Below are 187,076 nucleotides of genomic sequence, written 5' to 3'. Positions count from 1 at the left end.
TAAAATATTTGCCTTGATTGAAAATGGGTGCTCGTCTTCCCTTACTCCCTTACTCCCTTACTCCCTTACTCCCTTACTCCCTTACTCCCTTACTCCCTTACTCCCTTACTCCCTTACTCCCTTACTCATTTTCCCCCGCGCTCAGTCAAAGGATAACGCTTCATTAAGCTTAATATCCGATAACTGACGAACGAATCCGCCATGTCGCCAGGTTGTCGGCAAATGGACGGAATCCGCAAGCAAAACGCTAAGGCATGTTTCCTGAAATTGGGAACCGATTTTGGAACAAACCTGCGTGAAAACAAAAGATTGAAGCGCAACACGCTTTAGAAGACGGGCCAAGTACCCGGGAAAGGATCGGAATGATGGCAAGCCTCGGCGGAGACAATTCTCAAGCCGAAGGGGCTGAAGTCCGTCACGTTCCGGTGCTGATCGCCGAAGTGATCGATGCCCTGAAGCCTGTACCTGGCGCAGTGATTGTCGATGGGACATTCGGTGCCGGTGGTTACACGCGTCGCATCCTGGAGACGGGAGCGGACGTGATCGCGATTGACCGCGATCCGACTGCAATCGAAGCCGGGCGGGCGATGGAAAAGCAGTTTCCGGGCAGGCTCGATCTGGTCGAGTCCCGGTTCTCTGTTCTTGATGAGGCAGTCTCGAAGGTTAAGGGAACGGGCAGCAAGGTGGACGGCGTTGTGCTCGATATTGGCGTATCGTCGATGCAGATCGATGAGGCCGAGCGCGGCTTTTCCTTTCAGAAGGATGGTCCGCTCGACATGCGCATGTCGAAAAAAGGACCAAGTGCTGCCGATGTGGTGAACTGCCTCAAGACCGGTGATCTTGCCCGCATCTTCAATTTTCTTGGCGAGGAACGCCATGCGGGCCGTATCGCACGCATGATCGACAAGCGCCGGACCGCACAGCCTTTCACGCGCACGCTCGATCTTGCCAATGCCATCGAAACGCTGGTGGGACGCAATCCGAAGGATCGCATCCATCCGGCGACGCGGGTGTTTCAGGCGCTGCGCGTCTATGTGAATGACGAACTGGGCGAACTGGCGCGGGCGCTGCTTGCGGCCGAACGCATCCTGAAACCGGGCGGTCGGCTGGTTGTCGTGACTTTCCATTCGCTCGAGGACCGCATGGTGAAGCGCTATTTCGCGGACCGTGCAGGCGGCAGTGCCGGATCGCGCCATCTGCCGGAAACGCATGTGCGTCTGCCGAGCTTTACACCCGCGGTCAAGGGCGCTGTCGGCCCGACCGCAGAGGAAGAAGAACGAAATCCGCGCGCGCGCTCGGCGAAGCTGCGCGCAGGCATCAGGACGGAAAATCCGCCACTGGAAGACGATCTATCCCTTTTCGGACTGCCCAAACTGCCCGAGACGAACGAACTGGCCCGGAGTTAAACGAGTGCTGCGTACTTTCGACATCATCATGATAGCGGCGATGCTGGTGGCGGCGACCGTCACCTACACGATCAAATATGACGCGGAAAAGCAGATCGCCGTCATCGCCAAGCTGAAGCGACAGATCGACTCCGAGAAGGACACGATCACGCTCCTGCGCGCTGACTGGGCTTTGATGACCCAGCCTGGCCGCCTGCAAAGTCTCGTTGGTGTCTACGAAAAGGAACTTAACCTCCAGCCGATTGAAGCCGAACAGCTTGTGCTGGGCGTCAGCGAAATTCCGGAACGTCCGGTTGATGATATCCAGAAGATCATCTCCGGCAGCGACGAACTGCTTGCAAGCGGCGTGCTTGAAAAGGATGCCATCACGACCGGCAGCGTCAAGAAAAGCGGGGCGAGGCACTGATCATGCGGCTGAGACTTTTCAGAAAAAAGAATATGCAGGCAGATGACGGTGTTGAGCCGGTCGGCGATGAAAAGCTGGCCGGCAACATGGCGTTTGTCGGTTCGCGCAAGAAGCATGGCAATCGCGCGCGCAATCGCCTCTGGATGGCTATCACCTGCTTTGTCGGCATCTATGGTGTGATGGGCGGCAAGCTCATCTATTTCGGTGTCATCGGCGGCGAAAACGAGGATAATGCAGGCCCGGCTGTTCATCAGCTCGCATCGCGCCCCGATATTCTCGACCGCAACGGCGAAATTCTTGCGACTGACATCAAGACTGCTTCGCTCTATGCAGAGCCGCGCAAGATTGTAGATCCCGACGAAACCATCGAAATGCTGTCGACGGTGCTGCCCGATCTCGATTGGGAAGCGACGTATAAGCGTCTGAAAAGCGGTGCCGGTTTCGTCTGGGTGAAGCGCGGGCTGACCCCGAAACAGCAGAGCCAGATCATGGCGCTGGGCGTTCCGGGCATCGGATTCCGTACGGAAAAGCGCCGCTTCTATCCGGGCGGCCCAACCGCTTCGCACGTCCTCGGTCTCGTCAATGTCGACAATCAGGGCATTGCGGGCATGGAGAAATATATCGACAGCCAGGGGCTGACCGATTTGCGCTCTGTCGGCCTTGCGACCGGCCAGTCGCTGGAGCCGGTGCGCCTCTCGATCGATATTCGCGTCCAGCACATTATGCGTGACGTGCTGGTCAAGGCCATGGAACGCTACCGGGCGATTGCTGCCGGTGCTGTGGTGCTGAACGTCAAGACCGGCGAAGTGATTGCCATGGCATCGGTGCCGGATTTCGATCCGAACAACCCGGTCCACGCGCTGGACAAGGACCGCCTGAACCGCATGTCGGCAGGCACTTATGAAATGGGTTCGACCATCAAGAGCTTCACCACGGCGATGGCGCTCGATTCAGGCAAGTTCAACCTGCAGTCTAAACTCGATGCCAGCCGTCCGCTGGTATTCGGTCGCCAGACGATCCGCGACTTCCACGGCAAGGGCCGCTGGCTGACGCTGCCGGAAGTCTTCATCTTCTCGTCCAATATCGGTTCTGGTCGCGAAGCGGATGCCGTCGGCATTGAAGGTCATCGCGCATTCCTGAAGAAGATCGGCCTTCTCGACCGCATGCAAACGGAGTTGCCGGAAGTGGCGCGTCCCGTCGAGCCACGCGTGTGGAAGAAGGTCCATTCGATGACCATTTCGTTTGGCCACGGCATGATGACGACACCGTTGCAGACGGCGGTTGGTGCTGCCGCGCTGATGAATGGCGGCAAGCTGATGGAGCCGACTTTCCTGATGCGCACGCAGGCTCAGGCTGATCAGGTGGCCAAGCAGGTCATTCATCCACAGGTTTCTGCGGATATGCGCTACCTCTACCGCCTCAACGCGACCGCCCAGGGCGGCTCCGGCAAGCGGGCTACGGTTCCGGGCTATCGCGTCGGTGGCAAGACCGGCACGGCGGAAAAGGTCGTGCATGGCCGTTACTCGAAGGACGTGCGCTTCAACGCATTTCTGGCGTCATTTCCGATGGATGATCCGACCTATGTGGTGCTGACCATCATCGACGAACCGAAGCCGGAAGAAGGCAAGTTCAGCGCAACCGCTGGTCTTAATGCAGCACCGATGGTTTCGGAGATCATCCGCCGGTCTGCTTCGTTCCTCGGTGTGAAACCCGATTTCCAACTCGAAGCCCAGCCAGCAATGGTTAGCAATTTAAGCGGCAGGCCTGATTTTCAACAGGAAGTGCCGCCAGCAATGGTTTCCAACGAATACGACTGATTCGCCTAAAGCAGCCTTTGCAGCGAAACGCGCACAACTGAATCTGGATTTGGTATGACCATGAAACTGAAGGAAATCGCTCTCTTTAAGGAACTGGCCTCCGGCAATGCCGGTGAGGTGGAGATCACCGGCGTCACGTCGGACTCCCGCAAGGTCGAACGCGGTTTTCTTTTCGCAGCGCTGAAGGGCGTGAAAGCGGACGGTGCAGCTTTTGTCGCCGATGCCGTCAAGCGCGGCGCAAGCGCCATTATCGCAGGCAAGGATACGGCTGTCGCTGGCGCAGGTGTGCCGGTTCTTCATGTCGATGATCCCCGCCTTGCATTGGCAGTCGCTGCGGCGCAGTTCTATGGCAAGCAGCCACAAGTTATGGTTGCCGTCACAGGTACCAGCGGCAAGACTTCCGTTGCGTCCTTTACCCGGCAGATATGGGCCTATGCCGGGTTTCCTGCGGCGAATATCGGCACGACCGGCGTATTCTCGCCGACCCGCAGCGACTATAATTCGCTGACCACACCCGATCCGGTGGAACTGCATCGTGTTCTGGCAGAACTTGCCGATGAAGGCGTGACCCATGCGGCTATGGAAGCCTCATCGCATGGTCTTGACCAGCGCCGTCTGGACGGCGTCAGGCTCGCTGCCGGTGCCTTCACCAATCTCGGTCGCGACCATATGGATTATCATGCGACCATCGAAGAATATCTTGGCGCGAAGATGCGTCTCTTCAACACGCTTTTGCCGAAGGGCGCGCCAGCCATCATCTTCTCCGACGATCATTTCTCGGCACAGGCCATCGAAGCGGCAACGCTTGCCGGATGCGACGTGAAAACGGTTGGCCGGAAAGGCAATTTCATTGCGCTCAAGCGCGTGGAACACGAGCGTTTCCGCCAGCATGTCGAAGTGCGCATCGGCGACGAGATTTTTGAGATCGAACTGCCGCTCGCCGGGGATTTTCAGGTCGCAAATGCGCTGGTTGCCGCCGGGCTTGCCATGGTTACGGGTGTTCCGGCTGCGGCTGCAATGCGTGCCTTGGCGCTCCTGAAAGGCGCACCGGGACGGCTCGATCTCGTCGGCGCGACGGAAGATGGCGCCCCGGCCTATGTCGATTACGCCCATAAGCCCGAGGCGTTGGAAAATGTTCTGACTTCCGTGCGTCCGTTTACGACGGGCCGGGTGATTGTGGTTTTCGGTTGCGGCGGCGACCGCGACAAGGGCAAGCGTCCGATCATGGGCGAGATCGCCTCGCGACTGGCGGATGTGGCAATCGTCACGGATGACAATCCGCGTTCGGAGGTTCCAGCTCAAATCCGCTCCGAAATCATGGCGGCAGCGCCGGGGGCGACCGAAATCGGTGATCGTCGTGAAGCGATCTTCACCGCCGTGTCCATGATGCAGCCGGGTGATACACTGGTCGTTGCAGGCAAGGGGCACGAAGAAGGGCAGATTGTCGGCAATATTACCCTGCCGTTCTCGGATCATGCGGAAGTTGCTGCAGCACTTGCTGCCCGCCTTGAGGAGCGCTCGGAATGAGTGACTGGCTCTGGACATCCAACGACATGGTTGAAGCCATGGAAGGCAGGCCTTTTGGCAACCTTCCGGGCGGCATAACCGGTATCTCAATCGATAGTCGCTCGCTGAAGCCGGGCGAGGCTTTCTTTGCCATCAAGGGCGAACAGTTCGACGGGCATGATTTTGTAACCAGCGCCATGGCCGCCGGTGCAGGTCTTCTCGTGGTGGCCGAGCATCGTCTGCCCGCATTCGGCAATTCCAAAGTGCCGATGATCGTGGTCGAGGATGTGCTTGAGGCCCTGACCAAGCTTGGGATTGCCTCGCGGGCACGCTCGAAGGCGCAGATCATTGCGGTGACGGGTTCCGTCGGCAAGACGACGACCAAGGAAGCCTTGCGCCATGTGCTTTTGGAAGTTGGTAAGGTCCATGCTTCCGTGGCGTCGTTCAACAATCATTGGGGTGTGCCGCTGACGCTTGCGCGCATGCCTGTCGATACGGACTACGGCGTTTTCGAAATCGGCATGAACCATCACGACGAAATTCGTCCGCTGGTGAAGATGGTGCGCCCGCATGTCGCTCTGATTACGCTGATAGCCCCCGCGCATCTCGGTCATTTCGCCAATCTGGAAGAAATCGCCGTTGCCAAGGCAGAGATTTTCGAAGGCATCGTTCCAGGGGGCTATGCGCTTCTGAACCGCGACGACAAGCGCTTCAGGCAGTTGGAAGAACTGGCCGAAAAGGCCGGTGTCGAACATATTGCCACATTCGGCGAGAATGCCCGGTCCGACTATCGTCTGCGCGAAGTGAAGTTGCATCCAACCTGCTCCTGCATGACGGTGAAGATCGGCGCGCAGGAAGCAGCGGTGAAGGTCGGCATGCCGGGCCGCCATATCGTGCAGAATATGCTTGCTGTTCTCGGCGCCGCTGATCTGGTCGGGGCTGATATCGCCAAGGTAATGATGGCTATGGCGACGCTGTCCGCCGAAGGTGGTCGCGGCGCGCGCCATGTGCTTCAGCATCCCGAGGGCACGTTCACGCTGATCGACGAAAGCTACAACGCGAACCCGACCTCGATGCGCGCAGCCCTGTCGCTGCTGCATTCGACGACACCGGAAGGCTCACGTGGCCGTCGCATTGCTGTTCTGGGAGATATGCTGGAGCTTGGCCGCCAGTCGGGCAAACTTCACGCCGATCTGGCGCGCCCGATTGTGGATGCCGAAGTGAATGCGCTTTTTATCGGTGGACCGGACATGTCGGCACTTAAAAATGCCTTGCCGGTTGAAATTCAGACCGAGTACAGGCAAAGCACCGACGAATTGTTGCCGCTGGTGATCAAGGCGGTCCGTCCGGGCGATGTCATCATGGTGAAATCGTCGAAGGGGATCGGCTTTTCCAAAATCGTCAAGGCGCTGATCAGCCAGTTTCCGCCGGTGGAACCCGCGGAGTAAGCGGTATTTGAGGGATTTTTCTCTACATGTTGATGCTTCTCACCTTCTTCGCCGAACATATGACACCGCTCAATGTGTTCCGCTACATTACCTTCCGCACCGGCGGCGCGATGATTACATCGGCGCTGATCGTGTTCCTGTTCGGCCCGTCGATCATCAACTCGCTCCGGGTGCGTCAGGGGAAAGGCCAGCCGATCCGCGCTGACGGTCCGCAGACCCATTTCAAGAAGGCCGGTACGCCCACCATGGGCGGCCTCATGATCATGACCGGCATTCTTGTGTCATGCCTGCTTTGGGCCAATCTGGCCAGCGTCTATGTCTGGGTTGTTCTGCTGGTTACGATAGGTTTCGGCGCCATCGGCTTTTATGATGATTATCTCAAGGTGACGAAGCAGTCCGACAAGGGTTTTTCCGGCAAGGCGCGTCTTGGCATCGAATTCCTGATCGCCGCTATTGCCGCTTTCGTCATCATGCGTGCAGGGCAGGAGCCGTTCTCGTCTTCGCTGACATTCCCGTTTGCCAAGCAGTTCGTCGTCAATCTGAGCTGGTTCTTCATTCCGTTTGCTGCCTTCGTCATGGTCGGCGCGGGCAATGCCGTAAACCTGACTGATGGTCTTGACGGGCTTGCAATCGTTCCGGTCATGGTGGCCGCAGCATCCTTCGGCTTCATTGCCTATCTTTCCGGTAATGCGATCTTCGCCGACTATCTGCAGATCCATTTCGTGCCGGGCACGGGTGAACTTGCTGTGGTTCTTGGCGCTGTTATCGGCGCGGGGCTTGGCTTCCTGTGGTTCAACGCGCCTCCCGCCGCTATCTTCATGGGCGATACGGGTTCGCTGGCGCTGGGCGGTATGCTGGGTACTGTTGCAGTTGCAACGAAGCATGAAATCGTTCTCGCCATCATCGGCGGCCTGTTCGTCGTCGAAGCACTTTCCGTCATCATTCAGGTTGGTTCCTTCAAACTGACCGGCAAGCGCGTCTTCCTCATGGCGCCTATCCACCACCATTTCGAAAAGAAGGGCTGGACCGAGAGCCAGGTCGTGATCCGGTTCTGGATCGTTGCGATCATTCTCGCGATGATCGGTCTTTCCACCTTGAAGCTCAGATAACAGGCATATCGAATGATCCCGATCACCGCCCTCAAGGATAAGACAGTCGCCCTTTTCGGACTGGGCGGGTCGGGCATTGCGACCGCCAAGGCGATTCTTGGCGGAGGCGCAAAGATCGTTGCCTGGGATGACAATCCAGACAGCGTTGCCCGTGCCCAGAGCGCGGGTATTGCCACAGGTGATCTTCGGCAGGCTGACTGGTCGCAATTTGCGGCCTTCGTGCTTTCGCCGGGCGTGCCGCTGACCCATCCAAAGCCGCACTGGACCGTCGATCTGGCCCATGCCGCAGGCGTCGAAATCATCGGTGACGTGGAACTGTTCGTCCGCGAGCGCAATCATATTGCTCCCGATTGCCCGTTCATCGCCATTACCGGCACCAACGGCAAATCGACGACGACCGCTTTGATTGCCCATATCATCAAGGCTTCTGGCCGGGATATGCAGCTTGGCGGCAATATCGGCACGGCAATCCTGACGCTGGAGCCGCCGCAGGCCAATCGTTTCTATGTGGTCGAATGTTCATCTTACCAGATCGATCTTGCGCCATCGCTGAACCCGACGGCGGGCATCCTGCTCAATCTGACGCCGGACCATCTCGACCGTCACGGCTCGATGGATAACTACGCCGCGATCAAGGAACGTCTGGTAGCGGCGAGCGACACGGCAATTGTCGGCGTTGACGATCATTATTGCGAAGCCATTGCGGACCGGCTCTATCGTGACGGCGTAAATGTTGTACGGATTTCCAAGGAAAAGCGCCTCGGCAAAGGCTATTTTGCTGACGGCGCCAAGCTGTTCTGGGCGCAGGATGGGGAAGTCGACGAAATCGCTTCTCTGGAAGGTATCGGTTCGCTGCGCGGCGCGCACAATGCGCAAAATGCGCTTGCAGCGATTGCGGCCTGTTTGTCGGTGGGCTTAAGCCTTGAAGAAATCCAGACGGGATTGAAGAGCTTCCCCGGTCTGGCCCACCGCATGGAACAGGTCGGGCATCGCGGGAAAGTCCTGTTCGTCAACGATTCCAAGGCGACCAATGCGGAAGCAACGGCTCCGGCATTGTCCTCCTTCCCGCAAAACATTTACTGGATTGCAGGTGGTGTACCGAAAGCTGGCGGGATTGCTTCGCTGGCGGGGTTCTTCCCGCGGATTGCCAAGGCATATCTGATCGGCGAAGCCGCAGCACAGTTTGCGGCAACGCTTGGCGATGCGGCGCCGTTCGAGATTTCCGACACGCTTGCAGTCGCCGTCGAGCACGCTGCCCGCGATGCCGGTAACGATGCTGCTCCCGAACCGGTCGTGCTGCTGTCGCCTGCTTGCGCGAGCTTCGACCAGTTCCAGAATTTTGAAAAACGCGGCGATGCATTCCGCAGCGCTGTTCTGGCGCTTCCGGGTGTAACGCCAATGAGAGGGGAAAGCTGATGGTAAGCCGTGTCGATCGCGGTCCTGTCGCCAATTGGTGGTGGACAATAGACCGCTTCTTCCTCGCTGCATGTCTGGCCCTGATGGGGCTTGGCATTCTGCTGTCATTCGCCGCAAGTCCTGCCGTGGCCCAGCGTATCGGCCTTGACGGGTTCCATTTCGTCGAACGCCAGATTTTCTTCATGGTTCCGGCGGTGGCCGTCATGATCGGCGTGTCGTTTCTCTCGCCGCGTCAGATCAGGCGATTTGCTTTGATCCTGCTTGGTATTTCCCTCGTATTGATGGTTGCAGCATTGTTCTTCGGTATCGAAGTGAAGGGTGCGCGGCGCTGGGTCAATCTGGCGGGTATCTCCATCCAGCCATCGGAATTCATGAAGCCCGCGTTTGTGGTGGTTTGCGCCTGGCTGTTCTCGGAGCGGGAACGCGGTGGCGAAATGCCCGGCAATTTTCTAGCCATGCTGCTGTTCGGCACTGTTGCCGCTCTGCTCGTTCTCCAGCCTGACCTTGGCCAGACAATGCTGACCACGGGCACATGGGGTGCGATGTTCTTCCTCGCCGGTCTGCCAATGTTCTGGATTCTGGTCCTGGGTGGTCTTGCTGTTTGCGGCGGCGTTTCTGCCTATTTCATGTTCGATCACGTGGCCGGACGTATCAATCGGTTCATGACGGGTGAGGGCGATACGTTCCAGGTCGATGCCGGTCGCGAAGCGATCCTGCGTGGTGGCTGGTTCGGACAGGGGCCGGGCGAAGGCACCATCAAGCGCATCATCCCGGACAGTCATACCGACTTCATTTTCTCGGTTGCGGCAGAAGAATACGGCATCATCCTGTGCATGATCATCATGCTGCTGTTCGCATTCATCGTCGTGCGCGGTCTTTCGATTGCGCTGCGCGAGCGTGATCCGTTCACCCGTCTGGCAGTCTCGGGGATTGTCATTCTGTTCGGTTTCCAGTCGATCATCAACATGGCCGTGAACCTGCATCTCATGCCTGCAAAGGGCATGACCCTGCCGTTCATTTCCTATGGCGGTTCCTCGCTTATCGCCATTGCCATCACGATGGGTATTCTTCTGGCTCTGACGCGCCGCCGTCCGGAAGCCCGCATGACCCATACGGTCGGTAGCGGTGTCGATATGGGCAAACGCATTCCTGCGCTGTGAGGGGCCGATGGTAAAAGGCGTAATCGTACTGGCCGCCGGTGGAACGGGCGGCCATCTCTTTCCGGCGGAAGCGCTGGCGCATGAATTGAAGGCACGCGGTTGGGACGTCCATCTGGCGACCGATGCGCGTGCGCAGCGTTTCGCGGGTGCCTTCGCGGAAGACCATATTCATGTCATTCGTTCGGCAACAATTGCAGGCCGCAACCCGATAGCGCTCCTGAAGACGTTCTGGTCGCTATGGCAGGGCAATCTCGATTCCCGTAAATTGTTCCGCCGGCTGAAGCCCAAACTCGTCGCGGGCTTTGGTGGCTATCCGACACTGCCGCCGCTCTATGCCGCGAGCAACATGAACATCCCGACGATGGTGCACGAGCAGAATGCCGTCATGGGCCGCGCCAACAAAGGGCTTGCAGGTCGCGTGAAAGCAATTGCTGGTGGCTTTCTGCCCGAGACCGGCGGGGCCTATGCCGAAAAGACGGTCACGACCGGCAATCCGGTGCGTCCTCCGGTTCTGGCCGCGGCTGGGACTTCTTACAAGCCGGTCAAGGCGGATGAACGGTTCCGCCTGCTGGTTTTTGGCGGTAGCCAGGGCGCACAGTTCTTTTCGACAGCCATTCCCGCTGCCGTGGCCTTGCTGCCGGATAGAGACCGGGCGCGGTTGCTGATTACCCAACAGGCGCGCAAGGAAGACGAAGCCGCCGTGCGGGAAGCTTACAAGAAACTTGGTGTTCCCGCTGATGTTGCGCCGTTTTTCAACGATATGCCGGCACGCATGGCGGATGCCCAGTTCGTGATTTCGCGTTCCGGCGCTTCGACTGTTTCGGAGATCACGGTGATCGGCCGCCCGGCAATGCTGGTGCCGTTTCCGCATGCGCTCGATCATGATCAGGCGGCGAATGCGGCAGCGCTTGCGGCTGTCGGCGGTGGCGAGGTCGTTCGCCAGTCGGAATTGTCGCCAGAATGCTTGGCCGCGATACTCCAGGCTGCAATGAATCAGCCGGAGCGCCTCGAAGCACAAGCAAAAGCTGCAAAAAGCGTTGGTAAGCCGGATGCAGCGCGGTTGCTTGCTGATCTGGCAGAGGCTATTGCAGCAGGTAAATCTGTTCAGGAATTTAAAGAAGGAACTCGGCCATGAAAATGCCGCTGAATATCGGGCTTGTCCATTTCATCGGAATTGGCGGCATCGGCATGAGCGGTATTGCCGAAGTGCTGCACAATCTCGGCTATCATGTGCAGGGCTCGGACCAGTCCGACAGCGCCAATGTACAGCGCCTGCGTGAAAAAGGCATTGAGGTCTTTGTCGGCCACAAGGCTGAAAATATCGGCGATGCCGAAGTGGTTGTCGTTTCGACGGCGATCAAGAAGAACAATCCCGAGCTGGTTGCTGCACGCGAAAAACTGTTGCCCATCGTGCGCCGTGCCGAAATGCTGGCCGAACTGATGCGCTTCCGTCATGCGGTCGCGATTGGCGGCACGCATGGCAAGACCACCACGACGTCGATGGTTGCGGCCTTGCTCGATGCCGGGCACCTCGATCCAACGGTTATCAATGGCGGTATCATCAACGCCTATGGCACCAATGCCCGCATGGGCGATGGTGACTGGATGGTGGTGGAAGCGGATGAAAGCGACGGTACGTTCCTCAAGCTTCCGGCTGATATTGCGGTCGTCACCAATATCGACCCGGAACATCTCGACCATTACGGCAATTTCGATGCCGTGCGCGCGGCTTTCGCGCAGTTTGTCGAGAATGTGCCGTTCTATGGCTTTGGCGTGATGTGCCTTGACCATCCCGAAGTGCAGGCTCTGGTGAGCCGCATCGAAGACCGGCGTATTGTGACTTATGGCCAGAACCCGCAGGCCGATGTGCGTTTTGTCAATCACCGGATGGATGGCGCGGCGAGCCTGTTCGATGTCGTGATCCGCTCCCGCAAGGGCGAGGCGACCGAGATCAAGGATCTGCGTCTGCCGATGCCGGGCCAGCACAACGTATCCAATGCGACGGCAGCAATCGCTGTCGCGCATGAACTGGGTATCTCTGCCGACGATATTCGTCGCGGTCTCGGCTCGTTCGGCGGCGTGAAACGTCGCTTTACCCATACGGGCACATGGAACGGCGTCGAGATATTCGACGATTACGGCCATCACCCGGTTGAAATCCGCGCCGTGCTGAAAGCCGCGCGTGAAGCCACGAAAGGTCGTGTGGTTGCCATCGTGCAGCCGCACCGTTTCACGCGTCTGGCAAGCCTGTTTGATGAATTCGCGGCATGTTTCAACGATGCCGATACAGTCATCGTGGCGCCGGTCTATACGGCAGGCGAAGACCCGATCGAAGGCATCAATTCCGAAACGCTCGTATCACGCATCAAGACCGCAGGTCATCGCGATGCGCGCTATGCCAGCGGTCCAGAGGCGCTGGCGCCGTTGGTCGCGTCGATTGCAGAGCCGGGCGATTTCGTAGTCTGCCTCGGCGCAGGCAATATTACGCAGTGGGCATATGCACTGCCGAAAGAACTGGCAGAACAGGGTAAGAAGTAACATGGAAAGCGGTGAGACGCTTCTGAAGAAGCTCGACGGCAAACTGTCGGGCTTGCGTGGTCGGCTGACGCCCGATACCGGCATGGACAAGATCACCTGGTTCCGCGCTGGCGGACCGGCACAGGTCCTGTTTCAGCCTGGCGACGAAGAAGACCTCTCCACATTTCTGAAAGCCGTGCCGGAAGAGATACCGATTCTCGTTGTCGGCATCGGCTCCAATCTGCTCGTACGCGATGGCGGTGTTCCCGGCTTCGTCGTGCGGCTTTCTGCAAAAGGCTTCGGCGAAGTCGAACAGGTTTCCGATACGCAGTTGCGGGCCGGGGCGGCGACGCCTGACAAGCGTGTGGCCGCAGCGGCTCTGGAAGCGGGGCTGGCTGGCTTTCATTTCTACCACGGCATACCCGGCGGCATTGGCGGCGCTTTGCGCATGAATGCAGGCGCAAACGGCGTGGAAACACGCGAGCGCGTCGTTGAGATTCGCGCCCTTGATCGGAACGGCGAGGTGCATGTGCTTTCCAATGCCGATATGGGCTACGCCTATCGGCATTCTTCTGCGCCATCGGATATGATTTTTACCTCCGTCTTGTTCGAGGGAGTTCCGGGTGAGCGAGATGAGATCCGGCAGGCCATGGACGAGGTGCAGCATCATCGCGAGACGGTGCAGCCTGTGCGCGAAAAGACGGGTGGTTCGACCTTCAAGAATCCGGAAGGCACATCGGCCTGGAAGGAAATCGACAAGGCAGGCTGTCGCGGTTTGCGTGTCGGCGGCGCGCAGATGTCCGAAATGCACTGCAATTTTATGATCAATACAGGCACCGCAACGGGGCATGATCTGGAGACTTTGGGCGAAACGGTACGCGCCAAAGTTTTCGAAAATTCGGGTATTCGCCTTCATTGGGAAATCAAACGTCTCGGTTTGTTCCGCGAGGGTGAGCCGGTTGAAGAGTTTCTTGGAAAATTTTGATAAAAAAGTTGCCCGGATTTTCTACCTGATATTCCGGGCTTTTTTGCCTTCACAAGCGACGCGTAAGGTTCGTCCCTTCCTATAGGGTCTTGTCACGGAATCAATCCTCTGATTCTTTAGGGTTAACCACACAGTGATTTGATTCGGCAGGATTTTCCTGCCGCGGGTGCCTGCGGCCTGTGCTGCTGGGTTGCTCGGATTCTGTTTAATTGATGCGCAGGGGATTGCGCAGAGGGGATGCTAACATGACGGGAAAGCACGTCGCCGTTTTGATGGGCGGTTTCTCTTCGGAGCGTCCGGTCAGCTTGTCCTCCGGAGCAGCTTGCGCTGCGACCCTTGAAGAGCGCGGCTATCGCGTGACGCGTGTTGATGTGGATCGCAATGTTGCCAGCGTTCTTGCAGAACTGAAGCCTGATGTTGCGTTCAATGCGCTGCATGGTCCTTTCGGTGAGGATGGCGCTATTCAGGGCGTGCTCGAATATCTCCAGATTCCCTATACGCATTCGGGCGTGCTCGCTTCGGCGCTTGCCATGGACAAGGATCGCGCCAAGAAGGTTGCGGCTGCTGCTGGCGTTGCTGTTGCTCCCTCGCTTCTGCTCAATCGTTTTGAAATCGGTACAGAGCATCCGATGGAGCCGCCTTACGTGGTCAAGCCGGTTCGTGAAGGTTCGAGCTTTGGTGTTGTGATCGTTAAGGAGGATCAGACGCATCCTCCGCAAATCATCAGTTCGGCTGAGTGGAATTACGGCGCCGAGGTGCTGGTCGAAAAATACATTCCCGGTCGGGAATTGACCTGTGCGGTGATGGGTGATCGCGTCATGGACGTGTGCGAGATCATTCCGGTAGGGCATCAGTTCTACGACTATGATTCAAAATATGTTGCAGGTGCGTCTTCTCACGTGTGTCCGGCAAAAATTTTACCAAATATTTACCAAAAAATACAAACAATGGCCCTTACGGCGCATCGGGCAATCGGGTGTCGGGGCGTAAGCCGGTCAGACTTCCGTTTCGATGATCGTTTCTCTGAAGATGGCGAAGTTATCTGGCTGGAAATCAATACCCAGCCGGGGATGACTCCTACCTCGCTCGTGCCTGATATCGCCAAAGCGGCTGGTATCTCTTTCGGTGAATTGTTGAGTTGGATGGTGGAGGACGCGTCTTGTTTGCGTTGAACGGAAAATCGGACGGATATGGGCGCTCGGGCTCGATGCGGGATGCATCGGGGGCGATGGGTGCTGCTTTTGTCCTGCCGCGCTTCCTGCGCAAGCCGTTCCGCTTTGCCGTCCGCCTTTTCCAGGGCAATGTTAATATTCCGCGCCATGCTGGCACTGTCGGCATGCTGGGTTTCCTCGGTGCTACCGGCCTCTATGGCATGGCGGTTGGCGGTCACGCGCCGGAGGTGGTCAAGGCGACTGCTTCCACGCTCGGTTTTGCAATCGAGGATGTAAAGGTCGTTGGAAACAACGAGACCTCCGATATCGATGTTCTGGGCCAGCTTGATCTCGACGGCGAGACGTCTCTTGTCGGTCTGAGCGCAGAAGAAGCGCGCCAGTCGATCGACAAACTGCCCTGGGTTGAAAGCGCAGAAGTTCGCAAGGTTTATCCCGGCACCGTTCTTGTTTCGCTGCATGAGCGCAAGGCGTTCGCCATCTGGCAGAACGACAAGGACCTGTCGCTGATCGACGCCGCTGGCGACACGATCGTTCCGTTCCGTTCCGGCCGTTACAATTCGCTGCCGCTCGTCGTGGGTGAGGGTGCGGAAAAGAAGGTCAAAGGGTTTGTCGACGAGATTGCTGCCTATCCCGGTCTGGCCGGAAAGGTTCGCGCCTACATCCGTGTCGGCGACCGTCGCTGGGATCTGCTTCTCGATAATGGCGTGCGCATCATGCTGCCGGAAACCGATCCGCTGAAGGCATTGGCGCAGGTCGAGAAGCTCGATCAGGACCAGCATCTTCTGTCGCGCGATATCGCTGCGGTCGATCTTCGTCTCGATGATCGTGTGACGGTCCAATTGACGGCAACTGGCATGGAGCAGCGCCAGAAGTTTCTGGCAGAGCGTAAAAAAGAACTATCCCGCACGGGGAAGCGCGTATGAGTATTCTGGGCGGCAAGGGATCATCACAAGGCGGAACAGCAGGGCGCAAGGTGCGCCTGTTAACGGTTCTGGATGTCGGATCGAGCAAGGTTTCCTGCGTCATCGCACGGTTGCGTCCGCATGAAGGCGGCGCACTGCTGCCAGGTCGCACGCACCGTATGGAAGTGCTGGGCATCGGCCATCAGCGTTCGCGCGGCGTCAAGTCGGGCGTCATCATCGATCTGGATGCCGCTGAGCAGTCGATTCGTCTTGCGGTCGATGCAGCGGAACGCATGGCTGGCCTTACCGTCGATAGCCTGATCGTTAATATTTCGGCCGGTCGCCTCAAGAGCGAAACCTTCACCGCAAGCGTCAATCTGGGCGGCCATGAAGTCGAGCAGACTGATATTCGCCGCGTTCTGGCCGCCGGTGCCAAGCAGGCGCTCGCAGCCGAGCGTCACCTCGTTCATTCGCTGCCGGTCGGTTATACGCTCGACGGTGAACGTGGCATTCGCGATCCTCTCGGAATGTTGGGCGACAGCCTTGGCGTCGACATGCATGTGCTGACTGCCGATGCGGCGCCGTTGCGCAATCTGGAACTTTGCATCAATCGCTGCCACCTGTCGGTGGAAGCCATCGTAGCAACGCCTTATGCCAGCGGTCTTGCGGCTCTGGTCGGCGACGAGGCTGAAATGGGTGCGGCCTGTATTGATATGGGCGGCGGCACGACGACGATTTCCGTCTTCTCCGAAGGCAAGTTCATTCACGCCGATGCAGTGGCCATTGGCGGCAATCACGTGACGATGGACGTGGCTCGCGGCTTCTCCACCCGGATGGAAGATGCCGAGCGCCTGAAGGTCATGTACGGCTCTGCTCTGCCGAGCGCTGCCGATGACCGCGATCTCATCTCCGTGCCGCCCATCGGCGACGATGAGCGTGATGTACCCAATCAATATCCGCGCTCGGTGCTGACGCGGATTATCCGTGCAAGAGTGGAAGAGACGCTGGAACTGGTGCGCGACAGGCTCAACCAGTCAGGTCTTGGACATATTGTCGGCAAGCGTGTGGTTCTGACCGGCGGCGCAAGCCAACTGCCAGGAATGCCAGAGGCGGCCCGGCGAATCCTTGCAAGAAATGTACGAATCGGGCGTCCTCTAGGAATAGCGGGATTGCCTGAGGCGGCTAAGGGGGCAGCTTTTGCCGCGACCGTTGGACTTCTGATCTACCCGCAGGTGGCCGGGATAGAAGAGCGGTCGGTGAAAGCAGCTTCCTCCGGTCTCATGACCGGTACGGGTGGGCGCATTCAACGTGTCAGCCAATGGCTGAAAGAGAGTTTCTGAGTAGCAAGTGTTGTGTAAGCTGTTGAAATAGCGTGTTGAATTATTGGGGCGTGACCATCTGGGTAACAACCAATCCACACCGCGGCGGCGAAGCGGTGGTAAGGCTTAAGAGGAACAAGGACCTATGACTATCAATCTGCAAAAGCCGGATATCACCGAGCTGAAGCCCCGCATCACCGTATTCGGTGTCGGCGGCGGCGGCGGCAATGCGGTCAACAACATGATCAATGCCGGTCTGCGCGGCGTGGATTTTGTCGTGGCCAACACCGACGCTCAGGCTTTGACGATGTCGAAGTCCGAACGCATGATCCAGCTTGGCGCTGCTGTCACAGAAGGCCTTGGTGCTGGTTCCCAGCCAGAGGTTGGCCGCGCGGCTGCTGAAGAATGCATCGACGAAATCGTCGATCACCTGAACGGCACGCATATGTGCTTCGTGACTGCCGGCATGGGCGGCGGTACCGGTACGGGTGCAGCTCCGGTCGTGGCGCGCGCTGCTCGCGAACGCGGCATCCTCACCGTTGGCGTCGTGACCAAGCCTTTCCATTTCGAAGGCGCCCGCCGCATGAAGACTGCCGATCTCGGCATCGAAGAACTGCAGAAGAATGTCGATACGCTTATCGTCATTCCGAACCAGAACCTCTTCCGCATCGCCAACGACAAGACCACCTTCGCCGATGCTTTCGCAATGGCTGACCAGGTGCTTTATTCGGGCGTTGCCTGCATCACCGACCTGATGGTCAAGGAAGGCCTCATCAATCTCGACTTCGCCGACGTTCGTTCGGTGATGCGCGAAATGGGCAAGGCCATGATGGGTACGGGCGAAGCTTCCGGTGAAGGCCGTGCAATGGCCGCTGCCGAAGCTGCAATCGCCAACCCGCTGCTCGACGAAACCTCGATGCGCGGCGCGAAGGGCCTCCTGATCTCGATCACCGGTGGTCGCGACATGACCCTGTTCGAAGTCGACGAAGCTGCGACGCGTATTCGCGAAGAAGTCGATCCGGATGCGAACATCATCCTTGGCGCAACCTTCGACGAAGGCCTCGAAGGCGTCATCCGCGTCTCTGTCGTCGCTACCGGTATCGATAAGCAGTTAGGAGACGCGGCGCCTGCGCCGCTGGAATTTCGCCAGCCGGTAAAGCAGACTGCACAGGCAAAGCCGATGGCTCCGCATGGCGCACTTCGTCCTCCGGTCGTTGAACAGCCGCGTCAGGTCGATCCGATTGCTCAGGCAATCCAGTCTGCCGAAGCTGAAATCCCGGCAGCTCCTGCCGCTTCTGCTGAGCCGGAATTCCGCCCGCAGAGCCGCATTTTCCAGGCTCCTGCTCCGGAATCCTTCGAACGCGCCCCGGTTGCCCGTGCACCGATGCCGCAGGCCCCGGCAGGTCATCAGGCCGCACAGCCACAGGCCTACCAGCAGCCGCAAATGCATGAACAGCCGGTTCGTGAACCGCGTCCTGCTCCGCGCATGCCTGCCGTTTCGGATTTCCCGCCGGTCGCACAGGCTGAAATCAATGCCCGTCGCGCTCCGCAGCAGCCTGCACAGGAAGAGCCACGCGGCCCGATGAGCCTTCTGAAGCGCCTGACCCATGGTCTGTCGCGTCGTGAGGAAGATCAGCCTGCCGCTCGTCTGGAACCGGCTCAGCATCGTGAACCTGGCATGCGCCCGGCTGAACGTCGCGCTCCGCAGCAGGACTCGTCGATCTACGCACCACGTCGTGGCCAGCTTGACGATCAGGGCCGCCCGCAGCCGCGTGCAGCTTCGGAAGAAGATCAGCTCGAAATTCCGGCCTTCCTGCGCCGTCAGTCGAACTGAGTCATTTCGGTTAGTGAATAGGAAAGCCGCGGGTAACTCCCGCGGTTTTTTCGTTTCAGTAAACAAAATCAAAACATTCGTAAGAAAGCGTGATTTTGTTCAAGTCACGCAAATTATTATTTTAATTGAAACGGGGTATGGTTGGGGCAGCACATGTTTGTGAACCCTGTGTATTTCCGGTCGCAATTTTAGCTATATCTATCCATATAGACGCAAAGAATTGCGAAATGGGCTGTGTTGAAATTCCGTTTGAACGGCCTGCATTCATTTTATTCAGCAGATTGGAACTGTCTTGAGCGCTTATCAAAAGACAATTGGTCGTGCGGTCACGCTTTCAGGCGTCGGCGTTCATGGCGGGGCCCCGGCTTCGGCGACGTTTTTCCCGGCCGATGCCGATACGGGTATCGTGTTTCAGCGCTCGGACCTGAAGGGCAAGGCACCGGAAGTACGGGCCCATGTTTCACAGATTGGCGCCACTGACCTCTGCACGTCGCTCGGCCCAAAAGAATCCAAGATCGACACGGTCGAGCACCTGATGGCTGCGGTCGCCGCACTGGGCATTGATAACCTTGTCGTTGAAATTGATGGTCCTGAAGTTCCCATTCTCGACGGTACTTCTGCGCGTTTCATCGAAGCTTTCGATGAGGCAGGTATCGTCACGCAGGAAGCGAAGCGCCGCTTTATCCGTATTCTGAAAACGGTTCGCGTCGAAGCCGGTGGCTCCTGGGGTGAATTTCGTCCCTTTGCCGGTACACGGTTTGAGGTCGAGATCGACTTCGAGTGCCCGCTGATCGGCCGGCAGAAATTTGCCGACGATGTGGATGAAGCGACCTTCCGCAAGGAGCTTTCCACTGCGCGCACTTTCGGTTTCATGAAGGATGTGGAACGCCTCTGGGCTTCCGGCCATGCGCTTGGCTCGTCGCTCGACAATTCGCTTGTCATTGGCGACGACAATTCTGTCATCAATCCGGGTGGCCTGCGTTTCAGGGATGAGTTCGTTCGTCATAAGACGCTCGATGCCGTCGGAGATCTGGCGCTTGCCGGTCTGCCGTTTCTCGGCTGCTTCCGTTCCTATCGCAGCGGCCACAGGCTGAATGCGGAAACGGTCAAGGCGCTGCTGTCGGACAAGACGGCGTTCGATATTGTCGAGGCCTCCGGTGTTCGCCAGAATTCCAGAGCATCCGATTTCGTTGCCGTGAAGCCGAATATCGCGGCTCCATGGGCACTCTAAGCGTTTGTTTGGAGCCGCGAATCTTATCCGAATGCCGTTCCACACTTTTCGGGATACGCTCTAAATTAGCCAAGAAGTAGTATGTATCGGCGCGTGGCCTTAATTGAGCCGTGTTCGCCGGTTCACCTCGCAATTGAGTCGATGCGTCGTTTTACGGTGGATTGATCGGGGAGCATCTACCCACACGGGTAGCCAATACCGGGGACAATTCACACTGGTTACGCGTTTCGATACGCCGTCCGGCGGATTTCAGGCCACTAGACGATTGCCGATTTCGCCTGCATGTGGTTTATGGACGGCCAAAACGGCGTCAGCTATGTTCGTACATTCGCTGAAGCTGAATGATTTGTATGGATGGAGCAGCCGTGCAGTGCTAGAAGCACGCAGTTCCAAACAGGAATGACGCTGCCAAAAGGCCGGAGACCGCATGACGAGTTTCAAATTCAAGGGTGTGACGAAAACCGCGCTGCTGACTGGCGCTATCGCCGTTCTTATCCCGCTCGCCGGTTGTGCCAGCAAGGACGACGACATCGATCTCACCAAGTATGTCGAGACGATCGATCCTGCCGACAAAACCTACAATGAAGGTCTCGCCAATCTGGATGCTGGTCGCCTTGATGAAGCTGCGAAGAAGTTCGCCGCCGTCGACCGCCAGCACCCCTACACGGAATGGGCACGCAAGTCGCTCGTGATGGCTGCCTTTACCAACTACCGCAAGGGCAATTACGAAGAAGCGATCTCGATGGCGAAGCGTTACAATACGCTTTACCCGACTTCGCCTGAATCAGCCTATGCCTATTACATCATCGGTCTTTCCTACTTCCGCCAGATTCCGGACGTGACCCGCGATCAGGCTGCGAGCCGTCGCGCGATCGCTGCGATGCAGGAAGTGGTCGATCGTTTCCCGGATTCCGAATATACGGATGATGCCAAGGCCAAGATCCGCTTCGCTCGCGACCAGCTCGCAGGCAAGGAAATGCAGGTTGGCCGCTATTATCTGGAGCGCAAGGAATACCTTGCTTCTATCAAGCGCTTCCGCGGTGTTGTGGAGGAATATTCCAACACCCGTCAGGTGGAAGAAGCCCTCGCTCGTCTCGTCGAAGCTTACTATGCGCTTGGCCTGACGTCGGAAGCCCAGATGGCAGCTTCAGTTCTCGGCAAGAACTATCCGGACAGCCCGTGGTACAAGGACAGCTACAAGCTTCTGCAAAGTGGTGGTCTTGAACCGCGCGAGAATGGCAATTCGTGGCTGGCCAAGGCCTCGTCGCTCATCACCGGCGGCGGCTCATAAGCTGATTCTCACATGCTGTCGCACCTGTCGATCCGCGATATTGTTCTGATTGAAAGGCTCGACATCGAGTTCAAGACAGGCTTGTCCGTGCTTACCGGTGAAACCGGGGCGGGCAAGTCTATTTTGCTTGATTCGCTTTCTCTGGCGCTTGGCGCGCGTGGCGACGCCTCGTTGGTGCGTCACGGTGCCGATCAGGGGCAGGTGACAGCGGTGTTCGATGTGCCGGGCGCGCATCCGGCCCGGATTTTTCTGCGTGACAACGGTTTTGACGATGATGGTGACATCATCCTGCGTCGCCTGCAGATGGGCGACGGTCGCACGCGCGTCTTCATCAACGATCAGGCGGCGAGCGTCGCGCTTCTTCGCGACCTTGGGCGCAGGCTGGTGGAAATCCACGGCCAGCATGACGACCGCGCGTTGATCGATACCGATCTTCACCGTACATTGCTGGATGCTTTTGGCGGTATCGAGCCAGAGGCAGCAGTGGTTCGCGAGCGTCACAAGGCCTGGCGCGATGCGGAGATCGCACTTGCCAAGCATCGCGCCCGCGTCGAGCAGGCCGAGCGTGAAGGCGATTACCTGCGCTCTTCGGTTGAAGAACTGACCAAGCTCGATCCGCAACCCGGCGAGGAAGAAGAGCTCGCCGAGCGCCGTGCGGTCATGATGAAATCCGAAAAGATCGCCGGTGACGTGAACGAAGCTGGCGAGTTGCTGTCGGGGCAGGGATCACCTGTACCGACGCTGGCAAGCCTCGTGCGCCGTCTGGAGCGCAAGATTCCGGAAGCACCGCATCTGCTGGAGCCGGTTTGCAAGGCAATCGATGAGGCGCTTAACAGTCTGGCCCTTGCGCAGGACGGCATAGATCATGCCATGCGCGAGATCGATTTCGATCCGCGCGTGCTGGAACAGGTCGAGGAACGGCTTTTTGCTTTGCGCGCTGCCGCACGCAAATATTCTGTCGCGGTGGAGGGATTGCCTGCGCTGCGCGACAAGATGGATGCTGATCTCGCCGATCTGGACGCTGGAGCGGAAAAGCTTATCCAGCTTGAAGGTCAGGCGACTGAAATGCGGGCGGCCTATGACACGGCGGCAGCCAAGCTTTCCGGTTTGCGCAAAGAAACAGGGGAGCATCTGAAGGCTGCTGTGATGGCCGAATTGCCTGCACTGAAACTGGAGCGCGCAGAATTCATCGTTGAAATGACGACCGACGCGCAAGCGCGGGCGGCGGAAGGCATCGATACGGTTGAGTATTGGGTGCGCACCAATCCGGGCACGCGGGCCGGGCCGATGATGAAGGTCGCTTCGGGTGGCGAGCTTTCGCGTTTCCTGTTGGCGCTGAAGGTGGCGCTTGCGGATCGCGGTTCTGCTCCGACGCTCGTATTCGACGAAATTGATACCGGCGTGGGCGGTGCGGTGGCGGATGCCATCGGGCAGCGCCTTGCGCGGCTTTCCGGTCGTGTGCAGGTTCTTTCGGTCACGCATGCGCCGCAGGTGGCAGCGCGTGCCTCCACACATTTCCTGATTGCCAAGTCGGCGACCAATGAAGACCGTATGTCTACCTCGATCCGATCCATCGGAGTGGACGAGCGGCAGGAAGAGATTGCCCGAATGCTGGCCGGTGCCAGCATCACCGATGAAGCACGCGCAGCAGCAGAGCGCCTGCTGGCCGAGAATTGAGCATTTCGAGCAAAAGTGCGGAGCGGTTTTGCGTCGGATAATGCGTACAAACAAAGAAATAGCGCGCTTGTCTCCTGACAGAACGTTGTCAGTGTGACCACATGTTCGTAACCGAGCGCGGCTGTATGCGTAGCCGTATTTCTTGGTTATGTTGAGCAAAATTGAATCAGCAGGTTTTGCTCCGCTTATGACCGATACTCCCGTCGAAAAACTGACCGAACCTGAAGCCGTTTCAGAACTGGAACGGCTGGCGCGCGAAATTGCGCATCATGATGAGCTCTATCACGCCAATGACCGGCCAGAGATTTCCGATGCCGAGTATGACGCGCTGAAGCGGCGTAACGATGCGATAGAAGCGCGCTTCCCGCATCTGGTGCGGGCGGATAGTCCATCCTTGCGGGTTGGCACTGCGCCGGTTTCGAAATTCGCGCAGGTTGTTCACGCCCGCCCGATGCTTTCGCTCGGCAATGCGTTTTCGGACGAGGACGTCCGCGATTTCGTGGGCAGTGTCTATCGCTTTCTGGGGCATCTGCCGGATAATTCCATTGCATTTACCGCTGAACCGAAGATCGACGGGCTTTCCATGTCGATCCGCTATGAGAATGGAATTCTGGTTAGCGGTGCGACGCGCGGGGATGGCACGACCGGCGAGAATGTGACGGCGAATATCCGCACCATTGCCGAAATTCCGAACCGGCTTCCGGCGGGGGCGCCTTCCATCGTGGAAGTGCGCGGCGAGGTCTATATGGCCAAGAGCGATTTCCTCGCGCTCAACGAACAGATGGCCGCTGAAGGCAAGCAGACTTATGTGAACCCGCGCAACACGGCAGCAGGTTCCCTGCGCCAGCTCGATGCCAAGGTGACGGCGAGCCGCAAACTGAAATTCTTTGCCTATGCCTGGGGTGAGATGTCGGACATGCCTGCCGATACGCAGATGGGCATGGTCGAGATTTTCCGCGAATGGGGTTTCCCGGTCAATCCGCTGACGAAGCGGCTTCACGGTGCAGATGAATTGCTTGCGCATTACCGTGCCATTGGCCTAGAGCGCGCCGAACTCGATTATGACATTGACGGTGTCGTCTATAAGGTTGATCGGCTCGATCTGCAGACACGGCTCGGTTTCCGCTCGCGCAGCCCGCGATGGGCCATTGCGCACAAGTTTCCGGCAGAACAGGCTACGACGATCTTGCGCGGCATCGACATTCAGGTCGGGCGCACCGGCGCGCTGACGCCGGTAGCGCGACTGGAGCCGATCACTGTCGGCGGCGTGGTCGTCACCAATGCGACGCTGCATAACGAGGACTATATCAAAGGTATCGGTCTCAAGGGTGAGCGCATTCGTGCTGATGAGCATGATATTCGCGTCGGCGATACGGTCATCGTGCAGCGTGCGGGCGATGTGATCCCGCAGATTGTCGATGTCGTGCTGGAGAAGCGCCCGGCCGATGCAGTGCCGTTCCATTTTCCGCATGAATGCCCGGTCTGTGGCAGCCATGCCGTGCGCGAAGAGGGCGAGGCGGTCTATCGCTGCACTGGTGGTTTGACCTGCGCCGCGCAGGCGGTTGAGCGCATTCGTCATTTCGTATCGCGCAATGCGTTCGATATTGAAGGTCTTGGCGAAAAGCAGGTCGAGTTTTTCTTCCATGCCGAAGATGACAGCCTGAAGATCAAATCGCCTGCTGATATCTTCACGCTGCAAAAACGACAGGCGGATTCGCCCCTCAAAAAACTGGAGAACATTGAAGGCTTCGGCACGACTTCCGTGAAGAAGCTTTACGATGCGATCAATGATCGGCGCGAGATTGCCTTGCATCGCTTTCTGTTTGGCCTTGGTATTCGTCACGTTGGCGAGGTGAATGCCAAGCGCTTTGCGCGCGCCTATCTGTCTTATGCCGCCTTTGAAAAAGCGGCTCAGGAGGCTGTGCCGCCAATAGAAGGCGACCGTACCGACAAGGGTAATGAAGCCTGGCAGGAACTGATTGCGGTTGAGGGCATCGGTTCCATCGTTGCTGAAGCTGTCGTGGATTTTTATGCGGAGCCGCATAACGTGCAAGTGCTGGCCGCTCTTCTGGCCGAAGTGACGCCGCTTGATGAGGAAGCGCGTGTTGCTACCGGTTCGCCGGTCGAAGGCAAGACGGTAGTATTTACCGGCAGTTTGGAACGCATGTCGCGCGATGAGGCAAAGGCCATGGCTGAGCGCTACGGAGCAAAGACAGCCGGATCGGTATCGAAAAAGACCGATCTTGTGGTGGCCGGGCCGGGGGCGGGTTCCAAACTCGCCAAGGCATCCGAGTTGGGAATCGAAGTCATTGATGAAGACGCCTGGTTTACACTGGTCGGAGAAGAATAATGGCCCCGTTCAGCGGTTTTGGTGAAAAAGCGATCCCGTTTCTGAAGGCTCTGGATTTTCACCAGAATCGCGAATGGTTCGTCGAGAATAAGGATCTTTTCGAGCAGCAATTGAAGGAACCGCTTGGCGATCTTGTCGAGGAACTGACAGGTCGTTTTGAAAAGGCCGGTCTGCCGTTCAAGGGCGACCGTGTGAAATCGCAGTTCCGCATTAAACGCGATACGCGGTTTTCCAAGGACAAGGCCCCCTATAACCGTCACCTGTCTGCGCTGCTGTCGCAATCGGGTACCAAATGGGACGAGAGCGGCTGCTTCTATGTCTGCATCGGCCTGCCGGGTGTCCGCGACTGCTACGCCTGTGTGGCTTGGTGGGGGCCAAGAAAAGAACTGCTTCTGGCTATACGCACAGCCATTGCCGAGAAGCCGGAAGAATTCCGCACTATGGTCGCGAAACTCAAGAAAAACGGTTTGAAAATCAGCGACTACGACCGGCTGAAGCGCACGCCGCGTGGTTTTGAGGCCGTGACCGATGATGATTTGCTGGAAGCAATTCGCAATCGGCATTTCTCGGTGCGGATAGAAATCGACCCTGAAACGATTACCCGCGCTGATCTGGCAGATCGTCTTGTCGACTTCACCGAACGGGCTCGCCCGCTTGTGGACTGGATGCACAAAATCGAAAAGGCCGTTCCGCAACAATCATGATCGTTCATGAATGCATCAGCCGGATTTATGAGTGATGCGCAAATGCGGCATTCCTGTTTAATAGTATGATTTTTTGGGAAATCATATTCCAACGGGCCGCAGAATTTCCTAACTACTCTTCATTCGGAGGAGTGAATATTCGTGGACCAGACTTTTCGGCCCGTAAGGGCTTCAGCGCGCGCCGATATTATTGACGGTGTCCGGCGCGGACTTCCGCTTGTCGTTGCCGGAGCGCCCTTTGGCTTGCTGTTCGGCGCACTTGCAGTCGATAACGGATTGTCGCTTGCCGAAGCGGTGTTCATGAGCTCCATCATCTATGCCGGGGCCAGCCAGATGGTCGGGCTTGATCTTTTCGGCCAGAACATCGCACCGTGGATGATCGTCATGTCGATCTTCGCCGTCAATTTCCGGCACGTGCTCTATTCGGCGACCACGGGTCGGCGCATCCGTCACTTCAAGCCATGGCAGAAGGCGCTGGCCTTTTTCGTTCTGGTGGACATCCAGTATGCGGAAGTTGAACAACGAGCCGAAGCTGGTAAGCCGGTCACCTTCGTCTGGTATATGGCCATCGGGCTCACATTCTATCTGACCTGGGTTCTTGAAGCGCTGATTGGCGGGCTGTTCGGCAATCTGATCACGAATCCCTATGCCTTCGGCATCGACTTTTTGTTGCCGATCTATTTTCTCGGCATGGTGATGAGTTTCCGCCATCGTCAGAACTGGTTGCCAGTCGTCATCGTCAGTGCGATTTCAGCCGTGGCGGCCTACAAGTTCGTGGGGTCGCCGTGGCATGTGTCGCTGGGTGCACTCGGCGGCATTGTACTTGCGGCGATTATTGCCAAGCCACGCGAAGGGGAGGCGTAAATGTCCACCACGATCTGGATCATTCTTGCCGGTGCGCTCTGCACCTATCTCACCCGTATTGGCGGACATCTGGTGCTGTCACGCTTCAGCCATGTGCATTATCGGGTGGAAGCGGCGCTCAACGCCGTGCCTGCAGCCGTTCTGACGGCCATTGTGGCCGCACCCGCTTCGGATCATGGCTGGCGGGAACTGCTCGTCCTCGCGATCTGTATCGTGCTTTCGTTGCGGCTCAGCATGATGACTATGTTCTTTGCAGGCGTAGCGCTTTTGATCACGCTACGCCATTTCACCGTGTGAATGCATTATCAAAGCGGCGCGGTTGCCGCTTCGAGCCATTTGCGTTCAGCGTCCTTGAGATGGGCTGAAAGCTTTTCACGCACGCTGGCATGGTAACGGTTCAGCCAGTCGATTTCCTCTTGCGTGAAAAGCGACTTGTCGATCAGGCGCCGGTCGATAGGGCAGAACGTCAGTGTCTCGAAGCCCATCATCGGAATGTCGCCGCCTTCAGGCACTTCCGGTTCGGTGACGATGATGAGATTTTCGATGCGGATGCCGAATGAACCTGGCTTGTAATAGCCCGGTTCATTGGAAAGGATCATGCCCGGCAGCAGTTCCTGCGCGCCCTTTTTCGAAATGCTCTGTGGGCCCTCGTGCACCGACAGGTAGGAGCCGACACCGTGGCCGGTTCCATGCGCATAGTCGAAACCATGCTTCCATAGTGCGATACGCGCCAGAACGTCGATATCCTGCCCGCGTGTGCCTTTCGGGAAGCGAGCCGTCGTGATCGCAATCACACCTTTCAACACGAGTGTGAATGCCTTAATCGTCTCTGGCGTTACCTTGCCGATGGGGACGGTGCGGGTGATGTCGGTGGTGCCGTCGCGATATTGTGCGCCGGAATCGACCAGGTAAAGCTCGCCATCTTCAAGCGTTCTGTTGGTGTCGGTATTGACGCGATAATGGATAATTGCGCCATTCGGCCCCGCACCGGAGATCGTGTCGAAGGATATGTCTTCCAGCGGCATCTGGAAGTCGCGCCCGGCATTGGCACGCGATTCTTCCAGCTTCTGCGCTGCGCTGATTTCATCGATTGTGCCGGGCTTCTGGGCGTCGACCCATGATAGGAAATTGACCATTGCCACGCCGTCGCGCTCATGGGCAGAGCGTGAGCCGTCAAGCTCGGCCTTGTTCTTGATTGCTCGTGGGATACGGGCAGGGTCTTTGCCTTCGATCACGCTGCCGCCTGCGCTGCTGACAATGAGGCGGAGCTTCTCAGCTGCGAGGATCGGATCGAGAAGGATAGCTTCTCCCTTGGCCGCGAGAGCACTGAGGTGTCCTTCCAGATCGCTCGGTGCCGAGAGCTTGGCGAGCTGGGTCAGATAGGCGCGCGGTTCAATGGCGAGTTTGCGTTCATCGATGAAAAGCTCTGGTTCACCCTTTGCAGGAATGATGGCAAAGCTCAATGGAAGCGGCGTATTGGACACGTCCTTGCCGCGGATATTGAACACCCATGCGACTGATGACGGATCGGTCAGGACGGTAGCACGAGCGCCGCTTGCGGCAACGGCTGCCTGCATTTCCTTGATCTTGTCTTCCGCTTCATGTCCGGCGAAACGGGCCGGCTGGATAGTGACTTCCGCCGTCGGCACTTCGGGCTGATCGTCCCATACGGCATCGACGAGATTGATTTCGACCGGAACGAGCTGACCGCCCTGAGCCTCCAGTGCTTCACGTAAACTGCGGGCTTCAGAAATGGTATGGAGCCAAGGATCGAAGCCGATATGCAGGCTCTTGCCGTTGTCTGCCAGCCAGGAAGCAGGCGGATTTGTGACGAGGCTTTCATAGGAGAAGACCTTCGGGTCGGTCTGGGCGCGGACCTGCAGCTCATAACGTCCATCGACGAAGATATAGGCGTTGTTCTTGAGGATGAGCGCGGCACCAGCCGAACCGGTGAAGCCGGTCAGCCAGGCGAGGCGCTGCGCATGGGGCGGAACATATTCGCCCTGATGCTCATCCGCGCGAGGAACCAGAAAGCCGTCGAGGCCAAGTTCAGCCATTTTCGCGCGCAGCTTCGCTACGCGTGGGCCACCATTGGCCGGATTTGTGGTGACGTCGAAACTCTGAAAAGCCATGGGCGTAACTCGCAAAATATAAGGAAAGCAGCTTTATTTCAGGTGGATCGCCACCCAGCCTTCGCGATGCAGCGTCTTCTGGTGGGTGAGTCCCTGCGCCTGATAGGCAGCGAGCACCGCATCGTGCTGGCTGTCAAGTATTCCGGACAGAATGATGGAACCGCCGGATGCCATATGTTCCTTGAGGGAAGGCGCGAGCTCGATAAGCGGATTGGCAAGAATATTGGCGACGATCAGGTCGAATGGCGAATAGGAACGGAAGATCGGGTGGCCGAAGCCTTCTGCCGTTGCCGTAACGATATGTTCTGCCACGCCGTTCTTGGCGGCGTTTTCAGCGGCGACCGTAACGGCGATAGGGTCGATGTCGGTAGCCAGCACCGGAATGGGAGCCAGCTTGGCGATGGCGATGGCAAGAACGGCGCTGCCGGTGCCAAGGTCGAGCGCATTGGTCGGGTGTTCGCTATTGACCGTTTCCTCGATCAGTTCAAGGCATCCTGCGGTCGTTCCATGGTGACCAGTGCCGAAGGCAAGACCAGCATCGATTTCGATAGGGATGTCGCCTGCTTCGATCTTGTCGCGGTCGTGCGAGCCATGGACAAAGAAATGTCCAGCTCTGACAGGCTTCAGACCTTCCAGCGAATGTGTGACCCAGTCGATGTCGGGCAGTTCTTCGACGGCGAAAAGACCTGGTCCTACCAAGGCATCGATCCGCTTGGCGACATCTTCGGCGTCGTCCTCGACATAGACCGACACTTCGAAAATCTGCCGGTCTTCGTCGATCTCGGTGATAGCGATTGGGAAGCCGTCTTCCTCGAAAGATTGTTCGAGAATATTGTAGACGCGCTCGGCTGCCGCTTTATCCGCCGAAAAGAAAAGTCGTGATTGGGCCATAAAGTAAAAAGCTCTCTATCTTTGAGAGCCTGTTCCATAAGCCGCCCTGTGTGGCCGCAAATGGCAATTTGTCTGCGTTCCGGTGCTCATGTAGCTTTCTCTGGTGCATAGTCTTATCCGAAAAGTCTGCAACTTTTCGGAACCATGCTCAGAAGTAGATTGCGCTCCGGTACTCGAAAATCACCATTTTCGCACACATATGCCGCTTTTTGATTCAGGCTCTGACGCATTTTCGATGTAAATGCTTCGTAGATTCTATTTAGCTCTTTGCAGCGCCTTTGGCCAGATTCTTCAACTTTTCCAGAGCCGTATCCGGGTTTTCCTGATAGGCGATGGTGCTGCGGAAACGACCGCCCTTGTCGAGCAGAAATACTGATGCCGTATGATCCATCGTATATTCGCCGTCTTCGCCCGGAACCTTCTTGGCGTAGACGTGGTAGGATTTGACTACATCAGCAATATTCTCCGGCGTGCCGGTGACGCCGATGATGCGGTCTGAAACATTGCTCACATAGGTCTTCATGACTTCCTGCGTGTCGCGCTCCGGATCGACAGTGATGAAGTAAGCCTTGATGTCACTGGCTTCGGGTCCAAGCTGCTTCAGCCAGCCATCCAGTTCATAAAGCGTCGTGGGGCAAACGTCCGGGCAATGGGTGAAACCGAAGAAGATGGCTGCCGGTGCTGCGCGCAGGTCCTTCTCGGTGAAAGGCGTGCCGTCCATCGTCACCAGGTTAAGCGGACCGCCGAAAGGTTCTTTCGCTGCTTCCTTGTCACGGAAAAGGTTGAGACCTGCAGCGCCGACTATGACGACGATGAAGGCGATGATGAAGATGGGCAGGAATTTTTTCATGTCCAGTCAGCCTTGAATTTCCGAACGCGCCTTTGCTGCGCTGCTCAACAACTTATCTTTTCTTTATGCACTGCAGAACGGTCGATATAGCCGCATCCTGCCATCATGAAGAGCGTGACGGTAATGTACGGTCATTTGGTCAGTTTTCAATAATTTCTGAAACTTTTGACGATTTGTCGCGTGGTGGAATTGGCTCCTCATAGCCTATGGAGCCAGAGCCGTTCCCGCATGACCAAAGTTGAACAGCCTCTCCACTCTTTCTTTTTGCAAGGTTAGCTAAACTGATATATTTCCGTCATAAAGCTGCAATTTCTTGTGAGTGCCATAGTGGAAATCGATTATATAATCGCTTGGGTCGATGGGCAGGATCCGGCGCATATGGCTGCCAGAAAACAGTTCGCTCCCGATTCCGTTCGCACGCATTTTGAAGCTGTAACCAGCGAACGTTATCTCGATAATGGCGAGATTTATTACAATATCGCTTCCGTCATCAAATTCGCGCCGTTCATCAAGCGTATTTTCATCATCACCGATCATCAGAAGCCACGGTTCCTCGATGCGTTCAAGCAGGAGGGCAAGTGCGATGCGTCCTTTATCCAGATCGTGTCCCATGATGACATTTTTAGAGGTCTGCCCGCTGCCCGTCCTTCGTTCAACGCCCGTGCTATCGAAGGCGCGATGTGGCGGATACCGGGCTTGTCGGAACATTTCATCTACTCCAACGACGATTTCTTTGTGAATGCTCCGCTGACAATTTCCGATCTTTATGAGAACGGACGCCCTGTTCTCCATGGTGACTGGGTGCGGCCTGAAAATACCCGCTGGAAGTACAAGCTGCGCCGATTGCTCGGCAAGATATCGCGGTACGAATATACGTTTCCGAAGTTCCGCATGGCGCAATGGAAAGGCGCCGTTGCCGCAGGCATGAAGGATCGCTTCATGTCGATCCACCATCACCCGCACCCGCTGCGGCGCAGCACGCTGGCGACTTTCTTCGCGGAGAAGCCTGACGTTCTGAATAAGCAGGTCAGTTTCCGATATCGCGATATCGAACAGTTCAATACGGTTGCTCTCGCCAATCATCTGGAGATATTGCGGCACAAAGCCTCCGTTCGCCCGGCGAGAGAACTGGCTTATCTGGATTTTGTCCAGGAGAAGCGCTGGGCGGAAGAACTGCAAGCAATCGAAGCAGGATCAGCTCCTTTCGGCTGTGTGCAGGGGTTTGAGCGTTTCGCTCCCGCGTTCCGTGCCAAAACTCACCAGACCCTCATTGCGAAGTTTGACGATGTTCTGCCGAATGTTATCAAGGATTATCTTTCCGGCGGGGAAGATAGTGCGCAGGAAGCGGCTTAGACGGTTCGTTCCGGAACTGACTGTGCTGCGGGGAAGTTTGAGGTGAATTTGCAATGACATCGTCGGATGATCTGCGTTTCCAGAACAGCGAACCCCGCATTCATTCCACGGCCCAACTGAAATCCGTCAAGTTGGGGCGATATGCCGATATTGGCGAACGCGTGATTCTTCGTGAAGTCACGGTCGGCGACTTCACCTATTTCGAGCGAAACGGCGAGGGGATTTATGCCGAGATCGGCAAGTTCTGTTCCATTGCCGCGAATGTTCGCATCAACGCTCTCGAACACCCGATGGAGCGGCTGACGACTCATAAAGTCAGCTATCGGCCGAATGAATATTTTCGCTATCTGGGTGTTGATGGAGAGTTCCGGGCAAGGCGTCAGGCGCAGCGCGTGGTCATCGGCAACGATGTGTGGATTGGTCATGGTGCGGTCATCACGCCGGGCGTTCTGATCGGTCATGGGGCAGTGATTGGTGCGAATGCGGTCGTAACAAAGGATGTGCCACCCTATCATGTGGTCGGTGGTGTTCCTGCCCGTTTCATCCGCAAACGCTTCGACAATGCCATCATAGAACGGCTGCTTGAACTCGAATGGTGGAACTGGCCGGTGGAAAAGCTCTATGAAGCAGTGCCGGACATTCAGACGCTCGAAATCGAAGCTTTTCTTGAGAAATGGAGCGGTTGAGTTCCAGCCCTTGCAAAGCCGCAATTGTTCCCCCACCTTCGCATCACGACAGTTCTGGAGGCTGGAAAATATGGTCGGACTGAAGCGTTTTGCCGGGTTGTTGCTTGCTCCCGTGCTGGTCGTTGCCGCTTCGGCGGCGCCGGCGGAAGAAGTTGGCAAGGTTGGCGTCGACTGGCTTGGAAACGATATCGTCATCGATGCGGTGCAGGACCCGAAAGTGCAGGGTGTAACCTGTCATCTGGCGTCGTTTTCGCGCGGCATGATCGACCGGCTACAGAAAGGCAACTGGTTTGAGGACCCGTCCAATGCGTCCATCTCATGCGAGCAGACAGGGCCGATCACCATCGGAGATATCGATCTTGGCAAGGGTGGAGAACGGGTTTTCTCCGAACGCACGAGCTTGATCTGGAAGAAGCTTGTCATCACGCGCATATACGACAAGACAAACAATACGCTGCTTTATCTCGCCCATGCGACGCAGGTTCAGGACGGGTCAGCGAAAACGTCGCTTTCAACCGTGCCGCTTTACAAGGGTGATGTCACATGGGCGAAGGGCAAGCCGGAATAGTCCGGCTGCCCCGATCCTTCATCTGTGATGGAAACTAGATAGGCTGGACGAAGCTGTCGAGAACGCGCTTCTGTCCGGCCTTGTCAAAATCAATGGTCAGCTTGTTGCCATCGATAAGCGAGATCGTGCCATTTCCGAATTTGATATGGAACACGCGGTCGCCAAGCTTGAAGGCCGATGGCTTGTCGGCCACCGACTTGGCCACCAGTTCACCGTCGATCGTGCGGCCCTTCACGGAGCCGCGCCCGGCACCAAAGCCGGAATCGGTCTCACCATAGCCGATGCGTTCCACTTTGCTGCCCGAACGAGAACCCCAGTTGTTGCGTGTGGCATCGGATCGGTTCTGCTGCGCACGCTGCCAGCCGGGCGTCGAATAGGAATTCTGGAACGGATCGGCCTTGTCGAAGCGGGACTGCCCATAGCCGCTGCCGTAACCGCCGTAATTGCCTTCCAGCTCGGCCACTTCCACATGCGCTTCCGGCAGCTCTTCCAGAAAACGGGAAGGAATGGTCGATTGCCACATGCCATGAATACGCCTGTTGGAAACAAACCAGATATGCAGGTTCTTCTTGGCGCGGGTCACGCCGACATAGGCGAGGCGGCGCTCTTCCTCAAGGCCGGAACGTCCGCCTTCATCAAGCGCACGCTGGTGCGGAAACAAACCTTCTTCCCAGCCGGGAAGGAAAACAGTTTCAAATTCAAGCCCTTTGGCCGAATGCAGCGTCATGATGTTGACGGCATCCAGATCCTCGTTCTGCTCGGCATCCATGACGAGTGCAACGTGCTCAAGGAATCCACGCAGGCTCTCATATTCCTCCATGGAACGGATCAGCTCCTTGAGGTTTTCAAGTCGGCCTGGCGCTTCTGCCGATTTATCGTTCTGCCACATGGCCGTATAACCGGATTCATCCAGAATGGTTTCGGCCAGTTCCGTATGCGGCGTGTTGTCGATCAGGGACTGCCAGCGCAGGAAGTTTTCGACCACTTCGCGTAGTGCAGAGCGCGGCTTCGGCTTCAATTCCTCGGTTTCAATGAGATCGCAGGCGGCCGAGAACATGGAAATATCGCGTGCGCGGGCATAATCGTGGATCTGGCGGATTGCGGCTTCGCCCAGACCACGCTTAGGCGTGTTGATGATGCGTTCCAGCGCCAGATCGTCGGCCGGTTGCGCGACGACGCGCAGATAGGCCATCGCATCACGGATTTCGAGCCGTTCGTAGAAGCGGGGGCCGCCGATGACGCGATAGTTGAGGCCGAGCGTAACAAAACGGTCTTCGAACTCACGCATCTGGAAGGAAGCGCGGACGAGGATCGCCATGTTGTTGAGGAGGTGCCCCTGACGCTGGGCCTGCTCTATGGCCTCGCCGACAGCACGGGCTTCCTCTTCCGAATCCCACGCTGCATGAACTTTTACCTTCGGATCGTCGGGATTGGGTGCTTCGGTAAACAGCGTTTTGCCAAGGCGGCCCTCATTATGCGCAATCAGGTGGGCGGCTGCGCCGAGGATATGTGCCGTGGAGCGGTAGTTGCGCTCAAGCTTGATGACGACTGCGCCCGGAAAATCCTTTTCGAAGCGAAGAATATTGTCCACTTCCGCTCCGCGCCAGCCGTAAATCGACTGGTCGTCGTCGCCGACGCAACACAGATTGACTTTATCTCCGCTCACGCCGAATTCGCTGCGCTCATCGGCTCCGCGGGGGCCTTCGGACGCCCGAGCGGGCTGTACGGGTGAGTTTCCGGCTGGCGTTGGCGCGGTCATCCGCGATTTAGGTCTTTGCGCCAACAGACGCAGCCACAAATATTGCGCCGTATTCGTGTCCTGATATTCGTCCACCAGAATGTAGCGGAACTTCGCGTGATATTCGCGCAGGATATCCGGATGATTGCGGAAGATACGGATCGGATGCAGCAGAAGATCGCCGAAATCGCAGGCGTTCAATGTGCGCAGGCGCTCCTGATAGGCCTGATAAAGCTCGCGTCCGCGACCGTTGCCGAACGAGCGCGCATCGCCTTCGGGAATATCGGACGGCCCGAATCCCTTGTTCTTCCAGCCATCGATCATGTTGGCGAAGGTGCGGGCAGGCCAGCGCTTGTCATCAAGCCCTTCAGCCTGAATGAGCTGCTTGATGAGGCGGATCACGTCATCGGTGTCGAGGATGGTGAAATCCGATGTCAGATTTGCCAGTTCCGCATGGCGGCGCAAAAGCTTGACACCGATCGAGTGGAACGTGCCAAGCCATGGCATGCCTTCGACCGCGCCACCGACCAGATGACCGATGCGCTCTTTCATTTCGCGCGCGGCCTTGTTCGTGAAAGTCACGGCGAGGATCTGGCTTGGATAGGCAAGGCCGGTGGTCAGAATATGTGCGATACGCGTTGTCAGAACGCGCGTTTTTCCCGTGCCCGCACCGGCAAGTACCAGAACAGGACCCTCTGTCGTCAGAACAGCCTGACGCTGTTCCGGGTTCAGTCCTTTCAGGTAATCGGGTTCGCCACGCTGCTGGTTGCGTGCTGCCATGGCACGTGCGGCAATACCACCGGGAGCAGGGGTGCGGCCTGCCGGAGCGTCGTCATCGCCGAAAAACGGCATATCGTCGGGAAAGTCAGACATTTGACCCGAATGTAATGATTCGCGGCTGAAAGACCAGCGAAAGGGTTAAAATATTCGACTACTCTAATTGAGTGACGCGACGATCCGTAAAGTTCAGGCGATGCGAGGCCAGTGCTTCAACCAGTCCACGCAGTTCCGGTTCGCGCTGCAACAGATCGTCGAGTTCCGTCATCTGGTTCATTGCTATCAGCCGCAGAATGTCGTCCCGGATGGTCCCGTCAGCACGCCGTGGCAGATGGGCAACCGGTTGGATCAGTTCAACCTTCTGACCCTTGAGCCTTGCGCGCAGGCTTTTTTCGTCGGCACTTAGCGTTTCCACGAAGGCGTAGATGCCTACGCCCTTGGCTGGCAGCGAATAAAGCGCAAGAGCTACATCCGAGACACGCGGATCGGATTTGAGGGCCGCCTGAATAGCAGGACCTTCATTGTCGATCCGGTCACCGGTGCCTTCACCGTCCGACCAACTGAAAATACCGCGCGTGATGAAGTTGTAAACTTTCTTGCCTGTCGCCAGCCAGATGCGCGACGGCAGCGAACGGCGCGCCAGAATGCGCCTTTCCGTTGGTGTCATCATGTCTTTTGCGAAAGCGCGCTTCTGCTTGATGAGATGGCGGAAGTCTTCATAGGCCATCAGGCGATAGAGGGCGCCACGACGACGATGCACGCTTGCAAGCTGGAAATCGATGACTGCAGCTTCACCTTCGGGCGTCATCAGCCAGTTTTGCGGTTTGGCGAGGTCATTGTGGGTGACACCAAGACGGCGCATATCGCGCAGGATGCGGTGCGCGGTGCGATACCATTTCGGATCGGAAGGTCGCGCAAGATGCAGCGGTGTGCCTTCCGTCCAGGATCGATACAGCCCGTCCTTGTCGGTGGCGAGGAGCTGCGGGACACCTTCAATGCCGCGTACCGTCTTGAGGCCGCGGATTTCACGCCGGGCCAATATCCATGCCAGCGGCTTCGACCACCAGGGAGCAGCGCTTACGACGCGACGGATGATACGGGTGTCGGGATCGCCTACGAAGTAGCCGGCATGGGTTTCCGAGAACACGTCGCGCTTGAACACGGCGGTTTCGACAAATTCCGGTATTTGGTCGCCTTTCAAAGGCACATCTATATTGGGGTTCTGAACCATAAGGCTCCACTAGCCGCTTGCGTTCGATCAATCAAGTTTGATGGCGGACAACCCTTATTGCAATCACGTGATCGAAGGCGCACAAGGAACGCACAGATTTCGTGCGGCTCATTGGGGAAATGCAGAAAATGGCACAGGGCGACGACAGTAAACAGGCGATTGCGCAGATCATCCGGCAGGAACAGGCTCTTATTTTTCCGTCATTTGACGAGAACGGCGCATTTGCGCTGGGCGCTCGCATTCGTGATATCGCCGTGAAGGAAAAGCTCGGCATTGCTACCGAAATTTCTCTGTGGGACCGGCAATTATTTTATGCGACGACCGCTGGAAGCACTGTGGACAATCAGGAGTGGTTGCGCCGCAAGTTCAATGTCGTGCGACGCTTTCATGCTTCGACCTATCGTCTTGTTCTGGAACAGAATCGCGACGATCGCATGTTTGCTCCTCATAAAGCATTGAATGTGGAAGATTACGCGCTCGCGGGTGGCGGATTTCCGATCCGCGTTTCCGGGGCCGGCGTGATCGGCGCCGTAATCGTATCGGGGCTGCCGCAGCGCGAGGACCATAATCTGGTTATCCGGGCTGTCGCCGAACACCTTGGACAAGACCCGGTCGCATTGGCGTTGCCTGCTGTTTGAATATGAATTTCGGAGAATGAACGATGTCGCTTGAAAATGTTGTCGCGCTTGCACGCAATGAGAACGGTATTGCAGCAGCAGTGGGTATTCTCAAGCAGCGTTTCGATGAGCGTGCGCAGACCGGTCAGGCTATCCGCGAGCAGCACGGCCACACGACGACTTATGTGCCGACACAGGCGCCGGACATCGTCATCTTTGCGGAGACTGCGCAGGAGGTGCAGGATGTTGTGCGTATCTGCGCTGAACATCGCGTCCCGGTTATCGCCTTCGGCGCCGGTTCGTCGCTCGAAGGGCAGGTGAATGCGCCCGCTGGTGGTGTCTCTCTTGACCTCACGCGCATGAACAGAGTGATTGCGGTGCACGCGGAAGATCTGGATTGCGTGGTGGAGCCGGGCATTACGCGCCGGGAACTGAATGAATATCTGCGCGATACGGGACTGTTCTTTCCGATTGATCCGGGTGCCAATGCCACGCTGGGCGGCATGGCTTCCACCCGTGCGTCCGGTACGAATGCAGTGCGTTATGGGACCATGCGCGAGAATGTGCTGGCGCTGAAAGCCGTGATGCCCGATGGGCGGTTGATCGAGACTTCCAAGCGCGTGAAGAAGACGGCTGCGGGTTACGATCTCACGAGGCTGCTTGTCGGAGCCGAGGGAACACTTGGCATCATCACCGAACTGACATTGAAACTACAGGGGATACCGCAGGCGATCTCCGGTGGTATCTGTCCTTTCCCGGATGTGGATTCGGCTTGCCGCACTGTGATTGAAACCATCCAGATAGGTATTCCCGTTGCGCGTATAGAGCTTGTGAATACGCTCCAGATGCAGGCGCTGATCCTCCACTCCAAACTGCCTTACGAGGCGCAGCCCTATCTGTTTGTCGAGTTCCACGGCACGGAAAATGGCGTGGCCGAACAGGCGGAATTGTTTGGAGAAATTGCTACTGGCAATGGCGGCGGCGAGTTTCGGTGGACACACGATGCCGAGGAGCGTGACCGGCTCTGGCGGGCACGTCACGACGCCTATCTTGCGTCCTTTCTGCTGAGACCCGGTTGCAAGGGCGTTTCCACCGATGTCTGCGTGCCGATTTCGCGTCTGGCCGATTGTATCGGCGAGACGGAAAAGGACCTCGCCGAAACAGGCCTTATAGCGCCGATTGTCGGGCATGTGGGGGATGGTAATTTCCACCTTCTCCTGCTTCTCGATACAGAAGATGCCAGCGAGATGGAGCGTGCCGAAGCTTTCATGGATCGGCTGGCCAAGCGCGCCATTGCCATGGAGGGAACCTGCACTGGTGAACATGGCATCGGGCAGGGCAAGATGAAGTATCTGGCCATGGAGCTGGGTGAAGCCACGGATTACATGCGGGCCATCAAGAAAGCGCTTGATCCCGACAACATCATGAATCCGGGCAAAATACTGATTTCGTGATTCAAATCAGCCGTTTGGGCGGGTTTGCCAAGAGTTTGATTCAGGCAGGCGTGCATATCGATGTGGCTGCGATGCAATTTGCCTTGTTGTCGCCGGATCGATGCCGTTATGTTGCGCAGATAAAGACAGCGTGATTCACTCTTTGTTTCGCGCTAACTTGCAATCTGTTTGACCGGAGCTGGTTCTTGGGCCGCATATTCGTCATCGTCGGCGGGCTTCTCGTGCTGCTGTTGACGGCAGCACTTGTTGTGCCGCCTTTTGTTGACTGGAGCGGCTATCGTGCCGATTTCGAGCGCGAGGCGAGCCGTGTTCTGGGGCGTCCCGTCAAGGTCGCCGGTGACGTCAGCGCGCGGCTTTTGCCGTTTCCTTCCGTCGCGTTCTCTGATGTGCGTGTTGGGGCCGATGCAACTCATCCGGTGATGACGGTCGATACGTTTTCGATGGATGCCGAACTGATGCCGTTTCTGCGCGGCCAGCTTCTGATTTTCGATATGCGTGTGGATCGTCCGCAGGCTACAATTTCTCTCGACAAAAGCGGCAAGGTTGATTGGGCAATCCGCCCGTCGACGCCGCTCGATCCGACGAAAATCAAGCTGGAACGGCTTTCCGTCAGTGACGGAACAATTACCCTTCGCGAACAGGCAAGCGGTCGCAGTCATACAGCTACCGAACTCAATGCCGTGATCTCGGCAAACAGTCTTGCAGGCCCGTGGCAGGCAAACGGAAGTCTCGTTCTTCAAGGTGAAAAGCTGGCAATCGACCTCACGAGTGGCGAGGCAAAGCCGGACGGGTCGCTGCGCGTTCGCGCACGTATTTCGCCGGAAGCAATCCCGGCTATTTTCGAGACCGATGGCGATGTGACCGTGACTGAAGGTCAGCTCGACTATGCCGGTGACTTTTCGCTTCGCTCTTCCGATATGGTTGCCAAGACGACTAAGGATCAGAAAACGCCGACGGAAACGCCCTTCTTCAGTGGCGTGCGCGTAACCGGTAAATTCAAGGCGGATCGCAATCGCTTCGATGCTGGCGAATTCCGGATGGAGCAGGGGCCTGCTGACAATCCTTATGTAGTGAATGGCAAGGCATTCATCGATTATGGCGACAAGCCGCGTTTCGAGGTCAGCGCCGATGGGCAGCAGCTTTTCTGGGGGCCGAATGAAGCCGCCAGCGAAGAACAATCCGGTTCCGCAATGCCGGTGGCTGATCGTATTACGATAGCACGCCGCGTTCTCGAGCAACTGCCCATTCCGACCATACCCGGCAATGTGGATTTGCGCCTTCCTGCCGTCATCGCGGGCGGCACAACGATACGCTCGGTCACAGTGAGCGCGGAACCGGACGGAAAGAACTGGAATATTCGTCAGTTCGCTGCCGATCTTCCGGGACGAACCAAGGTAGAAGCCAAGGGGACGCTCTCGGTTGGAAAGGATTTCGGCTTCAAGGGCGATATGCTCGTTGCCTCACGTCAGCCGTCCGGTCTGGCAAGCTGGCTCAACGAGACTGTTGACGATTCCGTGCGCAAGCTCGAAGGCGCGGGTTTTTCAGGACAGGTCGATCTTCGCGACGGAATGCAGCGGATCGATAATCTCGAAATTGCTTTGGGGAAGACGACACTCAAAGGCTCGTTCGTTCGCGAAGTGAAGGGGTTGGCGCAGCCAGCGATCACGCTGGCCCTCAATGGCGGCGCGGTTGAAAGCGAAGCGCTGCAAGCCTTTACAGCCTTTTTCTCCAGTGGTGACGGGCTGGGCTTTCTCGACGGTCAGTCGCTGAACCTGGCATTCAAGGCAGGGCCCGTCCGCTATCAGGACATGGAAGCGGGCAATGTCGATATGGCGCTTCGGCTGCATGACGGACGCTTCGATTTCGACCGGCTGCTGGTCGGTGATGTAGCAGGTACAACGCTGACCGCAACAGGCACTTATGAGCCTTTTGCCAATACGCCTTCCGGCTCGCTTGATGCGACGATCCTGTCCGGCGACCTTTCGCGTTTCCTCTCGTTGATGGCCAATCGCTATCCGCAGCTCCCTCTGTTTCATGCGCTTTCGATCCGCGCGGCGAATTTTCCGGGGTTGTTCGAGGATAGCGAAATTAATGTCATAGCCAACGCTGTGGCACCGTCCGTGCTACAAGCCGACAAGGCGCCTGCAAAAGGCACGGCATCCAAGGGCAAGGGTGCCCGGCCTGTCGAGGCAAATATCAAAAACGCTCCCGGTGTCGGAGAATTTTCGTTCAGCGTTACCGGAAAAACAGGCGGCATGAAGCTGGACCTTTCGGGCACAGCGAGCGGCGGCGAGGGTGAGAGCGAGCCGTTGCAGATGCAATTGAACGGCACGGCAATATCGGAACAAGGCGAGGCGGTACTCGCATTGATCGGCTTGCCCGCCTTGCCGCTTGGACTTGCCGGTGAACTCACTGCCGACCTGAGCATGCAGGGTGCGCCGAGTGCAGGCATGCGGACATTGCTCAAGCTCACGGCACCTGACGGGTCGGCTGTGGCAGATGGTGTTATTTCGTTGGTCGGAGGGGATATCGCTGCCAGTGGCAAGGCCCAACTGAAGTCCGCCGATCTGCAACCGTTCATCGCAACGGCGGGTTTCGCACTGCCCGGATTTGGTGAAGGGCTTTCGGCAGGCCTTGCCAGCGATTTTCAGTTTGCAAAGGGTATCTTGCGGTTCCCCAATCTCGCCGGAAAGCTGGATGGAGAAGATGTTTCCGCACGGCTGGAGGCCAACTTTGCCGATAGCGGTCTGCCGCAGTTGAAGGGGGAGGCAAAGCTCGCGACGCTTGAGGTCGCAAGCCTTGCAGCGATCATGCTTGGGCAGGATGCATTCGAGCCAGCAAAGCCCACCGCGAAGTCAATCTGGCCACGCGGAGCATTCGCGGTCCGCCCGTCACTGCCGCTGCTGCTGGATATGAAACTCAACGTGGCGCAGGCTCACATGGACGGATTTGGAACGGCCACGGACTTTTCCGCACGGCTTCTGAAGACCATGGACGGGCTCCAGTTGAATGAATTGACCGGCAATTGGGCTGGTGGATATCTCGTTGGCAACGTGTCTCTGAGCAACAGCGACAAGAACGCTATCCTCTCGACAGAGCTGAAATGGAATGGCGCAAACCTCAAGGATTTTTACCAGCTAGAGAGTGGTACTGCGCCGCTTGGCGGTGTGGTGAAGGCTGCCGTCAATCTGAATGGCAGTGGTGAGAGCGTTGCGGCGCTGGTCGGGTCGCTGGCCGGAACTGCAAGTTTTGACGTGGAGAATTTTACCGTCAATGGTCTGGATGGGACAGCATTACCTGCAATGATCGCGGCAGCCGATGCCACGGGCGACCAGTCTTCCGGTCCCGATAAGCTTGCTTCCAAACAATTTGTCGGCATTGCCGACAAGTCAACCGGACAGGGCACATTTGCGCCCGGTAATGCGCGGTTTGACTTTACGATCAGCGGCGGTGCCGCGCGTATGGCTGCGGCAAATCTGAGTGATGGAAATGCTGCGCTTCTTAGCGATCTGCAATTCGACCTGTCGACACTCGGAATTGGCGGAAACGGTACTTTGACATTCCAGAATGGGGATGGCGCCGATACTGGCATCTCGCCGCAGGTAGCCTTCTCGCTGGGTGGCAGCTACAGCGCGCCCGAGGTGTCATTCGACAAACAGCCGCTCGTTCAGTTCCTGACCCAGCGTGCGCTTGAACGGGAACAGGAACGTGTTGAATCCATGCAGGCGAGCCTGATGGAAAAGCAGCGTCTTCGTCGTCAGCTTGGGCTTTTCGAAGCGGATGAAGCGGAACGTGATCGTTCGCTGCGTGAGGACGAGGCGAGACGACGCGCCGAGGCCAGTGCGCGCGAAGTGGCTCGGAAAACCGCTGAGGAAGCCCAACGGCTTGAGGCGGAGAAACCCCAAGGTGGACCGGCTGGCGGATCGAACGATCCCCTGGTATCGCCAGAGGGCGGTCAATCCCTGAATGAATTCCTGAAAAGTCTGGAGCCGACGCCTGCGCTACCAGCACTTCAGCCTTGAGTTATTCTGGACTTAAGCCAGTCGAGAACGTGGAGCCTGAGCGCGGAAGACAGATTGATTGACCTGTCACGCTTGCTGTCGATTTCGGCGATCAGAGCTGCCACGGAAAACTCCCGCTCGGCAGCAATCTCCTCAATCAGTTCGAAAAACGGGTCTTCAAGCGTGTAGCTGGTCGCGTGTCCGCGAATACTGACGGAATGTTTGCGCAACCGTCCGGACGAGCTCACTTTGTCTCGTCCGGCTTATCGTTCTTTTCCAGACGGTTCTGATCCAGAAAACGTTCCGCTTTCGCCGCTTCCGTGCGAGCGAAGGCTTTTTCAGTCTTCGTTCGACCGAATTGAATGCGGTTCTGGTCAGCCTGCTTTTCTTTTTCTGCGCGGGCTTTCTGCTTTTTGAACTGCCTGAGATTGACGATGTCGCTCATGGAACCACGCGGGAATGTTGAGGCTTCTGAAAAAATACTGCGTTTCGGTTCGATCTAGCAAGCTCGTAATAGGCTGGCATTTATTTCTGGGGGTCCTTCGGAGTGGTAAACCACCAGATGGCCAAGGACACCAGAATTAGGAGTATGAGCCCTACTGTCATCTGCAGAAGAGGAAAGTTGGGTTCGTCCTTTGCCACAAAGAAGGCGGCTACGATGCCGCTTATCCACAATACTGCCTGAGCAATTGCACGAATCATCGAACTCAATCCTGAACTGGTTGCCGTCAGAACACAGTATAAAACGCCTGCTTGTTTTTCACCATTGATCACGATCAACAGTGAAACGGAACTGTCCAATCAAACAGGCGGACGAAACCAGCAGGAGCTCTGGCACATTCTTCACATGAGGATGGAGCGCGCGGAATTACTTCTTCCGAAAAGCATCCAGAGAAACAACATCGGCAGAAGGTTTGGCTTCCTTGTCGGCGCCATCATCTGCATTGCTGTCTTTGGCCGCGGCGGCTTCTTTTTCGGCTGCAGTCTTGCGCGACTTCGATTTGGGCTTTTCTGCCTTCTCGACCGGTACTTCCGTCGGGAGGATTTCGATAGGGGCTACATTGCCGCCTTCGTCATTGTCGCTTTCAGGCTGTGCGACCGCGACATCGAACTCGAGTTCGAAATTGACCGAAGGGTCGTAGAAGCCGCGGACGGCAGAAAAAGGCACTGTAAGCTTTTCAGGAATATCACCGAATGACAGGCCAACTTCGAACAGTTGATCTGTAACCAGCATGTCCCAGAACTGATGCTGCAAAACGATTGTCATCTGCTCGGGATATTTCTCCTTCAGGCGCGAGGAAATTCGCACACCGGGCGCTCCAGTTAGGAACGTGATGAAGAAATGATGGTTACCTGGCAAGCCAGCCTTGGCCACTTCCGCAAGAACCTTGCGAATGACGCCGCGTAGGGCTTCCTGAGCGAGAATATCGTAACGGATTAGGTCCTGTACCATGGTTTGCTTATCCCACGGATTCGGAGGTCGATGTCAAGTTCGTTCTCGCAGGAACCGATGATATATGACCTGAAAAAGCGACAGGGCGATGCCTGTGGCGGAAAGATGTGCAATTTTTGAACGCAGCAGGGGCGCCTGTCCTATCGTCTTCCGAAGGCCATTAGGAAGGTGCGCACTCCGTTGACGGCGCTCTTCTCGATGATTGCATCATCAACGCCTTGGCCCGTCAGCATATGATAGTGCGTATCGGCATTGATGAGCGCCATGAAATGGCGTGCAGCAAGATCTGGATCGTCAACGCGCAGATGTCCATCCATGGCAAGGCGTGCCAGACGTGCCGCTATGGCCGGAATGGCCTGTGCCGGACCTTTGGTACTGCAAATATTGGCTGCGAGCGGTAGATTGGTCTCGTTGGCCTGCATGACCTTGCGCAGAAACGCACCGGACGAATCGTAAATGCAATTCCGGCTCATGCGGATCGAGAAAGCCACCAGATCGTGCTCCAGATTTTCACCAGTCTGGGGGAAGGTAGCCAGAACTGCGAACAGGCTCGCATTCATGCGCGCAAGCGCATCCTCAACGACGGCGGCAAGCAAGGCTTCCTTGTCGCGATAGTGATTATAGATGGTCTGACGCGACACGCCCGCTTCGTTGGCAATGAGGTCTATGCTCGCGCCCTGAAACCCATCGCGATTGAAAACGCGTGCCGCAGAGCACAAAATGAAGTCGCGCTTCATGCACTGTCCGGGCTTTATCGCCGCGGAATTCAGGCCCTTTTCGGATACAGCGCGTTTCTCGGGCAGGGCGGTTATGTCGATTATGTCAGTAGGCTTCATAACTCCAACATAAGATAGCTTGACGTTTTGGACAATGGTGTCTAATTTTACATCAGTGTCAAATCTGTTTTGACCATACGTATAGAATGCCTTTCGCTGCAGAGTTTTCAAGTGTCGACCGTAATCGAAAACAGGTCGAGATTATCAAGACGGAACGAAAACCGGTAGCGAATACAAACATTTATCTGTCCTGTGCCGGTTTTGCGAGCCCGATGGCGCCATCCTCCCAAGCAAAACCGGAGATCCGAAATCGGTGCGGGAATCTCACGAAACATTGATGAAAGCGCGTCCCCCCATGGCTTCCAGTCTTGTGCGCAATGCCATTGTTCTTGGCCTTCTCTCTGCCATTGGCCCATTTGCGATTGATATGTATCTGCCAGCTTTGCCCACCATTGCCGCTGATTTGCATGCGGAAACGGGGGCTGTGCAGATGAGCCTTCTGGCCTTTTTCATTGCTCTCGCGGTTGCGCAGCTTTTCTGCGGGCCGCTGTCCGACATGGTCGGACGTAAACTTCCGCTCTATGGCGGGCTGGTGCTGTTCGGTATCGGCAGTATCGGTTCTGCTATGGCGACCGATATAGATGTGCTGGTGCTTTTCCGCTTCGTTCAGGGGCTGGGAGCAGCAGCAGGCATGGTCATACCACGCGCTGTCGTGCGCGACCTTCATACAGGCATTGAGGCAGCACGCCTGATGTCGCTTCTGATGCTGGTTTTCTCCATTTCGCCGATTCTGGCACCGCTGACCGGCTCGGTCATCATCAGCTTCTTTGGCTGGCGTGGTGTTTTCTGGGCGGTTCTGGTCGCTGCCGGCATCGGTATCATTCTGGTGGCAACTGCACAGAAAGAGACGCGGACGGCAGAGGCACGACTTGAAAGCAATCTGGGCAGCGCCTTGCGTGGCTACGGTCGTCTGCTCAAGGACCGTTATTTCCTTGGGCTGGTTTTTGTCGGTGGCTTTGGCATCGCGTCCTTCTTCGTCTATCTCGCCAATTCGTCCTTCGTGCTTATCGACCATTACGGCCTGACGCCGACGCAATATGCCATTGCGTTCTCGGCCAATGCGGTATCGTTCTTCGGCGTGTCGCAGTTGAACGGTTGGTTGGGATCGCGCTTCGGACTTCGCCGCGTCATGCGATTCGCGGTCTCCGGATTTGCAGCGGCAATGCTTGCCATGTTTGCTGCCGCGCTCATGGGGCACCAGTCGCTCTGGCTGATCGCAGGCTTCCTGTTCGTGGGATATGGCTTCCTTGGCCTCGTCATCCCGACAACGGCGGTACTGGCTCTTGAGGATTACGGCGAAATTGCTGGAACAGCTTCCGCGCTGATGGGGACGCTGCATTTCGTGATTGGCGGCGTGGCGATTGGTGTAACCGGCTCGTTCTTTGATGGAACGGCTCTGCCGATGGTGGGCGGGATCGCCGGTTGTGCGCTGACGGCCTTCGTGCTTACGCAGATCGTTCTTTCGCGCAAGGCGAGCGAACTGGATACGGAAGCTGCGGCTGCATAGGTTTTGGAAAAGGGAAAGTGGAGGCTTCTGTTGCCAGGTGCCTCCGAACCCCGCCTTAAGGGGCTAACCCTAAGGACTTTAGAGTGGGTTTCCCGCACCGCCATTAGGCAGCGAGAGCATAACCCTGAGCTTTGTTGTCATTTGCAACTACTCAATTGACCCGATAACGGTGGTATCATGCCGAGTAAAAGAGCGATCTTTACACCCTTGTCGATCCTGTTTCGCCCCCGCCACAATACAAACCGATAGGCTGATCTGTATTCTGGTGGAGGCGCCGGGTACCGCCCCCGGGTCCAATGGGTTTATTACACCGTCCGTTTATCACCATAGTCGGCTTGCGCCGACACGCCGTATATAGGCGCGGTTGATCGGGATTGGAAGAGGGTGCGCAGTTTTTAACGGGTTTTGCCTGAAGACCTCGACAACCTGACCTTGCGTTCATTTTTCATTGACAGCCTGCATTTGCTGGTCAATCCTCGCAACATATCGGGGTCGGCAAGTAAATTCTTATATAGCCGGATTCCGTGGCTGAAACGGGGTGATGTACCCCATTCGAAGGAGAGTGGATATATGAGTGAATATCTCGCGGATGTCCGTCGCTACGATGCCGGTGCCGATGAAGCTGTAGTCGACAAGATCGTCAAGCATCTGGGTATTGCGTTGCGCAATCGCGACTCCTCGCTCGTTTCGGCAACGGACCCGGAAGAAATGAAGCGTGTCCGCACCAATTGGGTTGCCAAGAAACTTGGCCTCAATGACGAAGCCAAGGGCGATGAGGTGGTTGCGCATGTTGCAGAAGTCATGAAGGGCGACCGCAACAAAAATCGCGTCACCTTCTATTATCTGGTTGCAAAGCAGCTCGGAAAACTCGGCGACCTTTGATCCACAGCGATCTCGTGAATCCGAAGCCCCGGTGTCTCACACCGGGGTTTTTTCTTTATAGTGGTTTCAAAACGAATCGGTTCCGGATAATCCCCATGCGCACCTATCTCGATCTTCTTCAACATGTGCTGGATAACGGCGTGGACCGTGGCGACCGTACAGGCACTGGCACGCGGTCGGTTTTCGGCTATCAGATGCGCTTCAATCTTGAAGAAGGCTTCCCGGTTCTGACGACCAAGAAGCTGCATCTCCGCTCGATCATCCATGAGCTGCTCTGGTTTCTGAAAGGCGATACGAATATCGCCTATCTGAAAGAAAATGGCGTATCGATCTGGGATGAATGGGCAGACGAGAATGGCGACCTCGGGCCAGTTTATGGTTATCAGTGGCGCTCTTGGCCAGCGCCAGATGGCCGGCACATCGATCAGATCGCGAATCTCCTGAAGATGCTGCATGGAAATCCCAATTCGCGGCGCTTGATCGTATCGGCGTGGAACCCCGCGCTGGTCGATGAAATGGCCCTGCCGCCATGTCACTGTCTTTTCCAGTTTTATGTCGCGGACGGAAAGCTCTCCTGCCAGCTTTATCAGCGTTCGGCGGATATTTTTCTGGGCGTGCCGTTCAATATCGCTTCCTATGCGTTGTTGACGATGATGATCGCGCAGGTCGCCGGGCTGAAGCCGGGAGAATTTATTCATACGCTGGGTGATGCGCATATTTACGCCAATCATTTCGAGCAGGCGCATTTGCAGCTTAGCCGGACGCCAAAGAAATTGCCGACCATGTGGATCAATCCAGAAGTGAAGGATCTATTTGCCTTCCGTTTCGAGGATTTCCAGCTTGAAGGTTACGAAGCTGACCCGACGATCAAAGCCCCGATTGCGGTCTGAGGTGCACTATGTCCTCTAGTCGGCCGATAGTTTCGATCATTGTTGCTGCCGCCGAAAACGGTGTCATCGGGCGTGACAACGATATGCCATGGCGTCTCTCGACTGATCTCAAGCGTTTCAAGGCCCTGACACTCGGCAAGCCGGTTATCATGGGGCGACGGACTTGGGAATCCATCGGACGTCCCTTGCCGGGACGACCCAATATTGTGGTGACGAGGGATAAGGGATTTCAAGCTGAAGGCGCGAGCATTGTCGGTTCTCTCGAAGAGGCAATTGCACTCGGACAGAAGCTGGCTTTTGACTTGGGTGTCGGAGAGGTTTGCGTTATTGGCGGCGGAAAGATCTATGCGCAGGCCTTGCCTCTTGCGGGCCGCATTCATCTGACTCGCGTTCTGGCTGAGATCGACGGAGATACACATTTTCCGGAAATCGATCCGCAAATCTGGCGCGTCATTTCGCAGGAGGATGTGCCCGCCGGTGACAAGGATAGTCACCCAACGCGCTATTTCGTGTACGAAAAACGTGCTGTGTAAAGCATAGTTCACGAATTTTGTCGTCTTCGCGTTGAAAGCGGACCTCCCGATGCCTATAAAACGGAAACATTAGTTGATGACGGGAGTGGGCAGCTCGCTTTCCCGTCGCCTGGACGAGAGGTGAGGATGCCCTGGAGTAATCAGAATGGTGGCGGCGGCCCATGGGGCGGCGGCGGCGATAATAACAATAACAACAATAATGGCGGCCCCTGGGGACAAGGACCGAAGGGCCCACGCGGCGGCGGCCCGAACACACCACCTGATCTCGAAGATATTCTGCGTAAAGGACAAGATCGTCTGAAGCAGGTCTTCCCCGGTGGTGGTGGCAAGGGCGGCAGCAATCGCGGCGTTCTTTTCCTTATTGGCGCGGCAGTCGTCGGCTTCTGGCTCTTCCAGTCGATCTATACCGTGCAGCCGGACGAACTCGCCGTCGAACTGCGCTTTGGCAAGCCGAAGGAAGAAGTGTCCGAGCCGGGCCTGCATTTCCATTGGTGGCCAATCGAAACCTATGAAAAGGCACAGATCGTCGAAAAGCAGATTAATATCGGTGGTCAGGGCAACCGGAGTGCCACGCAGGGCTTGATGCTGACGGGCGACCAGAACATCGTCAACGTTCAGTTCTCGGTTCTCTATCGCGTTTCCGATCCGCAGGCGTATCTGTTTAACGTCGATAATCCGGATGCAATGGTGCAGCAGGTTTCTGAAAGCGCAATCCGTGAGATCGTCGGTCGCCGTCCGGCTCAGGACGTTTTCCGTGACAACCGTTCTGCAATCGCATCCAGCGTTCGCGACATCGTTCAGCAGACGCTCGATACTTACAAGGCCGGTATCCAGATCAATGCCGTTTCCATCGAAGATGCAGCGCCACCGCGTGAAGTGGCTGATGCCTTTGATGAAGTGCAGCGTGCTGAACAGGATGAAGACCGTTTCGTAGAAGAATCGAACCAGTATTCGAACCAGAAGCTCGGTCAGGCTCGCGGTGAAGCAGCACAGCTTCGCGAAGAGGCCGCCGCCTACAAAAACCGTGTCGTTCAGGACGCGGAAGGTGAGGCTCAGCGTTTCAGCTCCGTTCTGGGTGAATACCAGAAGGCGCCGGAAGTGACGCGCAACCGTTTGTTCCTCGAAACCATGGAACAGGTGCTGAAGAGCACCAAGAAAGTTATCGTCGAACCTGGAAAGGATGTCGTGCCTTATCTGCCGCTGAACGAACTCATGCGCCAGCAGCCACGCCCAGATGCACGGTCTGGCGTGAATGCGACCACGACGACCCCGAGCGGAGGTAACCAGTAATGGCCCAGAACAGGCTCCCAATCATTGGCGGTATTATCGCCGTCATCGCTTTCCTGATCTACTCCGCTACTTTCATCGTATCTGAGCGTCAGCAGGCCATCGTGCTTCGTTTCGGTCAGATCGTTGATGTGAAGACGGAACCGGGCATCTATTTCAAACTGCCTTTTGGTTTCCTCGACGCAGACACGGTGCAGCTGATCGATGACCGTCTGCTGCGCTTCGATCTGGACGATATCCGCGTTCAGGTTTCGGGCGGCAAGTTCTATGACGTCGATGCGTTCCTCGTCTATCGCATCACCGATGCGCGCAAGTTCCGTGAAACCGTTTCGGGCAGCACGCTGCTTGCCGAGCAGCGTCTTCGTACCCGTCTCGATGCTGCATTGCGTAGTGTTTACGGCCAGCGCGGTTTCGAAGCGGCACTTTCGGAAGAGCGTGGCGACATGATGCGCGAAGTGCGCGACCAGCTTCGTCCCGATGCGACGTCGCTTGGCTTGACCATCGCTGATGTGCGCATCCGTCGTACCGATCTGACGGCTGAAGTTTCTCAGCAGACCTATGACCGCATGAAGGCGGAGCGTCTTGCCGAAGCGGAGCGCCTGCGGGCCCGTGGCCGTGAAGCTGCTCAGCGTATCCGCGCTGTTGCCGATCGTCAGGTCGTCGAAACGATCGCGGAAGCACGCAAGGAATCGGAAATCCTTCGCGGTGAAGGCGATGCGCAGCGCAGTGAGATATTCGCAGGCTCCGCAGGCAAGGATCCAGGCTTCTTCGCCTTCTACCGGTCGATGTCCGCTTATCGTGAAGCGCTTGAGACACCGGATACAACGCTGGTTCTCTCGCCGGATTCGGAGTTCTTCAAGTTCTTCCGTGATGCTGGCGGCAAGCTGGCAACGCCTGCCCAGTAACAACCGGGTCAAACGCTCATGAGCGATTTTCTAGCCGCCGTAGGTCTTCTCTTCGTTCTCGAAGGGCTGCTCTACGGCGGCTTTCCTTCTTTGGCGAAGAAGCTCGCTCGTGAAGCGAGTGAGACGCCGGAGAATATGTTGCGCATTGCCGGGATTGCAGCCCTTGCAATCGGCGTCGGCATTGTCTGGCTTGTCAGGGGATAAGCCGCTTTCCTTCCGTTATTTATCGTCTGTAGTCTATGCGGGGCCGTAAACAGGCCGTATTTTGCAGCGATCAAGCCTTAGTACATCTATCGCTAATCAAACGACTGCATGCAGACAGGAACGGAGCAGGGCTTCATGGCAATTGCACCAAAGGCGGGATTTGCTCGCACCCTTTTCGCAACCGTGGCATTGGGGGCGATGACCGTCGCTGGCACTCTTTCGATAGGAACGCCTCCGGCAATCGCGGCTCAGGGGCCGGCTTCCGTCGCCGATCTGGCCGAAGGGCTGCTGGATGCGGTCGTGAATATCTCGACCTCGCAGACCGTCAAAGAAGATGGCGAAAGTGACGGTGCGGTTCCAATGCCGCAGGTGCCGGAAGGCTCTCCATTCCAGGAATACTTCAAGGATTTCTTCGGCGACAAGGGCGGTGCGCAGGGCGACGAATCGCGCAAGGTCCAGTCGCTTGGTTCCGGCTTCGTCATCGACGCCGAAAAGGGCTTCATCGTCACGAATAATCACGTCATTGCCGATGCAGATGAGATTGAAGTCAATTTCAACGATGGTTCCAAGCTGAAAGCGGAACTGGTCGGAAAAGACATCAAGACCGATCTGGCAATTCTCAAAGTTGACCCATCCAAGCACAAGCTGAAGGCCGTGGAGTTCGGTAATTCAGAAAAGGCACGCATCGGCGATTGGGTCCTTGCGATTGGCAACCCGTTCGGTCTCGGCGGTACGGTAACGGCTGGCATTATCTCGGCCCGCAAGCGCGACATCAATTCCGGTCCCTATGATGACTTCATCCAGACCGATGCGGCCATCAACCGAGGCAATTCGGGTGGCCCGCTGTTTGACATGGACGGCAAGGTGATCGGCATCAACACGGCGATCATCTCACCCTCCGGCGGTTCCATCGGTATCGGATTCGCCATCCCTGCCGAGATGGCTGTGGGTGTTATCGATCAGCTCAAGGAATTTGGCGAAGTTCGTCGCGGCTGGCTTGGCGTACGTATCCAGCCTGTAACTGAAGATATCGCTCAGAGCTTGGGGCTGAAGGAAACCAAGGGTGCACTGATTGCCGGGCTGATCGAAAATTCCGGCGTCGACAACAAGGCGATCGAGGCTGGTGATGTCGTGATCCGCTATGAAGGCAAGCCGGTCGATACTGCCCGCGATCTGCCGCGACTGGTTGCTGAAACCCCGGTCGGCAAGGAAGTCGAGATCGTTGTGGTTCGCCAAGGCGAGGAAAAGACCGTGAAGGTCAAGCTCGGGCGTCTGGTCGAGGACGACAAGAGCACCGAAGCTGCGACGGAAGATCAGGCTCCCCTGCCGGAAGGCGAGGGCGGTGATGAAGGCTCGGTAACACCGGATACGCCGAAAAAGGAGCAGAAAAGCGATGCTGCCCCGAGCGTGCTTGGAATGAAGCTCAGCGAACTGAATGACGATGTTCGCGGGGAATTTGGCATTGCGGAAGATGTGGAAGGTGTTGCGGTCCTGTACGTTTCCCCTGGCTCAGCCGCAGGTGAGAAACGTATCGAAACCGGCGATGTTATCGTCGATATCGGACAGGTGAATGTGAAGACCCCCGAGGACGTGAAAAAGCGTATTGATGCGCTGCGCCGCGAAGGACGCAAGAACGCGCTTATGATGCTGGCCTCGCGTTCGGGAGAACTGCGTTTCGTGACTGTCCGGATCAACTGATCTTCAATTGAGTGTACTGCTGAAACGGCATTGCGGGGAAATCTGCAATGCCGTTTTGTTTTGCGGTTTGAATCACTTGGCGTCGGAACCGCACAAAGAGATTCGAGTGCTCCTCATTCGTCGTTCGAAATTGCAGAGCCTTCTGTTTCATTCGCTTCCGGTGTGCTATGGACCGGCGCCATTCGGAGTAGGGTGAGTTGGAAACAGTCGATATTGTGGTCATAGGCGCTGGCGCGGCAGGCATGATGTGTGCCATCGAGGCGGCCAAACGCGGGCGTTCCGTACTGGTCGTGGATCACGCCAAGGCAGCCGGTGAGAAAATCCGCATATCGGGCGGTGGTCGCTGCAATTTCACCAATCTTCATGCAAGCCCGAAGAACTATCTCTCGCAGAACCCGCATTTCTGTATCTCGGCTATGAGTCGCTACACGCAGCGCGACTTCATCGCGCTCGTGGAGCGTCACCGCATCGCTTATCACGAGAAGACGCTTGGCCAACTCTTCTGTGACGGTTCGGCGTTGCAGATAATCGAAGCGTTGCTGGGGGAAATGAAGCGCCATGGCGCGCGATTGAAGCTTGGCTGTAGTGTGAGTGCGGTCGAAAAATCCGCAGAAGGCTTTTCTCTTCAACTGTCGGACGGACCTGTTCGCTGTCGATCACTGGTCGTGGCCTGTGGTGGGAAATCGATTCCGAAGATGGGAGCTACAGGCTTCGGCTACGATATCGCGACACAATTTGGATTGCGGATTGTCGAAACACGACCGGCGCTGGTGCCGCTGACATTTGAACCCAACACACTGGAACGGCTGAAGCCGCTGGCCGGCATTGCCGTCGATGCCGTTGTCTCCTGTGGCAAAACCAAATTTGCCGAGGCAATGCTTTTTACGCATCGTGGTATTAGCGGCCCTTCGATCTTGCAGATTTCTTCCTACTGGCGGGAAGGCGATGAAATCCGCATTGCGATGCTGCCGGAAACGGACATTTTCGAAGCACTGCGCGAGCAACGCAAACAGAACGGCAAGCAGGCATTGCAAACGGCACTGGCGCTTTATCTTCCGAGAAAGCTTGCACAGACCATAGCCGAAGATATCGGTGCGACCGGCCATCTGGCGGATATGTCCGACAAGACGTTCCGCCGTGTCGAGGCGGCGATAAACGACTGGTACATCAAACCTGCCGGTTCGGAAGGCTACCGTACAGCGGAGGTCACGCTTGGAGGGGTCGATACGCGCGATCTCGACTCCAAGACCATGGAAGCCAAATCCGTTCCCGGCCTGTTTTTCATCGGCGAGGTGGTCGATGTTACCGGGTGGCTCGGCGGCTATAATTTCCAGTGGGCATGGTCTTCCGGCTGGGTGGCTGGTCAGTCTGCCTGAATGCGATAGACGGAATGAAGCTTCAAATGTGGAGTTTCATCCGGCACACGGGGATGGTCGAAATCGCTCGAGGGATCACGGGTCATGCCGATGCGCTGCATCACGGCTGTGGACCGCTCGTTGTTATGAACGGCGAAGGAAACGACTTCTGAGAGGCCAAGGGTGCCGAAAGCATATTCGATCAGCGCTTTGCCCGCTTCGGTTACATAGCCCTTGCCCCAAAAGGGAGTGGCCAACCGCCAGCCGATTTCAACAGTACCGTCCTGAAGATAAGGTTCGAGGCTGGTGCGGGCGAGACCGGCGAAGCCGATACACTGTCCCCCTTCTTTTTCCTCCAGCGCATAGAATCCGAGACCTGTTTCAGAAATCATCTTCTGGAGATGATTGAACAGTTCATCCGATTGCGAGCGGTCCCTGCGAAAGGGAAAGAAACGCATTACCTCTTCATCGGAATTGATGACATGGAACAGGTCGCGGTCGCGATCCTCCCAGTTCCGGATGATGAGGCGCGGCGTTTCCAGAATGATCATTGAACGAAATCCGTCTTTCTAAAGCCCTGAATATAGAGGAGGGCGGTCAGGTCGCCATGGTCAACCCGCATTCTGGCCTGCGCTGCCACGGTCGGCTTCGCGTGAAGTGCGACGCCAGTGCCTGCAAGCTGGATCATGCCGAGATCGTTCGCTCCATCGCCCACCGCAATTGCATCGTCCGGTGTAAGGCCGAGGCGTTCGGCGATTTCCACGAGTTTCTCGACCTTGGCTTCACGACCGAGAATTGGCTCTGTGACAAGGCCGGTCAGATGCTTTCCATCGTCGATCAGCCTGTTTGCTCGGTCTTCGTTGAAGCCGATCATTTCGGCGATACGCTGGGTAAATGAGGTAAAACCGCCGGACACAAGCGCTGTGTAAGCGCCATGCTTCCTCATAGTGCGCACGAGTTCCGGCCCGCCGGGCATCAGTGTGATACGGGTTGAAATGACCTTGTCGATGACATTGAGCGGCAGGCCTTTCAACAAGGCCACCCGCTCGCGCAAGGCCGGTTCGAAAGCGATTTCACCATTCATGGCGCGTGCGGTGATTGCCGCAACATGCTCGCGCAGTCCGGCTTCCTCTGCCAGTTCGTCGATGCACTCTTGCTGGATCATCGTGGAATCCATGTCGGCAATCAGAATTTTCTTGCGCCGGAGCTCCTGTTCCTGCACCACCACATCGACCGGCGCGCCATCAAGCGAATGGCGCAGCAGAGTTTCGGCTTCTTCACTGCTGATCCCCGATGGAAGTGCAATGTCGCAGGCAATGTTGTCGGCCAGCCAATAGAGTCCGGTTGCATTCACCGCTGCTGAGGCTTTAATCCCAAGCGCTGATGCAAGCGATGCTTTGGCCGGATTGGCAATCAAAGTGGCGACGAGAGAAACCTGTTGGGACATGGAGAACAATTCCGGCGATGAATGAGGGTGCGGTCACGAATGCAATCCTGATAGCTGGCCCGACGGCCAGCGGCAAGTCGGCACTTGCCATTCGCATGGCGCGTGAGACTGGCGGTTTCATCGTGAACACCGATTCCATGCAGGTTTACGATGTTCTTGATCTCCTGACGGCACGACCGAACAAAGCGGATCTCGCTGCGGCCGAACATCATCTCTATGGACATGTCGCCCCATCGATATCCTATTCGACCGGACGATGGCTGGATGATGTGGCTGACCTGCTATCTCAACCTGCCATGAAGCACAGGACCCCAATCTTTGTTGGGGGGACGGGGCTTTATTTCAGAGCGCTGCTCGGTGGACTGTCGCAGATGCCAGAGATACCGGGTGATGTTCGCGCCTACTGGCGAGGACGTATGGAGACGGACGGTCCGGAACTTCTTCACCGGCTTCTCAGCGAACGTGACCCGGATATGGCCGCGACCCTTCAACCCTTCGACAGCCAGCGCATCGTTCGGGCGCTGGAAGTTTTTGAAGGCACCGGAAAGTCGCTTCTTGCTTGGCAGCAGACGAAAGGGCAGGCACTGATAGACGATGATAGCGCGCGCAAGATCGTATTGCTGCCGGACCGGGCATGGCTTTCAGAGCGTATTGCCCGGCGTTTTGCCCTGATGTGGGACAATGGCGCGATTGACGAAGTCAAAGCGTTGCTGACGCTTGATCTCGACCCGGCATTGCCCTCAATGAAGGCCATCGGTGTGCGTGAGATCACGGCATTTCTGCAAGGCTCGATGTCGCGGGAAGAAGCAATTGAACGTTCGGTTATCGCCACCCGGCAATATGCAAAGCGTCAGTCGACCTGGTTTCGAAATCAGCTCGATGATCGCTGGTGTGTGAATGCAAATTCTGATGATGCCTTCGCTCGATTAACGACAACGAAATAACTCGCTGGCACTCTCTGAAACAGGAGAGGCGGGCGCGGACTATGCGATTTCATAAATCGGAGCGGGCATTTTTTATTCTGATTGTTTTGATGTTCGGTATCGGGCTGTTGCTATATCAAGCCCGTGTCGACATTGGACAATTGCAGACATTGCCACTTGACGTGAGTGCATCGGAACTGGTTTCGAGGCTCGATCAGTTGAGTTACGTCACAATCTGGGTGCTGATTGCGACTATCGCTTGCGGGCTATTCCTGATCTATCCGCAAATCCGTACCGATGCGCAGGACCGCGGCAAGCTGCAGGTCATCACGCAGGATCTCTCCGAACGGTCGCAGACCCTCGAACATGCCGCGCTGACGGATAGCCTGACCGGCATGCAGAACAGGCGGTATTTCGATGAGGCGCTGAAGGAATATCTGGTCCAGTTCGACCGAATTCAGCGCCCTGTGGGGTTGATGATTATCGATCTCGATCATTTCAAGACAGTGAACGATACATATGGGCATGACATTGGCGATATCGTGCTGCAAGAAGTGGCGCGGTGTCTGAAGGACTATACGCGGTATCATGATGTCGTTGCCCGGCTTGGCGGCGAGGAGTTTGCAGTTCTTGCGCCGAATATGGACGCGGAATTGATGATCAAGCTTGCCAATCGTATCCGCAAGGCCATATCGACGCTTGAAATCGATCTGGGCGATGAGAAGCTTGGCGTCACCGTCAGTATTGGCCTTGCCATATGGGACCGGCGCGAGAACTCGAAGGACCTCTATCGTCGCGCCGACAAGATGCTCTATGCCGCAAAGAACATGGGCCGTAACCGCGTCTGCGTCTAAAGCGTGTCGGATTTTATTATATTCAGATAGAGCGCTTTCAGTTTTTGTTTTCGTACATGTCTTTATCCCAAAACCGGTTCCCATTTTTGGGAGACATGCTTTAACGCTCGTGGTCCTTGCGAAAGCTGCGCACCAGTTCGCCCATCTTCTCAATGCTCTGTTTTGTGTCGAGGCTGAGGGATGTTTGCGGCTTCAACGATGAAGAGCGATGGTAAGCTTCGTCCGCGGGCATTTGGTCCCGGCGACTGGTGGAGACCGGGCTGCCCCACAGATTATCCTCGTCTCCGATCTGGTCCACTGGTTCAGCCTGCGAACTGTTCTCAAAAGCTCGCAACTTTTCAACGATACGGTCGAGCGATATTTTGCCATCACTGCGCCAGCTTGAAAGAGCACTTTCGCTCTTGCTGCGTCCGGGAAGCTGATGCGGCGGGATGGTTTCGAATGTCAGACGCATCGGTGTCGAGAATGCTTCGCCAAAGGCTATCGCTTCGCGGTTGGCGATTGATGACAGAAAGCCAGCCATGCTTTGCGCACCGCCACGAATAGCCCCCCTGATGATTTCCTGATCGCGCTCATTACCCAGCCGCATCGCAAAAATCGAATTGCACTGTGACAGGATCGTTGGATCAAGCTCACCGGGGCGCTGGCTTATCACTCCGAGATAGGAACCGTATTTCCGACCTTCTTTGGCAATTCGCGCTATGGCTTGTCTTGTCGGCCAGAACCCGGCGTCACGGTCGGCGGGAATATAACGGTGGGCTTCTTCACAGATCACGAGCGTCTGCAGGCTGCCCTCGCTTGAAAGAGCGATATCGAATGCCAGACGGCACAAGACGGAAGCAACGGCATTGACGACTTCAGACGGCAATCCTGCAAGCTGGAATGTGCAGATGGGCTTTTCGTTTTGCGGTATGCGGAAAATCCGGCCAATGGCCTGCCGCATTGTTTCCGGGCCACCAGTTACGGCGAACATGAAACGGAAGCGGGGATCGGCAGAGATCGATTCCAGCCGAACCTTGAGGCTGCGCAGATAGGGACGTTCCGCCTTGCTGTCGAGAAGTCCCATCCGCTCATCGATGAGGGATATCAGGTCAAGCAAACGATAGGCGATGGGCGTGTCGGCGCTGACGCTCTGGCGGTCGGCAAGCTGTCGTCGCAATGTTTTCGTGGCTGACAGTTCAGCGCCCTGCGTTTTTTCACGGGCAAGCTGGACCAGATCACGCAATATATCGAGTTCCATAGGGTTCGGCGCGCGTCCGCGAAAGATCACATCTGCAAATTCATCCAGCCGTAGCATCCAGAATGGCAATTCGATATTCGTCTGATCGACCGCCACGGCCAGATCGGGAAATGCGCTCGCGAACTCATTGTGTGGATCGAGGATGAGTACGCGCAGATTGGGCTTTTCGGCGACGATCCGGCGTAGCAGCAGCATGACTGCGCTCGATTTGCCGACGCCCGTTGTTCCGACGATAGCAAAATGCCGGGAGATAAGATCATCGACTGATATGTAGGCGGGAACGGTTGCATCTTGTGTGAGCGCACCGATTGAAACGCTGCTGTGAGCGGTTTGTGCATAAATGGCAGCAAGATCGGTGGCACGGATGCGATGTGCAATAGCGCCAGGGTGGGGAAATTGCGAAATGCCGCCGTTGAAAGTGGTTTGTCCGGTCGGTTGCATGCGAACTTCGCCCAGAAACTCGACATGAATATGGAGCGTGTTGTCACCGCCGCGTATCCAGACATCTCCGGGAACGAGCACGTTGCGGATGAGACCTACAACGCGATTATTGCCGGTCTGAATGGATATAAGCTGGCCTACGGCCCAATAATCGTCAGATGCTGCCGAAGAGGGACCTGACAATGCCGAGACGATTGCGCTCTCGCCGTCGCATTGGATGACGTGGCCTTCCGTACGATTGCGCTGCACATATTCGCCCTGTTCTCGCGCGTTGGAACTGTCCCCGATTTCGCTCATGCTGCCCACTCCGCCCCAGTCCTCAACAGGAGGTTTCGCGTCAGGATAAGAATCTTCCGTTGAAATAAAGTTATCGTTTGGGGCAGGTGAGCCTAAGAAAATATCGCAGGCGATGTATTTATGCGTTGACGACGCCAAATCCGGCTATTAGTGTCCGCCACCATGAACACGATTATTATTCTTGTGGTACGGGCGCGCATGGGCAGGATGGTGTAACCATCCGGCGAAAGCTCCCATGCGCGAAAGACAGGCTCCCTCGGGGGCCTTTTTTATTATCCAAATCAGAAATAAAATGCAGACGACGGGAAGAGAACAATGACTGCAGGTAAACGTGAGGCGGACGCAAACGCCGCAGAAACGCAAGAAGCGAGCAATCCACGCGAAATGACCGGCGCTGAAATGGTCATTCAGGCTTTGATCGATCAGGGTGTGGAGAGTATCTTCGGTTATCCCGGCGGCGCCGTGCTTCCGATCTATGACGAGTTGTTCCAGCAGGACAAGGTTCAGCACGTTCTGGTCCGGCATGAGCAGGGCGCAGGACACGCTGCGGAAGGCTATGCACGTTCGACCGGCAAAGTCGGTGTGATGCTTGTTACGTCCGGTCCAGGTGCGACCAATGCAGTTACGCCGCTGCAGGATGCCCTGATGGACTCCATTCCGCTGGTTTGCATCTCCGGTCAGGTTCCGACAACGCTGATTGGCTCCGATGCGTTTCAGGAATGCGACACGATCGGTATCACGCGCCCCTGCACCAAGCACAACTGGCTGGTGAAGGACGTCAACGATCTGGCGCGCATCCTGCACGAAGCCTTTCATGTCGCTTCCACCGGTCGTCCCGGTCCCGTTGTGGTTGACATTCCGAAGGATATCCAGTTCGCCAAGGGCATTTATACGCCGCCGGAAACCGCGCCGCGCACCAGCTACCGTCCGGTTCTCGACGGCAATGCTCAGGCAATTTCGGATGCCGTTCGTCTGCTCCTTAATGCAAAGAAGCCCGTCATCTATTCGGGCGGCGGCGTGATCAATTCCGGCCCGGCAGCTTCCCGTCTGCTGCGCGAGCTGGTCGAGATCAGCAATTTCCCGATCACATCCACGCTGATGGGTCTCGGCGCTTATCCAGCCTCCGGCAAGAACTGGCTCGGCATGCTCGGTATGCATGGCACTTACGAAGCCAACATGACCATGCATGATTGCGATGTGATGCTGTGCGTCGGTGCCCGTTTCGATGACCGCATCACCGGACGTCTGAACGCATTTTCTCCGAACTCGAAGAAAATCCATATCGATATCGACCCGTCGTCGATTAACAAGAGCGTGCGTGTCGACGTGCCGATCATTGGTGATGTCGCGCATGTTCTGGAAGATATCGTTCGGCAGTTCCGTGCCTCTGAAAAGAAGCCGGAAAAGCAGGCAATCGGTGCATGGTGGGAGCAGATCGATCGCTGGCGTGCCCGCAATTCGCTCGCCTATGCGCCGAACAAGGACGTCATCATGCCGCAATATGCAATTGAGCGGCTTTATGAACTGACCAAGGATCGGAAGACCTACATCACCACGGAAGTTGGCCAGCACCAGATGTGGGCTGCGCAGTTCTATGGTTTTGAGGAACCGAACCGCTGGTTGACCTCTGGCGGTCTCGGCACCATGGGTTACGGCCTGCCGGCGGCTCTCGGGGTACAGATCGCGCACCCTGATGCGCTGGTTATCGACATTGCAGGCGATGCCTCGATCCAGATGTGCATTCAGGAAATGTCGGCTGCCATCCAGCATAATGCGCCGATCAAGATCTTCATCCTGAACAACCAGTATATGGGCATGGTGCGCCAATGGCAGCAGCTCCTGCATGGCAACCGCTTGTCGCACTCCTATACCGAGGCAATGCCGGATTTCGTCAAGCTGGCCGAAGCCTACGGCGCGCATGGTATCCGCTGTGACAAGCCAGGTAATCTCGATGCCGCCATTCAGGAAATGATCGACATCGACAAGCCGGTTATCTTCGACTGCCGCGTGGCAAATCTCGCCAACTGCTTCCCAATGATCCCGTCGGGCAAGGCACATAACGAAATGCTGTTGCCTGATGAAGCAACAGATGAGGCAGTTGCCAACGCCATTGATGCCAAGGGCCGCGCGCTCGTCTGATCCGGAGGAAAGAAATCATGAATGCACAGAACCTAGCTTCCGGATCGGCCTATTTCATTGCAGCCGAAACCCAAACGCCGGAAACGCATACGCTTGCCGTACTCGTTGACAACGAACCGGGCGTCCTTGCCCGCGTGATCGGCCTTTTCTCTGGTCGTGGCTACAATATTGAAAGCCTGACGGTTTCGGAAACCGAGCATGAAAAGCACCTGTCGCGCATTACAATCGTGACGCGCGGCACGCCGCACGTGCTCGACCAGATCCGCCACCAGCTGGCTCGTATTGTTCCGGTTCACCGCGTTGTCGATCTCAGCCACCGCGCCTTTGAACTCGGCCACGATCGTCCTGTCGAGCGTGAGCTGGCGCTGGTGAAGGTCGCTGGCAAAGGTGAGGCAAGGGCCGAAACGCTTCGCCTTGCCGACGCTTTCAAGGCCAAGGTGGTTGATGCGACGACTGATCACTTCATTCTGGAGATTACCGGAAAGACCGCCAAGATCGATCAGTTTATCTCGATCATGAAACCGCTCGGGCTGGTTGAGACCTGCCGTACCGGTGTCGCAGCCATGAACCGCGGTCCAGAAGGCATGTAAAAGCTTCCGACAAAATCGATACAATATGTTTGAAAACCGGCACAATGTTTCGATTGTGCCGGTTTTTTATTGAGCTAATTTGTCCCCGTAAATTGGGGCCGTCCTATGTCTGTTGAAATTTTTCTGGCGCTTCTCGTCTTCGCCTTCGTGTCATCCGTTACGCCGGGACCAAACAATCTGATGCTTCTGGCATCCGGCGTAAATTTCGGTTTCCGCCGTACGATCCCGCATATGCTTGGTATCGGTGTCGGGTTTTTCATATTGCTGCTGGCGGTTGGTTTCGGTCTCGGCGCTTTGATTGAGACGGTTCCGTCATTCTACGCCGCGCTGAAGTTCGCGGGCGGTGCTTATATGCTCTATCTCGCCTGGAAAATTGCCATGTCGCGTTCCATCGGAGAGGCAAAACATCGCGATAAAGCCGAGCCTATGACTTTTTTGCAGGCAGCGGCGTTCCAGTGGGTCAACCCGAAAGCTTGGGTAATGGCGATCACGGGAATTGCCACCTATGCCAATCACGACAACTATTATGTCGCCGTGCTTCTGGTCAGCGCTGCATTCGCGATTGTGAATTTGCCGAGCGTTTCGGTCTGGGCAGGATTTGGCACATTGCTGCGCAACTGGCTTTCCGATCCTGTTCGATTGAAATGGTTCAATCTTATCATGGCCTTGCTGCTCGTTCTGAGCCTGTGGCCGATGCTGAAATAGAGAATGAAGAGGCGAATGATGAAGCAGATTCCAACTTATGAAGATGTGATCTCGGCCGCAAAGCAGATCGAAGGTTACGCGCACCATACTCCGGTGTTCACATCATCAACTATCGACCGCGAAACCGGCGCGCAGTTCTTTTTCAAATGCGAGAATTTCCAGCGCATCGGTGCGTTCAAGTTTCGTGGTGCCTTCAATGCTCTGTCGCGGTTTACAGATGAGCAAAAGGCGCGAGGTGTGCTGGCTTTTTCGTCCGGCAATCACGCGCAGGCAATTGCGCTCGCAGCAAAATTGCTCGGCATTGGCGCGACCATCATCATGCCTGAGGATGCGCCGCGCGCGAAGCTTGACGCAACGCGGGGCTATGGCGCGAAGGTTGTTACCTATAACCGCTATGAAGAAGATCGCGATGAGCTCTCGAAGCGCCTGGCCGAAGAGGGTGGGCTGACCCTCATTCCGCCGTTCAATCATCCCGATATTATCGCCGGGCAGGGAACTGCGGCCAAGGAGTTGATCGAGGAAACGGGTCCGCTTGACGCTCTGTTCGTTTGTCTCGGCGGTGGTGGCCTGCTTGCAGGTTCGGCGCTCGCCGCGAAAGCCTTATCGCCGGGCTGTGACGTCTACGGCGTGGAGCCGGAGGCGGGGAACGACGGTCAGCAATCCTTCCGCTCTGGCAAGATAGTTCACATCGATGTGCCGAAGACTCTGGCGGACGGCGCCCAGACGCAAGCTCTCGGCGACATGACCTTTGCCATTATCCGCGAAACTGTTCGCGATATTCTGGCCGTCAGCGACAATGAACTGGTTGAAGGTATGAAATTCTTCGCCAGTCGGATGAAAATGGTGGTCGAGCCTACAGGGTGTCTCGCTTTTGCTGGCGCACGACAGATAGCATCGAAGCTGCAAGGCAAGCGTGTGGGCGTGATCGTCAGCGGCGGCAATGTCGATCTCGACAGATTTGCGGCGCTGGTGAGCAAAAACGTTTGATCACGGTTTGATCTTGTTTTCAGGCGGCGAATCCTGTCTGAAAGGATCATGCAGTTTTCACCGGAACAGGATCAGGCGCTGAAGGCCGTCGGGCAATGGCTTAAAGACGGCCGCAGTCCCATTTTCAGATTGTTCGGCTATGCGGGTACGGGCAAGACGACGCTCGCCCGCTATTTCGCCGAGCATGTGGATGGCGATGTGCAGTTTGCAGCCTTTACCGGCAAGGCGGCGCAGGTGCTGCGCTCGAAAGGCGCCAGCAATGCCCGCACGCTCCATTCGTTGATCTACCGCCCACGTGGCGAAGAAGCGATTGAAGACGAAACGACTGGCAAGACTTCCATCGCGCCGACTTTCTCGCTTAACCGGCAAAGCCCTGTCGCCAAAGCGGCGATGATCGTCGTCGACGAATGTTCCATGGTCGATGAGGCGCTGGGACGCGATCTGATGAGTTTCGGCACTCCGATCCTCGTTCTCGGCGATCCCGGGCAGTTGCCTCCTATTTCCGGAGGGGGCTTTTTCACGGAACACGACCCGGATTATCTCTTGACCGAGATTCATCGTCAGGCGCAGGACAATCCAATCATCCGTATGGCGCTCGATGTGCGGGAAGGGCGTGAGCTTCCCTATGGTGACCATGGCGCCGCAAGGGTTATCGGAAAAGGCGACGTTAATCAGGAAATGGTGCTGTCTGCCGATCAGGTGCTCGTCGGCACCAATCGAACGCGCCGCCGCTATAATCAGCGCCTTCGGGAGCTAAAAGGCTTTACTGCGGATTACCCACAGGCTGGCGACAAGCTGGTCTGCCTGCGTAACGATCCCGCCAAGGGACTTCTCAACGGTTCACTTTGGAAGGTGATGACATCATCCAAGGAAACGGTGAAGCCCGGCATTAATCTCCTGGTTACACCTGAGGACGATGATCGCGGTGTGGCGAAGATCAAGCTGCTCAAGGCACAGTTCGAAGATCCCGACAGCGAAATTCCCTGGCAGACTAAAAAGCGCTACGACGATTTTGATTATGGTTATGCCTTGACGGTACACAAAGCGCAGGGTTCCCAGTGGGATGAAGTCGTGCTCTTTGACGAAAGTTTCGCGTTTCGCGATACACGTGAACGGTGGCTTTACACGGCGATCACGCGTGCAGCCGAACGTTTGACCATTGTAAAATAATTATTCGTCTGTTGGTTGGGCGCTGAGCCACTCCCAGGCTTCGTTTTCTTCGTCTGCTTCGAAAGCGCGAAGCTCTATGGACAGAAAAGGCTGCATGAGTGTTATGCTGGCCTGTATCCACAAGGGGCCGCCAACGATTGCATAGTGACGAAGCTTTTTGAGAGACTTTGAACGCATGGAGAGCATGCTTTCTGAGAACGCAGCCGTCCAATCGACCCCTTCATAGCCGGTTAGGCGGATCAGTAGATCGATTTCTTCATGCGTTTCGTAAGCTGCGTCGAGAAGCCCGTAGAGATTCTCCAGTGAGGCATCGTCGAGATGTCCTTCAATTGCAAAAGCGAAAACGTCTTCCCTGTTTGTTGGAATGCGGCGAATGACAGGTATGTCCTCATTTCGCATCATAGACCTCCATTTATCGATCGGCTTAAACGCCCGAGCAGGGACAAAGGTTGCGGTCGCTTACAAATTGATGCGAACTGGAAAACTCCGCAAACCCCGTTTGTTGCAGGCAGATTTCATGATTGGGGATTGCGGCTGCGGTGCGACGGCAAAACACTCACATTTTTTCATGGCAGGCGTTATAAAGCGGAATATTCATCCGGGAGTCTCCAATGCCTGCGAAATTATCGGTCAATCTCAACGCTGTTGCGATGCTGCGAAACCGGCGCGATTTGCCATGGCCAAGCGTTACCGGTCTAGGCCGCGCTGCTCTTGCCGCTGGAGCTGCCGGATTGACGGTGCATCCGCGTCCCGATCAGCGTCATATCCGGTTTTCCGATCTCGGCGATATACGCGCTTTGATCGATGATGAATTTCCGCAGGCAGAGTTCAATATTGAAGGTTTCCCAAGCGAGGCGTTCCTTGATCTGGTGGAGAAGCATCAGCCGGAACAGGTGACGCTCGTACCTGATGATCCAACGCAGGCGACCTCGGATCATGGTTGGGACTTTGTGTCGAAGGCTGACTTTCTGGCTCCAATCGTGGCTCGCCTGAAAGCCGGTGGTATGCGTGTATCCTTGTTCGCCGATCCCGATCCGCTTGGCTACGAACGAGCGGCTTCAATCGGTGTGGATCGTGTGGAACTCTACACGGGCCCTTATGGTGCAACCTATGATGACCCGGCAGCTGCAGTGCGCGAGCTAGATCGACTGGAAAAAGCTGCAAATGCCGCTACGGAGCTTGGCCTCGATATTAACGCGGGACATGATCTGACAGTAGACAATCTGCCGGCGCTGGTGAAACGTATCCCGCAATTGAGCGAAGTTTCCATTGGACACGGGCTGACCGCCGATGCACTGATGTATGGGATGCCGGTAACGGTCAGCCGCTACATTGCGGCCCTTGCGTAACGCGTCTGTCAATGCGCTTGATGCATGGCTCAGACTAGAGCTGTGCAAAAAGCGCATTTGTATTCGTGTGAGACAAGCTTTAGGCGTCCGCCACTATTCATACGCGTTGGGGGGCGCAGGATCGTATGAGGGAAGCATTGAAGCAGTTTTCCGACATCTGCTTTCCGCGCCGAGGCAAGTCTATTGTCATTGCATTCGGGCAGATCGCCACTTTCAATCGGCGCCATGTCCATGATTAATGCTGATTTCGGCAACGCTACGGCAGCAATGCGGCAATTCGCAACTTTTTGCGAATACGCTCATTATCTCAATTCGATCCCCAGTAACTCCAGCCAGAATCTTTTCAGGAAGTTGCGAGGTGCCTGCATATGAGCGGCGAGCTAAATGGCAATGACACGCCGACACAGGCCGCTATGCCTGCCGTCGGTGTTCCTGAAAGCGTCGCTTTTGCAGAAGATGCCGAGCAGCACAATGAGAGCATGAAGACGCTGGTGCTTGGGGCGCTGGGTGTCGTTTACGGTGATATCGGCACCAGCCCTATCTATGCTTTTCGCGAAGCCCTCCATGCGGCGGCGAGCGATGGCATTCTTTCCCGTAGCGACATTCTTGGTGTTGTTTCGCTGATCTTCTGGGCGCTGACGCTGGTTGTGACCATCAAATACGTGCTGTTCGTTTTGCGTGCGGACAACAACGGCGAGGGCGGCATTCTTTCGCTGATGGCGCTTGTCAGAGGCGCGCTGAAAGGCAGACCTGACCTTATTCTGGGCGTCGGCATCTGCGGTGCAGCGCTGTTCTTTGGTGACGCGGTCATTACTCCCGCAATCTCTGTTCTTTCGGCAATGGAAGGTCTTGAGATCGTCGCTCCAGACTTAACGCCATTCGTGGTTCCCATAACAGTCGTTATTCTCGTCACGCTGTTCTCGGTGCAGAAATTGGGCACGGGAAAGGTCGCCATCGTCTTCGGTCCGATCATGGCATTGTGGTTTCTGGCGCTGGGTGCGTCGGGCCTATGGCATATTTTCGATGACCCCACGGTTATGATGGCGCTCAATCCCTATTATGCGGTACACTTTCTGACGGTCAGTCCCGGTGTGGCGTTTATTACGGTTGGTGCCGTATTCCTTGCGATGACCGGCGCTGAAGCTCTTTACGCCGATCTGGGGCATTTCGGACGCAAGCCGATCGTACGTGCATGGTTGTGGGTGGTGTTTCCATGCCTGCTGCTCAATTATTTCGGGCAGGCTGCGTTCATCCTGTCGCATGGTGAAGCGGCAGCATTGCCGTTTTTCCAGATGATGCCGAGTTTCGCGCTTTGGCCGATGGTTCTGCTGGCAACGGCGGCAACCGTGATTGCAAGTCAGGCGGTAATAACCGGTGCCTATTCGGTGGCACGCCAGGCTGTTCAGCTCAACATTCTGCCGCGCCTTGAAATTCAGCACACGTCGGAAAAACTGCATGGCCAGATTTATATTCCGCGCGTGAACCTGCTTTTGGGGCTGGCCGTGGTCATTCTGGTGCTCGGGTTCGAGAAGTCCAGCAATCTGGCAGCAGCATATGGCATTGCCGTCACTGGCAACATGCTGGTCACCACGGTTCTTCTTTATATCGTGATGACCCGTATCTGGAACTGGCGCGTGAGCCGCGCCCTGCCGATTATTCTCGGCTTCCTGATCATCGATATTATGTTCTTCAGTGCGAATATCATCAAGGTTCATGAGGGCGGCTGGGCTTCGATCGGTATTGCCGTCGTGCTCGTCCTGATCATGTGGACCTGGGTGCGGGGGACGCGGCACCTCTTTCACAAGACGCGTAAGGCTGAAGTTCCGCTTGATCTCATCGTCCAACAAATGACCAAACGTCCGCCGACTATCGTTCCGGGCACGGCGGTGTTTTTGACGGGTGATCCAAAGAGTGCTCCGACTGCGCTCATGCACAGCCTGAAACATTATAAGGTTCTGCACGAAAACAATGTCATACTGACGGTTGTGACCGCATCGAAACCATGGGTTTCAAGTGCTGATCGTGCGCGCGTGTCCCAATATAACGAGCGCTTCATGCAGGTAACGCTCACTTTCGGCTATATGCAGCAGCCGAACATTCCGCGCGCGCTTGGCATATGCCGCAAGCTTGGCTGGAAATTCGACATCATGACGACGTCGTTCTTCCTGTCGCGCCGGTCACTCAAGGCATCGGCCCATTCCGGCTTGCCGCTCTGGCAGGACAAGCTGTTTATTCTGCTCGCCCGAACCGCGTCTGACGCGACAGAATATTTCCAGATTCCAACCGGTCGTGTGGTGGAAATTGGAACGCAGGTGAATCTGTAAATCCATCGGAATCGATAGTTTTAAAGGGCGCTTTCCCGGTTTCGGGGAGGCGCTTTTTTGCATTTGATGTCGATGAAAAATATTCCCGTATCAGACGGCTGCAATTTTAGAAAACACGCTTGACCACTGACGAAACAATAATTATGAATTGGGAACCGTACCGTACGGTACAAGGTGGAGGAAGAGACCCGTGACTGATACCAGCGACGAATTGCAGGCTCAAAAGCAGCAGGCTCTTTCGCCGCGTCAGAACGATGTTCTGGAGCAGGCGTTGCGCCTTCTAGTGGAAGGCGGGGACCGCGCTTTGACGACGGCAAGCATTGCACGTGCCGCCAACTGCTCGAAAGAAAGCCTCTACAAATGGTTTGGTGATCGCGATGGTCTGCTGACGGCGATGGTTCGCTGGCAGGCATCGAAGGTCCGTGTTGTGCCGCTGACCCGCGAGAAGCTGGATGCGGAATCTCTTTTCTCGAGCCTGGAGCATTTCGCACGCGACTGGCTGCTGGTGCTGTCGGGAAAAACATCGATTGCCTTGAACCGGCTGGCGGTGAGCCATGCGGCGTCTGGAAAATCGACATTGGGCGATATCGTTCTTGCCAACGGTCCTGTGGCCATGGCCAAGCGCCTCAAACCCATTCTCCATATGGGGCAGGAGGCACGCTTACTGGCCTTCGACGATATCGATGAGGCATTTCGCACGTTTTTCGGGCTTGTCGTCCGGGACATGCAAATACGGTTGCTGCTTGGTGACCATCTGGAACTGACTGACGACGTGGTCATCCGGGACGCCCGGCGCGCCACCAAGCAGTTTTTTGCCCTTTATGGGGCCTAATCACATCGGTGGACGCAAGAAAGCCGAAGAACAATCTGAACGAAGGGAATAAGGAAATGCGCGTTTACTACGATCGGGATGCAGACGTTAACCTGATCAAGTCGAAGAAGGTGGTTATCGTCGGTTATGGCAGCCAGGGCCGTGCCCATGCGCTGAACCTCAAGGATTCCGGTGCCGCCAACGTGCGTGTTGCCCTTCGTGAAGGTTCTGCAACCGCGAAGAAGGCACAGGCTGACGGCTTTGAAGTGATGAACGTCGCCGATGCCGCCAAGTGGGCCGATCTCATGATGATGGCAACCCCTGACGAGCTGCAGGCTGACATCTACAAGGAACACATTCACGACAATCTTCGTGATGGCGCGGCAATCGCTTTCGCACACGGCCTCAACGTGCATTTCGGCCTCATCGAGCCGAAGAAGTCGATTGACGTCGTCATGATCGCACCGAAGGGCCCAGGCCATACGGTTCGCGGTGAATACCAGAAGGGCGGCGGCGTTCCTTGCCTCATCGCCATTCATCACGACGCCTCGGGCAATGCTCATGATCTGGCTCTCTCCTACGCTTCGGGCGTTGGCGGCGGTCGTTCGGGCGTTATCGAAACCACCTTCAAGGAAGAGTGCGAAACAGACCTGTTCGGTGAACAGGCCGTTCTTTGCGGCGGCGTGGTCGAACTGATCCGCACCGGTTTTGAAGTTCTGGTTGAAGCTGGCTACGCGCCGGAAATGGCTTACTTCGAGTGCCTGCACGAAATGAAGCTGATCGTGGACCTGATCTACGAAGGCGGCATCGCCAACATGAACTACTCGATCTCGAACACTGCCGAGTGGGGTGAATATGTCACTGGCCCGCGCATCATCACTGCTGAAACCAAGGAAGAAATGAAGCGCGTTCTGAAGGACATTCAGACCGGCAAGTTCACTTCCGATTGGATGCAGGAATATCGTGCAGGCGCAGCGCGCTTCAAGGGCATTCGTCGCAACAACGACAGCCACCAGATCGAAGAAGTCGGCGAAAAGCTCCGCGGCATGATGCCGTGGATCGCCGCGAACAAGCTCGTCGACAAGGCACGTAACTAAAAACAGCGGGTTTCAGGTTTTGGTTGTCTGCATATGACGTAAACGCCAGAGCCGGAATATCATCTGATCTTGAAATTCGATGAAACATGAAAAGAGGGGGCGTTTCTTGCGCCCCCTTCATACATGGTGCGTTGTAACGGGGGTGATCGTGAGCATATGGCGAACGAAAATAACCCAAATTCTGCGCCAGTTTTTTCGTTTCGTGCACTTTGAAGGCCAAAACAATTCCGAATATCTTTATTCCATAGAAGCATGGGAAAAGCTGTTCTCGTCTGCTGAAAAGTGCGCTAGAGCTTCACATCCAATAGCCAAGTTTTGAGGAGACTTAGCTATTACAAGTTCCGTAAAATGTACGGATAGTCTAATTGAGGAGATTTCCCGTGTTGGACTGGGAAAATGTATTTGCAACGCGCTCGAAACGTATGCGCGCATCGGAAATCCGCGAACTGCTGAAGCTTCTGGAACGTCCAGATATTATTTCGTTTGCGGGCGGAATTCCTGATCCGGCTCTTTTCCCGCACGAAGAATTCCAGGCAGCCTATAAGGATATTCTTACTGGTCCTGAAGCCAATGCCGCGCTGCAATATTCTGTTTCGGAAGGCTACAAGCCGCTGCGCACCTGGCTGGTAGGTGAGCTTGCCAAGATCAGCATTCCCTGCACGGAAGACAATGTGTTCATCACATCGGGTTCGCAGCAGGCTCTTGATTATCTGGGCAAGCTGTTTTTGTCGCCTGCCGACACAGCACTTGTGACCGCGCCGACTTATCTCGGCGCGCTGCAGGCTTTCAACGCTTATGAGCCGAACTACGATACGCTGGCGATCAACGGCAATCGTACCCCAGCATCCTACGCTGAAGCTGCCAAGAAGGCTGGCGGCCAGGTCAAGTTTGCTTATCTGTCCGCCGATTTCAGCAACCCAACCGGCGAAACTGTCGATCTTGCCGGGCGCGAGAAACTGCTCGCTCAGGCGGATGAACTCGACATTCCGGTGATCGAAGATGCCGCCTATCAGTATCTTCGCTACAATGGTGATGCGATTTCGCCGATCCTGGCGCTCGACATTGCCCGGAACGGTGGTGACATCGAGAAAACCCGCACCATCTATTGCGGTTCTTTCTCCAAGACGCTGGCTCCGGGATTGCGCGTTGGCTATGTGGTTGCGTCGAAGCCGGTTATTCGCAAGCTTGTTCTGATGAAGCAGGCTGCGGACCTTCATTCGTCCACGATCAACCAGATCGCCATTCAGCGCGTTGCGAGCAACGGCTTTGGTGCTCAGGTGGCAAAGCTGCACAAGGTTTATAAGCACCGCCGCGACAAGATGCTTGAAGCGCTGGCGAAATATATGCCGGAAACCACAAGCTGGACGAAGCCTGAAGGCGGCATGTTCATCTGGGTTACGCTGCCGGAAGGTATGGATGGTGCCGCGCTGCTCGCTGCATCCATCGATAGTGAAAAAGTGGCGTTTGTTCCAGGTCGGGCATTTTTTGCCGATGGCTCCGGTGCCAATACGCTGCGTCTCAGCTATTCATGCGCCAATGATGAGATGATTGATGAGGGCATCAAGCGTCTTGGCCGTTTGATACGGACTCATACGAAATCCGCTGCTGCCTGAGTTGGTGGAAATAAAAAAAGCCGGGTTTTGACCCGGCTTTTTTTCTTACTGGAATGGCGAATTGCAGCCTGTTCTCGGACCGGCCAATGGCTGGAACGTATTGTCGGATGTCCGATAGCTGCGATAGCGGTTTGAACACCACTGAATATGGTTGCTGCTCGGCCGCGCACCGGCGGTTGGCGGTTGCATCGTGCGTCGATATTGCAGGGCATCGCCGTTCTTGTAGTTCAATACGCCGTGTTCGGTAACATAAGTTCCACTTTCCCGGCAAAGCGTTGAACCATAGCAGTTGCGAGCGCTGGGATCTGTGCGATTGGCACCGGCCTGACCGCCGATAATCAACGGCCCGCTCGGTTTTAGCGAGGGAAGATACTGGCTATTGCGCAGTTCGACGGCTGAACCCGCACTTGCAATGCCCGCAACGAACAGTCCTGTCAGTATCGTCAGGCACAGAATTTTTCGCATCGTTTCGGCTCGCTTCTATCAACGTTCTCCCGATATATGGATATATTCTATATTCAAGTCACTGCTTCGGCAGAAATTTATTGGTTTCGGAAATCATCCTCTTGCCAATCGCATGGCAAGCAGAGAGATTGCGAAGACATGTTTACCATAGCCACTTTCAATGTCGAAAATCTGATGCGCCGGTTCGATTTTTCCGGCTTTCGCAATGAATTGCATCAGGATCGCACCTTGCAATTGTTCGAAATCAACGATGAGGCGCAATATCGCCTTCTCGAGCAGGCACGCGCTGTGGCGCACGCAGACGATATGCGCCAGATGACGGCGCTCGCTATTGCCGAAACACGGGCTGATATTCTTTGCCTGCAGGAAGTGGACAATCTCGCTGCGCTCAATGCCTTCGAGTATGGCTATCTTTTCAAGATGATAGGCCATGGCTTCCGGCATAAATATCTCATAGATGGCAATGACAGCCGCGGGATCGATGTTGCCGTTATGATGCGCGACACGACACGAGACGGACAGCCTATCGAGGTCGATGAAGTCACGAGCTATGCCTACATAACTTATAATGACTTTGGTCTCTATGAGCCGGTTCTCGCCGAACTGGGGATCCAGGCCCATGATCGCATTTTCAAGCGGGATTGTCTGAATGTGGATTTCCGCATAGCAGGAAAGCCCATATCGCTTTTCGTGACTCATATGAAATCGATGACGGGTGCGCGCAACGGATTTGATGGACGGACAGCATCTCTGCCGGTGCGACGCGCAGAGGCACGCGCCATACGCCGTATCATCGAGGATAAGTTCGGCCCGTCTAATGTTGCAAATCGCCGCTGGCTGATTTGTGGTGATTTCAATGATTACCGTGAGCGGATCATTATCGGCGGCGATGAATGGAACGGCTATCAGTTCACGCCCATGGTTGAAGAAGAAAGCGCGCTCGACGTGCTTTTAGGGGACGGCTTCGCGGTCAATCTGGTCGAGCGCCGCCCCGTTATGGATCGCTGGACGCTTTACCATACGCGCGGGCCGCAAGAGCGCCATCTTTGCCAGCTCGATTACATCATGGCTTCACCTTCATTCGCTGAGAAGAATGAGAAGGCGGTTCCAAATATCATCCGGCGGGGGCAGCCCTGGCGCACTATATTTCCACCCGACCAGCAGGTTGATCGTTATCCCCGAACCGGATGGGATCGCCCGAAGGCAAGCGATCATTGCCCGGTCGCAGTGACATTTAACATGGTTTGAGCGATGAAACAGGTTCGGGAAAACACTGTCCACATAATCGATAGTGCTGAAGTTCGGGTGCTGTCTGGTCCTCTGCCGTATACCGTGGAGAACAGGGAAGCGATTGTTTCGAACTGGACGCATGAGCGGGCTGCGAACCCCACTTTGTTCGATGGCGAGTTCTATCTGGCACCGGAAGCTGAATTGATGGGCAGCGTTTTTCATGCCGGGTTCAAGCGCACCAGTTTTGCAACCCTGATGCACTGGCGACGTGACGTATCGCAAGAACGTCCGTGGCATATTTTCGGTGTCGGCGTGATTGTCTCGAGCGAAGGGCATTTGATTGCCGGGCGTATGAGTGCACAGAACGCGGGTGCGGGAAGGGTCTATTTTCCGGCAGGCTCGGTGGATGATAATGACATTGTTGATGGCTATGTCGATTATGACGCCAATCGGCAACGGGAGGTTCGTGAGGAAACGGGTCTCGATCTTCTCGATGCGCGCGCGGAGCAGCAGATCAGTCTCGTGACCGGAAACCGCAGCATCGCGCTTTTCCGCCGTTACTATTTTGATGTGCCATCACCGGAACTGGTGTCGCGGATTGAACAATATCTTTCTGCTGAGGAAGAACCGGAACTATCAGAGATCATACCAGTGAAGGCAGCGGGTGCGATGGGAGACGCAACACCGTCCTATGTGCGAGCATTTGCCGACTGGCATTTCAATAATCGCTAAACTTGGTCGGACTTGCAGATGACAGCGGCGCGAAATTGGCTATGCTCGCAGATAATGCCAAGCATGAGACATTGGAGTGAAATCGGCCTTGCGGTCGGTTTTGTGAGCAAGTCGAGGGGAGAATGAGGGATGAGTGACGCCGCCGTTTCCGGCAGATTCTATGAGGTTTTCGACGTTTTCGCCGACAAGGCTCTGGCTGGAAATCCGCTGGCGGTCGTCCATGATAGCGAAGGTTTGACCGATACGCGTATGCAGGCCATCGCACGCGAGTTCAATCTTTCCGAAACGGTATTCATTTTTCCTCCGAGCAATCCCGCGCATGAAGCGGCGGTGCGTATCTTCACACCTGATTATGAGCTTCCCTTTGCCGGGCACCCGACAGTGGGCGCCGCCGTGTCGCTGGCCCGCTGTCGCAAAACGGGTGATGAGACTGACAGGCTCGTGGCTCTGGAAGAAAAGGTCGGTATTGTTCGCTGTGGCGTCATACTTGGCGAAAATAGCGCATTTGCAGAATTTGATCTGCCACGCTTGCCAGAGCGAGTTGACGTCAAGGTCGAGAAGGAGGAGGCGGCCGCTGCAATTGGTCTCGGCACGCACGAGATTGGATTTGAGAACCATGTACCTGCCGTCTGGAGCGCAGGTACGCCTTATCTGCTCGTACCGGTTCATAATCTGATTGCTGCAGCAAAAGTGTCCATTGACCCAGTTTACGTGAGCGAAAGCCTGCCGCATGTCGATGGCCGGCCTTTGCCGATATACGTTTATTGTCGCGAAACAATTCTGTTCGACAGTAATTTCCACGCGCGCATGTTTGTAACGGGTGCGAATGTCTATGAAGATCCGGCTACGGGCTCGGCTGCTGCCGCCTTTGCAGGCATGATCCAGAAAAACGACAAGCCTGTTGATGGCAGTTCGCAGTGGTGGATCGAGCAGGGAATGGAGATGGGGCGGCCTTCGCGGATTCGTCTTGAACTGGATGTCGCCAAGCAACAGCTCACAGGAGCGCGGATTGGAGGCACGGCGGTCAAGATCGCAGAAGGGCGTCTGTTCGTTTGAGAATCTGGCACTGCTTGTGTTTTGATTACGGTCAAAGCCATAACGCCGCCCTATGTTAGTTTATCGATAGGTAAGCAAACGGCGGAGGCGAGCCATGATGATCAGGGAAATGTCGGAATACGATATCCGTGACATGATACAGCACACCCATCTGGGGCGACTGGCTTATGTTCTCGATAATCGTCCTTTTATCATACCACTCAGTTTTCGGTTCAGCGGTGGTTCGCTCTATTCTTTTACTACCGACGGGCAGAAGACCGAAGCCCTGCGCAAGAACGATGCGGTTTGTATCCTTTTCGATCATATCGAGTCTCGGACCAACTGGCGTACAGTTGTGCTGAACGGTCGCTATCGGGAGATCGAACGTGAGGATGAGAAGAACTCGATCGTTGCACTTATGGCCGCCGAACCGACATGGTGGGAACCAGCATACATAAAGACGATTGCGAAGGACGGGAAAGAACGCAAACTTGATCCAGTCTTCTTCCGTATCGATATCGACAATGCAACAGGCCACCAGACTGGCTGATAGCGAAAAGGCCCGTTTTTCGGGCCTTTCGATGTTGCTTTATTTTACCACCAGAATTGGTGTGCTACCGCGAGTCAGTACTTCATAAGTCTGACTGCCGAGAAGCATCCCTTTTAATCCGCGACGACCATGGGAAGCCATGACGATAAGATCGTTGCGCAGTTCCTTAGCTGTCTCAATGATGGATGTCGCCGGATGTGGGGCAACCTCATGCAATGTATGGACCTCGACTTCAGCTTCAGCCGCCAGTTCGCGAGCACGGGCGAGGGATTTATCGGCGTATTCGTTCCATTCCTGCTCGAAGCGCTCGATGAAGGCGGGGCTATCCGTCCAACCGCCAGGAAGCCCTGAAACGGAATAGGGAGCGGTCACAGTCAGTACCGTCACCTTCGCGCCGACGGTACGTGCCAGCTTAAATGCGTGGACGAGCCCGCGCTCTGCAAATTCTGACCCATCGGTGGTTACGAGAATATTCTTATACATGCTGCCCTCGCTGTTGCTTTCCTATCTTTAAGCTACAGCATCGATCCAAAAACCGGGATCGATTTTTGGCAACAACGATGCGTAGTGCTAGGAAATTAGAGCGACCTTTGTGGGTTGAAATGGACGCACGGCGCTTTAATGCGTTAAAGAGCCATATCAAATCCCTTGCCTGACGAGTTATTTAGACGGAACGATTGCATGCCCCTCGACTGCGACGCATTTCATGCCAGCTGGATCGCGACAGTTCTCAATCTTGATTGGCCGTCGCGCAGTTCGTCCCGCATGGGAGATGATGTCGAACGCATAAAGCGCCAGAAAGAAGAGCTACTCAGGCTTTTCGATGAAGCATCCGAGCATGGTATCAATGCTGTCATCTTTCAGGTTTCGCCGACTGCCGATGCTTTTTACCAGTCATCCTATTTACCGTGGTCGTCCTATCTGACCGGAACTCTAGGCAAAGATCCGGGCTTTGATCCGCTGAAGTTTGCAATTCAGGAAGCGCATAAGCGTGGCATAGAACTGCATGCATGGCTTAATCCCTATCGTGTTTCAATGGATACGAAGCCATCGACCCGCAAGGAGTTGCGGAATTCGTCAAACGAGTCGCCAGCCAGTGTTTTCAAGTCCCACCCCGACTGGGTCAGCGTTTCGGCCGACCGTTATGTTCTCGATCCTGGTATTCCGGCGGTTCGTGAGTGGGTGACGAATGTGACGGCAGAGGTCGTGCAGAAATATGATGTCGACGGCATTCAGTTCGATGATTATTTCTACTACGAAACAGCATCGTCGAAACTTGACGATGAGAAATCGTATGCACGGTTTGGCACACGCTTTTCGAGCAAATATGAATGGCGTCGCTACAACACTCATACGCTAGTCCGGGAAATTTCGGACAGGATAAAAGCCATCAAACCAAATGTCCGTTTCGGTATCAGCCCGAGCGGCGTTTGGCGCAACGCTGCCGACGATCCGCGCGGTTCTGCAACCCGCGCCGGAAAAACCAATTATGACGGAGATTTTGCCGACACCCGGCGTTGGGTCAAAGAAGGCATGATCGATTATATCGCGCCGCAGATTTACTGGTCCTTTGGCCGCAAGGATGTGTCTTACGGAACGATTGCGAAATGGTGGGCAGATACGGTTCGTGGCACGAAGACAGATCTCTATATCGGTCTCGCACTCTATCGGGCCGGTTCCGGAACCACACTCGAACCCAACTGGCAGGCGGGTGAAGGTGTGACCGAAATTAAGCGCCAGCTAGAACTCAATGAATCTTTGCCAGAGGTGAAGGGGAGCATTCTCTTTCGTCAGGGTTTTCTTTCCGATCCAAAGCTCAAAGCTGCGTCGAACTATCTGAAGAAGACGTGGGGCAAATGCAAACCGCGGAAAGTTGACGGAAAAAAGTGATGATGGACTGCTGAATTGTCGCTTGTTTGATTGAAATCAAAGAGCTTCGTTTGAGCGGGTGCTAACCAACAATCGTTGCCGGTTTCCACCAGAGTCGGTGACCCGGGGTGCCGAGGCCCTACTCGAATGGCACCCCGGCTAAATCAATCTGTCGAGCGCATGAGCGCGATCTTTCCGCAACGTCGCCTATCGACAGCCAGCGGGTGCTGTCGGCGTTGCTCCCCTCTGTTTCATCAAATCAGCACCCGCGTCTCCAACAACCTTGTTTTATATTTTAGCGGTTCTTGATCCTAATCAAGGCGGACGATTGCCACCGTGGTTAGAGCAGATTCAACCGGGAGTTTGCGTTTTTGGATCGCTCCCCCAATTCACCGGTTGCTAAATGAAAAGGTAGTTCCATATCCTTCCAAGAAGGTTCTGGCCGATGCCGGAGGCAGGGCGGGGGATAATGAAACCCCTTGCAGACAGCGACCGCTTGCCGGTGCTTCATCTGAAGACGGTATTGTGACGACGATGGCAATGAGGGTGTTTCATTATGGCTTTCAACCGTAAGCAATGGATACTGGCAGGAGCGATTATCGTCTTTGCCGCAGGCGGGTATTATGCCTGGAAAGCGTTGAACGGCGATGGGTTGCCGGAAGGTATCGCCAAGGGCAACGGTCGCATCGAGGCGGTTGAGATCGATATTTCGACGAAGAGTCCGGGGCGTATTCGCGAAATCCTCGCAGATGAGGGCGATTTCGTGCAGGCAAATGACATTCTCGCACGCATGGATACGGATCAGCTGGAAAGTCAGCGCAAGCAGGCTGAGGCGCAATTGCGCCGGGCAGAGATTGGAATAGAGACGGCGCGCAGTCTTGTCACGCAGCGCGAAGCCGAGCACACGGCTGCAGAGGCGACCGTGGCACAGCGGGAAGCGCAACTGGATGCTGCCCAACGCCGTCTGGTCCGCTCCCAGCAATTGACGCAATCGCGCACGGTTTCCCAGCAAGTTTTGGACGATGATCGCGCGACGGCGCAGGGCGCAGAAGCGGCTGTTGGTGCAGCCAAGGCGCAGCTTGCGGCCACGGAAGCAGCTATTGGTGCCGCCAAGGCGCAGGTGGTGGATGCCGAGGCATCGGTCGAGGCAGCCAAGGCTGCAATCGCAAGCATTGAGGCAGATATCAACGACGCCACTTTGAGAGCGCCCAAGCCGGGACGTGTTCAATACCGCGTTGCCCAACCGGGTGAAGTACTTTCCGCAGGTGGGAGGGTGCTCAATCTTGTCGACGTCAGCGACGTTTATATGACCTTCTTCCTGCCGACGGCGCAGGCCGGGCGGGTGGCCATGGGTGCCGATGCCCGGATCGTTCTCGATGCCGCGCCGCAATATGTCATTCCAGCAAAGATCAGCTTTGTGGCTGACGTGGCTCAATTTACGCCGAAGACCGTTGAAACGGAGGAAGAGCGCCAGAAGCTGATGTTCCGCGTAAAGGCGAAAATCCCGCAAGAATTGCTTCAAAAATATATCCAGCAGGTGAAAACCGGATTGCCGGGCATGGCTTATGTCAAGCTTGACCCTAATGCTGAGTGGCCGAAAAATCTTGCGGAAACCGTGAAATGAACGACGCTCCTGTCGAAGCTGGTGCCAAAGACGACAGCTTTGTCGTCCGCGCGCAAGGCGTAGGATTGTCCTACGGGAAGGCACGGGCTCTGCGCGAGGTGACCCTTGATATTCCCGCTGGCTGCATGGTTGGTTTGATCGGGCCTGACGGGGTTGGGAAATCGAGCCTGTTATCGCTGGTCGCCGGAGCGCGGACGATGCAACAAGGGCGCATCGAGGTTCTCGGCGGTGATATTTCGGATAAGCGGCATCTTCAGTCTGCTTATCCCCGTATCGCCTATATGCCGCAGGGGCTTGGGAAGAACCTCTATCCCACGCTTTCGGTGTTCGAGAATATCGACTTTTTCGGACGGCTGTTCGGACATAATCGAAAAGAGCGTGAGCGTCGCATCGTCGATCTTCTGGCACGCACGGGCATGTCGGCTTTCGCGGATCGCCCGGCTGGCAAGCTATCAGGCGGGATGAAGCAGAAGACCAGCCTGTGCTGTTCGCTCATCCATGATCCTGACCTGCTTATACTCGATGAGCCAACGACGGGCGTTGACCCTCTATCCCGACGCCAGTTCTGGGAGCTGATTGATGACATCCGCGAGGATCGTCCCGGAATGAGTGTCATCGTCGCCACGGCCTATATGGAAGAGGCCGAGCGCTTTGACTGGCTGGTCGCTATGAATGATGGGCAGATTCTGGCGACGGGTACACCGCACGAATTGCTGCAGCGCACCAACACTCCCAATCTCGATGCGGCTTTCATCGCGCTCCTGCCGGAAGAATTGCGGAAAGGCCATCAGGATATCGAAATTCCACATCGTGATTTCGGTGCGGATGCTGAGATCGCGATTGAAGCAGAACACGTCACTGTTCGCTTCGGCAACTTCACTGCCGTGAATGATGTAAGTTTTCGAATTCCGCGTGGTGAAATCTTCGGATTTCTGGGGTCCAACGGTTGCGGCAAGACCACGACCATGAAGGTTTTGACCGGGTTGTTGCCTGCCAGTGAGGGAACGGCGCGGCTGTTCGGGCGAGAGGTCGATCCCAAGGATATCGATATACGCCGCCATGTCGGATACATGTCGCAAGCGTTTTCGCTCTATTCAGAGTTGACCGTTCGTCAGAATCTGGAACTTCATGCCAAATTGTTCGATATGGCACCGGATCTGACCGAGCGCCGTATCAAGGATTTGACCGAACGATTTGATCTTATTGAGGTTATGGATTCCTTACCCGACGCCTTGCCGCTCGGTATCCGCCAGCGCCTGTCACTGGCTGTGGCTTTGATCCATTCACCTGATATTCTCATTCTTGATGAGCCGACATCAGGTGTGGACCCGGTCGCTCGCGATGCTTTCTGGCAAATCCTCGCCGATCTGTCGCGCGAGGACAATGTTACGATCTTCGTTTCTACCCATTTCATGAATGAAGCCGAGCTTTGCGACCGGATTTCGCTGATGCATGCAGGTAAAGTTCTGATTAGCGATACGCCTAAGGCGATTACCGAAAGTCGCCATGCTAAGACTCTGGAAGAAGCTTTCGTCGCATATCTTCAGGACGCCATTGGCGAGACAGAACAAACAGTGGCGTCGCCTGCAATTCTCCCAGAACCGACGACAGAGATAGGCGAGACGCACCCAAAGAAGGCGTCAAGCTGGTTGCCGGACCTGCGGCGAATGCTGGCCTATACGCGGCGCGAGGCGCTTGAACTGAAACGCGATCCGATCCGCGCAACATTGGCTATACTCGGTAGTGTCATCCTGATGTTTGTCATTGGCTATGGCATTAACCTGGATGTCGAGGATCTGAAATTTGCGGTGCTCGACCGTGACGATACGACGATCAGCCGTGATTACACGCAGCAGATTGCAGGTTCGCGCTATTTTTCCGAACAGCCTCCCATAACCGACTACGATGATCTGGACCGGCGAATGCGGGATGGCGAGATCAGTCTGGCTATCGAGATACCGCCGAATTTTGCCGCAGATGTCATGCGTGGGCGCCCGGTGGAAGTTGCCGCCTGGATTGACGGCGCTATGCCCACACGAGCCGAGACAATCAAAGGCTATGTTCAGGGCATGCACGCCAACTGGCTGACGCAGAAAGCCCGCGAGCTTTACGGCAGCGCGGCGAATGCCGGCAGTTTCAATCTGGAGATACGCTACCGCTATAATCCCGATGTGCAAAGCCTCGTAGCTATGGTGCCGGCGGTGATTCCGCTACTGCTTCTCATGATCCCTTCGATGCTGGCAGTGTTGAGCGTGGTTCGCGAAAAAGAATTGGGGTCGATTATCAATTTTTACGTGACGCCCGTGACGAAATTCGAGTTTCTGTTCGGCAAGCAACTGCCCTATATCGGGCTGGCATTTTTGAATTTCCTGATGTTGACAGCCTTTGCGGTGTTTATTTTCAGGGTCCCGTTCACAGGGAGTTTTCCGACTTATGCGCTGGCGGCGCTGCTCTATGTCACGATCGCGACCGGCATGGGGCTGGTGCTGTCCACCTTCATGAACAGCCAGATCGCAGCGATCTTCGGAACGGCGCTTCTGACACTCATTCCGGCTGTGCAGTATTCCGGTATCATTGACCCCGTATCGTCGCTGCAAGGTGCGGGCGCGTTCATCGGTAAAATCTATCCGGCGACCTATTTCGTAACCATTTCGCGCGGGGTTTTCTCCAAGGCCTTGGGGTTTGCCGATCTCGCAGGCTCGTTTTTGCCGCTGCTGATTGCGGTGCCGGTTCTCATGGCGCTCGCTATCGTTCTTCTCAAGAAACAGGCGAGCTAAGATGCGGATATCCAACATATTCCAGCTTGGCGTGAAGGAACTGCGCGGTCTGGCGCGCGATCCAATGCTGCTGATCCTGATCGTCTATGCTTTTACGCTTGCAATTTATACGGCTTCCAAGGCGATGCCTGAGACTCTCAACAATGCGGCGATAGCGATTGTCGATGAAGATCAGTCGCCTGTTTCGAGCCGGATCACGACGGCATTTTATCCGCCATACTTCGTACCGCCGAAGCTGATTTCATCCTACGAAATGGATGCCCGGATGGATGAGGGGCTTGATACATTTGCACTGAACATACCGCCGAATTTCCAGCGTGATCTTCTGGCTGGCCGTTCGCCGACCATTCAGCTCAATGTCGATGCAACCCGAATGAGCCAGGCCTTTACCGGTGGCGGCTATGTGCAGTCGATTGTGTCGAGTGAGGTGAGCGAATTCCTCAATCGCTATCGCGGTAGTGCACAAACGCCCATCGAACTCAATCTCAGGGCGAGGTTCAATCAGGATTTGAACAAGGGGTGGTTCGGGGCGATCAACAATGTGATTTCATCGGTTACGATGCTATCGATCATCCTAACGGGCGCCGCGCTTATTCGGGAACGCGAACACGGAACCATAGAACATCTATTGGTAATGCCAGTGACGCCGGTTGAAATCATGGTCAGCAAGATTTGGTCCATGGGGCTGGTCGTGCTGGTTGCCTCGGCGTTTGCACTGGTTTTCGTGGTGCAGGGGCTGCTTGCCGTTCCGATCTATGGGTCGGTGTCGCTGTTTCTCGTTGGTGCAGCGCTCCAGCTTTTCGCAACGACCAGCCTTGGTATTTTTCTGGCCACTGCGGCTGGGTCGATGCCGCAGTTTGGAATGTTGCTGATGTTGGTGCTTTTGCCTTTGCAGGTGCTTTCGGGAGGGACAACGCCCCGGGAAAGCATGCCTGAAATCATCCAGACAATCATGCTGGCAGCGCCGAATACGCATTTCGTCATATTGGCGCAATCGATCCTGTTTCGCGGAGCAGGGCTGGGCGTTGTCTGGCCGCAATTCCTGGCACTGATCGTCATTGGCTTGGTGTTGTTTTATTTTGCGCTCCAGCGTTTCCGCGCATTCCTGCGATAGGAAAATTCTTTGAAAACAGGAGGCTGAATCCATTCCTTGTGAATGTGATTCAGTTTTCTGTGCCGGATTGCGCTTCAGCGGAGTTGCGAATCCTTAACCATGTTGCTATCGCAATTCTCAGGAAACGGTTCCGCTATCAAGGCGGATGAAAAGGGAACACGGTGAAGCCATTCTGGCTGATGCCGCGACTGCCCCCGCAACTGTAACCGGAGAGCTATCCTCCACAGCCGCGCAAGCGGTGAAAGCCACTGAGAGCAGTCGATGCACTCGGGAAGGCGGAGGGAAAGCGACGACCCGGAAGTCAGGAGACCTGCCGTATCCGGTCACCCATGCATGGATACGGGGTGTGTCCAGGCGCGGCTGTCCGTGGCGGTGACATTGTTGAAATGTTGCCGTCGGGAAGAGGGGCACTTCAGTGCCATGATCACTTCAACCTGCGGTGCGAGGAAAAGCCGGTATCGGTCTCCGGTTCGGCGGGTTGAGGGAAAATGCATCTTTTGAAATCATCTGTTCTATTGGTATCGGCCAGTGTTCTTGCGCTGCCGTCCACGACACTTGCTCAGAGTCTGCCAGACAGCGATGGTAGTGTCGTCCTTGATACAATCGTGATCACGCCATTGCGCCGCGCATCTTCGCTGCAGCGCTCGACCTCGTCCGTGACTGTGATCGATTCAGCGGACATAGAACGCTCGGCAGCTCCGGATCTGCAGTCGCTGCTGAAGTCCTATAGCGGGGTTTCCATCAAGACGAATGGTGGGCAGGGCTCTTCCGCCGGAATTTCCATTCGCGGGATGTCCTCCACGCAGACGGTCGTTCTGGTCAATGGCGTGCGCACCGCGTCGGCAACAAGCGGCTCAACCGCGTTGGCGAATATTCCCCTAAGTTCGATCGACCGCATTGAGATCGCAAAGGGTGCGCATTCAGCGCAATACGGTGCCGATGCCATGGGTGGGGTGATCAATATCATCACCAAGCAGGGTGGCGCTTGCGGTGAGCGCTCCTGGTGCGGCAGTCTTTCTACCGGTGTCAGCCACCCATGGGGTGGGTATGCGTCCGGGTCCATTCAGGGACGGAGTAACGATGGTATCGACTATGCTTTCGGTGCAGCCATAACTGGCACCCAAGGATATGATTTCACCACAGCAGATGCCTATGGGCATGAACCGGATCGCGACGGATTTCTGCAAGGCTCTTTCAACTTTGCCCTGTCGAAGGACTTCGACTGGGGTAGAATTTATGCGGACGGTCTCCTTAGCCGAGGGCGCAATCAATATGATGCCAAGGCACCGTCACCGGACCAGGCCGATAGTACCGCATTTACGGGCAAGATCGGAACGCGCATCGATCATACGGCGGACTGGTCATCCACGCTGGAATTCAGCAGCGGTATCGACAACAGCCGCAACTTCCGGAAAGGCGTGAGCGGTTCGGACCGGTTTGAAACCAAGCGTTATGGGGTCTTTGCGTCGACGGAGAAGAGTTTTGATACCGGCAACGTCAATCATACCGTGACTGGTGGTGTGGAAGCCTATCGTGAGGAGATCAACACCACCGTTGCTTACGATGAAACCAGTCGTGATCTGGCTGCAGTATTTGGTCAGTATTCGCTGGAATATGAGGCGTTGCGCGTTGATGGTGGCGTTCGTTACGACCACAACAGTCAATTTGGCGACGTTGCCACTTATAACCTTGGCGCGAGCTATGAAATTTTGCCCGATCTGGTGCTGAGGTCTTCTTATGCGACAGGTTTCCGCGCGCCGACGTTTAATGATCTTTATTATCCGATGTCGGGAAACCCTGATCTGAAACCCGAAAAATCGGGTTCATATGAACTCGGTTTGAATTGGCGGATCGGTGCTGGCACTACTCTGGATATGGCTTTCTACGACACCCGGTTAAAGCAGGGCATCAGTTGGCGAGAGGATGAGCAAACACATTTCTGGTTGCCCGTAAACGTTGATCGGGCTCACATAACCGGGTTTGAAGCGACGCTCGATCATCGCTTCAACGATCAGTGGGGTGTCAAAGGCATAGTGGACTTCAAACGGCCAATCGATGAAGACACCGGAAACGACCTTCCCTATCGCGAACGTTTCAAGGGGGCGGCAGAGGTCAATTTCACGCCGATTGAAAAGCTCGATCTGACTGCAAGGCTGATTTATGGCGGTTCGCGTTATGCAGATGCTGCAAATAGCAAGAAACTCGGAGATTATGTGACGGCTGATTTCGTGGCGCTCTATTCCATCGACAAGCAGTCGCAGTTGAAGTTCTCGGTCGAGAATATTTTTGACAAGGACTATCAGACCTCCTCTGGCTATATTGCACCGGGACGCACGATCAATCTCGGATTGACCCGGAACTTCTGAGGCTGAACAGAGAATGAAAAGGGCATCCGCAAAATGGATCACCAGCTTCTGCCTCGCGGCGGGGCTGGCCTTATTCGTTCGAAATTCGGCAGACGCGGGGGACATTCCCCATCACGTCGTTTCCATCAACGTATGCACCGATCAGCTGGCATTGCTGCTGGCCAATGAGGGCCAGTTGCAGTCGGTTTCGTACTTGTCGCAGGACCCGGAATTGTCCGTCATGGCGGCAAAAGCCCGGGAGTTTCCGGTCAACCATGCGCAGGCAGAAGAAGTCTTTCTGATGAAACCTGATCTTGTGCTGGCGGGCACATTCTCGTCGAGGGCAACGGTTGGGCTATTGCGCAGGCTCGGTGTTCGTGTGGAAGAGTTCGCGCCAGCACGCTCGTTCGGCGATATAGAAGACCATCTGCATCGTATGGGTGAGTTACTCGGAAGACAGGCGGAAGCCAGTCGGGAAATCGATAGAATGAAAACTGCTTTGGCGGCAATCCAGCTTCCGGTTCGCCGCAAGACGGTCGCGCTTTATTATGCCAACAGTTACACGTCAGGTCGGGGAACACTGGTGGATGAGGCTGTGCGTCTTGCCGGACTTGATAATCTGGCCGACAAGGCGGGGGTCAGCGGTTCAGCTCTGCTGCCGCTGGAAAAGCTGGTGCTCGAGAAGCCGGATATTCTGGTGCGTAGTTCAAGAGATCGTGCGCCTGCGCTGGCTTTCGAGAATTTCGAACATCCGGTGTTGCGGGCGCTTGAAAAACAGGCGAGAGCGGTGACGATAGCGGATAATCTGACGGTTTGCGGTGGGCCATTCAGCGTTGAAGCCGTGGCGGAACTTGCGGAGGCGGCGCGTGACTGAACGTAACCGCTTCTATCTTCTGCTCGGCGGGCTGGCCATGCTTGTGGCTTTGCTCTTCATTGTTTCGTTGCTGACCGGGCCGGCGGCGATCAGTATCCCTGACAGCCTCAAGGCGCTTTTGGGTGATGACAGCGAAATGATCGTGCTGGTCATGCGCGAAATTCGCTTGCCTCGGGCACTGCTCGCGCTTCTTATCGGTGCCTCGCTTGGATTTTCCGGTGCTGCCTTGCAGGGCTACCTGCGCAACCCGCTCGCCGAACCCGGCCTGCTTGGCGTGAGCGCATCCGCGTCATTCGGTGCGGTTATCGCTATTTATAGCGGTCTCTCACTCTTGTTTCCGCTGGCTTTGCCGCTCCTCGCGCTGGCAGGTGCCTTTGTGTCGGTGTTTCTCGTCAAGCTTCTAGCCGGGCGCAATGCCGGTACGCTTGCGGTCATATTGGCCGGTGTCGCGGTAACCAGTCTTGCTGGTGCATTGACGGCGCTGGCGCTCAACCTGTCGCCCAACCCGTTTGCCGCAATGGAAATCGTCTTCTGGATGCTCGGTTCGCTGGCCGACAGATCGATGACGCATGTGGCTCTCGCCGCACCATTTATCCTTATTGGCTGGGCGATGCTCCTGGCACTCGGGCGATCACTCGACAGTCTGACACTGGGGGCCGATGCTGCGGCAACGATGGGCGTCAATCTGGCTCGTGTGCAGCTTTTTGCCGTGCTGGGTACAGCTGCCTGCGTGGGTGCTTCCACCGCTGTTGCCGGTGCCATCGGTTTCGTAGGGCTGGTTGTTCCTCATCTTCTGCGTCCGCTTGTCGGTGCGCGTCCATCACGATTGCTGGTTGCAAGCGGTTTCGGCGGGGCTGCCCTGTTGTTGGCTGCTGACGTATTGGTGCGTGTCGTCATGCCGGGGCGTGAACTGAAACTGGGCGTTCTGACGGCAATCATTGGCGCACCATTCTTTCTGTGGCTTGTGTTCAAGTATCGGAGGCAGCTTGTATGACATCGCTTTCGATAAAAAATCTTTCCGTTACGCTTGGCGGGAAGGCGGCACTCAGCGACGCAAGTTTCGATATTCATGGCGGTGAATTCATCGGGCTGATCGGACCTAACGGCGCCGGGAAAACGACATTGTTGCGCGCCATTTTGGGACTTGTGAGGTCCAGCGGGGATATTTCGCTCGACACGGACGATGTGCGCTACATGAGCGCTTCAACAAAAGCGCAGAACCTCGCTTATCTGCCGCAGGAGCGTGATGTTGCATGGCCGGTATCAGTGGAGATGCTTGTTTCTTTGGGGCGCTCGGCTTTGAAGCCGGTTTTTGCGAGCATGAGTGCGCAGGATAGAATGCTCATCGAGGCTGCAATGCAGCGCATGGACGTTACGCGATTTCGGGAAAGGTCGGCGATCGAGCTTTCCGGTGGAGAGCGGGCGCGCGTGCTGATCGCACGCGTTCTGGCGCAGGATACGCCTGTAATGCTCGCCGATGAGCCGGTGGCCGGGCTCGACCCTTCTCATCAGCTTGGGCTGATGGAAAGCTTCGCTGAACTTGCAAAAGAGGGCAGGACTGTCGTCGCCTCATTGCATGAGTTGAGCCTTGCGGCACAGCATTGCACGCGCCTTATTCTGCTCGACAAGGGACATATCGTTGCGGATGGGGAACCAACGAAAGTTCTCACGCCACAGCTATTGCATGATGTCTACGGTATTCGAGCGAAAATCATGACGGTGGATGGCGAGTTCATCGTCCATCCGACCTCCCGTGTAGGCTAGACATTTTTCCACTGACGCTCGCGGGAGGAGGCGTAGATGATTTCTACCGTCTTCTGGACTTCATATCCTTCGCGAAAATCGGCGTGATTGTTCTTCTGTCCCATTGTGGCAAGCAGGAAGTCGCGCACTTCGATTGTCTTGAGATCATTGAAGCCAATCTGATGGCCGCCAGCTACGCAAAATGCGCCATAGGGTTCGTGTTCAGGTCCGGCGAAAATCTTGCGGAAGCCCTGTTGTCCCTTTTTGTCGGAAAAGAGAAACAGGTCGAGTTCGTTGAAGCGTTCCTGCGAAAAGAACAGGGAGCCTTTCGATCCGGAAATCTCGAAATCGTGCTGCATCTTGCGACCGCTGGTGATCCAGCTTGCTTCGAGTGTACCGGTCGCTCCGTTTTCAAAACGTACGAAAGCGCGGCAAACATCGTCCACTTCCACAGGTTTCATCTGCGAAAGGTTCAAACTATCTGGGCGCTCATTGATGATTGTGACGGCGTCTCCCATTACCGCCGTTATCGGCCCAACAAGATGGCGTGCTGTAGCGATGATATGGCTGCCTATATCGGCTAATGCTCCTCCACCACCTGCCGGATCAAGACGCCAGGTCCATGGAATGTGAGCGTCCGCCATGAAGTCTTCCGCATGAATACCGCGAAAATTGCGAATTTCGCCCAGTTCACCGCTGTCGATGATTTCCTTGGCCAGTTTTATCATCGGATTTTTCAGATAGTTGAACCCAACGGCAGTCTGAACACCTTTCCGTTCCGCGGCGAGCGTCATTTCGAGGCACTCAGCAGCGGTGGGTGCAAGCGGCTTTTCACAATAGACGTGTTTGCCCGCTTCAATGGCGGCGAGCGCCATTTCCCTGTGAAACCGGTTTGGCGTTGTGATGTCGATGAGATTGATATCCGGGTTTGAGATCAGTGTACGCCAATTGTCGGTAGCATTTGCAAATCCCAGTTGTTTTGCGGCTTTTTTTGCCAATTCCACATTCACATCGGCCAATGTGTGAAGCTGCACTTCAATCGGTAAGTCGAACACCCGGTTGACGTTTGCGAGCGCGAGGGCGTGCGTCTTGCCCATGAAACCGGACCCGATCAAACCTGTCACCACAACCTCAGCCCTATCAGCCATTGTCATTCCTCCAGAAACGATGGTCGAAGCGTTTGGTGCTGCGCAACTCCTTTGGGAAATAAGCATATCGTCGGCAGCTTATGCGATTGACATGGGCTACCAGAAATGGAATTATAATTCCACGATAATTTGTTATGAATGTTTCATTCTATTGAAAAGATCCACGAGCTGCGTGTGTTCACGGGTAAAACGCTTGGAGGAGCGCCGGAATACAGCAGGCGAAAGGTAAAGCGTTAACGCAAACCGGCGGGGAGTGCCGGACAAGGGAGGAGTGAACATGCAATCTCTATTGAAGTCGGCCGTAGCCGGGGTGGCCTTGCTGGCTGCGTCTTTCGCAGCTCACGCGGCCGATATTAATATCGTCGTCGTCAGCCATGGTCAGGCTTCGGACCCGTTCTGGTCTGTCGTGAAGAACGGCGTTGCCGAAGCGGCGAAGGATACGGGCGCGAAAGTCGAATATCGTGCACCGGAAACCTTTGACATGGTGCAGATGGCCCAGCTTATCGACGCCGCGATCAATCAGAAGCCGCAGGGTATTGTGGTTTCCATTCCAGATGCGGATGCGCTTGGACCGTCGATCCAGCGTGCTGTAGCAGCCGGTATTCCGGTCATTTCCATGAATTCCGGCTCCGATGCCTCGAAGAAGCTCGGCGCTCTGCTGCATGTCGGTCAGGATGAATTCGATGCCGGTAAGGTCGCAGGCGAAGCATTGAAGAATGCTGGCGGCAAGAAGGGCATTTGCGTCAATCAGGAAGTGGGTAACGTTTCGCTCGATCAGCGCTGCGCAGGCTTCAAGGAAGGCTTTGGCGATGTAACGGTTCTGCCGACATCGACCGATCCTGCTGAAAACGAAGCCAAGGTTCGTGCTGCCTTGGCATCTGACGCTGCCGTCGACACAATCCTGACGCTCAATGCGACATTGGCAGGTGAACCGGCTGTGAAAGCCGCTGCCGAAAGCGGTCGCAGTGGAATCCATGTTGCGACGTTCGATATGTCGGCGGGCTTCCTGGAAGCTGTCGAAAAGGGACAGGCGGATTTCGCCATTGACCAGCAGCAGTTCCTACAAGGCTATCTTCCGGTATCGTTCCTCGCGCTTAACGCGAAGTACGGTTTGATGCCGGGTGGCAATGTCCCATCGGGCCCGAACCTGATCACCAAGGACAAGGCCAAGCAGGTCGTGGAACTTTCGGCCAAAGGCATCCGGTAAGCATCATTTAGACCATCTGATATCGAACCCGCCCATGAAAATGGGCGGGAACGGGTCTCTGTGCCCAGAATGAATCAGGAGAAGATCATGAGTGAGCCACTTCCCCATGAAAAGGCCAGCACGGCGGCGCTATCGAAGGATGAACGACTTCAGTCGGCGAGCCCATTGCAACGGCTCCTGAGCCGGCCGGAATTGGGGGCGGTCTCCGGCCTGATCCTTATTACGATCTTTTTCGTCTCAGTTGCCAATCCGGCTATGTTTACCGCAGCCGGTATTATGAACTTCATGGCTCCAGCTTCGCAGCTCGGTATTCTAGCCGTCGCTGCGGCACTTCTCATGATTGGCGGTGAATTTGATCTCTCTATCGGCTCGATGGTGGCTTTTGCTGGCTTGATCTTCGCCGCAGCTTTGGTTGTATGGCAGGTGCCGCTTGCCATCGCCATCATCGTTACCTTGCTGTTTGCCGCATTTGTGGGTGTGGTGAATGCCCAGATTGTTATCCGGACTGGATTGCCATCCTTTATCGTAACGCTCGCATTCCTGTTCATTCTGCGCGGTCTGTCGCTGGTTGGGCTGAAATGGGCAACAGGCGGCGCTACCCAGTTGCGTGGGGTGAAGGAAGCGGTTGCAGGCAGTTATCTTGCCGGCCTTTTTTCGGGCGATGCCTTTCAGGGATTTTTCCTCTGGATGGCTGAAAACGACCTGATTGACAAATTTCCCAATGGTGAGCCTTCGGTAAAAGGTGTGCCGGTCGAGGTTCTCTGGTTCATCGCCATTGCCCTTATCGCAACCTATGTGCTGGTGCGCACACGTTTCGGCAACTGGATTTTTGCGGCAGGCGGTGATGCTCTGGCTGCGCGCAATTCCGGCGTGCCCGTGCGTCGTGTCAAGACGACGCTATTCATGTGCACAGCGATGGCTGCGGCGCTAGTGGCTATCCTTACCGTTCTGGATGCTGGTTCAACCGATGCGCGCCGTGGCTTCCAGAAGGAATTCGAGGCGATTATCGCTGCGGTTATCGGCGGCTGTCTGCTGACCGGCGGCTATGGTTCTGCAATTGGTGCGTTCTTCGGCGCGATCATCTTCGGCATGGTGCTGATCGGGCTGACCTATACCCAGATCGATCAGGACTGGTATCTGGTGTTCCTCGGCGGAATGCTTCTGATCGCGGTGCTCTTCAACAATTTCATTCGCAAGCGCGCGACCGGCGAGCGCTGAGAGGGAGATTTGCCATGACCACACCCATAATTGAAGTTCGCAATCTTGTTAAACATTTCGGTCCGGTCATTGCGTTGAACGGCGTCTCGCTGAGCGTGGAACCGGGACAGGTGCATTGTCTGCTTGGCGACAATGGTGCAGGCAAATCAACCCTGATCAAGACGCTTTCTGGTGTTCACAAGCCGACCAGCGGCGACTTTCTGGTCGAGGGGAAGCCGGTCATCTTCAAAAGCCCCCGCGATGCGCTGGATCATGGCATTGCAACCGTTTATCAGGATCTTGCGATGATCCCGCTGATGTCGGTCATGCGGAATTTCTTTCTTGGACGCGAGCCGACAAAGGGCGTCGGGCCGTTCCGCTGGTTCGACACACAGCAGGCCGAAGAAGTAACGCGTGAAGAGATGCGCAGGATCGGGATCGATGTCCGTGATCCGCAGCAGGCTGTCGGAACTCTATCCGGCGGTGAGCGCCAATGTGTGGCGATTGCCCGCGCCGTCTATTTTGGCGCAAAGGTGCTGATCCTCGATGAGCCTACCTCTGCCTTGGGCGTGCGGCAAACGGCTATGGTTCTCAAATATATCAATCTTGTGCGCTCACGCGGGCTCGGTGTGATCTTCATCACACATAATGTTCGTCATGCTCATGCAGTCGGTGACAAGTTCACAGTTCTCAATCGCGGGGTAACGCTTGGAACACGCACGAAGAACGATGTGGACATGGACGAATTGCAAAGCCTCATGGCGGGCGGACAGGAACTCGCCGACCTGACTGCTGAACTGGGCGGTCGGGTCTGACCGGGATTTTTGGAGCGTAGAATGAGCGGACAATTCAGCGGCAAAGTTGCCGTCATTACCGGAAGCACGCAAGGGCTTGGCGCAGCAACTGCGAAACTGTTTGCAGAGAGAGGCGCCAAAGGTCTCGTTATATGCGGGCGTTCGGTTGAAAAAGGGCGAGCGCAAGTCGATCAGTTGGCAAATCTTGGAGCCAAAGCGGTCTTCGTGCAGGCTGATCTTGAGAAGGTGGAAGACTGTTGCAAGATCGTTTCGGAAGCCGACCGTGTTTTTGGAAGGCTTGACGTTCTCGTAAACGCTGCGGGTTTGACGGATCGGGGCACCATTCTGGATACGAGCCCGGAATTGTTCGACCGTTTGTTTGCGGTGAATACACGAGCGCCATTCTTCCTCATTCAAGAGGCAATAAAACTGTTCCGACGCGATAAGGCGCAAGGGACAATCGTCAACATTTCTTCGATGTCGTCGATGGGCGGCCAGCCTTTTATTGCAGCTTATTGTGCTTCCAAGGGGGCGCTGGACACACTGACCCGGAATGTGGCCTATTCGGTTCTGCGCAATCGTATCCGCATCAATAGCCTGAATATCGGTTGGATGGCATCGGACGGTGAAGATCGTATCCAACGTGAATTTCATAATGCGCCGGAGAACTGGCTGGATGACGCGGCGAAGAGCCAGCCTTTCGGTAGATTGATCGATCCAAGTGAAGTTGCTCGCGCGATAGCATTTCTGGCTTCGGAAGAATCCGGCTTGATGACGGGTGCCATCGTGAATTTCGATCAATCGATCTGGGGTGCCTATGGTACATCTCCGCATCCCGATCACCCGCTTTGAGTGGCTGACAGTATCTCGATGCTTGATTGAGAGGGGTAGTAACCGCTTCAATAGCTGAAATGGCTCCATAGATATTTCATTCGAACCGATAATGCTTCGCGCGTTGCTTTGTTCGAGTATTGCTTGAGCAAACTGTAAAATATTGTGAGAAACTTTTACGATCCTGCTTGCGCTTGCAATTTCAGGTAGTTAGAGCATCTGTCTGCCTGACCGATTCAGGCTGTGTGTTTCAAGCAGTTGTTTCAGCCGTATTTACGCGATGTCGAAGCCTCCCTTTCGTCTGCGAATTCGTTCTGGCAATGGCTTGCACAGACACCGTTTTAATTTGCGCTGAAAGGACCAGCATCGTGGAGCAGGCAAAGAACGGAACCCGTAAGGGTGGGCGCAAGGCGCTATGGGCGGCAGTTGCGGTAATCGCTATCGCTGCGGCCGGTTTGACCGGATACAAGATCACACTTGAGAAGACGATTACGTCGCAGCTTGAAAAGCGTGGCGGCAAGGCTTCGTCCGTCGAAGCCGACTTTCTCGGACGTATTCATCTGCGCGACGTGACGTTGCCGCTGAAGGATGGCTCCAACGTTCGTATCGCTTCGGTTGACGGACGCCCCAAGTTTCTGTTCCTCACCGGCATGCTGAATGCGTCGGGCATTGATACGGAGATCGGAAACTACAAGATTTCAATTCCAAGCGTGGCAATCGAGGACGCTAATTTCGATACCGCCATGCTGAAAGATACTTTCGGCAATAGCGGTCTGACGCTGCCGGAGCGTGTTGGTCGGTTCTCGGCAAAGCGCCTGACTGCGCAGGAAATCAAGGTTATCCAGACCGTCGCGAATAACGAACAGAACATCGTCTACAAGGACGTTGCACTGGAAGATATCAACCTTGGTAAGGTTGCTCGTTATACGGCGGGTGGCACGGCTTTCGACTTCACGATCCAAGTGCCGGGTGAAGACGGTGAAAAAGTCTCGGACAAGATGACAGGCACTATGGGTGCCGCAGAAGGCAAGGACATCGATGGTGTCTTCCTCGCCCGTCTCTACACCGAAAAGGCAGGCCCGGACGACAAGGAAGCAAAGCCAGTCTATGGTCCGTTCTCGGCGAAGAATATCGTCATGAAGACGAAGGATGCGAATTTCAGCTATGATGAAATTCGCAGCAGCGGGTTCACGGCTCGCATGCCTGCCGTGCCGTTTACCGAAACCTTGAACAAGCTCCAGTCCCTCGAAAATGCGGACGAGCTTTCGCCGGAAGAAACGCGCGAGCTTATTCTTCAGTTGAGCTCTCTGTTTGACATGATCGGCAAGGGCGATGTCGAAATGCTCGGCATGAAAATCGAGCCGACTGATGCGTCGAAAGGCAAAGGCGGTATCGAGCGCGTCGCAGTTTCTTTCGACAATCAGAAGATGGATGCGACGATCAAAGGTTTGGCCTTCTCCGAAGGTCAGGACTACATGAAGATGGAGGAAGCTTCCTTGAAGGGCTTCTCCTGGGCAACTTCGGTTGAAGCCCTGAAAAAGTTTGCCGCGCTGAATGAGGAAGAAGTTGAAAACTTCCCTTTCACGACCATGCTTCCGGAATTCGGCACGCTTAAGGTCGTGGGGATCGACGCCGATCTGCCATATGAAAAGTCTGAAGATGTGGATGCAGGCGAGGAAAACGCGGACGATGGAGATCAGGCTGTAACCGAAGAACCGTCGGTTCCTTCGCTGCCTGAACGCATTCAGTTCGCTATGAAGAGCTACGAAGTCGCTCTCAACAAACCTTACAACGGTATTCCGACCGATGTACGCGTCGCGTACGAAGATATGTCGTTCAAAGTGCCGACACAGGCTGATGACGAGTTTTACCAGCAGCTTCGGGCACTTGGCTATGATAGTCTCACTATGTCTTCAAACTTTGAGGCAAGCTGGGATGAAGCAAACCAGAATCTGATCATCAAGGACATCTCGATCAGCGGCAAGGATATGGGTATTGTATCTATGTCCGGTTTGATGGGCGGTTTGACGAAGGAATTCTTTTCTGGCGACAAGGTGATGATGCAGGTCGCTCTGCTTGGGCTCAAGGCCAAGCAGGTAAACCTGAAAATTGAGGAAAAGGGCATCATCTCCAAGGCTATCAAGACTTATGCCAAAGAAAAAGATATGTCGGAAGATGAAGTGCGCAGCACGATGTCTTTGATGGCTGCAGCCTCTCTGCAGGAGCTGGCAGCAGACCAGCCACAATTGCAGGATGTTGCGACGGCGTTTTCTACTTTCCTCGCAAAGCCAAACATTTTCGAGCTCTCTGTCAAAGCGAAAGCTGAAAAGGGAATTGGCGCTCTCGAAATGGTAGCGGCATCGCAAGATCCGCTCACTCTGCTCGACAAAGTCGATATCGAAGCCAAGGCGGAATAATCGGCTATTCCATCGACATATGTGAAACGCCGACCTTTGGTCGGCGTTTCTGTAATCAGAGCTTCACCAAAACATTACACAAGGGTCATGCCCTTGATATATAAGGGTCCTAGTAAGCCTCGGAAATAACGAGGCCAACATGACCAGAAAAAATGTCCTGCTTATCGTCGTTGATCAATGGCGAGCAGATTTTATCCCTCACCTGATGCGGGCGGAGGGGCGCAAACCCTTCCTCAAAACTCCCAATCTTGATCGCCTTTGCCGGGAAGGCTTGACCTTCCGCAATCACGTCACGACCTGCGTGCCGTGTGGCCCGGCAAGAGCAAGCCTGCTTACGGGGCTCTACCTGATGAACCATCGGGCAGTGCAGAACACCGTTCCGCTTGATCAGCGCCATTTGAATCTCGGCAAAGCCCTCCGCGCCATCGGCTACGATCCCGCGCTCATCGGTTACACGACGACGACACCTGATCCGCGCTCGACGTCCCACAGAGATCCGCGTTTTACGGTTCTTGGCGATATCATGGACGGGTTTCGCTCCGTAGGTGCATTCGAACCCAATATGGACGGGTATTTTGGCTGGGTGGCGCAGAACGGCTTCGAACTGCCGGAGAATCGCGAAGATATCTGGCTGCCGGAAGGGGAGCATTCCGTTCCGGGCGCTACCGACAAGCCGTCGCGTATCCCGAGGGAGTTTTCGGATTCCACATTCTTCACCGAACGCGCGTTGACATACTTGAAGGGGAGGGATGGCAAGCCTTTCTTCCTGCATCTTGGCTATTATCGTCCACATCCACCATTCGTCGCCTCCGCGCCTTATCATGCGATGTACAAGGCCGAAGATATGCCTGCGCCTGTTCGCGCGGATAGTCCGGACGCCGAAGCGGCACAGCATCCCCTTATGAAGCATTATATCGATCACATCAGGCGCGGTTCGTTCTTTCATGGGGCGGAAGGGTCGGGTGCAACGCTTGACGAAGGTGAGATTCGCCAAATGCGCGCCACCTATTGCGGCCTGATTACGGAAATCGACGATTGTCTGGGGCGGGTCTTCGCTTACCTTGATGAAACGGGTCAGTGGGACGATACACTGATCATCTTCACCAGCGATCACGGTGAGCAGCTCGGTGATCATCATCTGCTTGGCAAGATCGGCTACAATGACGAAAGTTTCCGCATTCCTTTGGTTATAAAGGATGCAGGACAGAACCGGCACGCTGGCCAGATCGAAGAAGGCTTTTCCGAAAGCATCGATGTCATGCCAACCATCCTCGAGTGGTTGGGCGGGGAAACGCCACGTGCTTGCGACGGACGTTCGCTACTGCCGTTTCTGGGCGAGGGAAAGCCCGCCGACTGGCGTACAGAACTGCATTACGAGTTCGACTTCCGCGACGTCTTCTACGATCAGCCGCAGAACTCGGTGCAGCTTTCCCAAGATGATTGCAGCCTTTGCGTAATTGAGGACGAAAACTACAAGTACGTGCATTTTGCGGCTTTGCCGCCACTGTTCTTCGATTTGAAGGCAGACCCGCACGAATTCAACAATCTGGCTGAAGACCCCGCTTATGCGGTTCTCGTTCGCGACTACGCCCAGAAGGCTTTGTCGTGGCGGCTGTCTCATGCTGACCGGACACTCACCCATTACAGATCCGGCCCGCAAGGGCTGACAACGCGCAACCATTGATCTCAGGAGCAACCAAATGATCAATCTGACCCGACGCGGAATGCTTGGCCTTTCAGCCGGTGCCGCCGGTTCGCTCGTCCTGCCGCGCTTTGCAATCGCACAGGCTGACAATCGCCCATCGATCACCATTGCTGTCCAGAAGGTGGCAAACAGCAATACGCTCGACGTTCTTCGCGAGCAGTCGAATGTCGGCGAACGCGTTTTCTTCTCCAGTATCTGGGAAGCGTTGATCGACCGTGACTGGCTGGGCGGTCTTTCCGCAGTGCCAGGTCTTGCGACCGAATGGACCCGCATTGACGACAAAACCGTTGAACTGAAACTCCGGCAAGGCGTGAAGTTCCACAATGGCGACGAGATGACCGCCGAGGACGTTGCCTTCACCTTTGGCAAGGAACGTATGTTTGGCGACACGCAGCCCGCCGAAGGCAAGACAATATATGTCTCGGAGAAAAACCCGCTCGGCCGTGAAAGCAAGGAACTGCCGCTTGAAGTGCCAGCAACGGCACGCCGCTCGTGGCCAGCCCTTCTCGGTGTCGAAGTAGTCGACAAATATACCGTACGCTTCAAGAACGGTACGCCGGACGTCACGATGGAAGGCCGCATCTCCCGTTACGGCAGCCAGATCATGAGCCGTCGTGGTTGGGAAGAGTCGCCGAGCTATCTCGATTGGGCGCGCAAGCCGGTTACTACCGGGCCTTACAAGGTTGTCGAGTTCAAGCCTGACAATATGCTGGTGCTCGAAGCTCATGACGAATATTGGGGTGGACGCCCGCCGCTGAAGCAGATCCGCTTCATCGAAGTACCGGAAGTGGCCTCCCGCATCAATGGTCTGCTCTCGGGTGAATATCAGTTCGCCTGTGATATTCCGCCGGATCAGATTGAGGGCATCGAAAAGAACGACGCTTTCGAGGTTCAGGGCGGCACGATTCTCAACCACCGTCTAACCGTGTTCGACAAGTTCCATCCGCAACTGGAAAATCCGTTGGTGCGTCGCGCATTCACCCATGCGATCGATCGTCAGGCGATCGTAGATTCGCTGTGGGCCGGTCGTACGGTCGTTCCGGCTGGTCTCCAGTGGGATTATTATGGCGATATGTTCGTTCAGGGCTGGAATGTTCCGGAGTATAACCCGGATCTCGCAAAACAGCTTTTGAAAGAAGCCGGTTACAAGGGTGATGCAATCCCTTACCGCCTGCTCAACAATTACTATACCAACCAGACCCCAACTGCGCAGATCCTTGTGGAGATGTGGAATCAGGTGGGCCTGAACGTTGAAATCCAGATGCAGGAAAACTGGCAACAGGTTCTGGAGAAGAGCCCAGGACGTGCCGTGCGCGACTGGTCCAATTCCGCGCCATTCAACGATCCGGTTTCTTCCATCGTCAGTCAGCATGGTCCGAATGGCCAGCAGCAACAGGTCGGCGAGTGGACGAATGAGGAAGCAAACAAGCTTTCCGTCATTCTGGAAACCAGCACCGACCATGCCAAACGCAAGGAAGCGTTCAAGCGGATGCTGGAAATCTGTGAACGGGAAGACCCTGCTTACACAGTCCTTCACCAGAACGCGACGTTTACTGCCAAGCCGAAGTCATTGAAGTGGAAGGCGGCGCCTGCTTTCGCAATGGATTTCCGCAAAAACAACTGGGCATGATCCATTTGTAGAGGCGGGCCCGGTTCGGCCGGGCTCGCTTTTCCTTTGGGGTTTCAAGCCCCGCGACTGTGAATGAACCAGAAGGATTGCATGATGCCGCTGGTCGAAATTTCCAATCTCAAAGTAGCCTTTGATGGCGTGCCGGTTCTGCATGGTATCGACCTCTCGATTGAGCGGGGCGAAGCCGTCGGATTAGTCGGAGAGTCTGGCTGCGGCAAGTCTGTGACCTGGCTGGCGGCGCTCGGCCTCCTGCCGAAGAAGGCGTCGATCTCCGGTAGTGTTCTCCTAGAAGGAACAGAATTGCTGACCGCATCGCGCAGCACGCTCGAAGGTGTTCGGGGTGGTCGTATTGCGATGATCTTTCAGGACCCGTCGAGTTCGTTGAATCCGGTTATCCGGGTTGGGCGACAGATTGAGGAAGCCGTGCGGCTTCATCGTAACCTGAAAGGATCAGCCGCCCGGGCGGAAGCTTTGCGATTGATGGAACTGGTGGGGATACCGGATGCAGGCCGACGCATCGATAATTATCCGCACGAATTTTCCGGTGGTCAAAACCAGCGCTTGATGATTGCCATGGCGCTGGCAGGTAATCCCGATATCCTGATTGCAGATGAGCCTACGACAGCACTTGATGCTACGATTCAGGCTCAAATTCTTGATCTATTGGCTGCATTGCGTGCGGAAACCGGCATGGCTGTGGTCTTTATCAGTCATGATCTTGGAGCTGTATCGCAAATTTGCGAACGGGTCTCCGTCATGTATGCCGGGCGTATCGTCGAACAGGCCCGGACCGAAGCGCTTTTTACTGCTCCGCGTCATCCTTACACGCACGGTCTGTTTGATTCCATTCCCAGCCTTGAGGGCGGGCGCAGCCGGCTCATACCCATCGAGGGCACAGTTCCTGAGCCCGGCAAGCTTCCGCAAGGTTGCTCATTCTCGCCACGCTGCTTGAGCGCAAGTGACCTCTGCGCTCGAAGCCTGCCAAGACTCGGTGTCCCGCAGGACGATGCCGGTGAGGGGCGTATGGTCGCCTGTTTTCATCCCCATCCGGCCGCGTCGCATTTGCTGCCGTCCATCGGCGGCCATATTTCAACCCCGGCGAGCACAAGGGCAATAGCACAATGACAGCCGCTCTCATCGAAGCTCGCGATCTTGTCAAAACATACACGTCGCGCAAAGGCCCTTTTGCAAAACCGGTCGCAGTGCGCGCCGTCGACGGGCTTTCCATATCGGTCGCTCCGGCAACAACGCTGGGCATCGTTGGCGAGTCCGGTTCGGGTAAATCCACGACCGGGCGGCTGCTTCTCGGTCTCGAAGATCCCAGTGAGGGAGAAGTCACGTTCGAAGGTTCGGCCCTGCCTCGCCAGAAGACTGCAGGCTGGCGCGCTTTACGGGCGCGTATGCAGCTCGTCTATCAGGACCCTCTGGCAGCTCTGGATCGACGCCTGCCGATTGGCCGTCAGATTGCCGAGCCGCTGGAAATCCATGGCATTGGAACACCTGCTGAGCAGAAAGCGCGTGTTGCGGAGCTGATGCGAGCGGTCGGTCTCCGTCCCGATCAGGCTTCTCGCTATCCGCATGAGCTTTCGGGCGGGCAGCGCCAGCGTGTCGTCATTGCACGCGCCATCGCATGCAAGCCGCAACTCATCGTTTGCGATGAGCCTGTATCGGCGCTGGATGTTTCCATCCAGGCGCAGGTTGTGAACCTTTTGCGCGATTTGCAGGAACGTGAAGGCATAGCCATGGTTTTCATCAGCCATGATCTGAAGGTGGTGCGTAATATTTCGGATCGCGTTGCGGTTATGTATCTGGGCCGTATCGTCGAAGAAGCATCCTCAGACGAAATTTTTGCCCGACCGCTCCACCCCTATACGCAGGCGCTGGTGTCCAGTGTGCCGGTGGCCGGTGTTCCCCTCAGCGACCGCATCATCCTGCAGGGAGAGCCACCGAACCCTGCCGCGCGACCTGATGGTTGCGCCTTTCATTCACGTTGTCGTTTTGCGGCTGCGCGCTGCAGTAGCGAGACACCTGAACTCCTCGATATGCCAGCGGGACGCAAAGTGGCCTGCCATTTTGCAGGAACCCTGCAGACGGACAATTCTCATGCTTAGATTTCTGATGGTTCGCGGGGTTCGCGCGTTTGTCACCATCCTTCTCGTGGTAACATTTGCTTTCGTCGTCCTGCGCATGTCCGGTGATCCGGCCCAGATCATCATGGGGCCGGATGCTCCACCTGAAGCCATAGCTGCCTTCCGGAAAAACTGGGGGCTTGATGACCCGCTCTGGCAGCAATATTTGCGTTATTTCGGAGCCATCGCGCGCGGCGATCTGGGAATATCGATGCGCGACGGCCAATCTGCAATCACACTGGTGACCGAGCGCATTCCCGCGACGCTTCAGCTTACGATACCGGCATTGCTGATCAAGCTTGGGCTTGGCATTCCGGCCGGAATTTATGCTGCGCTGCATCGCAACAGCTTCATTGACCGGGCTGTCATGGCTACTGCCGTCATCGGCTTCACTTTACCGAGTTTTGTTCTTGGTCTGCTGCTCGTGCTGGTGTTCTCTGTATCGCTTGGCTGGCTGCCCTCGGGCGGACAGGATAGCTGGATGCACGCCATTCTCCCCATCGTCACGATGGGGCTCGGCGGTGCGGCCATTCTGGCGCGGTTCTCCCGCAGCGCGATGATCGAGATTCTGGGGCAACCCTATATTCGTACGGCGAGCGCCAAAGGTGTGTCCTGGCGCAATGTGGTATGGCGGCACGCACTGCCTAATGCGGCTATTCCGATTGTCACTATCGTCGGGTTTATGGTCGGATCGCTGATTGCAGGAGCAGTGGTTGTTGAATCGCTCTTCTCATGGCCGGGCGTGGGCAGGTTGCTCGTGGTTTCTGTTGCCAATCGCGATCTTGCTATCGTGCAATGCATCTTGCTTCTCGTGGCGGCGACGATGGTAATTTCCAATTTCATTGTCGATCTTCTCTATGGTTATCTCGATCCGCGTCTGCGTCAGGCGCAGGGCAAGGCGTGAGGTTGAACCGATGACGGATATGACCGCCAATACTGCCGCCGTTACCGTGCAGCCGAAAAAGAACCGTAAAGGCATTCCGCTGACGGTCATCATCGGCTTTATCTGGATCGCCGCAATGATCCTGATTGCTCTGACTGCGGACTGGATAAAACCATACAACATCACAGCCTTTGACCTGAAAAACCGCCTCGCACTGCCGGGGAACGCACAGCACTGGCTGGGCACCGATGAACTGGGACGTGACGTGCTTTCACGCCTTATCGAATCCATTCGCATTTCGCTGCTCATCGCATTTGGCGCTACGATCATTTCAGCGGTGTTCGGGACGGCGCTTGGCTTTCTTGCAGCTTATTTTCGAGGTGCGGTAGAGCAGGTTGTGGTCATGTTGGCTGATTTTCAGGCGGCGCTACCATTCCTGATTCTGTCGCTTGCCGTGCTGGCATTCTTTGGCAGCTCACTTCTGCTGCTGACCTGCCTGATGGGTTTCTATGGCTGGGAACGTTATGCCCGTATCGCACGTGGACTGGCCGTTTCGGCCAATGCACAAGGCTATGCAGCAGCGGTTACCCAACTCGGCGCTACGCCATCGCGCGTGTATCTCAAGCATATCCTCCCGAACATTGCTTCGACGCTGATTGTCTCGATGACGCTGACATTCCCGGAGATTATTCTTCTCGAAAGCAGCCTTTCGTTTCTGGGATTGGGCGTGCAGCCGCCCATGACCAGTCTTGGCAATATGGTTGGTTATGGTCGCGAATATCTCACTCGTGCACCGTGGATCATGCTCGCGCCGTCATTTGTGATCATGTTCACGACACTATCGATCAGCTTTGTGGGTGATTGGCTACGCGACAAGCTGGACCCTACTACGAGATGAAGCCGATCGCCTTCCAACACTTGGACCTTGCGATTCTGAAAGCGAGTTGTTTAGTGTGAGGCGACAGAATTTTTATGGGAACTGACGTCTTATGTTGAAGAATATCAATCCATTGCTGACCGGCTCGTTGCTCGAGGTTCTCGCCGATATGGGGCACGGAGACGATCTCGTGATCGTCGATGCCAATTATCCGGCACAGTCTTCTGGTGTCCACGTACTGGATTTTCCAGGAATCACTGCGACGGATATGGCGGAAGCCGTTCTGTCGCTGCTGCCTTTGGACGATTTTGTTGACAAGCCAGCCGCTGTCATGCAGGCGCCCAATGAAACGCCAACGATTTTCAAGGAGTTTGAAGCGGTCATAGAAGCGGCCGAGGGACGGAAGATTTCTGTCGATCCGCTTGAAAGATTTGCCTTTTATCACCGCGCTCGCGATGCTTTCGCGATCATTCGTACGGGTGAGAAACGACTTTATGGCAATATCATTTTCAAGAAGGGCGTCATCCGCTCCTGAGCGATGACATTGATATCAACGCATGAAAAACCCGGGCATTGAGCCCGGGTTTTAAATTTCAGCTTTATTCCTGCGGATTCTCGGCTTGATCCTTCATCGGGCCTTTGTGCTCCCCACCCTTGTGGTTGCCCATGTGATGTGGACCCTTGTGGTGAGAGCCCCTGGCCTGGTGATGCATCTTCGCAGCACGCATCTCGCTGCGATCGATTTTGCCATCCTCGTTCCGATCCAGTGCAGCGAATTCCTTCTTGCGCTGGTTTTCCACTTCTGCAAGCGTAACCTTACCGTCGCCATTGATATCGAGACGACGTTCCATGCGGTCGGCTGCACGGCTCACGATACGCTTGAGTGCCAATGCTTCGATTTCGGCTCGAGAAAGTACGCCGTCGCCATCGGTATCGGCGGCCTTGAGATCATCCATGCGAGAGAATTTCTCAAGATCGACGGGGCCATGTTTGCCCTTCATATCTTTGTTTGGTGCAACGGCCGTCTCTGCTGCCGGTTTATCAGTATTTGCACTGTTGTTTTCTTGTGCTAGTGCGGGGACAGCAAGCAAAGATGTTGCAATTACAGTGATAAATGCGGTCTTCGATTTCATGGCTATTTGACTCCATTACTCTTTTACAGGGGCGCCGATAAAAGGCGTGCGAGTAATGTCTGTCTTTTTAGATGAACCGCATATGAATATGCCAATTAATTATCGGTAATGTATTGGGGGTGTGTATGAGAAAACCGGAGCCGAAGCATTCTCTACAGCAGGCAATCATCTGCTTATACGGAGACACATGTCTGTCCGAACGGGAAGATTTTGTCTGATCCTTGAGGATCAGTTATCAGCGGAAGCGTTTGTTTTCAGAAGAGAAAATGGTGGGTGATGTAGGGATCGAACCTACGACCCGCTGATTAAGAGTCAGCTGCTCTACCAACTGAGCTAATCACCCACTCGCTTTGCCGAGGCAGCGGCCCCGGTGAAGTGAGCGGTTCTATAACGGCCTCTTTTCCACCTGTCCAGCCTTCAACTGCAAAATTTCTGAAAAAAATAACAGCTTGTCCAAAAAGCCCGGAAATGTGGGGCTTTCGAAAATCAATTTCTGCGCGTTACCGGTGTCTTTTTACAGGAATGTGTATTCTGGTTGTATTTCCGGAGCGCTCTTTTGAGAATCAGAAATAAGAGATTCTTGATTTGATTCATTTTTTCATGTCTCCGGCGTTGTAAGCCGAACCTTGCGGCTCCATATTCGCGAAGCTGGACTAATACGTTCGGTGGGGAGGTTTCGTTCAGGGAGTAGAACCACGCCGCAAATGTCGCAGTCATGTCATCAATTATTGATGCTTGTCTGAGAAGCTACGGCATATAAAAGACTTGATCGGTTGGTAGTGGTTCTGAAGTCACGGACACCGGCACCGCCCCTGAAATTTGTCAGAGCAAGGCGCTTCATGCACCGGGTTGCCCTTGCCGAAGAAAACAGAAACGGCTCACATCGTTTCAAAATCCGGTTCGCGACATTTGAGGACGGAATGGAAAGCATAATAGGCGATCTCGGACAGTTTATTTCCGATCATCGGGTATGGGCTGGGCCTATCGTGGGCATCATCGCCTTTGGCGAGTCTCTCGCCATTATAGGAATGTTCATTCCAGCCACTCCGATCATGATCGCCATCGGCGGCCTGGTGGGTGCCGGAATCATTGAACCCATTCCCGTCATCATCGGCGCGATCATTGGTGCTGTTATCGGCGATATTATCTCCTATTTCCTGGGCTGGTGGCTTGGCCGCAACATCATCCACAAATGGCCGCTCAACAAGCACCGCAGCGGTGTCGCGCGTGCTCGCCTTCTATTCCGTCGCTATGGCTTTTCGGCGGTGTTCCTGGGCCGCTTCTTCGGTCCTGTGCGCTGCACCGTGCCGATGGTTGCCGGCATGATGTCGATGGATCAGACGCGCTTCCAGACCGCTAATGTCCTGTCTGCCCTGGTATGGGCCCCGCTGATGTTCCTTCCGGGCTGGCTAGCTGGCCGTGGCGCTGGCGTTTTTGCCAGAATGAACGGCGATCACATGTTCTGGTTCGTAATCGGGATCACGATCGTCACAATCATCGTGACGGTCATTGGCGTTCGTTTTTTCAAAGCCCGTCCACGTCGGGAGCGTAAGCGCCGGGTTCATGTCTCACCGGCCGAATAATAATAGTTCTCTTGTGCAGCAGGCTTCAGTCTGCTTAATAACAAAACCATATGTTCCATATGGCAACCGGTGTTGCTGAGGCTTGTAGCCTCGCAAACACCTCATATAAGGTTCATCGCGCTTTATGCCCGACGACAGTTCTGACGATTCGTCTTCTCGAAGTCCGTGTTCCCCGCAGGGGTGTTCGGGTTTCCCGCGCGTTGAACAATTCCCGATAGTCTTTGTCCGCCTGGGGCTGGACCGCACAAAAGCGGCCCGGCCACAAACTGCTTGCGGCGTAGTTTCCAATTTTCATTTCTGCTGATCTTTAAAGGAGCCGACATATCATGGACTGGTCCATGGACTGGATTGCCGACCCCAATGCCTGGATAGGTTTGGTGACATTGGTGGTACTCGAGATTGTTCTCGGTATCGACAATCTCGTCTTCATCGCCATTCTGGCCGACAAACTGCCTCCGCACCAACGCAATCGTGCGCGGCTGATCGGCCTTAGTCTCGCTCTTCTGATGCGTTTGGTACTGCTGGCGTCGATTTCTTGGATCGTCACTCTGCGAGAGCCCTTGGTGTCGCTGATGGGGCTGTCGTTTTCGGGACGCGATATCATCATGCTGATAGGTGGCCTCTTCCTTCTCGCCAAGGGCACGATGGAACTCCACGAGCGGCTAGAGGGCGATCATGGGCCAAAAAGTTCCAAGGTCGTGCATGCTGTGTTCTGGCAAGTGATTGTTCAGATTGTCGTTCTGGATGCGGTATTCTCGCTCGATAGCGTCATTACGGCTGTTGGCATGGTCCAGCACCTGCCGGTCATGATGATTGCTGTGGTTATCGCCATTGGCGTGATGATGCTTGCTTCCAAGCCGTTGATGGACTTTGTCAACAAACACCCCACCGTCGTCATCCTCTGTCTTGGCTTTTTGATGATGATTGGCTTCAGTCTGGTCGTGGAAGGTTTCGGCTTCCATATTCCAAAGGGTTATCTCTATGCGGCGATCGGCTTCTCGGTATTGATCGAAGCGGCCAATCAGATGTCGCGACACAACCGCGAAAAGCTGGTTACCACCAATGATCTGCGAGAACGCACGGCAGGCGCAGTCCTGCGCCTGCTCGGTGGCGGTCGCGGTGAAAATCCGCTCTCTGATACGATTGATGTGATTGCCCAGCAGACAGCCGCCAGTGACGTCTTCCTGCCGGAAGAAAAGGAGATGATCCGCGGCGTTCTCGATCTGGCTGATCGACCTGTGCGTTCCATCATGTCGCCACGCAACGAGATCGAGTGGCTTGACCTCGATGAAGACGAAGCGGAACTGGATGAGGCCATTCGCAAGCTGTCACATTCACGCGTCATCGTCGCACGTCGTCAGGTGGATGAGTTCATCGGCGTGGCGCTTGTGAGGGATCTTCTGCTCGATATCGGCGACAGGAAGCCTATCGACTGGGACAAAATCGTAAAACAACCGCTTGTCGTGCATGAAAATGCAAATGTGTTGCGCGTTATGGAACAGTTGCGCAACTCACCTGTTCAGATCGCGGTGGTGGTGGACGAGCACGGTTCTTTCGAAGGCGTCGTGACACCCACCGACGTTCTGGAAGCCATTGCCGGTGAGTTTCCTGATGAAGATGAAGAGGCGGCTGTCGCGCAGTCGGACGGCCATGGTGGTTATCTTGTGGATGGCTTTACCGATATTCGTCGGCTGAGTGGTCTTCTTGAACGCGACCTTCTCGATGATGGTGATCGCTATACGACGCTGGCCGGTTATGTTCTCTGGCATCTCGGGCACTTGCCGCTGGGTGGGGAAAGCTTCGTTGCCGATGGTCTGGAGTTCAAGATCGAGTCGATGAACGGTCGTCATATCGGCAAGGTACGCATTACGCCCTCAATCGACTATGAGGTTTAACAGGAATGAATTTGCGGGCTGGTTGATCTGGCTCGCAAATTATTTCACACAGTTAACTCCGATAAAATAAGTAGGTTATTGACAAAAGCCGAGAAGCCTTCAAAATTAACCTATCGTTCATTGTTGCGGCGAAAGCGCGACAATATTTGAGCGGAAGGCAATGAGGAGGCTAGGCATGAAGCGAACCGTTCAACTGCTCGCTACGAAAATGAAGAATACGTTTTTGCGTGTTCCGGCCTTTTTGGAGCAGCCTTGGCGCGAAATGAAGTTGAATGCGGAAGAGATTGCAGCCCGCCGCCGTAGTCGGCTGGAGCGTGGCGAGCATAATTTTCTCTGGTGCTGGCAGCATCGCGGTTTCTGGTGAGACCAGAAGTCCAAGAATGGTTTGAAGGCAGGGGGCAGAAGTCTCCTGCCTTTTGCATTTCATTTTATGGTTTTGATCCTGATGAGAATTATTTTCTCATGTCAGCATTTGGTTTGGGCGCAGGTTCCATGAATGACTTGGAAAGTAGTTTATATATTTAAATCAATGATTTAGATTGATTTTGTCTCTTCTCTCGTTAGATTTGTTTTCCGAAAACAATCCAGTTTAGAGCGCTTTTCGCAAACAGCGCGGTGGGGATGGGTCTAATGAGAAAAATTATTCTATATGCGGCGGTAGCCCTCGGTCTCGGCGCCGCTCCGGTTCATGCGCAGGAGCCGAAGGAAATCCTCAACGTTTCCTATGACATCGCGCGAGAACTCTACGAACAGGTCAACAAGGCCTTCATCGCAGACTGGAAGACCAAGACCGGTGAAGATCTGACCGTCAATCAGTCCCATGCGGGCTCCTCGAAGCAGGCGCGTTCGATCCTGGAAGGGCTTGAGGCGGATGTCGTTACCTTCAATCAGGTAACCGACGTGCAGGTCCTGCATGACAAGGGCAATCTCATTCCGGCCGATTGGCAGAAGCGACTCCCGAACAACTCGTCACCCTACTATTCATTCCCTGCTTTCCTTGTTCGTGAGGGCAATCCGAAGAACATCAAGAATTGGGATGATTTGGCGCGTGACGACGTGAAGGTGATCTTCCCGAATCCGAAAACTTCGGGCAATGCGCGCTATACCTATCTTGCTGCGACGGCGTACGCGAACGAAGCATTCAAGGGAGATCAGGCAAAAGTTCACGAGTTTATCGGGAAGATTTTCAAGAATGTGCCCGTGTTCGATACGGGCGGTCGTGGCGCAACGACGACTTTTGCCGAACGTGGCATTGGCGACGTTCTGGTGACTTTCGAGGCTGAAACACGCGGAACCGAAAAGGTTCTTGGACCGGACAAATATGACGTTGTCGTACCCGAAGTCAGTCTGCTGGCAGAGTTCCCCGTTACGGTCGTCGACAAGGTGGTAGACAAGCGCGGATCGCGCAAGATTGCCGAAGCCTATCTCGATTATCTCTATTCGCCGGAAGGCCAGGAGATTCTGGCTCAAAACTTCAACCGCGTGCATGACAAGGACGTCATCGCAAAGCACAAGGATATCTATCCTGATGTGCGTCTCGTGACGGTTGAAGATGCTTTCGGTGGCTGGGAGAAAGTTCAGAAGGAACATTTCGCCGAAGGCGGAGTGCTCGATCAGCTCTTCACCGGTAAGTAAACAGAGCCAATTGGCGATCCCTGAGGGATCGCCTTGCTTTTTGGAAAAATCCAGTGTCGCTTCTAAGCATGAAACGTAATTCTGTGCTGCCGGGGTTCGGACTGACCCTCGGCTGCACTTTGCTTTATCTGGCTGTCATCGTGGCCTTGCCACTGCTGGCTATGATTCTGAAAACGGCAAGTCTCGGCTGGAGCGACTTCTGGAATATCGTGACCTCAGATCGGGCACTGGCGACCTATAAGATCACCTTGAGTGCAGCCGCAGTGGCAACCGTATTTAACGGCTTATTCGGTCTCTTGCTGGCCTGGGTGCTGACCCGATACGAATTCCCCGGCAAACGCCTGATTGATGCTGCAGTCGATCTTCCTTTCGCGCTGCCTACTGCCATAGCAGGTTTGGCATTGGTAACGCTCTTTGCCCAGAACGGCTGGTTCGGACGGTTCCTTGAACCGATTGGAATAAAGATTGCCTATGCACCGCTTGGCATCATGATCGCGATGTTTTTCACCAGCATTCCATTTGTTATCCGCACGGTGCAGCCGGTACTGGAGGATATGAGCGCTGATGTCGAAGAAGCTGCCCGCAGCCTCGGGGCCAGCTCCTGGCAGACATTCTCACACATTATCTGGCCGACCATCTTTCCAGCTTTCCTTGCAGGCTCGTCGCTTTCCTTTGCCCGCAGCCTCGGTGAGTTTGGTTCGATTGTCTTTATCTCAGGCAATCTTCCCTTCGAAACCGAAGTGACATCGCTGCTCGTTTTCATCCGGCTTGATGAATATGATTATCCAGCCGCCGCAGCACTTGCATTCGTGATGCTCATTACGGCGTTCCTGATGCTTCTTGTGACCAATCTTATTCAGGCAAGGCAGCTTCGTTATGCAGAACGTTAGCGCAAGCCTGCAGGCACGTAATTCCGGGCCGATGCGTAACCTGTTGATCTGGCTGGCGGCTGGTTTGTCGCTGATCTGCATCGGGGCACCACTCGCCGTTATCTTCTCTTATGCTTTTAGCAAGGGCGTAGATGTCTTCTTCGGCGAAATATTGAAACCTGACACATTGCATGCGGTCTGGCTGACCATTCTGACGGCCATTGTCGTGGTGCCTATTAATATGGCGTTCGGTGTTTGCGTCGCATGGCTCGTAACCAAGTTCCGTTTCCCCGGACGGCGGCTGCTGATTACATTCGTAGAAATACCGTTCTCAGTCTCGCCTATCGTGGCCGGTGTGACTTATCTCTTCCTCTACGGATCGCAAGGTTTGCTCGGGCCATTGCTGGAAGCCTATGACATCAAGATCATGTTCACGGTTCCGGCGATCTTCCTTGTCAGCCTCTTTGTCACTTCGCCTTTCGTGGCGCGTGAACTGATCCCGCTGATGGAAGTGCAGGGGAGTGAAGAAGAAGAAGCAGCTCTGACGCTTGGAGCCAATGCCTGGCAAACCTTCTTCTACGTGACCTTGCCCAATATCAAATGGGCACTGCTCTATGGAGCTGTACTTTGCAATGCGCGTGTGATGGGAGAGTTTGGAGCAACGTCGGTCGTTTCGGGTGCCATCCGAGGTAAGACCAATACGCTGCCGCTTCAGGTGGAACTACTGTTCAATGACTATAACGTCGCTGGTGCATTCGCTGCGGCTTCGACGCTCGCGTTGATTGCTCTTCTGACGCTTGTCCTGAAGGTTCTGCTTGAACGTAGGCAAGGTGCCTAAGATCGAAGAAGCCGTCCATTCGAGGAATGGACGGCTTGCGGTCACGCTGCTTGGGAAAGCGTGTTGTTCATCGGTTCTCTGTGAAGAGAAGATGCGAGGATAATTCCTTCCGGCCAGCGGCTGAATCCACTTGCTACATTGATGTGTCCGGCATGGCCGAGATCGACAAATCCCGATCCCCACACATGGGACAGAGCTTCTGCCTTGGCAAAGCTCATATATTCATCGTTGCGGCTTGCGACGATGATGGATGGAAAACCCAGCTCCTGGCGCGGGAGCGGAGCAAAGCTCAGGAATCGATCGTCCTTACGAGCCATTGTTTCGGCGTCGGCCGGTGCAACCAGTAGGGCGCCCGCCACATGAGCCGCCGACGGGCGGTTGGCCAGATGTGCGACCAGTGCGCAGCCGAGACTATGGGCGACCAGAACGGCCCCCGGATTTTCGGCGAGTTTTGCTTCGAGCGCGTGCATCCAGTCGGATAGCACCGGATAGTGCCAGTCGTCCTGCTCGACGAGTAATGCTGACGGATCGTCATGCAACCATTGGCGCTGCCAGTGGCCTGCTTCCGATCCCTTGTAGCCGGGGATGATCAATGTCGCAGGCATGTGTTTTTCCTTTTGGATAAGGCCTTGGGAGGGCGTTCAGTTTCGCAATTTGTTCCATTTGCGAAACTGGTTCCAAGATAGGCGGTCAAAGCCGCCATTTTAAGGAAAACAAATTCAAATTAGGACGGTTTTCGTGAAAACTATGCTCCGTCTGTAATCTAATTTTATTTCTGCTGCTTGTCGTTCCATCGCAAGAGGAACTGGGATTTCTCGAAGACCAGCACAACCACAAGCGACATTGCGAACGGGATAAGCAGGTAGAGCAGACGGAAGACGATCAGCGCTGCCAGAACGTCAGCCTGATTCATATCCGGCAAGCCGGTGAGGAACACGAGTTCCAGAACACCGAGGCCGCCTGGAGCATGCGAGATCAGGGCCGCGGAGAACGAGACCAGGAAAATGCCCAGAATGATGAGGAAACCGGGATTGCCGGCCTCTGGCAAGGCAAAATAGATGATGCCAGCGGCGCCTATCAGCTCCAGCGGTGCGACGATGAGCTGCTGCACCACAACCGACATTCGCGGATATTCCAGACGGAAACTGCCGATCTGAAGTGGACGCAGGCGCAGCCAGCTACCGAAGACATAAAGCAGCACGAATGCTAGCATCAAAAGTGCGATGATAATGGAGACGGTCGGCGTCAGTTCCTCGTTGAAACGCATCAGAATATGCGGTTCCAGCAAGAGAACGACGCTGGAGGTCATTATGACTCCGAGAATGAATGTGAAGGAGCAGAAGGCGATGAGGACGGCGATTTCACTGCCGGGCATGCCTTGAGAGGAATAGGCCCTGTAGCGCACGACAGCGCCTGAAACGACCGAAGCGCCGATATTGTGCGACAAGGCATATGTGGTGAAGGAGCAAAGCGCGATGAAGAGCCAGGAAATCTTGCGCTTGAGGTGCAAGAGCGCAATGCGATCATAACCGGCGAGCGAACTGTAGGCCAGAAGCGCCGATGCTGTAGCCAGGACCCAATGATGGGTGCGGATGGCATAAAGACTGTCCAGAACATCATCGAGCGAAATGCTGCGAAGCTCGCGATAGAGAAGCCAAGCCGAAATACCGACTGCGCAAATGCCTACGACCGGCCAGATGTAATCCTTTGCTCTCATTAACCGGTCACCATGCCTTCATGCTTCATATCATCCCCTTTATTGCCCATGATATCGGTCGATCCTTCTCCCGATACTATCCCTAATATGTCAGTCTGAGATTCGTTTTCTTCGGAAACAATTCCGGCATTTTTCTTTCTGATCTCAGTTCCGATTGCCTTTGCCATGGCTGTTGCGATCTCTTCTTCGCCCAGAATGACAAAATCTGCGCCAAGATCCTTTAGATATTGTGCTTCCGCCTTCGAGCAGGCGCGTACGACGATGCTGATTTCCGGATTTGCGGCTCGGGCTAATGCTGTGACCCGTCCAGCCTCGAAGGCATTGGGGATTGCAATAACCAGATTTCGCGCCATTGCCGGATTGGCCGCCTTCAGTATCTCTGAATCCGAGGCGTTGCCGGCAATGGCTTCGACGCCTTTGTCCTTGAGCGAGGCGCTGACCTTCGACGAAACCTCGATGACGAGAAAAGGCGTCGTCTCTGCCTGTAATCCTGCTGCAATCCTTTCGCCGATCTGGCCATAGCCAACAACAATCGTGTGTCCGGTCAGCAAAGTTTGGGGTAACGGCTCAGGTTCGGAAATACTCAGTTCGACACCGGGGGCTTCACCGGCTGGTGTTCCGTGTTTGCTTCGCTTTTCGATCCAAGGCCGCATTCGTTCCGCTACGATGAACATAACCGGATTGAGGAAGATCGACAGGATTGCACCAGCGAGAATAAGGTCGCGTCCAGCCGGTGGGAGAAGATTGAGGCTGACGCCCAACCCCGCCAGAATGAAGGAGAATTCACCGATCTGCGCAAGACTTGCCGAAATGGTGAGCGCCGTGCTGACAGGGCGACGGAAAGCGCGCACGATGAAGAATGCCGCGACTGATTTGCCGATGAGGATAATGGCAAGTGTTCCGAGCAGGGGCAGCGGATCGCGGAGAAGGCTCATCGGGTCGAACAACATTCCGACCGAGATAAAGAACAGCACCGCGAAGGCATCGCGCAAGGGCAGGGACTCTTCCGCTGCCCGATGGCTGAGTTCGGATTCGCTCATCACCATGCCAGCGAAGAAGGCGCCCAACGCAAAGGAAACGCCAAACAGATGGGCAGCGCCGAAAGCCACGCCCAGTGCAATGGCAAGCACACCGAGACGAAATAGTTCGCGGGAGCCGGTCTGAGCCACGACATTCAGAAGCCACGGTATGACCTTGCGCCCGACCATAAGCATCAGGGCGACGAACAGAACAACCTTGGCGATGGTGAGAAGGATGATGCCGCCAATACCGAGGCCGAGCCACGAAGCGATGGGATCGCTTGCTGCCGAGCCTTCGGCACGACCGGTTACGCTGGCGACTGCTGGAAGCAGAACCAGCGCCATGACCATTGCGAGGTCTTCGACGATCAGCCAGCCGACTGCAATACGTCCGCGCTCCGTATCGATCAGGCGGCGCTCCTGCATGGCGCGCAGCAGGACGACCGTACTTGCGGTCGAAAGAGCCAAGCCGAAAACGAGACCCGCCTGCACATCCCAGCCAAGGGCGAGGCCAAGGCCGGTGCCAAGTGCTGCGGCGGCTGCGATTTGTGCGAGTGCGCCGGGAACCGCGATGGCTTTGACGGAAAGAAGATCCTTAAGGGAAAAATGCAGACCAACGCCGAACATCAGCAGGATGACGCCAATCTCGGCAAGCTGAAGAATGAGGTCCTGATCTGCAACGAAACCGGGTGTGTGGGGACCGGCAATAACACCGGCCAGAAGATAGCCGACGAGAGGGGAGATTTTCAGACGGGTGGCTATCGCACCGAAGATGAAGGCCAGGCATAACCCGATGACGATTGTCGCAATCAAAGGCGTGTCATGGGGCATCAGGTGCCTTCCCCCTCTGGCTTCTCAATTCTGTATGTGGGAGCCGGGCAAGGCCTGAGCCTTGCCCGGCAAACGGGTTATTTCTGTGCGGCGGCGCTGTCTTCAATAGCCTGATGCGCTTCCTTGCGGTGCTGCCACCAGTTGCCCAGCAGAAGCAGAATCGGAGCGGCGATGAAGATCGACGACGATGTTGCGATAACGATACCGAACAGCATCGGCACGGCAAAATTATGAACCGCGCTACCGCCCCAGATAGCCATCGGGAGCATACACAGGAACGTCGTCATCGATGTATAAATACAACGGACGAGCACCTGATTGATACTCATGTCGACGATCTCGCGCAGCGGTTTCGATTTATAAAGACGCATGTTTTCACGCATGCGGTCATAAACCACGACCTTATCGTTTACCGAGTAACCGATAGCGGTCAGAAGTGCTGCAATGGCGGTCAGGTTGAAATCGAGCTGGAACAGCGCAAAGAAGCCAACCATCTTCGTGGTGTCGAGGATGAGCGTGATGATCGCGCCCATCGCAAAGAACCATTCGAAACGCCACCAGAGATAGATGAGCATGCCGAGTGCCGAGAGGACGACCGCGATGAAGCCTGAACGGGCCAATTCGCCGGAAACCTTGGGACCGACCACTTCCGTACGCTCGATCTTCACGCCGGGATCAAGCTCGGTTACGGCTTCGCGCATCTTGTTGACGGCAACTGTCTGCGCTTCCTCGCCACCATCCTGACGCTGAACGCGGATCAGAACATCGTTCGGGCTACCGGCAGACTGAAGTGCTACTTCACCAAGCCCCAGCGCGCCGAGTTTTTCGCGCAGTTGTGCCAGATCGGCTGGTTGTGACGTGACGATTTCCGCCTGGATACCGCCCTTAAAGTCGATGCCGTAATTCAGCCCCGGCTTGAAGAACAGGCCAATCGACAGGATCGACAGCACGATCGAGACGCCGATGCCGACGAAGCGGGCGTTCATGAAACTGATATTCGTCTTTTCTGGAACAAACTTCAGGAACGGCTCGATGACGAGCACCTTCAGCTTACGCTTGCGGACGTACCAGGCCATCGCCATGCGAACCAGCGTCACATCCGTGAACATCGAGATCGCAATACCGAGCATCATGGTGATAGCAAAGCCACGAACCGGACCGGTGCCGAAGGTGAACAGCAGCAAGGTCGAGATCAAGGACGTAACGTTCGCATCCACAATAGTGGAGAAGGCGCTATGGAAGCCCTTATCCAGCGCGGCCATGGCCCCGAGGCCTCGCCGCGTTTCTTCGCGAATACGTTCGTTGATGAGAATATTGGCGTCAACCGCGATACCGATACCGAGAATGATACCGGCGATACCGGGCAAGGTCAGCGTTGCACCGATAAGGCTCAATGCGGAGAAGGTGAGCAAGGTGTGGAGCAGGAGCGCCACATTGGCGATGGTACCCCAAACGCCATAAAGGAGCTGGATGAAGACCGCGACAAGCACGAAGCCGACGATACCGGTAATGAGGCCCATCTTGATGGCATCGCCGCCAAGGTCCGGACCAACCGTACGTTCTTCGATGACGGTCAGCGGAGCGGGCAGGGCGCCAGCGCGCAGGAGGGCCGAGAGGACGACGGTATCCTGAACTGTAAAGCTGCCGGAAATCTGGCCCGAGCCGCCGGTGATCGGTTCACGGATGACGGGTGCGCTCAGCACCTTGCCATCAAGCACAATTGCAAACGGACGATTGACGTTCTTTGTCGTGATGTCGGCGAACTGACGTGCGCCGAGACTATCGAAACGGAAGGACACGATCGGCTCATTGGTGCGCTGGTCGAAACCTGCACGCGCATCGGTAAGACGCTCGCCGGAAAGGGCAACCTGATCCTCGATCGGGTACTTGATGTTTGGGTCCTTGGAATCCGGCATGATGGTCACGCCAGGAGGCGGTGCATCGTTCGGATTGGCATCGGCGACCATATGGAAGCTCATCTTCGCGGTGCTTCCGAGAAGTTGACGAAGCTGAGCCGGGTCCTGAAGGCCAGGAAGCTGAACCACGATACGATCCGAGCCTACACGCTGGATGGAGGGTTCAGCGACACCGACCTGGTCAACGCGCTGACGGATGATTTCAAGGCTCTGCTGGAGAGCGGCATCAAGACGGTAGTTGAAGCCTGCCTCTGTCAGCGTCAGGCGCACCTGATTGTCAGTCGAGGCAACATCGATGTCATTGATTGCCGTACCGAAACCGCTGGTATTGACCTGCGATATCAAGGTACGCAATGCCGTTTCCGCCTTCGAACGCTGGTCGGCATCAGGGATGGTCACGACAACGGCATCGCCGACAGCACGGATCGACTGTGGCTGGATACGTTCGGCGCGCAGCTTGCTGCGGGCATCGTCAAGCAGAGAACGCAAACGGTCCTTTTTCAGGCCGGCTGCATCGACTTCAAGCACGAGATAGGAGCCGCCGCGCAGATCGAGGCCGAGCGTGACCTGACGCTTCGGGAACCAGGACGGCATCGCGTCAAGGTGCTTTTGGGTGAAGAAGTTGGGCAAGGCAATGATGATGCCGATCGCAACGATCAGGCTATACAGCACGACCACCCATTTCGAAGTACGCATGGATTAAGGTTCCGGTTGGTACGCCCCAATTGCCACTTAATATCAAGTGGCGGTACGGGCATTGTTTGTAATGGCGTTAGGATTGGTAAGGGCCAATCATCAAGATTGGCACATTATGCGCTTTTCGGAGGCGCACGGGCAGAGCCAAAATGTCCCTGCAAAACTGCGAGGCGCCGGAAATTCTGCGCCGCTTCGGCTGATCTCGTCTTTGGAGGAAGAATCGCTGCCGTTGCAACAGGGAGTGCTGCTCCAGTACGATCGAGATAAGCGGTTTTGATCTTCGCTGCGATAGCTTCGATCAGGATTGCCCGCATGGGCTGTGGTGAAGGGGTAGACTGCTGGCGAACAGGTGTTGCTGGACTGCCTTCGACCTGCCTTGCGACAATGCCGCCGGAGTGACCGCGAGCCGCATCGTCATCGAGCGTTGAAAAATCCACGGCGAACAGAAAAGCTGTAAACGACAGGACGCACGTAACGAACAGCATGAAACCATGCCGTTTGTGCTGCTCCGTGTTTTTCATGCCCTTCATCAAATCGCCAAGACTTTCTTTAGAGTCTATCCGTGGAGTTGAGCCAGCTTTTCACACTCATTGCGAATCCTCATTAATCATTTGTGTTCGCACGAACAAGGAAATACTGGCATCAAGGCTTGTCTAATACGGTATGGGTCCGCTTCCTACACGCTACAATATCTTGTAAGCAGCCACGCCTTGCATCCGTTTTAGGGCGCTTTATGTTGAAACCATGTCTTGTTTAACGGCAGAATTGAATTGGCATATTCATCGACGTTTCGTGTTCTTGCATTTTCTCTTCTGATCAGCGCTCTGCCGCTGGGCAGCTTTGCGCCGGCTTTCGCGCAGGACAACAAACAGCCAGCCCCGCAGGCAACACAAGCTGCACCAGCCGCTGCTTCCCAAAGCGATTCAACCAAGCAAGCGCCCGCTACCACTGATCAGCAACAGGCTCCTGCGCCCGTTTCTGGTGTCGTTCAACAGCAAAAGCCGGTTATCAATGACCTGAAGCAGCAGACAAAGCGGATCAGCGACCAGCTTCCAAAGGCTGCTTCGAACGATGAATCACTGGCCAACCTCAAGCTTCAACTGGACTCCCTTTCAAAGAAGCTTCTGGAGGCTGGCGTTGCATTTCGCCCGCGCCTCAGTGAGATCAATACGCGACTGGAGCAGCTAGGGTCTGCGCCATCCGGCGATCAGCCGCCGGAACCGGCAATCGTCAGTGAAGAGCGCGCCCGGCTGACCGCTGAGAAGGCTGAAATAAATGCCGTTGTCGGCGAGACGGAAGATACGTCGCTTTCCGTCAATCAGATGTCCGCAAAAATCGGCGATATGCGCCGGGATCTGTTTACAAGGACACTTTCCCAGCGTGTGAACATCGATACAACGCTCGGCACGGAGGTCGCATCAGCCGCCAGCAACCAGATGGTTTCGCTCTGGCGTATCGTTCAGTCCTGGTGGCGTTTTGTTAGCACGTTCAAGCTTAAATCATTTCTTGCCGCCGCCTTTTTCGCGTTCGTGGCCGCTCTGGTCATCCAGATCGGGGCAAGACGCGTTCTAGGCGCGATTTATCAACGCGATCCGACGATTGAATCCCCATCGTATCTAAGCCGCCTTTCAGTGGCGTTCTGGTCTACGGTGATACCGTCGGCGGCTGTTGGTGTTTTCCTAGCGACAACGTACTTTTTTCTCAATTATTTCAATGTTTTGAGAACGGATATTGCTGCTCTTTTCCGGTCGTTGTTCATCGTGCTGGGGCTTGTTTTCTTCATTCATCGGTTGGCATCCGCCTGTATCAGTTCGGATATGCCGCAGTGGCGACTAGTTCCGGTCGCACCCCGACCGGGGCGTGTTTTGGGCTGGCTGATAACGGGAACGGCGCTGACAAGCGGGCTCGATTCCTTCTTCGGGACGGTCAACCAGATACTCTCGTCGCCGCTGTCCCTGACGATGGCGAAGAGCTTGCTGGCCACCGTGATGGTCGGTGTCCTTATTCTGGCAATTGCCTTCCTGAAGCCCGTAGAGCGGGAAAAGGATGGCGCCGTCCGGTCATGGCCGCGTGCATTCCGAACATTCCTCATCATATTGGGGCTTTTGCCAATTCTTGCTGCCGTGTTCGGCTATATCGGCATGGCGCGCTTCATATCGCAGCAAATTGTGGTGACAGGCGCTTTCCTTGTTACCATGTATATGGGCTTCCTGACCGGTCGTGCGATTTCCGAGGAGCAGGCTTTCGCGTCCAGCCAGATCGGCAAGGCAATGCGGGAGCGTTTTCATTTCGATGACGCAACCCTTGATCAGCTTGGTCTTCTGGCGGGCATTCTGATCAATCTCGTCGTTGCCTTGATCGGTATTCCGCTGGTTCTGATGCAGCTCGGCTTCCAGTGGGCGGAACTGAAAAGCACCTTCTATCAGTTGATGACCGGGTTCCAGATCGGCAATATTTCGATCTCGCTCATGGGACTTTTGACGGGCGTTCTGCTGTTCGTGATCGGTTATCTGCTGACGCGCTGGTTCCAGAACTGGCTCGATAACAGCGTCATGGCACGCGGGCGTGTCGATTCCGGTGTTCGCAATTCTATCCGCACAGTCATAGGCTATGTAGGGCTTTGTCTTGCGGCTCTGATGGGCGTATCGGCGGCAGGGTTCAATATGTCGAACCTTGCACTTATTGCCGGTGGTCTGTCTCTTGGTATCGGTTTCGGTCTCCAGAATATCGTCCAGAATTTCGTTTCCGGTCTTATTCTTCTCGCAGAACGTCCGTTCAAGGTTGGCGACTGGGTGGAAGCCGGTACAGTCAGCGGTATCGTCAAGAAGATCAGCGTGCGCGCAACGGAGGTGGAAACCTTCCAGAAGCAATCGATCATCGTGCCGAATTCGACGCTTATCAACGGTAATGTCGGCAATTGGACGCATCGCAACAAACTTGGACGCATCGATATTAATGTGCAGGCTTCCTATACGGCAGAGCCTCGCCGGGTTCATGCATTGCTTCTCGAAATCGTTCGAGGCCACCCTTCGATCCTGAAGAACCCGGAACCTTTTGTTTCGTTTCAAAGTATGAACGATTCACTGATGGTCTTTGATGTTTACGCCCATGTGGCCGACATAACGTCGACAGGCGGCATCAAGAACGAACTGCGGTTCCAGATCGTCGAACGCTTCCATGAGGAAGGCTTGCATCTGTCCTCGTCCTCGACTGATCTTGTTCTCAAGGGGCCGGAAATCGAGAAGCTTTCGGAGCTGATGCAGAAGGAAAAGGAGCTTTCCTCTGCGGCCGGGAAGAAAAAGGCGAACGCAGTGAAGCCCGAAGCGAAGGAAGATACCGACGACCGCGCTTGATGAACATTTCGTTCAGTTGCAGTTCAGTTTTGTCCGCTTATAAAGAAGATGACAGAGGGCAATAGGGCTCATGCGACATCGGACATATCGCGGCGGGAGCGATGGAAAGGTCGGGACGGTATGAACAGAAATCAGGTCAACAGCTTGGGTAAGCTTGTTCTTGGTGCAGCAGTCGGCTTTGTAGTCTTGGCAGGCAACGCATATGCGGCCCAGATTTCCAACAATGATAGTGGGCCTCAGACGATTGTGGTCACCGAAGGTGCTTCCAAGCGCGAAATGATCGTCGCGCCCGGTGAAACTGTCGAATTTTGCGCCTCGGGCTGTTTCGTGACCTTTCCGAACGGAGATCGCGAAGCTCTGACTGGCGGCGAAACGATTACGCTCAGCGGCGGCAAGGCTACCTTGAAATAGTCTTTCCATTTCAGGATGCAAAAAAGCCGAGGCACTGCCTCGGCTTTTTATGTAGAAGATGTCTCGGTTAGCTGCGAGGCTTGAGGTTTTCCGGGTCGTAGAGAGGCTTGTAGCCAATCGAGGCGACTTCAACCGGATAAGTCTCGCCGAAATATTCCACGCTCAGTTTGCGGCCCTCCTGACAATAGGCCCACGGCAGATAAGCGAGAGCAATGTTTTTGCCAATGGTTGGACCATACGCGACCGAGCTTGTGAAGGATCGACGTCCAAGTTCGTCGACGAGTGTCTCTCCTGTTTCCGGATTCTGTACCGGCATGATGCCGACAGGATAACGCGCGACGCCCCTGGAATCCACATTGTCGGTCATGACGAGTGTGCAGAGCATCGCAGGTTGGTGTTCGCGGGAGCGGTACTCCACATGCTTTTCCCTGCCGCGGAAATCCGCTTCCTTGACCTTCGGACGAGCAAGGTCGGCTTCGAGAAGATTATACTCCGTCAGCAGATCGGCGTTCTGCAGCCGCAGGCTCTTTTCCATGCGACGCGTGTTGGCATAGGTCTCGACGCCCACCGCAATCACGCCGGTCGAGCGAAGCGCATCCCAGACGGCAAGGCCGTCTTCGTAACGCATATGCAGTTCCCAGCCTTGTTCACCGACATAGGAAATGCGGAACGCGGTAACATCCTTGCCCGCAATCCGGATTGGCTTGATAGCAGCGAAGGGGAAATTTTCCGCATCAAGACCTTCCGGGTTCTCAACGACCTTCTTCAGGTTCTCGCGCGCATTCGGACCCCAGATGCCGATGGTGACGTATTTTTCCGTCACATCGGTGATTGTTACGTCAAAGCCCTTATCTTCGGCCACACGGCGCATATAGTGGAAGTCGCGAGGCCCTGCATCGGCGCCATTGATCATGCGGATGCGGTCTGCCATGCGGATTGCCGTGAAGTCGGCGCGCACCATGCCTTCGTCATCAAGGAAGTGGGTATAGATACCCTTGCCGATATTTGCATCGCCGCCAATCTTGGCAGCGCACAGCCATTCCATCAGCTCTACATGGTCAGGACCTTCGATATCGTACATCGCAAAGTGCGAGAGATTGATAATGCCGCAATTTTCAGTCAGTTCCAGATGTTCGGCATTGGAGACGCGCCAGAAATGGCGGTTGTCCCATTCGTTCTCACGTACTGGTACGCGATCACTATATTTTTGGAGAAGGTGCTCATTGGCGGCATAGCCATGCGCACGCTCCCAGCCGCCAAGCTCCATAAAATGACCGCCAAGTTCCACTTCGCGCTCATAGAATGGCGAACGGCGGATATTGCGACCCTTTGAGAAGGGTTCACGCGGGTGGACTGCCGGATTGTACACCTTCATCGCCGTTTCTGTGCAGCGATCCCAGATGAACTGCTCGGTCATCTGATGCGGATAGAAACGGGAATAGTCGATGGCGTGATGGTCGATTGATGTGCGGCCATCCGTCATCCAGTCCGCGATGAGCTTGCCCATGCCGGGACCGTCCTTGACCCAGATGGCGACTGCATACCACAGACCGCGCACCTTCTGGCTTTCACCCATGGATGGACCGCCATCGGTCGTGACCTGCAGGAAGCCGTTGAAGGAGTGGCTTTCGTTGTAGCCGAGTTCGCCCAGAATAGGTGTCAGTTCGATTGCGCGCTCAAGCGGTTCCAGAATCTGGTCCATCTCAAGATCGCGCTGCGATGGCGAGAGACGTGCTTCGTGCTTTTCCAGAAGGTCGCGCGGATGACACAGGCGCGGGTTCTTTTCTTCGTAATAGCCCCATTCGATCTGGCCGCCTTCGGCAGTCTTCGGGTCGCCAGTGTCGCGCATATAGGCAGAATTGCCCTGATCGCGCATGAGTGGCCAGCCGATTTCCTTGCCGGTGCCTTCAAACTCGTTATAGGGGCCGAAGAATGTCAGCGGATGGTCGATCGGCATGACGGGCAGGTCTTCCCCCACCATTTCGGCGATGAGGCGTCCCCAAAGGCCAGCGCAGATAATGACATAATCAGCTTCGATGGTGCCGCGATGGGTGACGACACCCTTGATGCGACCGTTTTCGACCAGCAGTGACTGGGCAGGCGTGTTGGCAAAGCTCTGCAACTTGCCAGCAGCTTCCGCCTGATCGATCAGCTTGCCAGCGACAGTCTGCGAACGTGGGATAACCAGACCGGCATCCGGGTCCCACAGGCCGCCTTGAACCAGACTTTCCTCGATAAGCGGGAATTTCTCCTTGATCTCTGCCGGTTCCATCAGCCGGGCGCGGGTGCCGAAAGCTTTACCCGATGCGACCTTACGCTTGATTTCATCCATGCGGGCATCGTCGCCAACGCGCGCCACCTCGATGCCGCCAACGCGAGCGTAATGCCCCATCTTTTCATAAAAATCGATGGAGTAGAGCGTTGTCCAGCAGGAGAGGAAGTCATGGCTCGTCGCATAGCAGAAATCTGACGCATGGGCGGTCGAGCCGATATCAGTCGGAATGCCGGACTTGTCGATGCCGACGATATCGTCCCAGCCGCGCTCGATCAGATGGTGTGCCACCGAGGCTCCAACGATGCCGCCAAGCCCGACAATCACAACTTTCGCCTTTTTTCGAAACTCTGCCATTTTATGCGTCCCTAGAGCATTTCCAGCAAAAGTGCGAAGCGGTTTTGCGTCGGATAATGCGTGAAAAAGATGGATAGAGCGATTTCAACGACTCCGTAATAACTGGAACCGCTCTAGTTGGTATTTGACAAAACCATAGTCGTTGGCTGGGCGCGACATTTGCCTTTATACGACATATTCGCAGCGTCAGACGACTGCATCGCAGCTTCTGGAAATCCCGGAAGGTTGAGTATCGGCTGTCCTGTTCGCGACATATCCAACAATCCTGCATCCACAGATGGTTCGATCTGTGAAACTGATTCCGGAAAAGCCTGTATGGTTTTGATTTTATTTTGAAAGCTGACAGAAGGGGAGCTGCTCCATTCAAGATGCAGCTCTATCTTTCTTTGATGTCGTGCTTAAGCGGCGATGAGCATTTTGCGCTCTGCCCGTTCCTGTTGTGGCGAGCGTCCGTATAATTCCCGATAGCATTTGGAAAAATGCGACGCCGAAACAAAGCCACAGGCGACTGCGACCTCGACCACAGGCATGGACGACTGCAACAATAGATGCCGTGCGCGATCGAGTCGAATTTCCAGATAATAACGTGCCGGAGATCGGCCCATCTCCTGTCGGAAAAGACGCTCCACCTGACGCCGCGAAAGACCAATCGTATGGGCTACATTGATCAATGCCTGCGGCTCTGAAAGATTGGCTTCCATCATCTCGATGATGGTCAATACCTTGGAGTTCTGAATGCCGAGCCGGGCACGCAGCGGCAGGCGCTGGCGATCCTGCGGGCTGCGGACACGATCAGTCAGCGCCTGTTCACAAATCTTGTTAACCAGATTGGCGTCGAAATCATCTCCGATCAGTTTCAGCATCATATCGAGAGAGGCCGTCCCGCCTGCGCAGGTGTAAAGATTGCCGTCGACCTCAAAGAGATCGGCATAGACCTCGGCCTTAGGGAAGGCTTCCGAGAAGCCCGGCAGGTTTTCCCAGTGAATTGCACAGCGCTTGCCAGATAAAAGTCCGGCAGCGGCCAGTATATGGGCGCCGGTACAAAGCCCACCGACTGCCACGCCGCGATTATATTCTTCGCGCAACCACGCAAAGACCGACTTGTTCCTGAATTCTTCCACATAAACGCCGGAACAGACGAATACCATCGAGGGGCGCTGCTCGCGCTGGAGGAAGCGTCGCTCGTCTTCCAGCGATGCGTTGACTGCGCATTCCACACCATTGGATGCGGTCACCGGCTTTCCGTCAACCGATGTCAATCGCCATCGATAGGCATCATAGCCCAGCATCCGATTTGCGATGCGCAGCGGCTCGATGGCCGTTGCGAACGCAATCATCGAAAAGTTTGGAACAAGAAAAAAGACAATAGACCGCTTAACCGATGAAGCCTGGATCATGCCCGATCGTTCCCATTCTCGAAGGCTCTGACTGCGGTTCCCGACGCAGCTGAAGCCTTGTGTCTCCGTCACGACTCCGGGTGGTTTTGGGCCCGGTTTTTCCCGGTCGCTTTCAGACCGGTGTTCCTGTCGCGTCAACCCGGATTCACAGGGGGACGGTGATGGCGCAAACAAGACAGTGTTCTATTGAGACACAGAACGGGTAGGTTGCAAAGTGCGGCTAAATGCCTGCCGCGAAAAGGTAATTCAATGTCGGGAAATTGAGGGCGGGTCGTATGATCGCCCTCAACTGGCTTTACTTCCCACGCTTGAACTCTTCCGTGTTTTTGGCGATGCCTGGCAGACGATCATCCACGTTCGGCCAGCCGATATCGTGCAATATGTGCTCAGGCAGCGCTTCCAGAACACGACGGCTCCGTCTCACGCGACGCTCGAAAGACCAGATTTCCACCTGCTTTTGCACTTTGGCGTAAAATTCGAGCAACCAGGATGGTGCGTTCGCAGCGGATGATGTTGCCGTAAAGCGCATGGCAGTTGTCCGTCCGTTGGGAGCGGATTGGCACTGAATGGTCATTTTCTCTCTCCTCATTCAGAAGGTTCGGTTGATACGCTCGCTGCAGCTCTGCTTGTTCGTGTCTTGAATGTGCATTCGGCTTGACGTTCAATCAAACGAAATATAGAAAGGTTTAAGATCAGAAAATTTGAACAATGTACTGAAAACGGAATCCGTGATGACAGCGCCCGTTCAACACCCCCTTCCAATGCTCGATATTGATGTGCTGCGCACATTCGTGGCGATTGCCGATACGGGAAGTTTTTCCTCTGCGGCGAACGCGGTGTTTCGCACCCCGTCTGCGGTTTCGATGCAGATCAAGAAGCTGGAAGAACAGATTGGCGTTGCAGTTTTCGATCGGGATGCACGCTCGGTGACGCTGACAAGCGATGGCGAGATTCTGCTTGGATATGCGCGTCGTCTTCTGGCGCTCAATCGAGAAGCAGTTTCGAAATTTGTAGCGCCCACGGTGACTGGCGTTGTTCGATTGGGCTCGCCGGACGATATCGGCGAATGCGTGCTGCCGCTGGTGTTGAAGCGTTTTGCTGAAAGCCATCCCGGCGTAACGGTCGATGTGGTGATCGACCAGAGCAGCAACCTGCGCAAGCGGCTCGATGAACGCCGACTGGATGTGACGCTGATCAATGTATCTCATACGATATTGAACAAGGGCGATGTGGAAGTTCTGCTGGACGAGGAGCTGGTTTGGGCTGGTGCCAAATGCGGTACGGCCTATCGTCGGGAGCCTCTGCCGCTTTCCATTTGGGAAGAGGGCTGTGCCTGGCGTGGCAGTGCGCTGGAGGCGCTTGAAAGCAGCGGCCGTCCTTACCGTATTGCCTATATGAGTTCGCATTCGACGGGACAGCGTGCTGCGATCATGGCTGATCTCGCGATTGCACCGTTCGGTAAAACCTTATTGAGTGACGGGATCGTTGCCCTGGGGCCGGAGCATGGTCTGCCTGCTCTGGGCCGCTATCAGCTTGGCATGGTTGTGAAGCCCGAAGCTGGCCCGCACATTCAGGTTGTTGCCGACCATCTGCGAAGTGTTTTCGAAGGCTACCGCCGTTCCGGGCGCTTCGAGACGTTTCGTTCCTGCTGATGGCGGTTCACAGTTTATTGGGATGGTTACTAATGCATTCTCTTGCCAGTGAAAAACGCTGCGCTAGATTTATTTTGTGACAGCCGAGTGAATCGGCTTCACCGCCAGATGCCGGGCAGGGGCTTCGTATGTGGCGGGAGGCATAACTGGTTTGAATAGACTTGGAACTCTATGCATCTGCTCCTTCAAAAGAGCAGAAAAGCGCATCCCATTGGAGAGACTGTCATGAAGCTGACCCGACTTGTCCCTGTTGCTATCGTTCTCTGCGCATTTACGCTTGCGTCCTGCGCAAATACTGTTCGCGGCGTTGGTCGCGACGTAAAGGGCACCGCCCATGCGGTTCAGGAAACTGTAGAGTAAAGAGAACAGAAGGGCCCGGGTATACCGGGCCTTTTCTTTATGGAGCCAGAAAATAGCTGACTGTTATGTGCTTGTCCGGTCGGGTTTTGTATTGAATATTGGTGGTGGCGATGCTGTTTTGAGGCACGGGAATGTTCGCATTCTGCAATAATGCTGCAATGCGGTCATTCGGTACAGCACTACCAAACCACATGACGAGCACGGGTGGTGTCAAATGCGCTCTGGCGTCTGGCGTTTCGGGATGCACCACACGCAAGGACGAGTCAAACAATCTGAAATTGCCCGGTATCTGCGCATTGTCCGTCAGGATCGTCTTGAACGGACCTTTCGCCTGCACTTCTTCGTAAAGGTGCCGATAGTCGAGTTGGCCATAGGGCGGCGAACTTGAACCGTAAGTCAGATAATAGCTTAGGACCGGCGGAACGATGAGTGCAACGACCGCACTGACGACGGCATAGTCGATCAACGCCCTGTTTCCGATCCGGTATCGGGCAAAAAGGCTGGCCATTAGTGCCGGAGTGAGGAACAATACCGGCTGCAGCCAACGATCTTTTACGTTATTTGCGCCGGTGGCGACAACGCCGACCAGAACGATAACCAGCCCGACGAGAATCAGGAGGCGTATGAACTTCTCGCCGACAGCGAGCGGTGTAGACGGTGCCGTTCTCTTTTTCCAGTGAATGAGCGCGATAATGCCCGCGATTGCCAGTGCAAGGATCGAGAACAGAAACGCTGCTTCAACGAGGCTCTCGACCCCCATCAGTCGATCGAACACAACATTGCCCGAAGCGCCGATCTCGAATTTGTTGGCGCGCGCCAGGACGCTTGATTTGTGGGCCAGCATCCAGAATGCAGTGGGCCCAAAGCAGATTGCAAATGCCAGGATTGTAACGAAGCTCAACTTGGAAAGCAGTATGCGGCGATATTCTGGAATAAGAAGTCCCGTCACGATCAACATGAGCAGGAAGAATGAGGCATTGAACTTGCCGAGAAGCGCGGCCGCCATGGCGGCGCCAAGCGCGGCAGCGGAGCCTGCATGACGCGCGCGCATATGCCAGGCAAAGGCCAGAAAGGCCCAGCCACAACCCGCTGTTCCTGCAACCGAATGCGTCAGGGCGCGCTGCGATTCCCATCCGATCTGCGGGATGAGAAACAGGCCAAGCATGCTGGCTGAAGCGACGATGCGCGAAAAGCCGAGCAGTCTCATGGCACCGTAAACGCTCAGGAAAAGGCTGGCGAGAATGCTGAACTTGACGATCTGGAGCGTGAGCATCGATGTGCCTAGCACTGACGCTACCAGATTGGTGATCCATGTATAAAGAGGGGGCTGCGACCCGCCATACCCCCAATCCAGATAACCGATATTGGCGAGTTGTTCGGCGTCATCGAGACCGGCGCCGTTGGAAACGACGGTGACAAGAATGGTCTGGAACGCGAAATAGCACAGCACGAAAACTACAGCCAAAGGCAGGCCGAAAAGCCTCCTGTCGGCAGTGGAAACAGCGGTGGCTGATCGTTGTGCAGTCAAACTCATTGCCCTGAATAAAAAATAATCTGTGCAGGCTTCACCGGAAGCGTTCTGCATTTCACAGGATTATGTCCGGATTTCAATCGGACGGCTCAAAAAGCTTTGTAACAAAGGCGTGTAATTGTGCAATTTTGCGGGATCAAGAGCAACGGGCCAGATTTAGGCAACTATTCGTAGGCCTAAATGGCAAAAACCGCGCTGCCAGAGGTGCACGGTTTTGCCAATTACGCATGGCATCTCCGCCGAACAATACACTGGCGGGATATACTGAGCTCCGGTACGCAGTACCAGATCCGGAGCGTCGAGCCGGGGTGAACCCGTCTCTTGCTCCTTTCTAGCCCAACATCGTTACCGTACGGTTATCAGAGACTTAAGCAAATCTAAACAATGCAAGTTTTTTGCATTGGCAATTGTTTACTTGGTTCCGGATTTGGCGCGCAGGTAATTGATGATGCCCGAAAAGTCTTCGCCGCCGTGACCTTCACCGTCAAAAAGGCTGTAAAGTTCCTGTGCATGTGCGCCAAGCGGCGTTTCCGCGCCAGCGCTTTGGGCGGCTTCCTGTGAAAGTTTGAGGTCCTTCAGCATCAAAGCTGCCGCAAAGCCGGGCTTATAGTCGCGGTTCGCCGGTGATGTCGGAACGGGCCCCGGAACAGGGCAGTAGGTTGTCAGTGACCAGCATTGCCCCGATGACGTTGACGCCACATCGAAGAGCGCCTGATGGGACAGGCCCAGTTTTTCAGCCAGGACAAAGGCCTCGCTGACACCGATCATCGATATGCCGAGGATCATATTGTTGCATATCTTTGCAGCCTGTCCTGCACCGTCGCCGCCGCAATGAACGATCTTTCCGGCCATGGGCTGCAGGATCGGTTCTCCGCGTTTGAACGCCTCGTCGCTGCCACCAGCCATGAAAGTCAGCGTACCCGCCGAAGCGCCGCCAGTGCCGCCGGAAACAGGCGCATCAATGGAAAGATGTCCGTGGCTCGCGGCCAGTTCATGTGCTTTGCGTGCCGAATCCACGTCGATTGTGGAGCAGTCGATGAAAAGTGAGTCTTTTCGAGCTTTTGGTGCAATATCTTCATAGACAGAGAGAACGTGCTTTCCTGCTGGCAGCATGGTAATGACCACGTCGACGTCAGCAACTGCATCCTGCGCGCTCGAAGCTATCGAGAGACCATTGGCCTTCGCTTCATCAAGATGTTGCGGCAAGAGGTCGAAGCCGCGGACGGTGTGACCGGCTTTCACAAGGTTGGCGGCCATCGGGCCACCCATATTGCCAAGGCCGATAAATGCTATTGTGGCCATAATGAATTCCTCCCTTGGCGGTTGTTAACTGGAAGTACGTGTATCTTATCCGAAAGCCGTTCCACACTTTTCGGGATGCACTTTAAAATCAACGTCCGATCATCTGGCGCGCAATGATCACACGCATGATCTCGTTTGTACCTTCGAGAATCTGGTGCACGCGCAGATCACGGACAAGCTTTTCGATCCCGTACTCATGCAGATAGCCGTAGCCACCGAAAAGCTGCAGCGCTTCGTTCGCCACATTGAAACCCGTGTCGGTAACGAAGCGCTTCGCCATGGCTGACCATTTGCCTGCATCATGTGTTTTGCGATCGAGCTTGCTTGCAGCGGTGTAAAGAAGCAGGCGCGACGCGGAGAGTTCGGTTTCCATATCCGCCAGGCGGAATTGCAACGCTTGAAAGCGATCGATTGTCTGGCCGAAAGCCTTACGCTGGCTACAATATTCAAGCGACTTGTCGAGTGCCGATTGCGCGCCGCCGAGCGAGCAGGCGGCAATATTGAGCCGGCCGCCGTCAAGTCCTGCCATCGCTATGCGAAAGCCGGTACCTTCTTCGCCGAGAAGGTTTTCAGCGGGGACGCGACAATTATCGAAAATGACGGTTCTCGTCGGTTGCGCATTCCAGCCCATCTTGAATTCATTCGCACCAAACGAAAGGCCGGGTGCATCTTTTGGCACAACGATGGTGGAAATTCCCTTGGGACCGTCCTCACCGGTACGCACCATCGTCACATAGACATCTGTGGCGCCTGCACCGGAAATGAACTGCTTGGAACCGTTGAGAATATAATGGTCGCCATCGCGTGTGGCGCGTGTTCTAAGCGCGGCGGCATCCGAACCAGATCCGGGCTCAGTCAGGCAATAGCTGGCAAGCGATTCCATCGATGTGAGCTTCGGCAGAAAGCGCTGGCGCTGTTCGTCGTTACCGTAGGTGTCGATCATCCACGCGGCCATGTTGTGGATGGAGACAAAAGCTGAGAATGAAGGGCATGCGGTTGCCAGCGCTTCAAAAATAAGCACTGCGTCGAGCCGTTTGAGTGCCGAGCCGCCTACATCTTCACGCACATAAATGCCGCCCATGCCAAGCGGCCCGGTCTCTTGCAATATATCGACCGGGAAATGTTTTTCGCGATCCCATTGCAATGCATACGGGGCAACGCGATCACTGGCGAAGGCTCGCGCCATATCCTGAATGGCAAGCTGATCTTCGTTCAGTTCGAACTGGTTCTGGTCGGCAGCATCCATGGTTTCCTCTCTGTAGCACCGTACCTCTTCCCCTGGACTAGATCATAACCGTGGAGGGCTGCCAACGCTCCACTGGAATAATGTTGCTCACATTTGTAATAAACTGATGCGCATTTTTGCATAGATGCTCGCCGATCAAGGTCCCGTTGCCAGCGAGTTCAGTTTAAGCTACGCAGCAGTTTATGGCACGCGCAATTATGTTTCAGGGAACGGGTTCGGATGTCGGCAAAAGTGTTCTTGTTGCCGGACTATGCCGCGTTGCGCGCAATCGCGGTCTCAATGTTCGTCCTTTCAAGCCGCAAAACATGTCCAACAATGCAGCGGTCAGCGACGATGGCGGTGAAATCGGCCGGGCTCAATGGTTACAGGCATTGGCTTGCGGTGTACCGTCGTCTGTCCATATGAACCCGGTACTCCTCAAGCCGCAGACCGACATGGGTAGCCAAGTCGTCGTGCAGGGAAGGGTGCGGGGCGAAGCGCGCGGGCGTTACTATCAGGAATTGAAACCGCAACTCATGGCGGCTGTCATGGAATCCTTCGCCAGGGTCAGTGAAGGCGCGGACCTTGTGCTGGTGGAAGGGGCAGGGTCGCCGGCTGAAATCAATCTGCGGGCTGGCGATATCGCCAATATGGGATTTGCCACGCAGGCCGATGTCCCGGTTGTTCTCGTCGGCGACATAGACAGAGGCGGCGTTATCGCTTCTCTCGTCGGCACGCACACTATTCTTTCCGAACAGGACCGCGCCATGGTTCGCGGTTTTCTGATCAACAAGTTCCGGGGCGATATCTCGCTTTTTGATGACGGGCTGGCTGCCATTACCCGGTTTACCGGCTGGCGCTCTTTCGGCGTTGTCCCGTGGCTGAAAGCGGTATCGAGACTGCCAGCCGAAGATTCTGTCGTTCTTGAGCGCGCCGTTCGCGGAGACAAGAAGTCACTTGTGGTTGCTGTGCCGATGTTGCCGCGCATCGCCAATTTCGATGATCTTGATCCGCTAAAAGCTGAACCGGATGTAGAAGTGGTCATGGTGCCGCCCGGTTCGAGCATTCCCGGTGATGCGGGTCTTGTCGTTCTGCCGGGGACGAAGTCCACGATAGCCGATATGCAGGCGGTTCGTGACAATGGCTGGGATCGCCAATTGTCTGTCCATGTGAAACGAGGCGGTCATGTGCTCGGTATCTGCGGCGGGTTCCAGATGCTTGGTCGCCATATCAGCGACCCGTCCGGTCTCGAGGGTCATGTACGCGACATTGACGGTCTTGGGCTTCTCGATATCGAAACTGTGATGGAGCCTGAAAAGGTGGTCCGCAATGTGCAGGCGATCTCGCTTCTCCATGATGTGCCGCTGCAAGGTTATGAAATTCATATCGGCCGAACGACCGGACCGGATATGGGGCGTCCCTTCGCCCGCATTGGCGAGCATGACGATGGAGCCATATCGCCAGACGGGCGCATCACGGGGACTTATCTCCATGGTGTTTTCAATGCGGATGAATTTCGCCGGAGATTTCTGGAAAATCTTGGTGTGCGGAGCAGTTCGGTGAACTATCGCGCTGGCGTTGAAGCTGCATTGGATGAGCTGGCCGAAGGGTTGGAGGCGTGTCTTGATATCGATGCACTGTTTAACTTGAAATGAGGTCGTCAATCATCGGTCGCGATTGACGCCGATGGGGCGAAAGCCTAGTGTCAAAACCATGCAACAGGTCTTTGCCGGGACGAATCCCGGCGATACCAAAAAGGGAATGCGACGGACGGACCCAATCCGGGCGTCTTTATCGCAGCCGACCCCGCGACTGTAGAGCGGTGAGGGATGAGGCAAGCCGGGCAGCCGGTAACCACTGGAAGCATTAACGGCTTCTGGGAAGGTAGCTTCAATCCCCGCGACCCGTGAGCCAGGAGACCTGCCTGTTGCGTGAGGGCATAGAGCCTGAACCCCATGGGAGGTCTTTCCCTGCTGCCTGCACGGAGGTTGTCATGGCTGCACGTACTCAAGATTCTGTTTCCAGCACACTCGCAATGCCGCTCGCTGCTCGTCTGGGCACGGCTGTGGTTTCACTGCTTCTCGGTGCGTTCCTGATCTACGGCGTAGGGCTTGCCCATTCCGATACGCTGCACGATTCAGCGCACGATACGCGCCATTCTTATGGTTTTCCCTGCCACTGAGCAGCCTAATCCTTTTGAGAATTGAAGCTGAGCAAGGCTCGATGGCGGACGGCCATCGGCGCGAAATTGCTATTGAGGGACAGAAATGTTGATCCGTTATTTGTTGGCGACACTTGCTGCCGGTCTTCTGGCCGGGCTGCTGGTTACCCCCGCCATGTATTTGAAGACAGTGCCTTTGATCCTGCAAGCCGAAGTCTATGAAGATGCTGGTGGGGGCCACAGCCATGGCGAGGCGGAAGCCACGCCGCATGATCACGGTGCCGCTGCCGCAGATGCTGAAGAAGAAGGCGCCGAACTGCCTTTTGGGCGATTGGGCAATACGATCCTTGCCAATCTCGTAGCGGGAGCGGGGTTTGCCTTGCTGCTTGGTGGCGTGGCCTTGCTTCTAGGGCGCCGCATTACGGTACAGAATGGCATTTATTGGGGCGTCGCGGGCTTTTTTGCTGTCGCTTTTCTGCCCGCGTTGGGTTTGTCACCGGAATTGCCGGCAATGCCTGCGGCTGATCTGGCCGAACGTCAGCTCTGGTGGATTGCAACCGTGGTGCTGAGCGGTCTGGGGCTCTATCTCATCGTGTTGCGCCAGGAAATCTGGGCAAAAATCCTCGGTCTGGTGTTGATCGTGGCTCCACATCTCTATGGTGCACCGCATCCGGAAGACATCTCGTCGCCGATTCCATCACTGCTTGCTTCGCAATATGCAGTCGCATCGCTGGCGACGAACCTGTTCATGTGGGCGGTGATCGGCCTCGCACTCGGCTGGTTCATCCAGCACTATGCATCGTCCGAGATTGAGGGCTGATGAAAATGGCTTCGCCGGGAAAATCGGTTCTGGTCCTTGGCGGAGCCCGTTCGGGCAAGTCGTCCTATGCCGAGAAGATGGTTGCGTCCTCGGGGCTTCAACCGCTCTATCTGGCAACAGGACGCGCCTTCGACAAGGAAATGGAAAGCCGCATAACCATTCACCGCGACCGCCGTGGTTCAGAATGGCAGACGGTAGAGGAGCCGCTCGATCTCATTGGCACACTAACATTGCATGTTGCTGCGGATCGGTTCGTGCTGGTCGATTGTTTGACCCTGTGGCTGACCAATCTGATGATGGCCGAGCGCGATATAGCAACAGAGACGGCAAGTCTTGTTGCTATGCTGCCGGATCTTGCCGGGCCTGTTGTTTTTGTTTCGAACGAAGTTGGACTAGGGATCGTGCCGGAAAATCGCATGGCACGGGAATTTCGCGATCATGCAGGCTTTCTGCACCAGGCAGTGGCCGCGGTTGCGGATGAAGTTTATTTCATGGCGGCAGGGCTGCCGCTCAAGATGAAGGGATAAATCGATGCAGGGACAGAAAATTCCCGCAACAGTCATCACGGGTTTTCTCGGATCGGGCAAAACGACGATGATCCGCAACCTGCTGGAAAACGCTGACGGAAAACGCATCGCGTTGATTATCAATGAGTTCGGCGATCTCGGTGTCGATGGCGGTATTCTGAAAGGTTGCGGTATCGAAGCATGCCGTGAAGAAGATGTGATTGAACTCAATAATGGTTGCATCTGCTGCACCGTTGCCGATGATTTCATCCCGACCATGACCAAGCTTCTGGATCGCGCTGATCGTCCAGATCATATTGTGATCGAGACCTCCGGCCTGGCATTGCCGCAGCCACTCGTCGCCGCATTCAACTGGCCGGAAATCAAGACGCAGGTAACCGTCGACGGTGTGGTAACCGTGATTGATGCGGCAGCCGTTGCCGAAGGTCGTTTTGCCGATGACCTCGACAAGGTGGATGCACAGCGCGCAGCGGATGAATCTCTTGACCATGAAAGCCCCTTAGAGGAACTTTTTGAGGATCAGATTCATGCTGCCGATCTGATTGTTCTCAACAAAGCCGATCTGATTGACGCCTCGATGCTTGACGGCGTTAAGGCCGATGTGGCCGAGCGTTCGTCGCGCAGGGTGAATATGGTTCCTGCGAGCTTTGGCAAACTTGGAGCTGACGTTTTGCTCGGCCTTGGCGTTGGCACTGAAGACGACATCGCCAACCGCAAATCCCACCATGAAATCCATCATGCAGATGGACATGAGCACGATCATGACGAGTTCGAGAGCTTCGTAGTCGAAGCGGACTCTGTGGGCGATCCCAAGCTGTTCACGGAAAAGCTGAAAGCGGTCATTGCGGAACACGATATTCTTCGCCTGAAAGGCTTTGTCGATGTGCCGGGCAAGCCGATGCGTCTGGTCGTGCAGGCGGTCGGCCCACGCATCGAGCATTATTTCGACCGTCCATGGGGCAAGGATGAAGCGCGCTCCACGCGACTGGTCGTGATCGGGCTGCATGACATCGATGAAGCAGCCATCGCCAAGGCCGTGAAAGACGCTGTCTGACCGATGCATCTTCTTCTTGCCCAGAAAGGAACAATCAGCGACGGCAATGAAGCCGTCGATCTCGGCCAGACGCCGGGAGAAATATTGTTCCTTTCCGCAGCCGATACCGAACTGGCCAGTCTGGCGCAGGCACATAGACTTGCGCCGGATTTGCCAAGCTTGCGGCTGGCCAATTTCCTGAGCCTCACCCATCCCATGTCGGTGGACGCTTATGTGGAGCGTACTGCCAGATATGCGAGCCTTATCGTGGTGCGCATCATTGGCGGCGAGACATACTGGCCCTACGGGCTGGAAGCGCTGCATGCCTGTGCCGTCAGTCACGGTATCAAGATTGCCGTATTGCCGGGAGACGACAAGCCGGATCATGGGCTGGACCGGTTTTCGACGATCTCTGTCCACGAGCGAAATGAACTCTGGCAGTATCTGATCGAGGGCGGGGCTGCGAATACCGGTGCATTCCTTCGCTATTGCGCTGCGCTGATCGCAGGTTCCGAGAAGCCGGAAAGTGCAGCACCTCTGCTTAAGGCTGGTCTGTGGTGGCCGGGAGAGCATGTCTCCTCGCCAGACAGCATTCGCACGCATTGGAATGATGCAAAGGCACCTGTCGCGGGTATTATTTTTTATCGGGCGCTGGTGCAAAGCGGACAGACGCAGCCCGTCGATGCGCTGATTGCCGCTTTGCAGGCAAAAGGCCTCAATCCGCTTCCGATATTCGTTTCGAGCCTCAAGGATCGATTGTCTGCGGCGGTCGTCGACGGCCTGTTCGAGGATTGTCCGCCGGATATCGTTTTGAACGCCACGGGATTTGCAATTTCTTCGCCGGGGGCGGAGCGCAAGCCGACTGTCCTCGATAAGCGCGGCAATATGGTGTTGCAGGTGATTTTCTCCGGCACGCCGAAGGCGGTTTGGGAAAGCTCGCAGCAAGGGCTTCTGGCGCGCGATCTGGCGATGAATGTCGCTTTGCCCGAAGTGGACGGGCGTGTGCTTTCGCGTGCCGTGTCCTTCAAGTCTGCAAAGCAGTTTGATGCGGCAGTGGAAGCGAATATCGTGACACACGAGCCGCATGAAAACCGCGTGGGCTTTGTGGCGCAACTTGCTGCAAACTGGGTGTGTTTGAAGCGGAAATCACCTGATGAAAGACGTGTTGCGCTTATCCTCGCGAATTATCCGAACCGTGACGGACGGCTTGGAAACGGGGTAGGGCTCGATACGCCCGCCGGAACGGTCGAGGTACTCCACGCCATGGCGAAGGACGGTTATCCGGTCGCTGACCTGCCCGTGGACGGTGATGCATTGATGCGTGCCTTGACGGCAGGTCCGACCAACGCTGCGCGTGACGGGCGCGAGATACGCGAAACGATTTCACTGAATCAATACAAGGCTTTCTTCGAAAGACTTCCCATAGCGATTCAGAAGGAAATCGAAGGCCACTGGGGGGCGCCGGAAAATGACCCTTATTTTGCGCAGGAGCTTGTCGCTTTCGCATTGCCGTTGATGCGGCTGGGTGAAACCTTCGTGGGTATTCAGCCCGCACGCGGTTACAACATCGATCCGAAAGAGACTTATCACTCGCCTGATCTGGTGCCGCCGCACGGCTACATTGCATTCTACGCTTTTCTGCGTGAGGTCGCAGGTATCGATGCCATTGTGCATATGGGCAAGCATGGAAATCTGGAATGGCTGCCAGGGAAGGCGCTTGCGCTGTCCGAAAACTGCTATCCCGAAGCCGTGTTCGGTCCTACACCGCACATCTATCCTTTCATCGTGAATGATCCGGGCGAAGGCACGCAAGCCAAGCGTCGCGCCAGCGCGGTTATTATCGACCACCTGACGCCGCCGCTGACGCGCGCTGAAAGTTATGGGCCGCTGAAAGACCTTGAAGCGCTGGTGGACGAATATTACGAGGCCTCCGGCGTCGATCCGCGCCGCCTGCTGAGGCTGAAAGGGCAGATACTCGATCTCGTGCGCGACATCGGGCTTGATCGCGATGCAGGTATTCACGACCACGACGATGAAGACATGGCGCTGCAAAAGCTCGACGCCTATCTGTGCGATCTCAAGGAAATGCAAATCCGCGACGGTTTGCATATTTTCGGGCTGGCGCCTGAAGGCAGGCTGCTGACCGATCTTCTGGTTGCGTTGGCACGTGTGCCGCGTGGCGTGCCGGTGTCGCTTGGCGGTGCGCCGGGCGATCAAAGTCTCCAGCGTGCAATCGCCGCGGATTGCGGGCTTGGCGAAACATTCGATCCCCTTGACTGCAATATGGCAGAGGCGTGGACGGGTAATAAACCTGATCTCTTGCGGGCTGCGAGCCCTGCAACATGGCGTATTGCGGGCGATACGGTGGAGCGTATCGAATTGCTGGCAGCCAGCTTCGTTGCAGGCGCGATAGAGTGCCCCGCAGACTGGCCGCAGACGCAGGCGGTTCTCCAATCCATCGAGGGGCATCTGCGTCCCATGGTGGTTTCCTGCGGGCCTTCGGAGATAGATGGTTTTCTTGCGGCACTTGGCGGGCGGTTTGTGCCGCCGGGACCATCCGGTGCGCCAACGCGTGGCCGTCCCGATGTACTGCCAACCGGTCGGAATTTTTTCTCCACCGATAGTCGCGCCGTTCCCACTCCCGCAGCATGGGAACTTGGACGCAAATCTGCGGAACTCCTGATTACCCGTTACACGCAGGATCATGGTGAATGGCCGACATCGTTCGGCCTGACCGCATGGGGTACGTCGAATATGCGCACCGGCGGCGACGATATTGCGCAGGCCCTGGCGCTGATCGGTGTCAAGCCTGTCTGGGATATGGCGTCACGCCGGGTAACGGGATACGAAATTGTTCCGATTGCAAAGCTTGGCCGTCCACGGGTCGATGTGACATTGCGCATTTCCGGCTTTTTCCGCGACGCATTTCCAGAGCAGATTGCACTGTTCGACAAGGCCGTGCGCGCAGTCGGCGCTCTTGATGAGGATGCCGAAGACAATCCAATCGCAGCACGCATGCGGATTGAGCAGGCGCGCCTTGTTGCAGACGGAGCAGACGAAAAGACAGCAGAGCGCCGTGCGGGTTATCGTGTCTTCGGGTCCAAACCCGGCGCTTATGGCGCAGGCCTGCAGGCCCTGATCGATGAGAACGGCTGGGCCGGACGCAACGATCTGGCGGAAGCGTGGCTTGTCTGGGGCGGTTACGCCTATGGTGCAGGCGAGGAAGGGCAGGCAGAACGCGGTCTTCTTGAGGAGCGTCTGCGTTCGGTTCAGGCTGTTGTGCAAAATCAGGACAATCGTGAGCACGACCTTCTCGATAGCGATGACTACTACCAGTTCGAAGGTGGGATGGCTGCGACCGTTGAAAGCTTGAGCGGCGCAATGCCTTCGGTCTATCACAACGATCATTCCCGCCCGGAAAAGCCGGTGATCCGGGCACTGGAGGAAGAGCTTTCGCGCGTCGTACGTGGGCGCGCAGCCAATCCGAAGTGGATCGCAGGCGTCATGCGCCACGGCTATAAGGGGGCGGCAGAAATTGCGGCCACTGTCGACTATCTGTTTGCCTTTGCGGCGACCACCGGCAAGGTTGGAAACCATCATTTCGAGGCGGTCTATCAGGCTTATATCGCTGACAAGTCGGTGCATGATTTCATGGCCGAGAAAAACCCGGCAGCACTTGCCGAGACGGCAGCGAAACTCAACGATGCCATCGTGCGTGGTTTCTGGACGCCTCGCTCCAACTCTGCGCGGTTCGAGCTGGAAACATTGAGTTCAAATCTTCAAAAATTGAATCCGGAAAGGGCGGTAAATGGCTGAGAAATCGGAAAAACTTCTTTCGATGACGGAAGAGGAGCTGAATGCACGCCATGCGGACAAGATGCGCAAGAAAAAAGCTGCCCGCGATAAGATTCAGGCAACAAAGACTGAAGAGAAAGGGCTGGTGATCGTCCATACTGGCAAGGGCAAGGGCAAGTCGACCGCCGGTTTCGGGATGGTTTTCCGCGCGCTGGGCCATGGAATGAAGATCGGCGTGGTGCAGTTCGTCAAGGGCTCGTGGGACACGGGCGAGCGCTGGGTGCTCGAAAAATTCCCTGAACAGGTGACGATTTCAGCGCTGGGCGAAGGCTTTACGTGGGAAACACAGGATCGCACGCGAGACATCGCCATGGCACGTGGCGCATGGGAGCAAGCCAAGGCCATGATATTGGATGAAAGCTACGATATGGTGCTCTGCGACGAGCTTAATATCGTGCTTCGTTATGATTATCTGCCGGTCGAGGAAGTGATCGAAGTTCTCAGGGCCAAGCCGGAGATGAAGCATGTCATCATCACTGGCCGCAATGCCAAGGACGAGTTGATTGAAGCGGCTGACCTCGTGACCGAAATGGAGATGATAAAGCATCCATTCCGCTCCGGTGTGAAGGCACAGAAGGGCATTGAGTTCTAGTTTTTCTTTTGCGCATTATCCTGCGCAAACCGTTTCACACTTTTGCTGGAAATGCTTCAATGATAGCTAGTTGGCAATTCTGGGCACTGATGTCGGCAGTGTTTGCTGCACTGACGGCAATCTTCGCCAAGATAGGTATTCAAGGCATCAATTCGGATTTCGCCACGCTTGTGCGCACGCTGGTCATTATTGGTGCGCTGTGCCTGTTCTTGACTGTTACCGGCCAATGGCAGAAACCCGGCGAGATTTCCGGAAGATCGTGGCTGTTTCTGGTGCTTTCAGGTCTGGCGACCGGCGCGTCGTGGCTTGCCTATTTTCGGGCCTTGCAGATCGGGGATGCATCGCGCGTCGCGCCGATAGATAAATTGTCGGTTGTGCTGGTGGCACTGTTCGGCGCGGCATTCCTTGGCGAGCGCATGTCCACCATCAACTGGTTCGGTATTGTGTTGATCGGCTGTGGCGTGGTGCTGGTCGCGCTTCGGGTTTAGAGCGCATCCCGAAAAGTGTGAAACGGTTTTCGGAAAAGATGCGCGGCCCAAAACAAATATTTAGAGCGCTGATCTGATACAATCAGATCGAAACGCGCTCTAGAAGCCGACCCACTGGCGAAGTGGATTGGTTCCGTCCATCAGAAGGCGAACTGCCAGCGCCAGGCTGACAACGATCAAAAGCGGTTTGATGATGCGCGAGCCAACCTTCATGGCGAGGCTTGCGCCGATCTGTGCGCCAATGAACTGGGCGATGCCCATGCAGATGCCGATCTTCCAGTTGATGACTCCGACAGCGGCGAAGGTTGCAAAGCCGCCGATATTGGATGCGCAGTTGAGGAGCTTCGTGTGTGCGGTGGCTTTCAGCACGCCGAAACCGGCCAGTGCCACGAAAGCAAGCATGAAGAACGAACCAGTCCCGGGGCCGAAGAGACCGTCATAGAAACCGATCAGCGGAACAAGGGTGATACCGAATAGAAACGGGCCGATACGTCGCGCGCGGTCGACATCACCGAGGCTCGGCTTGACGGCAAAATAGACCGCAATCGCGATGAGCAGGATAGGCAGGGCTGCGCGCATGATGTCGACAGGGAGAACCGTTGCCAGCAAAGCGCCGAATACCGAGCCGATGAGGGAGGCAAGCGCTTCCGGCCAGTGTTGTTTGATGTCCACGTGCCCTTTGCGGGCATAGGCGATGGTTGCCGATGACGAACCGAATAGCCCCTGCAGCTTGTTCGTGCCCAGCGCTTCGACGGGTGGAATTCCGGCCAGCAGCAAGGCGGGGATTGTAATCATTCCGCCGCCGCCAGCGATGGAATCGATGATCCCGGCAATAAATGCCGCAGCCGTCAGGAGCAGGGTAAGCGTGTCAAAGAATTCAAGCATCGGGGGAGCCTAAAGGAGAGGTTGGCGCAACATAGAGCAGCCGTTCCGCGAATGCCAGTCGAACAAGGATAATCTGCGAAGAAAGCCAGTTCGTTGAGCGAGATTGTTTTCCGGCTCATCCGGCGTTATTCATTATACACTGACCGATAGCTTCGAGGGGTTCCATGAGCGAGAGCATTTTTGAGCGGATTACCGCTTTTCTCAGCAAGAAGAGCGCCGTGCAGCGTGTGGCCGACGATCCGGCGCTCGCTTCTGAATTACTTTTGCTATTGCATGTAGTGTTTGCCGATGGCGACCAGCATCCGGCTGAAATAGCCGCGTTCAAGGAAATTGCCGAAAAGAATTTCGGCATTCCGCCGGAAGAGCTTCCGGAAGTGGCCGAATATCTCAAGGATTTTGCCTACGAGACGACAACCAAGCAAGCAGCCAACATGTTGGCGGAGATGGCGCCCGAACGTCGTCTGGCACTGCTTAGTGACCTCGTAAAGATTGCATGTTCCGATAATCGGCTGGATCGTTCCGAGGCGACGATGATCCAGCGCATTGCCGATACGCTCGGCGTGAAGCCGGAAGAGTTGCACAAAGCGCGTCAGTCGTCGCCCTGTGGGTTCTAGAAACTTCAATACGGTCCTTGGTGTGGGCGGTTCGTTGGGCGTGACACTTGATGAGCTGGTGGTTTTGGCCAGCCAAGTGCTGTCACAAGGTTCCTGTTTACAGCCTGATGCCATAGCGACCCTGAGCACCAAGCGCGGCGAGCCGGTCTGGACCGAGCTTGCGGCGCATTTTGAGTGTGCACTTTGTTTCTTCGATGCTGAGCGGCTGGAAAAGGAAACTCCGCGTCTTAACAATCCATCTGAAGCTGTTTTTCGTTCTGTGGGATGTCATGGTGTAGCCGAAGCGGCGGCGCTAGCGGCGACCGGAGCGAATGGTTTTCTTGCAGTCGGAAAAACCGTATCAGGCCGGGCAACCGCTGCTTTGGCTGTCGCCCGGAGCTGACTTCGGATTATGCGGTATTGGTCTTACGTCGCTGAACAATGTAGGCCACGAGCGTAGCGACCGAGAGCAGAGCTGCGGTCGCTACAATCACGGCAACATAAGCATTTTCAAAAGCTGTCGATGCCAATGCTGTCAGGAGTTGTGCGTCGGCTGGCGGTAGCGATTGAGCCGCCAGAAGTGCTTCGTCCAGACTGTCGCGTACGATTGCCGGAATGCCTGCACCTTCGGGAATTACAAGGCTTGCCGTATAGAAGACTGACAAGATGCTTCCGAAAACCGTGACCCCAAGGGCGTTGCCGAGTTCATAGGAAACTTCCTCAACCGAAGCCGCCATGCCTGCCTTTTCAGCAGGGGCATTGGTCATGATCGCGGACGACGCACCTGTCATCGCTGCACCGACGCCGAAACCCAGAATTGCAAGCCCGGCCAGATAGAATGACGCTGAAGTTTTATAGGTCAGGATATAGATAATCACGCCAAGCGCCGTGATCCCCAGCGACGACCACAGGAGTTTGCCCGCACCAAGTCGCGGCAGCATGATGCCAGCGAGCGGACCTGCAACGAAGGCAGCCAGAGGAATAGGCAAGATCGACAATCCGGCATGCAAGGGTGTCATGCCTTCAATCAGTTGCATGCGCTGGCTGAAGACGAGTTCCATCCCCGTCATTGAACCGGACGCCACGAGAGCTGCGAAAACCCCCGTCGAAAACAACCTGTTGCTGAACAGGGAGAAGTCGATCAACGGGGCTTTGCTTGTGAGCTGCCTGCGCACAAAGACGAATGACGCAACCAATCCGACAGCCAGGGCGGTCGCGAATATGGTCATTGATGCATCGCGCTTTGCAAGCTCCTTCGCGGCATAGGTGAGTGCAATCAATCCGATCATGATCTGGATCGAGCCAATCAGGTCCCATTTGCGTTTTGAACCAAGCGGACGGTTTTCGAGTGTGAAGACGGAGAGTGCCAGCGCGACCAGCACGACGGGCACATTGATGAGAAACACCGATCCCCACCAGAAGTATTCGAGCAGAATGCCGCCCGCCACCGGGCCGATAGCGGCACCGCCTGATGCAATAGCCGCCCATATGCCGATCGCCAGCGAGCGTTCCTTGTCATCGGTGAATGTCAGCCGGATGATGGAGAGCGTCGCGGGCATCATCATGGCTGCACCGCAAGCGAGAAATGCGCGGGCGGCAATAAGGAATTCGGGGTTGGGCGAGTAAGCCGCGCAGAAGGAGGCAAGCCCGAAGACTGCCAGTCCAGACATGAACATGCGCTTGTGGCCGACCTTGTCGCCGAGCGTGCCGAGGCCGGGCAGGAGACCTGCGACGACGAGCGGATAGATGTTCATGATCCAGAGCTTTTCCGAAGCGCTGGCTGCCAGATCGTGAGTAAGGCGGGGCAGCGCCGTGTAAAGCACCGTCATGTCCACGACGATCAGGAACAACGCGCTGGAAACTATAGTCAGAACCAGCCAGCGATTTTTCGGCAACATTGGATAGCACCTTTTCAATACGCCTGTATTCAAACTTGCGAGGAGGGCTCACTTAATATAAATCCGTCTGTATGGAAAGTAATAATTTGTACAAAATGGGCAGGCCGCGTTCAATCGACCGCGACCATGTGCTCGATATGGCTGAAAAGCTCGTCGCTGAAGGTGGGCTGGCGGCCCTGACGATGGACGCCGTCGCACAGGCTTCCGGTGTGACCAAGGGAGGCGTTCAGTATTGCTTCGGCAATAAGGACGGACTTTTGAAAGCGATGATCGGGCGGTGGGGTGACCGTTTCGACGCACAGGTCGACAAGAAAAAGCAGGGCCGGATGGACGCGCTTTCTCATATCGCGGCCCATATTCGTGTGACCCGCGAAAGCGATGCCGAAGATGACTCGCGCTTTGCGGCCATGATGACCAGTCTCATTCCCAATACCGAGTATCTGGATGAAACCCGTCTCTGGTATCGCAAGCAATGGGATGGACTTGATGTCTCTACGCCGGAAGGATGCAAGGCTCGGCTGGCCTTTATAGCCAACGAAGGCGCCTTCCTGCTGCGCAGTTTCAATTTCTTCGAACTGACGGACGAAGAATGGCAGTCGATCTTCAACGATATCGAAGAGCTTTTGCCGGAAACGGATTGACTTTCCACGTCATGGAAAGTCAAGTCCGCGGTTCAGGAAGGGAAAATCGTGACTGTTCATTTCATTGGAGCCGGTCCCGGCGCGGCGGACCTTATCACCGTGCGCGGTCTGCGCCTGATCGAGCAATGTCCTGTCTGTATCTATGCAGGATCGCTGGTACCGAAAGAGATTGTTGCCGGAGCGCCGAAGGATGCGCGTCTAGTCGACAGTTCATCGCTGACCCTTGATGAGATCATTGCTGAAATGGAAGCCGCACATGCGCAAGGTTTCGACGTTGCGCGAGTGCATTCCGGCGATCCGTCGATCTATGGCGCGATGGCCGAACAGATGCGCCGTCTGGACAGCCTCGGCATCCCTTATGACGTGACGCCAGGTGTGCCTGCTTTTGCGGCGGCTGCCGCTGCCATGAAACAGGAACTGACCATTCCGGAGATCAATCAGACCATCATCCTGACCCGCACCTCGATGAAATCGTCTGCCATGCCTGAAGGCGAAGACCTTTCCACGCTCGGGCGGTCGGGGGCGACGCTGGTGATTCATCTTTCCATCCGAAACCTCAGCAAAATCGAGGCCGATCTGACACCTCTTTACGGTGCTGATTGTCCGGTGGTTATCGCCTATCGCGTTGGATGGCCTGACGAACAGATTCTACGCGGTACGTTGTCGGATATAGCGGAGAAGGTGGCCGCATCCGGGTTGAAACGCACAGCAATGATTTTTGTCGGGCGCGGACTGGACACTAAAAACTTTCGCGATTCAGCGCTTTATCATGAAGCGCATAGCCACGTGGCGCGTTCAAAAGCCTAGCGCCGCGCGGGCGAATATGATTGCATCTTCTGGCGAGGCGACGATATTTTTGGCCACAACCGGTGGACGGGAAATCATCATGACCGGGAGTCCAAGCGTGCGGGCAGCTTCGATTTTTGCATAGGAAATGGTGCCGCCTGAATTGCGGCTGACGATCAGCCCGATCCGGCGGCTTTCCAGGAAATGCTTTTCCGCAGTGTAGTCGCCGGGTCTTGCCAGAACGATCTCGCAATCCTGTGGCAACGCCACGTCCGGCGGATCGATCATGCGAATGATGAAATGAACATCGGCACGCTTCGCAAAAGGGGCGATATGCTGGCGACCGAGGGCCAGAAACACGCGCTCGCCGGATGGGATGGCGCTCGCCGCTTCTGCTTCATCGGAAATATAGATCCAATGATCTCCCGGCTTTTCCTCCCAGGCGGGGCGCTCCAGCCTCACCAATGGTATGCCGCGCTTGCTTGCCGCCTGAGCCGCATTTTGCGAGATGCGTGCAGCATAGGGATGGGTCGCATCGATAATGAGATTGATCCCTTCGCTATCGAGATAGGCGGCAAGGCCGTCAATGCCTCCGAAGCCGCCGCTTCGAACTGTTCCGGTCAGTTCGGCCGGATTGCTGGTGCGTCCGGCAAGCGAGGTAATGGCATTGACGGGCAGCTCCGCAAAGGCTGTTGCAAGTGCGGCTGCCTCGGTCGTTCCACCGAGAATGAGTATCCTGGGGTCAGACGCGCGCAAGGATATTTCCACTGCGGTCGGTCACGATAATCTCGACTTCCACAGGCGCGCCGCGAAGGGTTTCGAGCGCTGTTTCCTTTGCCTTGAGCGCGATTGGCGTGGCTATGTCGACGCCAATTGATCGAGTCAGTTCAAGCACTTCCAGGGCAGTGTTCGCAAAGAGAATCTGATCCTTCATGCTTTCCGGCGCACCAGCCTTTTCGGCGATGGCCCAGAGGAAGCTTTTATCCACTTGCGACCGTGAAGAATGAAGATCGAGCGCACCTTGCGCAAGCTTTGTCAGCTTGGCAAAGCCGCCTGCAATCGTGAGTTTGTCGATGGGGTGGTCACGCAGATATTTGAGCACACCGCCTGCGAAATCGCCCATGTCGAGAATGGCAAAATCCGGCAGATCATAGAGCGCCTGCGCGGCATCCTCGGACGTCGAACCGGTCGCCCCGAGGACGTGTTTTTGACCGGCAGCGCGCGCAACATCGATGCCGCGATGGATCGAATGAATCCAGGCCGAGCAGGAAAACGGATGAACCACACCCGTGGTGCCGAGAATGGAAATGCCGCCGACGATACCGAGGCGCGGGTTCCAGGTCTTCTTGGCAATCTCTTCGCCGCCAGGCACCGATATCGTAATGACGAGATCGGCGGGCAGGCCATATTCCGCGCAAATCTGCTCGCAGATTTCTGTCATCATGCGGCGCGGAACCGGATTGATGGCAGCTTCGCCCGGAGGAATTTGCAAGCCGGGCCGCGTAACTGTTCCAACCCCTTCGCCGGCGCGAAAGACGATGCCGGTTCCAGGCGGGGCGGGGAATACCGTTGAGATGATCGTGGCGCCATGGGTCACGTCGGGATCGTCGCCAGCATCCTTGACGATGCCTGCCATCGCATAGCCTTCGCCCAGTCCCTCATAGGCGAGCTGGAAATAAGGCACTTCGCCTTTGGGCAGAATTATGCCGACAGGGTCGGGAAATTCTCCGGTAATGAGCGCTGTCAATGCGGCCTTGGTGGCAGCGGTTGCGCAGGCGCCAGTGGTCCAGCCGCGGCGAAGCTCGGCTTTATCCTGACTTTTATTCGTTGGAGCGGTTTCGTCATTCATGGACGCCTTATAATGTATCTGATAGCTGTGCCGCTAGTGGATCAATGTGGTTGACGAGAATGAACAAGGCTGAAGAAACGGCAGCATGTGTCATTGCGAGGAGCAAAGTGACCTTGCCTGCGATGGAATCCGGCCATGTCTGGCTCGTTGGGGCCGGGCCGGGAGATCCCGGCCTTTTGACGCTTCATGCCGTCAATGCTCTGCAGCAGGCGGAAGTCATCGTTTATGACGCGCTGGTGGATGATTCCTGTCTTTCTCTCAAGAATGCGGATGCTGTTCTGGAATATGCAGGCAAACGCGGCGGTAAGCCGTCGCCGAAACAGCGCGATATATCCCTGCGGCTTGTTGAACTTGCGAAACAGGGCAAGAAGGTGCTTCGCCTGAAAGGCGGCGATCCGTTTGTTTTCGGACGGGGAGCAGAAGAGGCGCTGACCTTGGTGGAACATGGTGTTCCGTTCCGCATCGTTCCCGGAGTGACCGCAGGAATCGGCGGCCTTGCCTATGCAGGCATTGCAGCCACCCATCGCGATATCAATCAATCGGTGACGTTTTTGACCGGTCACGATGCCAGCGGGTCGATGCCCGACGGGATCAACTGGACCGGCATTGCCAGTTCCGCGCCGGTTATCGTCATGTATATGGCGATGAAACACATAGACCTCATCGCCAGGCGGCTGATCGAGGCTGGGCGTTCGCCGGATGAGCCTGTCGCCTTCGTGTGTAATGCAAGCCTCCCCAACCAGACGGTGCTTGAAACGACATTGGCGCGGGCTGCGAAAGATGTTGAAGCGGCGGGGCTGAACCCGCCTGCAATTGTGGTCGTAGGTGAAGTGGTTCGTCTGCGCGCCGGGCTCGATTGGATGGGTGCGTTGAACGGTAAAATCCTGTCCAGCGATCCGCTTGCCAGACGAAATCAAAGTGAGGGAGCGCGAAGCGCATGAAGGGGTTCATGATAGCAGCGCCAGCTTCCGGGTCTGGCAAGACAACGGTAACGCTGGGTTTGCTGCGCGCCTTGAAGCGGCAGGGAGAAGCGCTTGCGCCGGTGAAGGTCGGTCCCGACTATATCGACCCTGCCTACCACAAGGCTGCAAGCGGGGTGGATTGCTTCAATCTGGACCCTTGGGCGATGCGCCCTGAACTTATCAGTGCACTGTCCTCCCGCATGACGGAAAGTGGTGCCAAGCTATTGGTTGCCGAGGGCATGATGGGGCTCTTTGACGGAGCGATGGACGGCAAGGGTTCATCTGCCGATCTTGCCCGGCTTCTCGATCTGCCGGTGGTGCTGGTGGTGGATTGTGCGCGGCAATCACATTCCATTGCCGCTCTTGTCTGGGGTTTCAGCCAGTTTCGCAAGGATGTGCTGATTGCGGGAATCATCCTCAATCGCGTTGGCAGCTCCCGGCATGAGGCTATGTTGCGCGGCGCATTGGAGCCGCTCCGTATTCCGGTTCTTGGTGCATTGCCCCGCGATACTGCTCTTTCCTTGCCGGAAAGGCACCTGGGGCTGGTGCAGGCGGGCGAGCACTCTGATCTTGAGAGCTTTCTCGAACACGCTGCAGATGCAATGGAAACGCATATCGATCTGGTCGCGCTGCAGACGATCTGGTCGCGACCGAAGCGCTTCGATGCGATGGCCAATGTGCCGCGCCTGAAGCCGCTGGGCAACCACATTGCCGTTGCCCGCGATGACGCATTTGCCTTTGCCTATGCGCATTTGTTTGAAGGCTGGCGCAGGCGAGGGGCGGAGATTTCATTCTTCTCACCGCTCGGCGATGAGTCTCCGAGACAGGATGCCGACGCGATCTATCTGCCGGGCGGTTATCCTGAATTGCACGCAGGGCGTTTGGCGCAGGCCGGACGTTTTCAGGCGGGCATACGCGAAGCTGCAGCCCGTGGGATAACAGTTTACGGCGAATGCGGCGGCTACATGGTTCTCGGCGAGAGCTTGCAGGATGCAGAGGGGGTTGCCCACCCTATGCTGGGTCTTCTGCCGCTTGAGACGAGCTTTGCGAAAAGAAAATTGCATCTCGGCTACCGCGTGCTGGAACCGCTTGCAGGCTCTCCCTGGACGGAGCCACTGAAAGCGCATGAGTTCCACTATGCCAGCATCGTGCGTGAGGGAAAGGCTGATCGTCTTTTCCGTGCACGTGATGCCGTCGGCGATGATGTTGGTGAGGTGGGCCTGCGGGTCGGTTCTGTTTCAGGCTCGTTCATGCATGTCATCGATTTTTGCGGAGAGAAAGCTTGAGTGCAGAAATCGAGCATGGAGGTGCTCTCGACAAGGCCGTCGCGCGTTTTGGCGGCAGGCTGCAAGATTGGCTCGACCTTTCGACGGGCATCAATCCCGAGCATTTTCCACTTCCCGAACTGACACCGGCAATCTGGAACCGCCTGCCGGATGAAGGGTTGCTGCAAGAAACGCTGCGACTGGCTCGCATCTATTATCGGCTGAACGAGAAAGCATCAATTGTTGCAGCGCCCGGCACGCAGGCTCTGATTCAGCTCGTTCCGACGCTGGCTGCCCCGTCGACGGTTGCAGTCCTCGGGCCTACTTATCAGGAGCACGCGGCCTCATTTTCCGCTTCCGGCTGGAAGGTTGTGCAATGCGCGACGATTGACGATATTCCAGACGAGGCGACTGCGGCAGTCATCGTTAACCCGAACAATCCCGACGGTCGTGTGATTTCGAAAGAGGCTCTCCTGCATCTTTCGCAAAAGCTCGGTGCTCGCGGCGGGTTTCTGGTTGTTGACGAGGCTTTCGCCGATGCACATGAGGCCGTCAGCGTCGCGGCAAATGCGGAAGATGCATCGATGATCGTGCTGAAATCCTTCGGCAAGTTCTTCGGTCTTGCTGGCATTCGGTTGGGCTTTGCAATTGCAGGCGCTCGTTTCGTTGAGACATTGGAGCGGCGGCTAGGACCATGGGCGGTTTCCGGCCCGGCGCTGGCAATCGCCAATCACGCTTTCAGCAATGCCGGAACGCTTGCGGATTATCGCGCCCGCATCGACCTGCGGCGGCTGGAATTGTCGGCTGTTCTGGGAAAAAACGGTCTGAAGGAAATTGGCGGAACGGCGCTGTTTTCTCTCGTTGAACACGCGGATTCGCTGGGGATTTATACCAGATTGTGCGAGAGACATATTCTGGTCCGGAAGTTCGATTACGCCCCGCGCTGGTTGCGCATTGGTTTGCCTTTGGATGATGTGGCGCTTGCGCGGTTTGAAAAGGCGTTGAAATTTTGATTCAGTTTTTCTGGTCAAGCTCATGGAAATAAAGCTGATTATCCTTTCGCTGGCGCTTCTTCTGGATCGCTTTGTCGGCGACCCGCCACAGCTATGGCACAGGGTGCCGCATCCGGTCGTCCTGTTCGGGAAAGCAATTTCGTGGGGCGAAAAGCGCTGGAATAATCGCAATCTTCCTGCCTCGGTGCTTCGCCGAAACGGCATGTGGCTGACGATTGGGCTGGTGATGGCCTGTGTGGTTCTCGGGCTTGTGCTTGAACTCTCTTTGCCTTTCGCCGGGACTGCCGGTGCAATTGCCGAAATCCTGATCGTGACGGTGCTGCTTGCACAGAAAAGCCTTGCCGATCATGTGCAGGCGGTCGCACTGGCATTGAAGGAGGAGGGTATCGAGGGCGGTCGCCGGGCTGTGTCGATGATCGTCGGGCGCAATCCCGAACATCTCGATGAAAGCGGTGTCAGCCGTGCAGCGATAGAAAGTCTTGCCGAGAACGCTTCGGATGGCATCGTTGCGCCTGCGTTCTGGTTTCTGGTCGGTGGTTTGCCCGGTTTGTTTGCCTACAAGCTGATCAATACCGCTGATTCCATGATCGGCCATCTGAATGATCGCTATCGTGACTTTGGTCGTTTTGCCGCAAAGCTGGACGATGTCGCTAATTATATCCCAGCCAGACTGACCGGACTGCTCGCCTCCCTCGCCACTGCGATCACGAAAGACAGGCTTTCGGGAAAAGAGGCGTTCTCGGTCATGCGCCGTGATGCGCGACTGCATCGCTCGCCCAATGCGGGCTGGCCGGAATCGGCCTTTGCAGGCGGGCTGGGATTGGCGCTTGCCGGTCCGCGTCAATATGGTGCCGAAAAAGTCGAAGGGCCGATGCTGAATGCATCCGGCAAACGCGATGCCAACGCGGATGATATCGATGCTGCGCTCCACCTTTTCTGGTCGACGATGAGCCTGATGACCGGACTGGTGATTGCTGCAAGCCTGATTGGGCTACTTGTCGGCTAGCACGAACCGCTTGCCATCGAAACGCTGCAGACGGTTCGGGTTGTCGGTACGGATACCGTTGCCGTCGAACTTGATGGTGCCAAGAACGGTTTCAAAGGAATTATTGCGGAGTGTGTCGATAATCGGCTGCTTCTGCTCGTCGGCTCGCTTGATTACATCGGCAGGGATTTCCGCGCTGGCATAGCCAATGATTGCATAGGCGTCTGCAAGTTTCCCGGCCTGACGCAATGCATCGATTGCAGGCTTTGCTGTCGAAAGATCCTGCGGGGGGAGCGGCGCAATCATCAATGTGCCCGGACTTAAAGGCTGTGCGCCTGAGGCGGCGTCAAGAAGACTGCCGCCAGCGATCGTCAGCGGATAGTTCAGCGCGGCAGCACTTGCGCCTATAGATGCTATATCGTCACGTTCGCCGCCGACATAAACATGGGTAGCGCCTGCACGTCGCAGCCGGGCGACCAGCGCATTCTGATTGTCGAGACCCGGACGATAGGTGTCTGTGAAAACCGGCTGTAATTGCTGCTCTTTAAGGCTGGCCAGAACACGGGCGGCGCGTTCGCGCCCTTCAATGGTGCCGTCATCGATGATTGCGAAGGGTTGCGCGCGCCAAAGGCTGCCAAGGAAGCTCCCGGTCGCCTGCGTTTCCTTCTCAAGACCAGTTGCAAGACGGAACACCGCCATAGGTGCTGGCGCACGCCTTTCGGTCAGCGTTGGTTCGCTGACCCCTGATGTCACAATGGGTATATTGCTGGCTGCGAGGATGGGAAGTGCTGCCTCAAGCGCTTCGGGGCATAGGAAACCGGTCGCTATACGGACGTTTTCCTTCACAAATTGCTCTGCGGCCTCCTTGCCGCCTTCGGCATCGCAACGGTCATCGAAAATAACGAGTTCTGCGCCCTTCGCCGTGGCCGCGACGCGAGCGCCTTCGGCGAGCTGATTGCCCAATGGAGCGAAGGTCCCGGACAGCGGCGCTGCAAGCCCAACGCGCATATCCTCCGCCTGTGCCAGTACTGAACTGGCCAGCAGTGCAAGGATGATACTTGTCAGCGCTGCGGTCGGACGTTTCCCAAACTCGATCACGTGATCCGTCTTCATTAAACAATTCGTGGCATTTTCAACGAAAAGTGGGTAGCTGTTTCCTCGCCTTTGTGCAATGCCCGTTTAGTGGGCCCGTTATTAAGGTAGCTGGCTTCAGGTGATATGCCCTTGGCAAGACGGATTCTGTTCGACGTGCAAACGATTAACAACTTCATTTCAAGTGCAGCTTCGGTGGAATCCAAGTCCTATCGGGATGCGATGAGTCATTACGCTGGCGCAGTGCAGATCGTCACGACGGCCGGTAGTGCGGGAAGGCGCGGCCTTACGCTGACCGCCGCCTGTTCGGTGTCGGACAATCCGCCGACGATCCTGATCTGCCTGCAGAAGATTCATGAAGAAAATCGGCTGTTCATCGAAAACGGTGTTTTTGCTGTGAACACGCTCGCAGGGTCGCATCAGCAGCTTGCGGATGCATTTTCCGGCCGTATCGGACTGACGCAGGACGAGCGTTTCGAACTGGCGCGCTGGGATGTGCAGGTGACCGGAGCGCCCCTATTGCAGGGTGCGCTTGCCGCTTTCGACTGCCGGGTTGTCAGCGTACAGGATCATTCCACGCATCACGTGCTCTTCGGGGAAGTCGTGGGCCTGCGGTCCAAATCCGAGGACGAGGCGCTGGTCTATCTCAACAGGCGTTACCATACGCTGGAGCTGTAATCCGATGAGCTGCAGAATGTCGAAGCATGGAATTGGTGGCCTGTTTGGGGCATTGTTTCTGTTCTCGACTGTGATGGCATCGGGGGCAGCATCGTTGCCACCGTACAAGGACGATTATTTCGCCTATCCCGGCATTATCAGCAGCGCCGACAACGGCGACTACAAGATCATCGATTACAACGAGATGCGTGATATCAACGGGCGCGATGCGGTGCCCGAAAAGCGTGTAAAAGACGCCTATGTCTCGCTGAAGGCACGTGCCTACCAGAAGGATGTCACCTTTCAAACTGCCGCCGGGCCGGTGAAGGCCATGATAGCGGGCAAGCGCGAAGGCGCGTCCTTCATCGTCATCTACCTGCATGGTCGGGGCGGCAATCGCCTGCAGGGCATGAATGATTTTACCTTCGGGGGCAATTTCAACCGTGTGAAGAATCTCGCGGCCCTGAATGGCGGTCTCTATATTACGCCGGATTTCAAGGATTTCGCCGATACGGGCGAGGCACAGATTGCCGGGCTGATCGAAGCAGCCAAGGCATCGTCGCCAAATGCTCCGTTGATCCTGTCCTGTGGTTCGCAGGGCGGAACACTATGCTGGCGCATAGCCTCCAATGAAAAGACGGGAAACCAGCTTGCTGGTCTCATTCTGCTCGGCTCACTTTGGGATGACGGGTTTTTCAAGTCACCGGCATTCAAAAAACGCGTACCGGTTTTCTTTGGACATGGAAGCCGTGATCCGGTTTTTGCAATCGATAAGCAGGAGGCTTTCTATCGCGAGATCCGAAAGCGTGCGCCGGGCTATCCGGTTCAGTTCCGGCGTTTCGAGAGCGGCAACCATGGTACGCCGATCCGGATGTCGGACTGGCGCGAGATGTTGAACTGGATTCTCGCAAAACAGTGACGCCAGACTGTGGATGCGAATCGAAATTCTGGCAATGTGACCTTCCTGCCACTCGACAATCGAGCAAAACCGAATAGTTATCGAACTTAAAATTTTACCTACTCAGCAGATCCTATGAGGTAGATCATGTACGGACGCGCCCGCACCGGAGCCCGTTTTCTAGCCATTGCCATGTTGGCCCCGCTTGCCGCTGCCTGCACGACGACTGTTCCGACCACAACGGCGACGCCGGGCAAAACCGATGCCCCGATCAGCGCGCCGACGATTTCGATGCCTCGCTTCACGCCGACGGCTTATGTCGATCCGGCGCTCGCGCAGCCATGCATCACTGCCGCTGCCAACAAGTATTTCCTGCCGGAGCACGCTATTTCCGCCGTCAACTCCCGTCCGGGCGCTGCAGGCGGCACCGATGTTGATCTCAAGGTCGACCTGCGTACCGCAGTTTGCCAGCTAACCGCCAAGGGCGGTGTGCGCGCCGTTATCGATACGTCACCGAAGAGCGCGGATCAGGTTGCAGCCGAAGCCGCAGCAGCCAAGGCAGACGCAGCCGCCGCTACCCAGCCGAAAAAGGCCAAGGCGAAGAAGAACTGATTCAACAATTAGGGCTAACATATGAAAAAGGCAGGGATTTCCCTGCCTTTTTGTTTGTCATTTCTCTGGCTTTTTGCCGTACCAGCGCGGCGTATATACCCACTCCCTGCCATCAGTCTTGGCAAAAACTTGCGTGTGGGACGAGCCGACGATCACCACGGTTCGCATGTCGACATCATCCGGTGTGAGTGTGCCGAGCGTGGTTGTTCGTGTCGTCTCCGCCGGTCTGCCGATGTCGCGCCCAAGAACAACGGGTGTTTCGGGAGACCGATGTTGCCGCAGGATTTCAAGCGCGCGACCAAGCTGATGCGGGCGTGCTCTGGAGATGGGATTGTAGAACGCCATGGCGAGATCGCCTTCGGCGGCGAGTGCAAGGCGCTTCTCTATAATTTCCCAGGGCTTCAGATTATCCGATAGCGAAATAATGCAGAAGTCGTGCCCGAGCGGCGCCCCGATGCGTGATGCAGCAGCCATCGCCGCGGAGATACCGGGCTGGATGACAAGCTCCACCCCATGCCATGCGGTGTTATCCGTCTCGTGGAGCGCTTCGACGACCGCCGCAGCCATGGCGAAAACACCAGGATCTCCCGAGGAAACCATGGCGACATGCCGCCCGGAAGCCGCGAGTTCGAATGCATGGCGTGCGCGCTGCATCTCTTCCCGATTGTCGGTCATATGAACGGTCTGGTCGGCGCGGAAAGGACGAAGATTCTCCTCGGCCATCCGCACATAGGTCTCATAGCCGAGAATGTCTTCTGCCTGTTCCAGTTCGTGCTGAACGGCAGGCGTCATCAGCTCTCGTGATCCCGGCCCAAGGCCGATAACGACCAGCTTGCCGCGTTTTCGACCGACAAACAGAACATCTGCCGGGCTGGCAGCCACCGCAATGGCAAGCCCCTCGCGCTCTGTCAGCTCGACCGGCTGTTCTACCGAGCGAAGGACGACTTCACGAGCATCCTTTGCATCTGCAACATAGCGCAGCGGAACGCCGAGGCTCTTTGCCGCGTGCTGAAGCTGTGGCGAGGTGCAGTCTTTTTCGCGGGCGAGAAGCAGTGCCAGAGAGGCCGGGGCAATGCCTGCATTGGCGAGAGCATCTTCAATATCGTTCCGAATGTTCTCGCTGACCCTATCGACGGCAATCACCACGCTGCGAGGATGATAAATCAGGTCGTCTGGCCGGGGCGTGCGAATATGAGGCGTTATGCTGATCGTCAGCGAGCCGTCGTCGCCGAAAGGCAGTTTGGAACCTGCAAGCCAGCGTGATGTTCCGTCAAGCCGCACCTTCTGTCCCGCAAGAAGGTTCGACGTGAAATTTTTCGCGTCGTCAGGATTGGCAAGGGCCAGTTCGGCAGGCGGGTGCAACAGATTGATCCCGAACCGCAGTTCGCCGGATGTGGTTATGGCGGGCGCAACCTCAAGTGCTGCTGCGATCTGCCGGGCCATGTCGTTGACCCCGGAGAGACCACCTAATAGCGGCACAACCGCGCTTCCATCTTCGGCCACGGCAAGAACCGGCGGTTCGACACGCTTGTTCTGCAGAAGTGGTGCCAGAGCCCGGATCACAATACCGGCTGCGCAAAGCGCAATGATGGGGCGGCCTTCCTCATAAAGCGACCGGACCGCATCGCCGAAATGCACGAAAGTGTTGTCCAGCGACGCAACACGGTTCTGGAGGCCGCGCATCTCGGCATGTTGCAAAGCTGCCGCGATGCGTTGCGCGGCAGGCACTGCGGCTTCTCCGAGAACCAGAATCGCAGGGATCATGCGCCGTTCCATTTTTGCCCCGGAACGAGAATGATCGAGAAATAGGGGCAGTCGCTGCCATCGACTTCCGCCAGCGGCACAATGCGCTGATTGGCCATGGTGGCGCGCTCGACATAGAGCGCACGGTCCATGAGACCGAGATCGCCCAGTACTGCGCGAACCTTGTCGAGGTTTTTGCCAAGCTTCATGATAGCCGCAGCGCCTGTATCCGCGAGCCGCCGCGTCAGTTCTTCCACGCTCATGACGCCGGACAGAACGGACAATGTCTGATTGCGATAGACCAGTGGCGCGCCCAGCACAGCCGAAGCGCCAAGGACGGAGCAGACGCCGGGCACGACTTCCGTTTCATACTGGTCTGCAAGCCGGTCGTGAATATACATGAACGAGCCATAGAAAAATGGATCACCTTCCGCGATCACGGCCACATCCTGACCGCGATCAAGGTGGTTCGCTATCGTGCTCGTTATCTCGCCGTAGAAATCGCTGACGATCTGTTCGTAGTCCATATGTGCGGGGAGCTTTTCCGTGGTCACCGGATAGATCAGCGGCACCAGAACCTGTTCCGGTGAGAGATATTCCTCGACGATAGTGAGGGCATTGCCCTTCTTCCCCTTGGCGGCGTGATAAGCCACAACCGGTACGCTTTTGAGAAGGCGCAGGGCTTTCAGCGTTATCAGTTCGGGATCACCAGGGCCGACGCCCAGGCCAAACAGTCTGCCCTTTACCGTCATTATTCGCGCTCCGAAGCGAGCGCATTGACTGCCGCCGCCGTCATGGCGCTGCCACCGCGTCTTCCGCGTACAATCACATAAGGTACACCGCGGCTGTTGGCGGCGAGTTCGTCCTTGGATTCTGCCGCGCCGACAAAGCCGACCGGCATGCCGATGATGAGCGCAGGTTTTGGCGCGCCAGCATCCAGCAATTCGAACAGGCGGAAGAGGGCGGTCGGCGCATTGCCGATTGCAACAATACTGTTGCGAAGATGCGGGAGCCAGAGGTCGAGCGCTGCGGCCGAGCGGGTATTGCCGATCTTCGTCGCAAGTTCAGGAACCGATGGGTCGCCAAGTGTGCAGATGACTTCGTTATTGGCGGGCAGACGAGAACGGGTGATGCCCTCTGCCACCATGCGCGCATCACAGAGAATGGGCGCACCGGCGAGCAGGGCGTCGCGCCCGGCCTTGCCAGCGCCTTCCGAGAAAGCGAGGTCATTGACCACATCCACCATGCCGCAGGCGTGAATGACACGGACTGCAAGCTTTTCCAGATCGGCTGGTATCCGGCTTAGATCTGCCTCGGCGCGAATGATGGCGAAGGACCGGTCGTAAATGGCCTGTCCGTCGCGAATATAGTCTGTCATGATGACCACTCTAATCAGTGTCGGGCGTTCAGAAGTCGCGCCGCTTCGTCAATGGTAATATCAGTCGCCAATAGCCGTCCAAAGCGTGATGGTCCAGCCCCGTCTTGCGGAAACGGCTCTTGCGCATAAAGATCGTAGCGACCCGTCGCGCGCGCCAGAAGCGTGTGCGGTAAAGGTGAAAGTGCGGCGCATGACTTGGTGCATCCCGTGATGTGCACGGATGATTTTCCTGAGGTCAAATACGTTGCCAGTCTTTTACCGTCCGTCTGTGTGTCGGCGAGTGCGGAGACGCAGCCATTTGATCCCGAACAGGCACGAAGCCGCGCATGTGGGGCTTCGGCTGTCGTTTCGATGTCAAGCAAACGAAATTTCTCGGTTACTTCACCAATCTGGGTTTCGCCTACATAAGGCAGGATAACACCTTGCCATGGCGTAAGGCGCAGTTCACGCTTTCCGCTGTCGGCGAGGTCTGCCAGACCTGCGAGTTGCTGCGGTGTCAGCCGTCCCAGGAGTGGTATGGCGCCAACATAAAATGAACCGTCAGATTGCTGCCTGTTGCCGAGATGCGAGAATGGCACCGGTGCCTTGCGCTTCCAGCCGGTTGCCGGGTGGACGGGAAATGACAACTCCCGGTCCAGTTCGGCCAGAAACTTTGATGGAGGGGTGGCCTCGAACAGATGCTTCATCCGTGCAAAACTGCCTTGGCTTAAAAAATGGTGGAGCATCGCTTCGATGAAGGGCAGGGCATGTTGCGCATCTAAAGCCCCCATCGCTTCCCTGTCGGGAGACGAAGCAAGGCCAAAAGCAAAGGTCTTGCCGTCTATTGCCGAAAGCCAGATGTCGCCGGGATGAGAAATCATCGCGCAGTTTTCGCCACCGTCGATTTGCAACGAGAATTTCGGCGACAGGGCATAGAAAGCCTCATTGGCCTGCAGCATGTCCAGCACAGACGATGCCAGTCCGGTGACGTCGCATATCTGGCCCCGGTCAATGCCAGCGGTGGGGCTGACCATCACATTGCGAATATCATCCGCGCCGGGATTGTCGGTGCCAAGGCCGACCTCCTGAAGTGCCGCGACAACATCGTCCCAATGTCTGGGCTCAATGCCGCGCAACTGGATATTGGAGCGAATCGACAGCTCTATTGCGCCTGCATCGAAACGTTCAGCTATTGCTGCAATCGAACGCGCCTGATCGGCTGACAGGCGACCGAGCCGCAGTTTGATACGGGCAATAGCCCCATCCCTGGCCATGACCATACGTGAAAGTCCGGGGCAGGCGTTGCGCCTGTCAGGTCTTATTGCGTCGGTCTGGCGGTTTTGCTGGCTCAACATATTGGCCTTATACGCCTTGCCGCTTGCACTTGCTACTGCCCCGCCATACGAACAGGGAAAAGGAGCATCGCGCATGGCACGCTGGCTGACAGTGATCGGGATCGGTGAAGACGGGTTGGACGGGCTTGGAAAGACCGCACTCACGGCGCTCAGCTCCGCTGCGGTCATTTTTGGCGGCAAGCGTCATCTGGATTTTCTGAGTGGCAATATCAAAGCCGAGCGCGTGGCCTGGCCATCTCCCTTCGATGAAGCTTTCGCGATGATTGAGGCATATCGCGGCCAGCCGGTAGTTGTGCTGGCAAGCGGCGATCCGATGTTTTTTGGTGTGGGTGCGACTTTGTCCCGGCATTTTCCACCGGAAGAAATGCATGTTCTTTCCTATCCGTCTTCGCTTTCGCTCGCCGCTGCGCGCATGGGCTGGCCGCTTCAGGATGTACGAACGGTCAGTGTGCATGGTCGCCCGTTCGAGTTTTTGCTCCCGCATGTTCTGCCGGGCGAGAGACTTCTCGTGCTCAGCAATGACGGTTCGACGCCTGCAAAAACGGCGGCAATGTTCAAGAAGAAGGGTTTTGGCTACAGCCGGATGACTGTGCTTGAGCACATTGGTGGGCCGAAGGAACGCCGGGTTCAAGGTATTGCCGAAAACTGGTCGCACGAGCGATGCGCCGATCTTAATGTGCTGGCAATTGAATGCGTAGCTGCGCCGGAAGCGAACCTGCTTTCTCCCGTCGCTGGTCTGCCCGATGAAGCTTTTGAGAATGACGGCCAACTGACCAAGCGCGACGTGCGCGCTGTTACTCTGTCGCGATTGCAGCCATTGCCGGGGCAACTGCTCTGGGATGTTGGCGCCGGTTGTGGATCGATCGGCATTGAGTGGATGCGCGTTCATCCTTCATGTCGCGCGATTGCCATCGAAGCGGACGAACAGCGGCAGGGGATGATCGAGCGAAATCGTGCGGCTTTGGGGGCCCCCGGATTGCAGCTGGTTAGGGGTGAAGCACCGTTCGCGCTGGAAGGGCTGGATGAGCCGGATGCGATTTTCATCGGCGGCGGCGTAACGGATGAAGGCGTGCTACAAGCCTGCTGGAACGCCCTGAAACCGGGCGGCAGGCTTGTCGCAAATACCGTTACCCTGCAAAGTGAGATGCTGCTTTTTAACTGGCGTGAGACGTTCGGCGGAGAATTGACGCGCCTTGGCGTCGCGCAAGCTGGCGCACTCGGCTCTTTCGATGTCTGGCGGCAGGCGCTCCCTGTCACAATTTATTGCGGGTCCAAAGCTAAAAGATGACTTGAACAGTCATGTTATATTCGGGTAAGGCTGGGAAAATTGTTTCCCAAAGGAGGACGGGGCATGTCCGAACTCAACGCCAATACCCGCTTTGCACTCACAAATGCCGGTCATGTGGTCAATCAGCTTCTCGATCATTTTGTGGAGCATGCCGACGTGCATCGGCAGGGCAGCACGGCCAAGCTGGTGTTGAGCTTCGGTAAGGCTGATGTGCAATGGGATGATGAAACGGTTAGCGTCGACGTCACGAGCGGGGACGAAACCGGTCTTGCCTATATGAAATATTCCATCGCCGAACATGTGCTGGAATTTCTCGACAAGGGCAGCGCCAAGCCGAAGATTATCTGGGAAGGTGATGGGGCCGCTGGACTGCCGCTGCCCTATTTCCGCGAGATGCAGGTCGTCGCAGTGTCGAATGTGACGCCGCATATGCGTCGTATTCGTCTGAAAGGCGAAAACCTGTTCCGCTTCTCGCAGTTGGGTCTTCATATACGCCTGCTGTTTCCACCGGAAGGTCTTGCCAAGCCGCAATGGCCCACAACCGGCGAAGATGGCCGTCCGGTCTGGCCGGATGGCGACGCCAAGCTTGCCACGCGTGTCTATACGATCCGCAACATCGATCCCGCAGCCGGATGGGTGGATATTGATATGGTCGTTCATGGCGATGATTGCGATGCGCCGGGTTCGGGTTGGGCTGTCAGCGCCAAGCCGGGCGATATTGTCGGGATGACCGGTCCGGGCGGCGGTGATGCAGGCGATGCGAAGTGGTATCTGCTGGCGGGCGATGAAACCGCGCTGCCCGCCATCGGGCGCATTCTGGAACGGTTGCCGGAAGGCACCAAGGCGGTTGTGCGCGTCGAGATCGGCAGTACTTCAGAACAGCAGGAACTTGTCTCGCGAGCTGATGTCGATCTGCAGTGGCTGAACCGCGATGGCGCGGAAGCTGGAACGACGACATTGCTGCAGGATGCGGTGCGTGCGGTCGAACTACCGGAAGACGAGGAAGACATTTACGTCTGGGCCGGTTGCGAGTTCAACGCATTCCGGTCGATCCGCACCTATATGCGCAAGGAACGTAATGTTGCGAAGGATCGCCAGCTTATTGTCGCCTATTGGCGGCGCGGGCAGGATGGCGACACACCGCGCAAGGCATCCGACGATTGATGCAATGAAAAAGGGGACCGGAAGGTCCCCTTTTTTTGCATGTCTTTATCCCAAAACTGGTTACCACTTCTGGGAGACAAGCTTTTGCATTACCTGCGGAAGCCTTCGCTGGCCCGCATCAGGTTCTTCGTATAGTCGGCATGGATATTGCCGCTGACAAGATCGTCTGCCTGCAACTGTTCCAAGACCTCCCCATTGCGCATGACGGCAAGCCGGTCGCACATATGGGTTACAACGCCAAGATCGTGACTGACCATGACGAAGGTCAGGTTGCGGTCGCGCCGAACCTGTTCGAGCAGGTTCAACACTTCCGCCTGAACCGATGCGTCGAGCGCTGAGGTCGGTTCGTCAAGCAGCAATATGCTGGGCTCAACGATCAGGGCGCGGGCAATGGCTATACGCTGGCGCTGGCCGCCTGAAAGCTGGTGCGGATAGCGAAAGCGGAAGCCGGAACCAAGGCCGACTTCATCGAGCGCCTTCACGATGCGCTGTTCCGTGTCGCCGACGCCATGGATGGCAAGCGGCTCCAGCAACAGCCGATCCACGGTCTGCCGGGGATGCAGCGAGCCGTAAGGGTCCTGAAACACCATCTGGACATTGCGATAGAATGCCTTGTCGCGCGGTGTTTTCAGCAATTGCCCATCTATACGGATTTCGCCATCTTCGACGGGTGCCAGTCCTGCAACAGCGCGCAGCAGGGTCGACTTGCCGGAACCGGATTCGCCCACGAGGCCGTAGGATTCACCGCGTGCTACGTCGATGCTGACCGATTTCAGCGCATGGAAATGGTCGAAATAGACGTCGATATTGTCGACGCTCAGTGCAGATGCCGTGCTCATAGCTTTCTCGGTCATAGCTTCCAAGCCTCCTCGCGCTGCAAGGTGGGCAGGGGATGGCGATCGGCTCCGATTTTCGGCATGCAGTTCAGCAATCCTTGCGTATAGGGATGTTTCGCATTGGCGAGGTCCTTCGCCGCAATTTCCTCTACGATCTTGCCCGCATACATCACGATGACGCGGTCGCAGAAGGAAGAAACGAGGCGCAGGTCGTGGCTGACAAAGATCAGTCCCATGCCGCGCTCGGCAACCAGCTTGTCCAGAATGCCGAGCACTTCGAGCTGAACCGTCACGTCGAGGGCCGAAGTCGGTTCGTCGGCGATCAGCATTTCCGGCTCGGCCACCAGCATCATGGCGATCATGACGCGCTGGCCCATACCGCCCGAAACTTCGTGCGGATAGAGCTTCATCACACGTTCGGCATCACGGATCTGCACGGCTTCGAGCATGGCGATGGAACGCTTGCGAATCTCATCGCCGCTGAACTTGCCGTGAGCCTTCAGCGTTTCGGCAATCTGCTTGCCTATGGTCATGACAGGATTGAGCGAATATTTCGGGTCCTGCAACACCATGGCGATGCGGCCACCGCGCAGGGCGCGGCGCTCACGAGCCGACACATTAAGAAGATCGATGCCATCGAACTCAAGTTTCCTGGCGGTGATCTGCGCATGGAGCGGGGTAAGGCCCATGATGGCGCGACCGGTCTGCGATTTGCCAGAGCCGGATTCGCCAACAATACCGAGACGCTCGCGGCCAAGCTCGAAGCTGACACCGCGCACCGCCTCGATTGCGCCTGTGCGCGTCGGGAAGGTGACGCGCAGGTCTTCAACAGTCAGAAGAGGCTTCATTGGTTGTTACCCCGCGGATCGAGCGCATCGCGCAGGCCATCGCCCAGCAGATTGAAGCCAAGGCTGACGATCAGGATCGCGATACCCGGCATGGCGGCAACCCACCACTGGTCGAGAATGAAGCGGCGACCGGAAGCGATCATCGCACCCCATTCAGGCAGTGGCGGTTGTGCGCCGAGGCCGAGGAAGCCAAGACCGGCGGCGGTAAGGATGATACCTGCCATGTCGAGCGTCACACGCACGATCAGCGAAGATGTGCAGAGCGGCATGATATGACGCACGACGATGCGGATCGGTGAAGCGCCCATCAGGCGAACGGCGGAGATATAATCCGAGTTGCGCACGGTCAGCGTTTCTGCACGCGCAATACGCGCATAGGGCGGCCATGAGGTGATCGCGATGGCGATGATGGCATTTTCGATGCCGGGTCCGAGAGCCGCAACGAAGGCCAGCGCCAGAATGAGCTTCGGGAAGGCAAGGAAGATGTCGGTGATGCGCATCAGCACGGCATCGACCCAGCCACCGGCATAGCCGGCCACAGTGCCGACCAGAAGGCCGATAGGCGCGGCGATGATGGCGACCAGAAGCACGACATAGAGGGTGAGGCGGGAGCCATAGATCAGACGCGAAAGAATATCGCGGCCCTGATCATCGGTGCCGAGCAGATAGCCGGGTGTTCCCGGCGGCAGAAGACGTGCATTGGCGAGATCGCCAACAACGGGCGAATGCGGCGCCAGCACATCGGCCAGCGCTGCAACGACGAGCAGCCCGATGATGATTAGCAAGCCAAGGACGGCGAGCTTGTTGGCAGTGAAACGCCGCCAGACCATATAGGCGCGGCCGAGGCGGGCTTGCGTACGCGACTGTGGCCGCTCGGTAAGCAGCCATTCGCGCCATGAGAGGTTGGAAGTATCTGTCATTTGGCTCATCGTACGCGCGTCCTTGGATCGAGAACCCGATAGAGAAGATCGGACACGAGGTTGAGCGCGATAAAGACCGACCCGATGACGATTGTGCCACCGAGAACGGCATTCATATCAGCGTTTTGGAGTGAATTGGTGATGTAGAGTCCGAGACCGGGCCAGGAGAAGATGGTCTCGGTCAGGACCGAACCTTCCAGAAGTCCGGCATAGGAAAGCGCAATCACGGTAACGAGCGGGACAGCGGCATTGCGCAGCGCGTGACCCCAGATGATTCGGGTTTCCGAAATGCCCTTGGCGCGAGCAGCAACGATATATTCCTGTTCCAGCTCATTGAGCATGAAGGAACGGGTCATGCGGCTGATATAGGCCAGGGAGAAGTAGCCGAGCAAAGCCGACGGCAGGATAAGATGGGAGATAATATCCTTGAGGGCAGGCCAGTCGCGCTGGAGAATCGCGTCGATCAGGTAGAAACCGGTGATCGGCGTGAAAGTATATTCGAATGTGATGTCGATACGTCCGGGACCGGAAGTCCAGCCGAGCCGCGCATAGAAAATCAGAAGTGCCAGCATGCCGAGCCAGAAGATCGGCACCGAATAGCCGACGAGGCCGATCACGCGCACAATCTGGTCGACAAGGCTGCCGCGCTTGACAGCAGCGAGAACGCCGAGCGGAATGCCGAAGAGGGCGCCGATGATGGTGCCTACGGTGGCAAGTTCCATCGTCGCCGGGAAGACGCGGCGAATATCGGTCATGACCGGATTGGTCGTGAGCACAGAAGTGCCGAAATCGCCTTGCAGCACGCCCTTAACGTAAAGATAGAACTGCTGGTAATAGGGCAGGTTGAAGCCCATTTCTTCCCGCACGCGCGCCACGACATGCGCGGGAGCGCGGTCGCCGACGATGGCAAGCACGGGGTCGATCGGCACCACACGGCCAATAAAGAATGTGACAGCCAGAAGGCCCAGATAGGTCGTGATGACGATAACCAGAAAGCTGGCTAACGACGCGGCAAGGACCGTTGAACGCCGGGGCGCTCGCCTTACCTTTTTTGTGGTTACAGTGTTACTCAATGTTTTGACCGCTTCCGACAATGAGAACATTTCAGAACAGGGGTGATCTGAAGTCCCAGTCATCTTTGCTTGAAAAGCCCTAGAACGGTTTTGATGAGCCGTTCCATTTCCTGTTGTGACGCATTTCCGGACACGAAAAAGGTTCGCTGGAAACGCTCTGGAGCGGCTTTCCTTTTTGATTCAGAAAACCGCTCCATCTTCTTGTTTTTAAGCCGATTCAGCGCATGAAAAATTTTCATGCGCCAAGGCGCGACCGACTATTCCTTGCTGACGTTCGCCAGGAAGTTGGAGTCGAATGTCGGGCCGAGCTTGTAGCCCTTCACGTTGCCGCCAATGCCGGCAACTTCAACCTGCTGGAACAGCATGACGAACGGGCTCTGGTCGAGAGCTTCCTGCTGAAGCTTCTTGTACTGTTCGGCACGCTTGTCGTTGTCGCGTTCCAGAAGAGCTGCCTGCGTCTGCTTGGTCAGTTCCGGGATGTCCCAGGCGTTGCGCCATGCAAGCGTCTTGGTCGATGCGTCGTCGCTATTATCCGGGTTGCTGGTGAAAGCTTCGGCGTTGGAATTCGGATCCCAATAGTCCATGCCCCACTGGCCGATATACATATCGTGGTTACGGGCACGATACTTGGTCAGCGTCTGCTTGCCGTCGCCGGGGATGATTTCGATCTTCACGCCAGCCTGAGCAGCAGTCTGCTGGAAGGATTCGGCAATGCCGGTAACCGGCTGGCCGTTACGGACGTCGAACGTGACCGAGAGACCATCCTTCAGACCCGCCTTGGCGAGAAGTTCCTTCGCCTTGGCTACGTCGAGCTTGTACGGCGCAGCATCGAGAGCACCAAGGACGCCCTTGGCCTGATAGGTCTGGCGGATTTCACCAATGCCCTTGATGAGGGTCGAGCCGATTGCATCATAATCGACCAGATATTTGAACGCTTCGCGAACTTCCGGCTTGGCCAGATTTGCGTTCTTCTGGTTGAGGCTGATGTAATAGACCGTGCCCTTGGCGGCGCTGGCGGTCGTCAGCTTGTCGTTCTTCAGAACGGCTTCATAGTCGCCCGGCTCCAGATTGCGTGCCACATCGACGTCGCCGGATTCAAGCATCAGGCGCTGCGTCGCGCTTTCCTTGACGTGACGATAGAAGACGCGCTTGAGCTTGGCCTTTTCGCCATAGAAATTGTCATTGCGTTCCAGAATGACGACTTCATTGGCGCGCCATTCGCGGATCGTGAACGGTCCCGAACCCGCCGACTTGGTCTTCAGCCATGCATTGGCATAGTCGGTGTCGTATTTGTAGTCGTCGGTCGGCGCAACCTTCTCGGCATGTTCTTCGAGAAGCTTCTTGTCGACGACAGCAGCGACGGTTGCGGTCAGGCAGTTCAGCACGAAGCTTGGTGCATATGGCTTGTCGACGGTGAAAACGAAGGTCTCGTCATCTACGGCCTTTGCCTTTTCGTTGACATTATCCTTGGTCAGGCCGAACTGGGTCAGGATGAAGGCCGGGCTCTTGTCGAGACGCACAGCGCGCTCGAAGGAATAGGCCACGTCGGCAGAGGTTACCGGGTTGCCGGAAGCGAACTTGATGTCCTTCTTCAGCTTGAACGTATAGGTGAGGCCGTCGTCGGAAACGGTCCAGCTTTCTGCAACGCCCGGCACGACTTTCGACGTGTCGTTGATGTCGAGGCGAACGAGCATGTCATAGGCGTTGCCGATGAATTCGGCCGGGCTCAGTTCGAAGGATTCTGCCGGGTCCAGCGTGATCGTGTCATCGATGGCCCATGCCTGAACCAGCGTGTCGGCTGGCGTGGCCGACCAAGCCGGATTTGCGGCCAGCACGGCGGCAAGCGCTGCACCGGCAGCCAGAATACGAAAACGTCCGAAATGCATCATGTTGAGAGTTCCCTTCCTGTGATCTTGTTTGGGATTTGTCTTTGTTTTTTCGCGCATCTTGTTCCGAAAACCGTTTAACACTTTTCGGGATGCCCTCCAGATCAGTCTGCTTCGTGCCAGGCCTGTTTCAAAACCCTTACCCAATTGTCCCGGCAAAGTTTTTCCAGCTCTTTTTCACCATAGCCTGCTTTTCGCAGTGCATCGACAAGGTTTTGCGTGCCGGCTGCATCGCCGATTTCGGCTGGAATTGTAGCGCCGTCATAATCCGATCCCAGCGCCACGCAGTCGATGCCCATGCGTTCAACCATGTAATCCACATGGCGAACCACATCGGTAAGCGGCGTGTTGGCGTCTTCCTTGCCGTCGGCGCGCAGCATCGTTGTGGCGTAGTTCAGCCCGGCAAGGCCCTTGCTTTCGCGGATCGCATCAAGCTGACGGTCGGTCAGGTTGCGGGCGACAGGGGTCAGGGCGTGCGCATTGGAATGGCTGGCGACCAGCGGCTGATCGCTGAGTTCGGCCACATCCCAGAAACCCTTTTCCGTGATATGCGCCAGGTCGATCAGAATGCCCTTGGTGTTGCACGCCTTGACCAGACGTTTGCCTGCATCGGTCAGGCCGGGGCCTGTATCGGGGCTCATCGGATAGGCGAAAGGGACACCATGGGCGAAAACGTTATTTCGGCTCCAGACCGGTCCGAGCGAACGCAAACCGGCAGCATAAAAGACTTCAAGCGCTACCAGATCGGCATCGATGGCTTCGCAGCCTTCCATGTGGAGCACGGCGGCGAATGTGTCGCTGTTCAGCGTTTCGTCGAGTTCACGACCGTTACGGCAGAGCTTCCAGCCGCCCGTAGCTTCCAGCCTCAGCGCAATGGCAGCCATTTCGAGAGCGATGTCGAGGGAGGGACTGCGTTCCAGCGGCGATGAAAGCGGTGTTTCGTAGTGGCCGTTGGCATCGGGCTTGCCCAGTTCGATATGCTCGCCCGAAGGTATGTAGATGGCGCATACGCCACCGGCGAGACCGCCTTTGCGCGAACGGGGCAGGTCGATATGGCCGATATCCGTTCCGTCGATAAATTCCTTGATCGGGTCCTGGCCCTTACGGGCATTTTCCCAAAGCCGCAGAAGGACATCGTTATGTCCGTCAAAAACGCGCTGCATTCTTTCATTCCTGACTGCATGGCCTGCGACAGCAGAGCCACATATCCAAGTGTTCAGGCGCGAGGAGACAACACGGCAAGGTAAGATAACCTCCCGATATGGTGGTTGAGCTTTTCGCTCTTATTGTTCCCCGCACTTCCACTACCAATTTATAATCGGTTAGTGCCTGTCGGAGTCAAGCCATCGAATGACGTAGTCAGACTGCGAAATGAAGATAAATTTATGCAAAACGAAAGGGCTGCGCTATGAAACGCAGCCCTTTGTGCAAATGCAGAATTGCTTGATGCTAAAACAGAATGAAGTCTCGCTTCGGATCGCGAGGTCTTAGGCATTTCCTGTTTCGCTTGCATCGTCGGAAATGCTCTAGCTGCTTGTTTTTAAGCATGTCTTTATCCCGAAACCGGTTCCCACTTTCGGGAGACATGCTCTAGAACTTGTAGTTCAGGCCAGCCTTGATCGAATGGTTCTTCAGATTGTTGCGCTGTTCAACGCCGTTGACGCGGGACTTCACGTCATTGAAGCGCTGGAAATCATACTCGGCCTTGACGGAAAGCGGGCCGGTCAGTGCCTGTTCGACACCGGCGCCGATCAGTGCGCCACCTTCCCAGCCCGGAGCCGAGGTGGTGTTGTCCTTGGCCTTGAAGCGGGTCACACCGTAACCGGCCGTGCCGTAAACGAGCGTCTTGTCGAAAGCATAGCCGACCTTGCCCTTGGCATTGCCGTTCCATGACTGCTGAAGGCTGCCGCCATGACCGATGCGATGTTCGGCTTCGGCGAAGTTTCCTTCGAGTTCTCCGCCAAACACGACATTGCCGCTCTGCATGTTCTTGCCCACGACAACGCCGCCCAGAGCGCCGGTGCGGTTGGTGAAAGGACCGGGGACCCTCGATGAAGAAGCGCCGATCTGTGCGCCGACATAATTGCCGGACCAGTCATGCGGGCCGCTGGCAACCGGATCATTATAGGAATAGTCCGTTGCTCCCATCATGTCGGCAGCGAAAGCCGAGCCTGCAAAAGCAACGATTGCGGCGCCAAGCGCCACTGCGGTGATAGAACGCTTCAACATTTTTTACTCCGATTTTCCCGTCCGGAAACGCTGGCGGGAAACATGCCTGAATTCATTATTGCCATCGAAAGGCCGTGCCTTCGAACTGGCTTTCGTCTCACCTCTGATTGTGTCCAAATTTAAGAAAATTCGAGCGATTTCCATGCATTGCGCAACCATTCTTCGCGCTATGCTTAACAATCGGTAACTGCTTGATCGCGAAATTTTTGTTAGATCAATCCTAGTCCGCGGAAGCTGGCATGGCCGTGCTTTCCGACAATGACATGGTCATGCACCGTGATGTTAAGTGCTTTGGCAGCATTGACGAGCTGCTTGGTCATGTCGATGTCGGCGCGTGATGGTGTCGGATCGCCGGAAGGATGGTTGTGCACCAGAATAATGGCCGTGGCGGAAAGCTCCAGCGCCCGTTTGACGACCTCTCGCGGATAGACAGGTGTGTGGTCTACCGTACCGGTCTGCTGAACTTCATCGGCAATCAGCTTGTTCTTCTTGTCGAGGAAGAGAATGCGGAACTGCTCGCGGGTCTCGTAAGCCATGGCCGCGGTGCAATATTCAATCACCTTGTTCCATGAGCCGAGTACTTCGCGCTCCATGACTGTGCTGCGCGCGCTTCGCTTGGCGACCGCTTCCACAAGCTTGAGTTCATGCGCGACAGTGGGGCCGGCGCCGGGAACTTCAGCGATCAGTTTTTCGGGCGCGGCCAGCACTTCGGCAATCGAGCCGAACCGCATCAGCAGAGCCTTGGCGAGCGGCTTGGTGTCGGCGCGGCGAATGGCGCGAAACAACAGCATTTCAAGCAGCTCATAATCTGCCAGCGCATCAGGGGCATCCCTGAAACGCAGTTTGAGACGATCACGATGCCCGGCATAATGCGGCGTGTCGATCTTCGGCGTTAATTGCAGCGTGTCACTGAAGCCGGGCAACTCGTTGCTACCCGGTTCATTCCTGTGCTTTGCCATCCTGTTTAAACCCCCGCAAAAACAGACCAGACAATTACCGAGGCGATATTCCTTCGCCGTTATCTCATGGAAGGCGGGCCGAAGACATTGGCCGGAGATAGGGTGAATATCTCGCAGCCGTCCTTCGTAACACCCACCGTATGCTCATATTGTGCCGTCAGCGAACGGTCTCTGGTAACCGCCGTCCAGCCGTCGGCAAGAACTTTCACATGCGGCTTGCCGAGATTGATCATCGGCTCGATCGTAAAGATCATGCCTTCCTTGATCTCGACGCCTTCATTTGGCGTGCCGTAATGGAGGATATTCGGCGCATCATGGAACAATTGCCCTACACCGTGGCCGCAGAAGTCGCGTACGACAGAGCAGCGCTCGCCTTCGGCATAAGTCTGGATCGCAGCACCGATAGCCCCGGTCTTCGCACCGGGTTTGACAGCCGCAATCCCGCGCAGCAGACTTTCATAGGTGACTTCAAGCAGGCGCTCGGAAGCGCGTTTGATTTCGCCTACTGCATACATGCGGCTTGAATCGCCGTGCCAGCCATCGAGGAGATAGGTCACGTCGATATTGACAATATCACCCTCGCGCAACGGCTTCTCGTTCGGGATGCCATGGCAGACGACGTGATTGATCGACGTGCAGGTTGATTTCGTATAGCCGCGATAGTTCAGCGTTGCCGGAAACGCGCCGTGATCCATGCCGAACTCGAACACGAAACGGTCGATTTCGTTGGTGGTCACACCCGGCTTGACGATATCGTTGAGTGCGTCGAGACAGCGTGCCGTCAGATTGCAAACCGTGCGCATACCCTCGAAGGCCTCAGGGCCATAGAGCCTGATCTGGCCCGTATATTTCATGGGTGCGTTTGTTGCTTCGATATAGGTTACCATCATTCGATCCGTCTTAATCTACTCAATTGGCACCAGCTCACTGGCATCAATGCTTTTATCCGTTATGTGGCACCGAACGGCCCAAGCCTCAACCCCGTTTGCACGCGCACGTTCAAAAGCGCGTGCGTAAGTCGGATCAAGATCGCCGGAAATGCTGAATCTGCTGCAATCGTTTCGCTGGATAATAAACAGCATCACGCCCCGATGACCAGCGGCAACGACGTCGACCAGTTCATCAAGATGTTTTGCGCCTCGCGCCGTCACCGTATCGGGGAATTCCGCCAGTCCGAGCGTGCGGATAAAGTGGACATTCTTGACCTCGACATAGGCTCGCGGGCGCGGACCGTCATCCAGCAACAGGTCGATGCGCGAGTTGCGGCCATATTTCTGCTCACGCTTGAGGCTGGCATATCCTGCGAGGTCTGGAATGAGGCCCTTGAGGATTGCTTCTTCGGCGATCCGGTTCGGCAGGCCGGTATTTACGCCGACCAGCGTGTTATCCGCTTCGACGATCTGTAGCGTATGGGCATATTTGCGGTGAGGGGCATCCGAAACACTCAGCCAGACGCGGGAACCCGGAGCAGTCAATCCGAGCATGGAGCCGGTGTTGGGCACGGAAGCCGTGATGAAGCGCCCATCGTCAAGCGTGACGTCGGCAAGAAATCTTTTATAGCGGCGTTCCAGCCTGCCGGTAACCAAAGGTGTTTGAAAAATCATGCGCCGATTTAGAGCGGTTCGGCGATTGTGCGAAAGGCTTTTCTGTTAGCTTCGCAAAAATAGTCGGTAAACGAGAGCGGTTGGCCTAGAACAGCGCCTTAACGACATCGGCCCAGCTCATATCCGCGCCAAGAACCATCGCTGCTGCAACAAGGCCAGCGCCGAGAAAGGTGAGGGTGGTTCTTGTTTCGCTTGTCATTATTCTTCCCCGTCAAATCAGGTGTTCGAACTTGGGAAGAATTTCGCGGGAGAATTTGCCCGGATTGTGATGCGATAATGGCTATTCCGGGCAATTTGCAGGCTTTTTACAGATAGGGTAAACGCGCCTGCTTCTGTTACTGTTTTACCCAGTTGAAGATGAGTTCCTCGCGAAAAGCGAAGCGGACGACATGGCTTGCCACGACCTCTTCGAGGCGAGCGAGGTTTTCTTCCGAAGTTTCAACAGTGGTGGTCAGTTTTTCCGCGTCGGCATCAAGAATCACGAGACGATTCTCGCCAAGATCGATGGTGCCGTGTTCCGGCGTGAATTCGACCGCGAATTTGTGCGCCCAATGTTTGCAGAGCTGTTGAAGGTAACGGCTGGCATGGGCGGTGGTAACGATTGCTGTTGCTTTCGACATTATGCTGTCCTTTCGAAAAGGTTGCAGCCCGGCGCGTAGCAACATCCTGGCAATTCAGCCAGTAATATTTGCGTCAATTCTAAAGGGAAAGAAAACCAGCAATGGTACGCCCAAGGGGAATCGAACCCCTGTCTGCGCCGTGAAAGGGCGCTGTCCTAACCGCTAGACGATGGGCGCCTGCTGGTGTGGGGCGCTTATAGTCAGGAAATTTCTGACATGCAAGCCCCTTTTTTCACCTGTCTGTGAATAAGTTCAGACAGCATAAATTAGTGCCTATCAGGCGCTAACGGATTGAATTGTAAGGGAAAAAGAAACGCCAGCAATGGTACGCCCAAGGGGAATCGAACCCCTGTCTGCGCCGTGAAAGGGCGCTGTCCTAACCGCTAGACGATGGGCGCCTGCTGGTGTGAGTGGGCTTATATTCAGGAAGGTTCTGACTCGCAAGCCCCAAAAAACACTTTTCTGAAAAAAAACGAATGTACTGCAAAAATGGGGAAAACTTCGGCGGGCGGATTCCTTATTTCCTTGAATATAAAGGCAAAAGAAAAAGCCGGATCATGTGATCCGGCTTTTGTGTATCCCTGATACGCCTCTTTTATTAGCCCTTGCAGCGCCAGTTCCAGTCGCGTTCCGGTCCGACATCGACGTGAACCGATGTCGTATGGCAATAGGTGCCGACGCCGCCACGCCCGGACATGGAGCGGGCGAAACGGGCGACTTCCCACTTGGAAACGCCGTCGATTTGAATATCTGCGGCTGCACAGATCATATGGAGTGATTTGCGGGCGCCGTTGACCTTGCGATTGTAGGATGGGCTGCGATAGCCGGAAGTTACCATCACCGGGCGACGGAAATGCCGCTCCATGGTTTTCAGCATGGATACGAGCTGTGGCTTGAGGCAGGCAACATCCACGGTCTGTCTTTGAACTTTCAGGCCATTGGGTGCGAGCCGGGCGAGGCCCGGAGCCGAAGCAAGCGTTACGTTTGCGAATTCATCGTCTTCGTTCGCGTCAATATCGCTATCGTCATAAAGGCTGTTGCGATGCTTGATTTCCACGCCGCCATTGGGGCGCACACCGGGCAGTGAATAATTATAGTCGTGCTTCGCAGATGGTGAAACCGGCTTGGCGACCGCAAGCTTCTTGTTTTCGGTTCGGTCGGAGCGCGTGCCAGCCGATTCGTCGGAGAAAAGCCTGGCTATGCTGCCTTGCGAGGCCGTTGGGCGTTGCGGCGAGGCGTAAGCGCTCTTCGTTGACCCGAACAATGAAGCGACCTGAACAGGCTTTTCAGCTTCGGCAGGTTTGGCCGCTGCGGTCTGTTCTGGTTCTGCTGCTTCGGCGGGCTTTTCTTCTTTTGCCGGTTCCGGCTGCTTTTTTGCGGTTTCGGCTGGAGCGGCTGCCGCTGGTTGCTCTGCGGCTTGCGCAGGTGCTGGTTCGGCGCTCTTGCTGCCACCAAACATGCCGAAAAGCGATGAGCTCTTGGGCTGCTGCGGGGCGAGGGCTGCGACCTGAGTCGGTTGCTGTTCAGCGGCTGCCGCAGCTTCGGTCGGTTTTGCCTGCTCTTTATTATTGGTCTTTGTCGCTTCAGCCACAGTTGCGGGCTTTGTTTCACCCGGTTTGGCTTCCACCTTTTTCTCTTCCGACGAAGGGGGCGTCGTTGTCTCGGCGGCGGCTGTCTGATCAGCGGCACTTTGCAATGTATCGGCAATCACGGAGCCATCGGAAGCGGAGGTCATCTGGAGCGGCTTGCCGTCTAGGCCCGTACCGGTCGACGTGCAGGAGGTGACAAGAAGCGCAAGCAAAGCGACGCTACCTGAAAGAAACCTGCCGGTGGTCCGGTGTGTAGAATGCGCAAATTTCAACAGTCTGCTCCAGCTCGATTTCCCTGACCAGTTTGGCGACCCGATTTCATTCGAGCCTACCTGGTTTCGGGAGATCGGCTCTCCCGTGCGAGGCTGACATCATCCCTGATGGCTATCGTCCCCACAGCTCCCGACTGTTCGTGCCGGGAAAGAAATTCAGAAATATCAGCGTGTTATGATGGTCACTTCAGAGTTATGACTGTCATTTCGCTGTATCGGACAAATCACCTGATTGGCAATTGATTACCAATTTTTAAGTTTTTTAATCGCTGAACGCAACTATTGATGCGCATTTAGCGTTAAAAGACTTCGCGTTCAGTGCGGAGTATTCGATAATAACGAAATATTACTTTATGTAACCATCGGTTACATTGACTATTCGTGTTTGTCAGCCGGGATAGTCTGCGAGGGGCGATCCGGCCTTCACCGTAAGGCGAATTTCCGATTTACATCACTCACTTGTTGACAGGACGCCTCGACTTGGTGCTATCCCTTGGCAATTGCTTTATCCTTGTCTGGTGTTGTGGCCAACAGCACCTTATGCGGCATTAACCGGGAACAGAAACATGACCAAGCGCACGCGGCAGATCGCCAATCTTTTGCTGGCAGCAACAGCGGCGGCGATGCTCACGGCATGCGCGGGCGGAAAAGAGTTTCAGGGCACCCCGCAGGAAGGTGCTTCGCGCACTGGTGTTTTCCCCACATTTGGCCATATGCCGAAGGCTGCGACCACGCAGATCACTGCAGAGGAAAAGCAGCAGCTTACGACCAAGCTTGATACCGACCGCACGCGTCTGGCGGCATCCAGAGGCACCGGCGCCGGCTTCACGCCCGCCGAGGCTGCGAGTCTGCGTCAGCAGGCACAGCAGGAAACGGACGCTACCCTGAAACAGATCGAAAGCGGGGAAGAGTAAACCCTCTTCCTCGGTTTTAGGCGCGCATCTTATCCGAAAACCGTTTCACACTTTTCGGGATGTGCTCTAAAGACGAAATCCGCGTTCTTTGACGCGGCAACACGTCTCGACCCGATTCGAGAACAGGTGTATAGCTCCATTGCGGCGCATACGCGCCATTACGTTTAACCCTCCACCGGAACAGGATCATGTCGGAAGAATTCCATAAAGTCCGTCGTCTGCCCCCTTATGTCTTTGAACAGGTCAACCGTCTGAAGGCATCGGCGCGAGCGGCGGGCGCCGACATCATCGATCTGGGCATGGGCAACCCCGATCTGCCGACCCCGCAGAATATTGTCGACAAGCTGTGCGAGGCCGTGCAGGACCCGCGCGCCCATCGTTATTCTGCATCCAAGGGCATTCCGGGGCTGCGCCGCGCACAGGCACAATATTATGCGCGCCGTTTCGGCGTGAAGCTCAATCCCGATACGCAGGTCGTCGCCACACTCGGTTCCAAGGAAGGTTTCGCCAATATGGCGCAGGCCATCACCGCGCCGGGCGATGTGGTTCTGTGCCCGGACCCGACCTATCCGATTCACTCCTTCGGCTTCATCATGTCGGGTGGTGTGATCCGTTCGATTCAGGCCAAGCCGGATGACAGTTTCATTCCGGCTCTGGAACGCGGCGTGAAGCATTCGATCCCGAAGCCGATCGCGCTGATCCTGAACTTCCCGTCCAACCCGACGGCCTATGTGGCAACGCTTGATTTCTACAAGGATGTCGTCGCATTTGCCCGCAAGCATGACATCGTCATCCTGTCGGATCTTGCCTATTCGGAAATCTACTTCGACGACAATCCGCCGCCGTCGGTGCTGGAAGTGCCGGGCGCAATGGATGTGGCCGTGGAGTTCACCTCCATGTCGAAGACATTTTCCATGCCGGGCTGGCGCATGGGGTTTGCGGTTGGCAATGAGCGCCTGATCGCGGCTCTGACCCGCGTGAAGTCTTATCTCGATTATGGCGCGTTCACGCCTATTCAGGTTGCCGCGACGGCAGCACTGAATGGCGATGGAAGCGACATTTCCTATGTCCGCAATGTCTATAAGCAGCGCCGCGACGTGCTGGTTGAAAGCTTTGGCCGCGCGGGCTGGGATGTTCCGCCGCCAGCCGCAACCATGTTCGCCTGGGTTCCGATTCCGGAACGCTTCCGTCCGTTGGGTTCGCTCGAATTCTCCAAGCTTCTGGTGGAGCAGGCCGATGTGGCCGTTGCACCGGGCATCGGTTTTGGCGAACACGGCGATGATTATGTGCGTATCGCGCTGGTCGAGAATGAACATCGTATTCGTCAGGCTGCGCGCAACATCAAGCGGTTCCTCTCCGCCAAGGACGAGAACCTGCAGAATGTAATTCCGCTCGAAGGTCGTCGCGGATAATATTTTCAAGATGGTCACGGGCGGCCTCATGCAGTCCGTGGCTTCCCACCCGATTAAGCCACTCCATACAGAAGGTCGATATAATGAGTGATGCATTACGGATCGGCGTTGCCGGCCTCGGCACCGTTGGTGCTTCGGTGTTGCGTATCCTGCGTGACAAGTCCGAAATGCTCACGCGCCAGTGCGGTAAGCCTGTAACGGTTACGGCGGTCAGCGCCCGCGACCGCACGCGGGACCGTGGTATTGATCTTTCCGGTATTGCCTGGTTCGACGATCCGGTCGAACTGGCCAAATCTGCCGATATCGACGTTTTCGTTGAGCTGATCGGCGGCGAGGACGGTCCGGCCAAGGCTTCCGTGGAAGCCGCGCTGCGCGCCGGTCGCCATGTCGTCACGGCCAACAAGGCCCTGCTTGCGCGCCATGGCGTTGCGCTTGCGAAGATCGCTGAGGACAAGGGCGTTCTGCTCAATTTCGAAGCGGCCGTTGCAGGTGGCATTCCGGTCATCAAGGCGATGCGTGAATCGCTGACCGGCAATACGGTTTCGCGCGTCTATGGCATCATGAACGGCACCTGCAACTACATCCTGACCCGGATGTGGGAAGAAGGCATTTCGTTCGAAGCATGTCTCAAGGATGCCCAGCGCCTCGGCTATGCCGAAGCCGATCCGACCTTCGACATCGAAGGCAACGATACGGCACACAAGCTGGCGCTGCTGACCAGCCTTGCCTTCGGCACGCAGATCGCTGCCGATGACATCTATCTCGAAGGCATCAGCAATATTTCACTGGCCGATATTCGCGCTGCCGATGAACTCGGCTACCGCATCAAGCTTCTGGGCGTGGCGCAGAAAACCGATACAGGCATTGAACAGCGCGTGCATCCGACTATGGTGCCGACCTCGTCGGTCATCGCGCAGGTTCATGGCGTGACCAATGCCGTGGCAATCGAAACCGATCTTTTGGGTGAGCTTCTGCTTTCTGGTCCCGGTGCGGGTGGCAATGCGACGGCATCTGCCGTAATCGGCGATGTCGCGGATATCGCCAAGAGCCGTCCGGGCTTCCAGCATGGTCCGGTGTTTGGTACGCCTGCCAAGGCATTGCAGCCTTACAAGCGGGCCAAGATGCGCAAGCACGCAGGCGGTTACTTCATCCGCCTGACCGTCCTTGATCGCATTGGCGCTTTTGCGGCCATTGCCAAACGCATGGCTGAAAATGACATCTCGCTGGAATCCATTGTTCAGCGCCCGCCGATGGACGATGCCGCCAGGGAAGGCATCAAGACGGTCATCCTCGTCACGCATGAGACGACTGAATCCGCCGTCAAGAAGGCGCTGGAAGCGATCCTCAAGGACGATCATCTGGTCGACAAGCCGCAGATGATCCGCATCGAACGCGCCGGATAAAGCATGTCTCCCAAAAGTGGGAACCGGTTTTGGGAACAAAGACATGCGTGAGATAAAAAATAAAGCGCGCTAGCTTTGGGTGTTTTTTCCTACAAACGGCATCTCTTGCAGGTTCGATTTACCTTTGTTATGAAAGCCGGGTCGGATTTGATCCGGCTTCATTTGTTTCGAGAGACAAGAACAGGAAAAGGAGGGCTGTATGATGTATGTGACGCGTCATGATCATCACCGTCAGCACGGCCCCGATTTTGCCCTGCATAAGTAACTTGTGCAGGGCGGAAAAAGACTAGAACCACTGTCTTATTCTGCCTTTTCCTGAAGGCGCGGTCGTTGAACCGTTGCCGGACATTCGCCAGCACATCTATTCGTGTCACGGTTTGGAAACCGGGCATTCGTGCGTGGCAGAATTGGGCTGATTGCCATGTCTCTTGTTTCTATCCAGAACCTTTCTCTGACCCTTCATGAATCTCTGTTTGCCAATCTCGATCTCGTTATAGGCGAGGGCGAGCGGCTTGGCATCGTCGCTGCCAACGGGCGCGGCAAGACCAGTCTTCTGCGCCTTCTTGTCGGTGAGGGGGAGCCAACGCTTGGCACCATCACGCGGTCGCGCGGGCTGAAGATCGGCTATGTCAGCCAGTATGTGCCTGAAAGCCTGTTCAGTCGCAGCTTTTACGAGGTTGTGCTGGATGGGCTTGACGAAGAAGCGCGTGATTATGAAAGCTGGCGCGCCGATATCGTGCTGGATGATCTCGATGTCACCGAAGAGCTGCGGCAGCGCCCCATAGGGCAGTTGAGTGGCGGCTGGCAGCGGCTCGCACTTCTGGCGCGGGCATGGGTTTCGGAACCCGATGTTCTTCTGCTCGACGAACCGACCAATCATCTGGACCTTGAAAAAGTGCGGTTGCTGGAAGACTGGCTGAATGCGCTGCCGCGTTCGGTGGCGGTGATTGCCAGCAGTCACGACCGCGCTTTCCTTGATGCGGTTACGAAGCGAACATTGTTTCTGCGGGCCGAAAAATCACCGATTTTCGCTTTGCCATACAGTCAGGCGCGTGTAGCACTCGATGAAATCGACGCGGCCGATGCGCGGCAATTTGAAAAGGACATGAAAACAGTCCAGCAATTGCGCAGGCAGGCGGCGAAGCTCAACAATATTGGCATCAATTCGGGCAGTGATCTGCTTGTAGTCAAAACCAAGCAATTAAAGGCGCGGGCCGACAAGATCGAGGAAAGCGCCAAGGCGGCGCATGTGGAGCGCTCTGCTGGCAAGATCATCTTGAACAGCCGTGGCAGCCACGCCAAGGCTCTGGTTGTTCTCGATCAGGCCGAAATTGCCACGCCCGATGGAAGACTTCTCTTCAAGACGGGACAGCTATGGATCAATCCGGGTGACCGAATTGTCCTGCTGGGCGCCAACGGCATGGGCAAGACCCGGCTGCTGACACTGGTGCGTGCGGCCATACTTGCACCGGATCAGGCACAGGCCGGGATCAAGGCAACCCCGTCACTGGTGCTTGGATATAGCGATCAGGCTTTGTCGGAACTTCGCTCTGACTGGACACCATTCGAGACGATCGCGAGAAGTTTCGATATTGGCGACCAGCGGACGCGATCCTTGCTGGCCGGTGCGGGCATGACGCTTGAAATGCAGGCCAAGCCGCTGGTGCGCTTGTCTGGCGGGCAGAAGGCGCGACTTGCCATGCTGGTTCTGCGACTGACCAATCCGAACTTCTATATTCTTGATGAACCCACCAATCATCTCGATATCGAAGGTCAGGAAGCGCTGGAAGTGGAACTGCTTCGCAATGAAGCGGCGAGCCTGATCGTCTCGCATGACCGCAGTTTTGTTCGCAATGTCGGCAACCGTTTCTGGATGATCGAAAGAAAAAGGCTGGTTGAAGTGGAAAGTCCGGAGTTTTTCTTTGATGGAATCGGAAGCTGATTGCCTGCAACATCTTTTGGTTGTTTAACGATTTCTGCAACTTCTGGCCGGGTGTGAGCGTTCACATCCGGCCCGAACATGAAACCAAGCGTGTATAGCTTAAATCGATTAAGAGTTTGAGCGTACAATGTTTTTAACTCTCCCGCCCTTGCAGGGGGCGAGGGACTTTGACAAAAGGTTTGCACAGTGTCGCTATAAGAGGCGGCAATCGCGGGCTTCTAGCGCCGCGTCCACGCAATTCGAATTCAGGACTTTGTTCAAATGGCCAAGACCGCAGAGCAGCACCCGCATGGATTAGTCCAGGGACTGGATCGCATTCTTACACTCGAATTGGTCCGCGTGGCCGAGCGTGCAGCGGTCGCCGCGGCGAGGCTGCGTGGCCGTGGCGACGAAATGGCTGCTGATCAGGCTGCTGTCGATGCCATGCGCCAGGAATTGAACCGTCTTCCGATCGCCGGAACGGTTGTTATCGGTGAAGGCGAGCGTGACGAAGCGCCGATGCTCTATATCGGCGAAGAAGTTGGCACCAAGCAGGGACCGGATGTCGATATCGCACTCGATCCGCTGGAAGGCACCACGATTTGCGCCAAGAATCTGCCGAACTCGCTCGCTGTCATTGCGATCGCCGAGAAGGGCAATCTGCTTTATGCGCCTGATGTCTACATGGAAAAGATCGCCGTTGGTCCGGGCTACTCGAAGGGCGTCGTGGACCTTGATGCCAGCCCGACGGATAACATCATGTCCGTCGCCAAGGCGAAGGGTGTGAAGCCGAACGAAATCACGGCCTGCATCATGGACCGTCCGCGCCATGCGCGTCTGATTGAGGAAGTCCGGGCAACCGGCGCTGCGATCCGCCTCATTGGCGACGGTGACGTGGCCGGTGTGATGCACACGACCAACCCGGACGAAACCGGCATCGACATCTATATCGGTATTGGCGGCGCGCCTGAAGGCGTTCTGGCTGCAGCAGCTCTGCGTTGCATTGGTGGCCAGATGCAGGGCCGCCTTCAGCTCAATACCGATGAAAAGATCGCTCGTGCCGCGAAGATGGGCATTGCGGACCCGAAGAAGGTCTATTCGCTGGAAGAAATGGCCAAGGGCGACGTGCTTTTTGCCGCTACCGGCGTGACGGATGGCAACATGCTTTCCGGCGTGAAATTCGCCCGTGACTATATCCAGACGCACACCATCGTCATGCGTTCAAGCTCGCAGACAGTGCGCGAGATCAAGGCGCGGCATCAGGATCTGTCGAAGTTCTAGGAGATTGCGCTAGAACGGTTCAGCCTAAACCTTGGCAGGATTGAACGTAGAATAGTCAAAGGCGGCATTGCAAAAATGCCGCCTTTTGTGTCTTTAGAAAATTATGACGACAGAGCGCTTTTTCCTCGGAATAAAACAATCCGCAACCGGACAGAAATGGGTAGACCGGCTTGGCCTGCGTGAGGCCAATACGGCGCTTGCCATTGCGCAGCATCACGGCATTTCCGATCTGGTTGCACGCGTGCTTGCCGGGCGGGGGGTGTCGGTGGAAGGCGCACTGGAATTTGTCGATCCGACGCTGCGCAATCTCATGCCCGATCCCGCGACGCTTACCGATATGGAGAATGCCGCAGGGCGGATTGCCGATGCCATTCTGCGCCGCGAGACCGTGGCCATTTTCGGCGACTACGATGTCGATGGGGCGTGTTCTTCCGCCTTGATGGCACGTTTTCTCAAACATTACGGCATTCAGCACTCCATCTATATTCCCGACCGGATTTTTGAGGGTTACGGTCCCAATCCCGATGCCATGCGCGATCTGGTCGCCAAGGGTGCGACACTTATCGTCACAGTCGATTGTGGCACCAACAGCGCGCCGTCCATCACCGCTGCCAGGCAGGCAGGCGCGGATGTCGTCGTGCTCGATCACCATCAGGTCGGCGGCGATCTGCCGGAGGATGCGGTGGCTATCGTCAATCCCAACCGGGAAGACGATATTTCGCAGCAGGGGCATCTTTGCGCCGCAGGCGTGGTCTTTCTGACATTGGTGCAGGTAACCAAAATCCTGCGTGAGCGCGGTAAGGGACCGGGCCCTGATCTTCTTTCCCTGCTCGATCTGGTGGCACTGGCGACGGTCTGCGACGTGGTGCCGTTGACAGGTGTCAACCGCGCTTTCGTCGTCAAAGGACTGGTCGTTGCGCGGTCGCAGAGCAATGTCGGCCTTGCGGCCTTGGCGCGCGTCGCCCGCATTGGCGAGCCGCTCAATGTCTTTCACCTCGGTTATCTTATCGGGCCGCGCATCAATGCTGGCGGGCGCATCGGCGATGCGGGGCTTGGCGCACGACTGCTGACATTGGACGATCCCGCAACCGCGGATCGGATTGCAGTCGAGCTTGACCGTCTCAATCAGGAGCGTCAGGCCATGGAAGCCGAGATGCTTATGGAGGCGGAAGCGGAAGCTTCGCTGGAAATTTCTGGCGGCGCAGGCGCATCGGTGATCGTGACTGCAAGTGACCGCTGGCATCCCGGTATCGTCGGGCTGCTGGCCTCACGGCTCAAGGAAAAGGCCCGGCGGCCAGCTTTTGCCATCGCTTTCAACGCCAATGGCGTTGGATCGGGTTCAGGGCGTTCGATCACGGGGCTTGATCTTGGCAAGCTGGTGCGTGGTGCGATGGAGCGCGGGTTGCTCGTCAAGGGTGGCGGCCATGCCATGGCGGCGGGCATTACCATCGAGCGCGCAAATCTTGGCGCGTTGCGGGCCTATCTTGAAGAAGAATCGGCGCATATCGTTTCGCGCCTGCGCGAAAACCAGAGCCTGTCCATCGATGGCGCACTGGCCGCATCGGGCGCAACGGTATCGCTCTATGAAGCCTTGCAGAAGGCTGGGCCATACGGTTCGGCGCATCCGCAACCCATATTGGCGCTGCCGCACCATATACTGGCCGATGTGCGTGGTGTTGGGCGCGATCACGTGCGTGTCGCGTTGCGTGGTGCGGATGGAAAGCGCGTCAATGCCATAGCCTTCCGGGCGGCTGAGGGCGATCTTGGGCGCTTCCTGTTCAACAACATCGGACAGAGTGTCCATGTTGCAGGCAATCTGTCGCTAAATCATTGGAATGGCTCGGTCACGCCTCAAATACAGATTCTGGATGCGGCTTTGCCTATTTGAAATTCCGGGCCCATTTGAAATTTCTGGATTTTTTTGCCTTCACGCTCTTGTGAGGTGTGGGGGCGAATTCCCATATGAGCACTGATTTAAACATTCAGACATGACTCTAAGTGGGAGAAACCGATGCCGGGTTCCGGAAGCCGCCTGACCAAACTGACAGCTGCAATGGTATTGGGGCTGATTGCCTCTTTTGCAGCGGTCGATTTCGCCGAGGCTCGCCGTGCGGGCGGTGGCGGTTTCGGCAGCCGTGGCGCGCGCACCTATCAGGCGCCAGCGCCGACGCGTACTGCACCTAACAATGCTGCGCCGATGGAACGTTCTATGACGCCGAATACCGGCGCGACGCAGACCAACCGCCCGGGAGCAACAGGGGCGCAGAATGCTGCGCAGGCACAGCGTTCCGGCGGTATGTTCGGTAACTTTGGCCGTTCCATGCTGGGCGGTCTTCTCGTCGGTGGCCTGATCGGCATGCTGCTCGGCAACGGCCTTGGCGGTCTTGCCGGCATGTTCGGCCTGTTATTGCAGGTTGCGGTGATCGCGCTCATTGCCATGTTTGTCATGCGCATGTTCGCAAATCGTCGCCAGCCGGCTGCGGCAGGCGCCGGTAACGCAGGCGCGCAGCCTTTCGGCGCGGCAAAGACCGCAGCCCCGCAAGCTGGTCCACAGGCCGGTTTCGGTGGCCGTACGCCTTCGGTGAACCCGTTTGAGGCCAAGCAGGCAGCCGCTCCGGTTACTCCCGCCGCTCCGGCGGTTGAAGATGAACCGATGGATGTCGGTCAGGAGGATCTGGATCGTTTTGAACAGATGCTCTCTGAAATCCAGACCGCCTATGGCCGTGAGGATTATGCAGCGCTGCGCAAGCTCGCGACCCCGGAAGCCATGTCCTATCTGGCCGAAGAACTGGGCGAGATCGCTTCCAGCGGCATGCGTAACGAAGTGAAGGACGTCAAGCTTCTGCAGGGTGACGTTTCCGAAGCCTGGCGCGAAGGCAATGTCGAATATGCAACCGTTGCGATCCGCTATTCGGCGATCGACGTGATGCTGGATCGCAATACAGGCGCTGTCGTCGAAGGTAATCCGGATGAGCCGGTGGAAAGCGTCGAACTCTGGACGTTCACCCGCACGGATGGCGGTGAATGGCTTCTCGCAGCCATTCAGGGAACGGAATAACCGTTCAGGATTGAAAAAAAGCCCTGCCAACTGGCAGGGCTTTTTATTATACGCATGTCTTTCTCCCGAAACCGGTTTCCACTTTCGGGAGACACGCTCTGTTACCAGCTACCGATGTTTTCGGCTGAAGCCCATGGTTCCTGTGGCGCCAGACGGTCGCCCTTCTGGATCAGCTCGATGGAAATGCCATCGGGCGATTTGATGAACGCCATGTGCCCGTCACGCGGTGGGCGATTGATGGTAACGCCTGCATTCTGCAGCTTCTGGCAGGTGGCATAGATGTCATCGACCAGATAGGCGAGATGACCGAAATTGCGGCCGCCCGTATAGGTTTCCGGGTCCCAGTTGAAGGTGAGTTCCAGCTCTGGCGCCCGCTCTGCCTTCGCCCGGTCCGTATCGGATGGCGCAGCGAGAAAGATCAGCGTGAAGCGGCCTTTTTCATTTTCGGTGCGGCGGATTTCTTCGAGGCCGAGTTTGTTTACATAAAAATCGAGAGATTCGTCGATGTCGCGAATTCGGACCATCGTGTGCAGATAGCGCATAGTCTTTTCCTCGGCTGTTGTAATTCAGGCGTGCTGACGTTCGGAAACGCAAGGACATCGAATCCGATGTTGGAGGCCGGACGTCAAGTTATCACGGACAGAGTGACGTTCAAAAATTTTGAGCAGCAGCCGTGACCGGAAATGTCCCGGAAACATCATTGCCAAATTGACGACCGGCCATATTTCAGGTGGTGGGTCAGTCTCAAAGGCTGCTGTGCTGGGAAAAGTAACCATGAAGTTGTGAAGTCTGTGGTCTTCATGGGGACGGATGCAAGTTTGGGCTTGCCGCCTCCGGTTAAGGAAGTGTTATTCTTTGGACAAGAATCAGGTTGGAATCGCAACGCAAGAACAGAGGAGGGGCGAACGCATGGCGGACAAGTCTGTGTCTAATGACCAGTTTCACAGCCAGCACGCCTCGGAAGAGCTGGGCGATATCATTGAAGTATCGGGCCATATCAAATGGTTCGACGTAGCCAAGGGTTACGGCTTCATTGTTCCAGACCAGCCGGGCCTTAATGACATTCTTCTCCACGTGACGTCACTGCGTCGCGACGGCTTCCAGACTGCACTGGAAGGTGCGCGCATCGTTTGTGAAGTTCGCAATGGTGATCGCGGCCTGCAATGTTTCCGCGTCCTGTCGATGGATACGTCTACCGCCATTCATCCGGCGCAGATGCCACCGCAGCGCACCCATGTGACTGTTACGCCGTCGAGCGGCCTTGAGCGCGTGATCGTCAAGTGGTTCAACCGCACCAAGGGCTTCGGCTTCCTGACGCGCGGCGAGGGGACGGAAGATATTTTCATTCATATGGAAACGCTGCGTCGTTTCGGCATGATGGAACTGCGTCCCGGTCAGGTCGTGCTCATTCGCTTCGGCGAAGGCGACAAGGGCCTGATGGCTGCTGAAATCCATCCGGATATCGGCACGGCAATTCCAGTTTCGCATTAGGGTCCAGACTCAATTGATCCACCATGTGACGATGGCGGCGATGTAGCAGGTTGCTGCGAAGTTAATCATGAGCTTGTCATATCGTGTCGCGACACGCCTCCAGTCCTTGAGGCGGCAGAAGGTG

The 187,076-nt window shown here is 56.0% G+C and carries 162 protein-coding genes, 3 tRNA genes, 1 other RNA gene, 1 pseudogene and 2 riboswitches; of the genes and pseudogenes, 112 read left to right on the top strand and 55 right to left on the bottom strand.

What is annotated here, in order from left to right; genetic code table 11:
- The first annotated feature begins 362 nt into the window (after window positions 1-362).
- The 22 genes from rsmH to F9K91_RS12080 all read left to right on the top strand — a co-directional run bounded on the left by rsmH (window position 363) and on the right by F9K91_RS12080 (window position 27,411).
- A complete protein-coding gene (rsmH, locus tag F9K91_RS12190) occupies window positions 363-1,406 on the top strand; it encodes a 16S rRNA (cytosine(1402)-N(4))-methyltransferase RsmH (RefSeq protein ID WP_208852694.1) in 1,044 nt (347 codons plus the stop codon).
- 4 nt (window positions 1,407-1,410) lie between these two features.
- Complete coding sequence (gene ftsL / locus F9K91_RS12185; RefSeq protein WP_109989767.1) at window positions 1,411-1,812, top strand: cell division protein FtsL; 402 nt, start codon at window positions 1,411-1,413, stop codon at window positions 1,810-1,812.
- Between the two features lie 2 nt (window positions 1,813-1,814).
- Window positions 1,815-3,629, top strand: coding sequence for a peptidoglycan D,D-transpeptidase FtsI family protein (locus F9K91_RS12180; protein WP_151557260.1), 1,815 nt, complete (start codon window positions 1,815-1,817; stop codon window positions 3,627-3,629).
- Between the two features lie 54 nt (window positions 3,630-3,683).
- Window positions 3,684-5,156 carry a UDP-N-acetylmuramoyl-L-alanyl-D-glutamate--2,6-diaminopimelate ligase gene (locus F9K91_RS12175; RefSeq protein ID WP_151557262.1) on the top strand — a complete coding sequence of 491 codons (1,473 nt, stop codon included), beginning with the start codon at window positions 3,684-3,686 and terminating at the stop codon, window positions 5,154-5,156.
- Window positions 5,153-6,583 (top strand): UDP-N-acetylmuramoylalanyl-D-glutamyl-2,6-diaminopimelate--D-alanyl-D-alanine ligase, encoded by a 1,431-nt coding sequence (locus tag F9K91_RS12170; RefSeq protein ID WP_151557264.1) that lies wholly within the window; start codon window positions 5,153-5,155, stop codon window positions 6,581-6,583. The genes F9K91_RS12175 and F9K91_RS12170 overlap by 4 nt, the downstream gene beginning before the upstream one ends.
- A 26-nt stretch (window positions 6,584-6,609) precedes the next feature.
- Window positions 6,610-7,692: a phospho-N-acetylmuramoyl-pentapeptide-transferase gene (gene mraY, locus F9K91_RS12165; protein WP_061346004.1), complete on the top strand. Its 1,083-nt coding sequence runs from the start codon at window positions 6,610-6,612 to the stop codon at window positions 7,690-7,692.
- Between the two features lie 12 nt (window positions 7,693-7,704).
- On the top strand, window positions 7,705-9,108 hold the full coding sequence (gene murD, locus F9K91_RS12160) for a UDP-N-acetylmuramoyl-L-alanine--D-glutamate ligase (RefSeq protein WP_151677879.1): 1,404 nt from the start codon (window positions 7,705-7,707) through the stop codon (window positions 9,106-9,108).
- Window positions 9,108-10,268 carry a putative lipid II flippase FtsW gene (gene ftsW / locus F9K91_RS12155; RefSeq protein ID WP_061346006.1) on the top strand — a complete coding sequence of 387 codons (1,161 nt, stop codon included), beginning with the start codon at window positions 9,108-9,110 and terminating at the stop codon, window positions 10,266-10,268. Before murD ends, ftsW begins: the two co-directional genes overlap by 1 nt.
- Before the next feature lie 7 nt (window positions 10,269-10,275).
- On the top strand, window positions 10,276-11,403 hold the full coding sequence (murG, locus tag F9K91_RS12150; RefSeq protein WP_151677878.1) for an undecaprenyldiphospho-muramoylpentapeptide beta-N-acetylglucosaminyltransferase: 1,128 nt from the start codon (window positions 10,276-10,278) through the stop codon (window positions 11,401-11,403).
- Window positions 11,400-12,806 carry a UDP-N-acetylmuramate--L-alanine ligase gene (gene murC / locus F9K91_RS12145; protein ID WP_151677877.1) on the top strand — a complete coding sequence of 469 codons (1,407 nt, stop codon included), beginning with the start codon at window positions 11,400-11,402 and terminating at the stop codon, window positions 12,804-12,806. Before murG ends, murC begins: the two co-directional genes overlap by 4 nt.
- A 1-nt stretch (window position 12,807) precedes the next feature.
- Window positions 12,808-13,770: a UDP-N-acetylmuramate dehydrogenase gene (gene murB, locus F9K91_RS12140; protein WP_151677876.1), complete on the top strand. Its 963-nt coding sequence runs from the start codon at window positions 12,808-12,810 to the stop codon at window positions 13,768-13,770.
- A gap of 245 nt (window positions 13,771-14,015) precedes the next feature.
- Complete coding sequence (locus F9K91_RS12135) at window positions 14,016-14,942, top strand: D-alanine--D-alanine ligase (protein ID WP_061346010.1); 927 nt, start codon at window positions 14,016-14,018, stop codon at window positions 14,940-14,942.
- Window positions 14,930-15,865 (top strand): cell division protein FtsQ/DivIB, encoded by a 936-nt coding sequence (locus F9K91_RS12130; RefSeq protein WP_151677875.1) that lies wholly within the window; start codon window positions 14,930-14,932, stop codon window positions 15,863-15,865. Before F9K91_RS12135 ends, F9K91_RS12130 begins: the two co-directional genes overlap by 13 nt.
- Window positions 15,862-17,184: a cell division protein FtsA gene (gene ftsA, locus F9K91_RS12125; RefSeq protein ID WP_010659734.1), complete on the top strand. Its 1,323-nt coding sequence runs from the start codon at window positions 15,862-15,864 to the stop codon at window positions 17,182-17,184. The genes F9K91_RS12130 and ftsA overlap by 4 nt, the downstream gene beginning before the upstream one ends.
- A 124-nt stretch (window positions 17,185-17,308) precedes the next feature.
- A complete protein-coding gene (gene ftsZ / locus F9K91_RS12120) occupies window positions 17,309-18,997 on the top strand; it encodes a cell division protein FtsZ (protein WP_151677874.1) in 1,689 nt (562 codons plus the stop codon).
- 292 nt (window positions 18,998-19,289) lie between these two features.
- Entirely contained in the window at window positions 19,290-20,228 is a 939-nt protein-coding gene (gene lpxC / locus F9K91_RS12115; protein WP_151557280.1) for a UDP-3-O-acyl-N-acetylglucosamine deacetylase, read from the top strand.
- Window positions 20,229-20,655: 427 nt separating this feature from the next.
- Window positions 20,656-21,519 (top strand): outer membrane protein assembly factor BamD, encoded by an 864-nt coding sequence (locus tag F9K91_RS12105; protein WP_010659737.1) that lies wholly within the window; start codon window positions 20,656-20,658, stop codon window positions 21,517-21,519.
- Between the two features lie 12 nt (window positions 21,520-21,531).
- Window positions 21,532-23,196, top strand: a complete 1,665-nt coding sequence (gene recN / locus F9K91_RS12100; RefSeq protein ID WP_151557282.1) for a DNA repair protein RecN — start codon at window positions 21,532-21,534, stop codon at window positions 23,194-23,196.
- Window positions 23,197-23,383: 187 nt separating this feature from the next.
- A complete protein-coding gene (gene ligA / locus F9K91_RS12095; protein WP_151651786.1) occupies window positions 23,384-25,546 on the top strand; it encodes an NAD-dependent DNA ligase LigA in 2,163 nt (720 codons plus the stop codon).
- Window positions 25,546-26,250 (top strand): DUF2461 domain-containing protein, encoded by a 705-nt coding sequence (locus tag F9K91_RS12090; RefSeq protein WP_151651785.1) that lies wholly within the window; start codon window positions 25,546-25,548, stop codon window positions 26,248-26,250. The genes ligA and F9K91_RS12090 overlap by 1 nt, the downstream gene beginning before the upstream one ends.
- A 141-nt stretch (window positions 26,251-26,391) precedes the next feature.
- Entirely contained in the window at window positions 26,392-27,114 is a 723-nt protein-coding gene (locus F9K91_RS12085) for an AzlC family ABC transporter permease (RefSeq protein ID WP_061346016.1), read from the top strand.
- Window positions 27,115-27,411, top strand: a complete 297-nt coding sequence (locus tag F9K91_RS12080; protein WP_151557287.1) for an AzlD family protein — start codon at window positions 27,115-27,117, stop codon at window positions 27,409-27,411. It abuts the gene before it with no gap.
- Between the two features lie 8 nt (window positions 27,412-27,419).
- Here F9K91_RS12080 and F9K91_RS12075 read toward each other — a convergent pair whose 3' ends face one another.
- The 3 genes from F9K91_RS12075 to F9K91_RS12060 form a co-directional block, all read right to left on the bottom strand.
- Window positions 27,420-29,246: an aminopeptidase P family protein gene (locus tag F9K91_RS12075; RefSeq protein WP_151651784.1), complete on the bottom strand. Its 1,827-nt coding sequence runs from the start codon at window positions 29,244-29,246 to the stop codon at window positions 27,420-27,422.
- A gap of 33 nt (window positions 29,247-29,279) precedes the next feature.
- The gene (locus tag F9K91_RS12070; RefSeq protein WP_061346019.1) at window positions 29,280-30,137 is read right to left on the bottom strand and encodes a 50S ribosomal protein L11 methyltransferase; all 858 of its coding nucleotides are present in this window, start codon (window positions 30,135-30,137) and stop codon (window positions 29,280-29,282) included.
- A gap of 259 nt (window positions 30,138-30,396) precedes the next feature.
- Complete coding sequence (locus F9K91_RS12060) at window positions 30,397-30,987, bottom strand: SCO family protein (protein ID WP_151651783.1); 591 nt, start codon at window positions 30,985-30,987, stop codon at window positions 30,397-30,399.
- 378 nt (window positions 30,988-31,365) lie between these two features.
- Here F9K91_RS12060 and F9K91_RS12055 point away from each other — a divergent pair, with 378 nt between their 5' ends.
- From F9K91_RS12055 to F9K91_RS12045, 3 genes are all read left to right on the top strand, one after another.
- Window positions 31,366-32,340 carry a hypothetical protein gene (locus F9K91_RS12055; RefSeq protein ID WP_192799307.1) on the top strand — a complete coding sequence of 325 codons (975 nt, stop codon included), beginning with the start codon at window positions 31,366-31,368 and terminating at the stop codon, window positions 32,338-32,340.
- A 53-nt stretch (window positions 32,341-32,393) separates the two neighbouring features.
- Window positions 32,394-33,026 (top strand): DapH/DapD/GlmU-related protein, encoded by a 633-nt coding sequence (locus F9K91_RS12050; protein WP_151677873.1) that lies wholly within the window; start codon window positions 32,394-32,396, stop codon window positions 33,024-33,026.
- A 70-nt stretch (window positions 33,027-33,096) separates the two neighbouring features.
- Window positions 33,097-33,594, top strand: coding sequence for a CreA family protein (locus F9K91_RS12045; RefSeq protein ID WP_151557297.1), 498 nt, complete (start codon window positions 33,097-33,099; stop codon window positions 33,592-33,594).
- 34 nt (window positions 33,595-33,628) lie between these two features.
- On the opposite strand, the gene F9K91_RS12040 is transcribed toward F9K91_RS12045, so the two are convergent.
- Entirely contained in the window at window positions 33,629-36,205 is a 2,577-nt protein-coding gene (locus tag F9K91_RS12040) for an ATP-dependent helicase (protein WP_151677872.1), read from the bottom strand.
- 58 nt (window positions 36,206-36,263) lie between these two features.
- On the bottom strand, window positions 36,264-37,340 hold the full coding sequence (locus F9K91_RS12035) for a serine/threonine protein kinase (RefSeq protein ID WP_151677871.1): 1,077 nt from the start codon (window positions 37,338-37,340) through the stop codon (window positions 36,264-36,266).
- A gap of 128 nt (window positions 37,341-37,468) precedes the next feature.
- On the opposite strand from F9K91_RS12035, the gene F9K91_RS12030 reads away from it, so the two are divergent.
- The 3 genes from F9K91_RS12030 to F9K91_RS12020 all read left to right on the top strand — a co-directional run bounded on the left by F9K91_RS12030 (window position 37,469) and on the right by F9K91_RS12020 (window position 43,433).
- Entirely contained in the window at window positions 37,469-37,978 is a 510-nt protein-coding gene (locus tag F9K91_RS12030) for a heme-degrading domain-containing protein (protein ID WP_104755955.1), read from the top strand.
- 23 nt (window positions 37,979-38,001) lie between these two features.
- Window positions 38,002-39,411, top strand: coding sequence for an FAD-binding oxidoreductase (locus F9K91_RS12025; RefSeq protein WP_151677870.1), 1,410 nt, complete (start codon window positions 38,002-38,004; stop codon window positions 39,409-39,411).
- A gap of 185 nt (window positions 39,412-39,596) precedes the next feature.
- The gene (locus F9K91_RS12020) at window positions 39,597-43,433 is read left to right on the top strand and encodes an AsmA family protein (protein WP_151677869.1); all 3,837 of its coding nucleotides are present in this window, start codon (window positions 39,597-39,599) and stop codon (window positions 43,431-43,433) included.
- On the opposite strand, the gene F9K91_RS12015 is transcribed toward F9K91_RS12020, so the two are convergent.
- From F9K91_RS12015 to F9K91_RS12000, 4 genes are all read right to left on the bottom strand, one after another.
- Window positions 43,424-43,660, bottom strand: a complete 237-nt coding sequence (locus F9K91_RS12015) for a ribbon-helix-helix domain-containing protein (protein ID WP_151651777.1) — start codon at window positions 43,658-43,660, stop codon at window positions 43,424-43,426. The two genes, F9K91_RS12020 and F9K91_RS12015, sit on opposite strands and share 10 nt — an antisense overlap.
- On the bottom strand, window positions 43,657-43,857 hold the full coding sequence (locus tag F9K91_RS12010) for a DUF4169 family protein (protein WP_151651776.1): 201 nt from the start codon (window positions 43,855-43,857) through the stop codon (window positions 43,657-43,659). Before F9K91_RS12010 ends, F9K91_RS12015 begins: the two co-directional genes overlap by 4 nt.
- Window positions 43,858-44,280: 423 nt before the next feature.
- Window positions 44,281-44,865 (bottom strand): SspB family protein, encoded by a 585-nt coding sequence (locus F9K91_RS12005; RefSeq protein ID WP_151677868.1) that lies wholly within the window; start codon window positions 44,863-44,865, stop codon window positions 44,281-44,283.
- Window positions 44,866-45,005: 140 nt separating this feature from the next.
- A complete protein-coding gene (locus F9K91_RS12000) occupies window positions 45,006-45,701 on the bottom strand; it encodes a TetR/AcrR family transcriptional regulator (protein WP_151557317.1) in 696 nt (231 codons plus the stop codon).
- Between the two features lie 295 nt (window positions 45,702-45,996).
- Between F9K91_RS12000 and F9K91_RS11995 the strand changes: the two genes are divergently transcribed.
- On the top strand, window positions 45,997-47,208 hold the full coding sequence (locus F9K91_RS11995; protein ID WP_192799434.1) for a multidrug effflux MFS transporter: 1,212 nt from the start codon (window positions 45,997-45,999) through the stop codon (window positions 47,206-47,208).
- A gap of 16 nt (window positions 47,209-47,224) precedes the next feature.
- Here F9K91_RS11995 and ssrA read toward each other — a convergent pair.
- Window positions 47,225-47,592: a transfer-messenger RNA gene (gene ssrA / locus F9K91_RS26170) on the bottom strand.
- 186 nt (window positions 47,593-47,778) lie between these two features.
- Here ssrA and F9K91_RS11990 point away from each other — a divergent pair.
- The 8 genes from F9K91_RS11990 to F9K91_RS11955 all read left to right on the top strand — a co-directional run bounded on the left by F9K91_RS11990 (window position 47,779) and on the right by F9K91_RS11955 (window position 54,983).
- Window positions 47,779-48,090 (top strand): DUF2853 family protein, encoded by a 312-nt coding sequence (locus tag F9K91_RS11990; RefSeq protein WP_061346034.1) that lies wholly within the window; start codon window positions 47,779-47,781, stop codon window positions 48,088-48,090.
- A gap of 95 nt (window positions 48,091-48,185) precedes the next feature.
- The gene (locus tag F9K91_RS11985; protein WP_151651775.1) at window positions 48,186-48,980 is read left to right on the top strand and encodes a thymidylate synthase; all 795 of its coding nucleotides are present in this window, start codon (window positions 48,186-48,188) and stop codon (window positions 48,978-48,980) included.
- 8 nt (window positions 48,981-48,988) lie between these two features.
- On the top strand, window positions 48,989-49,513 hold the full coding sequence (locus F9K91_RS11980; RefSeq protein ID WP_151651774.1) for a dihydrofolate reductase: 525 nt from the start codon (window positions 48,989-48,991) through the stop codon (window positions 49,511-49,513).
- Between the two features lie 126 nt (window positions 49,514-49,639).
- Window positions 49,640-50,803 (top strand): FtsH protease activity modulator HflK, encoded by a 1,164-nt coding sequence (gene hflK / locus F9K91_RS11975; RefSeq protein WP_151643837.1) that lies wholly within the window; start codon window positions 49,640-49,642, stop codon window positions 50,801-50,803.
- On the top strand, window positions 50,803-51,705 hold the full coding sequence (hflC, locus tag F9K91_RS11970) for a protease modulator HflC (RefSeq protein WP_010659764.1): 903 nt from the start codon (window positions 50,803-50,805) through the stop codon (window positions 51,703-51,705). The genes hflK and hflC overlap by 1 nt, the downstream gene beginning before the upstream one ends.
- A gap of 18 nt (window positions 51,706-51,723) precedes the next feature.
- The gene (locus F9K91_RS11965; RefSeq protein ID WP_006467185.1) at window positions 51,724-51,909 is read left to right on the top strand and encodes a DUF2065 domain-containing protein; all 186 of its coding nucleotides are present in this window, start codon (window positions 51,724-51,726) and stop codon (window positions 51,907-51,909) included.
- A 135-nt stretch (window positions 51,910-52,044) separates the two neighbouring features.
- Window positions 52,045-53,607 (top strand): Do family serine endopeptidase, encoded by a 1,563-nt coding sequence (locus tag F9K91_RS11960; protein ID WP_151677867.1) that lies wholly within the window; start codon window positions 52,045-52,047, stop codon window positions 53,605-53,607.
- A 197-nt stretch (window positions 53,608-53,804) separates the two neighbouring features.
- On the top strand, window positions 53,805-54,983 hold the full coding sequence (locus tag F9K91_RS11955; protein WP_151677866.1) for a BaiN/RdsA family NAD(P)/FAD-dependent oxidoreductase: 1,179 nt from the start codon (window positions 53,805-53,807) through the stop codon (window positions 54,981-54,983).
- Here the strand turns inward: F9K91_RS11955 and F9K91_RS11950 are convergent.
- The gene (locus F9K91_RS11950; RefSeq protein ID WP_151557329.1) at window positions 54,971-55,513 is read right to left on the bottom strand and encodes a GNAT family N-acetyltransferase; all 543 of its coding nucleotides are present in this window, start codon (window positions 55,511-55,513) and stop codon (window positions 54,971-54,973) included. The genes F9K91_RS11955 and F9K91_RS11950 overlap by 13 nt on opposite strands.
- Window positions 55,510-56,409 (bottom strand): phosphoserine phosphatase SerB, encoded by a 900-nt coding sequence (gene serB, locus F9K91_RS11945; protein WP_151557331.1) that lies wholly within the window; start codon window positions 56,407-56,409, stop codon window positions 55,510-55,512. Before serB ends, F9K91_RS11950 begins: the two co-directional genes overlap by 4 nt.
- 17 nt (window positions 56,410-56,426) lie before the next feature.
- Here serB and miaA point away from each other — a divergent pair, with 17 nt between their 5' ends.
- Complete coding sequence (gene miaA, locus F9K91_RS11940; protein ID WP_151677865.1) at window positions 56,427-57,353, top strand: tRNA (adenosine(37)-N6)-dimethylallyltransferase MiaA; 927 nt, start codon at window positions 56,427-56,429, stop codon at window positions 57,351-57,353.
- Window positions 57,354-57,394: 41 nt separating this feature from the next.
- Entirely contained in the window at window positions 57,395-58,186 is a 792-nt protein-coding gene (locus F9K91_RS11935; RefSeq protein WP_151677864.1) for a GGDEF domain-containing protein, read from the top strand.
- Between the two features lie 100 nt (window positions 58,187-58,286).
- Here the strand turns inward: F9K91_RS11935 and F9K91_RS11925 are convergent, their stop codons facing one another.
- The gene (locus F9K91_RS11925; protein WP_151555661.1) at window positions 58,287-60,164 is read right to left on the bottom strand and encodes an ATP-binding protein; all 1,878 of its coding nucleotides are present in this window, start codon (window positions 60,162-60,164) and stop codon (window positions 58,287-58,289) included.
- Window positions 60,165-60,479: 315 nt separating this feature from the next.
- Here F9K91_RS11925 and F9K91_RS11915 point away from each other — a divergent pair, with 315 nt between their 5' ends.
- The 5 genes from F9K91_RS11915 to F9K91_RS11895 all read left to right on the top strand — a co-directional run bounded on the left by F9K91_RS11915 (window position 60,480) and on the right by F9K91_RS11895 (window position 65,755).
- On the top strand, window positions 60,480-62,303 hold the full coding sequence (locus tag F9K91_RS11915; RefSeq protein WP_081104459.1) for an acetolactate synthase 3 large subunit: 1,824 nt from the start codon (window positions 60,480-60,482) through the stop codon (window positions 62,301-62,303).
- Between the two features lie 17 nt (window positions 62,304-62,320).
- Window positions 62,321-62,893, top strand: a complete 573-nt coding sequence (gene ilvN, locus F9K91_RS11910) for an acetolactate synthase small subunit (protein WP_061346045.1) — start codon at window positions 62,321-62,323, stop codon at window positions 62,891-62,893.
- Window positions 62,894-62,998: 105 nt separating this feature from the next.
- A complete protein-coding gene (locus F9K91_RS11905; RefSeq protein ID WP_151555662.1) occupies window positions 62,999-63,598 on the top strand; it encodes a LysE family translocator in 600 nt (199 codons plus the stop codon).
- 18 nt (window positions 63,599-63,616) lie between these two features.
- Window positions 63,617-64,585 (top strand): threo-3-hydroxy-L-aspartate ammonia-lyase, encoded by a 969-nt coding sequence (locus F9K91_RS11900; RefSeq protein ID WP_151651799.1) that lies wholly within the window; start codon window positions 63,617-63,619, stop codon window positions 64,583-64,585.
- A gap of 48 nt (window positions 64,586-64,633) precedes the next feature.
- A complete protein-coding gene (locus F9K91_RS11895; protein WP_109989079.1) occupies window positions 64,634-65,755 on the top strand; it encodes an ATP-dependent DNA helicase in 1,122 nt (373 codons plus the stop codon).
- Here F9K91_RS11895 and F9K91_RS11890 read toward each other — a convergent pair whose 3' ends face one another.
- Window positions 65,756-66,154: a SpoIIAA family protein gene (locus F9K91_RS11890; RefSeq protein ID WP_192799237.1), complete on the bottom strand. Its 399-nt coding sequence runs from the start codon at window positions 66,152-66,154 to the stop codon at window positions 65,756-65,758.
- Window positions 66,155-66,366: 212 nt separating this feature from the next.
- Here F9K91_RS11890 and F9K91_RS11885 point away from each other — a divergent pair, with 212 nt between their 5' ends.
- From F9K91_RS11885 to F9K91_RS11865, 5 genes are all read left to right on the top strand, one after another.
- Complete coding sequence (locus F9K91_RS11885; RefSeq protein WP_151555664.1) at window positions 66,367-67,104, top strand: pyridoxine 5'-phosphate synthase; 738 nt, start codon at window positions 66,367-66,369, stop codon at window positions 67,102-67,104.
- A gap of 368 nt (window positions 67,105-67,472) precedes the next feature.
- Entirely contained in the window at window positions 67,473-69,428 is a 1,956-nt protein-coding gene (locus tag F9K91_RS11880) for a potassium transporter Kup (RefSeq protein ID WP_151651768.1), read from the top strand.
- A gap of 190 nt (window positions 69,429-69,618) precedes the next feature.
- Window positions 69,619-70,260, top strand: coding sequence for a TetR/AcrR family transcriptional regulator (locus F9K91_RS11875; RefSeq protein WP_109989083.1), 642 nt, complete (start codon window positions 69,619-69,621; stop codon window positions 70,258-70,260).
- A 56-nt stretch (window positions 70,261-70,316) separates the two neighbouring features.
- Complete coding sequence (ilvC, locus tag F9K91_RS11870) at window positions 70,317-71,336, top strand: ketol-acid reductoisomerase (RefSeq protein ID WP_061346051.1); 1,020 nt, start codon at window positions 70,317-70,319, stop codon at window positions 71,334-71,336.
- 380 nt (window positions 71,337-71,716) lie between these two features.
- On the top strand, window positions 71,717-72,949 hold the full coding sequence (locus F9K91_RS11865) for an aminotransferase-like domain-containing protein (RefSeq protein WP_151677863.1): 1,233 nt from the start codon (window positions 71,717-71,719) through the stop codon (window positions 72,947-72,949).
- Between the two features lie 45 nt (window positions 72,950-72,994).
- Here F9K91_RS11865 and F9K91_RS11860 read toward each other — a convergent pair whose 3' ends face one another.
- The gene (locus F9K91_RS11860) at window positions 72,995-73,414 is read right to left on the bottom strand and encodes a BA14K family protein (RefSeq protein WP_151555667.1); all 420 of its coding nucleotides are present in this window, start codon (window positions 73,412-73,414) and stop codon (window positions 72,995-72,997) included.
- Between the two features lie 138 nt (window positions 73,415-73,552).
- Here F9K91_RS11860 and F9K91_RS11855 point away from each other — a divergent pair, with 138 nt between their 5' ends.
- The 4 genes from F9K91_RS11855 (at window position 73,553) to F9K91_RS11840 (ending at window position 76,961) form a co-directional block, all read left to right on the top strand.
- Window positions 73,553-74,662, top strand: coding sequence for an endonuclease/exonuclease/phosphatase family protein (locus tag F9K91_RS11855; RefSeq protein WP_151677862.1), 1,110 nt, complete (start codon window positions 73,553-73,555; stop codon window positions 74,660-74,662).
- 3 nt (window positions 74,663-74,665) lie between these two features.
- Window positions 74,666-75,376, top strand: coding sequence for an NUDIX domain-containing protein (locus F9K91_RS11850; protein ID WP_151677861.1), 711 nt, complete (start codon window positions 74,666-74,668; stop codon window positions 75,374-75,376).
- A gap of 129 nt (window positions 75,377-75,505) precedes the next feature.
- A complete protein-coding gene (locus F9K91_RS11845) occupies window positions 75,506-76,432 on the top strand; it encodes a PhzF family phenazine biosynthesis protein (protein ID WP_151651765.1) in 927 nt (308 codons plus the stop codon).
- Window positions 76,433-76,526: 94 nt separating this feature from the next.
- Window positions 76,527-76,961: a pyridoxamine 5'-phosphate oxidase family protein gene (locus tag F9K91_RS11840; protein ID WP_151651764.1), complete on the top strand. Its 435-nt coding sequence runs from the start codon at window positions 76,527-76,529 to the stop codon at window positions 76,959-76,961.
- Window positions 76,962-77,000: 39 nt separating this feature from the next.
- Here F9K91_RS11840 and F9K91_RS11835 read toward each other — a convergent pair whose 3' ends face one another.
- Entirely contained in the window at window positions 77,001-77,444 is a 444-nt protein-coding gene (locus F9K91_RS11835; RefSeq protein WP_151555671.1) for a universal stress protein, read from the bottom strand.
- A gap of 198 nt (window positions 77,445-77,642) precedes the next feature.
- On the opposite strand from F9K91_RS11835, the gene F9K91_RS11830 reads away from it, so the two are divergent.
- The 8 genes from F9K91_RS11830 (at window position 77,643) to F9K91_RS11795 (ending at window position 89,328) form a co-directional block, all read left to right on the top strand.
- Complete coding sequence (locus F9K91_RS11830) at window positions 77,643-78,851, top strand: glycoside hydrolase family 10 protein (protein WP_151677860.1); 1,209 nt, start codon at window positions 77,643-77,645, stop codon at window positions 78,849-78,851.
- Between the two features lie 535 nt (window positions 78,852-79,386).
- On the top strand, window positions 79,387-80,454 hold the full coding sequence (locus F9K91_RS11825) for an HlyD family secretion protein (protein ID WP_151555673.1): 1,068 nt from the start codon (window positions 79,387-79,389) through the stop codon (window positions 80,452-80,454).
- Complete coding sequence (gene rbbA / locus F9K91_RS11820) at window positions 80,451-83,231, top strand: ribosome-associated ATPase/putative transporter RbbA (protein WP_151677859.1); 2,781 nt, start codon at window positions 80,451-80,453, stop codon at window positions 83,229-83,231. The genes F9K91_RS11825 and rbbA overlap by 4 nt, the downstream gene beginning before the upstream one ends.
- 1 nt (window position 83,232) lies before the next feature.
- Window positions 83,233-84,345, top strand: a complete 1,113-nt coding sequence (locus F9K91_RS11815; RefSeq protein WP_151651760.1) for an ABC transporter permease — start codon at window positions 83,233-83,235, stop codon at window positions 84,343-84,345.
- 108 nt (window positions 84,346-84,453) lie between these two features.
- A riboswitch (cobalamin riboswitch) is annotated at window positions 84,454-84,677 on the top strand.
- A gap of 156 nt (window positions 84,678-84,833) precedes the next feature.
- Entirely contained in the window at window positions 84,834-86,711 is a 1,878-nt protein-coding gene (locus F9K91_RS11810) for a TonB-dependent receptor domain-containing protein (RefSeq protein WP_151677858.1), read from the top strand.
- Between the two features lie 13 nt (window positions 86,712-86,724).
- On the top strand, window positions 86,725-87,564 hold the full coding sequence (locus F9K91_RS11805) for an ABC transporter substrate-binding protein (RefSeq protein WP_151651758.1): 840 nt from the start codon (window positions 86,725-86,727) through the stop codon (window positions 87,562-87,564).
- Complete coding sequence (locus F9K91_RS11800; RefSeq protein ID WP_151651757.1) at window positions 87,557-88,558, top strand: FecCD family ABC transporter permease; 1,002 nt, start codon at window positions 87,557-87,559, stop codon at window positions 88,556-88,558. Before F9K91_RS11805 ends, F9K91_RS11800 begins: the two co-directional genes overlap by 8 nt.
- A complete protein-coding gene (locus tag F9K91_RS11795; protein ID WP_151677857.1) occupies window positions 88,555-89,328 on the top strand; it encodes an ABC transporter ATP-binding protein in 774 nt (257 codons plus the stop codon). The genes F9K91_RS11800 and F9K91_RS11795 overlap by 4 nt, the downstream gene beginning before the upstream one ends.
- On the opposite strand, the gene F9K91_RS11790 is transcribed toward F9K91_RS11795, so the two are convergent.
- Window positions 89,325-90,455, bottom strand: coding sequence for a Gfo/Idh/MocA family protein (locus F9K91_RS11790; RefSeq protein WP_151677856.1), 1,131 nt, complete (start codon window positions 90,453-90,455; stop codon window positions 89,325-89,327). The two genes, F9K91_RS11795 and F9K91_RS11790, sit on opposite strands and share 4 nt — an antisense overlap.
- Before the next feature lie 277 nt (window positions 90,456-90,732).
- Between F9K91_RS11790 and F9K91_RS11785 the strand changes: the two genes are divergently transcribed.
- From F9K91_RS11785 to F9K91_RS11730, 12 genes are all read left to right on the top strand, one after another.
- Entirely contained in the window at window positions 90,733-91,662 is a 930-nt protein-coding gene (locus F9K91_RS11785) for a sugar ABC transporter substrate-binding protein (protein WP_151555681.1), read from the top strand.
- Window positions 91,663-91,749: 87 nt separating this feature from the next.
- Window positions 91,750-92,880, top strand: a complete 1,131-nt coding sequence (locus F9K91_RS11780) for an ABC transporter permease (protein WP_151677855.1) — start codon at window positions 91,750-91,752, stop codon at window positions 92,878-92,880.
- A gap of 14 nt (window positions 92,881-92,894) precedes the next feature.
- Entirely contained in the window at window positions 92,895-93,674 is a 780-nt protein-coding gene (locus F9K91_RS11775; RefSeq protein ID WP_151651753.1) for an ATP-binding cassette domain-containing protein, read from the top strand.
- A gap of 21 nt (window positions 93,675-93,695) precedes the next feature.
- On the top strand, window positions 93,696-94,505 hold the full coding sequence (locus tag F9K91_RS11770) for an SDR family oxidoreductase (RefSeq protein ID WP_151555684.1): 810 nt from the start codon (window positions 93,696-93,698) through the stop codon (window positions 94,503-94,505).
- A 347-nt stretch (window positions 94,506-94,852) separates the two neighbouring features.
- Window positions 94,853-96,901, top strand: coding sequence for a hypothetical protein (locus F9K91_RS11765; protein ID WP_151677854.1), 2,049 nt, complete (start codon window positions 94,853-94,855; stop codon window positions 96,899-96,901).
- Between the two features lie 139 nt (window positions 96,902-97,040).
- A complete protein-coding gene (gene pehA / locus F9K91_RS11760) occupies window positions 97,041-98,585 on the top strand; it encodes a phosphoric/sulfuric ester hydrolase PehA (protein WP_104755902.1) in 1,545 nt (514 codons plus the stop codon).
- Between the two features lie 16 nt (window positions 98,586-98,601).
- Window positions 98,602-100,236, top strand: a complete 1,635-nt coding sequence (locus F9K91_RS11755) for an ABC transporter substrate-binding protein (RefSeq protein WP_104755901.1) — start codon at window positions 98,602-98,604, stop codon at window positions 100,234-100,236.
- Between the two features lie 90 nt (window positions 100,237-100,326).
- Entirely contained in the window at window positions 100,327-101,361 is a 1,035-nt protein-coding gene (locus F9K91_RS11750) for an ABC transporter ATP-binding protein (RefSeq protein ID WP_151677853.1), read from the top strand.
- Entirely contained in the window at window positions 101,358-102,347 is a 990-nt protein-coding gene (locus tag F9K91_RS11745) for an ABC transporter ATP-binding protein (RefSeq protein WP_151677852.1), read from the top strand. The genes F9K91_RS11750 and F9K91_RS11745 overlap by 4 nt, the downstream gene beginning before the upstream one ends.
- Window positions 102,340-103,269, top strand: coding sequence for an ABC transporter permease (locus F9K91_RS11740; RefSeq protein WP_151555688.1), 930 nt, complete (start codon window positions 102,340-102,342; stop codon window positions 103,267-103,269). The genes F9K91_RS11745 and F9K91_RS11740 overlap by 8 nt, the downstream gene beginning before the upstream one ends.
- 10 nt (window positions 103,270-103,279) lie before the next feature.
- Window positions 103,280-104,146, top strand: a complete 867-nt coding sequence (locus tag F9K91_RS11735) for an ABC transporter permease (protein WP_151555689.1) — start codon at window positions 103,280-103,282, stop codon at window positions 104,144-104,146.
- Between the two features lie 91 nt (window positions 104,147-104,237).
- A complete protein-coding gene (locus F9K91_RS11730) occupies window positions 104,238-104,660 on the top strand; it encodes an RbsD/FucU family protein (RefSeq protein ID WP_151555690.1) in 423 nt (140 codons plus the stop codon).
- A gap of 64 nt (window positions 104,661-104,724) precedes the next feature.
- Here the strand turns inward: F9K91_RS11730 and F9K91_RS11725 are convergent, their stop codons facing one another.
- Together F9K91_RS11725 and F9K91_RS11720 are read right to left on the bottom strand one after the other, a co-directional pair.
- Window positions 104,725-105,258: an EF-hand domain-containing protein gene (locus F9K91_RS11725; RefSeq protein ID WP_151677851.1), complete on the bottom strand. Its 534-nt coding sequence runs from the start codon at window positions 105,256-105,258 to the stop codon at window positions 104,725-104,727.
- A gap of 267 nt (window positions 105,259-105,525) precedes the next feature.
- Window positions 105,526-105,601, bottom strand: a tRNA-Lys gene (locus tag F9K91_RS11720).
- A gap of 577 nt (window positions 105,602-106,178) precedes the next feature.
- On the opposite strand from F9K91_RS11720, the gene F9K91_RS11710 reads away from it, so the two are divergent.
- The 6 genes from F9K91_RS11710 to cysW all read left to right on the top strand — a co-directional run bounded on the left by F9K91_RS11710 (window position 106,179) and on the right by cysW (window position 112,078).
- Window positions 106,179-106,841, top strand: coding sequence for a DedA family protein (locus F9K91_RS11710; RefSeq protein ID WP_151555715.1), 663 nt, complete (start codon window positions 106,179-106,181; stop codon window positions 106,839-106,841).
- A 326-nt stretch (window positions 106,842-107,167) separates the two neighbouring features.
- A complete protein-coding gene (locus tag F9K91_RS11705; RefSeq protein WP_151677850.1) occupies window positions 107,168-108,736 on the top strand; it encodes a TerC family protein in 1,569 nt (522 codons plus the stop codon).
- Between the two features lie 175 nt (window positions 108,737-108,911).
- The gene (locus tag F9K91_RS11700) at window positions 108,912-109,100 is read left to right on the top strand and encodes a hypothetical protein (RefSeq protein ID WP_104755894.1); all 189 of its coding nucleotides are present in this window, start codon (window positions 108,912-108,914) and stop codon (window positions 109,098-109,100) included.
- Between the two features lie 266 nt (window positions 109,101-109,366).
- Window positions 109,367-110,371 carry a sulfate ABC transporter substrate-binding protein gene (locus tag F9K91_RS11695; protein WP_151555716.1) on the top strand — a complete coding sequence of 335 codons (1,005 nt, stop codon included), beginning with the start codon at window positions 109,367-109,369 and terminating at the stop codon, window positions 110,369-110,371.
- Window positions 110,372-110,439: 68 nt separating this feature from the next.
- Window positions 110,440-111,261 (top strand): sulfate ABC transporter permease subunit CysT, encoded by an 822-nt coding sequence (gene cysT / locus F9K91_RS11690; protein ID WP_151555717.1) that lies wholly within the window; start codon window positions 110,440-110,442, stop codon window positions 111,259-111,261.
- Window positions 111,248-112,078 (top strand): sulfate ABC transporter permease subunit CysW, encoded by an 831-nt coding sequence (cysW, locus tag F9K91_RS11685; protein WP_151651744.1) that lies wholly within the window; start codon window positions 111,248-111,250, stop codon window positions 112,076-112,078. The genes cysT and cysW overlap by 14 nt, the downstream gene beginning before the upstream one ends.
- 41 nt (window positions 112,079-112,119) lie before the next feature.
- Here the strand turns inward: cysW and F9K91_RS11680 are convergent, their stop codons facing one another.
- The 5 genes from F9K91_RS11680 to F9K91_RS11660 all read right to left on the bottom strand — a co-directional run bounded on the left by F9K91_RS11680 (window position 112,120) and on the right by F9K91_RS11660 (window position 118,787).
- Entirely contained in the window at window positions 112,120-112,683 is a 564-nt protein-coding gene (locus F9K91_RS11680; protein WP_151651743.1) for an alpha/beta hydrolase, read from the bottom strand.
- Between the two features lie 164 nt (window positions 112,684-112,847).
- Window positions 112,848-113,795, bottom strand: a complete 948-nt coding sequence (locus F9K91_RS11675; protein WP_061346082.1) for a lysylphosphatidylglycerol synthase domain-containing protein — start codon at window positions 113,793-113,795, stop codon at window positions 112,848-112,850.
- A complete protein-coding gene (ybaL, locus tag F9K91_RS11670; RefSeq protein WP_151677849.1) occupies window positions 113,795-115,645 on the bottom strand; it encodes a YbaL family putative K(+) efflux transporter in 1,851 nt (616 codons plus the stop codon). Before ybaL ends, F9K91_RS11675 begins: the two co-directional genes overlap by 1 nt.
- 77 nt (window positions 115,646-115,722) lie before the next feature.
- The gene (gene secD / locus F9K91_RS11665) at window positions 115,723-118,257 is read right to left on the bottom strand and encodes a protein translocase subunit SecD (protein ID WP_151555721.1); all 2,535 of its coding nucleotides are present in this window, start codon (window positions 118,255-118,257) and stop codon (window positions 115,723-115,725) included.
- 113 nt (window positions 118,258-118,370) lie between these two features.
- Window positions 118,371-118,787, bottom strand: coding sequence for a hypothetical protein (locus F9K91_RS11660; protein ID WP_151677848.1), 417 nt, complete (start codon window positions 118,785-118,787; stop codon window positions 118,371-118,373).
- A 240-nt stretch (window positions 118,788-119,027) separates the two neighbouring features.
- Here F9K91_RS11660 and F9K91_RS11655 point away from each other — a divergent pair, with 240 nt between their 5' ends.
- Together F9K91_RS11655 and F9K91_RS11650 are read left to right on the top strand one after the other, a co-directional pair.
- The gene (locus F9K91_RS11655; RefSeq protein WP_151677847.1) at window positions 119,028-121,610 is read left to right on the top strand and encodes a mechanosensitive ion channel family protein; all 2,583 of its coding nucleotides are present in this window, start codon (window positions 119,028-119,030) and stop codon (window positions 121,608-121,610) included.
- 120 nt (window positions 121,611-121,730) lie between these two features.
- Entirely contained in the window at window positions 121,731-122,021 is a 291-nt protein-coding gene (locus F9K91_RS11650) for a hypothetical protein (protein ID WP_151555724.1), read from the top strand.
- A 67-nt stretch (window positions 122,022-122,088) separates the two neighbouring features.
- On the opposite strand, the gene F9K91_RS11645 is transcribed toward F9K91_RS11650, so the two are convergent.
- The 3 genes from F9K91_RS11645 to F9K91_RS11630 all read right to left on the bottom strand — a co-directional run bounded on the left by F9K91_RS11645 (window position 122,089) and on the right by F9K91_RS11630 (window position 126,621).
- On the bottom strand, window positions 122,089-124,650 hold the full coding sequence (locus F9K91_RS11645) for a GcvT family protein (RefSeq protein WP_151677846.1): 2,562 nt from the start codon (window positions 124,648-124,650) through the stop codon (window positions 122,089-122,091).
- Between the two features lie 398 nt (window positions 124,651-125,048).
- Window positions 125,049-126,047: a GlxA family transcriptional regulator gene (locus tag F9K91_RS11635; protein WP_012091847.1), complete on the bottom strand. Its 999-nt coding sequence runs from the start codon at window positions 126,045-126,047 to the stop codon at window positions 125,049-125,051.
- Window positions 126,048-126,342: 295 nt separating this feature from the next.
- Window positions 126,343-126,621 carry a DUF1127 domain-containing protein gene (locus tag F9K91_RS11630; protein ID WP_061346090.1) on the bottom strand — a complete coding sequence of 93 codons (279 nt, stop codon included), beginning with the start codon at window positions 126,619-126,621 and terminating at the stop codon, window positions 126,343-126,345.
- 157 nt (window positions 126,622-126,778) lie between these two features.
- On the opposite strand from F9K91_RS11630, the gene F9K91_RS11625 reads away from it, so the two are divergent.
- Both F9K91_RS11625 and F9K91_RS11620 read left to right on the top strand, forming a co-directional pair.
- Entirely contained in the window at window positions 126,779-127,699 is a 921-nt protein-coding gene (locus tag F9K91_RS11625) for a LysR family transcriptional regulator (RefSeq protein ID WP_061346091.1), read from the top strand.
- Window positions 127,700-127,924: 225 nt separating this feature from the next.
- The gene (locus F9K91_RS11620; RefSeq protein ID WP_012091850.1) at window positions 127,925-128,059 is read left to right on the top strand and encodes an entericidin A/B family lipoprotein; all 135 of its coding nucleotides are present in this window, start codon (window positions 127,925-127,927) and stop codon (window positions 128,057-128,059) included.
- A 37-nt stretch (window positions 128,060-128,096) separates the two neighbouring features.
- Here F9K91_RS11620 and F9K91_RS11615 read toward each other — a convergent pair whose 3' ends face one another.
- The 3 genes from F9K91_RS11615 to F9K91_RS11605 form a co-directional block, all read right to left on the bottom strand.
- A complete protein-coding gene (locus F9K91_RS11615; protein ID WP_151677844.1) occupies window positions 128,097-129,593 on the bottom strand; it encodes a glycosyltransferase family 39 protein in 1,497 nt (498 codons plus the stop codon).
- A 408-nt stretch (window positions 129,594-130,001) separates the two neighbouring features.
- Entirely contained in the window at window positions 130,002-130,892 is an 891-nt protein-coding gene (gene mmsB, locus F9K91_RS11610) for a 3-hydroxyisobutyrate dehydrogenase (protein ID WP_151651739.1), read from the bottom strand.
- Between the two features lie 88 nt (window positions 130,893-130,980).
- Window positions 130,981-132,138, bottom strand: coding sequence for an isobutyryl-CoA dehydrogenase (locus tag F9K91_RS11605; RefSeq protein ID WP_151677843.1), 1,158 nt, complete (start codon window positions 132,136-132,138; stop codon window positions 130,981-130,983).
- A gap of 182 nt (window positions 132,139-132,320) precedes the next feature.
- Between F9K91_RS11605 and F9K91_RS11600 the strand changes: the two genes are divergently transcribed.
- The 8 genes from F9K91_RS11600 (at window position 132,321) to F9K91_RS11565 (ending at window position 141,593) form a co-directional block, all read left to right on the top strand.
- Window positions 132,321-133,772 (top strand): cobyric acid synthase, encoded by a 1,452-nt coding sequence (locus tag F9K91_RS11600; protein WP_151677842.1) that lies wholly within the window; start codon window positions 132,321-132,323, stop codon window positions 133,770-133,772.
- Window positions 133,773-133,820: 48 nt separating this feature from the next.
- Window positions 133,821-134,059, top strand: a riboswitch (cobalamin riboswitch).
- Between the two features lie 51 nt (window positions 134,060-134,110).
- Window positions 134,111-134,299 (top strand): CbtB domain-containing protein, encoded by a 189-nt coding sequence (locus tag F9K91_RS11595; protein ID WP_061346096.1) that lies wholly within the window; start codon window positions 134,111-134,113, stop codon window positions 134,297-134,299.
- An 85-nt stretch (window positions 134,300-134,384) separates the two neighbouring features.
- Window positions 134,385-135,098 (top strand): CbtA family protein, encoded by a 714-nt coding sequence (locus tag F9K91_RS11590; protein ID WP_151555732.1) that lies wholly within the window; start codon window positions 134,385-134,387, stop codon window positions 135,096-135,098.
- Window positions 135,099-135,103: 5 nt separating this feature from the next.
- The gene (cobU, locus tag F9K91_RS11585) at window positions 135,104-135,625 is read left to right on the top strand and encodes a bifunctional adenosylcobinamide kinase/adenosylcobinamide-phosphate guanylyltransferase (RefSeq protein ID WP_151677883.1); all 522 of its coding nucleotides are present in this window, start codon (window positions 135,104-135,106) and stop codon (window positions 135,623-135,625) included.
- 4 nt (window positions 135,626-135,629) lie between these two features.
- Window positions 135,630-136,679, top strand: a complete 1,050-nt coding sequence (gene cobW, locus F9K91_RS11580) for a cobalamin biosynthesis protein CobW (protein WP_151677841.1) — start codon at window positions 135,630-135,632, stop codon at window positions 136,677-136,679.
- A 3-nt stretch (window positions 136,680-136,682) separates the two neighbouring features.
- Window positions 136,683-140,474 carry a cobaltochelatase subunit CobN gene (cobN, locus tag F9K91_RS11575; RefSeq protein WP_151677840.1) on the top strand — a complete coding sequence of 1,264 codons (3,792 nt, stop codon included), beginning with the start codon at window positions 136,683-136,685 and terminating at the stop codon, window positions 140,472-140,474.
- Window positions 140,467-141,105, top strand: a complete 639-nt coding sequence (cobO, locus tag F9K91_RS11570) for a cob(I)yrinic acid a,c-diamide adenosyltransferase (protein ID WP_151555735.1) — start codon at window positions 140,467-140,469, stop codon at window positions 141,103-141,105. Before cobN ends, cobO begins: the two co-directional genes overlap by 8 nt.
- Window positions 141,106-141,164: 59 nt before the next feature.
- Window positions 141,165-141,593, top strand: a complete 429-nt coding sequence (locus F9K91_RS11565; protein WP_151555736.1) for an EamA family transporter — start codon at window positions 141,165-141,167, stop codon at window positions 141,591-141,593.
- 99 nt (window positions 141,594-141,692) lie between these two features.
- Here F9K91_RS11565 and F9K91_RS11560 read toward each other — a convergent pair whose 3' ends face one another.
- Window positions 141,693-142,478: a TSUP family transporter gene (locus F9K91_RS11560; protein WP_061346102.1), complete on the bottom strand. Its 786-nt coding sequence runs from the start codon at window positions 142,476-142,478 to the stop codon at window positions 141,693-141,695.
- Between the two features lie 164 nt (window positions 142,479-142,642).
- Here F9K91_RS11560 and F9K91_RS11555 point away from each other — a divergent pair, with 164 nt between their 5' ends.
- Both F9K91_RS11555 and F9K91_RS11550 read left to right on the top strand, forming a co-directional pair.
- On the top strand, window positions 142,643-143,092 hold the full coding sequence (locus F9K91_RS11555) for a tellurite resistance TerB family protein (protein WP_061346103.1): 450 nt from the start codon (window positions 142,643-142,645) through the stop codon (window positions 143,090-143,092).
- On the top strand, window positions 143,082-143,474 hold the full coding sequence (locus F9K91_RS11550; protein ID WP_151677839.1) for a cobalamin biosynthesis protein: 393 nt from the start codon (window positions 143,082-143,084) through the stop codon (window positions 143,472-143,474). Before F9K91_RS11555 ends, F9K91_RS11550 begins: the two co-directional genes overlap by 11 nt.
- 7 nt (window positions 143,475-143,481) lie before the next feature.
- Here F9K91_RS11550 and F9K91_RS11545 read toward each other — a convergent pair whose 3' ends face one another.
- A complete protein-coding gene (locus F9K91_RS11545; protein WP_151677838.1) occupies window positions 143,482-144,969 on the bottom strand; it encodes an MFS transporter in 1,488 nt (495 codons plus the stop codon).
- 95 nt (window positions 144,970-145,064) lie between these two features.
- Here F9K91_RS11545 and F9K91_RS11540 point away from each other — a divergent pair, with 95 nt between their 5' ends.
- Together F9K91_RS11540 and cobM are read left to right on the top strand one after the other, a co-directional pair.
- Window positions 145,065-145,610 (top strand): TetR/AcrR family transcriptional regulator, encoded by a 546-nt coding sequence (locus tag F9K91_RS11540; RefSeq protein WP_235912927.1) that lies wholly within the window; start codon window positions 145,065-145,067, stop codon window positions 145,608-145,610.
- Window positions 145,611-145,658: 48 nt separating this feature from the next.
- Window positions 145,659-146,417 carry a precorrin-4 C(11)-methyltransferase gene (gene cobM / locus F9K91_RS11535; protein ID WP_151677836.1) on the top strand — a complete coding sequence of 253 codons (759 nt, stop codon included), beginning with the start codon at window positions 145,659-145,661 and terminating at the stop codon, window positions 146,415-146,417.
- Here the strand turns inward: cobM and F9K91_RS11530 are convergent.
- Both F9K91_RS11530 and F9K91_RS11525 read right to left on the bottom strand, forming a co-directional pair.
- Entirely contained in the window at window positions 146,406-147,152 is a 747-nt protein-coding gene (locus F9K91_RS11530) for a cobalt-precorrin-6A reductase (protein ID WP_151677835.1), read from the bottom strand. The genes cobM and F9K91_RS11530 overlap by 12 nt on opposite strands.
- Window positions 147,139-148,245: a cobalt-precorrin-5B (C(1))-methyltransferase gene (locus tag F9K91_RS11525; RefSeq protein ID WP_151677834.1), complete on the bottom strand. Its 1,107-nt coding sequence runs from the start codon at window positions 148,243-148,245 to the stop codon at window positions 147,139-147,141. The genes F9K91_RS11530 and F9K91_RS11525 overlap by 14 nt, the downstream gene beginning before the upstream one ends.
- A 59-nt stretch (window positions 148,246-148,304) precedes the next feature.
- Between F9K91_RS11525 and cobA the strand changes: the two genes are divergently transcribed.
- The 4 genes from cobA to cbiB are packed head-to-tail and all read left to right on the top strand — an operon-like array spanning window position 148,305 to window position 152,491.
- Entirely contained in the window at window positions 148,305-149,186 is an 882-nt protein-coding gene (gene cobA / locus F9K91_RS11520) for a uroporphyrinogen-III C-methyltransferase (RefSeq protein WP_151677833.1), read from the top strand.
- Window positions 149,183-150,493 (top strand): cobyrinate a,c-diamide synthase, encoded by a 1,311-nt coding sequence (locus F9K91_RS11515; protein WP_151677832.1) that lies wholly within the window; start codon window positions 149,183-149,185, stop codon window positions 150,491-150,493. Before cobA ends, F9K91_RS11515 begins: the two co-directional genes overlap by 4 nt.
- A complete protein-coding gene (gene cobD, locus F9K91_RS11510) occupies window positions 150,490-151,485 on the top strand; it encodes a threonine-phosphate decarboxylase CobD (RefSeq protein ID WP_151677831.1) in 996 nt (331 codons plus the stop codon). The genes F9K91_RS11515 and cobD overlap by 4 nt, the downstream gene beginning before the upstream one ends.
- 22 nt (window positions 151,486-151,507) lie before the next feature.
- Window positions 151,508-152,491 carry an adenosylcobinamide-phosphate synthase CbiB gene (gene cbiB / locus F9K91_RS11505; RefSeq protein WP_151677830.1) on the top strand — a complete coding sequence of 328 codons (984 nt, stop codon included), beginning with the start codon at window positions 151,508-151,510 and terminating at the stop codon, window positions 152,489-152,491.
- Here cbiB and F9K91_RS11500 read toward each other — a convergent pair.
- Window positions 152,477-153,568, bottom strand: a complete 1,092-nt coding sequence (locus tag F9K91_RS11500; RefSeq protein WP_151677882.1) for a branched-chain amino acid ABC transporter substrate-binding protein — start codon at window positions 153,566-153,568, stop codon at window positions 152,477-152,479. The genes cbiB and F9K91_RS11500 overlap by 15 nt on opposite strands.
- A 150-nt stretch (window positions 153,569-153,718) precedes the next feature.
- Between F9K91_RS11500 and F9K91_RS11495 the strand changes: the two genes are divergently transcribed.
- From F9K91_RS11495 to F9K91_RS11485, 3 genes are all read left to right on the top strand, one after another.
- Window positions 153,719-154,240: a flavin reductase gene (locus F9K91_RS11495; RefSeq protein ID WP_151555749.1), complete on the top strand. Its 522-nt coding sequence runs from the start codon at window positions 153,719-153,721 to the stop codon at window positions 154,238-154,240.
- Between the two features lie 16 nt (window positions 154,241-154,256).
- The gene (locus F9K91_RS11490; RefSeq protein ID WP_151651727.1) at window positions 154,257-155,138 is read left to right on the top strand and encodes an alpha/beta hydrolase; all 882 of its coding nucleotides are present in this window, start codon (window positions 154,257-154,259) and stop codon (window positions 155,136-155,138) included.
- Between the two features lie 126 nt (window positions 155,139-155,264).
- Window positions 155,265-155,729: a hypothetical protein gene (locus F9K91_RS11485; RefSeq protein ID WP_151555751.1), complete on the top strand. Its 465-nt coding sequence runs from the start codon at window positions 155,265-155,267 to the stop codon at window positions 155,727-155,729.
- Window positions 155,730-155,786: 57 nt separating this feature from the next.
- Here F9K91_RS11485 and cobJ read toward each other — a convergent pair whose 3' ends face one another.
- From cobJ to cobG, 4 genes are read right to left on the bottom strand one after another with little or no spacing between them, the layout of a single operon-like run.
- A complete protein-coding gene (cobJ, locus tag F9K91_RS11480) occupies window positions 155,787-157,493 on the bottom strand; it encodes a precorrin-3B C(17)-methyltransferase (RefSeq protein WP_208852693.1) in 1,707 nt (568 codons plus the stop codon).
- The gene (locus F9K91_RS11475; RefSeq protein WP_151555753.1) at window positions 157,490-158,224 is read right to left on the bottom strand and encodes a precorrin-2 C(20)-methyltransferase; all 735 of its coding nucleotides are present in this window, start codon (window positions 158,222-158,224) and stop codon (window positions 157,490-157,492) included. The genes cobJ and F9K91_RS11475 overlap by 4 nt, the downstream gene beginning before the upstream one ends.
- Window positions 158,224-158,850: a precorrin-8X methylmutase gene (locus F9K91_RS11470; protein ID WP_151555754.1), complete on the bottom strand. Its 627-nt coding sequence runs from the start codon at window positions 158,848-158,850 to the stop codon at window positions 158,224-158,226. The genes F9K91_RS11475 and F9K91_RS11470 overlap by 1 nt, the downstream gene beginning before the upstream one ends.
- A gap of 14 nt (window positions 158,851-158,864) precedes the next feature.
- Window positions 158,865-160,184: a precorrin-3B synthase gene (gene cobG / locus F9K91_RS11465; RefSeq protein ID WP_151677881.1), complete on the bottom strand. Its 1,320-nt coding sequence runs from the start codon at window positions 160,182-160,184 to the stop codon at window positions 158,865-158,867.
- Between the two features lie 73 nt (window positions 160,185-160,257).
- On the opposite strand from cobG, the gene cbiE reads away from it, so the two are divergent.
- Together cbiE and F9K91_RS11455 are read left to right on the top strand one after the other, a co-directional pair.
- Window positions 160,258-161,472 (top strand): precorrin-6y C5,15-methyltransferase (decarboxylating) subunit CbiE, encoded by a 1,215-nt coding sequence (cbiE, locus tag F9K91_RS11460; protein ID WP_151677828.1) that lies wholly within the window; start codon window positions 160,258-160,260, stop codon window positions 161,470-161,472.
- 63 nt (window positions 161,473-161,535) lie between these two features.
- Window positions 161,536-162,636 carry a siderophore-interacting protein gene (locus F9K91_RS11455; RefSeq protein ID WP_151677827.1) on the top strand — a complete coding sequence of 367 codons (1,101 nt, stop codon included), beginning with the start codon at window positions 161,536-161,538 and terminating at the stop codon, window positions 162,634-162,636.
- A gap of 89 nt (window positions 162,637-162,725) precedes the next feature.
- Here the strand turns inward: F9K91_RS11455 and F9K91_RS11450 are convergent, their stop codons facing one another.
- From F9K91_RS11450 to F9K91_RS11385, 14 genes are all read right to left on the bottom strand, one after another.
- On the bottom strand, window positions 162,726-163,490 hold the full coding sequence (locus tag F9K91_RS11450) for an ABC transporter ATP-binding protein (protein ID WP_235912907.1): 765 nt from the start codon (window positions 163,488-163,490) through the stop codon (window positions 162,726-162,728).
- Window positions 163,487-164,320 (bottom strand): ABC transporter ATP-binding protein, encoded by an 834-nt coding sequence (locus tag F9K91_RS11445; RefSeq protein ID WP_061346123.1) that lies wholly within the window; start codon window positions 164,318-164,320, stop codon window positions 163,487-163,489. The genes F9K91_RS11450 and F9K91_RS11445 overlap by 4 nt, the downstream gene beginning before the upstream one ends.
- Window positions 164,317-165,249 (bottom strand): ABC transporter permease, encoded by a 933-nt coding sequence (locus F9K91_RS11440; protein ID WP_061346124.1) that lies wholly within the window; start codon window positions 165,247-165,249, stop codon window positions 164,317-164,319. The genes F9K91_RS11445 and F9K91_RS11440 overlap by 4 nt, the downstream gene beginning before the upstream one ends.
- Window positions 165,246-166,343 carry an ABC transporter permease gene (locus tag F9K91_RS11435; protein WP_407922022.1) on the bottom strand — a complete coding sequence of 366 codons (1,098 nt, stop codon included), beginning with the start codon at window positions 166,341-166,343 and terminating at the stop codon, window positions 165,246-165,248. Before F9K91_RS11435 ends, F9K91_RS11440 begins: the two co-directional genes overlap by 4 nt.
- Before the next feature lie 227 nt (window positions 166,344-166,570).
- A complete protein-coding gene (locus tag F9K91_RS11430; protein ID WP_151677826.1) occupies window positions 166,571-168,202 on the bottom strand; it encodes an ABC transporter substrate-binding protein in 1,632 nt (543 codons plus the stop codon).
- 101 nt (window positions 168,203-168,303) lie between these two features.
- Entirely contained in the window at window positions 168,304-169,362 is a 1,059-nt protein-coding gene (locus F9K91_RS11425; RefSeq protein WP_151555759.1) for a dipeptidase, read from the bottom strand.
- A 427-nt stretch (window positions 169,363-169,789) separates the two neighbouring features.
- Complete coding sequence (locus F9K91_RS11420) at window positions 169,790-170,428, bottom strand: outer membrane protein (RefSeq protein WP_061346127.1); 639 nt, start codon at window positions 170,426-170,428, stop codon at window positions 169,790-169,792.
- Between the two features lie 209 nt (window positions 170,429-170,637).
- Window positions 170,638-171,387 carry a RadC family protein gene (gene radC, locus F9K91_RS11415; protein WP_151555760.1) on the bottom strand — a complete coding sequence of 250 codons (750 nt, stop codon included), beginning with the start codon at window positions 171,385-171,387 and terminating at the stop codon, window positions 170,638-170,640.
- 59 nt (window positions 171,388-171,446) lie between these two features.
- Window positions 171,447-172,274 carry a type I methionyl aminopeptidase gene (gene map / locus F9K91_RS11410; protein WP_151651794.1) on the bottom strand — a complete coding sequence of 276 codons (828 nt, stop codon included), beginning with the start codon at window positions 172,272-172,274 and terminating at the stop codon, window positions 171,447-171,449.
- A gap of 18 nt (window positions 172,275-172,292) precedes the next feature.
- Window positions 172,293-172,991: a DNA/RNA nuclease SfsA gene (gene sfsA / locus F9K91_RS11405; protein ID WP_151677825.1), complete on the bottom strand. Its 699-nt coding sequence runs from the start codon at window positions 172,989-172,991 to the stop codon at window positions 172,293-172,295.
- A 335-nt stretch (window positions 172,992-173,326) separates the two neighbouring features.
- The gene (locus F9K91_RS11400; RefSeq protein ID WP_151555762.1) at window positions 173,327-173,611 is read right to left on the bottom strand and encodes a DUF2218 domain-containing protein; all 285 of its coding nucleotides are present in this window, start codon (window positions 173,609-173,611) and stop codon (window positions 173,327-173,329) included.
- 102 nt (window positions 173,612-173,713) lie between these two features.
- A tRNA-Glu gene (locus F9K91_RS11395) sits at window positions 173,714-173,788 on the bottom strand.
- Window positions 173,789-173,934: 146 nt separating this feature from the next.
- Window positions 173,935-174,009 (bottom strand) — tRNA-Glu (locus tag F9K91_RS11390).
- A gap of 200 nt (window positions 174,010-174,209) precedes the next feature.
- Window positions 174,210-175,472, bottom strand: coding sequence for a YcbK family protein (locus F9K91_RS11385; protein WP_151555763.1), 1,263 nt, complete (start codon window positions 175,470-175,472; stop codon window positions 174,210-174,212).
- Between the two features lie 566 nt (window positions 175,473-176,038).
- On the opposite strand from F9K91_RS11385, the gene F9K91_RS11380 reads away from it, so the two are divergent.
- From F9K91_RS11380 to F9K91_RS11350, 7 genes are all read left to right on the top strand, one after another.
- The gene (locus F9K91_RS11380; protein WP_151555764.1) at window positions 176,039-176,386 is read left to right on the top strand and encodes a hypothetical protein; all 348 of its coding nucleotides are present in this window, start codon (window positions 176,039-176,041) and stop codon (window positions 176,384-176,386) included.
- Between the two features lie 188 nt (window positions 176,387-176,574).
- Window positions 176,575-177,798, top strand: a complete 1,224-nt coding sequence (locus F9K91_RS11375; RefSeq protein WP_061346134.1) for an LL-diaminopimelate aminotransferase — start codon at window positions 176,575-176,577, stop codon at window positions 177,796-177,798.
- Window positions 177,799-177,881: 83 nt separating this feature from the next.
- The gene (locus F9K91_RS11370; protein WP_151555766.1) at window positions 177,882-179,201 is read left to right on the top strand and encodes a homoserine dehydrogenase; all 1,320 of its coding nucleotides are present in this window, start codon (window positions 177,882-177,884) and stop codon (window positions 179,199-179,201) included.
- 421 nt (window positions 179,202-179,622) lie between these two features.
- Window positions 179,623-181,143, top strand: a complete 1,521-nt coding sequence (locus tag F9K91_RS11365; protein WP_151677880.1) for an ABC-F family ATP-binding cassette domain-containing protein — start codon at window positions 179,623-179,625, stop codon at window positions 181,141-181,143.
- Between the two features lie 261 nt (window positions 181,144-181,404).
- Window positions 181,405-182,403 carry a class II fructose-bisphosphatase gene (gene glpX / locus F9K91_RS11360; protein ID WP_109988455.1) on the top strand — a complete coding sequence of 333 codons (999 nt, stop codon included), beginning with the start codon at window positions 181,405-181,407 and terminating at the stop codon, window positions 182,401-182,403.
- Window positions 182,404-182,506: 103 nt separating this feature from the next.
- Window positions 182,507-184,291 carry a single-stranded-DNA-specific exonuclease RecJ gene (gene recJ / locus F9K91_RS11355; protein WP_151677824.1) on the top strand — a complete coding sequence of 595 codons (1,785 nt, stop codon included), beginning with the start codon at window positions 182,507-182,509 and terminating at the stop codon, window positions 184,289-184,291.
- 123 nt (window positions 184,292-184,414) lie between these two features.
- Window positions 184,415-185,461 carry a Tim44 domain-containing protein gene (locus tag F9K91_RS11350; protein ID WP_151555768.1) on the top strand — a complete coding sequence of 349 codons (1,047 nt, stop codon included), beginning with the start codon at window positions 184,415-184,417 and terminating at the stop codon, window positions 185,459-185,461.
- Between the two features lie 101 nt (window positions 185,462-185,562).
- On the opposite strand, the gene gloA is transcribed toward F9K91_RS11350, so the two are convergent.
- On the bottom strand, window positions 185,563-186,003 hold the full coding sequence (gene gloA / locus F9K91_RS11345) for a lactoylglutathione lyase (RefSeq protein ID WP_151558931.1): 441 nt from the start codon (window positions 186,001-186,003) through the stop codon (window positions 185,563-185,565).
- Between the two features lie 367 nt (window positions 186,004-186,370).
- Here gloA and F9K91_RS11340 point away from each other — a divergent pair, with 367 nt between their 5' ends.
- Window positions 186,371-186,952: a cold-shock protein gene (locus F9K91_RS11340; protein ID WP_061346479.1), complete on the top strand. Its 582-nt coding sequence runs from the start codon at window positions 186,371-186,373 to the stop codon at window positions 186,950-186,952.
- 9 nt (window positions 186,953-186,961) lie between these two features.
- Here F9K91_RS11340 and F9K91_RS11335 read toward each other — a convergent pair.
- Window positions 186,962-187,076: pseudogene (locus tag F9K91_RS11335) on the bottom strand (IS5/IS1182 family transposase); the annotation flags it as partial.

It is taken from the genome of Brucella tritici (assembly GCF_008932295.1).
GTDB classification, from domain to species: Bacteria; Pseudomonadota; Alphaproteobacteria; order Rhizobiales; family Rhizobiaceae; genus Brucella; species Brucella tritici.
Note: the sequence above shows the minus strand (reverse complement) of the source record. Positions and strands in the feature narration are given on the sequence as shown.

Bases quoted from the DNA above. Each gene is read 5' to 3' on its own strand.
- ilvN (WP_061346045.1), top strand. From the start codon at position 62,321: ATGAATGCACAGAACCTAGCTTCCGGATCGGCCTATTTCATTGCAGCC.
- F9K91_RS12075 (WP_151651784.1), bottom strand. From the start codon at position 29,246: ATGGCTTTTCAGAGTTTCGACGTCACCACAAATCCGGCCAATGGTGGC.
- F9K91_RS11515 (WP_151677832.1), top strand. From the start codon at position 149,183: ATGAAGGGGTTCATGATAGCAGCGCCAGCTTCCGGGTCTGGCAAGACA.
- rbbA (WP_151677859.1), top strand. From the start codon at position 80,451: ATGAACGACGCTCCTGTCGAAGCTGGTGCCAAAGACGACAGCTTTGTC.
- cobG (WP_151677881.1), bottom strand. From the start codon at position 160,184: ATGTTGAGCCAGCAAAACCGCCAGACCGACGCAATAAGACCTGACAGG.
- F9K91_RS11860 (WP_151555667.1), bottom strand. From the start codon at position 73,414: ATGCGAAAAATTCTGTGCCTGACGATACTGACAGGACTGTTCGTTGCG.
- F9K91_RS11710 (WP_151555715.1), top strand. From the start codon at position 106,179: ATGGAAAGCATAATAGGCGATCTCGGACAGTTTATTTCCGATCATCGG.
- F9K91_RS11830 (WP_151677860.1), top strand. From the start codon at position 77,643: ATGCCCCTCGACTGCGACGCATTTCATGCCAGCTGGATCGCGACAGTT.
- F9K91_RS11340 (WP_061346479.1), top strand. From the start codon at position 186,371: ATGGCGGACAAGTCTGTGTCTAATGACCAGTTTCACAGCCAGCACGCC.
- F9K91_RS11400 (WP_151555762.1), bottom strand. From the start codon at position 173,611: ATGTCGAAAGCAACAGCAATCGTTACCACCGCCCATGCCAGCCGTTAC.
- F9K91_RS11880 (WP_151651768.1), top strand. From the start codon at position 67,473: ATGAGCGGCGAGCTAAATGGCAATGACACGCCGACACAGGCCGCTATG.
- F9K91_RS12170 (WP_151557264.1), top strand. From the start codon at position 5,153: ATGAGTGACTGGCTCTGGACATCCAACGACATGGTTGAAGCCATGGAA.
- glpX (WP_109988455.1), top strand. From the start codon at position 181,405: ATGGCCAAGACCGCAGAGCAGCACCCGCATGGATTAGTCCAGGGACTG.
- F9K91_RS12035 (WP_151677871.1), bottom strand. From the start codon at position 37,340: ATGGTTCAGAACCCCAATATAGATGTGCCTTTGAAAGGCGACCAAATA.
- ilvC (WP_061346051.1), top strand. From the start codon at position 70,317: ATGCGCGTTTACTACGATCGGGATGCAGACGTTAACCTGATCAAGTCG.
- F9K91_RS11615 (WP_151677844.1), bottom strand. From the start codon at position 129,593: ATGAGTTTGACTGCACAACGATCAGCCACCGCTGTTTCCACTGCCGAC.
- F9K91_RS11990 (WP_061346034.1), top strand. From the start codon at position 47,779: ATGAGTGAATATCTCGCGGATGTCCGTCGCTACGATGCCGGTGCCGAT.
- F9K91_RS11835 (WP_151555671.1), bottom strand. From the start codon at position 77,444: ATGTATAAGAATATTCTCGTAACCACCGATGGGTCAGAATTTGCAGAG.
- F9K91_RS11600 (WP_151677842.1), top strand. From the start codon at position 132,321: ATGGCACGCGCAATTATGTTTCAGGGAACGGGTTCGGATGTCGGCAAA.
- F9K91_RS11475 (WP_151555753.1), bottom strand. From the start codon at position 158,224: ATGACGGTAAAGGGCAGACTGTTTGGCCTGGGCGTCGGCCCTGGTGAT.
- F9K91_RS11490 (WP_151651727.1), top strand. From the start codon at position 154,257: ATGTCGAAGCATGGAATTGGTGGCCTGTTTGGGGCATTGTTTCTGTTC.
- F9K91_RS12050 (WP_151677873.1), top strand. From the start codon at position 32,394: ATGACATCGTCGGATGATCTGCGTTTCCAGAACAGCGAACCCCGCATT.
- F9K91_RS11545 (WP_151677838.1), bottom strand. From the start codon at position 144,969: ATGTTGCCGAAAAATCGCTGGCTGGTTCTGACTATAGTTTCCAGCGCG.
- ligA (WP_151651786.1), top strand. From the start codon at position 23,384: ATGACCGATACTCCCGTCGAAAAACTGACCGAACCTGAAGCCGTTTCA.
- F9K91_RS11745 (WP_151677852.1), top strand. From the start codon at position 101,358: ATGACAGCCGCTCTCATCGAAGCTCGCGATCTTGTCAAAACATACACG.
- F9K91_RS11995 (WP_192799434.1), top strand. From the start codon at position 45,997: ATGGCTTCCAGTCTTGTGCGCAATGCCATTGTTCTTGGCCTTCTCTCT.
- F9K91_RS11440 (WP_061346124.1), bottom strand. From the start codon at position 165,249: ATGAGCCAAATGACAGATACTTCCAACCTCTCATGGCGCGAATGGCTG.
- F9K91_RS11845 (WP_151651765.1), top strand. From the start codon at position 75,506: ATGAGTGACGCCGCCGTTTCCGGCAGATTCTATGAGGTTTTCGACGTT.
- F9K91_RS11565 (WP_151555736.1), top strand. From the start codon at position 141,165: ATGATAGCTAGTTGGCAATTCTGGGCACTGATGTCGGCAGTGTTTGCT.
- F9K91_RS11740 (WP_151555688.1), top strand. From the start codon at position 102,340: ATGCTTAGATTTCTGATGGTTCGCGGGGTTCGCGCGTTTGTCACCATC.
- F9K91_RS11630 (WP_061346090.1), bottom strand. From the start codon at position 126,621: ATGACCATTCAGTGCCAATCCGCTCCCAACGGACGGACAACTGCCATG.
- F9K91_RS11650 (WP_151555724.1), top strand. From the start codon at position 121,731: ATGAACAGAAATCAGGTCAACAGCTTGGGTAAGCTTGTTCTTGGTGCA.
- cobW (WP_151677841.1), top strand. From the start codon at position 135,630: ATGCAGGGACAGAAAATTCCCGCAACAGTCATCACGGGTTTTCTCGGA.
- serB (WP_151557331.1), bottom strand. From the start codon at position 56,409: ATGTCCCAACAGGTTTCTCTCGTCGCCACTTTGATTGCCAATCCGGCC.
- F9K91_RS11365 (WP_151677880.1), top strand. From the start codon at position 179,623: ATGTCTCTTGTTTCTATCCAGAACCTTTCTCTGACCCTTCATGAATCT.
- cbiE (WP_151677828.1), top strand. From the start codon at position 160,258: ATGGCACGCTGGCTGACAGTGATCGGGATCGGTGAAGACGGGTTGGAC.
- F9K91_RS11455 (WP_151677827.1), top strand. From the start codon at position 161,536: ATGTCCGAACTCAACGCCAATACCCGCTTTGCACTCACAAATGCCGGT.
- F9K91_RS12030 (WP_104755955.1), top strand. From the start codon at position 37,469: ATGGCACAGGGCGACGACAGTAAACAGGCGATTGCGCAGATCATCCGG.
- ftsZ (WP_151677874.1), top strand. From the start codon at position 17,309: ATGACTATCAATCTGCAAAAGCCGGATATCACCGAGCTGAAGCCCCGC.
- F9K91_RS11775 (WP_151651753.1), top strand. From the start codon at position 92,895: ATGACCACACCCATAATTGAAGTTCGCAATCTTGTTAAACATTTCGGT.
- F9K91_RS11730 (WP_151555690.1), top strand. From the start codon at position 104,238: ATGTTGAAGAATATCAATCCATTGCTGACCGGCTCGTTGCTCGAGGTT.
- F9K91_RS11735 (WP_151555689.1), top strand. From the start codon at position 103,280: ATGACGGATATGACCGCCAATACTGCCGCCGTTACCGTGCAGCCGAAA.
- F9K91_RS11850 (WP_151677861.1), top strand. From the start codon at position 74,666: ATGAAACAGGTTCGGGAAAACACTGTCCACATAATCGATAGTGCTGAA.
- ftsW (WP_061346006.1), top strand. From the start codon at position 9,108: ATGGTAAGCCGTGTCGATCGCGGTCCTGTCGCCAATTGGTGGTGGACA.
- F9K91_RS11660 (WP_151677848.1), bottom strand. From the start codon at position 118,787: ATGAAGGGCATGAAAAACACGGAGCAGCACAAACGGCATGGTTTCATG.
- F9K91_RS11625 (WP_061346091.1), top strand. From the start codon at position 126,779: ATGACAGCGCCCGTTCAACACCCCCTTCCAATGCTCGATATTGATGTG.
- F9K91_RS11380 (WP_151555764.1), top strand. From the start codon at position 176,039: ATGACCAAGCGCACGCGGCAGATCGCCAATCTTTTGCTGGCAGCAACA.
- F9K91_RS12010 (WP_151651776.1), bottom strand. From the start codon at position 43,857: ATGAGCGACATCGTCAATCTCAGGCAGTTCAAAAAGCAGAAAGCCCGC.
- F9K91_RS12105 (WP_010659737.1), top strand. From the start codon at position 20,656: ATGACGAGTTTCAAATTCAAGGGTGTGACGAAAACCGCGCTGCTGACT.
- F9K91_RS11825 (WP_151555673.1), top strand. From the start codon at position 79,387: ATGGCTTTCAACCGTAAGCAATGGATACTGGCAGGAGCGATTATCGTC.
- F9K91_RS11370 (WP_151555766.1), top strand. From the start codon at position 177,882: ATGAGTGATGCATTACGGATCGGCGTTGCCGGCCTCGGCACCGTTGGT.
- F9K91_RS12175 (WP_151557262.1), top strand. From the start codon at position 3,684: ATGACCATGAAACTGAAGGAAATCGCTCTCTTTAAGGAACTGGCCTCC.
- F9K91_RS12135 (WP_061346010.1), top strand. From the start codon at position 14,016: ATGACGGGAAAGCACGTCGCCGTTTTGATGGGCGGTTTCTCTTCGGAG.
- F9K91_RS12055 (WP_192799307.1), top strand. From the start codon at position 31,366: ATGGCTGCCAGAAAACAGTTCGCTCCCGATTCCGTTCGCACGCATTTT.
- F9K91_RS11620 (WP_012091850.1), top strand. From the start codon at position 127,925: ATGAAGCTGACCCGACTTGTCCCTGTTGCTATCGTTCTCTGCGCATTT.
- radC (WP_151555760.1), bottom strand. From the start codon at position 171,387: ATGGCAAAGCACAGGAATGAACCGGGTAGCAACGAGTTGCCCGGCTTC.
- F9K91_RS11895 (WP_109989079.1), top strand. From the start codon at position 64,634: ATGCAGTTTTCACCGGAACAGGATCAGGCGCTGAAGGCCGTCGGGCAA.
- F9K91_RS11705 (WP_151677850.1), top strand. From the start codon at position 107,168: ATGGACTGGTCCATGGACTGGATTGCCGACCCCAATGCCTGGATAGGT.
- F9K91_RS11675 (WP_061346082.1), bottom strand. From the start codon at position 113,795: ATGAGAGCAAAGGATTACATCTGGCCGGTCGTAGGCATTTGCGCAGTC.
- cysT (WP_151555717.1), top strand. From the start codon at position 110,440: ATGAAACGTAATTCTGTGCTGCCGGGGTTCGGACTGACCCTCGGCTGC.
- F9K91_RS11900 (WP_151651799.1), top strand. From the start codon at position 63,617: ATGAAGCAGATTCCAACTTATGAAGATGTGATCTCGGCCGCAAAGCAG.
- F9K91_RS11795 (WP_151677857.1), top strand. From the start codon at position 88,555: ATGACATCGCTTTCGATAAAAAATCTTTCCGTTACGCTTGGCGGGAAG.
- F9K91_RS11555 (WP_061346103.1), top strand. From the start codon at position 142,643: ATGAGCGAGAGCATTTTTGAGCGGATTACCGCTTTTCTCAGCAAGAAG.
- cbiB (WP_151677830.1), top strand. From the start codon at position 151,508: ATGGAAATAAAGCTGATTATCCTTTCGCTGGCGCTTCTTCTGGATCGC.
- F9K91_RS11770 (WP_151555684.1), top strand. From the start codon at position 93,696: ATGAGCGGACAATTCAGCGGCAAAGTTGCCGTCATTACCGGAAGCACG.
- mraY (WP_061346004.1), top strand. From the start codon at position 6,610: ATGTTGATGCTTCTCACCTTCTTCGCCGAACATATGACACCGCTCAAT.
- F9K91_RS11485 (WP_151555751.1), top strand. From the start codon at position 155,265: ATGTACGGACGCGCCCGCACCGGAGCCCGTTTTCTAGCCATTGCCATG.
- F9K91_RS11790 (WP_151677856.1), bottom strand. From the start codon at position 90,455: ATGGCTGATAGGGCTGAGGTTGTGGTGACAGGTTTGATCGGGTCCGGT.
- F9K91_RS12090 (WP_151651785.1), top strand. From the start codon at position 25,546: ATGGCCCCGTTCAGCGGTTTTGGTGAAAAAGCGATCCCGTTTCTGAAG.
- F9K91_RS11840 (WP_151651764.1), top strand. From the start codon at position 76,527: ATGATGATCAGGGAAATGTCGGAATACGATATCCGTGACATGATACAG.
- recJ (WP_151677824.1), top strand. From the start codon at position 182,507: ATGACGACAGAGCGCTTTTTCCTCGGAATAAAACAATCCGCAACCGGA.
- cobU (WP_151677883.1), top strand. From the start codon at position 135,104: ATGGCTTCGCCGGGAAAATCGGTTCTGGTCCTTGGCGGAGCCCGTTCG.
- cobO (WP_151555735.1), top strand. From the start codon at position 140,467: ATGGCTGAGAAATCGGAAAAACTTCTTTCGATGACGGAAGAGGAGCTG.
- F9K91_RS12005 (WP_151677868.1), bottom strand. From the start codon at position 44,865: ATGGTACAGGACCTAATCCGTTACGATATTCTCGCTCAGGAAGCCCTA.
- secD (WP_151555721.1), bottom strand. From the start codon at position 118,257: ATGCGTACTTCGAAATGGGTGGTCGTGCTGTATAGCCTGATCGTTGCG.
- murC (WP_151677877.1), top strand. From the start codon at position 11,400: ATGAAAATGCCGCTGAATATCGGGCTTGTCCATTTCATCGGAATTGGC.
- cobN (WP_151677840.1), top strand. From the start codon at position 136,683: ATGCATCTTCTTCTTGCCCAGAAAGGAACAATCAGCGACGGCAATGAA.
- murB (WP_151677876.1), top strand. From the start codon at position 12,808: ATGGAAAGCGGTGAGACGCTTCTGAAGAAGCTCGACGGCAAACTGTCG.
- F9K91_RS11960 (WP_151677867.1), top strand. From the start codon at position 52,045: ATGGCAATTGCACCAAAGGCGGGATTTGCTCGCACCCTTTTCGCAACC.
- F9K91_RS11700 (WP_104755894.1), top strand. From the start codon at position 108,912: ATGAAGCGAACCGTTCAACTGCTCGCTACGAAAATGAAGAATACGTTT.
- F9K91_RS11435 (WP_407922022.1), bottom strand. From the start codon at position 166,343: ATGTTCTCATTGTCGGAAGCGGTCAAAACATTGAGTAACACTGTAACC.
- F9K91_RS11965 (WP_006467185.1), top strand. From the start codon at position 51,724: ATGAGCGATTTTCTAGCCGCCGTAGGTCTTCTCTTCGTTCTCGAAGGG.
- F9K91_RS11470 (WP_151555754.1), bottom strand. From the start codon at position 158,850: ATGACAGACTATATTCGCGACGGACAGGCCATTTACGACCGGTCCTTC.
- murG (WP_151677878.1), top strand. From the start codon at position 10,276: ATGGTAAAAGGCGTAATCGTACTGGCCGCCGGTGGAACGGGCGGCCAT.
- F9K91_RS12000 (WP_151557317.1), bottom strand. From the start codon at position 45,701: ATGAAGCCTACTGACATAATCGACATAACCGCCCTGCCCGAGAAACGC.
- F9K91_RS11890 (WP_192799237.1), bottom strand. From the start codon at position 66,154: ATGCGAAATGAGGACATACCTGTCATTCGCCGCATTCCAACAAACAGG.
- cobJ (WP_208852693.1), bottom strand. From the start codon at position 157,493: ATGATCCCTGCGATTCTGGTTCTCGGAGAAGCCGCAGTGCCTGCCGCG.
- F9K91_RS11350 (WP_151555768.1), top strand. From the start codon at position 184,415: ATGCCGGGTTCCGGAAGCCGCCTGACCAAACTGACAGCTGCAATGGTA.
- F9K91_RS11810 (WP_151677858.1), top strand. From the start codon at position 84,834: ATGCATCTTTTGAAATCATCTGTTCTATTGGTATCGGCCAGTGTTCTT.
- map (WP_151651794.1), bottom strand. From the start codon at position 172,274: ATGGTAACCTATATCGAAGCAACAAACGCACCCATGAAATATACGGGC.
- F9K91_RS11915 (WP_081104459.1), top strand. From the start codon at position 60,480: ATGACTGCAGGTAAACGTGAGGCGGACGCAAACGCCGCAGAAACGCAA.
- F9K91_RS12080 (WP_151557287.1), top strand. From the start codon at position 27,115: ATGTCCACCACGATCTGGATCATTCTTGCCGGTGCGCTCTGCACCTAT.
- rsmH (WP_208852694.1), top strand. From the start codon at position 363: ATGATGGCAAGCCTCGGCGGAGACAATTCTCAAGCCGAAGGGGCTGAA.
- F9K91_RS11950 (WP_151557329.1), bottom strand. From the start codon at position 55,513: ATGATCATTCTGGAAACGCCGCGCCTCATCATCCGGAACTGGGAGGAT.
- F9K91_RS11855 (WP_151677862.1), top strand. From the start codon at position 73,553: ATGTTTACCATAGCCACTTTCAATGTCGAAAATCTGATGCGCCGGTTC.
- F9K91_RS11680 (WP_151651743.1), bottom strand. From the start codon at position 112,683: ATGCCTGCGACATTGATCATCCCCGGCTACAAGGGATCGGAAGCAGGC.
- miaA (WP_151677865.1), top strand. From the start codon at position 56,427: ATGAATGAGGGTGCGGTCACGAATGCAATCCTGATAGCTGGCCCGACG.
- F9K91_RS11785 (WP_151555681.1), top strand. From the start codon at position 90,733: ATGCAATCTCTATTGAAGTCGGCCGTAGCCGGGGTGGCCTTGCTGGCT.
- F9K91_RS11425 (WP_151555759.1), bottom strand. From the start codon at position 169,362: ATGCAGCGCGTTTTTGACGGACATAACGATGTCCTTCTGCGGCTTTGG.
- F9K91_RS12025 (WP_151677870.1), top strand. From the start codon at position 38,002: ATGTCGCTTGAAAATGTTGTCGCGCTTGCACGCAATGAGAACGGTATT.
- F9K91_RS11595 (WP_061346096.1), top strand. From the start codon at position 134,111: ATGGCTGCACGTACTCAAGATTCTGTTTCCAGCACACTCGCAATGCCG.
- F9K91_RS11755 (WP_104755901.1), top strand. From the start codon at position 98,602: ATGATCAATCTGACCCGACGCGGAATGCTTGGCCTTTCAGCCGGTGCC.
- F9K91_RS11560 (WP_061346102.1), bottom strand. From the start codon at position 142,478: ATGCTTGAATTCTTTGACACGCTTACCCTGCTCCTGACGGCTGCGGCA.
- ybaL (WP_151677849.1), bottom strand. From the start codon at position 115,645: ATGCCCCATGACACGCCTTTGATTGCGACAATCGTCATCGGGTTATGC.
- F9K91_RS11980 (WP_151651774.1), top strand. From the start codon at position 48,989: ATGTCCTCTAGTCGGCCGATAGTTTCGATCATTGTTGCTGCCGCCGAA.
- F9K91_RS12045 (WP_151557297.1), top strand. From the start codon at position 33,097: ATGGTCGGACTGAAGCGTTTTGCCGGGTTGTTGCTTGCTCCCGTGCTG.
- F9K91_RS11375 (WP_061346134.1), top strand. From the start codon at position 176,575: ATGTCGGAAGAATTCCATAAAGTCCGTCGTCTGCCCCCTTATGTCTTT.
- cobA (WP_151677833.1), top strand. From the start codon at position 148,305: ATGAACAAGGCTGAAGAAACGGCAGCATGTGTCATTGCGAGGAGCAAA.
- F9K91_RS11935 (WP_151677864.1), top strand. From the start codon at position 57,395: ATGCGATTTCATAAATCGGAGCGGGCATTTTTTATTCTGATTGTTTTG.
- F9K91_RS11725 (WP_151677851.1), bottom strand. From the start codon at position 105,258: ATGAAATCGAAGACCGCATTTATCACTGTAATTGCAACATCTTTGCTT.
- F9K91_RS11780 (WP_151677855.1), top strand. From the start codon at position 91,750: ATGAGTGAGCCACTTCCCCATGAAAAGGCCAGCACGGCGGCGCTATCG.
- F9K91_RS11925 (WP_151555661.1), bottom strand. From the start codon at position 60,164: ATGAGCGAAATCGGGGACAGTTCCAACGCGCGAGAACAGGGCGAATAT.
- sfsA (WP_151677825.1), bottom strand. From the start codon at position 172,991: ATGATTTTTCAAACACCTTTGGTTACCGGCAGGCTGGAACGCCGCTAT.
- murD (WP_151677879.1), top strand. From the start codon at position 7,705: ATGATCCCGATCACCGCCCTCAAGGATAAGACAGTCGCCCTTTTCGGA.
- F9K91_RS12180 (WP_151557260.1), top strand. From the start codon at position 1,815: ATGCGGCTGAGACTTTTCAGAAAAAAGAATATGCAGGCAGATGACGGT.
- hflK (WP_151643837.1), top strand. From the start codon at position 49,640: ATGCCCTGGAGTAATCAGAATGGTGGCGGCGGCCCATGGGGCGGCGGC.
- F9K91_RS11985 (WP_151651775.1), top strand. From the start codon at position 48,186: ATGCGCACCTATCTCGATCTTCTTCAACATGTGCTGGATAACGGCGTG.
- ftsA (WP_010659734.1), top strand. From the start codon at position 15,862: ATGAGTATTCTGGGCGGCAAGGGATCATCACAAGGCGGAACAGCAGGG.
- F9K91_RS11905 (WP_151555662.1), top strand. From the start codon at position 62,999: ATGTCTGTTGAAATTTTTCTGGCGCTTCTCGTCTTCGCCTTCGTGTCA.
- F9K91_RS11540 (WP_235912927.1), top strand. From the start codon at position 145,065: ATGGGCAGGCCGCGTTCAATCGACCGCGACCATGTGCTCGATATGGCT.
- F9K91_RS11635 (WP_012091847.1), bottom strand. From the start codon at position 126,047: ATGATCCAGGCTTCATCGGTTAAGCGGTCTATTGTCTTTTTTCTTGTT.
- F9K91_RS11805 (WP_151651758.1), top strand. From the start codon at position 86,725: ATGAAAAGGGCATCCGCAAAATGGATCACCAGCTTCTGCCTCGCGGCG.
- gloA (WP_151558931.1), bottom strand. From the start codon at position 186,003: ATGCGCTATCTGCACACGATGGTCCGAATTCGCGACATCGACGAATCT.
- mmsB (WP_151651739.1), bottom strand. From the start codon at position 130,892: ATGGCCACAATAGCATTTATCGGCCTTGGCAATATGGGTGGCCCGATG.
- F9K91_RS12070 (WP_061346019.1), bottom strand. From the start codon at position 30,137: ATGGCCCAATCACGACTTTTCTTTTCGGCGGATAAAGCGGCAGCCGAG.
- F9K91_RS11525 (WP_151677834.1), bottom strand. From the start codon at position 148,245: ATGAATGACGAAACCGCTCCAACGAATAAAAGTCAGGATAAAGCCGAG.
- F9K91_RS11695 (WP_151555716.1), top strand. From the start codon at position 109,367: ATGAGAAAAATTATTCTATATGCGGCGGTAGCCCTCGGTCTCGGCGCC.
- F9K91_RS11750 (WP_151677853.1), top strand. From the start codon at position 100,327: ATGATGCCGCTGGTCGAAATTTCCAATCTCAAAGTAGCCTTTGATGGC.
- F9K91_RS11815 (WP_151651760.1), top strand. From the start codon at position 83,233: ATGCGGATATCCAACATATTCCAGCTTGGCGTGAAGGAACTGCGCGGT.
- F9K91_RS11885 (WP_151555664.1), top strand. From the start codon at position 66,367: ATGCCTGCGAAATTATCGGTCAATCTCAACGCTGTTGCGATGCTGCGA.
- F9K91_RS12060 (WP_151651783.1), bottom strand. From the start codon at position 30,987: ATGAAAAAATTCCTGCCCATCTTCATCATCGCCTTCATCGTCGTCATA.
- F9K91_RS11420 (WP_061346127.1), bottom strand. From the start codon at position 170,428: ATGTTGAAGCGTTCTATCACCGCAGTGGCGCTTGGCGCCGCAATCGTT.
- pehA (WP_104755902.1), top strand. From the start codon at position 97,041: ATGACCAGAAAAAATGTCCTGCTTATCGTCGTTGATCAATGGCGAGCA.
- hflC (WP_010659764.1), top strand. From the start codon at position 50,803: ATGGCCCAGAACAGGCTCCCAATCATTGGCGGTATTATCGCCGTCATC.
- F9K91_RS11430 (WP_151677826.1), bottom strand. From the start codon at position 168,202: ATGATGCATTTCGGACGTTTTCGTATTCTGGCTGCCGGTGCAGCGCTT.
- F9K91_RS11445 (WP_061346123.1), bottom strand. From the start codon at position 164,320: ATGAAGCCTCTTCTGACTGTTGAAGACCTGCGCGTCACCTTCCCGACG.
- F9K91_RS11590 (WP_151555732.1), top strand. From the start codon at position 134,385: ATGTTGATCCGTTATTTGTTGGCGACACTTGCTGCCGGTCTTCTGGCC.
- recN (WP_151557282.1), top strand. From the start codon at position 21,532: ATGCTGTCGCACCTGTCGATCCGCGATATTGTTCTGATTGAAAGGCTC.
- F9K91_RS11645 (WP_151677846.1), bottom strand. From the start codon at position 124,650: ATGGCAGAGTTTCGAAAAAAGGCGAAAGTTGTGATTGTCGGGCTTGGC.
- F9K91_RS11450 (WP_235912907.1), bottom strand. From the start codon at position 163,490: ATGACCGAGAAAGCTATGAGCACGGCATCTGCACTGAGCGTCGACAAT.
- F9K91_RS11605 (WP_151677843.1), bottom strand. From the start codon at position 132,138: ATGGATGCTGCCGACCAGAACCAGTTCGAACTGAACGAAGATCAGCTT.
- cysW (WP_151651744.1), top strand. From the start codon at position 111,248: ATGCAGAACGTTAGCGCAAGCCTGCAGGCACGTAATTCCGGGCCGATG.
- F9K91_RS12040 (WP_151677872.1), bottom strand. From the start codon at position 36,205: ATGTCTGACTTTCCCGACGATATGCCGTTTTTCGGCGATGACGACGCT.